The sequence below is a fragment of the Streptomyces sp. NPDC020807 genome, assembly GCF_040641575.1.
Lineage (GTDB): Bacteria > Actinomycetota > Actinomycetes > Streptomycetales > Streptomycetaceae > Streptomyces.
The window spans coordinates 1-220,669 of the sequence record NZ_JBFADU010000005.1 but is presented as its reverse complement, the minus strand read 5'-3'; the positions used below and the strand labels follow the sequence as shown (position 1 = coordinate 220,669).

Here is a 220,669-nt window from a genome sequence, read left to right as displayed (position 1 = left end):
GAGGAGCGGGCGGCGGCGCGGGTGTGCGACCCGGGCCGTGTAGAAGGCGAGCGGGAAGGCGATGACGGCGCAGAGCGCGGTCACCGCGAGCGCGACGCCGACGGTCCTGAGGGCCACGGTCCGGTAGACCGGGGAGGTGACCAGCTCCTCGAAGTTCGCCGAGGTCCAGATCCGTACGACCTCGGACGTGAAGGAGTCGGTCGTCCAGAACGCGGAGACGAAGAGGGCGGCGAGCGCCCCGAGGTAGGCGAGGACCAGCCACAGCAGCGGGGCCGTGAGCAGGGCCGCGAGCCGCAGCCGGGGCCTGCGGTGCAGGGCCCCGGCGAGCAGCCGGACAGGGGTTGCGGTCATGTCTTCGAGGTCAGCCCTTGATCTCGTTCCAGGCCTGGACCCACTTCGCGTACGGCACGCAGCGCGCGTCAGTCCGGCCGTCGAGGCACTGCTCGATCGGCGTGGTCCAGAAGTGGACCCGCTTCCAGTAGGCCTCGTCGGTCGCGTGGAAGGTGTCGCAGTGCTTCTTGTCCGCGGTCTCGGCGCAGGACCTGGAGTTGGCGGGGGCCTCGCCGAAGTACTCGGCGACCTGAGCGTTCGTCTTCGGCGAGACGATCCAGTCGAGCCACTTGTAGGCGCAGACGGGGTGCTTGGCCCTGGCCGAGACCATCCAGGTGTCGGACCAGCCGGTCGAGCCCTCCTTCGGGAGCACGACCTCGGTCTTGGCGCCCTCGGCCTTCGAGAGGTTGGCGATGACCTGCCAGCTGGTGCCGACCACCGAGTCGCCGCTCTTGAACGCGGAGATCTCCTTGAGGTAGTCGCTCCAGTACTCCCCGACGTGCTCGTTCTGCTCCTTCAGCAGGGCGACGGCCGCGTCGAACTGCTTCTGGTCCAGGGCGTACGGGTTCTTGATGCCGAGCTCGGGCCTGGTCGCCATCAGGTAGAGGGCGGCGTCCGCCAGGTAGATGGGGGAGTCGTACGCGGTCACCTTGCCGGTGTGCGCCGAGGCCTTGTCGAAGACGGCGGACCAGGAGTCGGGCGCCGGCTTCACCTTCTCCGTGTCGTACATGAGCAGGTTGGCGCCGCGGCCGTGCGGGATGCCGTAGCTGACGCCCTTGACCGAGTTCCACTCCTTGTTCTTCAGGCCCTCGAAGACGTCGGCGTAGTTCGGCACGAGCGAGGTGTTCACGGGCGCCGCGTCACCGGAGGCGATGAGGCGGAGCGAGGCGTCGCCGGAGGCGGAGACCGCGTCGTAGGCGCCGGTCTTCATCAGCGACACCATCTCGTCGGAGGTGGCGGCGGTCTTGGTGTTGACCTGGCAGCCGGACTGCTTCTCGAAGGCGGTGACCCAGTCGACCTTCGGGTCGTTGGAGCCGTCCTCGACGTATCCGGCCCAGGCGATCAGGTTGACCTCGCCCTCGGGCGCGCCGAGCGAGGTCGGTGCCTTGAGGTCGGGCGGGTTGAGGCCGCCGGACTTCCCCGTTCCGGCCGGGTCGGCCGAGCCGCAGGCGGAGAGGAGGAGCAGGCCGGAGACGGCCGCGACGGTCAGGAGGGAGCGGTGCGGGCGCACGTGGTTCTCCGTTGCGTGAGGGGAGCCTTGCGTGGACGGGCCTTGCGGTGACGGGCCTTGCTGTGCGGGCGTGGCCGAGCGGGGCGCTTGCTGGGGTACGGCGTCGGTGCGGGAGGTACAGGGGCGGTACGGAGGCGGTGCGGGCGTTACGGCGCGTCCGGGACGAGCACCGCGTGGCGCGGGTCCCACTGGAGGCCGACGCGGGTGCCGCGGAGGGCGGCGAGGTCGGCGGAGGAGTCCGTGAGGTTCTGCCGGACGGCGGTGAGCCGTCCGCCCCCGTCGAGGTCGACGAGGAAGCGGGTGGCGTCACCGAGGTAGACGACCTCCGCGACCGTCCCGACGGCGCGTCCGGCACCGGCCGTCGGCTTCCCCTCCGTGGTGATCCGGATCTTCTCCGGCCGGATGCTGTACGTGCCCGGCGCCCCGACCACCCGTCGCGCGGCGTCACCGCTGAGGAGGTTCGAGGTGCCGACGAACCCGGCGACGAACGGTGTCGCGGGGCGCTCGTAGATCTCGGCGGGGGTACCGGTCTGAGCGATGCGGCCCTGGTGGAAGACGGCGATCCGGTCGCTCATCGTCAGGGCCTCTTCCTGGTCGTGGGTGACGAACACGAAGGTGATGCCGACCTCCCGCTGGAGCGCCTTGAGTTCGACCTGCATCTGCTCGCGGAGCTTGAGGTCGAGGGCGCCCAGTGGTTCGTCGAGCAGCAGGACCCGGGGGCGGCCGACGAGCGCCCGGGCGAGGGCGACCCGCTGCCGCTGGCCGCCCGACAGCTCGGCCGGCCTGCGGCGGCCGAGGCCGTCGAGCCGTACCTGCGCGAGGGCCGCGCGGGCCCGGACGAGCCGCTCGGCGCGTGTCACTCCGCGCACCTTGAGGCTGTAGGCGACGTTCTGCTCGATCGTCATGTGCGGGAAGAGCGCGTAGTCCTGGAAGACGGTGTGCACGTCACGTTCGAAGGGAGCGAGACGGGTGACGTCACGCCCGGCGAGTTCGACGGTCCCGGCGGTCGGTGGCTCGAAACCGGCGATCATCCGCAGCACGGTCGTCTTGCCGGAGCCGGAGGGGCCGAGCATCGAGAAGAACTCGCCGTCGGCGATCTCCAGGTCCACGCCCGCGACGGCCTCGGTCCGGCCGTAGCTCTTGCGCAGTCCCGTGAGGCGGATCGCCAGTCCCTGCATGGGCGGGAACCTTTCTCGTGCGGTGGGGCGTTACCGGAGTGAGGGCGTAAACATATGAAGTCATAGTTCAGATCTCAAGACCCCCGTAAGGTAAAGGCTGAGTCAACGTCCAGTGCGAGGTGGTGGTTCGGTGAGACGCGAGGGCAGACCGGGCGGGGGCCGCATGGCCGGAAACGGTTCCGCCCGGACGGGCGCCGTCGGAGCGGGTCCCGCCGCCGGCGCGAGCGCCACCCGCAGGGCCGTCTTCGTCCCCGTCGACACCCGCGCGCGCGTCGACGCCGTCACCCGCCGCATCGGCGACGCCATCGAGCTCGGCCTCCTCGCCGACGGCGAGCAGCTGCCCGGCGAGACCGAACTCGCGGGACAGCTCGGCGTCTCCACGGTCACCCTGCGGGAGGCCCTCATGGCCCTGCGGCAGCAGGGACTCGTCACCACCCGCCGGGGCCGCGGCGGCGGCAGCTTCGTCACCCTCCCCGAAGGACCCGCCGGGGAACGGCTCCGCGCCCGCCTCGCCGACTGGTCCACCGAGGAGCTCCGCGACCTCGGCGACCACTGGGCCGCCGTCTCCGGCGCCGCCGCCCTGCTCGCCGCGCGCCGCACCCAGCCCGGCGACCTGCGCCCCCTCGCCCGTACCGTCGAGGAGCTCTCCGCCGCCGCCGAACCCGCCGCCCGCAGCAGGCTCTTCGGCCGCTTCCACGTCGAACTGGCCGCCGCCGCGCAGTCCGCCCGTCTCACCCGCGAGGAGATCGACCTCCAGACCGACCTGGGCGCCCTGCTCTGTCTCGTCCTCGACGATCCGGCACATCTGACCGATGTGGTGGATCGTCACCGCTCCGTAATCTCCGCCGTGCAGGATGAGGCCGACGAGCGGGCCAGAACGCTCGCCGAGACGTGCGTACGGGATTCCGTGGGGCGGCTGATCGCGCTGCGCCTCGCGGCCCCCGGCGACACACACGAGCCGCGTCCCGAGGAGGACACGCATGGCCAGCAGCACCGGGCTCGCGGGCCCCGCGAGGCCTCTCGCTGACATCGCGGCGGACCCCGGCCCCGCTTCCGGCGCGCTCGACGCGGCCGTGGCCCGCGTCCGGGACACGCTCGAAGCCGTCTTCGCCGCCGTCGCGACGACCGGCACCGAGTCCCGGGCGCTTCTCGCCCGCGCGTACGACCAGGAGAAGCGGGCGCCCGTCACCGCCGACCTGGCGGCCCTCCGCCCCGGCCTCCACGCCCGGCTCGCCGGTCAACCGCTCGTCTCCGGCATCGGGTTCGTCGCGGCCCCCGGTCTCCTCGCCGACGTACCGGCCTGGCTGGAGTGGTGGCAGCGCGGACCCGACGGGACCGTCCGGCCCCTCCTCCCCGAACTGGACCCGGAGCACTCCGCGTACTCCGACTACACCCACTGGGACTGGTACACCCTGCCCCGCGAGACCGGCCTCCGGGCCGTCGCCGGTCCCTACGTCGACTACCTCTGCTCCGACGAGTACGGACTCACCCTCTCCGCGCCGGTCGTCCTCGACGGCCGGTTCGTCGGCGTCGCCGCCGCCGACGTGTACCTGCGGCACTTCGAGGCGGCCGTCCTCCCCGTGCTCCAGCGCCTCCCCGCCCCCGCCCGGCTCGTGAACGCGCGCGGCCGGGTCGCCGCCTCGACCGACCCGGCGCACCTCGCCGGATCCCTCACCAGGGGCCCGGACTTCGCCGCCGTCCTCGCGGGCCCGCCGGCCGGCCGCCGCGAGGCGGGAGCCCGTCTGCTCCCCTGCGCCGGGGTCCCGCTCGTCCTCGTGACGGACGCCTGACCCGCAGCCCCCCGCCAGGGGGCGTCGCTCAGTCGTTCACCGCGGTGAGCAGCACCACCGAGTCGTCGACCGCCGTCAGCCCGTGCCGCTCCTTCGGGATCATGCGCAGCTGCGCCGCCGACACCTCCTCCTCCCCGTCGGCCGTCGTGAGCTTCACCCGCCCGCGCAGCACCTGGAGGCTGGCCGCCGGGGGCGCGTTGTGCTCGTCGAGCGACGTCCCCGAGACGAGGGCGATGACGGTCTGCCGGAGCACGCCGTCGTGCAGCACCAGGTGCGCGCTGCGTCCGTGCGGAGCCGTACGGGCCGCTTCCAGGTGCTCGTCGGCGAGCGCGCCGAGGTCCAGGTTCATGTCTCTCCCTGCGGGTCTCCCACCTGCGCGGTGGTCCCCGGCGGCCGGGGCGCGGACGGTCACCCTCCAGCCTCGCCCGTGGCGTCCGGGACGCAACTCGGGACCGCCGGCCGCGCCGCGACCGCCACCACGAGTCCGGCGGCGGCGACGAACGCGCCGGCGAGGAGCAGCGCGGCCGACCAGCCGTGCGCCGTGTACAGCCAGGACCCGACGAGGGAGCCCGCCGCGCCGCCGCCGAACGTGGACAGCATGAAGACCGTGTTCACCCGGGCGGCGACGTCCCGGCCGATCGCGAAGATCCGCGCCTGGTTCGCGACCTGGCTCGTGCTGACGCCGAGGAGCAGCAGGTTCGCCCCGGTCACCAGGGCCACCAGGGAGTACGGGAGCGACGCGGCCACCCCGAGCCCGAGCCCGGCGACCGCGAGCCCGGTGGCGTTCATCGCGCGCGGCCCGAACCGGTCGGCGAGCGGACCGGCCGTCGCCGAGAGGAGCGCCGCCGGGAGGGACAGCACGCCGAAGAGCCCGGCGACGCCCGGCCCGTACCCGAGCGCGGGCGAGGCCAGATGGAAGGCGAGGACCGCCCAGAACACGTTGAACGCGGCGAAGACGCATGCCCCGAGCAGCGCCGAGACCCGGAGGGCCCGGTGGGCGGCGAGGAGCCGGGGCAGCCCGGCGAGGGTACGGGCGTAGGACCGCCGTTCGTTCGCGTCCCCGGACTCGGCGAGCCGCTCGGGCAGCCGCCTCGGCAGGACCCACAGCAGGGCCGCCGTCGCCAGCGCCGCGACGACGTAGGCCGCGCGCCAGCTCCCGCCCGCGTCGGTGATGGCGCCGGAGACCGTACGGGAGAGCGTCGAGCCGAGCGTCAGGCCGAGGCCGACGAGGCTCACCACCCGGCCCCGGTGCTCGGGACCGGCGAGCACGGCCGCGACCGGGGTGAGGATCTGCGGCAGCACGGTCGTCGTGGACAGCGCGAGGGTGGCGAGGGCGAGCGTGACGACGTCGGGCGCGGCCGCCGCGACGAGCAGCGCGACGGAGGTCAGCGCCAGCAGCACCGAGGTCAGCCGTCGCAGGCGCGCGGTGTCCGCGAGCGGGACGAGCAGCAGGATGCCGAGCGCGTACCCGACCTGGGCCGCGGAGGCGACCGCGCCGGCCGTGCGCTCCGAGGTGTCGAGACCGCGCGCGACGGCGGCGAGCAGCGGCTGCGGGAAGTAGAGGTTGGCGACGGTGACGGCCCCGGCCACTGCGAAGAGGAGGACGTTGACGGGCCGGCCGGGGGCGGCGGCCGCCGCCCGGGGCGCGGCCACGAGGGCAGGACGAGGATCCACGGAGTCTCTTCCGTCAAGGGGGGGAGGGCGACGCCTCCAGAGTCCTCGTCGCGCCGGGGCCGAACAAGATGCGATCATCGAACCGGCGTTTAGTCCCGCTCAACGATGCCGGACAGGTCAGGAGGACCCGATGCTCGAACGGTACGAACTGGAGGCGTTCCTCACGCTCGCCGAGGAGCTCCACTTCGGGCGCACCGCCGAACGCCTCGGCGTCTCCACCGGCCGCGTCAGCCAGACCGTGAAGAAGCTGGAGCGCCGCGTCGGCACCCCGCTCTTCGTCCGCACCAGCCGCAGCGTCCGCCTCACCCCCGTCGGACAGCGCCTGTACGAGGACCTCCTCCCCGCCTACCGGCAGCTGCGCGAGGCCGTCACCCGAGCCACCGAGGCCGGGCGCGGCCTCCACGGCACGCTCAGGACCGGCTTCGGTCCGGCCTGGGGAGGCGATCTGCTCACGGCCGCCGCCGACACGCTCCTCGCCCGCTACCCCGGCTGCGAGGTCACCGTCCGCGAGGTCCCGCTCGACGGCGGCTTCGGCCTGCTCGCGGACGGCACGTTGGACGTCCAGTTCGTCGCGTTCCCGGTCCGCGAACCGGAGCTCACGGCCGGCCCCGTCGTCGTCACCGCCGAACGCATGATGCTGCTCCCCGCGAACCACCCGCTCGCGACCCGCCCCTCCCTGAGCCTCGACGACCTCGCCGGCCTGCCGATGATCCTCCCCGAGGGCGCCAACCCCCGGTACTGGATCGACCACCACTACCCCCGCCGGACCCCGTCCGGAGCCGCCGTCGGCCGCGGCCCGACCGCCGCGACCTGGCAGGAGGTCCTCGCCCACGTCAGCGCGGGCCGGGGCGTCGCCCCCGGCGCGGCCCTCGGCGCGAGCTACCACCCGCGCCCCGGCATCGCCTACGTCCCGGTCCACGACGCCCCACCGGTCGAGTACGGCCTCGCCTGGCGCACCGCCTCGGACTCGGCCCTCCTGCGGGCCTTCGTCGAGGCGGTCGGCCCCTGAGCGGCCCGCGGGTCCGCCGACCCGGTCCCGCGGCGGTCCGTCCCTCCGTGGGGGTCAGCGCGGACAAATAGCAATCAATGCGTTTTCCGACCCGTTCGAATTCACTTCGTGCGGACGACGGGTTCTGTCGCCGAGTTACTGGTGTATCTTCAATCCGCAATTGCCAGAACCAGGTTCCGGATGGAATTGATGAAGATACTCAAGAGCATTACCCGACGCTCCGTCACCCGAGGCGTCACCGCTGCCGTGGCGGGTCTGGCCGCCTCGATTCTCGCGGCGTCCCCGGCCTCCGCCGAGTGGGCTCCGCTCACCCGGAACCTCTGGCTCGCCAGCGCCCCCACGGAGAGCGGCTCCGCGTACATGGCGCGCGACATCTACCTGGCGGCCGGCAACTACACCTGGACCGTCTCGCTCGACAACGGCCAGTACAGATACGGCTACAGCGAAGCCGAGCGGGAGATCTACCTGGCCGCGGGCACCTACCACTGGGTCTGCTCCGTCACCTCGTCCAGCAACGGGATGTACCAGAACGCCTGCAGCCTCGACGCGGGGTACGGAGCCGCCTCCCTGCAGTCGCGTTGGTACTACATCGACGGCAGCAGGTACTACAACCTCTCCAGCTACCTCTCCAAGCACTGATTATTCGTCAGCCCGCCGATAGAAAGGCGTTGTTGATTCGGCGGCAATCGGAATTCCTTCGCGAGGAAAGGGAATTCCCGCTGTCGGCGGGGGCCGGCCGGCGGGGTGTCTCCTCAGCCCGGTTCGCCCGCCACCAGCGCGCCCGTCAGATGGTCGTACGCCACGTGCGCGTGGAGTCGTACGCCCGTGACGAGGGTGGCGTCGTCCGCGTAGAAATGCGGGTTGTGGTTGGTGGCGAGGCCCCGGCCGCCCGGGGCCGGGACCGGCTGGCCGGTGGCGCCCAGGAGGGTGTCCTGGACGCCGAGGGTCACGTACAGGCCGCCGAAGCGGCGGACGAACTCGGAGACGTCGTCGTACCCGAGCGTCGCACCGGTCTCCACGACCCGCTCCTCGCCGACGACACGGCGGAAGGACGGCAGGGCCGCCTCGACCCAGGGGCGGCTGTTGTGGACGGGCGGCACGGGCTGGAGGTACTCCACCGTCGCGCTCGCCCCGTACGCCGCCGCCGAATGCTCCACGAGCGTCGTCAGCCGCCGCCGCACCTCGGCCATGTCGGACTCCTCGGCGCAGCGGACGGTGCCCCACAGGGTCACCGTCTGCCCGATGATGTTGAACCGGCCGACGTCTTCCACGTGCCCGATGGAGACCGTGACCGCGTCGAAGGCCGAGACCTGCCGGTAGAGCTGGCCGATGCCGGTGAGGACCGCGCCGACCGCGGGCATCGGGTCGACGCCGGTCCAGGGCGTCGAGCCGTGCGTCTGCCGGCCGGTGACGACGACGCGGACGAGGCTGGACGCGGCGTACTGGTTGCCGACCCGGTACCCCACGTACCCCTTCGGCTGCGGGGTCACGTGCATCCCGAACGCCATCGTCGGCACCGGCTCCGCGAAGGCCCCGGCCTCGATCATGGCGAGCGCACCGCCCACCTCGTCCACCGGCGGGCCCTCCTCGGCCGGCTGGAAGACGAACAGGACGGTGCCGGGGAGCCGGTCGCGCACACCGGCGAGGACGGTGGCGGCGCCGAGCAGCATCGCCGTGTGGCAGTCGTGGCCGCAGGCGTGCGAGACCGGGAAGGGCCCGCCCGGGTAGTCGGTGTCCACGACCGTGGAGGCGAAGTCCTCCCCGCACAGGTCCGTGACCGGAAGCGCGTCGATGTCCGCCCGCAGCGCGACGACACGCCCCTCGCCCCCGGGCGCCGTACCGCGCAGGACCCCGACGACCCCGTGCCCCGCGATCCCGGTCCGGACCTCGTCGAGCCCGAGCGCGCGCAGCTCGTCCGCGACGAGCCGGGCGGTGTTCACCTCCCGGTTGGGCAGCTCGGGGTGCCGGTGCAGGTGGCGCCGCCAGGCCACCACCCGCTCCGCCACCTTCGCGGCGCGCTCGTCCAGTTCGCCGTGGACGGCGCCGTACGCGGACTCGTCGTGGATCGCATCCGTGCTCACGAGGACTCCCTCTCCTGCCGGCTGACGGTCGTGAGCCCGAATCTAAGCCGGTTACGCCGCTTCCGGACCGCTCCGCGCGATGATCGCCGCCGTGTCCACGCCCGCCGGCAGCGTGCCGAAGGCCAGCCCGCGGTCGCCGTCGAGGCGCGAGGCGCAGAAGGCGTCGGCGACGGCCGGGTCGCCGTGGCGGACGAGCAGGGAGCCCTGGAAGACGAGGGCGAGGCGCTCGACGAGACGGCGTGCGCCGTACGCCGCCGCCTCCGGGTCGTCGCCCAGTCCCGCGAGGTCCTTGCGGAGCCCCGCCACCGCCGCGTCGAGGCGCCGGTCGGCGCCCGCGCCCCGGTCGACCTCGGCGAAGAAGGCCTCCACCGCCTGCGGCTGACGGGCCATCGCCCGCAGCACGTCGAGCGCCGCCACGTTGCCCGAGCCTTCCCAGATGGAGGGCAGCGGCGACTCGCGGTAGAGCCTCGGCAGGCCCGAGTCCTCGACGTAGCCGTTGCCGCCCAGGCACTCCAGGGCCTCCGCCGCGTGGGCGGGGGCCCGCTTGCACACCCAGTACTTGGTGACCGCGAGGCCGAGCCGCCGCAGCTGCTCCTCCTCCGCGTCGCCCCGCCCCGCCCGGTCCACCGCCCCCGCGAGCCGCAGCGCCGCGACCGTCGCCGCCTCCGCCTCCACGGCGAGGTCGGCCAGGACGTTCCGCATCAGCGGCTGGTCCACGAGCCGCGCCCCGAACGCCTCGCGGTGCGTGGCGTGGTGCACGGCCTGGACGAGACCGAGCCGCATGCCGGACGCGGAGCTGATGGCGCAGTCGAGCCGTGTCATGTTGACCATTCGGATGATGGTGGCGACGCCGCGACCCTCCTCGCCGACGAGGTGCCCGAGGGCACCCTCGTACTCGATCTCGGAGGAGGCGTTCGACCGGTTGCCCAGCTTGTCCTTGAGCCGTTGGAGGCGGATCGCGTTGCGGCCGCCGTCCGGCAGCACGCGCGGGACCAGGAAGCAGGACAGGCCGCCGGGCGCCTGCGCGAGGGTGAGGAAGACGTCCGACATGGGCGCCGACGTGAACCACTTGTGGCCGGTCAGCGCGTAGAGACCCGGCTCGCCCGTCGGTACGGCCCTGGTCGTGTTGGCCCGGACGTCCGAACCGCCCTGCTTCTCGGTCATCGACATCCCGGCGATGATCCCGCGCTTCTCCGTCGGCACGCGGAGCCCGAAGTCGTACGAGTCCGAGGTCAGCAGCGGCTCGTACACGGCGGCGAGCTCCGGCCGCGCGCGCAGCGCGGGCACCGACGCGTAGGTCATGGAGACCGGGCACAGGTGCCCGGCGTCCGCCTGGCCCCACACGAAGACCTTCGCGGCGCGCGCCACGTGCGCGCCCGGCCGCTCGTCGCGCCACGGGGCGCCGTGCAGCCCGTTGCGGACGGCGACGTCCATCAGCGCGTGCCAGTGCGGGTGGAACTCGACCTCGTCGATCCGGTGGCCGTACCGGTCGTGGGTGTGCAGGACGGGGGAGTGGCGCTCGGCGAGCCGACCCCACTCCTGGGCCTCCGCTCCGCCCGCCAGCGCGCCCAGCGCCCGGACCTCGCCCTCGGCCCAGGCGGCGCCCTCCCGGCGCAGCGCCTCCAGGAGCGCCGGGTCGGCGGAGACGTCGTAACCGGTGAGCGGTGGTACCTGGTTGGTGACCTCATGCGTGGTCGGCATCGGGAACTCCCAGAGCTCGCAGGGTGAAGGTGACGAGTGCGGGTACGGTGTCCGGCCCGACGACCCCGTCCGCCAGCGGGCCGACGAGCGCCTCGGCGCCCGCGCCCACCAGGGCCGAGGCCGTGAGCGCAGGGTCCTGGGGCGGCAGTTCCCCGTCCCGTACGCCCTCCGCGACGTGCGCGGCGAACACGTCGCGGAACGCCCGGCGGAAGACGAGCCGCTCCGCGTCGACGGCGGGGTCGACCGGTTCGGCGAGCAGGGCGTAGGCGAGGCGCGGCGACGTGAGGGCCCGCAGCGCGAAGGTCTCGATGACGGCGACGACCCGCCCGGCCGCCGTGCGGTGAGCGGGGTCGGCGGCAGCCTCGGTGACGGCCGCGACCTCGCGGCGCACGACGGTGCGGAAGAGCTCGACGGCGAGCTCCGCCTTGCCGGGGAAGTGGCGGTACACGCTGCCGGTCGCGATCCCGGCCCGTGCGGCGACCGCCGCCATGGTGCACCCCGCGTACCCCTGCTCGGCGAGCAGCCCGCGCGCCGCGTCGACGACGGCGGCGCGCTGGGCGTCGAGCCTGGCCTGCACGGCGGGGGTGCGTCGGTAGGGCATGGAAGGAGTGAAGCAGTGATTCATTCCTTCATCAAGAGTCCCCCCTGGAGAGCCCCGAGCGGGTGCGTCGACGTCAGCCGGCCGTCGGCGCCCCGTCGGTGACCCGTCAGTGACCCGTCAGGTCCGCGAGCCTGAAGTCGTCGGGGAGAGGGGTGCCCAGCTCGTTGAGGGCCGTGACGAGCTTCTTCTCCTCGTACGTGAAGTGCGACTCGACCAGGGCGACGAGACCGTCCAGTTCGCCGCGCACCCGCCGTACCTCCGCCGGGTCCGGTTCCGTGCCGGCCTCGGTTCCCGGCAGCGCGTCGAGGAGTTCCTGCAGTCGGCGCAGGATCTCCTCCACCTGCTCGTGGTCGCGCGCGAGCTCGGCGAGCACCGGCCGCAGCGAGGGGTACGTCTCGGCGAGGACGGGGAAGACGCCCTGGTCCTCGGCGGTGTGGTGGCGGGTCAGCGCGGTGCAGAAGGCGAGGCAGTGCGCGCGGAGGTTCCGGGGGCGGTCCGCCCCGCCGGAGAGGAAGGCGTCCACGTCCTCGCGGAGACGGGAGAGCTCCTCGCGGAGCCAGAGGTGCACGTCGACGAGCTGGTTGCCGAACGCCGCCAGGCGGTCGGCCGGTTGGGGGCTTGTGGTCATCCGCTGATCCTCGCACCGGACGCCGAACGCCGCACCCCCCCCCGTGCGTGAAGGGGGGTGCGGCGTTCGGTCCGATCGGTGTGCGGCGTTCGGCGCGGGTGGAGCGGTACGGCTCCGGTGTCAGCCGGTGAAGACCTCGACCAGCGACCAGATCGCGAGGCCCGCCATGCAGACGCCGCCGACGCGCTGGACGGTCTTGAGCGGCACGCGCTTGGCGATGAAGCGACCCGCGACCAGGGCGAGCGCGGACACGGACATGAGGGCGGCGAGCGAGCCGATCGCCGTCGACCAGGCGCCGTTGGTGGCGGCGAGGTTGGCCGTCGTGATCTGCGTCAGGTCGCCCCACTCGCTGATGAACACGGTCATGAACGCCGTGGAGAAGACGGGCCAGAAGCCCGTCACCGTACGGCCGGCCGTGTCCTCGTCCTCGTCGTCGCCCCCGCCGCGCAGCAGGACGAAGGCACCGAAACCGAACAGCAGGGCCGAGACCAGCTTCACGATCCAGCCGGGGAGCATCCCGAGCAGGCCGCCCGCGCCCACGGCGATGGCGACGTGTGCCAGGAAGGCGGTGGAGGTGCCGAACCAGACGTACAGCGGACGCATGCGCGTGCCCATGGCGAGGGACGCGAACATCGTCTTGTCGGGAAGTTCCGCGAGGAAGATCAGCCCGAAGGCGGTGAGAATCGCCAAGGGGTCGAGGTGCATACCGGGGCTCTCTGGTGGGTCCGGGCCCGTGGACTCCGGGCACCGCCTCGATGGGCGACGGGAGGACCACTCGGCCCGGCATGACGGACCGTGCCCACGGGTGCGCGGACACGGATGATGCCTGGCCGAAGGTCTCGCCCGTCCGGCACGTGAACGCGCGCGGACCCGGTCACCGGGAACCCGGGGGCTCCAGTGTGTCGACGACCGGTTCGCAGGGCTACTCCCCTTCGCTGACCACCAGTGTAACGGACGGGGGCGCATGACCAGGTAGACGCCGTCTACCTGGGGGAGTAGACACTGTCTACGCACCTTGGTAGACAGTGGCCATGAAGGAGAACAAGATCGACGGCAGCGACGGCAGCGACGGCAGCGACGGCAGCGACGGCAGCGACGGCGACGGCGCCGACGGCGGGCTCCGCGCCCGCCTCGTCCGCGTCGGCGTGGACCTCGTCGACGCCGAGGGCGCCCAGGCGCTGACCCTGCGGGAGATCGCCCGCCGCGCCGGCGTCTCGCACGGCGCGCCCCGCCGCCACTTCCCGACGCACCTGGACCTCCTCTCGGCCATCGCCCGCCGGGGCTTCGCCGAACTCGCCGCCCGGGTCGACGCCGAGGACCGGCAGGACACCGCGCCGCGCGAGCGCATCGCACGGCTCGCCCACGTCTACCTCGACTTCGCCGGGGCCCGGCGCGGCATGTACGAGCTGATGTTCCGCCACGACCTGCTGGAGAGCGGCCGGCTCGGGCTGCGCGAGACCAGCCTCCCGCTCTTCGCCCGCCTCGCGGGACTCGTGGCCGAGGTCCGCCCCGGCGCCGACCCCGTGGTCGTCGCGGGAGCCCTCTGGGCCAACCTCCACGGCATCGCGCAGCTCTGGCACTGGGGCAGCCTCCGGCTCGCGACCGGCGGCGACGACCCCGGCCCGCTGCTGACCGCCGCGCTCGACGCCCACCTGGGGCACGCGTCGTGACGGCCGCCCGCCGTGCCCCCACCCTCGCGTGCAGTGTCGTCGGTGCCGGCGTCGTCGCCCTGGACGGCACCGTCCTCACCGTCGCCCAGCCCGCCCTCGGCCGGGACCTGCACGCGTCCGTCGGTCAGGTCCAGTGGACCAGCACCGCCTACCTCGTCGCCGTCGCGAGCCTCCTCGTCCTCGCGGGCCGCCTCGGCGACCGCTACGGCCACCGCCGCGTCTTCGCCCTCGGCGCGTTCGGCTTCGCCGCCGCCTCCGCCGGGATCGCGCTCGCCCCCGGCATCGGCGTCGTCGTCCTGCTGCGCGTGGCCCAGGGCGCCTTCGGGGCGCTGCTCCAGCCCGCGACCCTCGGCATGCTCCGTACCGCCTTCCCGCCCGAGCGGCTCGCGACCCCGATCGCCGTACGCACCGCGGTCATCGGCCTCGCCGCGGCGGCGGGGCCGGTCGTGGGCGGCGCGCTCGTGTCCGCGTACGGCTGGCGCTCGGTCTTCCTCCTCGGCGTCCCGCCGACCCTGGCGATCGCCGTCCTCGCCCTCACGGGCCGGGACCCGGCCCCCCACGCCACCAGGACCGGCGCCCGGCCCGGGACCTCCGCGCTCGACCCCGTCGGGGCCGCACTGCTCGCCGTCGCCCTCGGGCTCGTCGTGTACGGACTCACCGAGGCGTCCCGCGCCACGGGAACCGCCCTCGGGCTCCTCGTCGCGGTCGCCGTCGCCGCCCTCGGCACGGGCGCCGCGCTCGTCCGGCACGAGCGCCGCGCCCCGTACCCGCTGCTCCCGCCCGAGCTCCTGGGGAGCCGGCCCGTCCTCGCGGGCCTCGCCGTGCTGCTCGCCGCCTCCGCGGCCCTCTTCGGCACGCTCTTCGTGGTGACGTACTTCCTCCAGGACGTCCAGCGCCTCGACCCGCTCGACTGCGCCCTGCGCGTCCTGCCGCTCGCCGTCCTCATGGTCCTCGGCGCGCCCGTGTGCCCGCCGCTCCAGCGCAGGTTCGGCCCGCGTCGCACAGCGACCGCGGGGGCGGTCCTCCTCACGCTCGGCGTCGCCCTCCTCGCCACGCTCGACGCCACGGCCTCCGCCGTCACCGTCGGCCTCGCCTCCGCCCTCCTCGGCGCGGGTTTCGTGACGCTCATGGTGACCGCGACCTCCGTCGTCGTGCACCGTGCCCCCGAGGCCCACGCCGGAGTCGCGGGCGGCCTCCAGCAGACCGTCATGAACACCGGACCCGCGCTGGGCGTCGCCACCGCCACCCTGCTGCTCGCCCTCGTGCCCGGCGGCGGCCTCGTCCCGGACCGGGGCGCCGCGCTGCCGGTCCTCGCGCTGGTCGCCGCCCTCGCCGTGCCGGCGGCGCTCGCCCTCCCGGGCGCGGCGCACCGCACCGGGACACGCCCGGCGGCCGCGCCAGCCGAGGCCGGACGACAGCCCTGCGTACGATCATGAAATGCCCCATTCCGGCCATCGGCGCTCTCGCGTCCGAGCGGAGCGCACGCAGCTGAACATCGGGCGCGCCCTGCCCTTCGTGGTCATCGCCGTCGCGACCGTCGCCGATGTGGTCACGCCCGACGCGGAGCGGTTCGACCGGTTCCTCGTGGCCGCGCCCGCCCTCGCGGCCGTCACCTGGAGCGTGCGCGGGACGATCGCCATCGGGTCCCTCGCCGTGGCCGTGCGGGCGCTGCTCAGCCTGCCCCGCTCCGAGCCGCTCGTCCCCGTGCTGCTCTCCAGTGAGGTGGTCATCGTCCTCGTCACCGTGGCGGCGGCCTGGGTCAGCCGGGTCCGCGCCCGCTACGAGCAGGACCTCCGCGAGGTCACCGCCGTCGCCGAGGTCGTCCAGCGGGTCGTCCTGCGCCCCCTGCCCCCGCGCCTCGGGCGCTTCGGCCTCCACCTGCTGTACGTCGCCGCCGCGGCCAAGGCCCGGATCGGCGGCGACTTCTACGAGGCCGTCAAGGTCCCCGGAGCCGTGCGGATCATGCTCGGCGACGTCCAGGGCAAGGGCCTCGGGGCGGTGGAGACGGCGTCCGTCCTGCTCGGCCACTTCCGCGCTCGGGCCGCCGGGAGCCCCGACCTGCCCGCCCTCGCCGACAGCCTGGACGAGGGGCTCGTCGGGTACGGCGGCTGGGACCCCGAGTCCGACGCGGCGGAGCGGTTCGCCACGGTCGTCCTCGTCGAGTTCCCCGACGACCGCGACGTCGCCCTGCTGCTCAGCTGCGGGCACCCCGCCCCGCTGGTGCAGCACGGCACCGAGGTGGCGGCGGTCGACTTCGCCGACCCCTCGCTCCCCGTCAACCTCGCGGGCCTGGCGGAGAGTCGCCACCACGTGGAGGAGATCCCCTTCGGTCCGGGGGACCGCCTGCTGCTCTTCACGGACGGCGTCAGCGAGACCCGTGACCGGGCGGGCACCTTCTACCCGCTGGAGACGCGGATGCGCGGCTGGGTCCGCGAACCGGCCGCCGACCTGCCCGGAATCCTCCACCGGGACCTCGCCGCCTACGGCGCCGACGGGCTCGACGACGACGTCGCCGCCCTGCTCGTGGTCAGGACGGACACGTCCGCGGACAGGGACACGGACTCGGACACCGGCTCGGACACGGCCCCGGGCACGGCCCCGGCCACGGACCCTGGCGCGCCCGCCGGCGCGGACACGGGAACTCCCGCGGGATCCCCCGCGAACGGGCCCGAAAGCCGGTACTGACGGGCTTCCCCGCGTCCAAACCCCGTCCGAGGGGGCGGGTTGTGTCGTTCACCCATGACCTGGTGATCCGTGCGCCGTCCGCACGCTCTGGCCGCTCCGCGCCCCCGTGCGTGAGGCTGACGACCGTCCGCGTGACGGACAGTCAGCAGCCCAGTCGAGAGAAACGGGTGCACGTGCCCCAGGACACTCCCTTCACCCCCGGCCCGTCCGACGACTTCCCGGGCTTCCCGGACGTCAGCGCGGGGCTCACCGCCGCCGACACGGCCCGGATCGCGGCGCAAGGCCTCTGGGCCGCCGACGGATCGGTGAACCCCGAAGCCGCCAGGCTCGGTCAGACCCTCGCCACCGCGCTCCTCGACGAGAGCGCGCAGGACCTGCTCCCGGCCGAACTCGCCGCGCACGTCGAGGAGGTGCGCGGGGTCGCCTGGCCCGCCTACCACCGCATCGAGACCACCGACGGCACCCGGCTCTCCGCCTTCAGCCTCCGCCGGCTCGCGCCGGGACCGCACCCGCTCGTCGTGTTCCCGGCCGGCTGGACGCCCTTCGGCTGGCCGCTGTTCCTCTGGGCGTACGGCGCCCTGGCCCGCCGCGGCTACCACGTGCTCGCCTACACCCCCCGCGGGCTCGGCTACCGTGGCCTCCCGTCCACCTCCGAGGGCTTCGTCGACGTCGCGGGACCGAACGACGTCTCCGACGGCTCCGACGTCGTCGACTTCGCCGTCGACCGCTTCGGACCGAGCGCCATCGGCTTCATGGGCGAGTCCTACGGCTCCGGCATCAGCCAGCTCGTCGCCGCCCACGACCAGCGCGTGTCCGCCGTCGTCGCCCTCAGCACCTGGGGCAACCTCGCCACCAGCCTGTACGACCACCGGACCCGGCACACCGCCGCCGTGAAGGCCCTCCTCGGCTTCACCGGCGGATCCGTGGAGGAGCGGTTCGACGCCGCCAACCAGGAGATCCTGCGGAAGTTCGACGCGAACGAGGACATGGAGGCCGTCGTCGACTGGGGCCGCCGCCGCGCCCCGGAGACGTACGCCCACCTCACCAACCGGTACGGCACGCCCACCTTCTTCTCCAACACCTGGCACGAGAGCCTCTTCCCGGTCAACCAGGTGCTGACCACCTTCGAGGCCCTGACGGTCCCCAAGCGCCTCAACCTCTGGATCGGCGACCACGCCGTCCCCGAGGGGCCCGGCCTCATCGGCACGCAGCCGGGGCGGGTCAACCTGCCCCTCGCGGAGGCGTACGCCTGGCTCGACCACCACCTCAAGGGCGAGTCGAACGGGGTCGAGGAGTGGGACCGGGTCTGCAGTCAGGTGATGTTCACGTACCGGACGGAGCCCGTCCTCGACCCCGTGACCGGCGAGCCGACCGGGGAGAACGAGGTCGTCGAACCCGCCCTCCGGGAGCACCGCGCCGACTGGGCTGACGTGACGACAGGGGCCGAGACCTTCGCCCTCACCGGTGACGGGGCGGGCGGCGGCGACGGCGCGCTCGTCACCGGCGGCGGCGAGACCACCGCTCCGCCCGAGGGCGCCGGCTGGCGGCGCTCGTTCGTCGCGGGCGTGGACACCGAGGCGACGGCCATGGACATGCCGGTCATGACGACGGGTCAGGCGGAGTGGGCGGGCAGTCCCAAGGTATACGAGACCCGCAAGATCGACCGCCGTCACGCCCTGGTCTGGACGAGCGAACCGTTCCCCGGAGACGGCGGACCGGGTGAGCCCGGCCGCAGGGTGCGGGGCATCCCGCGCCTGCGCCTCACCTTCCGCTCCACCGCCCCCTCGGCTACCCTCGTCGCCCACCTCCTCGACGTCGCCGAGGACGACACCGCCCGCATCATCAGCCACGAGCCGTGCACCGCGTACGACCTGACGCCGGACGAGGACACCACCGTCACGTGGAACCTCCAGGCCGCCGCGTACGACATCCCCGCCGGTCACCGCCTGATGCTGGTCGTCGACAGCATGGACCCCCTGTACGGGGACGAGGCCACGATCACCTGGACGCAGACCACCATCGGCTCCCCGGACGGCCTGCCGTCCTTCCTGGAGCTGCCCCTCGGCTGAGCCCGGCCGCCGCGGACGGGGTGGGGCGCGTACCGGCCGGGTGCGCGCCCCACCCCTCGGCTCGTCACGCCACCGGCGCGAGGTCCAGGTGCTCCCGGAGCGTCGTTCCCGTGTACGCGGTCCGGTACAGCCCCCGTTCCTGGAGTTCGGGCACGAGCAGGTCCACGATGTCGTCGAGCCCGTCGGGGATCAGGTAGGGCGTGATGTTGAAGCCGTCGATGGCACCGTGCCGGGCGAACCGGCCGAACTTCTCGGCGAGCCCCGCCGGGGTGCCGACGTGCCCGTGCTGCGGCCCCAGCTCGATGACGGTCTCGCGCAGCGACCAGCCGTTCGCCTCCGCCCGTGCCCGCCACTCGGCGATCGTCGCCCGGGGGTCCTTCACCGTGCGCGTGCCGAACGTCCCGTCGTACGCGGCGACCACCGGATCGTCGGCCGGCAGCGGCCCGTCGGCGTCCCGGTCGGAGAGGTCGATGTTCCACAGGCGGCCCGCGATGCCGAGTGCGACGGCGGGCGTGACCTGTTCGAGCCGGACCCAGCGCGCCTTCTCCTCCGCCTCCTTCTCGGTGGCCCCGATGATGATCTCCGTGCCGGGCAGGATCCGGACGGCGTCGTCCGCCCGCCCGGCCGTCCGCAGCCGCCGGCGGATGTCCTCGGCGAACGACAGGGCGTCGTCGAAGTCCGTGCCGTGCGCGGAGAAGAGCACGTCGGCGTTGCGCGCCCCGAAGTCCCGGCCCTCGCCGGAGTCACCGGCCTGGAAGATCACCGGGTGGCCCTGCGCGCTGCGCGGCAGCGTCGGGACGAGGTCGACGTCGAACTGCGCACCCTGCCTCCGTACGCGTCCCAGCGCGCCCGGCACCGACCACGTGCGGGCGTCGACGGACGGGGCGACGGCGCCCTCCGCCCAGCCGTCCCAGACGGCCCGCGCCACGGAGAGGAACTCCTCGGCGCGCCGGTAGCGGTCGGCGTGGTCCAGGAAGCCGCCGCGCCGGAAGTTCTCCCCGGTCCAGGCGTTGTGCGTGGTCACCACGTTCCATCCGGCCCGGCCGCCGGTGAGCAGGTCGAGGCCCGCGAAGCGGCGGGCCAGGTCGGTCGGCTCGTTGAACGTGGTGTTGGAGGTGGAGACGAGACCGATCCGCTCGGTCCCGGCGGCGAGCGCCGCCAGCTGGGTGATCGAGTCGGGGCGGCCGGCGATGTCGAGCTCGTGGATGCCGCCCTCCGACTCGCGCAGCCGCAGCCCGTCGCCGAGGAAGAAGGCGTCGAACAGGCCGCGTTCGGCGGTGCGCGCCACGTGGAGGAAGGAGGCCGGGTTGATCTGCGAACCGCTCGACGGGTCCGACCAGACGGTCCAGTGGTTGACGCCCTGGAAGAAGACCCCGAAGTGGAGGCGCGCGTCGGGGCGGGGGACGTCGGTGGGATCGGTGCGGGTCATCGGGACTCCTCCCCGGCGAGAGCGGTGGTGGTGGCGGTGGCGGTGGCGAAACGGTTCCGGGGGCGGGGGAGACCGAGCGACGCGCGCAGGGTCGTACCCGGCAGCGGGCGGGTCGCGAGCCGCCGGACGAACAGCTCGGGCAGGACGTGCCGGGACAGCACCGAGAGGTCCTCGTCGACGACGAGCGGGAGGAGCCGTACGCCGTCGACGTGGGCGGCGAGTTCGGCGAGCAGCGTCACCAGGCCCTCGGCCGAGCCCGTGTACCGGAGGCGGTCCGGCCGCCGCTCCCAGGGCGCGTACCGCTCCAGGTCGGCGATCCGCGCCTCGGCGCTCTCCCGCGGGGTGTCGAGGGCGATCTCGATCTCGGCGAAGGCCAGCGGCACGCCGGAGTCGGCCGCCGCCCCGACCGTCGCGGCGGTCGTGGGCCCGCCGACGAGGGCCACGTCGACGTGGCCGGGCGGCACGAGGCCGGGGTGGGCGAGGACCACGGGGCGGCCCTGCGGAGGGCGGGGGACGATCGACGGGCCCCGGACGGAGTAGGTCTCGCCGGTGAAGTCGATGGCGTGCAGCCGCGCGCGGTCCAGGTAGCGGCTGGTGGGCACCGACCGGATCACCGCGTCGTCCTCCCACGAGTCCCACAGGTCCCGTACGACCCGCAGGCCGTCGCGGGCCTCGCGGGCGAGCGCCTCGGCGCCCTCGACCGGGGGACGCCCCCAGGCCCGCGCGGCGGCCGGGTCGTCCTCGACGCCCACGACCCAGCCGGCGCGGCCCGCCGAGACGTGGTCGAGGGAGGCCAGCTGCGTGGAGACGTGGAACGGCTCGGCGTACGTGGTGGACACGACGGGCGCGACGCCGAGGACGCTCGTCGACGCGGCCGCGAAGGCGGCCCGCTCGACGGCGCCGACGCGGCCCGCGGGACCGGCGTCGGACGCGGGGGGCAGGATCGAGTCCTCGAACGTGACGAGCGTGAACCCGGCGTTCTCGGCGGCGGCCGCGGTGCGGGCGACCCGACGCGGGGTCAGCAGCTCACCGGGGGCGTGCGCGGCACGCCGCCAGGCGGCCGGATGCGCGCCGTCGCCGTCGAGCTCGACGGCCAGGCGCAGGGCGGGGCGGGGCATGGGAGGTCCTTCCGGAAGACACCGACGCGCGACGGCCCCGGGGCGCGGAGACGCGCCGCGGCGAGGCCGTGCGGAAAGAGGTCACGGAACAGCGCGGACCCGGCCCGCCGGGGGCGGGGTCAGGCGCTGACGGAAGGACAGATGGCCGAGGACGTACGGCAGAAGTCGACGTGGCGCCGGCAGACGAGCGGCCCGACGACCCGGACGGAGCGGAGCGCCGCCGTCGCGTGCGATACGTCCACGTGCGCCTCCCCCCGAATGTCGTTCCCTCAGCTTAGGCAGGCGGGCTTCCGCACTGTCAAGGCCTTCCCAGCCGGTGGGAGGGCCCGCGGCGGCGGACGGGCGGGGGAACGCGGCGCGCCCGGCAACGGAACGAGGTGCCGGGCGCGGGCAGGAGCGCGGGTGCGGGTGTGCGCAGGGGCGCGGGCGGCGGCACCGGGGGCGTACGGGCGTCAGGCGCGGTACGGCGTGTTCGTGGCGGCCCAGTCCGCGAGGACGCGCGCCGACACGGCCACCGACTCGCGCCAGGTGCGGTCCGCGCCCTCGCCCGCCTCGTCGCTGACGTGCTTCACGATCCGCAGCGGGACGCCGGCGAGCTCGGCGGCGGTGGCCAGCGCGTACCCCTCCATGTCGACGAGGGAGGCCCGCTCCGCGAGCCGGGCGCGGGTGGTCTCGTCGTTGATGAACGAGTCGCCGGTGGCCAGGACCACGTCGCCGCCGTCGGCCAGGGTCATGGGCTCGCCGTACGCGCCGCCGACGAGGGCGGCCAGGAACTCGCCGTCGAAGTCGTGCTGGATCACCGTGCCGACGACGTACGTGCCGCTCAGGCCCGGACGCAGGGCGCCCGCCGTGCCCAGGTTCACGATCTCGGACGGCCGGGGGCCCTGGGAGAGGACGGTCGCGAGGGCGGTCGCGGCGCTCACCTTGCCCATGCCGGTGAGCAGCACCGGAAGATCCGTGTCCAGGAACTGCGCCTCCTCCTTGAGGGCGAGGACGAGCAGCGGACGGTCGGCGGTGATCTTTCCGATGAGTTCCATGGAGGACACGCTAGTTCGAGACCCGGCTCGTCGTACAACCGGGTCATCCGATCCCGTACGGGGCCGGTGGTCCTCCCGCCGGGTCAGACCGGCACCAGGCGGCCGATCAGCGCGCCCAGCTGCCGGGCGTTCCGGCACGGCCGCATGTCCACGACCCCGGCGTACGCCGGGGCCTCCGAATCGCCCGTGCCCCACAGGGAGGGCTGCTCCGGATTGAGCCAGTGGACGCGCTTCGCGCGGTCCGCGACCCGCTTCAGTGCAGGGAGGTTCGGGTCCGCCCGGTTGGTCCGGCCGTCGCCCAGGACGAAAAGGACCGTCCGCGGCCCGATCGCGTCCCCGTACCGCTCGGCGAACTCGCCGAGCGCCGTCCCGTAGTCGCTCTGCCCGTGCCACCCGGTCACCTCGGCCTCCGCGAGGATCCGGTCGCCGAGGCCCGTGGGGTCCGCCCCGCCGCGTGCGACGAGGTCCGTCACCTCGTCGACCCGGTTGACGAAGGCGAAGACGCGTACCCGGCTGAACTGGTCGTGCAGGGCCCGCACCAGCAGCATCGTGAACTGCGCGAAACCGGCCACCGAGCCGGAGACGTCGCACAGCAGCACCAGCTCGGGACGGACCGGCCGGCGCCGCCGCAGCACGGGACGGACCGGGACACCACCGGTCGAGAGGGAGCGCCGCAGCGTCCGCCGCAGGTCGATCTCGCCGCGCGCCGCCCGCCGTCGCCGGGCCGCGAGCCGGGTGGCCAGCTTCCGCGCCAGCGGCCGTACCGTACGGCGAAGCTCGTCGAGCTCGGCCCGCCCGGCGAGGAGGAAGTCCACGCCGTCCGCCGTGCCCGCGACGGCCCGGCGCGCGACCCGGTCCCGGCCCTGCCGCTCGGCGACCCGGCGCCGCGCCTCGGTCCGCACCCGCTCGCGGAAGGCCTCGATGCTCCGCCGGATCTCGTCGTCGAGCAGCCGGTCGGCGAAGTCGGCTCCGTCCGTCCCGTGCCGCCGGGCGTCGCGCACCCGGGCCAGCAAGGTCTCGGGGCGCAGCCGGGCGAGCGTCCGGTGCGAGGACCAGCCGTCCGACCCGGGAGCGGAGCCGAAGCCGCCGAGGGCTCCCACGGCCTCGGCCGCCAGCCGGTCGAGGGCGGCCCCGTCGGCGGCGGCCAGCGCGGCGGCGATCCGCTCCCGCAGAAGCGCGAGGTCGGACGAGGGGCCGTACTCGGTGTGCGACGCGACCTCCTCGCCGTTGCCGCCGAGCGGAAAGTACAGGTCGAAGACGTGGTCGAACACCCGGCGCTGCCGCTCCCCGTGCAGCAGGGTCGCCGCGAGCGCCTCCCGCATCCGTTCCCGGTCCGTGAACCCGACCGCTTCGAGCGCGAGGCCCGCGTCGACGGTCTCGCCGGTGCCGATCCCGAAGCCGTGGTCGCGCAGCGCCGCCACCAGGCCGGTCAGCCGCGCCGTCGCCCCGGTGGCCCCGCCCGGGCTCACACCGCCTCCAGGTCGAACTCGGCCGCCGCCTTCACGATGTCGTCCCGGTGCTTGAGGAGGACACCGAGGCTGTCCCGTACGAGCTCCTCGTCGAGCCGGTCCGCGCCGAGCGCGAGGAGGGTGCGGGCCCAGTCGATCGTCTCCGACACGGACGGCACCTTGCGCAGGTCCATGGCCCGCAGCGCGCCGACGACCCGGACGACGGACGCGGCGAGCGCGGCGTCGAGCCCCGGCACCTTGAGCGTGACGATCCGGCGCTCCAGCTCCTCCTCGGGAAAGCCGACGTACAGGAAGAGGCAGCGGCGCCGCAGCGCCTCCGACAGCTCACGGCTCGCGTTCGAGGTGAGGACGGTGAACGGCCGCCGTACCGCCGTGATCGTGCCGAGCTCGGGCACGGTGACCTGGAAGTCGCTCAGGACCTCCAGGAGCAGGCCCTCCACCTCGACGTCGGCCTTGTCGGTCTCGTCGACGAGGAGCACGGTCGGCTCCGCGGAGCGGATGGCGGTCAGGAGCGGGCGGGGGAGGAGGAACTCCTCGGAGAAGACGTCCGTCCGCGTCTCGTCCCAGGACTCGCCCCGGCCGGCCGTGATCCGCAGCAGCTGCTTGGCGTGGTTCCACTCGTAGAGCGCGCGGGACTCGTCGACGCCCTCGTAGCACTGGAGCCGCACCAGCCGTGCCCCCGTCGCCGCCGTCACGGCCTTCGCGAGCTCCGTCTTGCCGACGCCCGCCGGGCCCTCGACGAGGAGCGGCTTGCCCAGCCGGTCGGCGAGGAAGACGGTGGTGGCGACGGCGCGCGAGGCGAGGTAGCCGGTCGCGGCGAGCCGCTCGGCGACGTCGTCGACGGAGCTGAAGAATCCGGTCGTCATGGCGGCCCCCCGGGGAGTGGATGTCCCTACCGTGTCCCGACCGGCGCATACCGGCCAGTAGCATCAGTCGTACTTGATCAGATCCACCCGCACCGCACAAGGCGTCCCCCGGCCCGTCCCCGCGCGCCGCGCGCGGCCCGCTGGTGCAATGGGGGGAAACCGGAAGGCGCTGCCCCGGCGTGCGGGCGGCGGCGGTGGAGGTGTCGTGACGGAACAGGACGAGGTGTTCCTGTCCAGGGCTCGGGCGGAGTCCCTCCTGTCCAGGATGCGGGCGATGGAGCAGGCGGTCGCCGAGATCGGCACGACGCTCGACGAGACCCGCACCTGCCGCGAGCTCGCGGCCTTCCTCGTGCGGTTCCTGGGCGGCTCGGTCACGGTCGACCTGTACGCCGAGCAGGGCGTCAGGGCCCGGCGCGCGGCGACGGCGCGCGCATCGGAGCCGACACCCCCCGCCGGAGCCCGTACGGACACGCTCACGGCCGCCCTCGCCGTCACCGACGACGACGAACCCCTCGGCGTCGTCACCGCCACCCGGGCCGGCGCGACCCCCTTCACCTTCGACGAATCCGCCGCCCTCCACCACGCCACGCGCCTCGCCGCCCGGCACATCGGCCACGCGCGCCGGCTCGCCGCCACCGAGAACACCGCGCTCCACCTCCAGCGCGCGCTCGTCGCCGAACCGGGCCGCCCGCACCCCAACCTGGAGACGGCCGGCGGCTACCTGCCCGTCGGGCACCACACGCTCGTCGGCGGCGACTGGTTCGAGACCGTACGGCTCCACTTCGGCCGCACGCTCCTCGTCGTCGGCGACGTCATGGGCCACGGCCTGGACGCGGCCGTCGACATGAACGCGTACCGCACCGCGCTGCGCGAGGTCGCCGCCACGGACCTGCCCCCGCACCGGGTCCTGCGCCACCTCGACTCGGTCGTCGCCGAGGACGACCTCCGCCGCCCCGCGACCTGTCTGCTCGTCCGGGTCGACCCGGCCCGGGGGACCGCGACCTTCGCCAGCGCCGGGCACCTGCCGCCCGTCGTCTTCGGCGCGGACGGCTCGGCCGAACTCGTCGACCTCCCCGTCGGCCCGCCGCTCGGCACCGGCGTCGGCGGCTACGAACCCGTCACGCGTCCCCTCGCCCCCGCCGAGACGCTGCTGCTCTTCACCGACGGCCTCGTCGAGCGCCGGGGCGAGGACATCGACGCCTCACTCGCCCGCCTGGCCTCCCTCCGCCTCCCGCCCGACCCCGGCCCCGAACAGGTCGTCGACGCCGTGCTCCACCGCCTCGACGCCCACCGCGCCGAGGACGACGTGGCCGTCCTCGCCGCCCGAGTCCGCGCCCGCCAGGCGTAGCCCGGGGGCCTTTTCACGCCTGAGCGGGATTCTTTCGCCACGACGCTTGTGCGCGGCCCCGCCGCCCGGCACGCTCCTCGTATGAACACGGCCAGGCATGCCAGTGAACGTCTGATGAGCTGGCCCTCGCTGACCCCCGGCCGCGCCCACTGCGGCGCCGAGCTCGGACTCGGCACGGAGACACAGGAAATCGTCCACTTCCACGGCGAACACGAGGCCGACGTCCACCTCACCCGGGCCATGGTCGCCAAACTGCGCCCGGCCCTCCTCGGGTCGAGCGCGGTCCGACTGCGCGCCGGTTCTGGCTGGGTGACGGTCCGTCTGGACATGGGCTCGGACATCGACCTGCTCGCGACCCTGGTGAGCGCCGCCCTCCAGGCCAACGGCATGCCCGACGCCGCCCCGGACGGCTGCACGCGCACCCTCCCGGTCCCCGGCAACCGCTGACGGCCGGTCAGCGGATACGAGCGGCCGCGTACGGCTCCGGGCTGCTCCGAGTCGCTCGGAACAGCCCCGGCGGCTTCCGGCGGTTCGGGCGCCTACTGCGGCACGGGGAACAGCATGCACGTGCTGGTGGCGTGCGCGAGGAGCCGGTCCTGCGCGTCGTAGAGGCCGGCCTCCGCGAGCGCCGTGCGGCGCCCGCGGGACAGCACCGTGCCGATCGCGCGGATCTTGCCCGTCTCCTTGGTGACCGGGCGCAGGAAGCGGGTCGACAGGTCGAGCGAGGTGTACGCCGTGCCCTGCGGGAGCGTCGAGTGCACGGCGCAGCCGGCCGCCGAGTCGAGCAGCGTCGCGTACACGCCGCCGTGCACGCTCCCGATCGGGTTGTAGTGCTCCTCGCCCGGCTCGATGGCGAACACGGCCCGCCCCTCCTCGACCTCGTCGAGGGTGAAGCCGAGCAGCGCGGCGAGCGGCGGCCCGGGCAGCCGGCCTGCCGCGATCTCGCGCAGGAAGTCGATCCCCGCCATCGTCGCCGCCGCCTTCGCGCTGTCCCCCGGGTCCTGCCACTCCACCGTCCGTGACCGCACTGTCATCGCTCCGCTCCCGCTCCCACCTGGCTGACTCTGTACGGCGAAGCTAGCCCTGCCGTCAGCTGACTGTCAACGACGAAGCCAGGTGGCTAGAGTGTGACGATGAAGTGGCTGGAGACGGACACCGCGAACTGCCCGGTGGGCCGCACCCTTGACCTGGTGGGCGAGAAGTGGAGCCTGCTCATCGTGCGGGACGCCTTCAACGGCGTCCGCCGCTTCGACGAGTTCCGGCGCCACATCGGCCTCTCCGAGGCCGTCCTCGCCGACCGCCTCCGCAAACTCGTCGCCGCCGGCATCCTGCGCGCCGAGCCCTACCGCGAACCCGGCTCCCGCACCCGCTACGAGTACCGCCTCACCGCCAAGGGCGTCGACCTCTGGCCCGTACTCCTCGCCCTCAAGCAGTGGGGCGACACCCACACCCCCGACCCCGCCGGACCCGTCCTCGACATCCACCACACCGACTGCGGCGCCCCCGTCCGCGTCGTCGTCCGCTGCGAGGGCGAGGACCGGGCCGTCCTCACGCCCCGCGAGGTCACCGCCCGCCCCGGCCCCGGAGCCCGCCCCGCCCCGCGCTGAGGACCGGCGGCGGCCGACGGGAGCGGCGGCGGGCACTCTTTCGGCGGTACGGGGGAGAGGTCCGGCCGCCCGCGCGGGTACCCCACGAACCATGCCCCCCACACCCGGCCCGCCGGACGACGCCGCTCCCGCCGAGCACGGCCACTGGTACCACCGTCTCCACACCCGCGTCGTCGCCTCACCGGTCGGACTCGCCTGGAACCGAGGCCGCGCCATGGAACTCATGCACCGCGCCATGGGCTTCGCCGCGCTCAGCCTCCTCACCCTCGTCCCGCTCCTCATCGTGGTCGCCGCCGCCGACCTCGCCAGCGGCCAGGGATTCGCCCGGTGGCTCATCCAGGGGCTCGGCGTCACCGAGGTCTCCCAGGAGGAGGTCGAGCGGCTCTTCGGCCAGCCGGGGCAGGCGCTCCAGCGCACCACCGCCTTCGGCCTCGCCGCACTCGCCGCCTTCGGCGTCACCTTCGGCTCCGCCGTCCAGACCGGATACGAGCGCGTCTGGGACCTCCCCACCGCCCGCTGGCACACCATGTGGCGCCACGTCGTCTGGCTCGCCGTCCTCGTCGGAGCCCTGCTCCTCTTCGTCACCACCCCGACCCCCGAGGAGTCCCCGGCCCCCGTCACCGCCCTCGTCGCCCTGACCGATCTCGCCGGGACGTTCCTGTTCTTCTGGTGGTCGCAGCGCTTCCTCCTCTGCGGCCGCGTCCGCTGGCGCGCCCTCGCGCCCGGCGCCGCGCTCACCGCGCTCGGCCTGCTCGGGCTGCGGATCTTCTCCCAGCTGGTCTTCTCCCCGCTCATCGCCTCCAACGCCGTCACCTACGGCCAGTTCGGCACCGTCCTCGTCCTCCAGTCCTGGCTCGTCGGAGTCGGCTTCGTCGTCTACGGCGGCGCCCTCGTCGGGCGCCTCGTCCACGAACACCTCCTCGCCCGCCGCCTGCGCGGCCGCACCTGACCCGGTGCGCGGCCCGGACGATCACACGATCCGGTGGATCCGCAACGGAGCGGCCCGACGCCGGCTCCGGGCCCGCTTGGATGGAACCTTCCCCAACGGCCCGTCGAGAGAGAGCCGCCCATGACGAACACCTGGCTGCCACCCGTCGAGTACGTCGAGACCCTGCCGAGAGCCACCGCCTACGCCTGCCTCTTCTTCACGGACACCGCGGGCCGTCCCTTCCAGATCCGTGCCAGCGACCGCACCCGCCGGTGGCAGTGGCCCGGCGGCAACATGGACCCGGGGGAGACCCCCTGGGAGACGGCGGTACGCGAGTGCCGCGAGGAGACGGGGATGGTCTTCACCGGCGAACAGCGGCTGCTCGGTGCCCACTTCCTCGGGGACCGGGGCGAGGAGTGGCCCGCCAACCACATCGGCTTCATCTTCGACGGCGGGGAGCTGACGGACGAGCAGATCGCCGCCGTCGTCCTCGACCCGGGGGAGCACAGCGAGTACAGCCTCCGCACCCTGGAGGAGTGGCAGCGGGAGATGGAACCGGGTGACTTCGCCCGCCTCGCCGAGATCCACGAGGCCCGCCGCACGGGCTCGACCGTGTACGCGGAGGACCGGCCCGGCACCGGCTGAGCGGAGGGGGTGGCCCGCCCCGCCGGCCGGGCCACCCGCGGCCCGGTGAGGCGGACGGGCCGCCGCCCCTGGTCCGGGTCACGTACGGTTCCGACCGTTGTGCCAGATGTTTCGTGAACGCGGTAAGGGTGGACTGCCCATGTGCTGGAGTGCGACCGCCGACCTCTGGGCGGGCCTCGGGATCGGCGCCGTGGGCGTCGCCTCGATCGCCTCCGTACGCCGGGCGGGGGACCTCCCGCTCGCCGCCCTGCCCCTCCTCCTCGGCGCCCACCAGGTCGTCGAGGCGGCCGTCTGGCGTGCCGGGGGCGGCACCGGACCGGCCACCCTCGCCTGGGCCGTGATCGCCCTTCCGCTCCTGCCCGTCTGGATCCCGGTGGGCGTCGTGACGGCCGCCCGCCCCGCCGACCGGTGGCGGCTCGTCGCGCCGCTCCTCGCCGGAACCGCCACCGCGGCCGTCCTCGCGCACCGCCTCGCCACGCACCCCGTGTCCGCCCGCGTCCACCGTCGCACCCTCGGCTATGTCGTCGACCTGCCGTACGCGCCCCTGGTCCTCGCCGGGTACCTCCTGGCCACCGTCGGGGCCCTGCTGCTCGCCCGCGACCCCGTCCTGCGCGCGCTCGGGCTCGTCACCGGCGCGGGGGCGGTCGTCTGCGCCCTGCTGTGGAGCGAGGCCTTCGTCTCCACCTGGTGCGCCCTGGCCGCCGTCGCCTCGCTCCTCGTGCTCTTCTGGATCCGACGGCGGCGGACCGTAACCCCACGGCCGCTCGGTAGTTGACCAGGGCATGAAGAAGCGCAGCATGCTCGCCATCGCCTCCCTCGCCGCAGGCGTCGTCACCGCCCTCGTCACGCCGCCGCCGCAGGCCAGCGCGGCCGAGAGCCCCCTCGGCGGGACCACGGGCCTCCTCCAGGACGACCAGACCGCCGAGGCCGTCGCAGGAACCGTGCAGGCCGTCCAGGGCGCGTCGGCTGCCGTCGAAGGCGGCCCGCAGGGTGGCGGAATCCTCTGATCTTGCCCCTGACCTGCGGAAACCGGTGCCCCGCGCCCTCGTGGGAGGCGCGGGGCACTCGGCTGCCGTGACCCGTGAGGAGGCGGCCCGTGCGCGCGCCGTGCGGGAGTAATGACAGGATGTCCCCATGAGCGACAACGTGTACTTCGACATCACCATCGACGGTGCGCCGGCCGGCCGCATCGTCTTCCAGCTTTTCGACGAGACCGTCCCGAAGACGGCTGACAACTTCCGCCAGCTCGCCACCGGCGAGAAGGGCTTCGGCTACGCCGGCTCCGGCTTCCACCGCGTCATCCCGCAGTTCATGCTGCAGGGCGGTGACTTCACCAACCACAACGGCACCGGTGGCAAGAGCATCTACGGCGAGAAGTTCGCCGACGAGAACTTCAAGCTCAAGCACGACCGTCCGTACCTGCTCTCGATGGCCAACGCGGGCCCGAACACCAACGGCTCGCAGTTCTTCGTGACCACGGTCGTCACCAGCTGGCTCGACGGCAAGCACGTCGTCTTCGGCGAGGTCGTCGAGGGCCAGGACGTCGTGGACAAGATCGAGGCGCTCGGCTCCCCGTCGGGCCGTCCCTCCGCCAAGGTCGAGATCGCGGCCTCCGGCACCGTCTGAGACCGGTCGGACGCCGTCACCGGCGCCTGAACGCAGGGGAGCCGCACGTCCGGGAAGGACGTGCGGCTCCCCGCCGCCGTTTCCGGCAGCCCCTGCGCGGTGTCGGAGCCCAGGCCGTCACCGGCCGCCGGGCCGACGGGCCCGGGCCGTCAGGCCTCCTCGCCGTACCGCCGCTCGAACTTCGCGATCCGGCCCTCGGTGTCCACCGTCCGGGCCTTGCCCGTGAAGAACGGGTGGCTCTCCGAGGAGATCTCCACGTCGATGACCGGGTACGTGTTCCCGTCGTCCCACGAGATCGTCTGCTCGCTGGTCGCGGTGGACCGGGTCAGAAAGGCGTACCCGGCCGCCCGGTCGCGGAAGACCATCGGTCCGTACTCGGGCTGCTTGTCCTGCTGCACGTGTCCTCCTCGGGCTTGCACCCTCGAATCGTCCGCCTGAAGCGTCCGGCCTGCTCAGGCGCGGCACCCCCAGCCTCCCCGGGCCGGTCCCGGCCGACCAGCGCCACGCGCCCGGACGGGTGACGCCCACCGCCGCTCAGGGCACCTCCGGCCAGCGCGCGGCGAGCAGCAGCGCGATGTCGTCCGGGCGTGCCGTCGCCTGGCGGGCCTCCCGGATCAACCGGTCCGCGGCCTCGGTCAGCGGCAGCCCTCCCGTCGCCGCGAACGCCCGCCGCAGCCGCTCGATCCCCTCGTCGATGTCCCTGCCCGGCCGCTCCACGAGACCGTCCGTGAACAGCGCGAGGACCGACCCGGGCGGGAGCCGCAGCGGTGTCACGGGATACGAGGCGCGGTCGTCCACCCCGAGGACGACACCGCCCGGCAGGTCGAGCAGCCGCGTCGTCCCGTCCGGGCGCAGCATGAGCGGCTGCGGATGCCCGGCCCGTACCGCCCGCGCCTCGCCCGTGTCCGGGTCCAGGAGGACGTAGCAGCAGCTCGCGAACTGGCCGGGGTCGAGGTCGATGAGGAGCCTGTTGGTGCCCCGCATGACGTCCTGCGGCCGGTGACCGCCCAGCGCGAACGCCCGTACGGCGCTGCGCAGCTGGCCCATCGTCGCCGCCGCCGCGACCCCGTGCCCCTGGACGTCGCCGATGACGAGCGCGAGCCGCCCGTGCTCGGTCTCGATCACGTCGTACCAGTCGCCGCCGACGTCCATGCCGTCCGTGCCGGGCAGGTAGCGGCCGACCGTCTCCACCCCCGCGCGCACGGGCAGCCGGTGCGGCAGCAGGGCGTCCTGGAGACCGCGGGCGACCGCCGACTCCGTGTCGTACCGCTGCGCCCGGGACAGCGCCTGCGCGATCAGACCCGCCAGTGCGGTGAGCACGGTCCGCTCCTCCGGGCTGAACGGCCGGGACCGGTCGAAGCCGAGGATGCAGGAGCCCACCGGACGGCCCGAGGCGATCAGAGGCAGGAAGGCCCGGGCACCCGCGGTCGAGTCCACCGGCAGGCCCGGGTACGCCTTCCGGAGCTGCTCCATCGACTCGAAGAACAGCGGCCGGCCCGAGGTCAGCGTGTCCACGCCCGGGAGGCGGGCGTCGAGCGCGACCCCGTCGAAGGGTTCGAGGAAGCCGGGCGGGAAGCCGCGCTCCCAGGCCAGGTAGAGCCGCCGCTCGCTCAGCAGGTAGATGGCCAGCTGGCGCCCGCCGAAGGCCGGGAGCAGCTCCTCCGTCACCACGGCCGACACCTGGCGGGCTGTGACCGCCTCCGTCAGGGCGATGGCGAGGGCCACCGGACGGTAGAGGGCGGCGGCACGGTCGCCCGCGCCGAGGTCGTCGGAGACGCGGTGGCGGAGGTCGACGGTCCGGTCCTGCCGGTCCACGGCCGCTTCGCGCACGGCGGCCAGCGGTCGGCCGCCCGGATCCCGCGCGGCCTCCGCGTCCGTCCCCTCCGGCGGCAGCCGGGCCGGGTCCTCCTCCGGCACCAGGACCATCGTCAGGCCGTCCCGGCCCGGGTGCAGTGCCACCGACAGCCAGCGCCCCTGCTCCGGCCGCGCGAGGAAGCGGATCGGACCTTCGGACAGCAGCGCCGCCCGGAGCTGCTCCTCGTGGAAGGGGAGGTCGAACCAGGGGAGCGCCTCCCACAGCGGCCGTCCCGCGAGCGCTCCGCGCGGGCGGCCGAGGAGCCGCTCCGTGCGCTCGTTGAGGTACGTGATCCGGCCGAGGCGGTCGATCGCCAGGATCGCCCGCGGCAGCCGGTCCGTGGCGTCCGAGCCGACGAGGCCCGTCCCCAGGTCGACGAGCGTGCCGGCCAGTCGCCCGCCGGTCCTCCGCGCGTCCGGGGCCGTGCCCTCCCGCGCCCGCGCGGACACCTCCAGGAGGTGAAGGCCGCCGTCCGGGCCCTTCAGGCGGATCCTGCGCACGGCCGGCCGGCCCTGCACCTCCGTCGTCTGGAGGGCCGCCGCCCACAGCGCGTACGCGTCCTCCGGGTCGAGCCGGGACGTCAGCACCTCGATGGAGCACGGCGAGGACACCCCGGCCCCCAGGATCTCCCGCAGCCCGGCGTCCATCGTGACCGTGCCGGACTCCAGGTCCCAGTCGAAGGAGCCGAAGCGCACGGGCGGCGCCGAACCGGAGGACAGCTGGACGGAGACGGGGTCGCCGTCCCACCCGACGGACGTCCCGCCCCGGGCGAGCCCGGCGAGCGCTTCGCCGAGCCGCCGGGCCTCGGAGGTCATGCGGCCTGCGTCCCGCGCGCTCACGGCCTCGTCGGGGTCGAGGGTCCGCAGGGCCACGAGCACCCCGAACCGCTCCCGGCCGGCGACCACCGGCTCGTACAGCGAGGAGAAGGGGAACGGCAGGCTCGCCACCAGCTGGGGGAAGCGCCGCATCGCGTCCTCGACGTCGGAGAGGTGCACCGCCTGCCCCGAGCGGTAGGCCTCGGCGACCGGGAACGGCCGGTTCAGGTGCATCCGCCACCACGGGCGGAACAACGGGCCCGGCAGCCCCACGAGCACCGCGAGACGCAGCAGGCCGGGCGTCTCGGAGCGGAGGTACATCCCGCCCGCGTAGCCGCCGACGGCCTCGACGGTCCGGAGGGCGGCCTCCGCGACCACCCGCGTGAGCGCACCGGAGGCGGGCCCGTCGGCAGAACCGTTCCCTGACGGATGCCCGGTGCCGCCCGCCGGGCCGGGGCGGGACGTGCCGTGCGAGGTCACACAGCCAGGATGCGCCTGCCCCGAAAGGCAGCGCATCCCGGAGAAGCGTGCGACCGGGGCGGGGCGCGCATCGAGCTCCGCGCGCCGCCCTCACACTTCCCCGCGCCGGTGACCCGACTCACCGCAGACGATTACACTCAGTAACCAAGCGAGGCCGTCGCCCGGATCTGGGCGGCCTCCCCGTTCGCTGCCAGGGGGCATGATGACGCACCGCGTTCTTCCGTACGACGTTCATGGCGAGGGACCCGGCCGGGCCCTCGTGCTGCACAACTGGTTCGGCGACCGCACGAGCTTCGCGCCCCTGCGCGACCACCTCGACGGCGCGGCCGGCACCTACGCCTTCGTCGACTGCCGGGGCTACGGCGAGGCCCGCGACATCGAGGGCGCCTACACGATGGAGGAGGTCGCCTCCGACGCGCTCGCCGTCGCCGACGACCTGGGCTGGGAGGCGTTCTCCGTCATCGGCCACTCCATGGGCGGCAAGGCGGCGCAGCTCATGCTCCTCGACGCGCCCGACCGGGTCCGCTCCGTCATCGGCATCTCGCCGGTGGCCGCCTCAGGGTTCCCGCTCGACGGCGAGACGTGGGAGCTCTTCGCCGGCGCCGCCGACTCCCCGGCGAACCGGCGCGCGATCATCGACACGACCACGGGCGGCAGATACGACGACGCCTGGCTCGGCGCGCTCGTCGACCGGTCTGTCAACCGTTCCTCGGCCACCGCCTTCCGGCGCTATCTCGACTCCTGGTCGGGCCCCGACTTCCACGAGCGCGTCCGCGACAACACCACCCCCGTCCTCCTCGTCGTCGGCGCGCACGACCCCGCCCTCGGCGCCGAGGCCATGGAGGCGACCTGGCTGCGCTGGTACCCGAACGCCCGCCTGGAGGTCCTGAAGGACGCGGGCCACTACGCACCGGAGGAGACCCCGGGACCCCTCGCGGAGGCCATCGAGGCGTTCCTCGCGGCCTGAGGAAGCACGCGACCCCGGCCATGATCCGCCGGACAGGCCCTAGGCTGGAGACACCGGCCGGGGACGGGACGCACCTGCCCTTCCCGGAACTCGGGTCTCGGACTCCGGACCCCGGCCGCCTCGGCGGAAGGTGGCGGATCATGGAGTTCAGCGACCGGACCGACGCGGGTCGAAGGCTCGCCGAACGCCTCGGCCACCTCAGGGGTCAGGACGTCGTCGTCCTCGGTCTGCCGCGCGGAGGAGTGCCGGTCGCCGCGCCGGTCGCGGAGGCCCTCGGTGCGCCGCTCGACATCTGCCTCGTACGGAAACTCGGGGTGCCGTACCAGCCCGAGCTGGCGATGGGCGCGCTCGGGGAGGGCGGGGTGCGGGTTCTCAACGATCAGATCCTGCGCGAGACGGGTGTCGACGACCAGGATCTCGCCGCGGTGGAGGAGCGCGAGCTCGCCGAGCTCGACGCGCGGACCCGTCGCTACCGGGGCGACCGGCCGCCCGTGCCCCTGGAGGGCAGGACGGTGGTCGTGGTCGACGACGGGCTCGCGACGGGCGCCACCGCGCTCGCCGCCTGCCGGGTGGTCCGTGCCAGGGGCGCCGCGCGGATCGTCCTCGCCGTCCCGGTCGCGCCGCGCGGCTGGCACGCGCGCGTCGGAGGCGAGGCGGACGAGACCGTGAGCGTGAGCGAGCCGGTCTTCTTCCAGGCGATCGGGCAGTTCTACCGGGACTTCTCCCAGACCCGGGACGACGAGGTCCTCGACTGCCTCGCCCGGAGCCGCGCCGCGCACGGACCCGTCGTGCGGGACACCGAGGTCCGGATCCCGACGGCGGGCGCCACCCTCGCCGGGCGGCTCGCCCTGCCCGACGACGCGCTCGGTGTCGTGCTCTTCGCCCACGGGAGCGGCAGTGGTCGGCACAGTCCCCGCAACCGGTCGGTCGCCGCCGCCCTCGGCAAGGCCGGACTCGGCACTCTGCTGTTCGACCTGCTGACGGAGCAGGAGGCGGCGGACCGGGCGCGGGTCTTCGACACCCCGCTGCTCGCCGGCCGTCTCGCGGGCGCCACGGAGTGGCTGGCCGGACGGCCGGAGTGCGCCGGGCTGCCGCTCGGGTACTTCGGCGCGAGTACGGGCGCGGCGGCGGCGCTGTGGGCGGCGGCGGACGCCGGCGCGGGGATCGACGCCGTGGTGTCACGAGGAGGCAGGCCCGACCTCGCCGGGGAACGGCTGGCACGGGTGCGCGCCCCGACCCTCCTCGTGGTGGGCGGCCGGGACGCGCTCGTCCTGGACCTGAACCGGCGGGCGCAGGCGCTGCTGCGCTGCGAGAACCGGCTGGCGGTCGTCGAGGGCGCCACGCACCTCTTCGCGGAACCCGGTGCCCTGGAGGAGGTGGCGGAGCTCGCCACCTCCTGGTTCACCGGGTGCTTCCGGCGTCAGTAGGCGCCGTTGACGTTGTCGATCGAGCCGTAGCGGTCGGCGGCGTAGTTGGAGGCGGCGGTGATGTTGGCGACCGGGTCGAAGAGGTCGGTCGACGTGCCGGGCACGTGGTAGGCGTCGAAGGTCGGCTGGATCACCTGGAGCAGGCCCTTCGAGGGCGTGCCGGCGGCGGCGTTGGAGTCCCACAGGTTGATGGCCTGCGGGTTGCCGGAGGACTCGCGCATGATGTTGCGGAGGATGCCGTCGTACGAGCCCGGGATGCCGTTGCGGGCCATGATGTCGAGGGACTCGCGGATCCATCCGTCGAGGTTGTCGGCGTACTGGGTGGCGGCGGGGGCGGCCTGCACGGCCCGCGCGGGGGCGGCCTGCACCGGAGCGGCGGCCCGGGCGGGGGCCTGGGCAGGAGCCGCCTGGGCAGGAGCCGCCTGGGCGGGGGCCGCGCGGCGCTCGGAGCGGCTGGCGCGGTCCGTCGTGGAGCTCTTCTTCGCCGGGGCGGAAACGGGCTTCGCGGAATTCCGACGAAGTGTCAGTTCGAGGCCGGGGTGAATGAGTGACGGATTGTCACCCACGGCGGCCCTGTTGGCCCGGTAAAGGCTCTTCCAGCCGCCCTGGATTCCCTTCTTCTGTGCGATCAGGGAAAGGGAGTCGCCGCTGACGACGGTGTACGTGCGGGCGGCCGTGGCGGCGGTCGGGGCCGAGAGCGCGACCGGCGCCGCGGCGGCGGGGGAGGCGGCGGGAGCGGCCGCGGGGGCGGCGATCGCCGGGGCTCCGGAGGCGGGTGCGGCACCGGCCGAGGCCGGGGCGATCAGCGGGAGCGCGAGGGCGACCCCACCCGTGCCGACCAGGGCGATGCCCTGGGAGACGGGACGGCGTCGGGGGCGGCGGTGCTTACCGTGAGCAGGCATGTCGGGTTCCTCTCCGGCGCCTGCGAGGTGAGCTGTCGGGTTCGGACGGGAGGTGTCCGGCCGCGCGCACGCGGCTGCACCCCGAGCCGTCCCGGGAATCCGGTCCGGCGTATTCGTGGGTCCCCCGCTCCTGCCGTCGGGTGAAAGGGAGGTATTTCGAGCGGTGGCAGGATTAGGCGATCCGCTCGAATGGGGGTGACCGTAGGCCAGGAATGCGCGGGACAACAAGAGGGGGATGGTCGGTGGAGTGCGAAAGGGGACGTGGAATTCACGGAATTCAAGATCGACCGGCCGCCGGCGGTGCGGAACTGCCGTGTGTCCCATGGCCTGCCGAGAAGTCGATCACCCTCGCGCATTCCGAAACGTGAATCACGTCACGCGGCGTTCAATGTCCGAATATGCCGAATATGCGCGAGCCGCCCCGAGTCGCCCCCGAACGCACGGGTAAAAGTCGCAAACCGGGCATTCCTCATCAAAGATGGTGCTACCCGACCGAGGAGTGCCGAATGCCGCCCGTGACCGCCCCGCCGAGCCCCGACCTCGTCGACCGCGAGGCCGCCGCGCTGTACGAGTCCGCCGCCTGGCGGCGGATCGCGGCCGACTGGACGGACGTCGGACCGGACGTCGCGCCGGAGGCCGGGGCGGTCGTCGGGGCGGTCGCTCCCGGGAAGGACTGGCGGAGCCTGCTCTCCGTCCCGGTCGACCGGCTCGTGGCCCAGGCCCTCGACTCCCTGCCGCCCGCCCTCCCCGCCGACCGCCGCCTCCCCGGCCGCCTCGGCGCCGTCCTGCCGGACCGGCTGCACGCCTGGCGACGCGTCGGCCGCGGCGACCTCCTCCCCTCGGTCCACCTCGGCTACGCCCGGCTCGTGCTCACCGAATGGGGGTGGCAGAACGCCCCGTACAAGCTGCGCGACCGGCGCGGAGCCCGTTGCGTCTGCGGGGCCCTCCTCGCCGCGCACCGCCTCGGTCACGGCAGCGCCGACACGATGAACGAGGCGGCGGCCTGGGTGATGACGGAGCTCAGGTCGCGCGGCTGGAACGACCTCATCGGACCGTGGAACCGCGCCCCCGGCCGCACGGCCGAGGACGCGGTGGCCCTCCTCGACGCCACCGTCCGGCGCGCCGCCGAAGCGGGCCGTTGAAGGGGGTTCAGCCGGTGACGCTCGGCGCGCCCGTCTCGATGTGCCCGGTGTACCGGCGTGACCAGGTGCCGTCGATGTCGGCGAAGACCGTGAAGTCGTACCAGCCGTCGTTGTACGCGACCGCGTTGAAGAAGTCCTCGCGGGAGGAGTTCGCGGCCACCGTGTACGTCCACGGCCCGTCCGAGCGGTAGGCGTTGGAGCGGATCGTGAAGGTGACGGGCCCGGCCGAGGCGTTGGTCATCCTGAACCACAGGGCCGTCCTGCCGGTCCCGGCCTCGGGCGCGAACCGGGCCGCGACCTCGACGGCCTTGCCCGCCTTCGACGCGTCGCCGATGAAGCGGCGCAGGAAGCGGTTGGGGCCCATCATCGAGATGTCGTACTTCCCGGAGCCGGACCCGAGTCCGATGTTGAAGTAGTCGGAGGCCGTGCCGCCGGCGTCGACCGTGTACTGCCACGCGGCCGTGTCCCGGTACTGGTGCGGGTGGATCGAGAAGTGCGCCGGCCGCTTGGCCTCCGCACCCTGGTTCGTCATCGAGAACCAGGCCAGGATCTTGCCGGCGGCGCCGAACTCGAACCGGTCGAGGTTGCCGTTGACCTGGTAGGGGATCGCGCGCGCCGGACGGGTGCCGGGCTCCTGCGCGGGCAGGGCGTTGTTCTGCGGGACGGGGTTCGGGAGCGGGCCGCAGGTGGCCTGTCCGATGACCTTCGCCGTCGACGGCAGGCCGGCGGGAACCCCGTACACCGGGTGCGCGAAGTCGAAGACTCCCGTCAGGTCCCCGGTCACCTTCCGCCGCCACGCGCTGATGTGGGGGCAGGTGGCAGGGGTGCCGAGGGCCGCCGTCCACGTCTCCAGGAAGCGCAGGACGGACGTGTGGTCGAAGACCTCGGAGCTGACCCAGCCGCCCCGCGTCCACGGCGACAGGACGAGCATGGGGACGCGGAAGCCGAGGCCGATCGGTACGCCGTCGAGGTACTCGCCCGGTGTTCCGGGCGGGGCGACCGGCGGCGGCACGTGGTCGAAGAAGCCGTCGTTCTCGTCGTAGTTGAGGAAGAGGACCGAGGAGTCGAAGACCTCGGGGTTCGCGGCGAGGGCGCGGTAGACGAGGTCGACGAAGTGGGCGCCGTCGCCGGGAGGCGCGTACGGGTGCTCGGAGAAGGCCTCGTTGGCGACCACCCAGGACACCTGGGGGAGCGTGCCCGCGAGCACGTCGGCGCGGATGGCGGCGGCGATGTCGTCGGGCGTGGAGCCGGTGACCTTGGGGACCGAGCCCATGCCCCGGTCGTACAGTGGGTCGCCGGGGCGCGCGTCGGTGAACTTCTTGAAGTAGGCGAGGCCGTTGTCGCCGTAGTTGTCCTGTGCGTTCTGGTAGACCTTCCAGCTCACCCCGGCCCGCTGGAGCGCCTCGGCGTACGTCTCCCAGGTGAGGCCCGACTCGTCGCCGCCGTCCTTGCTGGAGGCGTCGATCCTGCCGCTCCACAGGAAGGTCCGGTTGGGGCCCGTGGCGCTGAGCGTCGAGCAGAAGTAGGCGTCGCAGATGGTGTAGTGGTCGGCGAGGGCGTGGTGGAAGGGGATGTCCTCGCGGTCGAGGTGGCCGAGGGAGCGGGTGTTGCCGACCCCCGTCACCCAGTTGTCCATCCGGCCCTTGTTCCAGGCGGCGTGCTGCGAGGTCCAGCTGTGCGGCAGGTCGCCGTTGCACTGGGCGAGCGTCTCCCCGTCGACGCCGCCGGCGGGCGGGGTGTCGCTCAGCTTCCAGGGGTACTGGCGTCCGCCCCAGTTGGGCTGCTGGAACATGCCCCAGCCTCCGGGCAGGTTGCCCGCGGCCCGGTCCCCGAAGCCCCGCACGCCGCGCAGCGTCCCGAAGTAGTGGTCGAAGCTCCGGTTCTCCTGCATGAGGATCACGACGTGCCGCACGTCCGTGAGCGTCCCCGTGGCGGCGCGTGCGGCGGCCGAGGCCCGCCCCGCCGGCAGCGCCGCCCCGGCGACGAGCCCCGCGCCGATCCCGACGAATCCCCTGCGACTGATGGGAAGCATGCCCCGCCTCTCCCGTCCCGGCATGCCCGGGCGGCACGCCGGGAGTCATGATGGGGGAGGCGCGCTCAAAGGTATAGAGGTGTGCGGTTATGGCTGAGTGAACGATCAGTAACCGGCCAACTCGGGCTTGTTCATTGGTGCGTCGGCGCACCAATACAGGGTGCCTCAGACGGTGAGGACCTTGACCCCCGCCTCGTTCAGCTGCTCCACCGCCTCCGCCGAGATGTCCGTGTCCGTCACGACGAGGTCGACACGGTCCAGGCCGCAGATGCGGGCGAAGGCGCGCCGTCCCAGCTTCGACGAGTCGGTGACGACCACGACCCGGCTCGCACGCTCCGCGAAGAGACGGCTGATGCTCGCCTCGTCCTCGTGGTGGGCCATGATGCCGAGCTCGGCGTCGACCCCGTCCACGCCGAGGACGACCACGTCGAGGACGACCTCGCTCAGGACGCCGACGGTCAGCGGGCCGACCAGCTCGTAGGTCTGCGGCCGCGCCACCCCGCCCGTCGTGACGAGCTTGATCTGGGGGCGGACGGCCAGTTCGCCGGCGATGTTGAGCGCGTTGGTGACGACCGTGAGGGCGGGGCCGGTGGTCTCCTGGCGTCCGCTGCTGAAGCGGAGGGCGAGGGAGCGGGCCACCTCCGTCGTCGTCGTGCCGCCGTTGAGGCCGACGACCTCTCCGGGGGTCACCAGATCGGCCGCGGCCGCCGCGATCCGCAGCTTCTCGGAGGCGTACCGCGCCGACTTGTACCGCAGCGGCAGCTCGTACGACACGCCGTGCGCGACCGCTCCGCCCCGCGTCCGTACGAGCAGGCGCTGCTCGGCGAGCTCGTCGAGGTCCCGGCGGATCGTGGCGGCGGACACCTCGAGCGTGGTCGCCGCCTCCTCGACCTCGACCTTTCCCGAGACCGCGAGCAACTCCAGGAGCGCGTTCCACCGCTCGTGCTTGGACATGGGTCCATCCCTCCCGTTCGTGCGCGCGTCCGATTCTAGCCGCCGACAGGGCGAATCTCTGGAATCGAGATGCGTACATCTGCTTGAATGAAGCCAGCTTCACGCAACTTCGCACAATCTTTGCGCACTCTTCTTGCAAGGAGCCCGTATGACCTCCTCCCGTACCGCCGTGGAGATCGCCTCCCAGCCGGCCACCTGGCGCCAGGCCGCCCGCACCCTTCCCCAGCACGTCGCCGCCCTCCCGCGCCGCGGCGAGCGGGTCGCCGTGATCGGCTGCGGCACCTCCTGGTTCATGGCCCTCGCCTACGCCGAACTGCGCGAGGCCGGCGGGCACGGCGAGACCGACGCCTTCGCCGCCTCCGAGTTCCCCCACGGCCGCCGCTACGACCGGGTCGTGGCCATCACCCGGTCGGGCACCACCAGCGAGGTCCTCGCCGTCCTCGCCCGCCTGCGAGGCTCCGTCCCCACCGGCGCGCTCACGGCCGACCCCACGACCCCGGTGATGGACCTCGCCGACGAGGTCGCGGTCCTCGACTTCGCCGACGAGGAGTCGGTCGTCCAGACGCGCTTCGCCACCACCGCCGTCGCCCTCTTCCGCGCGCACCTGGAGGCCGAGGACGCCCTGCCGGCCGGGGTACGGCCGCTGGCCGAGGCCGCCGACGACGCCGAGCGCGCCTGCGCCGAACCGCTCGACCGGGCCGTCCTCACCGCCGAGCAGTTCACCTTCCTCGGCACCCACTGGACCTACGGCCTCGCCCTGGAAGCCGGCCTGAAGATGCGTGAGGCGGCCGGCGCGTGGACGGAGGCGTACCCGGCGATGGAGTACCGCCACGGCCCCATCAGCATCACCGGACCCGGTCGCGTCGCCTGGGGCTTCGGCGCCCTCCCCGACGGCCTCGCCGACGAGGTGCGCAAGGTCGGCGGCACCGTCGTCGAGAGCGAGCTCGACCCGCTCGCCGACCTCGTCCGCGCCCAGCGGCTCGCGGTCGCCGTCGCCGAGGCGCAGGGCCTCAACCCGGACACCCCGCGCAACCTGACCCGCTCCGTGATCCTGCCCGACCGCCATGCCTGAGCCTTTCGCGCCCACGCCCGGTGAAACCCCGACGCTCCCCGCCACTTCCGCCACCGGAGGACGACCGTGCCGCTGACCCCCACCGACGAGATCGTCCGCCGCGCCCGCGCCGCCGGCACGGGCGTGGGTGCCTTCAACGTCCTCCAGCTGGAACACGCGCAGGCCATCGTGGCCGGCGCGGAGCACGCCGACCGCCCGGTCGTCCTCCAGATCAGCGAGAACACCGTCAAGTACCACGGCGGCCTCGAACCGGTCGCGCTCGCCTCCCTCGCCGTGGCCCGCGCCGCGAAGATCCCCGTCGCGGTCCACCTCGACCACGTCGAGAACACCGACCTCGTCCGCGAGGCCGTCACGCTCGGCCTCGGCTCGGTCATGTTCGACGCGTCGAAGCTGCCGTACGAGGAGAACGTCGCCGCCACCCGCGAGGTCGTCGAGCTCTGCCACCGGCACGGTGTCTGGGTGGAGGCAGAGCTCGGTGAGATCGGCGGCAAGGGCGGCGCCCACACCCCGGGCGTCCGCACGGACCCCGAGGAGGCCCGTGCCTTCGTCGCCGCCACCGGAGTCGACGCCCTCGCCGTCGCCGTCGGCAGCTCCCACCAGATGGTGACCCGCGACGCCGTCCTCGACCTGGACCTCATCGCCCGGCTCCGGGCCGCCGTCGACACCCCCCTGGTGCTGCACGGCTCCTCCGGCGTCCCGGACGCCGGCCTCGCGGCGGCCGTCCGGGCCGGCATGACGAAGGTCAACGTCTCGACCCACCTCAACAAGGCCTTCACCCGGGCGATCCGCACCCATCTCACGGAACACCCGGACGCGGTCGACCCCCGTCACTACCTCACCCCGGCCCGCGCGGCCGTCGCCCGGGAGGTGACGCACCTCCTCGCGGTCCTGTCCCCGGCCTGACCGGGTGCGGGTGGCCCTACTCGCCGGCCACGCCGTCCCCGCCGCGGTCCAGGTGGCGGCCGTAACCCGGTTCGCCCGCGTGGATCGGGTCGGCGCCCGCCGCGCGTGCAGCTGTGCAGTTCGCGTAGTACATGCTGCCGCCGCCGCTGGTGGACGAGTCCTCCGTCGGCGGCGGAGCGGCCGTGCGGGTGGGCTCCGGCGCACGCGTCGGAGCGGTCGTCCGGGTCGGCGTCGGCGTCGGCGTCGCGGTGGGCACCGGCGCGGCCTTCGCGTCGTCCGCCGGGTCCTTCGGCGGGTCGGGGACGAGGAACGGCAGCAGGAACAGCGCGATGCCGCCGGGCGGGAAGACGACGAGGGCGGCGACGACGAGTGCGGGATGCTGCCACCAGCGGCGGACGGCTCCCTGGAACGGTCGCGGCCGGAGCCGTTCGTCCTGTTCAGAGCGTCGGACGGCCTCCGGGCGCGCTCAAGGGGTGGCGTCCGGCCCCCGCCGAATGCGTCAGGATGGGGTCATGACCGAGATCCGCACGCCCCGCCTCCTCCTCCGCCCCGTGACCGACGACGACCTCGTCCCCCTGGCCGAGATCAACGCCGACCGCGAGGTCATGCGCTGGATCGGCGACGGCTCGGTCCGGGACCTGGACGAGACCGCCGAGGACATCGAGCGGTACGAGGAGGAGTGGGACGACGAGGGCTTCGGCGTCTTCGCCGTCGAACTGCTCGCCTCGGGCGAACTGATCGGCATCTCCGGACTCACCGTCCCGCAGGACCTGCCCGGGCTCGCGGCGGAGGTCGCGCTCGACTGGCGCGTCGGCCGGCCGTTCTGGGGCCAGGGGTACGCCTCCGAGGCCGCCCACGCCGTCCTGGAGTTCGCGCTCCAGGACCGGGGACTCGGGCGGGTCGTGGCCGTCGCCCACATCGGCAACGCGGCGGCGGAGAACGTCCTCGGCAAGCTCGGCCTGAGCCCCGAGCGGGAGATGGACCACCCGGTCCACGGCGTCCCGCTGCGGGTTCACGCGATCGACCTCACCGAGTACCAGGCCTGACGGGCGGAGCCGCGGCCCGGTACCCGGCGGGGCCGGGGCGTCAGTTGCGCTCGGGCAGGTCCCGCTCGGCCGGGAAGGAGACCGCCGAGGCGGCCGACTCGGGCGCGGCCTCCGCCGTCGCGGAACGCGCGGCGGCCGCCGCCGGCTTCTTGCCGCAGAACGCGGCTTCGAGCGTCCCGCCGAGCGCCGTGTTCGCCGCGCCGTGGTTCGACGTGTTCGCGACCGCCGACAGCGAACGCCTGCCGTCACGCGTCGAGAAGGCGTACGTGTAGTAGCCCTGCACCGTTCCGGTGTGCCCGAAGACCTGCGTGCCGCACGACAGGTCGTAGCGGCGCAGGCCGAGCCCGTAGAACCGGGTGTTGGTGCCGTCCGTCGGCGTCACCGTCGTCATCGCCTCCAGCATCGCCGGGGACAGCAGCCGGCCGCGCATCAGCGCGCTCGTGAAGGTGTTGAGGTCGCCGGGGCTGGAGATGACCGCACCGGCCGACTGCGCCCAGGAGACCGTCTGCTCGGTGGAGTTCACCAGCGCGCCGCCCTCCTCGTCCGGGTGCAGGTAGCCGCGGACGTGCAGCCCCTTGATCCGGGTGTCCGGGTGGACGTACGAGGTCGAGCGCAGCTTGAGCGGCTTGAAGATGCGGCGCTCGTAGGCGTCGGCCACCGGCCGCCCCGTCAGCTTCTCGATGAGCATGCCGACCACCACGAAGTTGGCGTTCGAGTACTTGTAGGAGACGCCGGGCTCGGTGGTGCGCGGCTCGGCGAGCGAGAGGGCGACCAGTTCCTCGTAACCGAAGACCCGGTTCCGTACCGCCTCGAAGCCCGGGACGGTCTTCTCGAACATCGCGTTCGTGTAGTCGGCCAGGCCGCTGCGGTGGGTGAGGAGATGGCGGACGGTGATGCGGTCGTCGGGGAGCAGGCCCGGCAGGTAGGTGTTGACGGAGGTGTCGAGCGTCAGCCTGCCCTCCTGGACCAGCTGGAGGAGGACGACCGTGGAGAACGTCTTGCTGACGCTGCCGATGCGGAAGCGGGCCTGGACGTTCATCTCCGCGCCCGAGACGCGGTCGCGCACGCCGACGGTGCTGCTGCGGACGCCGTCGGGGCCGACGAAGCGGGCCATGGCGCCGGGGGCGCCGTTGGCCATGGCGGCGTCGAGGGCGGCGGTCACGCCGTCCATGTCGGGGGCCGGGACGGCGGTCTCCGCACCGGTGGCGGGCGTGGCGCCGGTACGGGCCTCGGCGGCGAACGCGCTCGTGGCGGGCGCGACGCCGAGGGCGAGCGCGGCGACCAGCGTGGCGCTGACGGCGTTCACGGCGCGGGCGGTCGGGCGGAGACGGTGGGACGGCAGGGACACAGGGGTTCCTCGGCTTCTTCCGGTGGTCGGTCGGATCGGCGCGGGGAACCTGCGGGTCGCACCCGCGCCTACGGATCATGAGGGGCAACGGCGGTGATCGGTTCCCTCCACACGCCGCGTACCCTCGACGACGTGCCCCGTTCCCATCCCCAGCGCGTCGCCGTCCTCGTCCTCGAAGGGGCGAAACCGCTCGACGTCGGCATCCCCGCGCAGGTCTTCACGACCCGCGCGAGCATGCCGTACGAGGTACGGGTCTGCGGCCCGTCGCCCGGCACCGTCACCGGCGGCGACGGCCTCTCGTACCTGGTGGCCCACGGACTCGAAGCGCTCGAATGGGCCGACATCGTCTTCGTCCCCGGCTACCGCTTTCCCGACCGCGAGGACCCGCCGCGGGCCGTCGTCGACGCGCTCGTCGCCGCGCACGCGCGCGGAGCGCGGCTCGCCGCGATCTCGACGGGCGCGTTCGCGCTCGCCGCGACGGGCCTCCTCGACGGCAAGCGCGCCACGACCCACTGGCACTACGCGCGGGCGCTCGCGGCCAAGTGGCCGCTGATCGACGTCGACGAGAACGTCCTCTTCGTCGACGAGGGCAGCGTCCTCACCTCCGCGGGCGCCGCCTCCGGCATCGACCTGTGCCTGCACATCCTGCGCCGCGACCTCGGCGTGGCCGCGTCGAACCACGCGGCCCGCCGCCTCGTCGCCGCCCCCTACCGCAGCGGCGGTCAGGCCCAGTACGTCCCGCGCAGCGTGCCCGAGGTCCACGGCGAGCGCTTCGCCGCGACCCGCGAATGGGCGCTGCGCCGGCTCGACGAGCCCCTGACCCTGGACATACTGGCCCGTCACGCGGCGGTCTCCGCCCGCACCTTCTCGCGCCGCTTCGTCGAGGACACCGGCTACACCCCCATGCAGTGGGTCATGCGCGCGCGCATCGACCTGGCCCGCGAGCTCCTGGAGCGCTCGGACCGCGGCGTCGAGCAGATCGCCGCCGACGTCGGCCTCGGCACGGGCGCCAACCTCCGCCTCCACTTCCAGCACATCCTGGGCACGACGCCGAGCGAGTACCGCAAGACGTTCACGAAGGGCGAGTAGCGGGGTCCGGCACCGCCCCCACCTGCGCCGATGGCTCTCCGGTGGTCCTTGGCGCGATCCTTGCGGACCGTGGCGATCACGCCGCTGTTTCGTTCCGATGTCATGCGCGAGTCTGGATCGCAACGGAACGGAAGGGACACCGCCCATCATGACTCGCATCGCCATCAACGGATTCGGCCGCATCGGACGCAACGTGCTGCGTGCTCTCCTCGAGCGCGAGAGCGACCTCGAGGTCGTGGCCGTCAACGACCTCACCGAGCCCGCGGCCCTCGCCCGCCTGCTCGCCTACGACACGACCTCCGGCCGCCTCGGCCGCCCGGTCTCCGTCGAGGGCGACGTCCTCGTCGTCGACGGCCGCCGCATCAAGGTCCTCGCCGAGCGCGAGCCCGCGCAGCTTCCCTGGGCCGAGCTGGGCGTCGACATCGTCCTGGAGTCGACCGGCCGCTTCACCTCCGCGAAGGCCGCCCGCGCGCACATCGACGCCGGCGCCAAGAAGGTCCTCGTCAGCGCCCCGGCCGACGGTGCGGACGTCACCCTCGCGTACGGCGTGAACACCGACGCGTACGACGCCGAGCTCCACACGATCGTCTCGAACGCCTCCTGCACCACCAACGCGCTCGCGCCGCTCGCCTCGGTCCTCGACGAGCTGGCCGGCATCGAGCACGGCTTCATGACGACCGTGCACGCCTACACGCAGGAGCAGAACCTCCTGGACGGCCCGCACCGCGACGCCCGCCGTGCCCGCGCCGCCGCGTGGAACATCACGCCGACCACGACCGGCGCCGCCAAGGCGATCGGCCTCGTCCTCCCGCAGCTCGACGGCAAGCTGTCCGGCGACTCGATCCGCGTCCCCGTGCCGGTCGGCTCCATCGTCGAGCTCAACACGACCGTCTCCCGCGACGTGACCCTCGACGACGTCCTCGACGCCTACAAGACGGCCGCCGCCGGTCGCCTCGCCGGTGTCCTGGAGTACTCGGACGACGCCCTCGTCTCCTCCGACATCGTCGGCAACCCGCACTCCTCGATCTTCGACTCGGCGCTGACCCGCGTCGAGGGCCGCCACGTCAAGGTCGTCGCCTGGTACGACAACGAGTGGGGCTTCTCGAACCGCGTCATCGACTCGCTGACGCTGCTCGCCGGCAACTGACGCCACGGCGGTACCGAAAGGGAGGACTGGGCATCTGCCCAGTCCTCCCTTCGCGGTTCTGGGCTCCTGCCGGGAGACAGCCGCCCCGGGGACCCCGACCATGGGCACCAGTCGCGATTGCGTGGACGAGCAACGCGCCGTATCCATGGAGGAGTTCCCATGTCAGGGAAGTACGCGAGAACGCGCCGCGCGCTCGGCACGGTCCTGCTCGCCGTCACGCTCTCGGCCCTCGCCACGCCGGGCACCGCGGGTGCCGCGGAGGACACGACGACGAGTCCCGCCCCGGCCGCCGTCGACTTCGGCAGGACCGGCCCCTATGAGGTGAACGTCGACATCGGCGTCGTGCACACGTTCTACTACCCGAAGAACATGGGCCAGTCGGGCGAGCGGCACCCCGTCGTCATCTGGGGCAACGGCACCGGGGCCGTACCGGGCGTCTACAGCTCACTGCTCCGCCACTGGGCGAGCCAGGGCTTCGTCGTCGCCGCCGCCAACACCCCGACCTCGAACTTCGCCATCAGCATGCGCGCGGGCATCGACGTCCTGGAGCAGTGGAACGCGGACCCGGACAGCCCCTTCCACGGCAAGGTCGACCTCGACCACATCGGCTCCGCCGGACACTCGCAGGGCGGCGCGGCCGCGATCAACGCGGCCGTCGACCCGCGCGTCGACACGGCCGTCCCCATCCAGCCCGGCCCGCTCGCCGACCCCGACCTCATGGACGAGCCCGTCTTCCACCTCGCCGGGCAGCGCGACCTGACGGTCTGGCCGGCCCTGGTGAAGGCCCTCTACCGGGACTCGGGCCACGTCCCCGCCGTGTACGGCGAGGTCCGCGGCGCCGGCCACCTGAGCTCCATCGGCGACGGCGGCGAGTTCCGCGCCCCGACCACCGCGTGGCTCCGCTTCTGGCTCATGGGCGACGAGCGCGCCCGGGGCCTGTTCTTCGGGGCGAACTGCGGGTACTGCGCGGACACCGGCCTGTGGTCGGACTGGATGCGCAACACGCAGGCCCTGGCCGTCCCCGGTCCCGCGTAAGCGCGCGGTCACCCGCCGAGGAACTCCGCGCACCGGTACGGCCCCAGGGCCGTGCCGGACTCCGGCCGTACGGTGACCCGGACGTCGTCGGCCCGCACCCCCGGGTCGAGGACGGACTGCGCCCGCGCCGGCGTGCACACGAGCTGCCCCGTGCCCTGGTCGCGCCCCGGTCGGCCGACGCGAGGCGTCGACCGACCGGGGCACGGGACAGGGCGTCAGGACAGGTCGAACCGGTCCAGGTCCATGACCTTGGCCCACGCGGCGACGAAGTCCGTCACGAACTTCTCCTTCGCGTCGTCGCTCGCGTAGACCTCGGCGACCGCACGCAGCTCGCTGTTCGAGCCGAAGACGAGGTCGGCGCGGCTGCCGGTCCACTTGACCGCGCCGGTGGCCGCGTCGCGGGCCTCGAACGTGGTCTGGTCGTCGGACGTCGACGTCCACTCCGTACCCAGGTCGAGCAGGTTGACGAAGAAGTCGTTCGTCAGCTTGCCCGGGGTCTCCGTGAGGACACCCAGCGAGGTCTGCGGCTGGGTCACGCCCAGGGCGCGCAGGCCGCCGACGAGGACCGTCAGCTCCGGGGCGCTCAGGGTCAGCAGGTTCGCCCGGTCGAGCAGCAGGTACTCGGCGGGAAGGCGCTGGCCCTTGCCCAGGTAGTTGCGGAAGCCGTCCGCCGCCGGCTCCAGGGCGGCGAAGGACTCGACGTCCGTCTGCTCCTGGGAGGCGTCGACGCGGCCGGCCGTGAACGGCACCTCGACGGTGTGGCCGGCGTCCTTGGCCGCCTTCTCCACGGCCGCGACGCCCGCGAGGACCACGAGGTCGGCGAGGGAGACCTGCTTGCCGCCGCTCTGCGCCGAGTTGAAGGACGACTGCACGCCCTCCAGGACCCGCAGCACCTGCGCCAGCTCGTCAGGGTTGTTGACCTCCCAGTTGCGCTGCGGCTCCAGGCGGATGCGGCCGCCGTTGGCGCCGCCGCGCTTGTCGCTGCCGCGGAAGGAGGAGGCGGCGGCCCAGGCGGCGGAGACCAGCTGGGTGACCGTCAGCTCCGAGGCGAGGATCTTCTCCTTGAGGGAGGCGATGTCCGCCGCGTCGACGAGCTCGCCCGACCGGGCCGGCAGCGGGTCCTGCCAGAGGAGCTCCTCGGAGGGCACCTCGGGGCCGAGGTAGCGGACGACCGGGCCCATGTCGCGGTGGGTGAGCTTGTACCAGGCGCGGGCGAACGCGTCGGCGAACTCGGCGGGGTTCTCGTAGAAGCGCCGCGAGATCTGCTCGTACACCGGGTCGAAGCGGAGCGACAGGTCGGTGGTGAGCATGGTCGGGAGGTGCTTCTTCTCCGGGTCGTACGCGTCCGGGATGATCGCCTCGGCGTTCTTCGCGACCCACTGGTGGGCGCCCGCCGGGCTCTTCGTCAGCTCGTACTCGTACTCGAAGAGGTTCTTGAAGAAGCCGTTGCCCCACTGGGTCGGCGTGGTGGTCCAGGTGACCTCCAGACCGCTGGTGATGGCGTCGGCGCCCTTGCCGGAGCGGTAGGTGCTCTTCCAGCCGAGGCCCTGGGCCGCGATGTCCGAGGCCTCGGGGTCGGCGCCCACGTGGTCCGCCGGGCCGGCGCCGTGGGTCTTGCCGAAGGTGTGGCCACCGGCGATGAGGGCGACGGTCTCCTCGTCGTTCATCGCCATCCGGCGGAACGTCTCGCGGATGTCGCGGGCCGCGGCCAGCGGGTCCGGAGTGCCGTTCGGGCCCTCGGGGTTGACGTAGATGAGACCCATCTGGACCGCGCCGAGCGGGTTCTCCAGCTCACGGTCGCCCGTGTACCGCTCGTCGCCGAGCCAGGTGGTCTCGGGGCCCCAGTAGACGTCCTCATCCGGCTCCCACACGTCGGCGCGGCCGCCGGCGAAGCCGAAGGTCTCGAAGCCCATCGACTCCAGCGCCACGTTGCCCGTGAGGATCAGGAGGTCGGCCCAGGAGATGTTCTGGCCGTACTTCTTCTTCACCGGCCAGAGCAGACGCCGGGCCTTGTCCAGGTTGCCGTTGTCCGGCCAGCTGTTCAGCGGCGCGAAGCGCTGCTGACCGGCCCCGGCGCCGCCGCGGCCGTCGCTGATGCGGTACGTGCCGGCGCTGTGCCAGGCCATACGGATCATGAAGGGGCCGTAGTGGCCGAAGTCGGCCGGCCACCAGTCCTGCGAGGTCGTGAGGACCTCGGCGATGTCCCGCTTCACCGCTGCCAGGTCGAGGGACTCGAACGCCTTGGCGTAGTCGAACTCCTCGCCGAGCGGATTGGCGACGGCCGGGTTCTTGGCGAGGATCTTCAGGTTGAGGCGGTTCGGCCACCACTGGCTGTTGCCGCCGCCCTGGGTCGGGTGCGCGGCACGCTCGTGCGCCACCGGGCAGCCGCCCGCGCCGCCCTCCGCCTTGGCGTCGGTGACGATTGCATCATGGTTCTCAGACATGGGAATCCTTTTCTCCCGCTGCGCTGGAGGCTTTACTGTCCCTTGGCTACCAACTAAACCGATCCTACGATGGACGTTGTCCAAGTCAAGAACCGCGCCAAGTCGGTCGATGCGAAAGACTGCAGGAGAGGTGATTCATGAGTGACCTGCTGGAGCGCCTGCGTGCCCGCGGATGGCGGATGACCTCCCAGCGGCGCGTCGTCGCGGAGGTCCTGGCCGGTGACCACGTGCACCTCACGGCGGACGAGGTGCACGCACGCGCCGTCGAGCGGCTGCCGGAGATCGCGCGGGCGACGGTCTACAACACCCTCGGCGAACTGGTGACCCTCGGCGAGGTCGTCGAACTCTCGACGGACGGCCGGGCCAAGCGCTACGACCCCAACGCGCGCAGACCGCACCAGCACCTGGTCTGCTCGGGCTGCGGCGTCATCCGGGACGTGCACCCGACGGGCGACCCGCTGGACGTGCTTCCCGAGGGGGAGCGGTTCGGCTTCACGGTGTCGAAGGCGGACGTCACGTACCGGGGCCTGTGCCCCTCCTGCGCCTGAGCCCGCGCGCGTACGGGAAGAGCCCCTCTGCCCGAGCGGCAGAAGGGCTCTTCCCGTGGTCCGTGCGCGGTGGCGACTACTTCAGGGCGGCGAGCGCGGCCTCGTAGTCGGGCTCGTCGGCGATCTCGCCCACGAGCTGGGTGTGCAGGACCTGGTCGTTCTCGTCGAGGACGACCACGGCGCGCGCGGTCAGGCCGGCCAGCGGGCCGTCGGCGAGGTCGACACCGTAGTTGGTGTGGAACTCGCGGCCGCGGAGCGTCGACAGGTTCTTGACGTTCTCCAGGCCCTCGGCGCCGCAGAAGCGGGCCTGCGCGAAGGGCAGGTCGGCGGAGATGCAGAGCACGACGGTGTTGTCGAGCTCGGCGGCCTTGGCGTTGAAGGCGCGCACGGAGGAGGCGCACGTCGGGGTGTCGACGCTCGGGAAGATGTTGAGGACCTTGCGCTGACCGGCGAAGTCCTTCAGCGACTTGTCCGCGAGCCCCTCGCCGACGAGCGTGAAGTCGGGAGCGGAGCTGCCGGCGGACGGCAGATCGCCGTTGACCTGTACCGGGTTGCCCTTCAGCGTGACCTGGGCCATGGGAGATCTCCTTCGGACGATGTCTGGTGCGACGTCGGGAATCCTACGGCGTACGGACCTGCGGGAACGACACGGGCCGCCGTCGCCCGTATCCGCTGCGTGCCCGCCGGGGCCTTCTTCTCACGGAGTGGGACGCGCGGCCGGGGCCGTACCCCTGAAGCGGGAGGGCGGGAGGCCGAAGGCCCGGGTGAAGGCGGCGGTGAACGCGGCGGGGGAGGCGTATCCGAGGCGTCCGGCGGCCTCCGTGACCGAGGCGGTACGGAGCAGGGGGACGGCCGCGAGGAGGCGGGCGCGCGAGCGCCAGACGGCCGGGCTCTCGCCGGTCTCCTCCCGGAAGCGGCGGGTGAGGGCCCGCTCGCTCCGCGCGGTCCGGGCGGCCCACTCGGCGTTCGTGACCCCGGCGTCCGGCGCCTCCAGATAGGCGCGGCAGACCTCGGCGAGGTCGGCGGAGACCGGCAGGGCGACGTGGAAGGGGAGCGGGGCGCGCGCGGCGATCTCGTACAGGAGCAGCTCGACGAGCGTGCCCTCGCGGCCCGACGGGCTGTAGTCGGGGCCGAAGTCGACGGCCGCCAGGAGCAGTTCCCTCAGGAGCGGCGGTACGTCCACGACGGTGCAGCGCGCCGGCCACCAGGGGACCGCGCCCGGCTCCACGTACAGGCTGCACGTGCTGACGCCCAGCATCCGCACGCGGTGCGGGGTGACGGCGGGGATGAGGACGGCCCGTTCGGGCGGGACGGTCCAGCTGCCGTCGGCGGTCTCGACGACCATGACGCCGGTGGCCCCGTACAGGAACTGGGCGCGCCGGTGCTCGTGCCAGTCGAGGACGCGGCCGGCGGGGTAGTCGGTGCCGAGGGGCAGGACGGCGCGGTCGAGGTGGTCGACGGTGTCGAGCGGGATGTTCCTCACGGCCGCCACCGTACGGGCCGGGCGCGGTGGCCGAGACACGATGGAACTATGCCGACCATCGCATGCGGGTCCCCGGCCCCCTCTGGTGATCTTGCCTCATGGACATGGCGATACTTCTGCTGATCGGGCTGGTCACGGGTGTGACGACGGTGCTGTTCGGTTTCGGCGGCGGCTTCGTCGCCGTGCCGGTGGTGGTGTGGGCGGACGCGGAACTCGGCACGGACGCGGTACGGGTGGCCACGGCCACCTCGGCTCTGGTCATGGTGGTGAACGCGGCCTTCGCGACCGCCGTCACGCCGAGGCGGGTGCTCCGCGCTCTGCGCGGCAGCGGGCTCCTGCTGGTCCTGCTCGCCGCCGGAGCGTGCGCCGGGGCTCTCGCGTCCCGTTACGCACCGCCGGAGCCGGTGCGCTGGGCGTTCGTCCTCTACGTCGCCGCGACGGCCGTCGACCTCCTGCTCCGCCCGGGTTTCCTGCGGCCCCGGGACCGCGCGTCCACGGACGCCCCGCGCGGTCTGCCCGCCGCCGCGGGCGCCCCCGTAGGCGCCGTCGCCGCCTTCCTCGGCGTGGGCGGCAGCGTCATGACGGTCCCGGCGATGCGGCGGGCGGGCCACCCCATGGGGGTGGCGACGGCCCTGGCCAACCCCCTCACCCTCGCCGTGGCGCTCCCCGCCGCCCTGCTCTCCCTGGCGGCCGCCCCGCCGCCGGCCGCGCCCCTCGACCTGGTGGGCCTGGTCGACCCGTCGGCCGCCGCGGCCCTGCTCCTCGGGGCCCTTCCCGTCATCGCCGTGCTCCGCCGCCACCCGCCCCGGATCCCGGACCGCGCCCATGCGTGGGCGTACCTGTTCCTGCTGACCGTCGTGGCGCTCGCGATGGCAATCCGCTGAAGACCGATGAGTTTTCGTGCGGGCCCCGGTCCAACTGGCCAGAATGGGAAACAGCACCCGACACAGCGAGGAACCTGAGATGCGCACTCTGATCAGCACCGCCTTCGTATCCCTCGACGGCGTCATGGAGGGCCCGGGCGGCGAGCCCGGTTACCGGAACAGCGGATGGACCTTCAAGGACGTCGAGTTCCTCCCCGAGGCCTACGAGATCAAGGGCCGCGAGCAGAAGGAGGCCGCAGCCCTCCTCCTCGGCCGCACCAGCTACGAGGCGTTCAGCCCGGTGTGGCCCGCGATGGAGGAGTTCGCCGAGTACAAGGTGATGCCGAAGTACGTCGTCTCCACCACCCTCACCGACGACAAGCTCGTCTCCGACTGGGGCGACACGACGATCCTCCGCGATCTCGACGAGGTCGCCGCGCTCAAGGAGACCGAGGGCGGCCCGATCATCGTCCACGGCAGCGCCACCCTGAACCACGCCCTCTCCGACGCCGGCCTGATCGACCGCTACCACCTGCTCGTCTTCCCCCTGCTCCTGGGCGCGGGCAAGCGCCTCTTCAGCACGACCGACAAGGACGCCCAGAAGCTGAAGCTCGTCGAGTTCGAGGCCTACCCGAACGGCATCCAGAAGAACGTGTTCGACGTCATCCGCTGACGACCCGCCAGGGCCCCAGCTTCTCCGGGTTCCGGACCGCCCAGATGTGGGTGATGCGGTCGTCGGTGAGGGCGAAGGCGGCGACCGTGACGGTGGTGCCGGTGTGCTGGGCCACCAGGCCGGGGGCGCCGTTGACCGTGCGGAGCAGCAGGCTCAGGCCGGGGGCCCTGGTGGCCATGTCGAGGATGAAGCGGGCGATGCGGGCGTTGCCCTCGATGGGGCGGAGGGCCGCGCCGACCAGCCCGCCGCCGTCGGCGACCATCGTCGCGTCGGGGTCGAGGAGGGCGATCAGGGCGTCGATGTCCTTCGCCTCCCAGGCCTGTTTGAAGTCCCGGACGACCCTGGCCCGCCGGACGTCGGGGGCCGTGGGGAGCCGGGCGGCGCGCACGCGGCGGCGCGCGGAGGAGGCGAGTTGGCGGGCGGCCGCGGGGGTGCGGTCGAGGACGGCCGCGATCTCCGCGAAGGGGTAGCGGAAGACGTCGTGGAGGATGAACGCGACCCGCTCGCCCGGGGTCATGGTCTCCAGGACGACGAGGAAGGCCATGTCGACCGACTCGTCGAGGGTGACCCGGTCGGCGGGGTCGGACGGTTCGCCGGCGTCGTCTCCCGGGCGGCGGCCGTTCATCCACTCCGTGCGGTCCGGCAGCGGTTCGGGTACCCACTCGCCCACGTACCGCTCCCGGCGCGCCCGCGCCGAGCCGAGCACGTCGAGGCAGATCCGGCTCGCGACGGTCGTCAGCCACGCGCCGGGGGAGCGGACGGCCGCCCGCTCGGGCGCGGACAGCGCGTACCAGCGGGCGTACGACTCCTGGACGGCGTCCTCGGCCTCCGCGAGGGAACCGAGCAGCCGGTAGGCGATGTTGATCAGCTGTCGGCGTTCGTCCGTGACAGCGGTCGGCGTGCTCAGTTCGATCCCCCCGTACAGAAGTTTGACGCACCGTCTCACACTTCCGGGGGCTGCGTCGTCGGAGGGGCAGGGCCGGACGGGACGACGTCCGGCGACCGAACGGAGACGACACCATGGCCCGTACCTCGTTCCTGCGCGCGACCCTCTTCCTCCAGACCGGGGCCGTGCTCCTCCAGGCCTGCACCGCCGGTCTCCTGCTCTCCTCGCGCCTCGCGTACGAGGTCCATGACGCGGGATCGAAAGTGATGTACGGCGCCACCCTGCTGTACCTGACTGCCGCCGTCCTCGCCTGGCGGACGGGCGGGGCCTCGCCGCGCCACGTCCGGTACGCCCTCGGGTTCCTCGTCCTCGTGTCGGCGCAGGTGGTGACGGGTGTCCTGCATGTTCCGGGGGTGCACGTGCCGCTCGGCGCGGTCATCTTCGGACTGAGCCTCTTGACGCTTTTCCGTGAAAACTTTCAGTCTGTCCGTCACGTCTGAACAGGAAGTCGGTGTCAGATGTATTGACAGGGGTGTCTGGCGAAAGCCTCAATATGCAACACAGTTCAACAGGTACCCCCACCAACGGAAGGCTCCCTTCCCATGCGCCGTTCTGCCTGTGCGATGACCGCTGCCCTCGCAGTGGTCGGCACCGCACTGACCCTCCCCGCCGCCGCCCCACCGGCATCGGCCGCCACCGCCGCGGGGGCGGTGGCGGGCCCGTACGTCGTCGAGGCCGAGTCCATGACCACGACCGGCTTCGCGCCGGAGACCGTCAACCACACCTGGAACGGGTCGACGGTCGACAACGTCACCTACGCCCGGGGCACGTCGGGCGGCACGAGCACCGCCCGCACCACCTTCTCCGGCGTGGCCGGAACCTACGACGTCATCACCCGCTACAACGGCATGACCGAGAACGGCGTGACCTACAGGCTCACCGTCAACGGCACCGCCGTCGACTCCTGGGGCACGTCGCGCCGCTACGGACGCGACTACACCGACCCCGTCAACATCGACACCCGCACGTCGAGCAAGGTCGCGCTCGCACCCGGCGCCGTCATCGAGCTCACCGCCACCTCGACCGGCGAGGCCCCGCGCGTCGACCGCCTCACCATCCAGGAACACGTGGGCGCGCCGACCAGCGCCCTCGCCATCAGATCGCCCAACGCGGCCCTCAACTCCGGCTTCACCTGGGGCAAGAACCGGGCGCTCGCCATGACCTTCTACCCGGGCAACCCGATGATGGGCCACGAACCGGAGTGGTGGCGGCTCAAGAACGCCTCCCACCCGACCGTGGAGCCCGGCTACTGGGGCGCGTACACCAACCGCGAGTCGTACTACAACCGCGACATCTCCCACCAGTCCGACGGTGCACACGCCGTCGGACTGGACGCCCAGACCTTCCACATGATGAAGACCTTCGCCGCCGACGCCGACGACCCCGGCCAGAACGGCTGGCCGCTGTGGGCGCACAGCTCGTACGGTGCGATGTACTACATCGACGGCACCGGCTTCCGTGAACTCCCCTCGCCCTTCAACCTCATGACGAAGGCGTACAAGCAGTACCAGTGGACCGGCGACCCGGCCTGGCTCAACGACCCCGACCTCAGCAAGTTCTACGACTCGACCATGGGGTCCTTCCTCGCCGGCCACGAGGTCAGGTGGAACGACGCCGACCCGGCGGCGGAGCAGCCCGTCTCCCGCAAGCAGCCCGGCGAGTACACGGCCACCTTCTTCGAGTTCCCCAACGAGAACCTGGTCTCCGCCGCCGACTCCCTCGGCTACCAGTACCAGTCGATGCTCGCCTACGCCGCCGTCCTCAAGGCCAGGGGCGACGACACCGGCAGCACGACCTGGACGCGGCGCGCCCAGCGGGTCCGCGACCACTTCGAGGCGAACTGGTGGGACGCGGCGAACAACCGCTACGTCCGCGGCAAGGACGCCGCCGGCACCGGCTACAGCAGCTGGGGCCACGAAGCCAGCTTCCTGATGCTGCTCACCGGACTCGGCGACCACGGCCCCCGGACCGAGCGCTACCTCGACTTCATCGCCGCCAACGACGACGACCTCAACGTCGAGGCGACCTCCTACCTCCCCGAGATGTACTACCAGTACAACCGTTCCTCGGAGGGCTGGGCCTGGCTCAAGAAGCTCATGGCCGACCGCAACCAGTACCCCGAGATCTCCTTCCTCGCCGTGAGCAGCACCATCGACGGCATGATGGGCGTGCAGCCGGACGCGCCCCACGACAACGTTGCCACCGTCTCGCGCCTGACGCCCGACACCCCCTGGGTCGAGATCGACCACCTGAAGGTCGGCGACAACGACCTGAAGCTCCAGCACACCGGCACGACCGCGTCGAAGCTCACCAACAACGCCGGGGGAACGGTGAACTGGGAGGCGCAGTTCTACGGCACCCACGACACCGTCACCGTCAACGGCACGCCCTACGCGGCCCGCACCAAGTCGCTGTACGGCAAGACCGTCTCGTACGTCACGGTCCCGGTCGTCGCGGGCGCGTCGGTGACCGCGACGGCGGGCGCCCCGGCACCCGACACCATCGCCCCGAGCGCGCCGGCCGGCCTCGCCGCGAGCAACCCGACGTCGACCGGTGCGGACCTGTCCTGGACGGCCTCCGACGACGACACCGGCGTGACCGGCTACAAGATCTACGCCGGGAACACCCTCGTGGGGACCACGACGGGCACCACCACCCGCTTCACCGTCACCGGGCTCTCGCCCTGGACCTCGTACACCTTCACCGTGAAGGCGGTCGACGCGGCCGGGAACCTCTCGGCCGCGAGCAACGCGGTCACCGCCTCCACCGGCGGCGACGGCCGGACGGTCGACCTGAGCGCGCTCACCTGGACCAGCGCCCGCAGCGACTTCGGCACCGTCACCAAGGACCGGAGCGTCGAGGGCAACCCGCTCCGGCTGAACGGCACGACGTACGCCAAGGGCATCGGCACGCACGCCAACAGCACGGTCACCTACGCCCTGGGCGGCGGGTACAGCCGCTTCCAGTCCGCCGTCGGCGTGGACGACGAGGTCACTTCGAACGCGACCGTGCGGTTCGAGGTCTGGGGCGACGGGACGAAGCTGTACGAGTCCCCGAGCGCGATGACCCCGACCAGCGCCACGGCCGCCGTCGACCTCGACGTCACGGGCGTCACCACCCTCACCCTCAAGGTCACGGACGCCGGTGACGGGATCAACAGCGACCACGCGGACTGGGCCGGAGCACGGCTCGTCACCCGGTCCGAGACCCGCACGGCGCTCAGCGACCTGAACTGGACGGGCACCCCCACGATCGACTGGGGCACGGTCCGCGAGGACCGGAGCGTCGACGGCAACGCCCTGCGGCTGAACGGCACCACGTACGCGAAGGGCATCGGCACGCACGCCAACAGCACGGTCACCTACGCCCTGAACCGCGGATACGCCCGCTTCCAGGCGGACCTGGGCGTGGACGACGAGGTGTCGGCGAACGCCACCGTGCGTTTCGAGGTCTGGGGCGACGGGGTCAAGCTCTACGGGTCCCCGAGCGTCCTGACCCCGGCCAGCGCGACCGTCCCGGTCGACCTGGACGTCTCCGGTGTCACGACGCTGACCCTCAAGGTCACGGACGCCGGTGACGGCATCAACAGCGACCACGCGGACTGGGCGGGTGCCACGCTCGTGAGCTGACGTCCGGCGGCGCTCCCGGTCCTGACCCGCGTGTCAGAATTGGGAGCGCTTCCCGTCCATCCATCGAGGTGTCCGCCGTGACCAAGCCCGTCGCCCGTCAGCCGCTGCGGAGCAACGCGCGGTCCAACCGGGCGCGCATCCTGGCCACGGCCCGGCGGGAGCTGGGACGCGACCCCGACGTGACCCTGGAGGAGCTGGCCCGCGCCTCCGGAGTCGTACGGCGGACCCTCTTCGGGCACTTCCCCGGCCGGGAGGCCCTCCTCGAAGCCCTCGCCGACGAGGCCTCCGAGGCGCTGCGCAGCGCGGTGAGCGTCGGCCTCCCGGCGGAGGAGGGCGCCGAGCGCGCGCTCGCCCACTTCGTGCTCTCGCTGTGGCCCGTCGGCGACCGCTACCGGATGCTGCTCGCCCTCGCCCGGCGCGACCTGGGCGCCGAGCGGGTCGCCGAGATCCTGGCGCCCGCCCGTGCCGTGGTCACGGCCGTCGTGGAGCGGGGGCAGGCGGACGGGGCGTTCCCCGCGCACCTGCCGCCGGCCGCGATGAGCGCCGGGCTCGAAGCCCTGACGGTCGCGCTCCTGGAAGCGGTGAACCGCGGCGAACTCGTCGACGAGGGAGCGCCGGTGGCCGTCGCCGTGCTCGTCGCCGCCGGTGTGCCGGTGGAACGGGCGCGCGCGGTGGTCGCGGAGGTCCCGCCCCGGACCCTGGCCGAACCGCCCGCCGTCCCGTAGGCGCCACCCTTTCCCTGTCACTGCCCCGGAGCCCGTGCTCCGGGGCAGTGTCGTTTCCGCGCACCGCGAGATATTTGCACACCTGTGTGCAATAACCTAGCCTGCACATCAATGGGCAATTAATGGATCCGTCCGGCTAGGAGCCTCACCCGCATGCCACCCCCCACGCTCTCCGTCACGCGCACGCCCGTCGAGAGGACGACCGGCCCCTACGCCCGCCGCTGGTGGGCCCTGGCCGTCCTCTGCCTCAGCCTGCTGATCGTCGTCATGGCGAACACCTCGCTGATCGTCGCGGCCCCCGACATGACCCGCGACCTGGGCCTGAGCAGCAGCGACCTGCAATGGGTCATCGACGGCTACACCGTCCCGTACGCGGCCCTGATGCTCGTCCTCGGCGCGGTGGGCGACAAGTACAGCCGCCGCGGCGCCCTCGTCACCGGCCTCGTCGTCTTCGCCGCCGGCTCCGTCCTCGGCAGCCTCGTCCACGAGACCTCGCTCGTCATCCTGGCCCGCGCGGTCATGGGCGTCGGCGCCGCCGTCGTCATGCCGGCGACCCTCTCCCTGCTCGTCGCGATCTTCCCCCGGCACGAGCGCGCCCGCGCCATCACCGCCTGGACCGCGACCTCGGGCCTCGCCATCGCCGTCGGCCCGCTGGTCGCCGGCTGGCTCCTGGAGGACCACGCCTGGGGCTCCACCTTCCTCATCAACGTGCCCGTGGCGCTCCTCGGCGTCGCCGGCGCGCTCTTCCTCGTGCCGCCGTCGAAGGCGCAGGGCACGGGGCGGATCGACTACGTCGGCGGCCTGCTGTCCATCGTCTCCGTCGGCTCCCTCGTCTACGCGACCATCGAGGGACCGCACTTCGGCTGGGGCGCCGGTCCGGTCACCGCCGCCGTCGTCGCGGCCGTCGGCCTCCTCGCCTTCGTGTGGTGGGAGCTCCGCCACCCGCACCCCATGCTCGACGTGCGGAAGTTCGCGCAGCGGCCCTTCGCCGGGTCGATGCTCGCGGTCCTGTTCTTCTTCTTCGGCACGTTCGGCGCGATCTACTACTCGACGCAGTACCTTCAGTTCGTCCTGGGCCACGGAGCCCTGGAGACCGGCGTACGGCTGCTGCCGCTCGCGGGCGCCGTCTTCGTCGGCGCCGCCGTGACCGGACGGCTGACCCCCAGGCTCGGCATGAAGGTCACGGTCGTCGCGGGCATGGTCATCGGCACCGCCGGAGTCCTGCTTCTCACGCGGATCGACACCGGCTCGACGTACGCCGACTTCCTCGCGCCCCTCATGATGCTCGGCGTCGCGATCGGCCTCAGCGTCTCCCCGGCCACGGACACCATTATGAGTTCCTTCCCCGAGGCCCAACTCGGCGTCGGCGGCGGGGCCAACGACACCGCGCTCGAACTCGGCGGCTCCCTCGGCATCGCCGTCCTCGGCTCCCTGCTCGGTACGGCCTACCGGGACGAGCTCGCCGACCTCGTCGGGAACCGCCTCCCGGCCGCCGCGCTCCACACCGCCCAGGACTCGGTCGGCGCCGGACTCGCCGTCGCCGAGAAGGTCGCCCAGAACCCGGACGGCGGACCCCGGCAGGCCCAGGCCCTCGTCGGGGCCGTGCACGAGTCCTTCGCCCACGGCGTGGCCTCGACCAGCGTCGTCGGCGGGATCATCATGGCCGTCGGCACGCTGATCGTCCTCCTGACGCTGCCCGGCCGGCGGCGGGAAGGCGCGGGGCGGGTCTCGTAGCCCGTACCCCTTCCCGTAGGCGAACGAGGGCGGCGGTCACGGCTCCGGAGGCCGTGCCGCCGCCCTCGCGCGTGCGAGACGCCCCGCCGCGCTGTCGAGCAGCATCTCCAGCGCCGCCGGATAGGCGCTGTGGTTCATGCGCGCGGCGAGCAGGTCGGACGTGGCCGCGATGTGCGGATGCGAAGCGTCCGAGAGCTGGGCGTACGCCGTCTCCCACATGTGCTCGTCGGCCTCGCGCGCGGCCCGGGGCAGCGCGAGCGAGGCGGCGTCGAGGGCGGCGAAGGCGAGGCTCTGGTCGATGAACGTGTGGTAGATCCGCACGGCCTCCGGATCGGGGAAGCCGGCCGTCCGCAGCACGGCGAGGATCGCCTCGTCCGCCGCGATCTCCTGCTCCCGGCCCGTCACGCGGCTCGCCGTGAGGACCGCCGCCTGCGGGTGGGCGAGGTAGGCGCGGTGGATGCGGAGACCGAGCGCCCGGAGATCGTCACGCCACGCCCCGGTGGCCTCCCAGCCGCGCAGGGCCCGCCCGATCAGCTCCGCGCCGACGGCGAGCGTCAGGTCGTCCATCCCGGCGAAGTACCGGTACAGGGTGCTGGGGTCCGCGCCGAGCGCGAGACCCAGACGCCGGGCCGTCAGCCCCGCCGCCCCGTGCTCCGCGAGCATCCGCAGCGCCGTCTCGACGATGATCCGCTCGGAGAGCACCTCGCCGTTCTTCGTCGGCCGCCGCCGTCGGCGCGCCGACTCGGGGACCACCTTCTTGGGCATGCTCGGCCCCCTCCTGGTGACGTCCGGGCTGACCGCAGTATGCCCGCGCACCTTATGCCAACGCCATGGACGTTAAGGGCGGTCAGGGAGTTACATCTCGGGAACCAACAGGTCACAGCCCTGGAGAGGGAGATTCCTCATGCGCGTTCTGCTCGTCGGCGCCGGCGGTGTGGGCACCGCCATCACCCGGATCGCCGCCCGCCGCAGCTTCTTCGACCACATGGTCGTCGCCGACTACGACCTCGCCCGCGCCGAGGCGGCCGTCGCCGCCCTCGGTGCGGACGGCGCCCGGTTCAGCGCCCGGCGCACGGACGCCTCCGACGCGTCGGCGGTCGCCGCGCTCCTCACGGAGGAGCGGTGCGACGTCCTCCTCAACGCCACCGACCCGCGCTTCGTGCTGCCGCTCTTCGAGGCCGCCGCCGAGGCCGGCGCGCACTACCTCGACATGGCCATGTCGCTGTCGAAGCCGCACCCCGAGCGCCCGTACGAGGAGTGCGGCGTCAAGCTGGGCGACGCCCAGTTCGAGCGGGCCGAGGCCTGGGAGAAGGCCGGCAGGCTCGCCCTGGTCGGCATGGGCGTCGAGCCCGGCCTCTCCGACGTCTTCGCCCGCCACGCCGCCGACGCGCTCTTCGACGAGATCGACGAGATCGGCATCCGCGACGGCGCCAACCTCACCGTCGAGGGCTACGACTTCGCCCCGTCCTTCAACATCTGGACGACCGTCGAGGAGTGCCTCAACCCGCCGGTCGTGTACGAGGCCGGGCGCGGCTGGTTCACCACCGAGCCGTTCAGCGAGCCGGAGGTCTTCGACTTCCCCGAGGGCATCGGCCCGGTCGAGTGCGTGAACGTCGAGCACGAGGAGGTCCTCCTGGTGCCCCGCTGGGTCGACGCCCGGCGCGTCACCTTCAAGTACGGCCTCGGCGAGGACTTCATCGGCAAGCTGAAGACGCTCCACGCGCTCGGCCTCGACAGCACCGCGCCCGTCACCGTCGCCACGGACCTCGGCCCGGCCCGGGTCTCGCCGCGCGACGTCGTCGCGGCCGTCCTCCCGGACCCGGCGACCCTCGGCGACCGGATGACCGGCAAGACCTGCGCGGGCACCTGGGTCAAGGGCGTCAAGGACGGCGAACCGCGCGAGGTGTACCTCTACCACGTGGTCGACAACGAGTGGTCGATGCGCGAGTACGGCTGTCAGGCCGTCGTGTGGCAGACCGCCGTCAACCCCGTCGTGGCCCTGGAGCTCATGGCCGCCGGCACCTGGTCCGGCGCGGGCGTCCTCGGGCCCGAGGCCTTCGCCCCGGGCCCGTTCCTCGACCTGCTCACCGCGTACGGCTCCCCGTGGGGCCTGCGCGAGCAGTGAGGGGACGGTCTCCGGTCAGGCCTCCGGTCAGGCCTTCGCCCGGCCCTTCGTACCGCCCGGGGCCTCGCCCGCCTCGTCCGCGATGCCCCGTCCGAGGACGGCGGTCGTGGCGGTGACCTGGCCCTTCTTGGCCCACGCCGTGTTCTCGACCATCACGCCGCGCTCGCCGAGGAACTCCAGGCTCTTCTTGTCGAAGATCCACTCGGTGCGCTCGCCGGCGTGGACGCGGGCGACGGCCACGCCGTGCCGGCCCGCGGCGTCGACGGAGTCCTCGACGACCGTGACGCCGGGGATCTTCGCCGCCGCCTTGTACAGGGCTGCGGACACCTTCGGAGGCGCGATCTGCTCGCGGAGCAGGTCGCCGATCGTGACGAAGGCCTGCTGGTCCGGGCCGTTGCCCATGCCCCTGGTCTCGTCGTAGATCCTCTTGAGGAGGGCGTCCGGGTCGGTCGGGAGCGACTCCAGGTAGCGGTACGTCGGGCTGTTCAGCGTGGGGTGGGGGTTGCCGACGGGGTTGACGGGGCGGCCGCCCTTGTCGACCTCGCCCGCCAGCGGAACGGCCTTGCCCCGCTCGTGGAGCAGGCCCGGCTGCGAACCGTCGACGGAGAGCCAGATCTTGCGGCTGTGCGGAGTGTCCAGACGGAACGTGGGGTCGTCGGAGCTCTGGCTCGACCAGGCGACCGTGCTGGAGACGTACACGAACTGGTCGTCGCGGACGGCGGGCGCGGGACGGGCGGCGGCGACGGTGGCGATGCGGTCGAGGAGGACCGCCGCCGGGGTCACGGTCGTGGCCTTGCCCGGCTGCCCGGGCACGGTGGCGGCGCGGGGTTCGGTGCCGGGCCGCTCGCCGCCGTCGAAGGCGCCGTTCGTCGCCAGGGTCACGGCCAGGGCGCCGGCCGCGAGCGGCACGGCGGCGATCGACAGGCGGCGGACGCCGAAGCGGGGCTTCGCCGCGGCCGCGGGCGCGGTGTCCTGCCGGAACTCGCGCAGCAGTTGGGCCTTGAGGAGCTGCTGGTGACGGGGGGACAGCTCGCGCTCGGGGGGCGTCGGCAGCAGCCGGGCCAGTTCCTCGTGCTCGGTCGGGGTGGGACGGGACGGGGTGGTGCTCATCGCGCTTCCTCCTGGAGGGGCCGGACCGCGCGGTTGCGGTCACCATCTGTCTGTCCGTGACCCGCCGCCGGGTTCCCCGCCTCGAGGGCGGCGGCCGGTGCGGCGGGGGCGTGCGCGGCGCGCGGGGCGTACGCGGCGAGCTTCTTGCGGGCGCGCGAGAGGCGGGAACGGACGGTTCCCACCGGGATGCCCAGCGCCTCGGCCGCCGCCGCGTAGTCGAGGCCGGACCACACGCAGAGGGCGACCACCTCGCGCTCAGGGCGGCGCAGCCGCGCGAGCGCGGCCTGCACGGCCGCGACCCGTTCGGCGTCGTCGATCCGTCCCACCAGCTCGTCGGCGAAGTCGGGCAACGCCTCCTCGCGGGGCAGCCGGTTCATCGCGGCCTCGTGCCGCCGGGCGGCACGGCGGGTGTTCCGCACGACGTTGGTCGCTATGCCGAGCAGCCACGGCCGCAGGGAACCGCCCTCGGCGTCCACCGACCCGCGCAGCCGCCAGGCCTCCAGGAAGGTCAACGACAGCACGTCCTCGGCCGTCGACCAGTCGCCGGTCAGCCGGAAGGCGTGGTGGTGGACCGCCCGGGCGTAGTCGTCGAAGAGGGACCCGAACGCGTCCGGGTCCCCCGCTCGTATTCGGGCTCGCACACTCATCTCCATATCACCGGACTGTCCGACCGCCTCGAACCGGTTCCCGGAACGTGACGCAGGACACATCACGGGTCCCGCCGGCCCCGGGAGCGTCGAACCCTCGCCTGTTACTTGCGGGTAGACCATGATGGGGGCGACCAGGAATCCACACACGGCCGGGGGCTGAGACAGCGATGTCGACTTTCGAGGAACAGACCGGCGCGCGGACCGGGGAACCGACCAGGGTGCACGCCTTCCGGGACGACGCGCTGGGGGAGCACGACGCCGTCGGCCTGGCCGCCGCCATCCGGCGCGGCGAGGTCGGCACGGTCGAGGCGGCGCGCGCCGCGGCCGAGCGGGTGCGGATCGTCGAGAAGCACCTGCACGCGGTCCAGGTCCACGCCGACCCGCCCACCCCCGCGCCCGTGACGGCGGACAGCGGGCTCCTCGCCGGAGTGCCGACCTTCGTCAAGGACAACACCGACTTCGCCGGACTTCCCACCGGCCACGGCAGCGCGGCCTTCGTCCCCGCGCCCGCGCGCAAACACGCGCCCTTCACCCGGCAGTTCGCCAGCACCGGCGTCACCGTGCTCGGCAAGACGCGGCTGCCCGAGTTCGGATTCAGCCCGACCACCGAGTACGAGGGCGCCGAGCCCGTCCGCAACCCCTGGAACACGGGGTACTCGGCGGGCGGCTCCTCCGGCGGCGCCGCCGCGCTCGTCGCCGCCGGGGCCGTACCCGTCGCGCACGCCAACGACGGCGGCGGCTCCATACGGATACCCGCCGCCTGCTGCGGACTCGTCGGCCTCAAGCCGACCCGCGGCAGGGTCGTGGCGAACGCGCAGAGCCGCCAACTGCCCCTGGACCTGGTCGCCGACGGCATCGTCAGCCGCTCCGTGCGCGACACGGCCACCTTCCTCGCCGCCGCCGAGCGGCACTGGCGGAACCCCGGGCTCCCGCCCGTCGGCCTGGTCGAGGGGCCGTCCGACCGCCGCCTGCGCATCGGCTTCCTGTGCGACTCGCCGAGCGGCGTGCCCTCCGACAGTGCCACCCAGGCGGCCGTCATGGAGACCGTGGCCCGCCTCGAACACCTCGGCCACACCGTCGAGCCGGTCGAGATCGCCATCGACCCCCGGTTCACCGGCGACTTCCTCACCTACTGGGGCATGCTCTCGTTCCTCATCGGCGTCACCGGCCGCGGCCTCGGCCAGGACTTCGACCGCCGCCGGATGGACGGACTCAGCCGGGGGCTGCGCGAGGAGTACGTACGGAACTGGCACCGCACCCCGGGCGTGCTGCGGCGCCTGAAGCGGACCAAGGAGGCGTACGCGGCGGCCTTCCGCGGTCTCGACCTCCTCCTCTCGCCGGTGCTCGCCCACCCCGCGCCGCCGATCGGCCACCTCAATCCGGCCGTTCCCTACCGGACCCTGGTCGAGCGGATCCTCGCGTACGTCGCCTTCACGCCCGTCGACAACGTCGTCGGAACACCGTCGATCTCGCTGCCCTCCGCGACCGCCACCGAGGAGGGCATGCCGATCGGCGTCATGTTCTCGGGACGGCCGGGGAGTGAACGGACGCTGCTCGACATCGCCTTCGGTCTGGAGTCCGACCGTCCGTTCCGGCGCATCCAGGACGTGTGACAGGACCCCCGCCGGGCGGGCGTCACCGAGGTCACCACCCTGCTCCGCGAGGGGAAGGAAATCGATGGACGGGCCTGAGTGACGTCGAGTACTGTCCGAGTCGACGCCCTGAGACACGGAAGGAGGCGAGTGCCGTGCAGTTCACATCCCTGAGCGCTCCCTCTTTCCGTTCCCCGGCGTGATGCGTCCGTTCTGACCGGGAGCGCTCCAAGCAGCATGCATCCCGGAGGAATTCCATGACCGATCTGGTCATCCGCACGCTTTCCGCGAACGACGCCGCTCTCTTCGACGCGCACCCCGACCCCCTGGGCGCCCGCGAGAACCACCGGCGCACCCGGTACCGCGACGAGTGGAAGCGCGTCGCCCTGCGCGACGGCGAGGTCGTCGCACGCGGAGCCTGGTGGGGCGGCCCCGACGACACGGAGCCCGTCAACATCAACTGGTTCGACGTCGCCGAGGGCGAGGAGGAGGCAGGAGCCGAGCTCCTGCGCTCCGCGCCCTGGCACGTCGAGCTCGAAATCAACGTCCCCGGCGGCTGGCAGGAGGACGAAGCCCTGCGCGCCGCGGTGGAGGCACGCTTCACCGCCGCCCGAACCGCCGGGTACGAGCCCCTGGTGGAACGGTTCCTGTACCGCTGGACCCCGCGGTGCGGCCTGCCCGAGCGGCCCGGACGCCTGCGCTTCCGCCCGGAGCCGGACGACGCCGTGTTCTTCGACGCGCTGCGCCGCATCCACTCCGCCACGCTCGACGCCCACGCCCTCCTCGCCGTCGCGGAGGGCGGCCTCGACCGGGCCGCGCAGGAGGAGCTCGACTTCTTCCACTGGTGCCCGTCGCCACGCGAGTGGTGGCAGGTCGCGCACACGCCGGAGGGCGAGCTGGCCGGGATCCACATCCCGGCCCACAACCCCTCCGGCCCGACGATCGCCTTCATCGGCGTCGTGCCGGAGCAGCGCGGCCACGGCTACGCCTACGACCTGCTCGTCGAGTGCACACACCATCTCGTCGAGCAGGGCGCGGAGTTCGTCAGCGCGGCCACCGACCGGGGAAACGTCCCCATGGCCGCGAACTTCGCCAAGGCAGGCTTCCCCGTCACCAGCGAGCGCCTGAACTTCCGTCCGACGAGCTGACGGGCGTGACGGACCGAGAGGCGTGACGGACCGAGAGGCGTGACGGACTGACGTCGCGTGTCCCCGGCGGGCGCTGCCCCCACGGCAGCGCCCACCGGGATCGCCCGGTCCTAGGGGGTGTTCGACCCTGACCCGCCGGTCAGGCCCCAGCCCTCTCGGCCCGTCGCCGAGCCGAAGCCCAGCCAGGTGTGCCGGTTGCCCCACCAGCACCAGCCGACCTTCGGCGCGTTGCGCCGCTCGCGGCCGTCGCGGCCCGTGCCGTTGCTGATCCAGATGGCCGGGGTGCGGGTGTCCAGCGTGCCGTTGGCCTTGCGGAGCCGTGAACCGATCGTCATGAAGCAGTGGTTGCGGGCGAGGGCCTCCGGACGCTGGAGGATCCAGTGGATGCCCTCGGTGAGCACCAGCGGCGTGCGCTTCTCCTCCGCCAGGACGGGCAGCGCCTCCTCCGGGCTCCAGTTCGCCATCCGGTCGCCCCGGTCGACGCCCGTGACCAGGTACAGCGGGGAGTCGGGCAGCTCGATGTCCTGCGGGACGAACGCGTCCACGTCGGCCATGTCGACGACGACGAAGCCGGGCTTGCCGTCGCGGTTGAGCAGCGGTGCGAGGGCCGAGGCCGGGGCCCGGTCGGGGTGCACGGCGAGCAGCGCGTCCTCGCCGGTGTCGGTGGCCTCCGCCGCGAAGGCCCGCACCGCTTCGGCGGTGATGCCGGCGATCTCGTGGACTCCGAGCTCGATCAGGCGCTCCGCCTGGGCGGCGAGCGGCGGCAGCGGCGGAACGGGGGTGATGGACGCGGTGTCGGTCAGCTCGGGCAAGACGCTCCTCGGTGCGTGGCACGGGTGGTGGACATGATCACAACGGGGCGGCTCGCGAGAATGTTCCCGTCCCGCCGGTCCTTTCTCACCCGATTGGTTCGACCCGTCTCGCCGCGCCGACGCCCCGGCGGGAGGCTGGAGCCACGGACCAGGAGGACACCAGGAGGCCGGTGAGTGAAGGACCCCGTGCCGCCCGCGCCGCCCCCGGATCCGCCGCCGCCCCTGGACCCGGCGGTCTTCGACGCCAGCGTGGCCGCCGTCGCCGTGCTCGCGGGCCGCGAAGGCCGCCTGCTCTACACCAACGCGGCGTTCACCGGCATGTTCGGCCCCCGGCGCCTCGGCCTTCCGGCGAAGGACGCGTTCCCCGACCCCGACGGCGGCCGGTTCCTCTCGGTCCTGGACGAGGTGTGGAGGACGGGCCGCGCCCGCCAGGTCGTCGGCGCCCGCGAGACCGACCCCGGAGCGCTCTCCCAGGCCCGGTACTTCGTCTACTCCTGCACCCCCGTCGAGACCGCCGAGGGCCCCGGCACGCTGGTCCTCGCGATGGACACCACCGCCGAGACCTTCGCACTCCAGCGCTACCAGGCCCTGGTCTCCGCCGTGTCGGTGATGGTGTGGGTCATGCACGCCGACGGGACCTTCGAGGAGATCGTCCCCGGCTGGAAGGAGCTCACCGGCGTCCCGTGGCACCCGCGCGCCGACGACGGCTTCTTCGCGCACGTCCATCCGCGCGACCGGGAGAGCCTCAGATCGGGCTGGCGGCGGGCCTCGGGGGAGCCCGGCGCGGGCGTCGGTCCGGGACGCGGCGTCTTCGAGTGCGTCTTCCGCCTCCGTACGGCCGACGGCTCCTACCGTCACCTGTCGACCCGCAGCGTCCCCGTCGTCCGGGAGGGCCGGGTCGCCGAGCGGATCGCCGCCACCGTGGACATCGAGGACACCTGGCGGGCCCAGCTGCGCGAACGGCTCCTCGCCCAGGTCGCGGCGGCGACCGGCGCGAGCCTGGAGGAGGCCTTCCGCGAGGTGGTGAAGGTGGTCGTGCCCGAACTGGCCGACGCCTGCCTGATCCTGCTCCTCTCCCACGACGAGTGGCCGCTCCCCGCGCACGCCCGCGTGACCGCCCGCCGGGTCGCCTCCGCCACCCGTCCCGGCCTGCACGCACCGCCCGCCCTGCGCGGCCAGAGCGTCGGCGTCAGCGGCACGGTCCGCGAGGTCCTGACGAGCCGTCTCCCGCGCACCTTCGACATCTCCCGGGGCACGCCCCTTCCCGCGGACCTCGTCCCCACCGTCACCGAGCGCTGGCTGACCGTCTCGGGGGCGACGAGCCTGACGCTCGTCCCGCTCGTCGTCGACGACACCGTCCTCGGCTACGCCGCGATCAGCACCAACGGCGACTCGCCCGCCCTCGGCGCCGCCGAGACCGACCTCCTGCGCGAGGTGCTCCACCACGCCGTGGAGCCGATCCGCAGGGTCCTCGACCACCAGCGCGCCCGCGGCACCGCCCTCGCGCTCCAGCGCGCCCAGCTCACCAGTCCGCCCGCCGTCGAGGGGGCGAGCCTGGCGGCCTCGTACCAGCCGGCCAGTCCGGCGAACGAGATCGGCGGGGACTGGTACGACGCCTTCACGCTGCCCGACGGCACCCTCGTCCTCGACGTCGGCGACGTCGTCGGCCACGACCTCGCGGCCGCCACCGCGATGACCCAGATGCGCAACATGCTCCGGGCGCTCGCCTACGGCCACGGTGCGGGCGCCACGCCGGGGGAGGTGCTCACCCGCTTCGACGAGGTGTCCGACGGCCTCGGGACGGCGCCGTTCGCCACGGCGGTCCTGGCGCGGCTGAGCCGGCTTCCGGAGGAGCCCGGGGGCTGGCGGCTGACCTGGTCCAACGCGGGCCATCCGCCGCCCCTGTTGATCCCGGCCGGCGGCGGGCCGTGCTTCCTCGTGGGGGAGGGCGAGGGCGAGGACCTCCCGCTCTGTGTCGACCCCCGGGGTCCCCGCGCGAGTCACACCCGCCTCATCGCGGCGGGGGACACCCTCCTGCTGTACACGGACGGCCTCGTCGAGACGCCGAACGCGTCGATCTCGGCAGGCCAGCGTCGGCTCGCCGCCGAGGCCGCCCGGCTGCGGGGCGCGCCGCTCCCCGAGCTCCTCGACGCCCTCCAGGCGCTCTCCGACCACCGCGACGACACCGCGCTCATCGCCTTCCGGGCGGGCCGGCCGGGCGCGACGGCCGTCGCCGAGTCGCCGTGACATGACGATACGTACATACTTCCGGAAATGGATCATAGAGATCCATTGGGGATGGAGATGACGATGGATGACTATCCGCTGCTCGACCTGTTCTGGACCATGCTCTGGTTCTTCCTCTGGATCATGTGGCTGTTCCTGCTCTTCAAGATCATCACGGACATCTTCCGCGACGACGAGCTCAGCGGCTGGGGCAAGGCGGGCTGGCTGATCCTCTGCCTGGTCCTCCCGTTCATCGGCGTCCTCATCTACGTCATCGCGCGCGGCACCGGCATGACCCAGCGGGAGACCGCACGCGCCAGGGACGCCGAGGCCGCCTTCCAGGACTACATCCGCGAGACCGCGGGACCGGGCGCCGGCGGGACCGGCTCCGCCGGTGACGAACTCACGCGGCTCGTCGGCCTGAAGGAGAGGGGCGCGCTCACCGAGGAGGAGTTCCAGAAGGCGAAGGCGAAGATCCTCGCCTGACGGGACGCGCGACCGACCGCCAAGGGACGCGCGACGACTGGCAGGGGACGCGAGACCGGCCGACACGCACGTCGAGACAGGAGACGGCATTGGAATGGAAGCCGCGGCTCGAAGCCCTGCGCACGGGTGCCGAGCAACGACTCCCCGTCCTGACCGAGCTCACGAGCCGTCTCCTGTCCGCCAACCTCCTCGACGCGGGGACCAGGCTCGCCGCCCAGGCCTTCCTGGCCGCCGTCCCGCTCCTCTTCGCCTTCGCCGCCTTCGCCCCGCACGGCCTGCGCGACCAGCTCGCCGAGTCCCTGCGCGCGATGTTCGGCCTCAGCGGCGCCTCCGACCAGCAGCTCCACGACGTCCTCTACGGGACGGCCGGCACCGGCCTGCGGGAGACCACCGGCGCGGTCGGCGCAATCGTGGCGCTCGTCTCCGCGACCAGCTTCAGCCGCGCCATGGCCCGGGTCTGCGAACGCGCCTGGCGGCTCCCCAAGGCCGGCACCCGCATCGCCGCCTGGCGCTGGGTCGTCTGGCTGCTCTTCCTCCTCCTCGTGATCGTCTTCCAGGGCCCCATCCGCGACGGCTTCGGTGCCGGGATCCTGGTCGGCTCGGTCCTCCTCTTCGTCGTCGCCACCGGCGTCTGGCTCTGGACCCAGCACCTGCTCCTCGCCAAGCGCGTGGCCTGGCGGGCCCTGCTCCCCGGCGCGCTCCTCGCGGCCGTCGCCACGACCGTCCTCGGCCTCACGGCCCGCGTCTACATGCCGGCCGCCCTGGACCACGCCATCGACGAGTACGGACCCTTCGGCGTCGTCCTCGTCATGCTGTCCTGGCTCATCGTCGTCTGCGGCGCCGTCACCTTCGCGGTGACCATCGGAGCCGTCCTGGCCGAGGAACCGCCGTTGAACCGGTACGTCGGCACGGCCCCTGTCGCACCCTCCACCGGACCGCTACCTTGGTTGCATGGCACGGGAGATCCGGATCGAGATCAGTGACGAGGCGTACGAGGCCCTGGAGCGCGTCGCCGCGGAGAAGCACGTGCCCGCCGAGGACTACGCGGGCCGCGTCCTGGACGCCGACCTGACCCGCGCGCGGTTCCTCGAAGGCGCCCGCGTCTTCGTCGACCAGCACGGCAAGGCCTTCGCGGAACGCTTCGGACGTCCCGCCAAGTCCCGTACCGACGCCGCCTGAGGGCCGGCGGACCGCGTGATACTGCAGATCGACCTCTCCTGGCTGCTCGACACCGCCCAGCAGGAGATCCCCGGCGACCCGGAGATCTCGGACTGGGGCGCGCTCGAAGCCGCCCGCGCCCGCCACGCCTTCCGGGTGATGGACGTCCCCGTGTACGAGCAGCCGCACCACCGTGCCGCCGCGCTCCTGGAGCAGTTCATCCGCGTACCCGCCCTGGAACACTCCAACGAGCTGTACGGCGTGGTCGTCGCCGCCGCCTACCTCCACGCCTGCGGGCTGCCCGTCAGCGCGACGGCCGAGGAGGCGATCGAGCTCGTCGAGCGGGTCGCCGAGGGGCTCGTCGACGTCCGGCAGACCGCCGCCGTCCTCAAGGAGTGGACCCGCTGACGGGAGCGGACCCGCCGACCGGCGCGCGGTCCCGGGTCCGCGGGATTGTCAGCGCCGCTTGATACAAGTACCGGAGTTCCCGGACTTGAGGAGAGCACCCCGTGAAGATCCACCTGACCAGCGTCTTCGTCGACGACCAGGCCAAGGCCCTGCGCTTCTACACCGAGATCCTCGGCTTCGTGAAGAAGTACGACGTCCCCCTCGGCCCCGACGCCCGCTGGCTGACCGTCGTCTCGCCCGAGGAGCCCGGCGGCACCGAACTCCTCCTGGAGCCTTCCGGACACCCGGCCGTCAAGCCGTACCGCGACAGGCTCGTCGGCGACGGCATCCCGCTCGCCCAGTTCGCCGTCGCCGACGTGCGCGCGGAGTACGAGCGGCTGCGCGGCCTCGGCGTCGTCTTCACCCAGGAGCCGACGGACATGGGCCCGGTCACGACCGCCGTCTTCGACGACACCTGCGGCAACCTCATCCAGATCGCCACGCAGCCGCCCGCACCGGAGTAGGCCCCGTAGAGAAGGCCGAGCCGCCCGCCGCGAGTAAAATCGGAGCGGACACGAACCTGTGCCCGGACGCCCACTCGGGGGCGGAACGGAGGTCGTCGTGACCGGTTCCGCGGGGCCCGCAGAGCCGTCGCCGTACGGTGCCCTCGTCGATCCCGGATTCGCCGCGCTGATCGCCGAGAACCGCTGGCTGCGCGACCGGCTGGCCCACCGCCACCTGCTCGACCTCGCCGCCGGCGTCCTCGCCGCCCAGATGCGGCTCTCCCCCGCCGACGCCGCCGACCACCTCACCGCCCTCGCCCACGCGACCGGCCTGACCGTGGGCGACCTCGCCGCGGACGTCGTCAACGGCGTCGCCGACGGAGACGGCGCCCTCCCCGTGAGCGACGCCGTCCGCTCCGTCCCCCATCCGGTCGAACAGCGGCTCGCCCGCCGCACCGCCGCTGAGGCGGAGGCCGGCTCCCCGGGTCACGAGGCGGCGCGGACCCTGCTGCGCGGCGGACTCGCCCCCTTCGGCGCGGACAGCCTCTGGCTCTGGCGGCGCGCCGACCACGGCAGCCTCGTCCTCGCCGGGCACGCCGGCGTGGGGGCCGCCGAGGCCGCCGCGTGGCAGTGGATCCCGCCCGCCACCCCCGAACCCCTCCGCTCGGCGCTCGCCGGCGACACGCCTGTCTGGCTGGAGAACGGCCCGGCCGTCGACGAGCCGCTCCCCGGGCCGACCCCGCGCGCCGCCCGCGCCCTGCTGCCGCTGCTCCGGCGCGGCAAGCCCGTCGGCCTCGCCCTCGTCGGCTGGCCGCGCCCGAGGACCCTGGACGCCTCCGTCCGACGGGCCCTCGTCGGCCTCCTGGAGGTCGCGAGCACCGTCCTCGACGTCGACGACCCCGCGCGGCCCGCCGCACCCGTCCTCGTCGACGTCCTCGACGCGCTCGCCCACCCGGCCATGCTGCTCCGCACCCGCGGAGCGGCCGGGGAACCGGCCGTGGAGCACCTCAACGACGAGGCCGTCGCCGAGCTCGGCAGCCGGTTCCACGAGGAGGGCCCCTCGCTCCTGCGGCTCTTCCCCCTCGTCCACACCGACCTCGCGCGCATGACCCGGCGGGCCGCCGCCACCGCCCGCGCCCAGCGCGCGGCGCGGCTCCCCGCCGTCGCCCGGGAGGGCGCCCCCGCCCCGCTGCTCGACGTGCGGGTGCTCGCGGCCGGCGACGACCGCGCGGTCGTGCTCTGGCACACCGCCACCGAGCCCGGCCTCGCCGCCGCCCGGGCCGCCGACCGGCTCCAGAGCGTGGCGATGTTCCAGGACAGCCTGTCCGGCGGCGACACCTTCTGGTCGGAGCAGGCGTACGGCGTCCTCGGTGTGGAGCGCGACCAGCCGCCCGTACCCCTCCTCGGCCTGCGCGGGCGCGTGCACCCCGACGACCGCGAGGCCTTCACCGAACTCCTGAGCACGCTCACCGTGCGGAGGGCGGGCGCCCAGACCGTCCTGCGGATCACCGTCCCCGGCGGGGCCGTCCGGCACGTGCGCGTGGCGGCCGAGCCCCTCATGACCGGCGAGACGGTCACCGGGATCGCCGGCGTCTACCAGGACGTCTCCGACAGCCGGCGTACCGAGGCCGTCCTCACGGCGACCTTCGACCACCTCACCGCCCTGCACCACCAGGCCGAGACCCGCCATCAGCTCGCCCTCCAGCTCCAGCGGGCGATCGTGCCCGAGGTCCCCGGGTTCCTCGAACTCCCCGGGGACCTCACGGTCGCCGTCCGCTACCGGCCGGCGACGGAGGAGTACCGCGTCGGCGGCGACTGGTACGACGTGCTCGCCCTGCCCAGCGGCAAGATCCTCGTCGCCGTCGGCGACATCGCCGGCCACGGCATCGACTCCGTCACCGGCATGGTCGCGCTCCGCAACGCCCAGCGGGCCCTGGCCTTCACCGGCGAGCCGCCCCGCCGCCTCATGGGCTGGCTCAACGAGGTGACCCTGCGGACCGGCGGCGGCACGACGGCCACGGCGGTCTGCGCGCTGTACGACCCCGAGGACCACGGCCTGCTGTGGACGAGCGCAGGACACCTGCCCATGATGCTGCTGCGCGACGGCCGCGCGCGGCTCCTCGACCCGCCGCAGGACGTCCTCCTGGGCGCGGTGCCCGGCTTCGCCTACCGGGAGCAGCGGATGGGGCTGCGCCCCGGGGACACGCTCCTGCTCTACACGGACGGGCTGGTCGAGCGCCGCCACGCCGGACTCGACGAGGGCCTCGACCGGTTCGCCGCCGAGGTGGAGCGGCTCGCGGACCGGGCGCCGGAACGACTCGTGGACGAGCTGCTGGCGACGGCCACGGGAGACACGGACGACGACACGAGCCTCGTCGCGGTACGGGTGGGGTGACCCGCCCCGGCCCCCGTACCACCGCCCGCCGGGTCGCCAGGTCGTCAGGTCGTCAGCCAGGACCGGATCTTCGCCGTGAGCTCCTCCTCGTCGACCGGCTTCGAGACGTAGTCGTCCGCGCCCGCGCGGAGCGCGTCGCCCCGGTCGTCCGGCATGGCCTTCGCGGTGACCACGATGACGGGCAGGGATCCGCGCCCCGGCAGCTTCCGGATGGCCTTGATGGCGGTGTATCCGTCCATGCCGCCCATCATGACGTCCATGAGGACGAGCCGGACCTCGTCGTGCGTGGCGAGCAGGTCGAGCCCGGCGAGGCCGCTGTCGGCCGTCAGGACGCGAAGCCCCTGGTCCTCGAGGACCTCGGTGAGGGCGAAGACGTTGCGTGAGTCGTCGTCGACCACCAGGACGGTCGCGCCGTCCAGGCCCGTGCCCGCGCCGCCGGCGTCGAGCGATCCGAGGGCGTCTCCATGAGACCGTCCGCGTCCGTGGTCGCCCTGCGCGCGGGAGAAGGGACGGGTGCCGACGGCGAGGGCGCCGCCCGTGGGCGCCTCGGCGAGCGGCCGGTGGACGGGCAGGTAGAAGGTGAAGGCGCTGCCCTCGCCCGGCGTGCTCTCGGCCTCGATGACGCCACCGAGCAGCGCGGCCACCTCCCGGCTGATGGAGAGACCGAGGCCGGTGCCGCCGTACCGCCGCGCCGAGGTCCCGTCACCCTGCTGGAAGGCTTCGAAGACGAGGCGCAGCTGCTCGGGCGGGATGCCGACGCCGGTGTCCGTCACCCGGAAGGCGAGCACGGGCCCGCCGTCGCGCAGACCGGCCGGCGTCCGCGCCGCGTCCGCCCGCTCGACGTCGAGGCTCACCCGGCCGGAGTCGGTGAACTTCAGGGCGTTGGAGAGGAGGTTGCGCAGGATCTGGCGGACCCGCGCCTCGTCGCTGTTGAGCTCCTCCGGCACGTCGTCCGCGAGCGAGACGGTGAACTCCAGCTGCCGTTCGTCGGCGACGGGCGCGAAGGTCGCCTCCAGGTACTCCATGAGCAGGCGCAGCGGGAACGGCTCGTGCCGGATGTCCATCTTCCCGGCCTCGACCTTCGACAGGTCGAGGATGTCGTTGATCAGCCGCAGCAGGTCCGACCCGGCCGAGTGGATGACCTCCGCGTAGTCGATCTGCTTGGCCGTCAGGTTCCCCTGCGGGTTCTGCGCGAGCAGCCGCGCCAGGATGAGCAGGCTGTTGAGCGGCGTGCGCAGCTCGTGGCTCATGTTGGCGAGGAACTCGGACTTGTACATCGAGTTCCGGGCCAGCTGCTGGGCCCGCGCCTCCAGCTCCTGCCGGGCCTGCTCGATGACCAGGTTCTTGGACTCGATGTCCTTGTTCCGCTGGGCGAGCAGCGCCGCCTGCTCCTGCAACTCGGCGTTGGAGCTCTGCAGTTCCTGTTGCCGGATCTGCAGCTCCTTCGACCGCGAACGCAGCTCGTCGGCCAGTTTCCGGTACTGGCCCAGGAGTTCGTCCGTTCGGAGGTTGGCGACCAGGGAGCTGAGGACGGCGCCCGCGGTCACGACGAAGCGGTCGAGGAACTCGCGTCGCAGCGGGGTGAAGGGGTGGAGCGAGGCGAACTCGACCGCGCCGAGGACCTGTTCCTCCACGACGATCGGCAGGATGATCAGCGTGCCGGGCTCTCCCGAGCCGACCCCGGAGGCGACCGTCGCGTACCCGGCGGGCACGTGCTCGATGACGAGGGCGCGCCGGTCGCGCGCGGCCTGGCCGACGAGCGACTGGCCGAGGCGGAAGCGGCGCGGTTCGGCGTCCGGGGCGTCGGGGGAGCCGTAGGCGGCGGTCATGACGAGTTCGACGCCGTGCTCGTCGTCGGAGGCCAGGAAGAAGGCGCCGTACTGGGCGCCGACCAGGGGCGGGATCTCGGCCATGATCAGCTCGGCGATCTCGGGGAGGCGCCGGGTGCTCTGGAGGAGGCCGGTGATGCGCGCCAGGTTGGTCTGGAGCCAGTCCTGCTCCTCGTTGGACCGGGTCGTGGCGCGCAGCGACTCGACCATCGCGTTGATGTTGTCGCGGAGGTAGCCGACCTCGCCGGGCGCGTCGGCGGTGATCGAGCGGGTCAGGTCGCCCTCGGCGACCGCGCTCGTGACCTCGGCGATGGCGCGGACCTGCCGGGTCAGGTTCCCGGCGAGTTCGTTGACGTTCTCCGTGAGCCGCTTCCACGTGCCGGAGACGCCCTCGACCTCCGCCTGGCCGCCGAGCTTGCCCTCGGTGCCGACCTCCCGGGCCACCCGGGTGACCTCGGCGGCGAAGGACGACAGCTGGTCGACCATCGTGTTGATGGTCGTCTTCAGTTCGAGGATCTCGCCCCGGGCCGAGACGTCGATCCGGCTCGTCAGGTCGCCCTGGGCGACCGCCGTGGTCACCTGGGCGATGTTCCGCACCTGGTTGGTGAGGTTGTCGGCCATCGAGTTCACGTTGTCGGTGAGGTCCTTCCACGTGCCGGAGACGCCGTGGACGGTGGCCTGGCCGCCGAGCTTGCCCTCGGTGCCCACCTCGCGGGCCACCCGGGTGACCTCCTCGGCGAAGGAGGAGAGCCGGTCGACCATCGTGTTGATGGTCTCCTTCAGCTCCAGGATCTCGCCGCGCGCGTCGACCCTGATCTTCCGCGTGAGGTCGCCGCCGGCGACGGCCGTCGCCACCTGGGCGATGGAGCGCACCTGGGAGGTCAGGTTGTCGGCCATCGTGTTCACGCCGGAGGTCAGCTCGCGCCAGACCCCCCGTGCCTTGGGCTCGCGGATCCGGCCGCCGAGCAGCCCCTGCCCGCCGACCTCGCCGGCCACGCGGGTCACCTCGGAGGTGACCAGCGACAGCTGTCCGACCATGTCGTTGTAGACCGCCGCGATCTCGGCCAGGATGCCGCCGCCGGCATCGGGGAGCCGGGCGGAGAGGTCCCCGTCCCGGACGGCCGTCAGCCCGGCGAGCAACTGCCGGAGGCCGTCCTCCCCGAGCTCCGCGTGCGGTGAGCCGTCGAAGGGGGCCGGTCTGCGCTCTGCCATCAAGACCTCGCAACCGCGCGATCGGGGGTACGGGCCGGGGCGGGAGCCGCCCCTCGGCGCTCCCGCGCCACCCTTCCACTGTAGGACGGACGCGGGCGGCGGGCTCAGCGCCGCTCGGCCCGGTCCACTCGCTCGGCGGCCGGTGCGGGCCCGTCGCCCGGTGCGGGCTCGTCGGCCGGTCCGGTTTCCTCGGGCGACAGCACCGTCACCTCGAACCACACGGTCTTGCCGTTCTTGCGGGGCACGCAGCCCCAGGCCGCCGCGAGCCGCTCCAGGAGGTAGAGACCGTGACCGGACGTGCGGCCCGGCCGGTGCGGGCCGTGCGGTTGGGGCCGTATCGGGCTCGCGTCGCTGACCCGCACCCACAGCCGGCCTTCGGCTCGGTCGAGGCACAGCTCGTACGGTCCGCCCCCGTGGGCGAAGGCGTTGGTGACGACTTCGGAGACCAGGAGGAGGGCGTCCTCGACGGGGGTCAGTCCGGGTGCTCCGGCCCCGCCGAACCACTCGCTGAGGGCCCTCTGGGTGTGGTCGCGGCATTCCCGTACGACCCCGGCGCCCCGCGTCAGCTCGTAGCGGCGGGTGCGGGAGGTCCCACGCTCTGCGTCCCTGCCGGTCATACACCGCCGGTGCCCTCTCAACGGGGTTCGAACCGTTTCCGGACGGGTCACGTCACGAAGGGCGGGTCGACGTCGCCGAGTGCCGCGCCGGGGTCCTCGTACACCCGGAAGACCCTCCGGGCCCCCGTGATCTCGAACATGCGGTCCACCGGAGGCCGGAGCCCGGCCAGGACGACGAGTCCGCCCTCGGCCATCATCCGCAGGCGGGCGCCGAGCAGCACGTTCAGGCCGGTCGAGTCGCAGAACCGCAGACCGGAGCAGTCGACCACGACCCGGACGGGCCCGCCTCGCTCCGAGAGCGCGGCCCGCAGAGGGGCCACGGTGTCGTGGTCGAGTTCCCCGTGCAGGGCCAGGACGACGGTCCCGGGACGATCCCCCGGCCCGGTCCGGACGACCAGACGCGGACTCGTCACTTCCGTGGGCTCGGTCATCGTGGCGCCGCCTCTCCTTCTCCCCTCGGGCAGCCGCTGCCCGGCCCCCGCCGCGCCATGCGCGCGGCGGCGCTTGAGTCCGGCGAGTCCGGGTACCCGTACTGCGCGAGAGGAGGCGAGCCCGTCATGACCGCCTTCGAACTGGTCCATGTGGCCCTGGCCGCCAACGGCGGGAGCCCGTACGCGGTGCCCCTGGAGAGCCCGGACCACGATCCCGTCGACCTGCCCGAGGGGGCGGTGCTCTCCGTGACCCTCGTCTTCCGTGTCATGGAGGACCTGGACGGACTGACCTTCGAGGAGAACCGCAGATACGACGGGGGCGTCGTCACCACGAGGAGCGCGCTCGGCGGGTTCCGCGCCGGAGGCCCCTACGAGCTCGTCCTGCCCGCCGAACGCCTCCCCGTCGGCCACGGGAGCCTGGGAACGTACGAGGTGACGGGCCGCTTCGTCGACGGCGACGGGCGCGAACACGCGCGGGAGCTCCACCGCTTCCGGATCGTCCCCCAGACGAACAAGGTGTAAAAAGGGGCAAACGGCGCGAGAGGGCTGGTGGGTCCATGCGGCACGAGCAACCGGTGGACGACGACGGGGGCGGGGACGCGGGCGGCGACGGCCCGCGCGAGCGGTTCACGGTGGAGGTCCGGCCCGTGCCGGGTGCCGACACCGACGTCCTCGTGCTCACCGGTGAGCTCGACCGGGACACCGTGGCCCCGCTGAACGCCGCCGTCGAGAAGTGCCTGGGCGTGCCCAGAACGGTCGTCGACTGCTCGGGCCTGCGATTCTGCGACTCCTCCGGCCTGAACGCGCTGCTCCGGGCCCGGCTGCGGAGCCTGGAGGCGGGCGGCCGCCTGGACCTCGCCGGGCTGCGCCCGCCGGTGAGCAGGATGTTCGACATCACGGGGGCCCGGCGCGTGTTCCGGATGTACGGGACGATGGGCGAGGCGCTCTCCGAGAGCGGGGGCGAGGGTGGAGGCGGGGAACAGGGTGGCCACGAGGGACACGGCGGACACGGGGGATCCGGAGGCGGCGGGGCCCGTGACGGAGAGCGCTGATGACGGGACGAGCCGTCCCGAGCAGGTTCGCAGGCTCGTCCTGCACGGTACCCGGGGCGTCGTCTCGCGCTGCCGGGACTTCACCGCCGAGGCGCTCGCCGACTGGGGCTGGATCCCCGGGGAGACGCCGGACGAGGGCGAGCGCGTCGAGGACGTCCTGCTGCTCGTCTCGGAGGTCGTCACCAACGCGTGCCTGCACGCGGGCGGCCCCGAGGAGCTGGTCCTGCGCCACCGGCCGGGACGGCTCCGGGTGGAGGTGGCCGACGCGAGCCCGGAACACCCCCGGCGGCGCGTCACGCGCTCGCCCGCCCTGCCCGGCGGGCACGGCCTGATGGTGTTCGACCGGCTGGCCGGGGAGTGGGGGAGCGAGGGCAAGGCGAACGGGGGCGTCGGCAAGGTGGTGTGGCTGGAGGTCAGCCGCCCCGGACGGCCTCCGTGGTCGCGTCCCGACCCTCAGGGGCGTCGCGACCCTCGGCGGCCCCGGGAGGACCGTCCTCCAGGAGACCCTGCCTGAGCTCGCCGAGGATCCTGCTCAGCAGACGCGACACGTGCATCTGCGACAGGCCGACCCGGAGGCCGATCTCCGTCTGCGTGAGCTCCTCGCCGAAGCGGAGCTCCAGGATCCGCCGGTCCCGCTCGTCGAGGCCGTCGAGCAGCGGCCGCAGCGCCGTCAGGGACTCGATCAGTTCGTACGCGGGCTCCGAGGCCGACAGCCGCCGGGCGGCGGCGCCGGGGGAGTCGTCGTCGTCCCCGGCGGGCGCGTCGAGTGACCGCGCCGCGTAACCGTGGGCGGCGAGCTGCCCCTCGGCGACCTCCTCCTCCGAGACCTGGAGGCGCTCGGCCAGCTCGGCCCGGGTCGGCCGCCGGCCGAGGCCCTGCTCCAGGGCGTCGGTGGCCTTCGCCAGCTCGATGCGGAGTTCCTGGAGGCGGCGCGGGACCCGTACGGCCCAGCTGGTGTCACGGAAGAACCGCTTCATCTCACCGACGATCGTCGGCAGGGCGAAGGCGGAGAAGTCGACCGCGCGGTCGGGGTCGTACCGGTTGATCGCCTTGATCAGGCCGATCGTGCCGACCTGGACGATGTCCTCGGTGGGTTCCGCGCGGTTCCTGAACCGGCGGGCGGCGAACTTGACCAGGCTCAGATTCAGCTCGACGAGGGTGTTGCGGACGTACGCGTACTCCGGTGTGCCCTCGTCGAGCTCGCGCAGCCGGCGCAGGAGCGCGACGGAGAGGGTGCGCGCGTCGTCGGTGGAGGCGGCGGTGGGGTGGACGGGTTCGGGGAGCCCGCCGAGCGCCGTGCGGCGCAGTGCGGTCCCCTGCGGGGCGGAGAGGTGCGTGGAGGTGGACATGGGGCGTCCTTCGACGGTGGCTGTGGGCCTGCCGCCACGGCCGGGAAGGGGTGCGGCGGGGGGTCCGTCGGTCGTCCGGAGGCTCGTGTGTCCGGAGTGCGGTGCGTGCTTGTCGAGCATCTGGGAAAAGGATGCCCGCTATCGGGTGGTTTGACACCGGATCCCGGGGCATGCGCTCCATGCGACCGGCGACCGCGCAGTGCGCGTCGGTCGCGCCAGGCCACATGGACCGCGAGGAGGTGCCGCGATGGAGGAGTCACGACTCTCCCCGCGCGAGCGACGCGTTCTGGCGGAGATCGAGGAGCAGCTCCGGGAGCAGGACGAGCCCCTCGCGCGCCGGCTCGGCGCCATGAAGCGGGGCCCCCTGCTCGGCGCGCCCTCCGCGGTCGATCTCCGGCGCAAGCTCCCCGGACTCGCTGTCGCCGCCCTCGGCGCGGCGACCCTCGCCCTGCTCGTCCTCGCGGTCGCCATCGGGACTCCCGTGCTGATCTGGGCGTTCGCGGCCGTCTGGGTCCTGACCCTGATCGGCCTCCTGCTGCTCGTCGTGCGCTGGTCACGGCGCTGGTCGGGCTCCCGTGCGAGGCCCCCGGAATCCCACCCCGCCGACTGAGAGAGGAACACCGCCATGCCCCGCGGATCCAGCCCCAAGAGGGAACGCCAGTACGAACACATCAAGGAGAGCGCGGAACAGCGCGGCGAGAGCCCGAAGCGCGCCAAGGAGATCGCCGCCCGCACGGTGAACAAGGAACGGGCGCGCGCCGGCGAGTCGAAGACCGCGAGCAAGTCCTCCACGCAGGACATGTCCTCCTCGAAGCGCGGGGGACAGCGCTCGCACAGCGGCTCCCAGGGCCCCACGTACGACCAGCTGTACGCCGAGGCCCAGCGCCGGAACCTGCACGGCCGCTCGCAGATGAACAAGGCCGAGCTGAAGAGGAAGCTCGGGCACTGACATGACGGCGCCGCTCACCCCCACGCGTACCGTCGGCCCCGGCAGCGACCTCGCGGAGGTCTTCGAGCTCGCCCAGCAGCTGCGGGTGGACTCCGTGCGCGCCAGCACCTCGGCCGGATCGGGCCACCCCACCTCCGGCCTCTCCGCCGCCGACCTCATGGCGGTCCTCATGACCCGCCATCTGCGGTACGCGTGGGACGACCCCGGCAACCCCGCCGCGGACCACCTCGTGTTCTCCAAGGGCCACGCCTCCCCGCTCCTCTACGCCATGTTCAAGGCGGCCGGGGCGATCGGCGACGACGAGCTCATGACGACGTACCGCCGCCACGGCCACCGGCTGCAGGGCCACCCCACCCCGGAGCTGCCCTGGGTGGACGTGGCCACCGGCTCGCTCGGCCAGGGCGTCGGCTACGGCGTCGGGATCGCACTCGCCACCCGCGACCTGCGGAAGTCGCCCGCGCGGGTGTGGGTGCTGTGCGGCGACGGCGAGACGACCGAGGGCTCCGTGTGGGAGGCACTGGACGCGGCCGGCCGCCACCGGCTCGCGAACTTCGTCGCCCTGATCGACGTCAACCGGCTCGGCCAGCGCGGCCCCACCGCACTGGAGTGGGACACCGAGACCTACGCCCGCCGCGCCGAGGCCTTCGGCTGCCGGGCGATCAGGGTCGACGGCCACGACCTCGCGGCCGTCGACCGGGCCCTCACCACCGCCGCCGACGGCCTGGCCCCCACCGTCGTGATCGCCAGGACCGTGAAGGGGCGGGGCGTGAGCGAGGTCGCCGACAAGAACGGCTGGCACGGCAAGCCGCTCCCCGAGGACATGGCCGAGCGCACGATCGCCGAGCTCGGCGGCCTCCGAGACCTGCGCGTGAGCGGTCCGGCGCCGCCCGACGCCCCCACCCGTCCCGTGCGGCCGGCCGGACCCGGGGGCCGGCCCGGAACCGTACGCCTGCCCCGGTACGAGCCCGGCGAGAGCGTCGCCACCCGGGCCGCCTTCGGCGCGGCCCTCGCGGCCCTCGGCGCGCGGACCGAGATCGTCGCCCTCGACGCCGAGGTCGGCAACTCCACGCACACCGAGGAGTTCGGCGAGGAGCACCCCGACCGGTACGTCCAGGCGTACATCGCCGAGCAGCAGATGATCGCCGACGCCGTCGGCATGGCGGTGTGCGGCTACCACCCCTTCGCCACGACCTTCGCCGCCTTCCTCACCCGCGCCCACGACTTCCTGCGCATGGCCGCCGTCTCCCGCATCACGATGGCCGTGTGCGGGACCCACAGCGGCGTCGAGATCGGCGCCGACGGCCCCTCCCAGATGGGTGTCGAGGACCTCGCCATGATGCGGGCCGTCCTCGGCTCCACGGTCCTCTACCCCTCCGACGCCACCTCCGCCGCCGCGCTGACGGCGGCCATGGCCGACCTCGACGGCATCAGCTACCTGCGGACCACCCGGGGCGCCTACCCGGTCCTGTACGGCCACGGGGAGACGTTCCCGGTGGGCGGCTCCAAGACCCTCCGCCGGACCGACGACGACCGGGTGACCCTGGTCGGCGCCGGCGTCACCCTCCACGAATGTCTGGCCGCCGCCGACGCCCTGGCGGCCGAGGGGATGTCCGCCCGGGTCCTCGACCTGTACTCCGTCAAGCCCGTCGACGGCGGGACGCTGCTCCGCGCCGCCCGGGAGACGGGCGCGCTCGTCGTCGCGGAGGACCACCACCCCGAGGGCGGGATCGGCGAGGCCGTCCTGTCGGCGCTCGTGGGAAAGGGCGTCTGCCCGGCCTTCGCCCACCTGGCGGTCACCGGACTGCCGGACTCGGGGACGACCGGGGAACTTCTCGACGCCGCGGGCGTCTCCCGCACGCACATCGCCCGGGCCGCCCGCCGACTGGCGTCGGGGAACGGACCGACGCCACGCAGCACACAAGCGTCACCCACGGAACAAGGAGACGAGTCATGAGCAGAGTCGAGCAGACCATCGACGTGGACGTGCCGCTGCGTCGGGCGTACAACCAGTGGACCCAGTTCGAGGAGTTCCCGAACTTCATGGAAGGAGTCGAGGACGTCAGGCAGCTCGACGACCGGCACTGTCACTGGCGGACCCGGATCGCCGGAGTCGAGAGCGAGTTCGACACCGAGATCATCGACCAGCTCCCCGACGAGCGCGTCTCCTGGCGCACCGTCGACGGGGACGTCCGGCAGAAGGGCGTCGTCAGCTTCACGCAGATCGACGACCAGCACACCCGCGTCCGGCTGGCGATGGACGTCGAGCCCGACGGGATGGCGCAGAAGCTCGCGGGCGCGCTCGGCATGCTGGACCGCCGCGTCAAGGGCGACCTGAGGCGTTTCAAGGGCTTCATCGAGGAGCGGGGAGAGGAGACCGGGGGCTGGCGCGGCCGGATCCGCCCCGGTGACGCCGTCGACCCCGACGCCGGCATGGACGCCCCGCCCCGGGGCGGGGCCATGGAGGAGCCGCGCTCGTACCCGTCGCGGGAGGAGCGCCGGATGACGGACCCGGAGATGGAGGGCGACCGCGCGATCGACCCCGTGACGGGCGAGCGCCCGATGCGGGGCACGATGCCCGGGGACACCTCGCCGGGCGAAGGCCCCATGGGCGACGGCTCGATGGGACACCGTTCCACGGGTGAGGGCGCGACGGGACGCGGCTCGACGGGGGAGGACGGGCCCATGCGGGACGCGTCGACGGGCCGGCGGCCCGCCAGCGACCTGCCGATGAGCGACGGCCCGCTGAGCGACACCCCCGCGGACGAGGGCCCCGGCCCGGTCCGGCGCGTCGAGACACGGGACCTGCCCCCCGAGGCCCCGGAGTCCTGGCCGCAGCCGTCCGAACCCGACGACCGGCCGCCGACCCCGCGCGAGCGCTGAGGAGGATCCCCGGACATGGACCGAGCCGCGCTGTTCGACGTCGACGGCACCCTCGTCGACTCCAACCACCTGCACGTCGTGGCCTGGTGGGAGGCCCTGCGCCAGGGCGGCCGCACCGTGCCCGCCCACGCGGTGCACCGCGCGCTCGGCCTGCCCGGGGAACGCCTCCTCGCCCACCTCCTGGGCGAGGACCACGACACGGCGGACGACGACCGGCTCTCCGCCGCCCACGACACCCTCTACGGGGCGTACTTCGAACGGCTCCGCGCCTTCGACGGCGCCGCCGACCTGCTCCGCACCCTCGCCGACGACGGCTGGGCGGTGGTCCTCGTGACCTCCGCCAAGGACCGCGAACTGGACGCCCTTCGCGGGGCCATCGACGCGGACGAGGCCATCGCGGCCACCGCCACCTCCGACGACGTCGAGGAGGGCAAACCCGCCCCCGACCCGATCGAGCACGCGCTCGGGCTCGTCGACGTGCCGCCCGGGCGCGCCGTCTTCGTCGGCGACAGCGTGTGGGACATGCGGGCCGCCCGCCACGCGGGCGTGCGCCCCGTCGCCCTGCTGTGCGGCGGCATCCCGCGCGCCGAGCTGACCGGGGAGGGCGCGGCCGCCGTCTACGACGACCCGGCCGACCTCCTCGCGCACCTGGACACCAGCCCCTTCAAGAGCGCGTGAACCGCTGGCCCCCGCCCCCGCCGGTGGCGGCGCGCCAGTACGCCACAAGGGCCATCGCCTCGCGTGTCGGAGCGGTGGGCGGGGGGGGGCGTGGCCGCCTGACGCGGCAGGGTCACCCCATGCGTGCGATCACGACCGGCCTCCTCCTCGGCGCCCTGTGCCTCGGCCTGACCGGCTGCGCCGGCGTCGGCGAACGGACCGGCGCCGCCCGGCGCGCGGCCGTCGCCTTCGAGCAGGCCGTGAGCGCCTCGGACGCGCGCCGGGCGTGCGCGGCGCTCGCGCCCGGCACCCGCGAGGAGCTGGAGGGCGACGGCCCCTGCCCCGTCGTCCTCGCCGGCCTCGACCTCCCCGCCGACGCGGGCGCGCCGTTGCGCGCCGAGGTGTTCGGGGACCAGGCGCGGGTGGAGTTCGAGGACGACCTGGTCTTCCTCGCCTCCTTCCCCGACGGCTGGAAGGTCACGGCGGCCGGCTGCACGCCACGGCCGGAACGTCCCGCGGACTGCGAAGTGGAGGGGTCCTGAGATGCGGACCGTGTTCGTCTCCTGTCTCGTGCTGATCGCGGCGGGGCTGGCCCTCGCCTTCGCGGTCGGTCTGGAGCGCCGATGAGCGGTCCGGCGCGGTTCCTCCGCGACAACGGCCTCAGCCTCGTCTTCGGCGCCGGCTTCCTGCTCTCGCTCGTCGGTCAGGCCGTCGCCGGGTGCGCGGAGCTCAACACCGTCCTCACGTCCGCGAGCCTGGCGCCCGTCGGCTGCGCCGACTACGTCCTGACCTCGGACTACCTGGTCGACGTCACCGAGAACTGGCAGTCGGAGTTCCTCCAGTTCTTCCTGTTCGTCTCCGCCACCGTCTGGCTCGTGCAGCGCGGCTCGCCCGAGTCGAAGCCGCTCGACAGGATCGGGCGGGAGTCGGACGAGGAGCAGAAGACCGGCGCGTACGCGCGGCCGGACTCGCCCGTCTCCGCCTCCGCGGGAGGTCTCCGCCAGGGCCTCTACTCGAACTCCCTCGGCATCGTCATGGGCCTCGTCTTCGTGCTGTCCTGGCTGGCCCAGTCCGTCACCGGCCGGGTCACCTTCAACGAGGACCAGCTGCGCGAGTACCAGGAACCGGTCGACTGGGTCACGTACGTCACCTCCGCCGAGTTCTGGAACCGGACCCTCCAGAACTGGCAGTCCGAACTCCTCGCCGTCGCCTCGATGGTGGTCCTCTCCGTCTACCTCCGGCAGCGAGGCTCCCCCGAGTCGAAACCGGTCGGCGCCGCGCACACCTCGACCGGCGTGGAGGGCTGAACGAGCACGCCGGAGCGTCATCCCCTCCGTTCCGGGTAGTCGCCTCTCGGCCGAGAGGAGCACGTCATGCGCGCGACGACCGGAACCTCGTACTGGATGGACTCGGCGCCGCCCCGCCACGACCTCCCACCCCTGGAGGACGACCTCTCCGCGGACGTGGTCGTGGTCGGCGCCGGGATCGTCGGCCTCTGCACCGCGCGCGAACTGAACCGCGCCGGACGCGAGGTCGTGGTCCTGGAGGCCGGTCGGATCGCGGGCGGGGTGACCGGGCACACCACCGGGAAGCTGACCTCCCTCCACGGGCTCCGCTACACCGAGCTGCGCGCCCGGCACGGCGACGAGGGGGCGCGGCTCTACGCGGACGCGCAGGAGGGCGCGCTGAGGGAGGTGACCAGGCTCTGCGCGGACCTGGGGATCGACGCCCAGCTGGAGGGCCGGGCGGCGTTCACGTACACCCTCGACGAGGGACGCGTGGAGCACATCCGGACGGAGGCGGCCGCCGCCTCCGCTGCCGGGCTGCGGGCCGAGGTCGTGACCGGGACGGGGCTGCCGTACCCGGTCGTCGCGGCCGTACGGCTCCGGGACCAGCTCCAGTTCCACCCCCGCCGCTTCCTGCTCGGGATCGCGGACGACCTCGTCGCGCACGGCGTCCGGCTGTACGAGCGCACGCGCGTGACCGACCTCGACGAAGGCGCCGACTGCCGGCTCACCCTGGAGAGCGGGGCCACCGTCCGCGCGCGCGACGTCGTCCTCGCGACCCAGTTCCCGGTGCGCTGCCACACCAGCCTGCTCCTGCGGCTCTCCCTCCACCGCGAGCTGGTCGTCGCCGCCCCGGTCGCCGAACGGCACGCCCCCGACGGCATGTACGTGACCCACGAGGGGGGCACCCGCTCCGTGCGGACGGCCCCGCTCGACGAGGGACGGCGGCTGCTGATCGTGGCGGGCGAGTCCTTCGAACCCGGCTCCGACGGCGTCGGCGAGCGGCTGGCACGCCTGGAGAGCTGGGCCCACGCCCACCTCCCCGGCTTCGCCGGGGCCCCGTCCTTCCACCGCTGGGCGGCCGAGGACGTGCACACGGCCGACGGGCTGCCGTGCATCGGCCACGAGCACCCCGACACCGAGCACGTCTACGTCGCCACCGGCTTCGGCGGCTGGGGACTCAGCAACGGCGTCGCCGCCGCCCGACTCCTCGCCGCCCACCTCACGGGTGCGCCGCGCCCGGCCTGGACGGAGCTGGTCGACCCGCGCCGCAGGCTGCCCCTGCGCGAGGTGCCCGGGGTCGCACGGCGCCAGGCGACCGTGGCCCGCCACTACCTGGCGGGCCGTCGTGACGGCCGCCGGTGCACGCACATGGGCTGCGAGCTGGGCTTCAACGAGGCCGAGCGGACTTGGGAGTGCCCCTGCCACGGCTCGCGCTTCGCCGAGGACGGCTCGGTCCTCCAGGGGCCGGCCACGCGCCCGCTGGAGGACTGAACCCCCTGCTCGTCGTCCTTCCTACCGCGCGAGGGCGGCCACGCCGGCCTGGGCGAACTTCTCGTCCAGGTCGCCGGAGGGGGCGCCCGCGACGCCGATGCCCGCCGAGGAGGAGGGTGCCGGGGATGTCCTTGAGGGTCGGCGCGTTGGCGAGGCGCTTCACCAGTTCGGAGGTGGGGGCGTTCCAGGAGACGGCCGTGTACGCCTTCTTCACCGCCGACTCGTAGGACTGCGGGCCGGCGCCGTCGCCGCGCAGGGTGACGACGGTGTTGCCGTTGCGGTCGACGACGGCGACGGAGACGCGCTGGTTCTCCTTCTCGGCGGCGTCGAGGGTGGCCTGCGCGGCCTTCGGGCTGTGCTCGGCGCCCCCGGCGGACGACACGGGGGTCAACCGATCGGTCGATATGGAACGAGATATTCCCGTTAGTCTGATCTTGGGAAGACGGCCGGCGGCGAGGAGCGAACGGTGCTGATGGACAGGCGGTCGCCGGTCGACGACGAGACCGGCGACGAGCACGTGCTCGACGCGCAGGCGAGCGAAGGGGAGGCCGCCGACCCCGACCCCGACCTCGGCTGGCTCGGAGTCGTCATGCACGTGGCCTTCTTCGTGCTGCTCTGCTCGTCCCTGACCCGCTACCTGATCGTCCACCCCCACGCCCCAGGCACCCCCTGGGTGATCGCCCTCGCCGCCGCCCTCGCCACCCTGTACGTCGTCGGCCCGATCTTCGGCCCCCGCCCCGGCGGCACCCGCGCCACGGCCTTCCTCTGGCTCGCCGCCGTCGTCGGCGTCTGGTTCGCCCTGGTCGTCCTCGCGCCCAGCTTCGGCTGGTGCGCGGTGCCGCTCTACTACACGAGCCTGCGCTCCCTGCCCGCCCGGTACGCGCTCGTCCTCGTCGCCCTCATGACCGCCGCGGTCGTCGGCGCCTCCGTGAAGCTGCGGATGGGCTACGGCTTCGACCCGAACCTGATCTTCGCCCCGCCCGCCGGCGCCGCCGTCGCCACCGCCGTCTTCATCTACTCCCAGCGCCAGGCCGAGCGGCTCCGCACCGTCATCACCGACCTCGTCCGCACCCGCAGGGAACTCGCCGCGACCGAGCGCCGCGAGGGCACGCTCGCCGAGCGCCAGCGCCTCTCCATGGAGATCCACGACACCCTCGCCCAAGGCCTGTCCAGCCAGCAGATGCTGCTTCAGGCCGCCGAGCGCCTCTGGGAGACCGACCCGGAGAGCGCCCGCCGCCACATCCGTACCGCCGAGTCCATCGCCGAACACAACCTCGCCGAGGCCCGCCGCTTCGTCCACGCCCTCGCCCCCGCGGACCTCGCCGGCGGCGGAGGGCTCGACGAGGCCCTCCGTACCCTCGCGGCGCGCGAGACCTCCGGCACCCTCCAGGTCCGCTTCCACGAGGACGGCACTCCGGCCGCCCCGCTGCCCGACCGGGTCCAGGCCGCACTGGTCCGCATCGCGCAGGGCGCCCTCGCCAACATCCGCGAGCACGCCGACGCGACCACCGCCGCCCTCACCCTCAGCCACCTCGACGACCAGGTCGTCCTGGACATCGCCGACGACGGCCGCGGCTTCGACCCCGCCGAGAGGCCGGGAGGCCTGCGCGGCCACGGCCTCCCCGCCATGCGCGCCCGCGTCCAGCAGCTCGGCGGCACGCTCACCATCGAGTCGGCACCCGGCGAGGGCACCGTCCTGACCGCCGCCGTCCCCCTCACCCCGGAGACGTGAAAACACGCGTGCGACGGTGATCGCCACCGTGCCACGATGGGCCCGGAAGCGAGGTGAGAGGGCGCATGGACGACGAGACGCGATTCCGTGAGGCGCTGGCGACCTGGGCGGCGGGCGGACCCGGCGCGGACGGGGCGGCCGCGCGGGCACGGGAACTGGCCGAGGACGTGCGGGCGGTCGTCCTGGTCGAGGGGGACAGCGACCTCGCCGCGCTCGAAGCGCTCGCCGGCCGCCGCGGACGCGACCTCCGGGCGGAGGGCGTCGTGATCGTCCCGCTCGGCGGCGCCACCAACATCGGCCACTTCCTGGACGTCTGCGGCCCACCCGGCCTCGGCCTCCCCCTCGCCGGCCTCTACGACATCGCGGAGGAACGCCACTTCCGACGCCACCTGGAGCGCGTCGGACTCGCGGAGCCGTCGACGGACGCCGGCCTCGACACCCTCGGCTTCCACGTCTGCGTGGCCGACCTGGAGGACGAACTGATCCGCGCCCTCGGGCCCGACGGCGTCAAGGAGGTCATCGAGGCCCAGGGCGAGACCCGCCCCTTCCGCACCTTCGTCAACCAGCCCGCGCAGCGCGAACGCCCGGTCGAGCACCAGCTCCGCCGCTTCCTCGGCACCCACAGCGGCCGCAAGGCCCAGTACGCGCAGGCCCTCGTCGACCACCTCGACCTGGAACGCGTACCGCGCCCGCTGGAACGCCTGCTCGCCCACGTCTGACGCCCCCACGTCTGACGCCCCCACGTCGGACGCCCCCACGCCGGACGCCCCCCACGTCCGACGTCCTCGCTCTCCGGGCTCGCACACCGGGCTCGCGCACCGGGCACGCGCGCTCCCTCGCGAGAGTGGATCCGGGTGGGCCGGTGGGCCCAGTGGGGCATGGCTCGGGGGCCGACCGCGTGCTCCGGTCTGGAGGCTGTGCGCTGCTTGCCCGCACACCCCCCACCGACGGAGGACCGTACGCCCATGACGGACGCAGACGTGAGACCCGTACCCCGGCGCCGAGGGCTGAGAGGCAGGGCGGGGGCGCCGTTCGTGCTCGCCGCCGTACTTGCCCTGACCCTGCCCGGCACGGCCGTGGCGGCCCCCGGCGACCTCGACCCGACCTTCGGGGACGCCGGCCGGGTCGTCACCCCCGTCACGAACTACGCGGAGGGCCACGACATCGCCCGCCAGGCCGACGGCAAGCTCGTCGTGGCCGGCCAGAGCGAGGGTGGATTCACCCTGGCCCGCTACCTCCCGGGCGGCGGGCTCGACCCCGACTTCGACACCGACGGCATCGTGACGAGCGCCTTCGAGGGCGGCTCGCAGTCGGCGAACGCGGTCGCCGTGCAGCCGTCCGACGGGAAGATCGTCGTGGCGGGCACCACCGAGGTCTTCGACCAGGAGGAGGGCAACGGCTGCTGCTTCTTCTCCGTCGCCCGCTACCTCCCCAACGGCGCCCTGGACACCGGGTTCGGCGACGGCGGCCTCGTCCGCGTCCAGGAGTTCGGCGGCTCGGCGGACGGCGCCGACGTCGCCGTCATGAACGACGGCCGGATCGTCGCCGCGGGCAAGGGAGCGGGCGGCGGGTTCGCACTCGTCCGGCTCCTCGGCGACGGCTCCCTCGACCCGAGCCTCGGCGGGGACGGCGCGGTCGTCGCCGGCTTCACGCCCACCTCGCCCCAGGACGGCGGCGGCATCGCCCGGCGCATGGCCCTCCAGCCCGACGGCAAGATCGTCTCGGTCGGCTACGTGGGGAACACCGCGTTCGACATCGGCGTGGCCCGCTACCTCCCCGACGGCAGCCTCGACACCACCTTCAGCAACGACGGCATGGTGACGGCCGACTTCGGCGGCACGGAGTTCGGCAACGCGATCAGCGTGCAGCCCGACGGCAAGATCCTCGCCGCGGGCTCCGGCGGCGCCGGCTTCGCCCTCCTCCGCTACAACGAGAACGGCACCCCCGACGCCGCCTTCGGCACCGGCGGCCGTACCTCCGTCGCCTTCCCCGGCGACGGCGGCCTTCCCTACGCGATGGCGCTCCAGACCAACGGGAAGATCGTCCTCGCGGGCCGCGCCGACGACCCGAACAGCTCGGAGGCCAACGACTTCGGCGTCGCCCGCTTCCACCCCAACGGCACCGTCGACACCGGGTTCGCGGGCGACGGCTTCGCCGTCACCGGCTTCAACGACTTCGACGAGGCCCGCGGGGTCCTCGTCCAGCCCGACGGGAAGATCGTCGCCGCCGGGTACGGAGCCGGCTTCGCCTTCGCGCTCGCCCGCTTCGAGGGCGGCGACGGCCCGGTGCCCCCGGCCCAGACGGCGGACCTCTCGGTCTCCATGAACAGCCCGGTCCCCGTGACCATCGGCGACCGCGCCACCTACACCGTGACGGTCACCAACTCCTCCGCGTCCACCGCCACCGCCGCGGGCGTGACCCTCACGGACACGCTCGCGGGCACCGGCGCCACCGTCACCTCCACCGCCACCACGCAGGGCAGCTGCACCACCACGGCGACCCAGGCCACCTGCGCCATCGGCTCCCTCGCCCCCGGCGCGAGCGCGACCGTCACCCTCACCGGCGAGCCCCGCTCCACCGGCATCCTCACCAGCACGGCCACCGTCACCGGCAGCCCCGCCGACCCGAACTCCGCCAACAACACGACGTCCACGAACACCTCGGTGAACAACGCCCGCGGCTGCACCGTCATCGGCACCTCCGGGGCCGACACCCTCAACGGCGGCTACGCCAACGACGTCGTCTGCGGCCTCGGCGGCAACGACACGATCCGGCCGGGCTACGGCAACGACACCGTCTACGGCAACTTCGGCAACGACAACGTCGACGGCTCCTTCGGCGACGACACGCTCAACGGCGGCCCCGGCAACGACACCCTGAACGGCAGCTACGGCAACGACCGCGTCAACTCCGTCGACTCCGTCAACGGCAACGACACCGCCAACGGCTCCTACGGCACCGACACCTGCTCCACCGACCCGGGCGACATCCGCCTCAGCTGCCCCTGACGCGCTTCAGGGGGAGAGGACGGCGCCCGGCGGAGTCCACCGCCCCGTGCGCGCGGGCCCGTTCGGGACTCCGTACTCCTTCCGCAGGCTCTCCGGGATCGCGTAGTGCATGACCCGCCCCCGGGTCAGCGAGGACAGCTCGAACACCGTCGTCAGATGGCCGAGCCGGTCGAGGGCCCAGGCCCCGAGCGGTGAGCTGTCCTCGATCGACTCCAGGACGCCGAGCAGATGGGGCACGATCCGGACGATCGTGTCCCATCCGCCGCTCGGCACCTCCAGCCAGTCCGCGCCGGTGTCCCCGACGAGGTAGCGGATCAGGGCGGGCACGATCGGGTCGAGGAGCGTGCCGGGGACGACCTCCTCGTACAGGTCGATCAGCTGCCGCGTGAGACGGACGCCCTCGGGCGACGGGCCCATGTGCCGGATCATGTACAGGTCGAGGAACGCGCGGGCCTCCTCCAGGGTCGCCGGGACGGCGTCCTGGTCGACGCCGAGCATCGCCCCGACGACCCGCCAGGCGTAGTAGTACGCCTCCGCGCCCTCCGTCGACATGTGGATGCCGAGCCGGTGCAGGCTGTCGAGCACGAGCAGCGAGAAGAACATCTGCCCGCCGATCATGTCCTCCTGACAGATCGGCACCCCCAGTGCCGCCCGGTCCCAGCGGTTCTCGCGCGTGAGGTGGTGGCGGATGGAGGCGTGCAGCAGCCGGACCTTCTGCGCGGCGGGGATGAAACGGCTCCCGGCCTCGAACGCGTCCGGCCGCATCAGGTACACCGTGAACTGGCCCGTCGCCGCCATGCGCGTGGACGGGTAGTCCAGCCCGTGCGTCGCCGACAGGAGCTTCGCCACGTGCGGGACGAGATAGCAGGCCGGCATCGACGCGAACGACAGGGCCGTCGCGACGTGCACGTTGTTGTCGACGAAGAACAGCCGCGCCCGCTCCATCTCCTCCCAGTCGACCCACGACGGCGGGGCGCTCGTCGCCGCCAGGTACTCCCGGGCGACCTCGGGCAGCCCGTCCGGCAGCGGGGCGCCGACCACGGACACGTACCGCATGAGCGTGTTGAAGGTGCCCGTGTCGCCCCGGTCGAAGAGGGCGGCGACGGTGGCGTCGGCGAGCTCGTCGCCACTGCGGCGCAGGGCGTTCATGGATGCCTCGGTGTACGGCATGGCGATCTTCCTCGTGGTCTTCCGGAGCGGGAACGGGAGCGGGGAGCGGGGGCGTGCGTCGTCGGGGGCGTACGTCAGGAGAGGCGGACCGTCGCCGAGTGCGCGAGCTCCCGGAGGGCCGCGGCGGCGGGCACGGGCACGTCGAGCTCGTGGAGCGCCCCGAGCGCCTCCTCGACCCGGGCGGCGATCATCCGCTCGACGCGGTCCGGCGCCTTCAGCCGCCGCATCAGGGTCCTCACGGCCTCCAGACCGGCCGCGTCCAGGTCGTCGGCGCGGCCGAGCAGCGCGCGGAGCTCCTCGCGCTCCCCGGGCCCCGCGAGGCGCCAGGTCTCGGCGAGGAGGGCCGTGGGCCGGTGGCCCCGCACGTCGTCGGCGTCGGACTTGCCCGTACGGCGGGACTCGCCGAACAGGCCGAGCAGGTCGTCCCGCAGCTGGAAGGCCTCGCCGAGCGGCAGCCCGTACCCGCGGAAGCCCTCGCGGAGCCGCTCCCCGGCGCCGGCGAGCGCGCCGCCGATCAACAGGGGCTGCTCGACCGTGTACTTGGCCGTCTTGTAGCGGATCACCTTCAGCGAGGCCGCCGTGTCGGGGACGGCACCCGTGTGCAGCACCTCCAGGCACTCCCCGGCGATCAGGTCGCGCGCGAGGAGCGCCCACAGGGGGCGGGCCCGGGCGAGGTAGGCGGCGGGCAGGCCGCTCGTCGCGAACAGCTGCCCGGCGAGCGACATCAGCAGGTCGCCGACGAGGAGCGCGAGCGAGCGCGCGGCCTCCTCGGGGCGGGGATGGTCCGGTACGGCGCTCCGCAGGGCGACGTGCGCGGTGGCCCGGCCGTGCCGCAGCGGACTGTCGTCGATGAGGTCGTCGTGGACGACCGCGGCGGCGTGCACCAGCTCCATCGACGCCGCCGCCCGCACCAGCGCCTCGCTGTCCGGCTGCCGCGCCGCGCGCCAGCCCCAGTAGCAGAAGGCGGCCCGCAGCCGCTTGCCCGCCGCGACGGCCGTCTCCACCTGCCCGGCCACGGGACCGAGGGCGGGGTCGACCGCGGCCAGCTGGTCGGCCTCGTCGGCGACGAAGCGGTGCAGCACCTCGTCCACCCGGGCGCGGAAGGCGGCCTGCTCCCAGCCCTCAGCCACCGTCGGCCATCCGCCGCGCCTTCACGTGCCGGGCGAGGACCTCCAGGTGCGCCGGCGGCACGGAGGCGTACCGGTCGAGCACGAGCCGCCCGCGCGCGGCGAGTTCCCGCTCGGCCTCCGCCGCCAGCTCCGCCCCGTCCTGCCGCCGCGCGAACCCGCGCACCACGTCGAACGCCGATCCGACCGCGCTGACGGCCACGTCCGCGAGCCCCGCCGCCAGCAGCACCGCCTTCTCCCCGGGCCGCGCCCCGCGCCCCGCCTCCCCGCTCGTCCCCACGACACCCTCTCCGCACGCACGCGTTGTCGCGACGCGGGTCGGGCGTCGCCTCCGCGAGGATCCCGGTCCGGCGATCATCGCGGCGGCTGAATTCACGAACGAGTGATCACCCGTGAGGGTGAAACGGTGAGAAGGCCGGAGCCGCGCCTCCCAGGGCGTGGGCGGCCGCACGCCCGTCGTCCCGGCTACGCCACGGGTGCCGACGGCTCGGGCCAGCGGCGGCGGTCGGGCACCAGCCTGCGCAGGACCCACAGACCGGTGCGGAGCCGCCAGTCGGCGGGGGCGCGGATCTCGGAGATGAGCGCGCCGGTGCTCCTCCCGATCGAGGCGGCGGCCTCCTCGGCGGCGCCCGGGTCGAGGAGTCTGTCGCAGTTGAACCAGGCCAGTCCCCGCGTGACCCGGATGCCGTAGTTGCTCAGCAGCTCGTCATTGCGGGTGAACAGCCTGTCCCAGGACTCCAGGCCGACGATGTACCGGGCGGCGAGGTCGTCCTGGACCGTGTCGATGCACGAGGCGAGGACCTCGTTCATGCGGTGGAAGTCCGCGATCCGGCCCCTGTTGCCCGTCGCCGGCGTCATCTGCCGCAGGGCGTGCGGCAGGTCGTAGGACATGTGGGCCATCATCGAGAAGAGGACGTCCTCCAGGAGGTAGGAGCGCCGTACGCTCGCGGCGGCGACGACGTCACGCCACGGGAGGGGGATGGAGTCCGGCATGTCCTCGGCCCGCACTTCGCCCGTGGCGCCGGCCGGCCGTCCCGCCTGCCACGCGTCGATGCCGTCCATCGCGTCGAAGTAGGCCGCCGCGAGCGTCTCGCACAGTTCGGCGACCCAGAGGGGGTCGCCGAACGCGGGCTCGCCCGTCCCCAGCCCCGTGGCGAGCGACGTTGTGAGCCGGTAGTAGGTGTAGGCGAAGGCCGCCCGTGGATCGCGTGCCGTGTCGTACTGCCTGACCCGCTCGGCGAGCAGGGCGGCGACCGCGGTGACCTTCTCGGCGGGGAGCGTGTACTCGGCGGTCATGAGGGGCGTGTCCCTGCCGTCCGCTAGGCCGTCTTGCCCATGAAGCGGGTGTCCTCGGTCGCCCTGCCCCAGTCGCACAGGAGCTCGGCGACGAGGTGCTTGCGGTCTTCGGAGACCTGGTAGTCGGCGGTCCAGTCGGCTCCCAGCAGGGGCATCTGGTAAGTGGCGGCCATCCCGCCGTCGCGGATCTGCGCGGTGTAGGTGAACCTCCGCGTGAGCAGATGCGGCACGGGGCCGAGCTGCTCGTTCCCGTGGATCGTGACGCCGACGCCGTCCTTGTGGAGCACGTACTGCTCCTTGAGGAGGTACAGGGTCACACCGAACTTGGAGATCCTGACCACGTTGTCGGCCCGGCCGAACTCGCCCACCTCCGGCCTCGCCACGATCGTCGAGGACTGCCGCGGCACGCCGGTGACCGCCTCCACGGTGTGCATGGAGACCACGAGCAGTTTGTTCACCAGCCCGATGCGGCTGCGCAGGAAGCGGCGCCAGTCGGTGACGCGGAAGGAGGCCGTCCCCCGCCAGAGGCCGGTCCCGATGTCGAAGTAGTAGACGTGATTGGGCGCGTTCTCCGTGGTCACGCCGGGTACGGTAGCACTACGCTCCGTGATTGAGTGCGAGGTCGGCGGCCTCCCACGCGGCGCTGTCACCCCGTGGGGTGTAGCGCCGCAGCTGCTGGGTCCCGGCGACGAGCCCGCGCATGGCGGCGAGGTCGCCGACGAGTCCCGCGGTGCGGGCCTGGACGAGGACGTTGCCGAGGGCCGTGGCCTCGGCCGGGCCCGCGACGACGGGCAGACCGGTGGCGTCGGCGGTGAGTTGGCAGAGGAGCTCGTTGCGGGAGCCGCCGCCCACGAGGTGGACACGGGTGATCTCGCGGTCGGCGAGCTCGGCGGCCCGGCGCAGGGTGCGGCGGTGGGCGAGGGCGAGGCTCTCCAGGACGCAGCGGACGGTCGCGCCCTGGCCGGTGGGCGGCCGCCGGCCGGCGCGGGCGCAGAACTCCCGTATCCGGGCGGGCATGTCACCGGGCGCCAGGAACTCGGGGGCGTCGGGATCGACCAGCGCCGCGAACGGCTCGGCGCGGGCCGCCTCGGCGAGCAGCGTCGGGAGGTGGCTGGGCAGGTTCTGCCGGTCCCACGTGCGGCGGCACTCCTCCAGGAGCCACAGGCCCATGATGTTGCGCAGGTAGCGGATCGTGCCGTCGACACCGCGCTCGTTGGTGAAGTTGGCGGCCCGGGAGGCCTCGCTCAGGACCGGGGCGTCGAGTTCGAGTCCGGCGAGCGACCACGTGCCGCAGGAGATGTACGCGAAGCCGGGCTCGGTCGCGGGGACGGCCACGACCGCCGAGGCGGTGTCGTGCGAGGCGACCGTCGTCACCGGCGTGCGGGGGTCGAGCCCGGTGTACGCGGCGACGTGGGGGAGCAGGACCCCGGCCGGGTCGCCGGGGGCGCGGAGCGCGGGGAGCAGGGAGGGGGCGAGGGCGAGGCGGTCCAGCACGGTCTGCGACCAGGTGCCGGTGCGGGTGTCGAGGAGGCCGGTCGTGGAGGCGTTGGTCTCCTCGGCGCCGATCGTGCCCGTCAGCCAGTGGACGAGGAGGTCCGGGACGAGGAGCAGGGTGCGCGCGGCGTCCCGCTGGACGGAGCCCGCGGCGGCGGCGAGCTGGAAGACCGTGTTGAAGGGGAGGTGCTGGAGGCCGGTGATCCCGTACAGCTCCTCGGGGCCGATCTCCGTCCAGACCCGCTCGGGCACTCCCTCGGTGCGGCTGTCGCGGTAGTGGAACGGGTGGCCGAGGAGGGCCCCGTCGGCGTCGAGGAGACCGTAGTCCACGGCCCAGGTGTCGACGCCGACGGAGGCGACACCGCCGGACGGGCGGCCCGCCTCGCGCAGCCCGTCCAGGACGCCCTGGAAGAGGGACAGGACGTCCCAGCGCAGCCCGTCCGGCAGCCGGACGGGGGTGTTGGGGAAGCGGTGGACCTCGGTCAGGTCGAGCCGGTCCGGGCCGACCCGTCCGAGGATCACGCGTCCGCTGGTGGCGCCGAGATCGACCGCGGCGAAGGAAGACGGGTTCGTGGTCATGCGGGGTACCTCCGTGCGCTGCGGTCGGTGCGGGTCGGTGCGGGTCGGTGCGGATGGGTGTGGGTCGGGGGGCCGGGGGCCTCGGCGTCAGCGGAGGAAGGCCGCCGCCACGCCCGCGTCCACCGGGACGTGCAGCCCGGTGGTGTGCGTGAGGTCCCCGCCGGTGAGGGCGAAGACCGCGTTCGCCACGTGCTCGGGGAGCACCTCCCGCTTGAGCAGGGTCCGCTGGGCGTAGAACTCGCCGAGCCTCTCCTCCTCGATGCCGTACGTCGCGGCCCGCTGCGCCCCCCATCCCGCGGCGAAGATCCCGGAACCGCGCACGACCCCGTCCGGGTTCACGCCGTTGACGCGGATGCCGTGCTCGCCCAGCTCGGCGGCGAGCAGCCGGACCTGGTGCGCCTGGTCCGCCTTGGTCGCCGAGTACGCGATGTTGTTCGGACCCGCGAAGACGGCGTTCTTCGACGCGATGTACACGATGTCGCCGCCGAGCCCCTGTTCGGTCATGACCCGGGCTGCCTCGCGGGAGACGAGGAAGGAGCCGCGGGCCATGATGGCGTGCTGGAGGTCCCAGTCCCGCGCCGTCGTCTCCAGGAGCGGCTTGGAGATCGAGATGCCCGCGTTGTTCACGACGAGGTCGACGCCGCCGAAGGCGAGGACGGCCTCACGGAACGCGGCGGCGATCTGCTCCTCGGAGGTGACGTCGACGGTGACCGCCACCGCCCTGTCCGGCCCGCCCAGCTCCTCCGCCACGGCGGCGGCGTTGTCGCCGTCCAGGTCGGCGACGACGACGCACGCGCCCTCGGCGACGAGCCGGTGCGCGATGGCCCTGCCGATGCCCGACCCGGCCCCGGTGACCAGGGCGACGCGGGTCGCGAGCGGCTTCGGCGCGGGCATGCGCCGCAGCTTGGCCTCCTCCAGCTCCCAGTACTCGATGCGGAACTTCTCCGACTCCTCGATCGGCGCGTACGCCGACACCGCCTCGGCGCCCCGCATGACGTTGATCGCGTTGACGTAGAACTCGCCCGCGACCCGCGCGGTCTGCTTGTCCTTGCCGAAGGAGAACATGCCGACGCCGGGGACCAGCACGATCGCCGGGTCCGCGCCGCGCATCGCGGGGGAGTCGGCGCCCGCGTGCCGGTGGTAGTAGGCCGCGTACTCCTCCCGGTACGCCGTGTGCAGCTCCTTGAGCCGGGCCACCGCCTCGGCGAGCGGCGCGTCGGCCGGCAGGTCGAGGACGAGCGGCCTGACCTTGGTGCGCAGGAAGTGGTCCGGGCAGGACGTGCCGAGCGCCGCGAGCCGCGGGTGCTCGGCCCGCGCGACGAAGTCGAGGACCACGTCGGCGTCGGTGAAGTGGCCGACCTGGGGGCGGTCCTGGGAGGCCAGCGCCCGGACGTACGGGGCGAGGGCGGCGGCCCGCTCCCGGCGCGCCGCGTCGGGCAGCGGCGCGTACCCGTCGACGACGGGCCCGAAGGGTTCCGGGCGGCCGCGCTCGGCGAGGAAGGCCTCGGCGGTCCGGATGATGTGCAGCGCGTTGCGCTCGCACTCCTCCGAGGTGTCGCCCCACGCGGTGATGCCGTGCCCGCCGAGCACACAGCCGACGGCCCGCGGGTGCGCGGCCCTGACGGCGGCGATGTCCAGGCCGAGCTGGAAGCCGGGGCGGCGCCAGGGGACCCAGACGACGGTGTCGCCGAAGCACGCGGCGGTCAGCTTCTCGCCGTCGGCGGCGCACGCGAGCGCGATGCCGGAGTCCGGGTGCAGGTGGTCGACGTGCGCCGCCTCGACGAGCCCGTGCATGGCGGTGTCGATGGACGGGGCCGCACCCCCCTTCCCGTACAGGCAGTGGTCGAACGCGGCGACCATCTCGTCCTCGCGCTCCACGCCCGGATAGACGGCCGTGAGCGCGCGGAGCCGGTCGAGACGGAGGACGGCGAGCCCGTCCTCGGTGAGGGTGCCGAGGTCGCCGCCCGACCCCTTGACCCAGAGCAGGTCCACGTCCTGCCCGGTCACGGGGTCGGTGGCGGAGCCCTTGGCGGAGGTGTTGCCGCCGGCGTAGTTGGTGTTGCGGGGGTCGGCGCCGAGCCGGCGGGAGCGGGCGAGCAGTGCTTCGGTGGCGGGGTGGAGGCTCATGGTGAGGGTTCCTCTGGCGGGGTCGGTGCGGGTCGGTGCGGACGGGCACGGGACGTACGGGCGCGTGGGGCTGTCCGTGCGGGTCAGGCGCCCCAGCCGGCCTGCTCGCCGCCGACCCGCTCGGCCGCGATCCGCTCCTGCCGGCCGGAGGCGGCGTAGGCGGCGACCGGGTCGGGGTGCAGGCCCCGCTCCTCGCGCACCTCGCGGAGCAGCGGGCGGACGTCGGTGTTGTAGGCGTCCATGAGGACGGCGTTGGCGGCGAGGACGTCACCGGCGCGCTGGGCGGCGACGAGCGCGTCGAGGTCGACGAGCAGCGCCTTGGCGGTGGCTTCCTGGACGTTCATGACCGAGCGGATGACGGCCGGGACCTTCGCCTCGATGTTGTGGCACTGGTCGAGCATGAACGCCACGTCCGCGACGGGGTCGAGACCGCCGTTCTTCGCGACCTCGTGCATGATCCGGAAGAGCTGGAAGGGGTCTGCCGACCCGACCATCAGGTCGTCGTCGGCGTAGAACCGCGAGTTGAAGTCGAAGCCGCCGAGCTTCCCCTGCCGCAGGAGGAAGGCGACGATGAACTCGATGTTGGTGCCGGGCGCGTGGTGCCCCGTGTCCACGACGACCTGCGCCTTCGGGCCGAGCTGGAGGCAGTGGGCGTACGAGGTGCCCCAGTCGGGCACGTCGGTCGTGTAGAACGACGGCTCGAACAGTTTGTACTCCAGGAGCATCCGCTGCCCCTCGCCGAGCCGCTCGTACACCTCGGCGAGGGCGTCGGCCAGCCGGTCCTGACGGGCCACGACGTCGTCCTGGCCGGGGTAGTTGGTGCCGTCGGCGAACCACAGCTTGAGGTCGGCCGACCCGGTGGCGTCCATGATGTCGACGCACTCCAGGAGGTGGTCGACGGCCTTGCGCCGCACCGCCGCGTCCGGGTGGCAGACGCTGCCGAGCCGGTAGTCGTCGTCCTGGAAGGTGTTGGAGTTGACCGCGCCGAGCTCGAGACCGCGCTCCTTCGCGTGCGCGGCGAGCGCCGCGTAGTCGTCGACCCGGTCCCAGGGGATGTGGAGCGACACCTTGGGCGCGACACCGGTGAACGCGTGCACCTGGGCGGCGTCGTCGAGCTTCTCGTAAGGGTTCCGGGGCACGCCCGGCTGCGCGAACACCTTGAAGCGCGTCCCGGAGTTCCCGTACCCCCAGGAGGGCGTCTCGATGCGCTGTGCGGCGAGCGCGGCCTTGACGGCGGCGATGGCTGGCATGATCACCTCTGAACGACGAATGTGAATCGATTCATTTCGTGAGGGAAGCTAGCTGCGGGGTGATTGGTCGTCAAGGGGCTGCAGCGCTGAAACATTTCAGACAGCATCGCCGTGGGGGGAGCGGCGCAGCCGCGGTGCGCGGGACCGCCCCGCTGAGACGGCACGGCACGACGGGGCCGCACTCACGTAGCCTCCCCTCCCGGGAGCCCGGCGCCGCACAGCGGGCGGGCCGGCCCCTGCCCGGATTCACAGGAGGATGCGCATGTTCAAGGTCAACGAGTACTTCGACGGCACGGTCACGTCGATCGCGTTCGAGGGGAGCGAGGGCCCGGCCACGGTCGGCGTCATGGCGGCCGGGGAGTACGAGTTCGGCACCGGGAAGCGCGAGATCATGCACGTCGTGACCGGTGCCCTCACGGTCAGGCTTCCCGGCGCCGGGAACTGGGAGACGTTCGGGGGCGGCGAGAGCTTCGAGGTTCCCGCCGACAGCACGTTCCAGCTCAGGGTGGAGTCCGACACCGCCTACCTCTGCGAGTACCGGGACTGAGAAGCGCCCGCCTCCTCCCCCGAGAGGGTGGGACGGCGGGCGCAGGCGGACGGGGCGGACGGTCCGGTCTCAGTAGCGGAGCAGCCCCGCGTCGATCCGCTCCCAGGCCGCCCGCAGTTCGGAGAGCCGGGCCTGCTCGAACGGTGCCCGGTCCGCCTGCTCGCGGGAGTCGGCGGACAGGTCGAAGAGCTGGTCGCGGCCGGACTTGCCCCGGTAGTACTTCCAGTCGCCGCGGCGCAGCGCCCGCTCGCCGCGGACCCGCCAGAACAGGTCCCGTTCGGCCACCTCGGCGTCGCGCAGCAGGTGGCCGGCGAGACTGGTGCCGTCGAGGGGGTACGCCGGGTGGGGGCGGGCCCCGGCGAGTTCGAGGAGCGTCGCCGTCCAGTCGGGCGAGAACACCGGCAGGTCGCTGACCTGGCCGCCGTCGATCCTGGCCGGCCAGCGCAGGATCGACGGCACGCGGATGCCGCCCTCCTGGAGCGAGCCCTTGTTGCCGGCGAGCGGCCAGTTGTACGAGAACCGCTCGCCGCCGTTGTCGCTGCCGAAGAAGACGAGGGTGTCCCGCTCCTGACCCGAGCGCTTGAGCGCCTTGAGGACCTGGCCGATCGACCGGTCGAGGTCCTCGACCATCTCCTTGTACTTCTCCACGGAGCCGCCGTCCTGGTGCCAGAGGGCCGAGCGGTCGCCGGCCTTGATGCGGCGGACGACCTCGTCGCTCGCCTCCGTGTCGCCGTCGGCGATCCAGGGCCAGTGCGGGGTGGTGAAGTTCAGGTTGAGCAGCCACGGCCTGTCGTGGTCGCGGGCGATGTAGTCGCCGGCCCTCTCGGTGAGGATCCTGGTGTAGTAGCGCAGGTCCTTGTACTCGGCGTCGCCCTCGTAGAGGTCGTACTCGCCGCCCAGCCCGAGCTTGGAGTAGTACTCCAGGGCCCCGCCGAAGTTGCCGAAGAACTCGTCCCATCCGGACCTGGTGGGTGAGTGGTCCGGCAGGTAGCCGCAGTGCCACTTGCCGATGAGCGCGGTCGCGTACCCGGAATCGCGGAGGAGCGAGGCGAGCGTCGGGTGCGTGGGCTCGAGACCGACGGACTTGTCGGCGATCGGCTCGGCGAGACCGCCCTTCGTGCGGCCCGGATAGCGGCCGGTGTAGAGGCTGAAACGGGTGGGGGAGCAGGTCGCGGAGCCGGAGTAGGCGTCGGTGAAGCGGACGCCCTCACGGGCGAGGCGGTCCAGGTGCGGGGTGCGTATGTGCGGGGAGCCGTACGAGGAGAGGTCGGCCCAGCCGAGGTCGTCGCCCAGGATGAAGAGGATGTTGGGCCGCCGGGAGTGGCGGCTCGGGCGGGCGGCGCGGAACGGACGCTCCCGCGCGTCGGTCGCGGTGACCGCCTGCGCGGCGGGCGCCGCGCTGCCGAGGGCGGCCGCGGCGGCGGCTCCGGCGGCGACCCCGCCGAGGGCGCGGCGGGACAGGGGCGTGGACATGGGGAACTCCAGACGGGCGTGCGTACGGTGAGGGCATGCCTCCGGGGCCCGGCGCGGGACGGGACGGCACCACGGGCGGGGCGTGCGGAGGGGCGCGGGAACGCGGCGGGCGAGCGGAGCCGGCCGCGGTCAGCGACAGACCGCGCTCGCGACGCGGACGAGATCCACGTGGCGGCGCTGGACGAGGGTGACCGAGCGGTCACGGCCGGGCTGCATGAGGCAGGAGTCTCGCCGCACCGGAATCGGACCGTCAACGGCAAACGGCCTCGTGACACGGGTTGTTCGTACGCGTGCAACAGTCACGGAGGGCCCGGCGCGAAAGTCCCGGGACCTCGCCGCGGTCGGCTGTTAGCCTGGGCGTATGGGTGTGATCCACTACTTCTTCCTCTGATCCGGGTACCGGCCCGGCCGCCGTCGCGGCCGTCCGCCGGTTTCGTGTGCCCTCCCTCCACGAAATCCCGCGAATCCACCCGAGGAAACACCCATGCGCGAACGCGCCCAACTCTCCCTGCGCGACGTCGGCGTCGCTTTCGCGGACCGCCGCGTCCTCGACCAGGTCTCGTTCACCGTCCGCCCCGGCGAGAAGGCCGTGGTCGTCGGCGAGAACGGATCCGGCAAGTCCACCCTGCTCCGGCTGCTCGACGGAGGCCTCGTCCCCGACGGGGGCGAGGTCCTGGTCCGCTTCCCGGGCGCGGTCGCCCGGCTGGCCCAGACGCTCCCGGAGACGTACCCGGTCGGCCCGGACGACACCGTCCGCCATGCCGTCGATCTCGCCCTCGCCGAGATCCGCTCGATGGAGGCCGAGCTGAGGGCCGCGGAAGAGCGGCTCGGCGAGGCGGGGGCCGAGGAGCTCACCGCGTACGGCGCACTCCTCGACCGCTTCGAGGAGCGCGGCGGCTACCGCGCCGACGCCGGGGCCGCCGCCGCCCTGGAGGCGCTCGGACTCGGTCACGTCACCGCCGACCGGCCGCTCGCCACCCTGTCCGGCGGCGAACAGGCCCGGCTCGCACTCGCCTGCGTCCTCTCCTCCGGCGCCGAGCTGCTGCTGCTCGACGAGCCGACCAACCACCTCGACCGCGACGCCGTCGACTGGCTGCGGGCACGGCTGGCCGCGCACCGGGGCACGGCGCTCGTCGTCACCCACGACCGCGCCTTCCTCACCGGCTTCGCCACCACGGTCCTGGAAGTCGACCGCGACCGGCGGACGGTCCTGCGGTACGGGGACGGCTGGGACGGCTACCGGTCGGCGAAGGCCGCCGCGCGCCGCCGGCAGACGCAGGAGCACCTGGAGTGGCGCGAGGAGGTCACCCGTACCGAGGAACTGGTCGCGGCGGCGGGGAAGCGGCTCGCGGTGACGGGCGGGGATCCGCGCCAGGGCTTCGGCAAGCACCGCCGCTCCAGCGAGAACAAGCTCTCGGGGCAGGTACGGACCGCGCGCCGCCGCCTGGAGGAGCTGCTGCGCGATCCGGTGGCCGCGCCACCGGACCCGCTGCGCTTCGGCGGGCGGTTCGCCGGGGGCGGCGGGGAGGCGCCCGAGGGCCCGCTCGTGGAGCTCGCGGGCGTGACCGTCGGCGACCGGCTCGCCGTGGACGGGCTCCGGATCGGGGCGGGGGAGCGGCTCCTCGTCTCCGGCCCCAACGGGGCGGGGAAGACGACGCTGCTGCGCCTCATCGCCGGTGAACTCGCCCCGGACGCCGGGGTGGTGCGCAGGACGGGCCGTGTCGGGCACCTCGCGCAGGAGCTTCCGCACGTTCCCACCCGCCGGACGGCCCTGGCGGTGTGGGCCCAGGGGCGGCCCGGTCTCCCCGAGGACCACGCCGGCGAGCTGCTCGCCCTCGGGCTGCTGCGGGAGGAGGACCTGACCGTGCCGGTGGCTTCGCTCTCCGCAGGGCAGCGGCGACGCCTCGAACTCGCCCTGCTGGTCTCCCGACCGGCCGACCTCCTGGTGCTGGACGAGCCCACCAACCACCTCGCGCCGGCACTGGTGGAGGAGCTGGAAGCGGCGGTCGCCGCGTTCCCCGGTGCCGTGGTCGCGGTCTCGCACGACCGCGAGTTCCGCACCCGTTTCTCCGGCCGCCGCCTGGAACTGTCCGGAGGAAGAGTGGTCGCCTGAATCGCCGCATCGGGGTCCGCCGGGCCGGTGGCTGTCCAGGACGCCGGCCCGGCGGGGGTCCTCAGGCGGCCGGTGTGACGGCCCGGGGGACGTGGAGGGGTGCGGCGGTCGCCGCGACGACCTGTTCGGTGGTGACGCCCGGGGCGAGTTCGACGAGGACGAAGCCGCGCGGGGTGACGTCGACGACCGCGAGGTCGGTGATGACGCGGTGGACGACGGCCCGGCCGGTCAGCGGGAGGTCGCAGGTCTCCACGAGCTTGGGGCTGCCGTCCTTCGCGGTGTGTTCCATGAGGACGACGACCCGGCCCGCGCCGTGGACGAGGTCCATGGCTCCGCCCATGCCCTTGACCATCTTGCCGGGGATCATCCAGTTGGCGAGGTCCCCGGAGGACGCGACCTGCATCGCGCCCAGGACCGCGGTGTCGATGTGGCCGCCGCGGATCATGCCGAAGGACAGGGCCGAGTCGAAGAAGGAGGCGCCGGGCAGGGTGGTGACGGTCTCCTTGCCGGCGTTGACGAGGTCGGCGTCGAGTTCGTCCTCGGTGGGGTAGGGGCCGACGCCGAGGATGCCGTTCTCGGACTGGAGGACGACCTCGACGCCGGGCGGCAGGTGGTTGGGGATGAGGGTGGGGAGGCCGATGCCGAGGTTGACGTAGCTGCCGTCGGTCAGTTCCCGGGCGGCGCGGGCCGCCATCTGCTCACGGGTGAGAGCCATCTCAGGCGCCTCCTTCCTGTCGTGCTTCCGCTTCCCGTCGTACGGTCCGGCGCTCGATGCGCCGTTCGGCGGCGGGGTCGCCGGGGGCGACCCTGACCACGCGCTGGACGAAGACGCCGGGCAGGTGGACCTCGTCGGGGTCGAGTTCGCCCGGCTCGACGAGGTGGTCGACCTCCGCGACGGTGATCTTCCCGGCCATCGCCGCGAGCGGGTTGAAGTTGCGTGCCGAGGAGCGGAAGACGAGGTTGCCGTGGCGGTCGCCGATGGTCGCGCGGACGAGCGCGAAGTCCGTCGTGATGCCCTCCTCCAGGAGGTACGGGCGGCCGCCGAAGTCCCGTGTCTCCTTGGGCGGCGAGGCCACCGCGACCGAGCCGTCGGCGGCGTAGCGCCAGGGCAGTCCCCCGTCGCCGACCTGGGTGCCTGTCCCGGCGGGGGTGTAGAAGGCGGGGATCCCGGCGCCGCCGGCGCGCAGGCGCTCGGCGAGCGTGCCCTGCGGCACGAGTTCGACCTCCAGCTCGCCGCTCAGGTACTGCCGGGCGAACTCCTTGTTCTCACCGACGTACGAGCTCGTCATCCGGGAGATCTGACCGGCGGCGAGCAGCAGCCCGAGGCCCCAGTCGTCGACGCCGCAGTTGTTCGAGACGATGCCGAGGCCCTGCGTCCCGCGCTGCCACAGCGCGTCGATCAGCGTGCCCGGTATGCCGCACAGCCCGAAGCCGCCCACCGCGAGGGTGGAGCCGTCCGCGATGTCGGCCACCGCCTCCGCGGCGCTCGCGACTGTCTTGTCCAGACCCATACGGTCCCTTTCCCTCGGGCAGCCGTGCTGCGTCGACCGTGCTGGTCGGAGCCGGTGCCAGTACGTCCGATGGGCAGCGAGCCTAGGCAGGCGGGGGAGGGGCAACCATGGCTGTCATCCACATACCGATGGGGGTGGAGGTGGTGATCACCACCTCCACCCCCATCAGCCGGAAGGGGGCGTGCGTCAGGCCGTGCAGCCGGAGTCCGCGAGGACGTAGTAGCCCGGCGAGGTCTGCTTCAGGGTGTGCGTGGTGAAGGTGTTCCAGAGCCCCATGGCCGCCCCGGAGCCGGTCGCGTAGGTGTAGCCGCCGCTCTGGTACGCCCGTCCGGCGGCCACGTGGTCGTAGTTGCTGGACGTGTGGCAGGTGACGGTGTGGCCGGTTCCCGTGGTCGTCGCGGTGACGGCGGCCGAGACCGCGCCCCGCGTCCCGGAGGCGTCCACGGCCGCGACGGTGTAGGCGTACGCCGTCCCGGCGGTCAGCCCGGTGTCGGTGTGGCCGGTCGTGGTCGACGAGCCCACCTTCGTACCGGTGCGGAGGACGTCGTACGAGGCGGCGCCGGGGACGGCGGTCCAGGAGAGGGATGCGCTGCTCCCCGTGACGCCGGTGACCGCGAGGCCGGCGGGGGCGGGCAGGGTTCCGGGGGCCGGGGTGTCACCGCCGCCGTCGAGGCCCCAGAAGCGGGCGGTGTGGTAGCTGGAGCAGATGGTGTCGAGGTAGTACGTGCCGGTGGTGCCGCACTGCTCGGGGCCGCTGCCCGGGTCGACGGCGAGGCCGTGCGGCATGCCCGGGATCGAGTAGACCTGGACGGCGGTCCTGCCGCCGGCGTCGTCGTAGCTGGTGAGGGTGGTGCCCCCGCCGAGGGTCTCGGTGCGGGTCGGCGTCTGGCCGATGCCCCAGACGTCCGTCCACTGGTCGCGCAGCTCGGTGGCGTTGGCGGGCTTCACGGTGGTGTCGGCGGTGCCCTGCCAGATCGCGACCCGCGGCCAGGCGGTCGTGCCGGAGGGCGCGGCCGAGCGGACGAGCGCTCCCCACTGGGCGGGCGTCCTGTTCGGCGGGCTGTACATGCAGGTGTACGCGGAGGAGACGCTCGTCGCGCAGGAGGCGGGGAGCCCGGAGTCGACGGAGCCGCCGGCGAAGACGTCCGGATACGCGGCGAGCATGTTGGCCGTCATCCCGCCGCCGGCCGAGAGGCCGGTGATGTAGACGCGCCGGGAGTCGCTCCCGTACCGGGCGACGGCCGCGTCGACCATCTGCTTCACGGACAGCGCCTCGCCCTGGCCGCGCGTGCTGTCGCCCGGCTCGAACCAGTTGAAGCAGGAGTTGGCGTTGTTCGCGCTGCTGGTCTGGGGAAGGACGAGCGCGAAGTCGTACCGGTCGGCGAAGGTGGGCCAGCCGGAGTTCGCGTAGTAGTCGCCCGCGCTCTGCGTGCAGCCGTGCAGGGCGACGACGAGCGGGGCGCCGGAGGGCAGGCCCTCGGGCGCGTACGTGTACATGGACAGGTTGCCGGGGTTGGAACCGAAGCCGGTGACCTGCGTGAGCCCGGCGGCCGAGGCCTGCGGGCCCACGGCCAGCAGACCGGCGGAGAGGGCGAGGGCGCCGACGGCGGCGGTGGCCCAGCGCCGGATGCCGGCGGTGTGGCGGGAGAAGGGCTGTCCCATGACGACTGCCTCCTGAGGGGGATGGGGGAACGCCCCGAAGGGCGGTGCCGTGCATCATCGAGTCGCCCGGGACGGCGTTGACATGGGCGGGACAGCCAGGGTTCGCGGAGAGCTCGTGTGACGGGAATCCATGGCCACGGCAGGGCCGGACTGGCTAGGGACCTTCTGACAAGAGGGTTACCGGCCAAGGGGCGGTGCAGGGGAACGCGTACCGACCTCATAGAGATCACCACCACCCCCAAGTGCCGGATTATGGTCGTCGCCCACATGGGACGAGCAGGTGGTCCTCCCTAGCGTTTCCGACCATGACGCACACAACTCCCCAGCCCACGCCCCTTCCGCCGCCCGGCGGGGCGCTCGACCTCGGCGGTCGTACGGCTCTGGTCACCGGCGCCGGCAGCGGCATCGGCAAGGCCTGCGCGATCGCCCTCGCGCGGTCCGGGGCCGTCGTCCACGTCGTCGACCGGGACGCCGAGGCCGCCAAGGCCGTCGCGGAGCTCACCGGCGGCGAGGCCCACGTGGTCGACCTGGCGGACGGGACGGCCGTCGGAGGCCTCCCGACGGAGGTCGACATCCTCGTCAACAACGCCGGACTCCAGCACGTGGCACCGCTCACCGAGTTCCCGCCGGAGCGCTTCGAACTGATCCAGAAGGTGATGGTCACCGCGCCGTTCCTGCTGATGCGCCACACCCTGCCCCACATGTACGCGGGGGGCTGGGGCCGGATCGTCAACGTCTCCAGCGTCCACGGGCTGCGGGCCAGCGCCTACAAGTCCGCCTACGTCGCGGCCAAGCACGCCCTGGAGGGCCTGAGCAAGGTCGCCGCGGTCGAGGGCGCCCCGCACGGCGTCACCAGCAACTGCGTCAACCCCGGGTACGTCCGCACCCCCCTCGTCGAGGGGCAGGTGCGCGACCAGGCCGCCGCCCACGGCATCAGCGAGGGCGACGTCCTGTCCCACGTCATGCTGGCCCGCTCGCCCGTCAAGCGCCTCCTCGAATCCGAGGAGGTCGCCGCCGCCGTCCTCTGGCTCTGCGGCCCCCACTCCGGCTGTCTCAGCGGCGCGTCCCTGCCCATGGACGGCGGCTGGACGGCGACCTGAGGCAGGCGGAGTCGGGCCGTGAACGCGCGCGTTCACGGCCCTTCCCGGACTCCCCGCGCCCGCTCAGACCTGGTAGCGGTCCGGCGCGAAGAGGCCGAGGTGCCCGGCGATCCACTCCGACGTGCGGCGCAGCCCCTCGGGGAGCGCGACGCGCGGCTCCCAGCCGGCCCACTCGCGGGCGCGGGAGTTGTCGGAGACGAGCCGTTCGACCTCGCTGCCCGCGGGCCGCCGCCGGGCCGGGTCGGTGACGATCCGCGCCTCGCGGCCCGAGGCCTCCACCAGGGCCCGCGCGAGGTCGCCGACGGAGATCTCGCGGCCGGTGCCGAGGTTCACCACGTGCCCGAGCGCCCGGTCGGACTCGGCCACCGCGAGGAAGCCCTCGGCGGTGTCGGTGACGTACGTGAAGTCACGGGTCGGGGTCAGCGACCCGAGTTTGATCTCCCGCGCGCCGGAGTGCAGTTGGGCGAGGATCGTGGGGATGACCGCCCGGGCGGACTGGCGCGGACCGTACGTGTTGAAGGGCCGCACCACCGTCACGGGCAGCTCGAAGGCGTGGTGGAACGAGAGCGCCATCATGTCCGCGCCGATCTTCGAGGCCGAGTACGGCGACTGCGGCTGGAGCGGGTGGCCCTCCGCGATCGGGACGGTGAGGGCCGAGCCGTACACCTCGCTCGTGGAGGTGTGGACGAGCCGCCGCACGCCGTGCCGGCGGCACGCCTCGGCGACGTTCTCCGTGCCGGTCACGTTCGTCTGCACGTACGCGCCGGGGGACACGTAGCTGTACGGGATGCCGATCAGCGCCGCGAGGTGGAAGACCGTGTCGCACCCGGCCACGGCGTCGTCCACCCGCCCAGGGTCACGGACGTCCCCCGCCCACATCTCGACCCGGTCGTCATCCAGGTAGCGGGCCAGGTACCCCTTCTCCGCGTACGGCTTGTAGTGGACGAATGCGCGGACGCGGGCACCCCGGGCGACGAGCAGGTCGATCAGCGTCGAGCCGATGAACCCCTCACCGCCGGTGACGAGGACGGTCCTGCCCCGCCACGCGGAGGCGGCATCGGGCGAAGGGGTGTGTGCGGTGGTCATATCTGCTCCCGTGCGGTGGTGAAGGACGTGGGCCGCGGATCGGCGGAAGGAAGGGGACGGAGCCGCGGGCGTCCGGCGAGGCGCAGCACCTCGGCGGCGAGCAGGTCGGCGGCGTGGGCGTGCGGCCCGGGCGGCGCCGCCGCGGCCATGGCGGCGAGCCGCGCGGGCTCGTCGAGCAGCGGGGCGACGATCGCCGCGAGACGGTCGGCCGTCGCCTCGGCGTCGGGCACCAGGACCCCGGCGCCCGCGTCCGTGAGCACCCGGGCGTTGTGCGTCTGGTGGTCGCCGGGCGCGTGCGGGTAGGGCACGAGGACGGCGGGGACGCCGGTGGCGGCCAGCTCGGCGACCGTCGCGGAACCGGCCCGGCACACCAGCAGATCGGCCGCGGCGTACGCGTCGGCCATCCGGTCCAGGTACGGGACCGCGAGCGCGACCCGCTCCCCGCCGCCCCTGCCCAGCCGCAGGCGGGCGTCGGCGAGCGCAGCGGGCCCGGTCTTCACGACGAGGTGGACGTCGTCCCGGCCGCTCCACCGCTCCGCGAGCTCCAGCGCGGCCTCGGTGAGCCGGGTGGCGCCGAGGCTGCCGCCGTTGACGACGACCAGCCGCCGCCCCTCGGGCACCCCGAGCCGCCGCCGCGCCGCCGCGCGGCGGGCCTCGCGGGCCGGCGAGCGCGCGGGAAGGGCGGCGAGCTCGGCGATCTCGGCCGCGACGGGCATCCCGGTGGTGAGCGCGTTCTGCCCGCCGTGCAGATGCGAGCGGGCCGGGTCGAAGGCGACCGCGACGTGCGGGGTGAGCCGGGCCGCGAACCGGTTGGCGCGGCCCGGCACGGCGTTCGACTCGTGGATGAGGGCGGGCAGCCCGGCCAGACGCGCGCCGAGCACGGCGGGCGCGCTCGGGTAGCCGCCCATGCCCACGACCACCTCGGCCCCCTGGGCGCGCGCGATCTCCCGCGCCTGCCCCGCCGACCTCAGCAGGTCGGCCGGGAGGAGGAAGCGGCGCGCCCCGAGACCGGGATCGAACGGGATCATGTCGACGAGGTGCAGGGGGTATCCGGCGCCGGGGATCAGCCGTCCCTCCAGGCCCCGTGCGGTCCCGATGAAGGAGATCGCGGCCTCGGGGTCCGCACGGCGCAGCGCGTCGGCGAGGGCGAGACCGGGGTAGATGTGCCCGCCGGTGCCGCCCGCGCCGATGACCACGGAGAGCGGACGGGTTCGTCGTGTGTCCATGCCCGTACTCTCACGACGTGCCCTAAGAACGTTCTAAGAGAGGGTTCGAGACGCTTTGGCATGATGCGGGGCATGGAACCGAAGGCGTACCGCGTGCTCGTGGCCGACGACGAACCCGAGGTCCGGGCCGCCGTCGAGGACGGACTGACCATCGAGGGATACGAGGTCCGGGGCGTCCCGGACGGGCTTGCCACCCTGAGCGAGGTGGCGCTCTGGGAGCCGGACGCGGTCGTCCTCGACGTGATGATGCCCGGCCTCGACGGCCTCGCCGTCTGCAGGCGCCTCCGCGCAGCCGGCGACCGCACCCCCGTCCTCGTCCTCACCGCCCGGGACTCGGTCAGCGAGCGGATCGACGGTCTCGACGCCGGAGCCGACGACTACCTCGTGAAGCCCTTCGCGCTCGACGAACTCCTCGCCCGCGTGAGGGCGCTGCTGCGCCGCGCCGCCCCCGCGCCCGACGAGGGGACGGAGCCCGGGGTCCTCGTGCACGAGGACCTGGTCCTCGACCCCGCGACCCGCACCGGGCGGCGGGGCGAACGCCCCCTGGAGTTCAGCCGCACCGAGGCGTCCCTCCTGGAACTCCTCATGCGCCACCCCGGCCAGGTGCTGCCCCGCGAGCTCGTCCTCGAACTCGTCTGGGGCCGCGACTTCGGCCCGGAGTCCAACTCGCTCGCCGTGTACGTGGGCTATCTGCGCCGCAAGCTGGAGGCGGGCGGCGAACCCCGGCTCGTCCACACCGTGCACGGGGTCGGCTACCGGCTGGGCCCGGCATGACGGCCGCGTCCTCCGCGCCCGGTCGCCAGGACACCGGCGCCCGCCGGCGCCCCGGCGCCCGTCGCCGACGCACGCACCCCTTCCGCACCCGCCCCCTGCGTACCCGCATGGCCCTCGCGGCCACCGCCGCGGTGGCCGTCGTCGCCGTCGGGATGTCCCTCGCGGCCTTCCTGATCGTCCGGGCCCAGCTCAACGACCAGCTCCAGCTGAACCTGACCCAGTACGCGAGGCTCGTCGCCCAGCGCAACCAGGGCGCCGGCCCCGGTGTCATCGCGGGGGAGTGCCGCTTCCTCGCCGCACCCGGCTGCGCCCAGGTCGTGCCCGCCGATCCGCGCGACGACCCGGAGGACCCGTACGTCCTGCCCGTCACCGACGCCGCCCGCGCCGTGGCGGCCGGGCGACGCGCGCCGTACTACACCGACGTCACCGTCGACGGTCACCCCGCCCGGATGCTGACGACCGACTTCGCCCGCGGCCGCGCCCTGCAGGTGGCGCTGCGTTCGGACACGGTGGAGCGGGGCGTCGCGCAGGTCGCCCGGCTCCTCGCCCTCGCCGCCGCCGCGGGCGTGGTCACCGCCGGATTCCTCGGCTCCTGGGTCGCCCGCACCGGACTCGCCCCGGTCGCCCGGCTGACCGCCACCGCCGAGCAGATCGCCGCGACCCGCGACCCCCGCCACCGCATCGGACCGCCGCCCGGGCGCGAGGGCGCCCCCAAGGACGAGATCGCGCGTCTCGCGGCCAGTTTCGACGTCATGCTCGACGAGCTGGAGAAGTCGGTCACGGCACGGCGCCGCCTCGTCGCGGACGCCTCGCACGAACTCCGTACGCCCCTGACCGCACTGCGCACCAACGCCGAACTGCTCGCCCGCGCGGACCGGCTGTCGCCGAGCCAGCGCGAGCGCGCGTCGGCGGCGGTGCGGAGGCTCCTGCGCGAGGTGAACGGGCTGGTCGCCGACCTGATCGAGCTCGCCAGGGACGAGGAACCGCAGCCGCTCCTCGAACAGGTCGCGGTGGCCCCGCTCCTCGACCACACGGTGGCCACCGCCCGAGACCACTGGCCCGGGGTGCCCTTCGACGTGCGGATCACGGGGGCGCCGGTCGTGCCGGGCGTCCCGGCCCGGCTGACCAGGCTCGTCGGCAACCTCCTGGACAACGCGGCGAAGTTCAGCCCGCCGGGACTGCCGGTGGAGGTCGGCCTCGGCCCGTACGAGCTGACGGTGCGCGACCACGGGCCGGGCATCGCGGCGGAGGACCTGCCCTACGTCTTCGACCGCTTCTACCGCGCGACGACGGCCCGCGCCCTGCCCGGCTCCGGCCTCGGCCTGGCCATGGCCCTCCAGATCGCCCGGGCCCACGGCGCCACCCTGACAGCCGAGCGGGCCCCGGGCGGCGGCGCCCTGTTCCGGCTCACGTTCCCGTCGGACGAGGAGGCCGTGACCTGAGACATGGTGAAAGCCCTCACTCTTCGATATCGAACTGTGGTGGCCCACCACATACGCCTGTGACGTGCTCATTTCTACGGTGTGGCGCAAAGACATCGTCCCCGTCACCCGCTCGGAAGTGGTGCACATGGCCGCCGCAACGCAGACTCCCCCGCCCTCCGGCTCGATCCGGCGCATCGTCGCCGCGAGCCTCATCGGCACCACCATCGAGTGGTACGACTTCTTCCTCTACGGCTCCGCCGCCGCGCTCGTCTTCAACACGCTGTTCTTCCCCAGCGCCGACCCGCTCGTCGGCACGCTGATCGCCTTCATCACGTACGCCATCGGCTTCGCCGCCCGCCCGCTCGGCGGCATCGTCTTCGGCCACTTCGGCGACAAGATCGGCCGCAAGAAGCTGCTGGTCGTCAGCCTCCTGATGATGGGCGGCGCGACCTTCGCGATGGGTCTGCTGCCGACGTACGAGACCATCGGCGTCGGCGCGCCGGTCCTGCTGACCGTGCTGCGGCTCGTCCAGGGCTTCGCGCTCGGCGGCGAGTGGGGCGGCGCCGTCCTCATCGTCTCCGAGCACGGCGGCGAGAAGCACCGCGGCTTCTGGGCCTCCTGGCCGCAGGCCGGCGCCCCCGGCGGCAACCTCCTCGCCACCGGCGTCCTGGCGCTCCTCGCGGCCTTCCAGTCCGACGAGGCCTTCCAGGCCTGGGGCTGGCGCGTTCCGTTCCTCCTGTCCGGCGTCCTCGTGCTGATCGGCCTGTGGATCCGCGTCTCGGTCTCCGAGTCCCCGGTCTTCCTCGCCGCCCAGGCCAAGGCCGAGGCCGCCGCCGCCCAGGGCGTGAAGGAGACCGCCCCGGTCGTCGAGGTCTTCCGGCGCAGCTGGCGCGAGGTCCTGTCGGCCATCGGCACGCGCTTCGGCGAGAACATCTCGTACTACATCCTGACCTCGTTCCTCCTCGTGTACGTCACCGTCCACCTGGAACTGCCCAAGAGCACCGCCCTGAACGCCGTCCTCATCGGCTCGGCCGTCCACTTCGTCACCATCCCGATGTGGGGCGCCCTCTCCGACCGCGTCGGCCGCCGCCCCGTCACCCTCATCGGCTCCGTGGGCATGGCCGTCTGGGCCTTCGTCTTCTTCGGCCTCGTCGACTCGAAGTCCTTCGCCGTGATCGCCCTCGCCGTCACCGCCGGCCTGCTCCTCCACGGCGCGATGTACGGCCCGCAGGCCGCCTTCATCTCCGAGATGTTCGACACCCGGGTCCGCTACTCCGGCGCCTCGATGGGCTCCCAGCTCGCCTCCATCGTGGCCGGCGCGCTCGCGCCGATCATCGCGGTCGAACTCCTCAAGGACTACGGCTCCTCCACCCCCGTCAGCCTCTACCTCTGCGTCGCCGCCGTGATCACCACGATCACCGTGGCGGTCACCCGCGAGACCCGCGGCCGCGACCTCGCCGAGAGCACCACTGCGACCCCGGCCGCCGAGCAGGCGACCGCCGCCGCCGAACGCGTCTAGGGCCCAGGAACAGCTCGGTCCGCCGCCTCGACCGTGGGGGGCTGGCGGCGGACCGGGCGACAGCCCAGCGGCACCAACCGACACGCACGACACCCCCCCCACGTTCGCGAGGAGACCCATGACCGCCCCCGGAAGCCGGACCGAGGCCGCCGCGAGCGGCACCGCCACCGCCTTCGCCGCCCGCCGGCTCCTCGACCTCCTCGCCGTCGACGCGCCCGCAGCCGAGCTCGCCGCCCAGCCCGCCCGCGCACGCGCCGCCGGGACGCCGACCGAGGCCGACGCCGCCTGGATCGAGGAGACCACCGAGGTCGCCCTCTCCGTCCGCCGCGTACTCGACCAGTACCGCCGCCGGGAAGCGGAGCTCGTCGCCCTCTTCGACACCGCGGGCGACCTCGCCGGACTCCGTGACCTCGACGCCGTCCTCCGCGCCATCGTCCGCCGCGCGCGGACCCTGCTCGGCGCCGACGTCGCCTACCTCACCCTCAACGACCCCGCCGCGCAGGACACGTTCATGCGTGTCACCGAGGGCTCCGTCTCGGCCGCCTTCCAGCAGCTGCGCCTCGGCATGGGCGAGGGACTCGGCGGCCTGGTGGCCCAGACGGCACGCCCGTACGCGAGCACGGACTACCGCGGCGACCGGCGCTACCGCCACACCGGGGCCATCGACGACGGCGTCGCCGAGGAGGGCCTGCGGGGCATCCTCGGCGTTCCCCTCCGGGTGGGCGAGGAGATCATCGGCGTCCTCTTCGCCGCCGACCGCACCCCGCGCGAGTTCACCCCCGACGCCATCGCCCTCCTCGGCTCGCTCGCCGACCACGCCGCCGTCGCCATCGACAGCGCCCGCCTCCTCGACGAGACCCGCACCACCCTCGCCCGGCTCGAAGCCGCCAACGCGACCGCCCGCGCCCACGGCGAAGCCCTCCACCACGCCTCCGACGCCCACGACCGCCTCACCAAGCTCGTCCTGCGCGGTGCCGACATCACCGAGGTCGCCGCCGAGATCGCCGTACTGCTCCGGGGCGGCGTGGCGGTCCACGACGCCGACGGCCGCGAGCTCGCCCGTACCGGCACGGCCCCCGTCACGCCCTCCGCCGACAGCCTCACCGCCTCCCGGGCCGACGGGCGCGCCGTCCACGCCGACGCCCACTGGACCTGCGCCGTCCTCGCCGGCAACGAGTCCCTCGGCAGCATCGTCCTCACCGACCGCACGGACCTCTCCGAAGCCGACCGGCGCCTCTTCGAACGCGCGGCGCTCGTCACCGCCATGCTGCTCCTCATGCGCCGCTCGGTCGCCGACACCGAGGACCGGGTGCGCGGCGAACTCCTCGACGACCTCCTCGCCGACCCCGCCGCCACGGCCCGCTGGGACGGCGGCAGCCTCACCCTGCGGGCCCGCCGCATCGGCGTCGACCTGGCCAGGGCCCACACCGTCGCCGTCCTCGACTGCGACCCGCCCCAGCGCGCCCGGCTCGCCGCCGAGATCGCGCGCCGCGCCCGCGAGCTCGGCGGCCTGTCGGGCACCCGCCACGGCCACGTCGTCCTGCTCGCCCCCACCGACCGGCCGGGCCCCCTCGCCCGCACCCTCGCCGGGGACCTCGGCCGGGCCCTCGGCGCCCCCGTCACCGCGGGCGCCGCCGGGCCCGGCCACGGCCCGGAGGCCCTCGCCTCGCTCCACGCCGAGGCCCGCCGCTGCCTCACCGCGCTCCACGCCCTCGACCGCACGGGCGAGGGCGCCGACAGCGCCGACCTCGGCTTCATCGGCGTACTGCTCGGCGAGCGGGCCGACGTCGGCGCGTACGTGGAACGGGTCCTCGGCCCCGTCCTCGCCTACGACGCCGAGCGCGGCACCGAACTCCTCCGCACCCTGCGTGCGTACTACGAGCACGGCGCCGCGCTCTCCCGCGCCAAGGACGCGCTCCACGTCCACGTGAACACGGTCGTCCAGCGCCTCGACCGCGTCGCCCAGCTCCTCGGCCCCGACTGGAACAGCCCGGCCAGGGCCCTGGAAACGCAACTGGCGCTGCGCCTCCACCAGCTCAACGGAGGCGCGGGCGTCGGCTGACCCGAGGCGTGAGCGCCGGCCGGCTTCGCTCCGGTCTGGTTGCCAATTTTCGCAATTGCCAGCACCGCCTTAGACTCGTCGGGTGAACGAGAACCTGCCTCCCTGCCCCGAGTGCTCCGGCGCCTACACCTACGAGATGGGCGCCCTGCTCGTCTGCCCCGAATGCGGCCACGAGTGGTCGGTGACCACCGGCGCGGCGGCCGAGGGGGCCGGAGACGGCACCGGCGAGAAGGTGATCAAGGACTCCGTCGGCAACGTCCTGGCCGACGGCGACACGGTGACCGTCGTCAAGACGCTCAAGGTCAAGGGCAGCCCGACCGGCATCAAGGCCGGCACGAAGGTCCGTAACATCAAGCTCGTGGACGGCGTCGACGGCCACGACATCGACTGCAAGGTCGACGGCTTCGGCCCCATGCAGCTCAAGTCCAGCGTGGTCAAGAAGGCCTGACGACCCGTCCTTCCCGAGGCGTGAGGAGAGTCCGCGACCGTGCCGATCCCGCTCTACCAGGCGAAGGCCGAGTTCTTCCGGATGCTCGGACACCCGGTACGCATCCGGGTGCTCGAACTGCTGCAGAACGGCCCCATGGCCGTGCGCGACCTGCTCACGGCGATCGAGGTCGAGCCCCCCGCGCTGTCGCAGCAGCTCGCGGTCCTGCGCCGCTCCGGCATCGTGACGTCGTCGCGCGAGGGTGCGACGGTGGTCTACCGGCTCGCGGGCGGGGACGTCGCGGACCTCATGCAGGCGGCCCGCCGGATCCTCACGGAGATGCTGGTGGGACAGAAGGAGCTCCTGGAGGAGCTGAGGGAAGCCGACGGCCGAACGGACGGTCGACCCGGCGGCCGGGGCGGCGACGCGGCGCCCGACGACGACGCACCCGACAATGAAGTCGGCGGCGCCTCCGAACACGACGTGGACGCGACGACGAAGGCGGCACGATGACGATCGAATGGCGTTACACGGTCCAGCAGAACCTGGGGATACTCTCCCTGGCCGGCCACCTCGGCGCCGAGGAAGCGGTGAACCGCTTCACCGGCGCGGTCGGCTGGGCGCTGTCCCGGGGCACGGGCCCGGTCATCCTCGACCTCACCGCCCTGCGCGGCTGGTCGGCAGGCGGCCAGCTCGCGGTCGCCGAGGCGGCCCGCCGCCTGGAGGCCGACGGCAGGAGCCTCGAACTCGCCGCCATCCCGGCCGACGGCTCCCTCGTCCCCACGGGCGACCACCCCGCCATCCCGGTCCACCACGACCTGGACACCGCGCTCGCCCACCACACCGGCGGCCCGGAGCAGCGGGAGTGGTGCAGTGACGAATGGCCGGGGGAGCGGAGCCTGAGCGCCCCCGTGCGCGACTGAATCACGCCTGGCAGCCCCGGCCCCGGCCCCGGCCCCGGCCCCACTCTCAGTCCTCGTCCTCGTCGTCGTACGCGCTCCGCAGCGCGTCGGCGTCGGTGAGGGCCTGTCCGACGAGCCGGGAGGCGAACTCCTGGTCGTCGGTGACCCGGTTGATGAGCTCGGCGAGCAGGAAGCCCGTGGCCTCCAGCGCGTTCATCTCGGGCCTGGTCCACTCCCCGTACTGCTCGCGCCACAGGCTCGGGCTGAGTCCCGTCCCGGCCGCGACGACGATCCCGGCCATGGTGGGGATTGCCTCGGGGCTGATGCTCCTCGGCATCCTGCGCAGGGCGGCGACGAGGTTCGGGACGACGTACTCGACGACGTCCTTGTCGTGGTCCTCGCAGGCCATCCGCAGCCACCTCATGTACATGAAGATGATCGTGCAGACGCCGTCGATGAGGTCCTGCGCGCCGGTGGGCCCCAGCGACGAGGTGAGCTGGATGTCGAGCCGCCGCTGCTCGGGATCGACCTCGGTCCTGCCGTCGTAGACGGCCTTCAGCCGCGAGTCGATCACCATGAGCGCCGTGCCCACGTCGCCGGCGGGTGCGTACTGGGGGTCGCAGGTCGATGACACGGGATCCTCCTCGTATGACCGCGGCGGAGCGCCACGACACGGGTCAGCACGCTAGACCGCGGAGTCGGCGCGAGTCCGGGGAACGGGGAGGGATCCCACCCAAGGCTGACGCGCCGGACGGCAAACACCCGACGCGAACCGTCCGCCCTCCTCACCGGAACACACCGGCCCTCACCCGATCGGGTGAGAGGGCCATCCGCTCGGCGGCCGGCGCCGAATCGCAGGTGTGAGCACCTTCCGCGGCGGCGCGGCCGCCCCGACCCCCGGCACTCGGAGCCCCCTGGCCTCCGAGCCCCCGCCTCGCGCGCCCGCCGGGGACGGTGCTCCCGCACCCGTTCCGACATTTCCCCGAGGAGCAGCACTCATGAACTCCCAGCGCATCCGCCGTGGCGTCATCGCCGTGACCGCCGCCGCCCTCCTGCCCCTGTCGCTCGCCGCCTGCTCCGACGCCGACGGCGAGACCAAGGCCGCGGCCTCCTCCGCCGACCCGGCCGCCGCCCCCACCTCCGCCGCGACACCGGCGGAGGGCGCGACGGCCATGGACGCGCCGTTCGGTCCGGCCTGTGCCGGCGTGCCGAAGGAAGGCGCCGGATCCTTCGAGGGCATGGCGATGGACCCCGTCGCGACCGCCGCGTCGAACAACCCCGCCCTCTCCACCCTGGTCACCGCCGTCGAGAAGGCCGGACTCGTCGACACCCTCAACAACGCGGAGAACATCACGGTCTTCGCGCCGACCAACGACGCCTTCGCGAAGATCCCGAAGGCGGACCTGGACAAGGTCCTCGCCGACAAGGCGACGCTCACGAAGATCCTCACGTACCACGTCGTCGGCCAGCGGCTCACCCCGGCACAGCTGGAGAACGGCTCCTTCGAGACCCTCCAGAAGGGCATGATCACGACGAAGGGATCCGGTGAGGACTACACCGTCAACGACAGCTCCAAGGTCGTCTGCGGCAACGTGAAGACCGCGAACGCCAACGTGTACGTCATCGACACCGTCCTCATGCCCAAGTAGTCCGGACGGTCCGTCACGGCGGGCCCGCCCCGCGTCCGCGCTCCTGCTCCAGGAGCGCGGACAGGTCCCGGAGCCGGTCGAGGCCCCGCACGGCCTGCGCCGTGCGGTGGTTGCGGCCGAGCCGGGCCCGGTGCCGGTGCAGGAAGGCCCAGTACCCGGCCGTGAACGGGCACGCGTCCTCGCCGACCCGGCGGTCCGGGCGGTAGGGGCAGGGGCCGCAGAGGTCGCTCATGCGGTCGATGTAGGCGCCGCCGGAGGTGTACGGCTTGGTCGTCATCCGGCCTCCGTCGGCGTACTGCGACATGCCGACGACGTTGGGCAGCATCACCCAGTCGTAACCGTCGGCGAAGCTGCGGTGGAACCAGTCGGTGACGGCGGCCGGATCCCAGCCGCGCTGGAGCGCGTAACTGCCCAGCACCATCAGGCGCGGGATGTGGTGCGTCCAGCCCGTGTCCCGCACCTGGCGCAGCGCGGTCGCCACGCACCGTGCCGACACGGCGTCCGCGTCGAGCTCCTGCCACCAGCGGGGGAGGGCGCCGGAGTGCCCGAGGGCGTTGCTCGTGCGGTACCCCTCGCCGAAGTGCCAGTAGAGGTGCCAGACGTACTCGCGCCAGCCGGCGATCTGCCGGACGAAGCCCTCCACCGAGTTCAGCGGTGCGCCGCCCGCCCGCCAGACGGCCTCCGCCCCCTCCACGCACTCGGCCGGGTCGAGCAGGCCCAGGTTGAGGGAGGTCGACAGAAGGCTGTGGCTCATGGTGCCGTCGGCGGCGAGCACGGCGTCCTCGTACGCGCCGAACCCGGCGAGCCGGTGGTCCAGGAAGCGCCGCAGCGCGGCGAGCGCCTGCCGGCGGTCGGCGGGGAACACCCGGGGACCGTCGCGGCCCACGAAGGAGACGTCCCCGTGGCGTTCCCAGCGGTCCAGGTCGTGCCGGACCTCCTCGTCGATCGCGTCCTCACGGGGGCGGTACGGGGCAGGGGCACCCAGCGTGCGGGCCCCGCGCGGCGGCGGTCGGCGGTTCTCGTGGTCGAGGTTCCAGGTGCCGCCGGCCGGTTCGCGGCCCTCCATGAGGAGGTCGTGGCCGCGCCGGACGTACCGGTAGAAGTTCTCCATGCGGAGCGTGCGCTGGCCGTCCGCCCAGGCGGCGAACTCCTCCGGGGCGACGAGGAAGCCGCGCGGCGGCAGCACGGTGACGTTGTCGAGTGACCGTACGAGGCGCAGCGCGGCCCGCGACGTCGGATGGTGCACCGTCACCCGGCCGTCGCCGCCCACGGCCTCCCGCAGTCCCTCCCGGTAGGTGTCCGCCCGTACGTACGTGACCCGGTCACCGAGCTCGGCGGCGCGGTGCCGCATGGCCGAGAGCACCAGATGGGCCTTGGCCCGGTGGAATCGACGGCGCCGGAAGACGGACCGGGCCTCGATCATCACGACGGGCGCGTCGCGGTCCGGACCGCGGTCGCCGGGCTCCAGGAAGGAGGGCCCGAGCTGGTCACCGAAAAGCCAGTGCGTGTCCGTCATGCCTCGCCGTCCTCGTGCGTCGCGGTTCTCGTGCGTCGCGGTTCTCGTGTCGTGTCCGCATCCGGGAGACTTCCCGCCGGGACCCTCGGTCGGATGCGTCCCGCGACCCGGACGGGGAGACGGTGGCCGCCGGTCGCCCGCGGGCGCATCCGGGACGCCCGCGTCCCGCGAAGTCCTCGGGTAGGCGGCGAGGCGCAGGCCCCGTCCCGCACGCTCCTGATCGGAGGACCTCATGGACCGCTCCGCGGAACCCCCGGCCCGTGTCGCGGTCGTCACCGGCGCCGCCCGGGGGCTCGGCGCCGCACTGGCGCGACTGCTGTCCGCGCGCGGCATGCGCGTGGCCCTGCTGGGGCGGGAGCACGCCACTCTCGCCGCCCTCGCCGTGACCCTGGGCACCGAGAGCCACGTCGTGGAGGTCGACGTCACCGACGACGCCGCCATGGACAGGGCCGCCGAGGAGGTGACGCGGACCCTCGGTGCCCCGTCGGTCGTCGTCGCCAACGCCGGCGTCGCGGAGGGCGGCCCCTTCGAGAGCTCCGACCCCGTCACCTGGCGGCGCGTCGTGGAGGTCAACCTGGTCGGCAGCGCGGTCACCGCGCGGGCCTTCCTGCCCGCTCTCCGGGCCACCCGCGGCTACTTCCTCCAGGTCGCCTCCACCGCGGCCTTCGGCGCCGCCCCGATGATGAGCGCGTACTGCGCGTCCAAGGCGGGAGCCGAGGCGTTCGCCCGCTCGCTGCGGGCCGAGGTGGCGCACCTGGGCGTCGGTGTGGGCGTGGCGTACCTGCACTGGACCGACACCGACATGGTCCGCGACGTCGACCGCCACGCGGTCCTGCGCGAACTGCGCGGTCACATGCCCGCGCCGGCTCGCCGCGTCTACCCGGTGGACCGGGTGGCGGGCTGGCTGGTGCGGGGCATCGAACGGCGCCGGGCCTCCGTCTACGCCCCGCCGTGGCTCCGGCTCGCCCAGGCCGGCCGGCCGTTCTTCCCCACCGCGGTGGATCTGCTCTCCCGCCGCGAGCTTCCGCGGCTCCTGCGGGAGCACTCCTTCGACCAGACCGGTCTGCTGGGTACGGGCGGCCGCATCGAGGAGGAGCTCATCCACCGGACTGCGCCCCGGACCGCGCCCCGGACCGAGACCCGGGGCGCGCCTCCCCCCGGTCGCGGGCTCCCGGGCCCATGAACAGGGTCCTTGAGAAGGGTCCTTGAACAGGGCCCTCGCACGGATCCGACGGGGAAGGCGGTCGGTCAGGCCGGGAGGGCCAGCAGCATCAGCGGCTGGGTCGTGGGCTGCGCCGAACCACCCGCCGGTTCGACCGTGAGCCCCACCCCCGTCGCGTCGGCCGGGTCGCCGTCGAGGAGGACGGTGCCGTCGGCGTGGACGAGCCCGGCGGGTCGCATGGTGCCGTCGTGGTCGAGCCACAGCTGGTACGTGTGGCCCGCCGCCGGGACCGGAAGCCCGGCCGCCGTGAACACGGCCCGGTTCTGCCGGTCCGACGTGACGACCGTGGTGACCGCGCCGTTGGTGGTCCGCCCGTGCACGGTCCGCGCGTCGGGCGCGGCCAGCACGCCGCTCACGGCCTCCAGCTGCTCCTCGGCCTGTCGGGCCTGGAGCCGCGCGTCCTCGCTCTCCTGGTGCTGCCATGCGGCGAGACCGGCGAAGGTGACGGCGGCGACCAGGCTCGCGGCGAGCGCGAGCGGCACCGCCCTGCGCCGCACCGTCCGGGCCAGGCCCGCCGCCGGGCCGGCCGAGGGCACCCGGGGCGGCAGCCGGCGTACGCCCTCGACGGCAGCGAGGGTCCGCGACTTGAGGGCCTCCGGCGGTGTCTCCCCGACGGCGGCCGCGAGCCTCGCGGCGGTCGCCTCGAACCCGCTCACCTCCCTGCGGCAGTCCTCGCAGTGCGCGAGGTGGGCGACGAACTCGTCCCGTTCGGCGGCGTCGAGGGCGTGCAGCGCGTAGGCGGCCGTGAGGGTGTGGAGGTCGGAGTGGTGCTGGTGTGTCACGAGGTCACCCCCATGCAGTCGCGGAGGCGGATCAGTCCGTCGCGCATGCGTGTCTTGATGGTGGGAAGCGGGGTCTGCAAGCTCTGGGCGACCTCACGGTAGGTGAGGCCCTGGTAGTAGGCGAGGGTCACCGCCTCGCGCTGGAGTTCGGTCAGGCCGCGCAGGCAACGGCGTACCCGCTCGCTCTCCAACCGGGTCTCCACCTGCTCGGCGACCTCGTCGAAGGCGGTGGTGTGCTCCCGTGCCGCCTGGGCGTGCTCCCGGTCCGAGGCGGCCTGGGCCGACCGCACGCGGTCGACGGCCCGCCGGTGGGCGATCGTCGCCACCCAGGTCGTCACGCTTCCGGCCGTCGGCTCGTACCGGGCGGCCTGCCGCCACAGCTCGATCATGACCTCCTGAGTGACCTCCTCGGACTGGGCCCGGTCGCGCACCACACGGAGGACGATGCCGAAGACCAGCGGGGCGAGGGCGTCGTAGAGCGTGGAGAAGGCCTGCTTGTCGCCCCGGGCGACCTCCCGCATCACAGCGGCCAGGTCGGCCCGCGGGTCGGTGTCGGGCGCACCGGAGGGGAGTGGCCGGGTCACCTGCCCGGCTCCGGTCGTCGGGACCGGACGGAGCCGCCACCTCGGGCGGTCGTCCTCGGAGTGGGGAGCCATCGCATGCGGGTCCTTCGCGGTTCGGCGGGCCGGCGAGTCCGCCCTTGCGGCGGTCCGGCGGAGAGTCTGCGGAACGCTCTCCGGAGTACTTCGGGGCGGAGGCCCCCCTTGGATGGGTCGCTGAGGTCACGATGTCGTCGCGGCGTTCACGGCGTCGGGTGCGTCGACGTACCGCTGCTCCTCCACGGCGCCACCCGTCCGTGTGGGGAGACCCATCCGCGGGGCGGTCGCCGCCGAAGGACCGTGCGTGAGCAGCTTCCGGAACACCCTCGGCACCCTCGCGGGGCGCGCTCGCCGGCTTGGCGGCCGGCTGTACGGCCCTGGCGGTCGCCGAACCGGTCTCGGCCCTGGTGCGTCACGCCGCCGCGCCCGTGACGGTCGTCGGCGGTGCCGTCGTCGACCGGACGCCGGCGCCGGTCAAGGACTTCGCGATCCGCGCCTTCGGCGAGGACGACAAGTCCGTCCTCCGCATCGGCATCCTCGTCCTGCTCGCCCTCTTCCCGTCGGTCCTGGGGGTCGTCGCGCTGCGGCGCCGGCGTGCGGGTGCGCGGCCGTTCAGCGAGGCGAGGCCGCCACTCCGCGTACGGGCACGCGGAGCGGGGCCCGGAAGGACAGCAGCCCGAGCATGGGAGGCTCCGCCGTTCCGTCCGCCGCTCCGCCGTCGGTCACGTCCGCCGGTCGTGCGTCCGGGAGGGCTCGGGCCGCGGCCCGCAGGGCGACGGTCGCCTCCGTACGGGCCAGGGAGGCGCCCGGGCAGCGGTGGCGACCGACGCCGAAGGCCAGGTGGTGGCGGATGTTGGACCGGTACGGGCACATGGCCGCCGGGTCCGGGAACACCTCGGGATCCGAGCCGCTGCCCATGAGCATGAGGAGCAGCGGGGAGCCCGCGTCCAGGCGCACGCCGCCGAGCTCGGTGGCCCTGGCGGTGACCCGGCGCCAGGTCGTCACCGGCGGTTCCCTGCGGAGGACCTCCTCCACCCAGGCCTCGGCGAGCCCGGCCTCCCCGGCCACCCGCGCCCACAGGCCGGGCTCCGCGAGGGCGCTCCGCAGCACCGTGGCGATGAGCTGTCCGGTGGTGGACTGGCCGGCGATGAACACGAAGAAGCAGGCGGCGACCGCCGTCCTGACGTCCAGCGGCTCGCCGCCGGGCAGACGATGGCGGCGCAGCGCCGCGACGAAGGAGTCGTCGGGAACCGTGCCGCTCCGCACGGTCGCGGTGAGCCAGCGGTGGAACTCCCCGACGAGCTCGGCGAGTTCCGGCTGCCGTTCCGGCGACGGCCGGCCGTAGAACAGCTCCAGCGAGGCGTCGCTCCAGCGGATCAGGGTGGCCGGATCGACGCTCTCGATGCCGAGGATCTCCATCAGGACCCGGCAGGGGAGGACCTGGGCGTAGGAGGCGAACAGGTCGTGCGATCCCGCGGCGTCGAGCGGGGACCGCGGCACCCGCGCGAGCAGCTCCCCGGCGACGCGCTCGATGACGGGCACCGCCTCCTCGACGCGCCGCGCGTTGAAGAAGCGGGTGACCAGACGGCGCAGGCCCGTGTGGCTCTCCGTGCCGTTGTTGGCGAGTGCGGGCGGAAGCGAGAAGCCCGCGCGGGCGAGGATCCTGAGCACGGGGACGGGCAGCGGGGTGACGGCGTGCTGCGCGTTGTCCGGCAGGAAGAGCGCCGGATCCCGGAGCACCCGCCGTACGTCCGCGTACCGGCTGACCAGCCACAGCCCGGTGCCGGGGTCGTGGTGGACGGGGGTGTCGCTGCGCAGGCGGTCCAGCCAGGGGTACGGGTCCCGGACGAAGGACGCGCCGAACACGTCGAGCAGACCGAGGGGATCGGCACTCCCGGGGAGCGGAAGACCGGTCGCCGGGGATCCCGGGGCCGTGGCGGTGGCGGGCGGGGGCGAGTCCAGGGCCTGGGGGGTCACGGGCGGAAGCTAGCACGGGGGAGTCGCGGTCCTCGCTCGGATGTGCGCGGTATCACTGCGGAACCGGAGGCGGCTCTGTCCCCGCGGGTTCACCGGAACGGGGGGGCGGAGGCAGCCCGGCCACCTCCGCCCCCCCGGATGCGGCTCCGTCAGCTACCGGTCCCGGACGGCGCCTTCACCCCGGCCCCGGAGGCATCCGCATCCCCCGTGGCCGTCTCCCGAGCGAGCCCGCTGGGCCACCAGACCGCGGGGCCGATGTCCCTGACGAGACCGGGCACGAGCAGCGAGCGCACGACGATGGTGTCGAGCAGCACGCCGAAGGCCACGATGAACGCGATCTGGGCCAGGAAGGCCAGGGGGATGACGACGAGGGCGGCGAACGTGGCCGCGAGGACCACTCCCGCCGACGTGATCACCCCACCGGTGGTGATGAGTCCGCGCAGCATGCCCTGCCGGGTCCCCAGGCGCAGCGTCTCCTCGCGGACGCGGGACATGAGGAAGATGTTGTAGTCGACCCCCAGCGCGACGAGGAAGACGAACCCGTAGAGCGGTACGGAGGCGTCCGTGCCCGAGAAGCCGAAGCCGTGCTCGAAGACCAGCCCGGCGATCCCGAGCGTCGCCAGGTAGTTCAGTCCCACGGTGGCGACCAGGAGGACGGGCAGGAGCAGCGAGCGGAGGAGGACGACGAGGATCACGAGGATGATCGCGAGAACGACCGGGATGATCAGGTTCTTGTCGTGCTCCGCCGTCCGCTGCGTGTCGTACTGCTGGGCCGTGTAACCGCCGACGAGCGTGCTCGCGTCCGCGGCGTGGACCTGGTCGCGGAGGTTCTGGACGGCTGCCTTGGCGGCGTCGCTGTCGGGCGCGTCGGCCAGGGTGGCGTCGATGCGGATCAGGCCGTCGACGACCAGCGGATCCCCGCCGGGACGCTCGGTGACCACCTGTACGCCGGCCACTCCCGGCGTCCGCGCCGCGGCCTCTCGCACGGCGGCCTGCTTGTCGGCGTCGGCGATGATGACGGCCGGTTGGCCGGAGCCGCCGGGGAAGTGCGTGCCGAGCGTCTGCTGGGCTGCGACGGACGGGGCGTCGTTGACGAACAGTTCGTCCAGGGGCACGCCCTTGGACTGCAGGGCCGGGAAGAAGGCCGCGCCCACGAGCAGCAGGCCGGTGGTGACGATCCACAGCTGCCGGGGCCGGGTGTCGACCCAGTGGGCGACGCGGCGCCAGATTCCGTGACCGCCCGTCTCGGCGTCGGACGACTTCGGCCTGGCGGGCCAGAAGGCGGTCCTGCCCAGCAGGGCGAGCGCGGCGGGCAGGAAGGTGAGGGTGGTGAGGACGGCGCAGACCACGCCGATGGCGCCGACCGGTCCGAGAGCCCTGTTGTTGGTCAGGTCGCTCAGGAGCAGGGCGAGCAGGCCGAGTGCGACGGTGGCGGCGCTGGCCGTGATCGCCCCGAACGACCCCCGGGTGGCGGCCCAGGCGGCCGCGGCGCGATCGTCGCCGGCGGCGAGCTCCTCGCGGAAGCGCGCGGTGAGCAGCAGGGCGTAGTCGGTGGCGGCGCCGATGACCAGGATGGAGAGGATGCCCTGGACCTGGCCGTCCACGCGGACGATGTCGTTGTCGGCGAGGACGTAGACGATCGCGCCGGCGACACCGAGGGCGAAGACGGAGCTGATGATGATCAGGAAGGGCAGCAGGACGCTGCGGTAGACCAGCAGCAGGATGAGCAGGACGGCGGCGAGTGCCACACCGAGCAGGATCCCGTCGATCCCGGCGAACGCCTCTCCGAGGTCTCCCTGGGTCGCCGCGGGGCCCGCCAGTTGTGCGCGCGTGCCGGGTACCCCGTCCGCCGCGGCCTGGATCTCGTCCAGGGTCTCGCCGAGTTCCTCGCCGAGGTCCGGAGCGAGCGGCACGACACCCTGGAGGGCCTTGCCGTCCTCCGAGGGGAAGGCGGCGGAAGGGACGCCCTCGACGCCTGGTGCGCCGTTCAGCGACTGCAGTGCGGCGGTCGCCGCCTTCCGCTGGGCCGGGGAGACCTCTCCGCCGTCGGACGCCGTCCAGACGACGATCGTGGGAAGCGTCTCCTGCTGGTTGAAGGCCTTCTGCCGCTCGATCACCTTCGTGGACTCGGCGTTCTGGGGCAGGAAGGCGGCCTGGTCATTGGTGGAGACCTCGCCGAGCTTGCCGGCGTAGGAGCCGAAGGCTCCGCCCAGACCCAGCCAGACCATCACGAGGACGAGGGGGACCAGCCAGCGGACTGGTCGACGCGCGCTGTTCATCGACTTCCAATCGGAACGAGCAACCGGATGTATCTCAACCATAAAGTATCTCAATGCTTGAGTAATATTACGATGGGGCCATGCAGTCGTACTCACCCGAGACCCCCGACCGGGGCAGTGACCTGTTCGCCTACGCCTCACTGCTGCGGACGCTGAACCGGGAGCTGAACCGGGTCACGCTGGACTTCGCCCACCAGCAGGGACTGCACCCCACGGACATCCATGCGCTGGCCGTGATCATGGACCCCGCGGGGTCCGCCGACGGCCCCGTGACGCCCACGCATCTGAGGGAGGAGCTCGGCCTCACCTCCGGAGCGATCACCGCCTGCCTCGACCGGCTTCAGCGCTCGGGGCACGTCAGCCGCGTGCGGGACAGCGCGGACCGCAGAGTCGTGCACCTCGTCTACAACCCGGACGCCCGAGCGCTCGCCCGCGAGTACTTCGGCCCCCTCGCCCGCGCCACCGAGAACGCGCGCGGCCACTTCACCCCGGAGCAGCTCGGCACCGTCGCGGACTTCCTCCGCGCGCTCAACGCCGAACTGGCCGAGGCGCGCGAGACGCAGACGGGCGGCGGGGAGCCTGCCGGGTCAGACCGGCCGTAGGCCCCCGGGGCGACAGGGGAACCCGCTGCATGGGCTCCCGGGCGGCCGGTCCAGTCTCTTCGGTTCGCGGGGCGCGGGCCGCCTCCGCCCCGTGGGACTCCCGGGTCGGGGTTGGTGGCCGTTCCGAGGCTCCTGGCGCGGTGGTGGCCGTGGCCGTGGCCCCGACGACGTCCGGGGAGCCACGCGTGACCAGCGGCTGGGGACGACGGTCTTCGGGCGGCTCGTCGGCGGGGGACGGCGGATACCGGCCGGACGGGATATCGATGCGCGATCGATGCGTCTCGCGGTCGTGGGGAGGGAGAGGGACGGTGGAAGCCCGGCGGCGAGAGGCCGCCGCGCACAAGGAGTGAACGATCATGAGCGTGCCGCTCGTACCTCCGGAGGAAACCCCGCCCGTGGAAGGCAGCACCTCCTCGGCCCATCCCGAGCGCGCCGACGGGGGTGTCTGGGAGCACCCGCTGTTCTGGGTCTCCCTGATCGTCTTCGGCGCCGTTCTCGGCGCGTCGTTCTTTCTGTTCAGGATCTTCGGCTTCTGAACCGCCGGCCCGACCCGGGCGCCTGCGTCGGACTCTCCTGACGCGTCGGAATCCTCCGGCACGCGGGGAAGGCGTGCCTGCCGAACGAGCGAGAAGGACGTGGCGCAGGACCGCGAACGACACCGAGACCGTGGAGACGCCGTGACCCCGTGCGGTGCGCGTGGACGCACCTCACGGGGTCACGACGCCCACGGCGTCAGTACGTGTGACCGACGTGCGCGAGGGCCTGCTTGAGCAGCAGCCCCTGCCCACCCGGCATCTCCTCCTGCACGGCGGGCGAGGCGGCCTCCTGCGGGCTGAACCACACGAGGTCGAGGGCGTCCTGACGCGGACGGCAGTCGCCGGAGACGGGAACGATGTACGCGAGGGAGACCGCGTGCTGCCGGGGGTCGTGGAAGGGGGTCACGCCCGCGGTGGGGAAGTACTCGGCGACGGTGAACGGCTGCAGGGAGGCGGGGACCCGGGGGAGCGCCACCGGGCCGAGGTCCTTCTCCAGGTGACGGAGGAGGGCGTCGCGGACCCGCTCGTGGTGCATGACGCGGCCGGAAACGAGGGTGCGGCTGATCGTTCCGTCGGCGCCGATGCGCAGCAGGAGCCCGATGCTGGTGACTTCGCCGCTGTCGTCCACGCGTACGGGAACGGCCTCGACGTACAGAATCGGCATCCGGGCCCTGGCCACGTCGAGTTCGTCCGTGGACAGCCAGCCGGGTGTGGTCTCGGTCATGTCAGACATCGCCTGATCATACTTTCCAGGCCACCCCTCGGCCCAGGGCGCGTCCCGCGTGTCTACCTTCGAACGCGCTGCCGAAGCTTGCGGGTGAAGCGGTGCATGTGTGGATCGAGACCCTCGATCGGTTCGTCGAGCACCTGGTCCACCGTCAGCCACCGGACCGACGCGAACTCGCCCTCGTCGTACCAGGTGACGGACCTGGCGTCGGCGTCGAGCACGTACCAGAGCGACACGTCGGTGTGCGTGCCCGGTCCCCGGGTGCGGGTGACGGTGAGGAAGAGCGGGAACTCGCCGGTGAGCGACGACGCGCACGCGCGGATCCCCAACTCCTCGCCGCACTCGCGCACCACGGTGTCCCACGGATCCTCGTCGGGTTCGACGTGCCCGCCGGGCGGCAGCCAGAGCCCGGCCTTGCGGTGGGCGGCGAGCAACAGCTGTTCGCGTGCGGCGTCGAGCACGACGAAGTAGGACACGAGATGCGTCGGGGGCACGTCCGGCTTGCGGGTGCGGTGGAGTGGGGACCCGTCCGCGACCCAGCGTGCGGCGGTCGCGAGGTGGTCGCGCTCCAACTCGTCCCAGGGCGTCAGGGTGTCGAGCACGCGCAGCAGACGAGCGCGCGGTTCTTCGTGCGGCGAGGACGTCATTCCGGCATCGTGACAGGCGGCACTGACACACCGTGCCCGCCCGGGTCCCCACCGGACGGCCGGGCCCTGACCACGGCCTGGTCGCCGCGCGGACCGAACAAGTGGAGGATCTCCACCGTCTCCGTGCCGGCGGGGCCGAACCAGTGCGGCTCGGTCGTGTCGAACTCGGCCACCTCGCCGGGCACCAGCTCGACCTCCCGCGCCCCCAGGACGAGCCGGAGCCGGCCGGCGAGGACGTACAGCCACTCGTACCCCTCGTGGGTGACCAGCTCCGGCGGTCGCGGCGCGAGGACCTGCTTGAACACCTGGACGCGCCCCGGATACTGCGTGAGCGGTACGAGGACGCTGCCGTTCTTCCTCCGCACCGGCCGCAGGTGCACCCGGGGGTCACCGCTGGCGGGCGCCGCGACGAGCTGGTCGAGGGCCACGCGGTGGGCGCGGGCGAGGGGGATGAGGAGGTCGAGCGTCGGGCGGCGCTTGCCGGACTCCAGCCGGGAGAGCGTGCTGACGGAGAGCCCGGTGGCCGCCGCGAGGGCCTCCAGGGTGAGCCCCCGTGCCTTGCGGAGGTCACGCAGCCGGGGCCCGATGGCGTCGAGGATCTCCGCCAGCTCGGCGTCGGTGGTCGCGGTGCTGTTTCCAGTGGCCATGGGCCCATTTTGCAGTGCTCGCAAAAACCGTGGGAGGCGGTGATCCACCGGTCCGATCCTGTCGGGGCAGCGCCCGGCACGTACGAAGCAAGAGGTGGACGGACCATGACCACGACGCACGACGCAGCCCCCCAGCCCCCGCGATCCTCCCAGCCCCCGCGATCCCCCCAGTCCCTCCAGCCGTCTCCATCCCCGCGAGCCCCGCTCGGTTCTCGTAGACGCTGGACCGTCCTGGCCGTCTGCTGCCTGAGCATGTTCCTGGTGGGCCTGGACACCACGATCGTCAACGTGGGCCTGCCGTCCATCGGTGAAGGGCTCGACGTCGGCACACGCGGCCTCGAATGGATCGTGGACGCGTACACCCTCGTCCTCGCCGCCCTCCTGATCTCCTCCGGAGCACTCGCCGACCGTTTCGGCCGCCGCAGGATCTTCCAGTACGGCCTCGCCCTCTTCGGCCTGGCCTCGCTGCTCTGCGCACTCGCCCCGTCCGCCGGCGTCCTCGTCGCGGCCCGCGCCGTCCAGGGCGTGGGTGCCTCGATGCTCAGCCCCGTGGCGCTCGCCATCGTCGTCAACGCGATGCCGGACCCGAAGGAACGGGCGCAGGCGATCGGCGTCTGGGCGTCGGTGTTCGGCCTGAGCACGGCGGCGGGGCCGGTCGTCGGCGGCGCGCTCCTGGAGGGGCTCGACTGGCGCTCGCTGTTCTGGATCAACGCGCCGGTGATCCTGGCGGCCCTGCTGCTGAGCGCCAGGTTCGTCCCGGAGTCCCGGGCGGAGCGCCCCCGGCGACTCGACGTGCCCGGCCAGATCCTGCTGACCCTGGTCATCGCGAGCGTCGTCGGCGTCCTCATCGAGGGCCCGCACGTCGGCTGGACCTCGCCGTGGTCGCTGACCTGCTACGCGGTCGCCGTCGTGGCGACGGCCGTCTTCCTCCGCACCGAGTCCCGCCGTCCCGAACCGCTCATGGACCTGGGACTCTTCCGCCGGCCGGTCTTCAACGGCGCCGTCGTCGGGGCGGTCGCCGTCTTCGTCGCCCTCAACACGACGCTGCTCCTGAACACCCTCTACCTCCAGGAGTCGCGCGGCTGGACGGCCCTCGCCGCGGGCGTCGCGACGCTGCCCCTGGCGCTCGGCGCGACGGTCTGCGCCCCCTGGTCGGGCCGCATGGTCGGCCGTACGGGCGCACGGCGACCGCTGCTCCTGGCCGCGGGTTTCATCACGGCGGGCGGGCTGTGCATGGTCGGCCTCACCCCGCACACGAGCGTGCTCCTGCTCCTGACCGCGTACCTGCTCATCGGCATCGGCTTCGGTTTCGCGAACGCCCCGATCACCAGCACCGCGGTCAACGGCTTGCCCCCGTCCCGCACGGCGGTCGCCGGAGCGATCACCTCCACGGCCCGTCAACTCGGCGCGGCCATCGGCATCGCCCTGGCCGGCGGCCTGGTCGCGACCGCCGCGCCGCAGGAGATCGCGTCGGCGTCCCGCCCGGGCTGGATCCTGGTGACGGCCTGCGGTGTTCTCCTGGCAGCCGTGTCCCGCACGTCCCGCCCGAAGGAGTAGGCAGCCGACGGCGCTACGGACGCCGGGCGAGAAGGTGGCAGTCGAGGAACCCCCGCTCGGAGGCCGGGTCATGGACCAACCGGGCGAAGGGGACGAGCCCCGCGTCGCCCAACAGCCCGGCGAACCGCTCCACCGGCCAGCTGTAGGCGGGTGCCACCTTGTGATCGAACCAGACGGGCTCCTCCCCGTCGGTCCCGAAGAACGAGACGAGAAGCAGCCCGCCGGGCGCCAGGACGCGCACCTGCTCGGCGAGCAGCTCCGGCAGTTCCTCCGGCGGGGTGTGGATCATCGAGTAGTGGGCGAGTACGCCCCCGAGCTCACCGTCCTCGACGGGCAGCGCCTCTATCCTCCCCTCCTCGAACCGCAGGGCGGGATGGGCCCGTCGCGCGTGCTCGACCATGCCGGGGGAGAGGTCGACCCCGAACGCGTCGAGTCCCCACCCGGCCAGCATGGCGGTGAGATGCCCGGGTCCGCACCCCACGTCCGCGACCCGCGTGTTCCCCGTCTTCCGCACCGTCTCGGCGAAGCTCCCGATCATGGCCCGCGCGAAGGGCTGATCCTCCAGCCCGTTGGCGAACAGCGACGCGTAGAGCTCGACGACGCCGTCGTAGGCGGCCTTGGTGTTCTCCCGATGTCCTGTCACGGAGGAGACCCTACGGCCGCCGCCCCGTGCGGCGGGGTGATGCCGAGCACCCGGGCCAGTCGCCCGCCCCGGGTGCTCGCCGCTCAACGCGTCGACCTCACCGGGGAGTTCAGCACGGCACGGTCGATCCCCCGCCCTTCAGGTACCCGTTCCACACCCAGCCGTACTTGGTCGACGCCGTACGCACGTAACTGAAGCCGTCGGTCGTGCACCAGTAGTCGACCTGGTTGGTGACGGTGGCGGTGTCGAGGATGTCGCACTCCCACGCCGGGCCGTTCCGCAGATTGACGCTCTGGGTGAAGTACTGCCCGTACGCGCTGGTGTCACGGTTGGTCGGCTTGACGCCGCAGGCGGTGACGCCGTCGGGGGCGGCGGACGATGTCGCGGTGAGTCCGGTGATGGTGAGGCCGGCCGTGAGAGCGGCGGCGGTCAGCGAGCGGCGCAGGCGCACGAGGGCTCCTTCGTCTTCAAGGGATGGGAAGGGACGGGGCGATGCCCTGTGGACGGCTCGCCACGGGGTAGAGCCTGTCGATGCGGGTGGGGGGGGGTTCAACGGCCCTGCGCTGTCCCGGACATGGTGTCTGTTGTCCGGCCTGGTCCGGGCCGGCCCGGGCGCCCGTCCCAGCCGTGTCCCGGAACCCCGGCCCCGCGGTTCTGGCTCCCGCCCGCACCGTCGGATGCATCGCGGGTGTCGCGCCCTTGTGCGTTCGCGCTCCATCCGTGCTGAGATCGACCGCTATGGACGACCATCGCCTCGACGCGGCCGACGTAACCGATCTGGCGGAAGGATGGAGCGGAACCTGGCGGAGCACGCCTGCCACCTGCATCGCGGCGCGGCCGGTGCGACCGTCACGGAAGCCGAAGACCTCCTGATCGCGGACAGCGGCCTGGACGACGACACGTTCAACATCGTCGCCGCCGCCCGTTTCTCCGCCGCCGACGCGGAGGCCCGCATCGCCGCGACGGTGGGCGCCCTCGCTCGTACCGGTCGGCCCTTCTCCTGGTGGGTGGGTCCGGCCTCGACACCGACGGACCTCCGTACGCGCCTGACGGCGGCCGGTCTGCCGGCATCCGAACGCGAGACGGCGATGTGGGCGGACCTGGACGACGACCTCCGGACGCCCGCGACCGAACGCCCGGACGAGGGCCCGGTCGGGGGTCTGGACATCCGCCACGTGACCACCCGCGACCGTACCGGGAGCGGCCCCCGTATCGCGGTCCTCCAAGCGTCGGCCGACGGCGAACCCGTCTACCGGCGCCTGGGGTTCCACTCCTGCGGTTGGTTCACGGAACACGCCGTCAACAGCTGAGGCGGACAGGGCTCCGAGGCGAGAACGCGCGTCCGGGTGGTATCCGGGCAGCTCCGGCAGGTTTCCTGCCATCGTCCGCAGACCGGCTGCGGCGCGGCCACGCGGTCGGCTGCACTGGGGATCCGGCCGTGTCGCACAGGTCCGGGATCCGTTCACGCGCGAGAGCTGGGGGTGCGGACTCCGCATGATGACGATCAACGTAGGGGTGCTGCTCGCGATCATCGTGGTGATGCGCCTGCGCCGCCGGACCCAGGCCAGAAGCCGCAAGGAGGAACGCGCCACCGCGCTCATCGTCCTCGCGCTCGGCATCGTGATCGCGCCGACCCCGGTGGGGCAAGGCATCTTCGACGGGATCAAGCAGCTGGTGGGCGGCGTCTCCCAGGTGGGCCTGTGACGTCGAGCCGCCCGCGTCCCCGCCGCGGTCCACGCCCCCGGGCCGGAACGGGACGTGCCCGCAGGCCCTCCGCCTCCGCCGCGCGACGCCGTCCCACGCCGAGACGCCGCCCGGCCTCACGCGGCCGGCGCTCGGCATCCGGGTGGGAGCAGACCGGTCCGTTGCTGCTGGTGCTCGCCGTGGCGGGGGGTCTCGTCGTCGCTCTGCTGCGGTGGCTCGCCGCCCACCCCTGGGTGCCGGTGACCCTGATGCTGATCGCGGCGGCGGCCGGCGGCGCGTGGCTGCACCGGCGCCGCGAGGCGGCCCGCTGGAACGAGGTCCGTGCGAGGGGGCTGCGTTACGCGATGCCGCAGATCGACGCCCTGCACCACCGGCAGTTCGAGGAGGCCGTAAGGGATCTGATGAGCCGTGACGGCTGCCCCCGGGCCGAACGGGTCGGCGGTGCCGGAGACAACGGCGCCGACGTGAAGGCCACGGACCCCTTCGGCCGCCTCTGGGTCATTCAGTGCAAGCACCGCGCGGCGGGACTGGCGGGTGCCGCTGTCGGCACCCCCGATCTGCACGTCCTCAACGGCACCGGCAGACCCGTCCACAACGGCGACGTCGTCGTTCTCGTCACCAACGGACGCTTCACCGGCAAGGCCGTCGACTTCGCCCGTGCCCAACGCCTCCACCTGGTCGACCGCCACCTCCTCGCCCAGTGGGCTGCCGGGTCCACCCCGCTGTGGGGGCTCCTGGGGTCACTCCCCGGGCCTCGCCGCCCCGGGCCCGGGTCCTGAACTCTGGCCCAGGAAGTCGGGCGTCCGCGCCGCGCACGGGCCGGCCGGGGCGCGGGCGGTGTGTCAGGCCGCCGCACGGAAGACGTACGCCGTCATCGGGGCGGTGGCCGGTCCCGGGCCCAGGCGGGTTCGCATCTCCTCGATGACGGTGGCGCGGACGGCCGGGTCGGCGCCGCGTTCCTCGACGGCCGCGCGCACCGGTGTTCCGGTGAGGTACCCGTCGGCAAGGTCGGCGATTGACCCGGCACGGCCCCGGAGCGTGAGCTCCTGCTCGTCCTCGACGGTGAACCCGGCGGCCGTCAGGTCGGCGGCCACGACCGCGGGATCGGCGTAGCCGTGCGGAACCGTGCGGAGGAACCGCGGCGGGTCGTGGGGGAAGGCCCGCTCCAGCCCGGCCTGCAGCGCGACTTCGAAGCCGTGGGCTCCGAGCGGGCCCCAGGTGTTGAACAGGAACCGGCCGCCCGGAGTGAGCACCCGGCGGACCTCGGTGAAGGCCCCCACGCGGTCGGGGAAGAACATGACGCCGAACTGGCAGGCCACCAGGTCGAAGCCGCCGTCCGGGAACGGCAGCCGCTGGGCATCCGCCTGCCGCCACGTCGCGCCGGAGCAACGGGCCGATCCGAAGGCGACCATGTCCTCGTTGAGGTCGGTGGCCGTGACCTCGGCCGACGGCACCGCCGATCGCAGGGCGGACGTCAAGGCGCCGGTCCCTGCGGCAAGTTCGAGAACGCACCGAGGACGGAGCGCCGCCGCTCTGGCGGCCAGGTCCGCGGCGAAGGGCTGGAAGACCACCGGCACGAGGTGCTGCTCGTAGGCCGCCGTCATGGACTCGGACCACCGCCGGTCGGCATTGATTTCCGCCACTCGCGCAACGGTAGCGTCGGGAGAGGACGCCTCTTCTCCGCCGCGCCGCGCCTAGTACGAGTCGGCCGTGACCGAGTAGCCGGCTCCGGCGGTGAGGTCGGGGCGGTTTCCGTGACCGGCCTCCGCGAGGTTCTGGGAGGTGAGGAAGAAGATCGACAGGGTCATGTCGTCCTTGACGAAGTACAGGTCGCCGGGAGGGGCTTCGGGGTCCGGGCGCCATCCGTCCCGAACCGCCGCCGTCCGGTAGTGCGAGGTCACTTCGGCCCGCGTTCCGGGGAAGGCGTACGTCCGCTCCGGGTACACCACGACATCGCCGCTGTCCGCCCAGCAACCGGCGTCCACTTCCTCGAAGCCCCGGGCGACGGTTGCCCCTTCCGGGCGGGAGTCAAGGATGCCGAGCGCCGCCACCTCCTTCACCCGGCCTTCGGTCCCTTCGCAGGCGGAGTGGTGGGGGTGTGGAGGGGAGGGCGCGGAAAGGCCGGACGGGAGAACAGGCCGAGGAGCAGGATGCCGGGCACGGGGAGGTGCACGCTCGGCGTGTACGGCGGCCATGACGTCATCCCTCCCCGCCGAACCCGGGCGTGCGACCACGGTCCTGGACGGGCGAGGTCTGGCGGGTCGTCGCGGCCGACCAGCGTGGGACGCGCGGTCCGACCTCGACCTCGTCGCTCTGACCGGAGCTCTCAGAGCCGGACGAACGGGTCGGTGAGGTGCGGTGTCGCCAGGTGGACTGCGGCCAGAGTGCTCCGGTCTCCGCCCGCCAGTACGCGCTCCCTTGACTCCCTCGCCCGCTCCGCGTCCATCTCGCCGACGTAGTGGAGCCCGGGGTGGAGCAGCTGGAGCGCGTGCACCAGGAGGTCGCCCGTGACCGCCACCTGCTCGCGCCCCGACGTGACGAGCACGCTCTGGTGGCCCGGGGTGTGGCCGGGCGTCGCGACGGCGTGCCGGCCGGCGCCCAGTGCCGTGTCGCCGTCCAGCAGCCGGAGTTGTCCCGTCTTCCTCAGTGGGTCGATGAGCGAGGTGCGGAGCTGCGGGTTGACGACGTCGAGCGCGTCGAGTTCCGCCTGCTGGAGGAGGTAGGAGGCGTTCGGGAAGTACGGCCGGGAGTCCGCGCCGACGACGGCCCAGCCCACGTGGTCGGTGTGCAGGTGGGTGAGGACCACCGTGTCCACGTCGGACGGAGCGATGCCGGCGGCCGCCAGCGACTCGGGAAGCACCCCGGGCACCGGCGCCCACGAGGCCGCCGGGCTGTCCGCCGGGCCGATCCCCGCGTCGACGAGCGTCACCCCGTCGTCGGCGCGGATCGCGAACGCCCGGAACTGGAGCCACCAGCGCCCCTCCGCGTCGAGCGCGCCCGGATCGAACCGGTCGGCAGCCGCCCACTGTTCGTCGGTCGCGTCGGGAAAGGCGTTCGCCCGGGAGGTGGGGAAGGCGCCCGCTCCGTCGGCGAGCGCGATGACCGTGTACGGGCCTGTCCGGAGGGAAGGGAGCACGCGGCCGATCATGCCATCGGCCGCGCGGGCGTGGCCAGAGCCGTCGCCGCACCTCTCCCGCCGTCGCGTCGGGCCGCGCCGCGGCCGCGTCCCGGAGCACGTCTCGATCGCGACTCCGGCCGTGTCTCGGCTCCGTGTCTCGGCTCCGTGTCTCGGCCCCGGGTCTCGGCCGTGTCCCGGCCCCGGGCCCCGGCCCGCGTCCCGGCAGTGTCCCGGCGCGGGTTCCGGTCGTGTCCCGGCCCGCGTCTCGGCCCGTGACTCACACGCCGGCCACCAGCATGCCGCCCATCGCCAGCATCGTCGCCGCGACCAGCCCGTCCAGGACCCGCCAGGCCTTCGGCCGCGCGAGGACGCCGCTCAGGAGCCGGGCGCCGAAGCCGAGGGCGAAGAACCAGCCGAGGCTGGCCAGGGCCGCGCCCGCGCCGAAGGCCCAGCGCAGGTCGCCGCGGTCGGAGGCGAGGGAGCCCACGAGGAGCACGGTGTCGAGGTAGACGTGCGGGTTGAGCCAGGTCATGGCCAGGCAGGTCAGGACCGCGCGCCGGGCCGAGCCGCCGTCGGGCCCGGTCACGGTCAGGGCGGCGGAGGGGTCGGGGCGCAGGACGCGCCGGGCGGCGAGGACGCCGTACCCGATGAGGAAGGCGCCGCCCGCGAGGCCGACCGCCGTGAGGGCCGCCGGCCACGCCGTGACGACCGCGCCGACCCCCGCGACGCCGAGCGTGATCAGCACCGCGTCCGACACGGCGCAGATCGCGACCACGGCGAGTACGGCGTGGCCTCGGGCGCCCTGGCGCAGGACGAACGCGTTCTGGGCCCCGATGGCCACGATGAGGGAGAGCCCGGTACCGAATCCGGCGAGCACGGCGGCGACGAAACTGCTGGTCATGGGTACGACCGTAGGATCCACCGCTCCATGAGTACAGCTAAGGATTCTTAGGTACCCTTAGCCGTACTTATGGATGAGCTGCCCCTGGACCAGGTCCGCACGCTGCTCGCGGTCGTCGACGAAGGCACCTTCGACGCCGCTGCCGCCGCCCTGCACATCACGCCCTCCGCCGTCAGCCAGCGCGTCAAGGCGCTGGAGCAGCGCACCGGCCGCGTCCTGCTGGTGCGCACGAAGCCGGTGCGCCCCACCGACTCCGGCGAGGTGGTCGTGCGCTTCGCCCGCCAGCTGGCCCGCCTCGAACGGGACGCCCGCGCCGAACTCGGCCTGGAGGCCGAGCAGGGCCCGGTCCGCATCCCGATCGCGGTCAACGCGGACTCGCTCGCGACCTGGTTCCTGCCCGCGCTCACCCGTGTGCCGCAGGACCCGCCGATCTGCTTCGAGCTGCACCGCGAGGACGAGTCCCACACCACCGCGCTGCTGCGCGAGGGCCAGGTGATGGCAGCCGTCACCTCGTCCCCCGACCCGGTGGCCGGCTGCACGGTACGGCGCCTGGGCCTCGCCCGCTACCGGGCGGCGGCGTCACCCGAGTTCGCGGCCCGCCACCTCACGGGTTCCCTCCCGGAGGACCTGTGCGAGGCCCCGACGGTCGTCTTCGACCGCCGCGACCGTCTCCAGGACGCCTTCGTACGGTCCCTCACCGGCGGCCGCTCGGACGCCGGGCCCGTACGTCACCTGGTCCCCACCTCCGACGGCTTCCGCGACGCCGTCGCCTACGGCCTCGGCTGGGGACTCGTCCCCGAACCCCAGGCCGAGCCCCTCCTCCGTGAGGGCCGCCTCGTCGAACTGGCCCCGACGCGCCCCATGGACGTACCCCTGTACTGGCAGCAGTGGAAACTCGACTCACCGGCCCTGTCCGCGGTCGCCGAGGTCGTCGCCGCGGCGGCTGCCGAGGCCCTGCTGATCGACCGGGAAAGCAGCCGGGGGCAGGACCCGCGGCGATGGCGGAGGGCTCACCCGGGCCCGTCACCTCTCAACCGCCGCGCACCACGTCCCTGACGAACACCAGCGCGTCGCTGTCCGACAGCTGCCCGGGGTCCAGCGGGGCGTAGCCGAACCACGGCGACACGCGGGGCTGCGGGAGCGCGCCTCCCAGGTGGGCGGCCAGGTGGCGGTTGTCGACGAGGGAGCGGTCGCCGGGGAGCTCGTACAGGAGGCCTTCGAGGGTGGCCGGGGGCGGGGCGTCGACTCCCTGGTGAGGGAGGGTGCCGAGGGCGGTGGCCACGTACGCGTACTCCTCGCCGAGGCGCGCGCTCACCAGGGCGCCCGCGCTCCACCAGCGCAGCGGCGCTCCCCCCATCGTCATCGTGCTCCTCGTCCGCTGGAGGTGGGAGTTGTGGGCGTGGACGAGGGTCGGGCCGCGTTCGGCGAGGGCCAGGAGGTTGTCCGCCATCATCTGGTCGCGGGTGCCGACCAGGCGGGTCAGGCGGGCGGGGGAGGCGTCGGCCATGCCGTGGTGGTAGCGGAGCAGACCGAGAGCGGTGCGGCCGTGCAGGCGCGCGCGTTCGACGTCCTCCGGTGAGGTCGCCGCGATCAGGTGCGGGGCCTGGACTTCCAGAAGGGCCGTCAGGTCGTCGGCCAGCAGGCGAAGTTCCGCCGCCTCCGGCGACCGGCCGACCGAGCGGGACGGGTCGAGCATCGCCGCCGGATCCGTCCACCGGCCGTCGGGGCCGAGAAGGTGCTCCAGGGTCTTCGCCGTACAGGGGAGGAGATCCCGGTCGACATGGGCCGCGAGGTAGGCGTGGAGCGCGGCCAGCGCCTGCCGGGGGCTCTCCGCCGCGTGGATCTCCAGCGGACCGTCGAACCCCGCGAACCGCACCTGCTCGGCCCTCGGCCGGCCCTCGTTGTGCGTACGGAGCCACTCGACGAGCTCCCGGTTCCCCGCCGCCGCTCCCCAGCCGTGGCTGAAACCGGTCGCCATGACCTCGTCGATGTCGATGTCGATGTCGAGATCGATGTCGATGTCGAGGCCGAGGTCGATGCGGGGGGCGGGGCCGGGAGTGCCGGTGCCCGTCGTCACGTACGCGTCCACGATCCCGGCCTTGAGGCAGTCGCTCTCGATCGCGATCGTCCGGTAGCCCTCTTCCTCGACGAGGCGCCGGAAGAGGTCGTTGCGCACGGTGAGCAGCGCGTCCTCGCCGTGGGTGGGCTCGCCGAGGGCGAGCAGTCGGGGCCGTGCGGGGAGCAGCCCCATGAGGGCGGCGGGCTCGACGGCATGGGCGGTGTGCTGGATGTGAGTCGCCATGCCCTCAACGGTATCGTTGAACCTTCGGTGGAGACTTAGCCGCGCTAACCTGCTGTTCATGGGGCAGAACATGGAGCAGAACCTTCAAAGCGGTGTACGGCTCCGGCCGGTCGACCTGGCCCGCGCTCACGGGCTTTCCACCCAGGCGGTCAGGAACTACGAGGACTCCGGAATCCTCCCGCCCGCCGCCCGCTCGCCCCACGGTTACCGCGCTTACACCCCGCGCCACGCCGCCGCCCTGCGCGCCTTCCTCGCCCTCCTGCCCGGCCACGGGCACCGGACCGCGACGGCGATCATGCGGGCCGTGAACGAGGGCGCCGCCGACGAGGCCTTCCGGCTGATCGACGAGAGCCACGCCCAGTTGCTCGGGGACCGGCGGACCCTCCAGGCGGTGGAGAGGGCCCTGCGCGATCCGGGTGCGGAAGCGGAGCCCGAGGCCTCGGCCCCGCGGGACGCCGGCACGTTCATCGGGCCCCTCGCCGAGGCCCTCTCCCTCCAGCCCGCCACCCTGCGCAAGTGGGAGCGCGCCGGAGTCGTGCGCCCGCGCCGTGACCCCGCGACCGGGTATCGCGTGTACGACGAGGCCGACGTCCGGGACGCCCGCCTGGCCCACCTGCTCCGGCGGGGCGGGTACGTGCTGGAGCAGATCGCCCCGGTGATCGAGCAGGTGCGGGCGGCCGGCGGCCGGGAGTCCCTGGAGGCCGCGCTGGGAGACTGGCGCGCCCGTCTGGCCGCCCGCGGGCGGGCGATGCTGTCGGGCGCGGCGCAGCTGGACGCGTACCTGAGCGAGGATTGACCCCGTGGACAAGGATCAGGAAGACATGCGGGACGAGACGGCGGCGTGGCCGCGCGTGGGCATGCGGGTGAGGCTCGCCACCGAACTCCGGCTGACCGGCCGCCTCGTCGCGGTGGCGGACACCGGGGACGTGGCGGACGCCGGGGACGTGGCCGCCGGGGATGCGGACGACGGGGATGCGGACGACGCTGACGAGGTCGCCGTCGCCGGGTACCTCTCCCTCGCCGTCGGCCTCGAAGGCACCGTCGAGCGCGTCGTCGAGAACCGCGACCAGGGCAGGGCCGTCCGCGAGTACGAACGCCTGAAGTCCCTGCTCGACGACTTCGGCCACCAGATGCCGCCCGCCAGCAGGGCCCAGCTGGCGGACCAGGTCGCCGCCCTGGAGCCGGAGTGGGCCGCGTACCGGCGGCGCGGACCCCTCGTGAAGGTCCGCGTCCGTTTCGACAACGGGTTCGTGCTCGGTGACGCTCCCGCGGGCTGCCTCACCCCTGCCTGACCCCGCCGGCCGCCGCGTCGCGGTGCTTGAGGTTGACGACGGCGGCCCTGGCCAGCGCCGAGGGGCTGAGGAACCGCCCCGGACCGATCAGCCGCGAGGCGTACCGGTGCATGTGCCGGGCCACCGCTTCGTCGCGGGCGGCCGCCGAGAAGACGAGGCGTTCGACCGGGTTGAAGGGTCGGGCCCTGGCGTAGTCGACGGCGAGGAACTGGTGCCCGCGCAGCCGCCGCCCGTGCGTGCGGGCGTACGCCGCGAGCGCCCTGTCGAGGTCCCCCCGGCCGGTCGCCGGGCCGGCCACCGCCTCGGCGAGCCAGCGCGCGGACTCGAGGGCCCACCCGCACCCGACGCCCCACAGCGGATCGCCGGTGAGCGCGGCGTCGCCGACGAGCGCGAGTCCGGGCGCGGTCGGCCGGCGGCTGTGGAGCGGGTAGTCGACCGTTCCGATGAACTTCGAGACGCGCTCGGCGGAGTCGACGGGCGGGGCGTCGGGGAGGGCGCGCACGAAGTCGAGGAAGCTGCCCTCCAGGTCTGCCCGGAAGGCGGGCAGCCGTGCCTTGCCGGGGAGGACGGCGAGGACGGTGACCCCGTCGTCGTTGGGGAACGCGTACGCCATGTCCGGTTCGAGGAACCAGACCTGGCCGATCCCGCCCGGGAGCGGCAGGTCGCGGAAGTGCGCGAGGTACCCGAACCGCCCGTTCTCGTACTCCCGCGAGGGCACTCCCGCGTACTTCGCGACGGCCGAGTCCTTGCCGTCGGCGCCGACGACCAGCCGGGCGCGGATCTGCCGCTCGGAGCCGTCGGGCGCGGTCGCGCGCACGCCGACGGTCCGCCCCGCCTCCTGGACCAGTCCCTTCACCTGGTGCCCGAGCAGGAGGTCGACCCCCGGCGTCTCGGCCGCGCGGGACCTGATGAGCGGGTCGAGGACGCTGCGGCGGATGTTGTACGCGTACGGGAGCTCGGGTCCCGTCGAGGCGGCGCGGGGCTCGATCCATCCCCAGCGGGTGTACCAGCGGGCCTCGTTGCGCACCGCGCCCGCGCGTTCCAGGGCGGGTACGAGGCCGAGCTCGTCGAGGACCGGGTGGGCGTTGGCCGTGATCGAGTGGGTGCAGAGCACCTTGTACGCCTCCGGGTCGGAGCGGCGCTCCAGGAGGGCGACACGGGCCCCGCGCCGGGCGAGGAGGATCGCGGCGGCGCTGCCGGCGAGGCTGGCGCCGCTGATGACGACGTCGTGGTCACTGCCGCTGTCGGTCGTGCTCATGCGCTGATCGCCCCCTGGGTGTGGCCCGGCGCGCCCCGGTGCGGGCCGACGTGGGCCGTGACGGTCCGGCCATGCGGTTACCCGACAGTATTCCTTCGGAGCAACTTCTGTCAGGAGCATGGCTGATCGACCAACGGCCAAGGGGACGGCCGGGACTCACCCCGCGGGTCGGGTCTCACCCCAGGGATCGGACCTCACCCGAGGACCAGCACCACCGCCAGCGCGACGAGCAGCGAGTCGATCCGGTCGAGCAGCCCGCCCGTCCCCGCCAGCCACTGCCCCGCGTCCTTCGCGCGGGCGCCCCGCTTGACCATCGACTCCAGCAGGTCCCCCAGCGGTCCGCCGATCGCCACGGCGACGGCGGCCTGCCACGTGAACGACGAGAGGAGCGCGAGCGTCCCGAGGCCGGCCGCCGCCCCGGCCAGCGTGCCGCTCCATCGTTTGGCGGGCGACAGCGGGGAGAGGTGCGGGCCGCCGAAGCGGGGACCCGCCGCGAACGCCACGATGTCGGCGACCGACACCGCCACGAACAGGACGAGCCCGAGGACGCCGAGCGACACGAGCCCGGCGAGGACGCCCAGCCACACCAGGCCCAGGACCCCCGCGCCGAGCCGCCGGAGGCCGTGCTCCGTGTCACCGGCGAACAGGGGTACGGCAGCGATGGCGAGGGCCCCGGTCCCGGCCGCCCGCAGCAGTTCCCCCGGCGCGAGCCACGCCGTCACGACGAGCCCGACGACCGCCGCGCCGAGCACCGCGCGGTCCAGGGGGCCGAGACCGAGCAGCCCGCCGTACTCCGCCACCGCCACGACCGCGACCAGGGCCGCGAGCAGCGCGATCCCCGGCTGACCGCACCAGAACGCGGCCGTGACCAGCGGTACTCCGACAGCCCACACGCACCAGCGCTGGATCAGCTCCCGCCGCCGGGTGGCCGCGACGGCGATCCCGCCGACGGCCAGGGCCCCGCCGAGGTACGGCACGAGCGCGCCGACCGACGTCACGGCGCGACCCGCACGGGGGACGCGACGGAGGCGCCCTCCGGCTCCGGGGAGCGGAGCGCGGCGAGGACCTTCGCGCACGCCTCCACCACCCGCGCGTTGTCCGCCGTGTCCCGTACGGCGATCCGCACCGTCCGGCCCTCGAACGCGGGCGACATCGGCGACAGGTCCCGCAGGTACACGTCGTGGCGCCGGCACGCGCGGACGAAGTCCGCCGCGCCGGCCCCGCCGAGGGGCAGGGTCACGGACAGGTAGTTGGCCGCGCCCTCGTCGACGGACGCGAAGCCGTCGAGCTCCGCCAGCGCGGCGGCGAGCTCGCGACGCAGCTCGTGGGTGCGTGCCCAGCGCTCGGCGTAGTACGCCGGGTCGCGCAGCGCCGTCACGGCGGCGATCTGGGCCGGCAGGCTCACGGGCCACGGCGGCGTCCAGCGGCGCAGCTCGCCGGCGGTCTCCGGGTCGGCGACCAGGTACGCGGCCCGCATGCCCGACAGAGCGTACATCTTCGACAGCGAGGTGCAGACGACGACCCGGGGATCGGCGGAGGCGAACGAGGCGAGGGAGTCGGCCGGGTCGACGTACCCGAGGTACGCCTCGTCGATCCACCAGCGGGTGGGCTCGGGGGAGGCCTCGATGACGGTGCGCAGGGCCTCGGCCGGGGCGTGCCGGCCGGTCGGGTTGTTCGGGTTGACGACGACCACGAGGTCGTACGAGCCGGCGCGGGTCATGGCGGCGAGCCGGTCGGGGTCGATCAGCCAGCCGTCCTCACGGCTGAGCCGGAGCCGGTCGACGTGGCAGCCGATCACCCGCTCGGTGACGTGCGCGTACTCGCCGTAGCTCGGGTCGAGGAGGAGGACGCGACTGGCGGGCGTCAGCCACCGGCCGAACGCGCGGAAGATCAGGTCGGAGGAACCGGCGCCCACGGCCACGCATTCCTCCGGCAGCCCGCGGACGGCGGCGATCTCGGAGACCAGCCCCTCCGCGCCGGTCGGCGGCGAGGTCCGCGCGGCCCACCCCAGGTCCTCCGTCAGGACGGCGCGCACGTCGGGGGAGGGCGAGAACCAGGCGTCGAGGACATCGGCCGCGACGACCTCGTGACGGCGGTCCAGCGTCCGGAAGTCCGTGCCGATCGCGTTGAAGAACGCGCCGCCGTGCTCGCAGCCGTCCGCGCGCGGCGCGAAGGGGACGTCGAGCTGCCAGTCGAGCCCGGCCCGCAGCCGCTCCAGGGTGCGGCCGTGACTCCTCATCACCGTCCGCTGGAGCTCCGCGACCGACCCGCTCAGGACCTCGAACCGCACGGCGCCCGAGCGGATCGTCCGCCCCAGCGGCCGCAGACCGGTGGCGAGGTACATGGAGAGCAGCTCCGCGCGGCCCATGGCCACCACGAGGCGCCCGCCGCGCGCCGCGACCCAGCGCAGCGCCGCGTACATGAGGAGCGGCGCGGCGGAGGTCGACCGCCAGCGCTCCTCGACCGTCAGGACGCGTATCTCGAAAGGCGCCTCGTCCGACAGGACGGGCAGTTCGTCGCGCGTCAGGTACTTGTCGAGCGAGTACCGGCCGACCCACGGCGGGGTGAGGCTGACGAACCCGATCCGCGTCTCGCCGCGCGCGGCGACGAGGTAGATGTTCTCCCCGTCGAGCCCGTCGCTCAGCCGCCCGGACGGATCGACCGGATGCTGCCCCAGCTCCTCCGCGTACACCCGGTGCCGCAACTCGTGGATCCACTCCCGATCCTCGGGCGTCGCCGTGCGGAGCTGAAGCGCGTGGTGCATGTGTCCCCCTGAGACGGGTCGGTCGTGGTCCACCAGCATGAACGAGCCTGGCCGTTGGCCACCTGAGTATGCGTACTCACCCGAGGCGCGGCGAAACTGGCGGGCGGTCAGCAACGCGCCGCGGGACATGTAGCGTCTGGATCATGGAATCGCCGAGCGGAAACACCACCGACCAGGCACCGGCGGACCCCGTCGCCACCGACGACATGCTGGCGACCCAGCCGGTCGGCTACTGGAGCGGTCTGGTCCACACGGCCGTCACCCGGCTTCTGCGCGACGCCATGGCCAGGATCGACGTCACGCAACCTCAGTACTGGGTGCTCAACCGCGTGAAGGGCGGCCCGGCGGCGCCGAGCAGGGAGGAGGTCGTCGCGCAACTGACGCACCTCGCGGACGGCCCGCACGAGATGGCCCGGGTCGTCGACCAACTGCTCCACCGCGCGTGGCTCAGGACCGACGACGCCAGGAACCTGCACCTCACGGAGGCCGGGGAGGACGCCAGGGGACGCATCCGCGAACTCGCCACCGAGGTGCGCGCCACGGTCCACGAGGGCATCAGCGACGAGGAGTACGTGGCAGCGCTCAAGGTACTGCGCAGGATGGCGGCCAACGCCGAGGGCGACGGGGGACTCGGCCGCCCCTAGGGCGGTCCGACCCTGATGAGCACCTCGTCGTGACATCTCCGTGTCCGCCGTCCGAGGCATGACAGCGGAGGATGAGGGCCGGCAAACAGGCGGCGCCGCACGGCGGTTCGCGGCACGATGGCCGCCATGAGCAGTGTCATCGAAGCGATCAAGGGGAATCCTGAGGTCTTCGCCGCAGTGGTCGCGTTCATCGGGATTGGCGGGGGCATCCTCGGCAACTTCATCGGTGCGCGGATCCAGGTGCGGGGTGGCCGTGCACAGGCGGATGCTGCTCGGGATGCCGCTCGCATCACGGCAGAGGCGCTGCGGCTGGCAACGCTCCGAGACGACCGCAGGCGTGAGATAGCCCAGTTCGTACAGAAGGCGCGACAGACGGTGTCCCATGCGAAGGCGCTGTATCAGCAGGACCGCGAGGGGGTTGACCAGGAGGCCGTTCGGACAGCGTATCTGGAGCTGTCACAGAAGCAGGCGGAGCTTGAACTGATCGCCCCGGCGAGCCTGGTGGAGTTGGCTCACCGGGTCGTCGTGGCGGTGGAGAGCTGCATGGACCTCGCGGATGACCGCGCGCCGGCGGAGCGAGTTCGCCGCGGGCTGGAGGTCATCCCCGTGTTGTCGACGCACTACCTCTGGGCACAGCGAGCGCTCCGCGCGCTGGACGGCGCACGTGTCGCCAACCTCGCGCGTGACGGCGACGAGTATGAGGCTTTCAGATCGGCGGCCCGTACGGCGCTGGAGGAGCTGCCCCACATGAGTGAGGACGAAAGGCTTCTCTTGCTCGACGACACGTACCGGTTCCACCTTCGCGAACGGCGGCGGGACCATGACGAGAGCCTCAACGCCGCTCTTGGCGAGTTGGTGACGGCTGCACGCCGCCTGCTGAAGTCCGAGGACGTCGGCTAGGACGTTCGGTACGGATCACCGTGCAGGCCAGAGGAAGATCCCCGCGATGGGGGGCCCGGCCACGAAGATGGTCGCGGTCTCTGCGGCACCGCCGTGCACGGAGCGACCTCAGGGACGCCGAGCACTCAGTCGGCGGAGGTCGCCGCTGTCGGCTCGTCCGGGAGACTCCGCGCGGGGGCGATCCGGTGCCGAGGCTGATGTGCCTGGTCCGATCCGCCCGTCGAGGTGAGTCCGCCATGGGCCCATCTCCTCAGGGGCATGACATTGGCCGTATCTCGTCTCCCGTCCCACGCGCCCGCCCGGGCCTAATGATGCTCCCGCGCCATGCGCTGCGCGGTGGTCGTGACGACAGCCCGGGGGGAACCATGAACCACACAGGCGGCATCGGCGTACCACCTCCCGGGTCGCCGCCGCGGGTTCCGCCCGGGCCGCCGTCCCAGCCACCTCCCGACGTGCCGCCGATGCCGCTGCCGCCCCGAAGGGGGCAGCGGCTGCAACTCCGGGTCCAGCGGCAGATCCTTTGGGTGGGGTCGGCGGCCGTTCCGTTGCGGAACGTCAGTTGGGTCGAGGTGTTCCGACTGAAACCCGCCTGGGGCAAGGTCGGCGGATTCCTTTTGCTGCTGGTGGTTCTGGCCTTCCTGGCCGCAGACCAGTCCGACTTCGCGGACGGCGGTGGGGGCCATGTGCCGGGCGTCCTGCTCGCGATCGCCTTCTTCGCCGTCTGCGCCGTCCTGATCCGGTCGAGGAAGCCGGTGCTGGTCGTCGAGCTGAACAGTGGTTCCAGGGTGCTTCTGACCCTGCCGAACATGGAAGAACTCCGGGCGGTCGCCGGGCAGATCGTGTACGCGATCGACCACCCGGAGTACGAGTTCTCCGCCGTCCTCGAACAGCACAACACCACGAACAACTTCGGTTCCGTCGTCAACATGCGCGGCGGCCGGGGAAACACGGGGATCAAGCTGTGAGCGACGCGTCGAACGGAGGACACCCGCTATGCGGGAGCCGAGCCGATTCCCGTTACCGAGGACGTCCCCCGGCGGGTGCGGGTGCGGGTAAGGCAGCGGCGCAGGGCAATGGCGCGGGCCGGCGAGTAGAGCGCGGCTGGCGGGTTCTCGGGGGACAGCGTGACGACGGTCGGATCAGTCGTCCTCCCTGTAGGTCATGAACCAGTGGGTGTCGAAGAAGTGGGCCATCGTGAACGGGTGGTGCGGTTCGACGAGGACGCGGCAGACGAACTCGGCCGTCTGGCAGCCGAAGGGCACCTCCTCGCCGTCCGAGGAGCTGATGACGACGGGCCAGCGGTCCGGGTCGTCGCCGTCCGTCCTCCAGCAGTAGAGGTTCTCGTGCTCCGTACTGGCCCAGATCAGGAGACCGTCTTCTCTCAGGCTCGTCCACGGCTCCTGGTTCAGGCCCAGGAATCCGTCGAAGGCGCCCTCGCCGAACGTCTCGACCATGCGGCGGTAGTCGCTCGGCAGCGCGGTGCCCAACCGGGACTCCGTCTCCGCCCAGTCCACGTCCGGCCGCCGGTCGGGCCGAGTCCAGCCGGTGAGGTGCTTGAGGCGTTCGAGCCAGTCGACGTCCTCGTCCTCGTCCCCGTTCCGGGCGGCCTCCGGCGGTGCCGGTACGGCTCGGTGTGCGGCGACCAGCACCAGCCGCTCGGTCCCCTCGGGGTCCCGCGCCGTCCCCGTGCCGATCCACTGATCCCCGTACGCCCACGCCCGTATCGTCACGGCGCGGCCCTCGAACGGGAGCAGGAGGGCCGCGCCCTTGGAGTCGTCGACCGTCGGGTCGGTGAAGCCGTCGAGGACGAGGGTGCGCGGGGCGCCGTACCGGTCCGCGAGGAGGCAGGTCAGCTCCTGCCGGTCCAGCGTGTCGGGCAGGTACAGGGGGCCGTGCCCCGGGACGAGCCGGGCCAGCAGGTCGTTGACGGTCGCGTGCGTGAGCTCCATGACTCACAGTGAAGCGCACGCCACTGACAATCCCCCTGCCCAGCCCCGTCCGGGCGCCCGGTGGCCCCCGTTCAGAACCGGCTGGAGCTGATGAAGAAGCAGCTCGCGTAGGACGTCCCGGACTTCAGGGACCACTTGCCGGTGTACGGGCGGACGTCGCTGGAACCGGCGCCGCGGACCACGACGTCGTACGTGCCGGGCTTGAGGCGGATCGTGATCTCGTGGGCGGAGAGCGAGCAGGAGCCGTAGAGGCCGCCCAGCGGGCTCGTGGGCAGGGTGCGGGTGGCGCACGTCGAGCAGGCGGCGATCGTCTCCGTGCCGTTCTCCGGGCCCGCGTACAGGACCTCCAGCCGCTCGTCGGAGTCGTTGGTGATCACCAGCTCGGTGGTCCCGGCCGGGGCGGTTCCCTCGGCGGCCGGCGGCGGCAGGGCGCCCGCACTTCCCTTCCTGGCGTCGGCCACGTCGACGGCGATCAGCAGATCGGCGGCCTTCGTCGCGTACGGCCCCGTGGTCACCTCCTTCAGCGCGGCGCGGGCCTCCTGGTACTTCCCGGCGTCGTACCGCTCCCGCCCGCAGGTGTACCGGACGCGGGGCAGGTCGGCGCGGGCCCTGTCGGCGACGGCCTCCGCGCCGGGCACCTTCGTGTCGCCGAGCCGGACGAGGTCGGCCAGGCGCCCCATCCCGGCGCAGGGGTGCGCGGCGGCGGTGGCGAGGGCGTCCGCGCGGAGCACGTCGATCCGGGCGGCCACGAGTTCGGCCTGCGGGGAACCGGGGGTGTCGGTGACGATGGAGTGGTAGATCCGGATGATCTCGTCGTTGCCCCAGCTCTCCCATGAGGCACGCGGCGTGTCGCCGGAGGCGGTCGCCCGCGCCCGCTCGACCGCGACCTTCGCGTCGCCGAGGGCGAGGCGGAGCGCGGCGAGACGGGGCTCCCCGCTGCCGAAGCGGTCCTCGAAGTCGGCGACGGCGTACTGGTACGCGTGCTCGGCGGCCTCGGCGTCGCCGCTCCTCACGGCGCTCTCGCCCGCCAGCGTCTGTTCGCAGGCGAACCGTCCGGTGCGCGCGGCGCTCGGCGCGGGGCTCAGCGTGAACTCGTTCAGCTCGCCCTCGACGCGGGTGTAGTGCGGAAGCGCGGCGGCGCAGTCCCCGGCGAGCTGCGCGGCGTCGGCCTTCTCCAGCGCGTCGGACGCCGTGAGGCGGAGTCCGGCGAGCCCGCCCAGGGCGAGTGCGAACCCGAGGCCGGCGGCGATCAGGGACCGGCGCCGGACCGGGCGCGTGACGCGGGGGTGGTGGGGGAGGAGCGCGCGTACCAGGGCGAAGAGCAGGATCGCGGCCCACGCCCCGTACAGCCAGGTCCACACGGCCGGAGCCGTCCCCGCGTTCAGCGTCACCGCGAGGCCGAACAGCGCCAGCGTGCCCAGGGCGGACCGGACGAAGGCGGCGCGGCGGCCCAGCGCGGCGAACCCGGCGCTCGGCGCCGCCGCGATGACCAGGGCGGCGGCCCACACGTACCAGGGTCCTAAGCCGGATGAACTCTCCAGTGCCGTCGTGGTGGTGGTCGTCAGCATGGGTGTCCCCTTGAGTAAGTGAGAGGATCGTTCAACAATCCCTCAAGGTAGGGGAGTTATCCGGCGCCTGTCACCCGTCTTGACGACCCGCTGCGAGCCGGCCGATCGCCGTCCGGCGTCCGGGTTCAGGCCTCGTCGTGCAGTTCGGCCTGGACGCGGCGCGACGGGCGGAAGGCGTACAGGTCGAGGATCCCGGGCGGTTCCGTGAGGCCGGGGCCGCCGGCCCGGACCCAGTCGGTGATGTCGGCGGCGGCGTCGGGCTCGTTGACGAGCCCGAGCCAGACCGGACGGCCGCCGCTCCTGCGGCCCTCGGCGGACGGCTGCACCACGATGACGTTCGCCCGCTCGCACGCGTCGAGACAGTCCGTCACGCGTACCGTCGCCGTCCCGGCGAGGGCCTGGCGAAGCTCGCGGAGCTGGGCCGCGTGGTCGAGGCCGGGCACCTTGGAGCTTCCGCAGCAGCACCCGCGGCACACGGTGACGGTGGGCCGGTCGGTGCCGGGGGAGGATCCGCGGGACGAACCGCGGGACGAACCGCGGGACGAACCGCGGGACGAACCGACGGAAGAACCGGCGGAAGAACCGGCGGAAGAACCGGCGGCGGGGGCGGTACGACGGATGCGCTTGCTCACGCGGAGTCCTTCGGGACGGTCCGGGCCGGGGGCTGGGAGGCGGTCCCGGAGAACCGGGGCCAGGCGGCCTCGCGCAGCAGGCGCAGGCCGTTGAGGCCGACGACGACCGTGGAGCCCTCGTGGCCCGCGACGCCGAGGGGCAGCGGGAGCGTGCCGATCAGGTCCCAGGCGACCAGGACGGTGAGGAACGCCCCGGCGACGGCCAGGTTCTGGACGACGAGTCGACGTGCGGTACGGGAGAGGTCCACGACCGAGGGGATGGCGGCCAGTTCGTCGCGGACGACGACGGCGTCGGCGGTTTCCAGGGCGAGGTCCGAACCGGCCTTGCCCATCGCGATCCCGACGTGCGCGGCGGCCAGGGCGGGGGCGTCGTTCACCCCGTCGCCGACGACGAGCACCCGGAGCCCCGCGGCCTCCCACTCCTTGACGGCGGCGACCTTGTCCTGCGGCAGCAGCCCGGCGCGGACGTCGGTGATGCCGACCTCGGCGGCGAGACGCCCGGCGGCCCGCGCGTTGTCCCCGGTCAGGAGGACGGGGGTGCGGCCGGTGAGGCGGGCGAGCGCGGCGACGGTGGCCGCCGCGTCGGGACGCGGCCGGTCCGTGACGCCCAGCACGCCCACCGGCGTCGCGTCCCTCAGGACGACGACGGCGGTCCTCCCGGCCGCCTCCAGCTCCTCGACGGCGTCCACCGCGGGCACGGCACCCTGTTCGGCACCGTTCGGCAGCAGTGCGGGAGCGCCGACCGTGACCGTCCGCCCGTCGACCCCGGCGGTGACGCCCCGGCCGGGAGTGGCGGCGAAGTCCTCGGCCCGGGACAGCGTCAGGCCGCGTTCGCGCGCCGCGTCGACCACGGCCCGCGCGAGCGGGTGCTCACTGGGGTGTTCGGCGGACGCCGCCAGCGCGAGGAGCGCATCCTCGTCGAGCCCGCTGCCGGGCAGGGGGCGCACGTCGGTGAGGTGCGGCGTGCCCTCGGTGAGGGTGCCCGTCTTGTCGAGGGCGACGATGTCGGTCCGGCCGAGGCTCTCCATGACGACGGCGGACTTGGCGAGCACGCCGTGCCGCCCGGCGTTGGCGATGGCGGAGAGCAGCGGCGGCATCGTGGAGAGCATCACCGCGCACGGCGAGGCGACGATCATGAACGTCATCGCCCGCAGGAGCGCAGAGTCGAGGGTGTCGCCGAAAGCGAGCGGGACGCCGAAGACGGCGAGCGTCGCGAGGACCATGCCGATCGAGTAGCGCTGCTCGATCTTCTCGATGAACAGCTGCGTGGGCGCCTTGGTCTCGGACGCCTCCTCGACCATCTGCACGATCCGGGCGATCACCGACTCCGACGGGTCGCGTTCCACCCGTACGCGCAGGGCGCCGGTGCCGTTGACCGTGCCCGCGAACACCTGGTCCCCGGCGCGCTTGGCGGCCGGGAGCGGTTCCCCGGTGATGGTGGCCTGGTCGACCTCGCTCACCCCGTCGAGCACCCGCCCGTCCGCGCCGACGCGCTCCCCGGGCCGTACGAGGAGGGTGTCGCCGACCGCGAGGAGCCCGGCGTCCACCGTCTCCTCGGCGCCGTCCGGCAGGAGCCGGGTGGCGGTCGTGGGGGCGAGGTCGAGCAGTCCGCGGACGGAGTCGGCGGTACGGGCGGTGGCGACGGCCTCCAGGGCGCCGGAGGTGGCGAAGATGACGATCAGCAGCGCGCCGTCCAGGACCTGGCCGATCGCGGCGGCCCCGAGGGCGGCGACGACCATCAGCAGGTCCACGTCCAGGGTCCGGTCCCGGAGCGCCTTGAGCCCCTCCCAGCCCGGCTCCCAGCCGCCGGTGACGTAGGTGGCGGCGAAGAGCACGCCCCAGAGCCACGCCGGGCCGCCGAGCAGGTGCACCGGCAGGGCGAGCGCGAACAGGGCCAGCGACGCGAGCGCCCAGCGGGCCTCGGGCAGTGCGAGCAGACGGGTCCTGCGGCGCGGCGGAACCGGACGCGGGGCGGCGGCGGCCGCGGTGGTCGCACCGGTCGCCGCGCCGTTCTCGGCGGGGGTGTCGGTCGGCGCGGACCGCCGGCCGTCCAGGGCAGAAGGCATGACGAAGCAACCCTTCGCGGGCGGAGTGTGGGCAGGACACCACCGTACAGGAACATCTGAAGAGCTCTTCAGGTGTCGTCGGTATGATGGTCGCCATGGGCCACGGACGCGAGACCACCACCAGCAGCGCCAGCACCCGCGAACGTCTCGACGCGGTCGGACCCGCCGACGTCGCCGCGACCCTCCAGGCCCTCGCCGCCCCCTCCCGCCTCTACATCCTGGCCCGCCTCCAGGAAGGCCCCTGCGCGGTCGGCGACCTCGCCGAAGCCGTCGGCATGGAGGCCTCGGCCTGCTCCCACCAACTCCGCCTGCTCCGCAACCTGGGCCTGGTCACCGGCGAACGGCAGGGACGCTCCATCGTCTACTCCCTGTACGACAACCACGTCGCCGAACTCCTCGACCAGGCCCTCTACCACGTCGAGCACCTGCGCCTCGGCCTGCACGACACCGCGCCGGGCCCGGCCAGGACGACCGGCACGGAGACCGCGGTCGCGGGCCGTTGACCGCGAACCGACCCCTGCTGTTCCTCGACGAACGGGCCTGCATCCGGCCCTGCACCGCAAACGCCGGGCGAGGGCCGAATCCGGGCCTCAGGCCGAATCCGCGCCCCCGAACAGGTCATTGCCCGCCGCGCCCGGCTCCGGGGCCGTGAAGAAGACGTGGAAGGCCTCGGCCAGTTCGTCGAGGGTGATGACGCCGTCGTCGTTGGTGTCGAGCCGGCGCCCGACCCGTGCCGCGTGGCGCTCCGCGACGCCCAGGGCGCCGAGGAGGGCCGTCACCTCCTTCGGGCTGAGGATCCGGTTCCGGTCGTGGTCCGCCGCGTCCATGACCGCCGCGACGACGGGGAGGACCGTGGAGTCGTACAGAGCGGGGGACAGGGCCACCCGGTGCAGGCCGTCCGTGAAGCCCGCCCGGTCGAGCGTGCCGGCCGGGTCGACGCCGTCGGCGTGGCAGAGAGCCTTCCACAAGTCGCCCAGGGCGGCGTGGAGTTCGTCGTCCTGGCGCGGTGGCCGGTCGAAGGCCGCGTGGAAGCGGTCCGCCATCGCCAGCAGGTCCGCCTCGGCCACCGGCCCGTCCCGGGCGACCAGCCGGAAGAAGCGGTCGAGCTTGCTCCGGAGGAACGGGGTGGCCGAGACCGGACCCGGGGGCGTGGCCGCCGCCGCTTCCTCCGTCCGCGTGGGGAACCGTACGCTGCCCAGCCCGACCACCGACGTCTGCTCCACCCGCCGCCCCTGCGCGACCGTCGCCAGATACGCCTTCGTCCGGCGGTACCCCTCGTCCGAACGCCGCCGCCGGGTCTCCGCGCTCTCCCCGGACTTGAACCGCAGCCCGCCGTCCAGTCGGAGCGTGTCCTCGCCGCTCGGCAGGTTGTGGACGACGACGTCGTCGTGGCCCTGGTTGAGCGCCTGCCCCAGGTGGTAGCGGCGCGCGAGCTCGTACGACAGCTTCCCCGCCTGCCAGATCCAGCGCGGTCTCGTCAGGTCGGGCTCCCACTGCTTGAGCCGCAGCACGTACACGGTCCGCGCGCCCCAGCTGATCGCGCGCCCGACCGGGGCGGTCTCCACCACGCCGCCGTCGATGTAGTGCTCGCCGCCGATCTCCACCGGCGGGAAGAGCCCGGACAGCGCGCAGGAGGCGAGGACCGCGGGCACCAGCGGGCCCGAGTCGAAGTAGCGCGCGGTGGCGCGCTCGATGGACGACGCGCAGGACTGGAACGGCACGACCAGGTCCTCGAAGCGGACGCCCCGGCCGAGGATGCTCTCGATCATCTCGCGCAGCGCCTCGTTCGACATCAGGCAGCCGTCGCGGCGCAGGGTGTGCCGCACCGCGCTGCGCAGCGTGGGCCGGCCCGCCCCCGTCTCGGTGAGGGCCGCGGTCAGCCGGTCCATGGTGTCGCACCCGCGAAGCGTGGGGTCGGACGCCAGGACCGCGCCGAGCGCGGAGCCGATCGACGTGCCGACGATCAGGTCGGGCGTGATCCCCGCTTCGAGCAGCGCCCGCACCATCCCCACCTGGTGCGCTCCGCGCACCCCTCCACCGCCGAACACGAAGGCCACCGGCCCGGTTGGTCGTTCGCTCATCGCTGCGTTCCTTCCGTCCTGGGACTGGGGGACTGGGGGACTGGGGGACTGGGGGGATGGGGGGATGGGGGATGGGGGGATGGGGGACAGGGGTTGGGGCACGGGTGACGGGGACTGGGGGCCGGGGAGGCCGTCCGGTGTGCCTACGCGGAGGTCACCACGAGGGCGGCGTTCTGGCCGCCGAAGCCGATCGACGTGCTGACGGCGGCCCGGACCGGACGCCGGCGGAGCGTCCGGGGCACGTCGAGATCCATGCGCGGGTCGAGTGCCGTCAGATTGGCGGTGGGCGGGACCTCTCCCGTCTCGACGGTGAGGACCGCGCAGACCGCCTCGATCGCTCCCGCGGCGGCCAGGGCGTGGCCCGTGACTCCCTTGACGGAGGTGACGACGGGCTGACCGAGCACCTCGCGGACGACGGCCGCCTCGGCGAGATCGCCCCGGGGCGTACCGGTGCCGTGGGCGTTGACGTGGTCGATGTCGGAGCCCGTGAGGCCGGCGTCGGCGAGAGCGCCGCGCAGGGCGAGGGCGAGGCCCGCGCCCTCGGGGTGCGGGGAGGTCGGGTGGTGGGCGTCGGCGGAGGCACCGTACCCGGCGAGCAGCGCGCGGACGCGGCCGCCGCGCGCGCGGGCGTCCGCCACGCGTTCCAGGACGACGGCACCGGCTCCCTCGGCGATGACGAAACCGTCGCGGGTGACGTCGAAGGGACGTGACGAGGTTCCGGGGTCCGGTGCGGAGGCGAGCGCGCCGAGGTTGGCGAAGCCGCTCACGCAGACGGGGGTGAGCGGGGCTTCCGCGCCGGCCGCGACGGCGATGTCGCACCGCCCGGCGAGGAGCAGGTCCCGGGCGGTGCCGAGGGCGGTGGCGCCCGAGGCGCACGCCGTGGAGACGGCCAGACAGGGGCCCCGTGCGTGGAACTCGATCGCGACCTGCCCCGCGGCCATGTTGGGCAGGTAGAGGGGCAGGAGGAGGGGCGATACGGAACGTGCTCCGTCCTGGGCGAAGGCCTCGTGGGCGTCGGCGACCGAGGCGAGCCCGCCCGTCGAGTTGCCGATGACCACCGCGACCCGCGTCCCGTCCCACGACTCCGGTTCGAGGCCCGCGTCGGCGAGCGCCTCCCGGACGGCGACCAGGGCGAACTGGGAGAACAGGTCCAGCCGGTGGGCCCGCCGCGTCCCGAGGAGCTCCGCTCCGTCGAAGCCGGGGACGCGGCAGGCCGTCCGCGTCGTCGCGGTCTTCAGCTCCGGAAGCTCGGACGCCCTGGTTCCCAGGCCCTCACGGATGACCCGCCACGACTCCTCGACGCCGATGCCGGCGGGGGTGACGAGACCGAGACCGGTGACGGCGACCGGCAGGCTCACCGGGCGGCTCCGGCAGCCGCGCCCGACATCAGATCGACCAGCTCGCCCACCGTGCCGACGCCGCTGACCGCGTCGATGTCGACGACGACCCCGAGCCGCTTCTCCGCGACGACCGTGAACTCGGCGATGGCGAGCGAGTCCAGCTCCAGTTCCGCGAAGGTCGAGTCCGTGGTGATCGTCTCCGGGGGCCGCTGAACGATCTCGGCGACGACACCCCTGACATCCTCGAACATGATGAATCCCTTTCGATGGGGAAAGAAAAGCAGTGCGGCGCCGATCCAGGAGAATGTGAGAGACGATTTCCCTCGGATTTCCGGCCCAGGCCGGCCGCGGATGTCTTCCGCGGACCTCTTCCGCGAATGTCTGCCGTGGATGCCTGCCGTGGATTCTCCGTACGCGCGGGAACGCGGACACGAGTGAAGTTAACAGTGTGCGGAGGCAGGTGCGCCCAGGAATGCGCCGCACGTGTGACGGACAAGCGCAGGTGTGACGCCTGGGCGATCGGGTTTATCGGTGCCCGCCGCGGATATTCATCATTCTCCCGATTTCGAACGGGCCGAGTGAGCCGAGAAGGGGAGACATGGGCCAGGACTCCGGAGGCGCCCCCGCGGGGCGGGTTTCCCGTGGGGGTACGCGCTTCCGCGCCGCGGCCCGCAGCGCCCGCCTCGCCGCCGCGTATCTCGCCACTTTCGAACTGCCGACCCTGGCGCTCGCGCTCACCGGGCGCGCCGCGACCCGGGACACCGCCCTCGGGGTGTTCTCCGATCACGGCGCCCGGCTCTTCGACGTCGGGTTCCGCCGGGCGGGGATGGCCCTCGACCTGCCCGACGGCCTGCCGCGCCCCGATCCGGACCGGCCGGTCGTCGTCCTCCTCCGGCACGCGGGAACCCTCAACTCCCACCTGATGTTCCACCTCGTCACCCGGGTCCTCGGACGGAGGCCGGTCTGCCCGGGGCGGCTCCGGGCCCTCACGGACCCGGCCGTCGGGCTGCTCGTCCGGCCCACCGAGGCCCGCCAGTTCTACTGGAACGAGGCGGGCCGGAAGCGTGCCCTCCAGTACGTCGCCGGGAGCGCGGCGACGCTCGGCCCCGCACAGGCCCTGGCCATCTTCCCGGAGGGCACCAACATCACGGCCCGGCGCCGGGCCCGCGCCCTGGCCGAGCTCCGCACGCGCGGCATGCGCGAGCGGGCGGAGTGGGCGGCCGGCCTGCGGCACGTCCTGCCTCCCCAGCACGCCGGCGTCGTCACCGCCCTGCGGAAGGCCGCGGAGGCCGACGTCCTCGTCGTGGGCCACCAGGGCCTGGAGGACCTGGTCGGCTGGGCGTACGCCACCTGCTGCCCGCCGCGTGTCCCGAGCCGGGTCCGGGTGCACTGGTGGCACACCCCCGCCGCCGACGTACCCCGCACCCCCGCGAGGATCGCCGACTGGATCGACGCGCAGTGGCAGCGCATGGACGCGTGGCTCGACGCTCCGGCGCCCGCGCTGTCCTCTACGACGTCTGCGTCTACGTCCTGCTCGTCGTCGTGAGCAGGTTCGTGGGGCCGTCGGTGGTGGTCTTGGCGCAGACGCCGCCCTGCTGGGCGCCGAAGTGGTCCACCTCGTCGCCGAAGCTGCCCATCGTCTTCCCGTCCACCATCACCGAGGTGTAGGTGGCGGGAGTGGTGACGGCGGCCGGGTTCTGGAGCTCGGTGATGACCTCGACCTGGGTGGAGGTCGACGGCCCGGAGACGGGGATGGTGTACGAGTTCACCCGGGTCACGTTCTCCAGCGTCATCGAGTACGCCTGCCCCGTCGACGTGCGCGTGATCGTGGCCTTCATGATGTCCCCGGCGCGCAGTTGCCGTCGGGCGCGGTGCACGCGGCGGCGCCCGCCGCGACGGCCGGGTTGGCGGTCATGAGCGCGCCGAGGAAGAGGATCTTGCGATCGAGGATCTTCCTGCGCGCATGATCGTCAGCGGTGTTGTCGACCGGCCGGTGGACGCTCCGCCCCATCCCGCGTTTCACCCTCTCGGACGCGATGTGGTGCGTCGCACGAAAGCCCTGGTGAGAGTGGGTTCCATGCGCATCACCGTGTGCACCAAGCGCGACCTTCCCGGCTGCGTGGCACTGAACCACCTGCTGCCCCGACTCGCCGGACACCGCGTCCAGGTGCTGATGTCCGAGGTGGCCCGCCCCCACGAGCACAGCCTGCCCGAACTAGCGCGGCTGCGGCGCTTCGAGCGGGACGTGCCCAACCGACTCCTCTTCCCCGCCCTCGACCGGATGCCCGCCCCGCCGGGGCGGCTGTTGAGCTTCGGCCACCTCTCCCGCCGCCACGGAACGGCCTGCCGACCGGTCCGCGAGATCAACGACGGCGACGGGCTTGCCGCGCTGAAGTCGTTCCGGCCGGACCTGGTCGTGTCGATCCGCTTCAGCCTGATCTTCCACGAGGAGGCGCTCGCCGTGCCCCGGCTCGGCATCCTCAACGTCCACCCCGGCGAACTCCCGCGCTACGCGGGACTGTTCTCCCCCTTCTGGACGCTCCTCGAAGGCCGCGACACGATCGGCTGCACGGTCCACTGGATCGACCGGGGCGTCGACACCGGCCCGGTGGTCGGCGGGGGCCGCCTCCCCGTCGACCCCACGCGGTCGCTGGCCTGGCACGTCGTCCACACCTACCCGCTCGGCGTGGCCGCCCTGCTCCGGGTCCTGCCCGACGTCCTCGCCGGCCACCCGGTGCCCGCCCTGCGCCAGGACCGGGCCCTGCGGCGCTACCGCTCGCTGCCCGCTCCCGAGGACTTCGCCGCCTTCCACGCCCGAGGGATGCGCCTGGTCGACCCGACCGACCACCGGACCCTCCTCGGCCCGTTCACCGCCCCCGACGGGTCCGGTCCCGCCACCGCTCCGGACGGGCACCGGCCCGTCACCCCCGCCGTGGGGGACGCCGTCACTCCCGTACGGTGACGAGGACCGTTCCGTCGAGCGGTCCGCCGGCCACGGGTGCCCCCGCGGGCGCCCAGGCGACGGAGGGCCGCCCGTCGTGCCAGGGGTCCGCCGTCCGCACCACCAGATGGAAGGGAACGGCGCCTCCGTCCCCGTACGATCCGACCCCCGTCACCGAAGCCCAGTCCCCGCCGGTCCGCACGAGCCCCGGTGACCCGCTGGTGAACGCCCGGCCCTCGGGCGTCCGGACGGAGAGCCGACCGCCGGCCCCTCCCGCCCCTCCGGCCCGGCCGTCACCGTCCGTCGACCGCACCTCGACCTCGCACGTCCCGCCGGGGAAACTCCCCGTCACCGTCAGCAGGCCGCCCGCCGCCGTACCCGTGTCCGGGTCGCTCACCGCGTACGAGGGACGCCGCAGCACCCGGCCGGCGGCGGCGCCCGTCAGCTCCCCGTCCCGGAGCGCGAACGCGCCGTTCACGAGGACGGACCGCACGCCCCGCGCGTACCGGCGGGGTTCCTGGAAGGTGGCCAGGTCCCGGATCTCGGCGGGATCGAAGAGGACCAGGTCCGCCGCCGCCCCCGGCACGATCACGCCGCGGTCCGGCATGCCGAGCACCGACGCCGGCAGGCCGGTCATCCGCCGCACCGCCTGCGGCAGACTCAGCAGGTGCCGGTCGCGCACGTACCGGGCGAGCACCCGCGGCTGGGTGCCGTAGTGGCGCGGGTGCGTCCGCTCCTCCAGGCACGCGCCGCCGTCGGAGGCGACGGCCACGAACGGCTGGCGCAGGATGCGCTCCAGGTCGGCCTCGTGCCCGAAGTCGTACACCGCCATCGCCTCCGGGTCCTCGGAGAGCAGCCGCATCACGGCCTCGCCCGCGCCCGTCGCGTGGTCGACGCAGTACTGGCCGAGGGTCCCGCCGGTGCTCTCCAGGTGGACGTCCCGGGCGTCGGCCACCCGGTCGCGCAGCACGCCCGCGATCCCGGCCGCCACCTCGGGCCGTACCGCCGGGTCGGCGAACCGGGCGAGCATCGCCGCGTCGCCGCCGGACCGGTACGCGGGCGGGACGAGGACGGCGAGCCCGGTACGGCTCGACAGGTACGGGTACACCTCGCCCGCGGCACGCAGCCCCCGCTCGCGCGCCTGTGCGACCGCCCGCACGGTGTCGGCGGTGGCTCCCCAGTTCGCCGGTCCCATCGCCTTCATGTGGGCGATCACCGGTACCAGACCGGCTCGTTCGGCGATCCGCAGGCTCTCCTCGGTCGCCTCCCGCACCGCCGGCCCCTCGTTCCGGACGTGGTTGCTGAACGGCACCCGCCAGGGGCGCGCCGCCGACACCACGTCCACCACCTCGTCCGTCGTCCCGTACGAGCTCGGCGGGTAGTACAGCCCCGCCGAGACGCCCCACGCGCCGAGTTCGAGCGCCCGCGCCACGAGCTTCCGCATCCGCTCCACGGCCTCGGCGTCCGGGCGCCGGTCCGCGAGGCCGTTGCCCGCGGCCCACACGGCGCCGAGGCCCACGTACGCGCCGATGTTGATCGCGATGCCGGGCGGTTCCGCGGCGAAGGCGAGCGTCCTGGTGATGTCGGGGGTGCCCATGATGTCCGCCCACGGGGCGCCCTCGGTGCCGAAGCCGTCGGGGTTGAGGATCTCGGTGGTGACGCCCTGCCGCAGCGAGCTCTCCGCCTCGCGCAGGGCGTCCGGCGCGCCGTGGCTGTGCAGTTCGACGAAGCCGGGGGCGAGTACGAGGCCTTCGGCCTCGTACCGTTCGCGCGCGGCGCCGGGCCGGTCGAGCTCGCCGACCGCGATCACGTACCCGTCCCGCACTCCGACGTCCGCGCGGAAGCCCTCGCGCCCGGTGCCGTCGACCACCGTCGCTCCGGTGACGAGCAGGTCGAAGGCGGGCACGGTCGGATCGTTCACCTGGAGACTCCACGGGACGGGCGGGTACGGGGGCTGGGCACCGACGCTAGGGACGCGGACGCCCGGTGGCGCGGTCGACCCGCGCGCCCGGTCCCCCGAACGGCGCCGCGCGCCGGTGTGTCCGCCGGGCGTCTCCGGGGGCCGGGGCTAGTCTCACGTCCCACGCCGCACCGAACCACAACTAACCACAATGAACCAGAACGAACCGCACCGCACCGAACCGAACCGCACCGCACCGAACCGCACCGCAGCGCACCGACCGACGGGAGGAGCCGGGGATGACCGAGGCACGGCACGTGCTGGAGCGCAAGATCGACGTGTGCTTCGGCTACACGGACCAGAACCGCGACGGTGTGATCGACTCCGCCGACGTCCTCACCCTGGCCGCCCGGCTGATCGCCGCCTCCGGCGAGCCGTACGACTCGCCGAAGTCGATCGCGCTGCTGCGGACGGCCGAGGACTGGTGGGACGCCCTGCGGGGCGCGCTCGACGTCGACGGGGACGGCCGGATCGACCCGGACGAGTACCGCTCCGGCATGCTCCGTCTGTCCCGCGTCCACCAGGGTCCGCCCGGCGACGACGTCCTCGCCGCCGTCCGGCCGCTGTGGGCACTGTGCGACCGCGACGACGACGGACAGGTGACCGCCGAGGAGTTCGGCCACTTCCAGCGAGCCCTGGGTGTCGCCCCCGACGCCCTGGCCACCGGCTTCACGAGACTCGACCTCGACGGGGACGGAACGCTCTCCGTGGAGGAACTCGCCACCGCGCTCTGGGAGTTCTGGACCAGCGAGGACCCCGACGCGGCGGGGAACTGGCTCTTCGGAGACGCCTTCCTCACCGCCGCGTCCTGAGCGGCGGGGACCGGCGCCCGCGGACGAGGCCTCCGCCCGGGACGGAGCAGATTCCGACTGCCGGTTCGAACGCTTCGTACACTGCGAGCGTGGACGACTCCGGAGCAACCAGGACCCATGCCCTACCGGCGCCCGCCCTGCGGCCGTACGTCGGCTCGTACGTCGGTTTCGATCTTCGCGGGTTCCCGGCAGGGGTGCACTGCGGTCCGCCGGGCCACTCGCTCACCGCGGTGATCAGTCTCGCCGAGCCTCTGGCCGTGGCGGCGGGCGTCGACGCCGGGGCGCCGGTCACGCGATTCGCCGGCGTCGCCGGCGGTCTGATGCGCCGGTCCGTCGCGATTCACCACGACGGACGTCAGGAAGGCGTGCAGGTGTCGCTGACACCGCTCGGTGCCCGCGCCGTCTACGGCATGCCCGCCGCTGAACTCGCCGACCGGCTGGTCCCACTCGACGAGCTGCTCGGAGCGCTCGGGGTCGAGCTGGTCGACCGGCTCCGCGCGGCGACGACATGGCCGGCGCGGGTCGCCGCGCTGGACGGGGTGCTCCTGCGAGCCGTCGGCCGCGGCGCCGGCGGCGACCCCGGCTCCCGGGTCCGCCCCGAGGTGGCCGAGGCCTGGCGCCGTCTCCGGGCCGCGCGGGGAGGCGTCCGGATAGGGAGGGTCGCCGAAGAACTGGGCTGGAGCCGCCGGTACCTCACCGACCGGTTCCGCGGCGAGGTGGGCCTCTCGCCGAAGACCTTCGCCCGGGTCCTGCGCTTCGAGCACGCGCACGACCTGGCCAGCACGCGCCACCCGCTGCCGTGGGCCGATGTGGCGTCGGTCTCCGGCTACGCCGACCAGGCCCATCTCGCCCGGGAGTGGCGCGAGTTCACGGGCCGGTCGCCGACGGCGTGGCGGCGCGGCGAAGTCCTCCTCGGGCCGGGACAGCCGTCGCCGGAGCGCCCAACGCGTCGACTTCCGTTCCCTTTCCTTCAAGACCACCCGCCCACCGTCCTGTGACGATCGTCCGCATGAGACTCGTCGTTCACGAACCCCATGCCGTCGACCTTCGGACCACCCCCGTGCACCTCGGGCTGGGGTCCACGGCGAAACCCGTCGAGGGCTTCGCCTGGGACCCGGCCGTGCTCCAGGCCTACAGCGCCGCGGTCGCGGCGGACGGCGCCGAGGGCCGGATGGTGGTGATCATCGACGGCGACGGCCTCGGCGACCACTGGGAGTGCCATCCCGCCGGTGACGAACTGGTCGTCTGCCTCAGCGGGTCGGTGACGGTCACCCGCGATGTGGACGGAGTGCCCGAACGCGTGGTGCTCGGGCCGGGCGAGGCCACCGTCAACCCGGCAGGGGCATGGCACGCGGTCGACATGGCGGGACCGGCGTCCATCCTGACCGTGACCGCCGGCCTCGGCACCGACCACCGCCCCCGGACCCCCTCGCACCCGCCGGAGGCCGACCCGACCGAGCACGCCGGCACCCCCGGCCCGGGAACGCCGTGACGACCCGCGTCGCGTGCCTCGGCGACAGCCTCACCCGCGCGCAACTCAGCGTCGACTACCTGGACCTTCTCGAACGGCTCCGACCGCCCGGCGACGTGCGGCTCACCCGCTTCGGCGTCAACGGCGACTTCGCCCACAACCTGGCACAGCGGCTCGACGCCGTCGTCGCGCACGCACCCGACGTGATCACCGTGCTGATCGGGACCAACGACGCACGGGCGAGCCTCGCCGGCTACCCCGTCGAGCAGGTCATGAAGCGCAAACGGCTTCCCGAACGCCCGTCGGCCGACTGGTTCCAGCAGTGCCTGGGAGCCGTCGTGGAACGGCTGCGAACGCGGACCGACGCGACGATCGCCCTGCTCTCCCTGCCGGTCCTCGGCCAGCAACTCGACGGAGCTCCCGCGCGGGCGTCCTGGGCGTACAGCCGCATGATCGCCGAGGCCGCCACCACCCACGAGGTGACCTACCTCCCGCTCCACGAACGCCAGACCGAGGAACTGCGCCGGGCGGACCCACCGCCGATCCCCTACCGGGACCCCACACCGGCGGCGAGCCTCGGTGTCCTCCTCCGGCGCGGCCTGCTGCGCCACAGCCTCGACACGATCTCGCGGCGCCGGGGTCTCCTGCTCACGACCGATCACATCCATCAGAACAGCCGCGGCGCCGCCCTGGTCGCCGAGGTCATCGACACGTGGCTCCCGACCCGGAGCGCGTAGCCGGTACCGGCGCGGATCCTTCGCCGCGCATGCGGTTCGAGCCGTCCGGGCCGACACCGCGGGTGCGACGGTCGGTCCGGCGGCGCCCCCAACGCCTCCGAAGGGCGCGGCGGGTCACCCCGCCCGCTGCGGGCGGCGCCAGCGCGACGGGTCGTCGAGCAGCGGCCGGAGCGCGAGCTCCGCGGCGCCGCGCACGGCGGCGTCGGGGTCCTGCGTCACCCGGAACGCGGTGCCGCGCACCCGCGCGGCGACCGAGGCGGCCAGCGCCCGGTCCACGGCGTGCGGGACCGCCACGGCGAGCTGCCCGAGCAGCCCCGTGAGGACGAGGGCCCGCGGCCCGACGGTGTTGAGCGCGCCGACGAGGGCGACGCCGAGACGCTCGGCCGCCGGTTCCAGGGCGGCGGGGCCCTCCCCGGACTCGTGGGCGATCAGGACGGGGGCGAGTGCCTCGTCGCTCACGAAGAGCTCCAGACAGCCCCGGGCCCCGCAACGGCACGGCGCCCCGGCCGGGTCGACGGGTACGTGTCCCAGCTCCAGGGCCTCGGCGTCGCCGTCCGCGCCCATCAGCGCGGCGCCGACACCGTCGTACTCGCCGACGACCACCAGGGTCCGCTCGCCGGGGCGCTCTCCGCAGAGGCCGACGGCCGTCGCGGAGGAGTCGCGCACCAGGCTGACCGGAGCCGTACCGATCGCCGCTCCGAGCCCGGGCAGGCGGGCGTCGACCGCCTCGCCGACGAGGGACGCCAGCGGGACCGGCCCCTCCCAGCCGAGGGACAGCGAGGTCAGGACGGTGCCGGTCAGCGGGTCGACCATGCCGGGGAAGGCGAGGACGATGCCGACGCACCGCTCGCGGCGGTCGCCGAGCACCACGTCGGCGGCGTCGGCGATCCGCGCGGCGATCTCGTCCGGCGCCATGCCGAGCAGCGGCACGGTGTCGGTGTGCGTGGCCTCGCGCCGGCCGCCCAGCGCATAGCAGACGGCGCGGACACCGGTCGGCTCGATCTTGACCCCGACGGCCGCGGGGCCGTCCTCGGCGGCGGTCAGGGTGACCGAGGGCCGTCCGAGGCCGGCGGTGCGGTGCTCACCGAGCTCGATGAGCCCGGCGGCGGCGAGCCGCTCGGCGGCCACCCCGGCCGCGCTGCGCGCCAGACCGGAACGGTTGGTGGCCTCGGCGCGGGAGAGCGGGCCGTACCGGTGGACGACGGAGAGCAGCCGGGCGGTCGCGGGGAGGGGGACGGGTGGGGTGCTCACCGTGCACCTCCTTCCTTCCGCGGGCCTGCGGAGCGCACAGGTGACGGCTCCACAAGGGTTTGTTCTTCTAAGAATAAACCTCGTGCCCGCCGCTCACGCGACGGCCTTCGCGATCAGCGTGGCGGCCTCGGCCGGCGTCAGGTGCGTGGTGTCGACGACCTCCGCCTCGGCGTGCAGCCAGGTGCGGGCCGCCTCCGCGTACGGCTCCAGGTACTGGAGCCGGAACGGCGAGTCCGGGCCGACGACGGTGTCGCCCGCGATCCGCGCGCGCAGCGTCTCCTGGTCGGCGTGGAGCACGAAGTGCCGTACCGGAATGCCGTACCCCGCGAGACCCGCGCTGATCTCCCGCCAGTACTCCTCGACGAGGACGGTCATGGGCATCACCAGCGTGCCGCCGGTGTAGTCGAGCACCCGTCGCGCGGTCTCGACGACGAGCGGCCGCCACGGAGGCCAGTGCTGGAAGTTGGTGGTCCGGGGCAGCCCCGGCGTGATGTCCATGAGCGTCTCGCCGACCTTCTCGGCGTCGAGCACCCGCGAGTCCGGAAGCAACCGCTGGACGAACGCGCTGGTGGTCGTCTTCCCGGCGCCGTGGGTCCCGTTGAGCCATACGATCATGGCAGCCGAGCGTACTCCCCGGGCCCGCGCGATCCAGGGCCGAATCCGTCCTACATGCCTCCTACTGTCGTCCCGTCAGACAACGGAACCGGCGGAGGGACGAGAACCGTGAACCGCACCGCACCCGAGGGTTGCACCAGCGTCGCGCCGTGGGTCGTCACCGACGACACCGGTGCGCTGCTCGACTTCATCACGGCCGCCTTCGGCGGCGAGGAGCTCGCGCGGGTCCCGGTCGAGGACGGCACCATCGGACACGGCGAGATCCGTGTCGGCGACACGGTCGTCCTGGCCTTCGACCGGCGCCCCGACTGGCCGGTCATGCCGTCACTGCTCCGGGTGTACGTCCCCGACGCGGACGCCGCCATGGCGGCCGCGGTCGCCCACGGGGCGCAGGTGGTGACCGAGGCGATCGACAGCGCGTGGGGCGACCGAGGGGGACGGGTACGGGACCCGTTCGGCAACATCTGGTGGGTGACGAGCCACGTCGAGGACGTCGCACCGGACCTGGCGTGGCGACGCATGGCGGAGCCGAAGTACGCCGACGCGATGCGCGTGGCCCAGGAGACGCTGGACGCCGAGCTGAGCGGCCGGGAGTCGGGCACAGCGAGCGCGCCGAGGCGCCCGGCACCGTGACCCGTCGCCCTTCACGGGCGCGCCGTTGGGTACGGGGTCCACGGCGCGGCGCCGCCGATGCGGCGCCTGAACACGGTGCCGGGTGTCGCGAACGCCACCTCCACCGCCCCGCGTTCGATCGTGGTACGGGCGGGACGCCGGGGAACCCTCCGGTAGCCGGAAGCGCGCATGAGGTCGGTGGCCGCCCGCCAACTGGGCGCGGCCACCACGACCTCGTCGACGGCGTCGCAGGCGTCGTTCGCGCCGACGAGGACCGCGTAGGCGATCACCACATCGGCGATCGTGACCTCCGCGCTCATGCCGCCTTTCACCGGCATTCCTCGCTTCCCCGCCGCGCTGGCACCGAGTCGCCCGCTGCACGACGGTACGCATGGCGCTCGTCGGCCCCGCTCAGGACTCCTCGGCCGCGGGCGTGCCGGGAGCCGTCGCCGTCCGCCGGCGGCGGTAGAGGACCGTCCCGCACACCGCGAGGGCGAGGACGGCCACGGCGGCAACGCCGAGGGCCGTCTGTTCGGCGAAGAGGCGGCCCAGGAGCGCGAGCACGCCGAGACCCGCGGTCGCGTAGATCAGTGCCCACGCGGCACCACCCAGGAACAGTGCGGGGAGGTAGCGGCGCAGGGGCATGCGCATGGTGCCGGCGAGGAAGTTGGCGGCGGTCTGGAAGCCGACGGTGAGGAAGGAGACGGCGACCACGGGCGAGCCCCACCGCTGGATCGCCTGCTCGACGCGCTGGAACTTCGGCGAGGACATCCGGGCGGCGAACCTGCTGCGCCGGGCGCCGGCTGCGGTGAGCCAGCCGAGCGCGAAGGTCCCGCCCGCGCGGAGGAGCACGATGACGTAGAGGGTCGCGGCGGTGATCGCGATCTTGCTCATGACGCCTCGTCCTTGTTCCGTCCTGTGGGTGCCGTCCGAGACCCCCGGGTGCCCGGCCTCGCGCCAGCTCGTCAGGCAAGGCTAGCCTAACCGTGGTTCTGCGTGGAGGGATCTCCCCGGACGGGGGCGCCGGACGTGTATGCCGGTGCCCACGGTGTCACCACGCCGTCCGGGCGCGAAAGGGGCCAAAAGGCCTGTCCCCCCGCGAGGCGTCTCCCTAGCGCCAGATCGCCTGGACGGAGTCGAGCTGGACCCAGGTGATCGGGTTGCCCGCGTTCGCGCCGTAGACGGTGACGGAGCCCGCGGGGTTGATCTCGAAGCGGCAGGCGTTGATGCCCTGGCTGTTGTTGCGGGGCACGGGGGCGCGTACGTACCAGGTCGGGCGGGCGAAACCGGTCGGCAGCGTGGCGATCCTGGTGTCGGCCGTCCAGGAGCCGGTGATCTGGCCGCGGGCCTGGAGGAAGGCGGTACCCGCGATCGTGACGATCCGGACCTGCGGGACGGCGCCCGCGGTCGCCGTGATGCCGGGCTCCAGGACGAGGTCGACCCACGGGTCGGCCGTGATGCCGGCCTCGGCGGCAGCGGCGGGTGCGGCCGCGGCGAGACCGGCGACGGCGAGGCCCGCGGGGAGGCCGAGGGCGGCGCCGAGGATGCTGCGGCGGTCACGGGACTGGGGCGCGTGGGACACGGGGACTCCTCAGGAACACAAAGAACAGGACGGGCGGGGAGAGGACGTGGGGGAGAGCCGGGGGCCGGGGCTCAGCTCCAGGCGGCGCTGAAGCTGTCGAGCTGGACCCAGGTGATGACGTTCGTCGACCGGCCGCCGTAGAGACGCAGTTCGCGGTCCGTCCCCGCCTCCACGCGGGCCGTCACGTACCCGCCGTTGTTGTTGCGCGGCACGCTCGCGCGGGCGGTCATGCTCGGCGTCAGGGAGTCCGGTAGGTGGCCGATGACCGCGTCGGCGTCGAAACTGCCCTTGATCCCGCCGCTCAGCTGGAGCGTCGTGGTGCCCGCGACGCTGATCAGGCGCCCCCGCGGAGCGTTCTGGTCGACGCTCACCCCGGGCGCGAGGGTGATCGGCTGCCAGCCGGTGAGCACCTTGACCCCGTCGACCTCGGGAGCACCGGACAGCGACAGGATCGTGCACGTACGCGGGCCGGGGTCCTCGCAGGCGAAGCCGAAGTGGAGGTACGGGACCCCGCCGCGGACGGACACGTTCATGCCCTCGGCCTCGCGCCACGGCAGCCCGGGCCCCGCGGTGATGTGCTGCCGGTCGAGGACGGCACCCGTCGCCCACTCGATGGCGGTGATGTACGCGTTGCCGGGGAGCGGCGCCGCGCTCAGGCTCTGGCCCTGGAGCGTGTAGAGGACGCCCGCGTGGGACGCGTACCCCTGGAAGTCCACGCCGGTCGACGGCAGCGTCACGGACAGGCGCTGGAGTGGCACCCATTCGCCGGCGGTCGCCTTGGCGAGGTCGTACCGCTCGAAGGTCATGACCCCGCTGAGGTTGAACCGCAGGACGAGTTCGTTGGCGCTGCGGTCGATGGTCGGGGTGACGCCACGGGCGTTCGTGGTGGGCCGGTACGGGGTGGTGTGCGCCGGGCTGCCGTAGTCCAGGACCGTGCCGGAGGCGAAGCGGAAGCTGGTGACGGCGGTACCGAAGCCGTCGTTCTCGCCGTTCGGGGAGGAGGCCGTCTCGGTCCACAGCCAGACGACGCCGTCCCGGTTGTCCACGCCGAGGTTCACGCCGTGCCCGAAACCGCGCAGGTACATGTGTCCGGTGATCGCCCCGGTCGGACTGAGCCGGGTCAGGCACAGGTCGCCGTTGGTGCTCCGCGTGGCCCACGGCAGCTCCTCGGGCTCACCGCTGAGCCGGAGACCGCCCTCCATGATCTGGAGCACGTAGATGTCGCCGGTCACCGGGTCGATGCCGAAGGACTGCATGACCGTGGCGTTCTGGAGCGGGCGGCGGTGGAGCAGCTTCCCGACCGGGCCCGCGATGTCGATCTGGCCGGAGATGGCGGTACTCAAGGGCGGCGCTCCTCTGGGTGGTTGCGGCGAGTCCCCGGCGGCGCGGACGCGACGCGACGCGGACCCGACCGGAACAGCCGCAGTGTGCCAACCCGTCGCCCGCGCCGGGGAACGGACCGGTAACTCCCCGGCACTCAGGCCTGACGGCCCACGGCCCACAGCCCGCACCCCCTCCCAGCGCACGGTCTCCAGTCCCCAGTCCCCAGTCCCCAGTCCTCAGTCCCCAGCCCTCAACCCTCAGCCCTCCGGCCGGTCACGCCTGCCCGGTCTCGAAGTGGCTGATGCGCCCGTCGGCGACGGTGAAGCGCCACGCGGTGCGCATCGACCCCCACGTGTCGTTGCGGTAGTTCGCGACGAGCGCGCGTCCGCCGTCGGACTCGGTCTCGACGTCCATGTGCCCGCCCGAGGAGAAGATCTCCCGCTCGGTCCAGTCGGTCAGGTCACGGTCCGATCCGTCGTCGGACATGGTCGCGCCGGGGGCGAGAGCGGCCTGGAAGGCGTCGCGGTCTCCCGCGTTGACGGCGACGACGAATGCACGGACGGCGGGGTCGGTGAGCTGCTCGGGTCGGATCACGGTCTCTCTCCTGATGGCGGTGGCGTGTGGCGAGAGGCCTGGCGCACGGCGGTGACCAGCTCCTCGGTCCCAGCCTCCGCGACACGGCCCGACCTCCGCCCGGCGCACCGCCGAGATGGCCTCGAAGAGGGGACCGCCCAGCGCCGAGCGGAGCACACCGGAGTCCGGGCGTGGCCACCACGCCCACCGTCGCCGCCCGCTCCGGACGCCGGCGGACTCAGATCGGCTTGCGCCACACGGAGACGTGCTTGGTGGAGTCCTGAGTGAACGGCGAGCCGTCCCAGTCCGCCACACGCTGTTCGAGCTCGAGCCCGGCGAGCCGCGCCATCAGGTCGAGCTCCGCGGGCCAGGCGTAGCGGTGGCGGGAGTACCCGCGGCGGTACGTCCCGCCGTCGCCGTGCCCGTCACCGCCACCGTCCTCGCCGTCGCCGGTACGGGTGAAGTGGTGCGAGACGAGGACCTGCTCGACGAGGTCGAAGGTGTCGAAGCCCACGTGCCCGCGGGACACGTCGAACGGCACGGCGAGCTGGCCGGGCGGCAGGAACCGCAGCGGCGGCACGAGCAGCTCGATGACGAACCGGCCGCCGGGTTCCAGGTGCCGTGCGGCGTTGCGGAAGCACTCGACCTGCTCGTCCTGGGTGAGCAGGTTCGAGATCGTGTTGTAGACGAGATAGACGAGGGTGAACGCGCCGGGAACGACCGTGGTGGCCATGTCCCCGACGACCACCGGAAGCGTCTCCTCGTCGGTCTTGCGCCGCAGCACCGCCGCCATGTGCTCGGACAGTTCGACGCCCACGACCGGAACGCCCCGCTCCCGGAGCGGGACGCCCACCCGACCGGTCCCGATGGCGAACTCCAGAGCCCGGCCGTCGCCGGCGAGCTTCGCGAGGAAGTCGAGGGTCGGTGCGAGGAACTCCGGGGAGGAGTGCGCGGCCTCCTCGGCGTCGTAACGTTCGGCGGTCGCACGGGTCCACAGCTCACTGCTCGTCATGAACGGCCACTCTTCCGATGCGCGGCGGGCTTTGTCGACGCATTTACGGGCTCCAGCCTCAGCGCCTGGGCCGGCCAGGGCACCGGCTCGGTCCGGCCGAACCAGACCCGGACGTCCTCGCCGGTCCGAACGGGCAGGCGGGGGAAGTCGTTCTCGGCGTGCTCGGTGCGGTGCAGCGCGTGGTCCGGGCCCAGGTGCTCCCCGGCGTACGCGTCGAACGCCGCGGGGTCGGCGGGGTGGGCGATCGTCGCGAACACCTCGCGCACGCCGGGCTCCGGCAGGAAGTTCGGGCCGCGCAGCAGCAGGACGTCGTCGCTTTCGATCATGGTGGCGTTGGCGGTGTCTCGGTGCTCCAGCCAGACCGGCCCGGTGTAGAACGCCTCCAGCGCCCGCCGCCGGTGCGCCATGTCGGGGAACGCGCGCAACCAGACGAAGCGGTCCGGGTCGTCCAGGTCGCGGAAGCGGCCGCCGAGGGTGATGCCGACGTCCTCCTGACCGGTCACGAACTCGCGCTCGAACAGATCGATCAGCTCGTCGCGGGTGCCGGGGTGCAGGGTGTACTGGCGGAGCTCGACGATGCCCGCGCGGTGGTTGTTGTCCATGTCCCGCACGCTAGAACGAGTCCACTGACATCCACTGTCAGTGGATGTCAGGTGAAACCGAACCCGATCGTCGTGGTCTGTCGCGTCGGCGCGCTCCACGCGTCGGTCGCGGTGCGGGCGTCGGCGGACGGGGTCCGGCTGGCGGCAGAGGCCGTCGCGGCCTGCGGCGGCGACCTCGCGGATCGCCACCTCCGGGTCGACATCCGGCCTGGCCGGGCTCTCTTCGGCCTTCAGTCCCTGGAACACCGACGGTCACCACGAGGGACGTCGAGCTCGCCGTCGACGCCCTGGACATCGTGGCGGTCACCACCTGGCAGGGCCGCGACCCCGCCGGGTGGTGACGTGCCTCCGCAGGTCAGGGACGGGAGGGGGCATGGACCCTGCGGGGCTGGGCCCGAAGGTGCAGGTCGCGCATCTCGAGCGTGACCGCCGGCGCGAGACGCCCCTCGCGGCCCGCGACGCTCTCCAGGCGCCAGCGGGAGGCGATCGTCGCCAGGGCGAGGGTCGTCTCGACCATGCTGAAGGAGTCACCGATGCACTTGCGGGCACCGGCGGCGAACGGCAGGAACGCCTGACGGACCGTCTGGGCCGGGACGGACTCCCAGCGGTCGGGATCGAAGGTGCCGGGCTCCTCGTACAGGTCGGGTCGGTGGTGGAGCACGTACGGGCTGTACGCGACGTTCGTCCCGGCCGGGAGCTCGTACCCGCCGAGGCGCGTGTCGGCGGTGACCGCGCGGGTGAAGAACCAGCCCGGCGGGCGGAGCCGGAGCGTCTCCGTGACCACCCGTTCGGTCAGTCGTAGACGCGGCAGGTCGTCGTAGGTGGCGGGCGCGCCGTCCAGGACGGCGTCGACCTCCTCGTGGAGCCGCCGTTCGATCTCCGGGTGGCGCGCCAGGAGGTCCAGCGCCGACGACAGGGTGGCGGCGGTGCTCTCGATGCCCGCGAGGACGAACGAGACGACCGTGTCCGTGATCTCGGCGCCGGTCATGCCGGGACGGTCGTCCTCCGGATCGTGCGCCGCGACGAGGGCCGACAGCAGGTCGCCGTAGTCGGTTCCGTCGGCGCGGCGCTGGGTGATGAGGCGCTCGACCGTGCCGTGCAGGCGCGCGCGGGCCGCGAGGTGCGCGCGGTTGCCGGGGGTGGGGAGCCGGTCCAGCGGCGGGAAGAGGAACATGCGCTGGTAGAGGCTCTTGACCACCGTGGTGACGTCGTCGACGAGCCTGCCGTGGGCGTCTGGGGACAGGCTGTCGGAGAAGAGGGTGGCGGTGATGACGCGCGAGCTGGCCGCCATCATCTCCGCGGGCACGTCGAGCACCTGACCGGACCGCCACGAGTCGACGGCCTCCCGCAGGCACGCGGTCATGACCCGCGCGTACTCGGGCAGCCTGGCCTGGTGGAAGGCGGGCTGGGACAGTCGCCGGAGCCGGCGGTGCGCCTGGTGCGGGCACGAGACGACCCCCTCGCCGATCACCTCGCGCAGCCGGTCGTACAGGGGGCCGCCCTTGTCGAAGACGCGGTCGTCGAGCAGGGCCTGCCGGGTGAGTCCGGGGTCGCAGATCACGACGATGCCGACGGGGCCGAGCCGGACGCGGACGAGATCGCCGTGGGCCGGCAGCGAGGTGAGGAAGGCGAGGGGGTCCCGCAGGAGCGGTACGACGTGCCCGAGCAGGGGCAGGGCCCGGGGAGCGGTGGGAATGGATCCGAGGTCCTTCATCGCGTCGCGGTTCCTCTCGATTCGATCGTCCGACAACCAGCCGTGTGCAACCCAGCCGTGTGCAACCCAGCCGTGTGCAACCCAGCCGTGTGCAGCCCAGCCGTGTGTAGCCCAGTCGTGTGGCGGGACGGACCGGTGCGGGTGAAAGTCGCAGGTCAGCGACTTTCACCCGTACGCCTGTCACGTTGACGGGCCGTCAGCGAGCCGGCCCCGCCCGCACGGGTCAGGAGCCGGACGAGGGCTGCCGCAACAGGAACTCCTCGGCGGCCCGCGCACCCCCCTCGCTCCTGCTCTGGGCGGAGTGACCCACCCCGGGCAGGACGACGAGTTCGGCCTTCGGCGTCACGGCCGCGAGGTCCCGCGCCCACCGCACGGGCGTCGACAGGTCCCGGTCACCAGCGAGCAGCAGGACGGGCATGGTCAGCGTGCGCCCGGGCGCGGCCCGGTGCGGGCGCGAGACCGGCCAGGGCAGACAGGTCTGCGGGATGCCCTGCGCGCCCGCCGTCTCCCGCTCGAAGGGCCACACCGCGGCCGGCCTGATCCGCTGGACGGCCCGCTTCAGGGCGCGCTCCCGCCCCTCGACGGGGGCGGAGGCGTCACCCCACGGCCAGCGCGAGTCCGCGCAGAGCGTCGCCGCGTGCAGCCCGGAGCTGAACTCCGACGGCGGCTCGTCGGACGGCGCGGAGAACCCGTCGACCAGGCCGTCGAGCCGGGTCCGGTCGCCGGTGGCGGACGCGTGGAGGGCGTCGAGGATGCCGAACCGCGGGTCGGCGAGCTTCGGGTCGATGATGCTCGCGATCACGAGCAGGTTGAACACACCGACGCCGTTGCCGTCCCGCCGCACGACCGTCGCGAGGTCGCGGGCCGGGTCGAAGCCGCACCGCTGCTCGCGGCAGGCGGTGCGGAGCACCTGCGCGCTGTGGCCGAGGGAGTCCTCGTACAGCACGCCCGCGCCGTCGAGCGGGACGACGGAGTCGAGGACGAGTGAACGGACCCGGCCGGGATGCGTCAGCGCGTACTGCCCGGCGGTGAAGGTGCCGTACGAGACGCCGTCGAGCGTCCAGGAGTCCAGCCCGAGGGCCCGCCGCAGGTCTTCGAGGTCGGCGACCGTGTCGGCGGTGGAGAAGGAGTTCCGCCGGTCGCCGAGGCTTTCGGCGCAGGCGGTGACGGAGCCGGGCGTGGGGGCGACGGTGTCGCTGCTGCCCACTTCCTTCTGGAGCGCCGGGCAGTCGATCGCCGCGCCGCCGGTGCCGCGCTGGTCGATCATCACCAGCCGGTACTGGGCGAGGGCCCGGGGGAGCCGGTCACGGATCCGGCGGACGTGGGGGACGCCCGGCTGGCCGGGGCCGCCGGTGAGGAAGAGCAGTGTCCCCTTGGGCGCGTCGGCCGCGCCGTGGACGGCGACCTGGAGCGTGAGCGTGCCCGGGACGGCCCCCGTACGGTCGAGGGGCACGGTGAGGTCGGCGCAGGTCACGTCGGCCTGGCCGGGGCAGGGGCCCGGATCGGTGAGCGCCGGCCCGGCGGTGCGTCCCGGCCCGGCGGTGCGCGCCGCTGTGGTGGCCGGCTCCGGCGTCGCGGCCGAGGCGGTCCTCGGAGCCGAGGTGTACGGGTCGGGGGCGGCGCCCGGTGCCGTACTCGCGCACGCCACGGCCGTCAGCGCGGCCGCCGCGGCCGTACCGACTCTGGTCAGGAAGGTCATCGTCACGTTCCCCCAGGAGGAAGACGGGGCGCCGTGCCGCGTCCGCGCGGGCACGGCACCGGCCGGGGCGTCCGGCCGCCGCCAGTCTGCGGCGCGCCCTCCGTCGGGGCCTTGGACATTCATGCGCGATTCGCGCGGTTCACCAGAGCGCTCCGCAAGGCGCTGGGGGCGCTCCCCGTACGGCTGCGGCACACCCGGGTCAGATGGGCCTGATCGGCGAACCCGTACACGTACGCGAGGGAACGCAGGCTCTCCTCGCCCGCCTCGAACGCGTGCAGGACGCCCCGGATCCGCAGGTCGTTGCGGTGGCGGGTGAGGGTCGTGCCGGTGACGGAGCGGAAGACGCGACTGAGGTGGTGCGGCGAGGCGCCGACCGCGCGGGCGAGTTCCTCCAGGGAGAGGCGCAGGCCCGGCGTTCCGCCGGCCAGGACGGCGCAGGCGTCACGGACCAGGCGGGCGTGCGCGCGGGCGGCGCCGGGGCGGCTCGCGGTGTCCGCGCGCCAGTGCCCGGTGGAAGCGGCCACGTCGTCGAGCAACCGGTGCAGCCGCTCGCCCAGTTCGAAGGCGTCGGCGCCGTGCCGGGCGGCGGCCAGGAGCGCGCGGTGGCGGACGTCGGTGGCGCCGGTGACGGTGAACCGGCGCGACGGCGGAGTGCCGTCGAAGCGGTCGGCGAACAGGCCGGAGTCGAACCGGATCTCGGTGGACCGGTCGCCGGGCCCGATGGGGTGGGCGACCCGCTGTTCGTCGCCCGGCCGGGTGAGGTAGCCGCCGCTCGCGTCGACGAAGAACTCCTCCCCGGCGATCCGGCGGAGGTACCCGCCCGACCGGGTCAGGACCACGGTGTGGCCCTCGGCCCGTCCGGGCCCGACGAACCCCGTCCTGTCCTCGCAGCACAGGATGTCGTGGACGGTGATCCCCGCGGCACTGATCCGCCCGCGCAGGGCGCCGCGCCGCTCCCGCACGACCTCGTCCTCCGTCGCCTTCCCCGCGGGTGAACCGATTTCCTGCATGCGACCGCCCCCCCCGGGAGGACGGTCCCCCGGCGAGCGGCGGTTCACACGTCGTGGCACTCGTGGTCAGGTCCGGAGCTCCCGCCTGGCGAGTCCGGCCCCCACGCCGGTGTCCGTGTCCGTACGCGGGGGAAGCCCCAGCGCCCCGAACCGGTCGCCGTGGGTCCGGTCGACCCGACGGTGGAGCGGGAGATCGGCGAGGGGGCAGCCAGGCACGGAGCACCCCGCGCCCGGCATCGGCGCCGCGCTCTCGTCCGCCGATGTGTCGCACGGCACAGAACAGCCGTTCTCGACCCTCGCTGAGCAGTGCTAACGTGTTGTTCGATCGATCTCGATCGCAGGATTGTTACTTCCCGAGGACACCGCCTCGTCGCTTCCGCGACGCCATGGCGGTGGACCGTTCGAGGGAAGGCAAGGCCTGGGTGGCGCCGCGTGCGCGACCCGGGCCTTTTTTGTTTTCCCGATCCTGCGGGGAACGGTCGCGGTCAGTACCAGGACGGCGAAAGCCCGAAGATGCAAGGACGCGTCATGAACACAACTGGAGCCGGTGGCGGCACGCAGGCGGAGCGGATCCTCCGCGGCGTCGGCGGTGCCGCGAACGTCGAGAGCCTCACGCACTGCGCGACCCGGCTGCGCTTCCAGCTGCACGACGGGTCGAAGGCGGACGCGGCCGCCCTCGACGGCGTCGACGGGGTCATGGCGACCGTGCCGCAGTCCGGTGACCGGCTCCAGATCGTCATCGGCGGGGCCGTCGCCCGCGTCTACACCGAGATCATGAACCTGCCGACGATGAGCGGTGGCGGCACCCCCGCCCCGAAGTCCGACGCCGACGTCAAGGCCGAGGCGCGCGCCAAGGGCCGCGGCCGCTACGCCTACGTCGACAACTTCTTCGAGTACCTCTCCGACTCGTTCCGCCCGCTCATGGGCGTCCTGCTCGGCTCCTCGCTGATCATCGCGATCGCCTCCGTCCTCGACGCCCTCGGCTTCGTCGACTTCCGCGCCGCCGACAAGTCCTCGACCTGGGTCTTCGTCGACGCGATGTGGCGCTCGGTCCTGTACTTCCTGCCGATCATGGTCGCGTACAACGCGGCCAAGAAGCTGAAGATCGACCCGTGGGTCGGCGCGGCCGTGATGGCCGCCGTGATGACCCCGAACTTCACGGGCATGCTCAACCCGGAATCCGGCATCCCCGGCATCACCTGCACGACGAACGCGACCCTGGGCACCCAGTCCTGCGTGGCCCACGTCTTCGGCCTGCCGATGCAGCTGAACGACTACGGCGGCCAGGTCTTCGTCCCGCTGATGATGGTCGCGGTGCTCGCCCTGGTCTACAAGGGCCTCCAGCGGATCTTCCCGGAGACCGTGCACCTCGTCTTCGTCCCGTTCTTCAGCATGCTGATCATGATCCCGGTCACCGCCTTCCTCATCGGCCCCATGGGCGTCTGGGCCGGCAACGGCCTCGGCGAAGGACTCTCCTGGCTCAACGGCAACGCCCCGATCGTCTTCGCGATCCTCATCCCCCTGCTGTACCCGTTCCTCGTGCCGCTGGGCCTGCACTGGCCGCTGAACGCGCTCATGCTCGTCAACATCAACACCCTCGGCTACGACTTCATCCAGGGCCCCATGGGCGCGTGGAACTTCGCCTGCTTCGGCGCCACCGCCGGTGTGCTCCTGCTCTCGCTGCGCCACCGCGAGGCCGAGATGCGCCAGACCGCGACCGGCGCCCTGGCGGCCGGCCTCCTCGGCGGCATCTCCGAGCCGTCCCTGTACGGCATCCACCTGCGCTTCAAGCGGATCTACCCCCGCATGCTCGTCGGCTGCCTGGTCGGCGGTGTGATCGTCGGCGTCATGGGCGGCGTGGACACCAAGGCCTTCGCCTTCACCTCCCTCCTCACCATCCCGGTCTTCTCCCCGATGACCACCTACGTCATCGCGATCACGGCGGCGTTCTTCGTCTCGATGGCCCTCGTGTACTTCTCCGACTTCCGCACCCCCGAGGACCGCGCCCGGGCCAACGCCGAGCGCGACGCCGTCGAGGCGGCCGAGCACGGCACGACGGTGACCGAGGAGCGCGAGCTCGTCACGGTCGGCGCCCCCGCGCAGGCGGCGGGAGCCGGCGAGGAGACCCCGGTCCAGGCCCAGACCCAGACCCAGGCCCAGGACCAGGCCCAGACCCCGGCGACGGCCCAGGCCCCGGCCCAGACCCCGGCGACGGTCGCGGCCACGACCGCGGCGGCGAAGACGGCCACCGACGGGAAGACCACCGAGCTCGCCGCCCCCGTGGCGGGCCACGTCGTCAGCCTCGACGACGTCAAGGACCCGGTCTTCGCCTCCCGTGCCCTCGGCGAGGGCGTCGGCATCGAGCCGGCGGACGGCCGCGTCGTCGCCCCCGTCGCGGGCGAGCTGATGGTCGTGGCGGAGACCGGCCACGCCTTCGGCATCCGTACGGCGGACGGCGTCGAGGTGCTCATCCACATCGGCATCGACACGGTCCGCATGAACGGCGAGGGCTTCGACGTCCGCGTCGAGGCGGGCGGCAAGGTCGCGGCCGGGGACCTCCTCGCCCTGGTCGACCTGGACGCCGTACGCGCCGCGGACCACCCGACCGTCACCCTGATGACGGTGACCAACACGGCGGAACTCGCCTCGGTCGAGCCCCGCACCGGACAGGACGTCACGGCCGGAACGCCTGTGGTGACGGTACGGCGGTGACGCTCGGCACCCCGTTCGACGGCGGGCACGGGCTCGTGGAGCTCGTGCCCGCCGTCGGGCGGTGCCGGGAATGCGGGATTATGGGGGAGAAGCCGGACCGTGGACGAGCAGGGAGGGTAGGGGTTGAAGGCGCTGCGTGTCCTGAACAACAACGTGGTCCTCGCGCGTGACGACAAGGGCCAGGAGGTCATCCTCACCGGGCGGGGCATCGGGTTCAGCTCCCGGCAGGGCAAGCCGGTCGACCCCAGCCTGATCGTGCGGGTCTTCGTGCCCGCCGACGGCCGCGACCCGGACCACCTCAGCGAGGTCCTCGCGCTGATCGACGAGGAGGTCCTGCGGGCCGTCGTGTTCGCGCTCGACGAGGCCGGCATCGAGGGCCGTGAGTCGACCCGCCCGACCCTCGCGATCGCCGTGGCCGACCACGTGGCGGGGGCGCTGGAACGGGCCCGGCGCGGCATCGTCGTCGAGTACCCCCTCCAGGCCGAGGTCCAGGCGCTCTACGCCACCGAGTACGCGCAGGCCCGGCGCCTGCTCGCGGCGATCAACGAACGGGTGGACGGCCACCTGGAGGAGCCCGAGGCCATCGCCCTCGCGATGCACCTGGTGAACGCGGGCTTCGCGACCGGCGACCTCTCCTTCACGTACACGATGACCGGGGTCATCCAGCAGATGCTCGCCGTCGTGCGGGAGCGGCACGGCCTGTCGGTCGAGCAGGAGTCGATGACGGCCGCCCGCTTCATCACGCACGTCCGCTACCTCTTCGTACGGATCGAGCAGCACCGGCAGCTCAAGGGCCACGAGTCCACGATCGGGCAGGGGATCCGCCGCCACTACCCCGAGGAGACCCGTACGGCGCACCAGCTGGCGACGATCGTCGAGCTCCGCCTGGGCCAGCGCCTGAGCGAGGACGAGGTCTCGTACCTGGCCCTCCACGTGGCCCGCATGACGACGGACCCGGACGCGAACGACGTCTGACCGGACCGGATGGGGCCGGGTGGGTCCGGGCGGGGCCGGGCGGGGCGGGGCGTCGGCCCGGTGGCCCCGGATCAGGCGGGTACGAGGTCCGGCAGGCCGAACCTCGGGAAGAGGAGCTCCGTGTCCCGGAAGGCCGGCACATGTCCGTCGTGCCGTACGCCTCCGGTCTCCGTCACCGCACCGGTGGACCCGACGCGATGATCATTCTCGGACGGGACCGCAACCGGGAACCCCGCGACGGGCGTGTCGATGTTCTGAGACCGAACGGCACCGAAGCGGAGCGAGGCGGCACAGCATGGGGCATGACCAGGTACGGGAAGCGTTCCGGCGGGAATGCGAGGCGCTCGGCGACGCCATGGCCGGAGTGACTGAGGCCGAGTGGGCGCTCCCGACACGCTGCACTCCCTGGACCGTACGCGACCTGCTCGGGCACGTGTGCGTGGTCATCGACTGGCTGCCGGCCATGCTGGACGCGCCCGCGCCGGGCGAGGCGAGGATTTCGGCGACCCGGTACTACCGCCCGGACGACCGCTTCTCCCCGCAGACGAACGACCAGAGGATCGCGCTGGCACAGGACCGCGGGGCACGTCCCTCCTCCTCTTCCGAGGACTTCGGCACGACCTGGCGGCGGGCCGACCGGCTGTGCCGGACCCAGCCCGTCGGCCGGACCGTGCGGACACGCCACGGCGACGCCATGCTCCTCTCGGAGTTCCTCCTCACCCGCGTCGTCGAAGTCGCCGTCCACGGCCTCGACCTCGCCGACGCGCTCGGCCGCGAGGCCTGGCTCACCCCGGCGGCCGGTGACTCCGTGACCGAACTCCTCCTCGGCGCGGAGCACGCCCCCGCCGCCGAACAGCTCGGGTGGAGCCGTGCCCGTTTCCTGCGGAAGGCCACCGGCCGGGAACCGCTGAGCGAAACGGAGGCCGCGACGGTCGAACGGCTCGGCATCCGCTGGCTCGCCCTGGGCTGACAACGCGTTCGGACGGGAGCGATGAGTTTCCGCCTCGGCGACGGTCATACCGGTGACCGACGACCACGACGAGGCGAGGAAGAAGCCCCCACGATGACCGACATACTCACCGAGCGCAGTCACGCCGCCCCCACCTCTTCCGCTCATGCGAGCCCGGCCCGCCCGGCCCGCCCGGCGCGGTGGGCCCTGGCCGGCGGGGTGGTGGCAGGACCGCTGTTCCTGGCGGCCGGACTCGCCCAGGCGGCCGTCCGGGACGGCTTCGACTTCACACGGAACGCGATCAGTCAGCTCGCCCTCGGCGAGTCCGGCTGGGTCCAGACGGTCGACTTCGTTCTCGCCGGGGCGCTGTTGCTCGTCGGCGCGACGGGCCTGCGGCGGGTGCTCCGCGGCGGCCCCGGCGGGAGCTGGGGCCCGGCCCTGATCGGCGTCTTCGGCGCGTCCTTCTGGCTGGCGGCGGCCTTCCCGGCCGACGCCGGGGCCGGATTCCCGGCCGGGGCCCCGGCCGCGCCGGTGATGAGCGGGCACGGTGCCGTCCACATGTTCGGCGGGATGGTCGGCTACCTCGCCCTGTGCGCCGCGTTCGTGGTCCTGGCCCGCGCGCTCGCCGCCCGGGGCCTCCGCTCCTGGGCCGTCGCGTCCCGCGTCGTCCCCGTGGTCGTGCTCGCCGGCTTCACGGCGTCGGCCGCCTCCGTCCTGACCTTCACGATCGGGGCCGGCCTCGGCCTCCTGTGGCTGAGCGCCGTGACGGCCCGCCTGGCCACCGCGACCACCAGCCGCTGATCCACCGAGAAGGAGCACGCCATGACCGACGCCGTGAAGGGCCCCGCCAGTTACTTCCCGTCCATCGAGAAGAAGTACGGCCGCCCCGTCGCGGAGTGGAAGGACCTCATCCGTTCCTCTCCGCTGACCAAGCACATGGAGCTGGTCGCCTGGCTCAAGTCCGCACACGGACTGGGCCACGGCCACGCGAACGCCCTCGTCGCCCACACCCTCGCGGAGGGCAGGTGACGACCATGACACGAGCATGGATGTAACGACTGCTACATTCACCGGCGTGACGACAAGCGACGACGCGTTCCCCTGGCTGATCCTGGTGATCAAGCTCCCCGCAGACCCCTCCCGGCACCGCGTGGCGGTCTGGCGGGAGTTGCGCAGGATCGGCGCCCTGTCGCTGGGGCAGGGCGTCTGGGCCGTACCGGACGTCCCCGTCTTCGCGGACGGGGTCCGGCGCGCCCTCGAACTCACCGACGGCGCGGGCGGCCAGGGCGTCACGCTCCGGGCGTCAGGCCGCTCCGACGAGGACGCGGCCCGCTTCCGCGACATGTTCACCGCGGCCCGTACCGCGGACTGGACGGAGTTCCTCGCCGACTGCGGCAAGTTCGAGGCGGAGATCGCCAAGGAGATCCGGATCGCCAAGTTCACCCTCGCCGAACTGGAGGAGGAGGAACAGAGCCTGGAGCGGCTGCGCCGCTGGCACCGCGACCTCACCGCGAGGGACGTCTTCGGCGCACCGGAGGCCGCCGAAGCCGGCCTCCGGCTCAAGCGGTGCGTCGCCACCTGCGAGGACTACGCGGAACGCGTCTTCGACGCCCTGCACACCACGGACGAGGCCGCCTCGTGACGACGCCGATACCCGCCCCCGCCTCCCGACGGGCCATGTGGCCCCTCTACGCCGCCGGTTTCACCACGGCGTTCGGCGCCCACGGCATCGCCGCCAACCTCGGCGGCTTCTCCGAGGACGCCGTCACCTCCCTCCTCGTCCTGGGCGGGCTCCTCGCCCTCTACGACGGCGCCGAGGTCCTCCTCAAGCCCGTCTTCGGCTCGCTCGCCGACCGCGTCGGCGGCAAGCCGGTACTCCTCGGCGGCCTCGTCGCCTTCGCCGCCGCGTCCGCGCTGTACGCGATCGCCGACAGCCCCGGCTGGCTGTGGGCGGCACGGCTCGGCCAGGGCGCGGCCGCCTCCGCCTTCTCACCCTCGGCGTCCGCGCTGGTCGCCCGCCTCAACCCGGCCGCCAGGCGCGGCCGCGCCTTCGGCTCGTACGGCTTCTGCAAGTCGATCGGCTACACCCTCGGTCCGCTCCTCGGCGGCCTCCTGGTCTGGGCCGGGGGCCTCCGCCTGCTCTTCACGGTCATGGCCCTGTGCGCCGCGGCCGTCGCCCTCTGGGCCGCACTCGCCGTCCCGGCGGTCCCACCGCTGCCCCGCGAGCGCCAGACCGTCGCCGACCTGGCCCGCCGCCTGGCCGACCGCTCCTTCCTCGTCCCGACCTCCGCGCTCGCCGCAGCCACCGCCGCGCTCTCCGTGGGCGTCGGCTTCCTGCCGGTCTCCGGCGCCGCCGCGGGACTCGGCACCGTCGCCACCGGCGCCGCCGTCTCGGTCCTCGCCGCCACGGCGGCCGTCGTCCAGCCGAAGGCCGGCCGCGCCCTCGACGCCGGACGCCTGACCATCCGTACGGGACTGCTCACCGGCCTCCTCGTCACCGCCGCCGGCCTCGCCGCGGCCATGCTCCCCGGCCTGGCCGGCGTACTCCTGGCAGCCGCCCTGATCGGCAGCGGCACCGGCCTCATCACCCCGCTCGGCTTCGCCGCCCTCGCCGCGTCCACGCCCGAGGAGCGCATGGGCCAGACGATGGGATCGGCCGAACTGGGCCGCGAACTCGGCGACGCGGGAGGCCCCCTCCTCGTGGCGGGCGTCGCCACCGTCTCCACCCTGACGACCGGCTACGCGACCCTGGCCGTCGTCCTCGCGGCGGGCCCCCTCCTCGCCCTGGCCCTCCGCCACCGCCCCCGCCCGGACCCCGACGGCGAAGTGACTGCTGACAGGATGCCGTGATGGGAACCACCGATCGTGTCAGCGAGGCCGTCGTCCACTACGTCCGATCCCAGTCGCCGCACCGCAACGCCAGAGGCGTCTTCACGGGCGTGTTCGGGCTCGTCAACAACCTGGCGAGAGAGGGCAGGCTCTCGGACGAGCAGGAGTCCTTCCGCCGCAGCAACAACAGCTGGTACGACGCCGCCTACCCCGACCCCTCGCTCGTCGCCCCCCATGTCTACGACGACGCGGTCAACCCCGGCGCGGCGGCATGGTTCAAGCCTTCGGCCACCCACCTCCTGGCCCGGGTCCCCGGCTACCTGGAGATCCTCACCGCACACGGCGTGGCCTACGAGTCCCTGCGCTCGGCGGACCCGGGACGGATCATCTACGAGGACGAGGTCCAGGTGGTGGTCGTGCCGCACGGGGAGTCGACGACCCGCGGCCCACGAGAGCGCTGACCTGCTGCGCGACGACGTCGGCCCTGCCCCGGGTGTAGACCGGTCTCAGTCGTCGTCCTCACCCCGGAGGGTTCCCGGTGGATCTTCGAGCCGGGCGTCGTGGGCCGTGGCGTGCAGGCCGCCGCCCGGCTCCCAGTTCCCGTCGCCGGTCCGCTCGACGACCAGGAACGCGGCGGGCATGAGCACCACGTCCGGGTGCGTCCGCACGGCCCGCGCGGAGTCCTCCAGTACCTGGCGCGGGAACCTGCGACGGGAGTACGCGCACGACCGCACGCCACCGCCGCCCGTCACCCTCAGCGTGCGCCACCCCGAACAGCGGTCCGCGTACGGCCACGTTGGTGAGCCGTCGGGCCGCGTCGACGGCGTCCCGTCCCGTACGGCCACCGGCCACGGCCCCGCCCCCGCACCTCGTTCGCCCATACCGCGGTCCTGGCGATGTCCCGCCCCGGTGTCCCGGAATCACCGGGCCACCCCTCGAAGGGATGGCGTCGTGCCGGCGGATGCCCGCGCTAGGTTGGCCCGATGACCGAAACCGAGCCGCCGGGCGGTGCTGTCCTCGACCCGGCCGGGATCGACGCACGGTGGGCGCACGCCTGGCGACCGGAACAGGTCGCGGAGCGGCTGGGCGGCGTCGCGGCGCCCTGGTACGTGGCGGCGGGGTGGGCGCTGGACCTGTTCCGCGGAGCCCCGTCGCGCCCGCACGGCGACCTGGAGATCGCGGTCCCCGCCGCGGGCTTCGCGGAGATCCGGGACCGCTTCCCCGAGTACGCGTTCGACGCCGTCGGCTCGGGACGCGTCTGGCAGGAACCGACCCCCGTGGTGATCGCGGCCACGCATCAGACCTGGGTACGTGATCCGGCGACCGGCCGGTACCTCTTCGACGTCTTCCGCGAGCCGCACGAGGGCGGGACCTGGATCTGCCGACGCGACGAGAGCCTGCGGCTGCCGTACGACGACCTGGTCGAGCGGACGGCGGACGGCATCCCGTACCTGCTCCCTGAACTGGTCCTGCTCTTCAAGGCGAAGGCGCAACGCCCCAAAGACCAGGTGGACTTCGAAGGAGTCCTGCCCCTTCTCGACCGATCGCGACGCGACGCTCTCAGCGAGTGGCTGAGGCGCGTACACCCCGGACATTCCTGGCTGGCGGCGCTGGCGGCGGGGTGACGGGGAGCGGCAGGTCGAGGGACCGCCCCGCACGCGCCGTCCGCGGGCGGGTCACTCCGCGGAAGGCGCCGTGAAGACGTGTTCGGTCGGAGGCGCGATCAGGAGGCCCGGCCCGGCCGCGAGCGCCTCCGTGAGGTGAGGGCTCGTCAGGTGGGCCTCGAACGCCGCGGCGTCCTCCCACTCCTCGAAGACGAGCCACGCGCTCGGGTCCTCGGGGTGGACGTACGCCTGGTAGCTGATGTTTCCCGGCTCGGCCCGCGAGGGCGCGACCAGGGACAGGGCCTGCTCGCGGACCTTGTCCTCGGCGCCGGGAGCGGCCTTGAGCAGGGCTATCGCGGTGACCTTGGGCATGGGGAGAACTCCGTTCGGCATGTGCGTGACCGGGCCGTGTGAGTCTATGGCGGCACATCGGACGCGACAACGCGCGTCCGCCTCGCGGGCCCTGCGAGGATCCCGCGTTCCCGCCGGACGCGACCGAGGGATCCGAACACCCGAGGTCGAGCGCGAGCTCACCCGGGCCGCCCGGAAGCGGCCGTGGGCGCGGGGCCCCGCGCGCGGTGCGCGACTGCACCGAACGGTGTACCCGCCCCGTACGGCACACCGTTCGGTGTACGACGGGATGACCTCATCGGGACGACGTGCTCGTGCCTCCTCCTCCGTAGGTTCTGGATCACCGGAACGACAACGCCAACGAGGAGGACGCCATGACGGCGACGCACGAGGCTGCCAGAACCGCGACGACGGAGAGCACGGGGACTTCGGGTCCCGCGCCGGGGGTGCGGACGCCGTTCGCCCTGCTCGGCGCGGGGGCCCTGGCGATGGTCGCGGTGGAGGCGCTCAACCCGACGTACGACCTGGTGAGCGAGACGCTCAGCCGGTACGTGCACGGTACGGCCGGCTGGCTGCTCCCCGCGGCGCTGCTGTCCGTGGCCGTCGCCTCCGCCCTCCTCGTGGCACGGCTGGCCGGTGCGGGCGGGCGGACGGGGCGGGTGGTGCTCGGCCTCTGGGCGGCCGGCATCTTCGTCGCGGGACTCTTCCCGGCGGACCCGCCCGGTCACTGGCACCGGCCGTCCCCGTCCGAACTCGTCCACGGCAACGCCGCGTTCCTCGCCTTCGCCGCCCTTCCGACCGCCGCCGTACTGCTCCGCAAGGCGCTCGCGGCCCGGCGGCCCGGTCTCCGCACGGCCCTGACCGTCCTCACCGTGGCGTCGGTCGCGACCACGGCGGCGCTCGCCGTCTTCCTCGTCGACGTGATGGACGGCGGCCCGTCGCTGGGCCTCGGCGACGCGCCCACGCTCGTCGGACTCGTCGAACGGCTCGTGCTCGCAGCCGACTTGGGCTGGGTCGCCCTCGCCGTGGCGGCGACGTCCACCCGTCACGGGCAGGGACGGGAAGCCCGTCGTGGATGATCACCGCATGGACCGAGCCGCCGACCCTGCCCACCGTGCCGACCCCGCCCACCGTGCCGACCCAGCCCACCCTGGCGCCCCTGCGGAGACGACCGCAGCCGGCGCCGCCCCGACCCCCCGCTTCTCCGCCCGCCCCCGAGCGGCCCGAACCGTCGACTGGCTCCTCGCGGCCGGCACCGCCGCCGCCGTCCTGGCCGGAACGGCCCGCCTCGGCGGCCGCCTGGACATCGCGGGGGCCCTGCCGCTCGCCCTGTGGCTGGGCGTGCTGCTCCTGGCGCGCCGCCGGTGGCCGCTCACCGTACTGCTGCTGAGCGTGCAGGCCGTCCTCGTCTTCCGGACCGCAGGACTGACCGACGTCGGCTGGGTGTGGCCGGTCTCCGTCGCGTACGCCACCCTGGCCGCCGACGACCGACCCGGCCGCCCCGGCCTGCCCTGGGCGGCCGGGGTCGGCCTCGCGGAACTGGCCTTCGCCGCGACCTGGGACGTGGCGGTCGGCGGCGCCACCGCACGCGAGGCGCTCGGCTCCCTGGGCGCCGAGACCCTCTGGCTCGCGGTACTCCTCGCCGCGGCCACCGCTTACCGCGACCGCCTGCGCTGGCGGGCCGAACGCGACGAGCGTCTGCTGCGCGCCGTACGGGAACAGGACCTGGAGGCCGGCCGGCGGATCGCGGAGGCGCGGCTGGAGATGGCCCGCGAGCTGCATGACGTCGTCGGCCACACCCTCACCGTCGTCGGCATCCAGCTCCGGGTCGCGGCCGAGGCGCTGGACGACTCACCGGAGGAAGCGCGCGCCGCCCTGGCCACCGCCCAGCAGGTCCGCACGGAGGCGGTACGCGATCTGCGCGCGCTCGTCCACGTGCTGCGCGCGCCGGGGGAGGCCCCGCACGACCCGGCGGCGGGCGTCCCCGAGATCGCGGCGCTCGTCGACAGGATGCGGTCGACGGACCTGGACGTACGCCTGGAGACGCACGGCGACCTGGCCTCCGTCCCGGCACCGGTCTCCCTCACCGTCCACCGGATCGTCCAGGAGGCCCTCACCAACACCGCCCGCCACGCGGAGGCGTCACGGGCCGAGGTGACCCTCCGGCACGAGCGCGGGCGGGTGGAGGTGACCGTCACCGACGACGGTGGCCGCCCCGCGACGCGCGCACCCGGCCACGGGATACGAGGGATGGAGGAGCGGGTCCAGGCCCTCGGCGGCGACTTCTCCGCCGGACCGCGCGCCGGTGACGACCTCGGTGGCAACCCCGGTGACGGCGCCGATCGCGGCTCCGGATGGGTCGTGCGCGCCGTCCTTCCCGTGCCAGGCTTGCACCCATGACGATCAAGGTGCTCCTCGCCGACGACCAGGCCCTCGTACGGGCCGGATTCACCAGCCTCCTCGCCCGCGCCGAGGGCATCGAGGTCGTCGGCGAGGCGGGGACGGGCGACGAGGCCGTCCGTACGGCCCGCGCGCTCCGCCCGGACGTCGTCCTCATGGACATCCGCATGCCCGTGATGGACGGCCTCGCCGCGACCCGGACGATCGTCGCGGACCCCGACCTGCCGGACTGCCGCGTCATCGTCCTCACCACCTTCGAGACCGACGAGTACGTCTTCGCGGCCCTGCGGGCGGGCGCCAGCGGCTTCCTCACCAAGGAGACCGAACCGGACGACCTGCGCCAGGCCGTCCGCTCGGTGGCGGCGGGGGACGCGCTGCTCTCCCCGAGCGTGACCCGGCGCGTGATCGAGCAGTTCGCCCACCGCCCGGAACCGGCAGCCGCCGGCCGGGACGGCGCCGCACGGCTCGCCGTCCTCACGGCCCGGGAACGGGAGGTGACCCGCCTGATCGCGACCGGCCTGTCCAACGACGAGATCGCCGCTCAGCTCTTCATCAGCCCGCTCACCGCCAAGACCCACGTCACGCGCGCCATCGCCAAGCTCGACGTCCGCGACCGCGCCCAACTCGTGATCCTGGCCTACGAAACGGGCCTGGTCCGCCCCGGCGGCTGACGCCCGGCGATCCACGCCGGGCGGGGGCGTCACGAGGGACGTCGCGTGGGGCGTCGCGCGGGGCGCCACGAGGAGCGTCAGGCGGGTCGCGTCGGGCTCAGGCGTGGGTGAGCGCGTAGAGCAGAGGGCGCAGGCGGTCGGCCGCGCCCAGGTCTCCGCGCCAGACGAGGCGCAGGCGCAGCGGCGGTGTCTCGGTGTCGACCAGGGCGAGGCGGCCGGAGTCGAGGTCGGCTCGGACCGCGAACTCCGGGAGCAGCGCGATTCCCCGCCGCGTGGCGACCCATTCACGCACCCCCGCCAGTCCACCGACGGCGGTGAGCTCGACGTCGGGGCCGAGCCATCGCCGGGTGGCCATCCAGAAGGAACAGCGCGGCTCGCGCCCGATCAGGCTTCCCGCGCGCCGGACCTCCTCCATGCTCACCCGGCGCCCGAGAAGCGGGTGCCGGGGCGACGCGACGACCGCCATGGCGACGTCGCGGACGTCCACGTACTCCAGGGGAGAGGCCGGCTTCGGGAACCCGAGGTCGCCGATGTGCTCACCGGTGTCGAGGAGCACCACGGCATCGGTCTCGCCGCGGTCGAGCGCGGCGAGGAGGCGACCGCGGTCGGGATCGGGGCGGAGGTGGATCCGGAGGTCCGGGTGTGCGCGCTTCAGGCCGTCGAGGACGGCGGGGAGGAGTTCGTCGGCGACGGAGGACTGTGCCCCCACGCTGATGCCCGGCGCGGCGCGGAGCTGCCGGGCCGCGTCGTCGAGTGCGTCCAGGGCGGCGGCCGCCGCGCGGAGGTAGGAACGTCCGGCGGCGGTCGGGTGCATGCCGGCGCGGTCGCGGGTGAACAGCGGCGCCCCGAGTTCGGCCTCCAGCCGGCGTACCCGGTCGGAGACCGAGGACGGCGCCAGGCCCTGGGCCGCCGCCGTCCTGTTGACCGTCCGGTGCCGCAGCAGCGCGAGGGCGGTGCGGAGTTGGTCCAGGTCCATCGCCCCACTCTAGGCGGGTGTTCGGCAACGCCGAACACCTCATGCGGTGCCGACGGTCGAGACCACCGCCGCGGGGACCGAATCTGTGGACCGTCCCTCCTCGTCGGATACCGGATCAAGGAGATTCATGTCCACGGCACCATCCGTCACCGATCGGCCTCGTCGCGGGCGTCGCCCCGCGGCACAACTGGTGGGCATCGCGCTGGCCTACTTCATGGTGCTGTTGGACACCACGGTGCTCGCCGTGGCCGAACCCAGCATCATGATCTCGCTGCACACGGGTGTCGCGGGCGTCGGGTGGGCCACCACGGCCTACACGACGGCCCTCGCGTCCGCGCTGGTGCTCGGCGGCGGTCTCGCCGACCGCCTGGGCGCCTACCCGGTCTTCGTCGTCGGGGTGGTCGGCTTCGGCGCGGCGTCCGTGGCCTGCGCGCTCTCACCCGCACTGGCGTACCTGCTCGTGTTCCGTGCTCTCCTCGGGCTCTTCGCCGCCGCGATCATCCCGAGCTCACTCGCCCTGATCGCAGCCCTGTATCCCGATCCCGGAGCCCGCGGGCGCGCCATCAGCGCCTGGGCGGCGATCAGCGGCGCCGCCATGGCCGCCGGCCCCGTCGTGGGCGGCTGGCTCATCGCCGTCGACGACTGGCACGCCGTCTTCGTGATCAACGCCCCGACGGCCCTCGCCGTGCTCGTCCTGTGCCGGACACCCATCACGACCACGCGCCGCCTCCGCGCCCTTTCCTGGCTGCCCCATCTGGGGCTGGCGGCGACGCTCACCACGGGGACACTCGCGATCACCCGGGCCGGCCACCGCTCATGGCCCGAGGCCGTGCTGTTCGGCCTCGTCGCCCTGGGACTGGCGTACGGCACGGCAGCGGTCGACCGGACCTCGTCCGCGCCGCTGGTCCCCGCGTCCCTGCGCCGCGACCGCGCGGTGTGGACCGCGTTCGCGTGGGGCGCGGCCGTCAACTACGCCCTCACCACCGTTCTCTTCTCCGTCCCGCTTCTGCTCCACGCGACCGCGACGGCCGCGGGTGCGACGCTGTTGCCGATGACCCTGCTCGTCGCGCTGAACCCGCCGGCCACGGGACGTCTCGTCGCCGCTCACGGGCCGCTGCGGCCGATCCGGATGGGTTTCGTCGCGTTCCCGGTCGGCCTGGCACTCGTCGCCGCCGGGACCGCCGCGCACGGCCGGCCGCTGGTGCTCGGCCTCGGGCTGCTGCTGTGCGGCCTCGGCGTCTCCTGGACGCTGCCGGCCCTGGTCGGCTTCGCCGTGCAGCACGCCGCTCCCGACGCGGCCGGCTCGGTCGGCGGCATCCTCAACGCCACGCGTCAGGCGGGTGCCACCGTCGCCGCCGCGGTCGCCGGCGCCGTCCTGACCCAGGACCGCGGCAGTGGCACCGCGGCCGTCCCGTTCCTGATCGCGGCCGCCGTCTGCGCACTCGGGCTCGCCGGTGCCACCACGCGGCACCTGTCCCGCACGAAGGAGGCTCCCGTCGCGGATCATGTGGCCGAGGCACGCCACCTCGGCCACATGTCCCGCACGTCAGACGGCTCCTCGGGCGAACTGCCCGGCGACTAGGACAGCTTGTACGTCGTGACCTGGTGGATGCCGTTGTCCTGGATCAGGTAGCCGCCACCGAACTGCTCCGCCATCCGGTGCAGACCGAAGTCGTCGCCGTTGAGCGAGAGCGCTTCGTCGACGCCGTCGCCGTCCAGGTCGGCGGCGAGGTAGTTCCGCGCGCCCATCAGGCCGACGCTGCCCACGGACGGGGTCCAGGTGTCCGCCGAGTCGAAGATGCTCGGGTCCCAGAGGTAGAGGCCGCCCTCGACGCCGGCGATCAGCAGTTCGCGGCCGCCGGGGCCGGTGGCGAAGCCGCCGCCGTACGACTGCGGCATGACGCCCGCCTGTGTGTCCTTGCCGTCGGCCTGGTACCGGCGGAAGGCCGCCGTGCCGCCTTCGTAGAGGACGCCGTCCTTGGCGAAGTAGCTCTGGTGCGTCCACAGACCGCCCGCGAAGCCGGAGTGGAGCACCTCACCGGTGCGGCCGTCGCGGATCTCGAAGTAGTTGCGGGGGCTGGGGGCGTCGGTGCTCAGCTTGAGCGGGGCGCGGACGGCCCACAGGTAGACGACCGCGTGCCCGTCCGCGTACGGGATCTCCTTCGAGGCGAGGATGCCGTCGTTGGGGACCGCGGTGCGGATGCCGTCGACGGCGGTCGCCGGTGCGGTGGGCGCGGCGCTCCAGCGGGTCACGCCCGTGGCGGCGTCGAGCGCGAGGGCGTTGGTGACCGGTGCCGCCAGGCCCCACGCGCCGAGGCTGGCGTACGACACGTAGACCTGGCCGTCGTTCACCGACGGGTCGGTGAAGCGGACGTCACCCGCCGAGGCCGGCGCGCTGTACGTCCACTTCGCGCGTCCGCGGCCGTCGTAGGCGCGCAGGGCGTCGGTCGGTACGAGGATGTCGAGCGTGCCGTCCCGGTCGAGGTCGGCGAGCCGCGTCGAACGGACGAACCGGCCTTCTCCGGCCTCGATCGTGGCGACCGTCCTGCCGGTGGCCCCGTCCAGGACGACCGTCGCGGTGTCGGCGGCGACGACGACCTCGGGCCTGCCGTCGCCGTCGACGTCACCGGTCTCGATGCCGTGCACCGCACCCGGCACGGTCGCCTGCCACAGCTTCCGGGGCGTGCCGCCCCCGGCCAGCGACGGACCCGAGTAGGCCCACACGCCGTTGGACGAACCGCCCATGACGACGTCGTCCCTGCCGTCCTCGTCGAGATCGGCGGCCTTGCCGTAGGCGATGTCGGCCCGGAGCGGCGTGACCTTCTCGGTCCGGCCGTTGGCGAGTTTGAACGTGCGGACGTTCTGCCCCTGGTCGACCACCCGGACGTGGGTGCCGTCGGCGTCGGTGAAGGAGTCCTGGTACATCGGGGCGCCCGCGACGCCCTTCTCCCGCCACCGGACGGAACCCTGGCCGTTGAACACGGTCACGGAGGCGTAGCGGGCCCCGCCGGGGTTCTCGGCCCCGAGGATCCCGCGGTCGTCCTGCGCGGCGGTGACCAGCTTGCCGTCGACCACCCGCAGGCTCCACACGCTGGGCCCGTCGTGGCCGTTGGCGGGGTCGCGCTTGACCGTGTCCGACCAGAGGAGCCGGGCGGGGTCGGTGCCGTCGAGGGCCCGTACGGTGCTGGCGTTGACGTACCAGTTCCCGTCCAGCGAGGACTCCGCGACGGCGTACTCGGCGCCGTCCTTGGCGCCGAGGTCACCGACGGTCAGCGCCGTCGGCAGGACGTTCTCGCGCCGGTCCAGCGTCGCGCGGCCGCCGGTCCGCAGGTCGTACGCGGCGACCTCGTACCGTACGCCGTCGGTGGCGTCCGACTGCTCCAGTGCGACGATCCGGTCGCGGCCCGCGTCCAGGCGCAGTTTGCGCTGGTAGAGAGTGCTGTCGGTCTGCCACACGACGGATCCGTCCGCCGTGTCGATCACGAGCGTGCGGCCGCGCCCCGCGACTCCGGTGGCCTTGGACAGGTTCCAGGACACGGCGACCCTGCCCTGGCCGAGCTCCTGGATGTCGCCCCAGTTGGCCCGGCGGGCCTCCCCGGTGTCGTACGTCCACGTCCGCGCCGGGGCCAGGGTGCCGTCGGCGGCGGCGGAGAACCTGATGCCCGTCAGCGTCGCGGTCGCGGTCGCGGGGATGTGCGAGTCGCCGTTCAGCCGGGGCGCGTCGGCGACGAGGAGGGTCCCGTCGACGATCTTGACGAGGGAGGCGCGGTTGTACAGCTTCGACCACACCGTCCTGCCGGTCCTGCCGTCGAGGACGGTGACGAACGTGCCCATGTTGAGGGACGAGCCGGGCACGACGAAGGGACGCGGGTACGGGGTCGCGCCGACCATCGCCGAGAACACGATGTCCGGGTTCCCGTCACCGGTCAGGTCCCCGGCGGAGAAGCCCGAGTCGGACGCCGCCGAGAACGGCGAGACCGCGTTGTAGCCCATCAGGATCTGGGCGGGGTACGGCTCCACCCGCCACACCTGGGCCGGCTTGGCCTTCCAGTCCGTGTAGAACGAGCTGCTGGTCCGCGCCCACAGCTCGCCGCCGTCGGCGGCGTGACGCTGGACGTAGCCCATGCTGTTCACGGTGAAGTAGTCGCCGTTCGCGCCGGCGGACACCGTGGCACCCATGCCGCGTACGCCTTCCAGCGTGGAGGCGGCGGTCATGGAGACCGGGGTGGTGGGCGCGACGGCGCCCGTGGTGCCGGAGTCGGCGGTGCCGCCGTCCGCGTCGGTTCCGTCCGCGTCCGTGGCGTCGGCCGCCGTCCCGGGCGCGCCGTCGTAGGCCGGGCTCACCGTGCTCCGCGCGGCGGCGTCGGCGCTCGGGTCGAGGGCGACGTGGTCGGCGAGGACCTGGGCCTCGGCGCTGGTCAGCGTCATCGCTGTCGTCGTCGCCGAGGCGCTGTCGTCCCCGGTGGCGGCGAGCGCGTGCGGTGCGGCGCTCAGGCACAGACCGGCCGCGACCAGGGCGGAGGCCAGCCGGAGGCCTCGGCGGGAGAGAGGGGATCGCATTACTTGGCTCCCTGCGAGAAGCGGATGGCGGTGCCGGCGGTGAGGACCGGCTGGTTGTACGCGTACTGGAGGGCGTCGGTGCCGGCCTGGTCGGCGATGCCGACGGTGGCGCCCGCGCCCTTGTCGGGGACCGACTGGTACTGCACCGTCACGGCGCCGGTGGCCTCCTCGAAGACGACCTCGAAGGTGGCGCGGCCCGCGGCGCTGTCGGCGGCGTAGGCGGCGTTGTTCCAGACGACGGCGAAGCGGCGGTTGCCGGCCGCGCCGGTGGTCGCGGTCTGCACGGTCGACTTCCGGTCGAGCGTCAGGTCGTCCCAGAGCGGGGCGATGACGCCCTTCACGCCGTTCGTGCCGGTCGCCGGCAGCGCGGTGTTGCCGTAGTCGCCGACGCGGGGGGAGAGGAAGTTGACCAGGCCGTCGGTGGTGACGGAGGCGGAGGTGTACGAGACGCCGTAGTGCGTCACCGGGAAGGGCAGCGCGACGGTGGTCGCGTCCTCGTCACCGGTCAGCGCGACCTTCTTGGACCCGGCGATCCACGCGTACGCGGCCGGGGCGCAGCTGTTGCCCGAGTTGTCGGTGCGGGCCGGGACCCGGACGTTCTTGGTGAGGTCGGTGGTGCCGACCACGGCGGTGCCGGTGTAGACGCCGTTGCAGAGGACGGGGGCGGTCGGCTTCACGGCCAGGTCGAAGGAGCCCTCGGCGACCTTGGCGAAGGTGTACACGCCCTGGGCGTCGGTGGTGACGGAGGCGAGCGGCGAGCCGTTCAGCTCGACCTTCGCGCCGGGCAGCGGCTTGCCCACGACGTCGAGGACGGTGCCGGAGACCCGGTGGGTCGGTACGGCGTCGAGCGTGAGGTCCTGCGTCAGCGGCCGACCGGTGACCAGCTCCACGGCGGGGACCGTCCGGGTCGCGTAGCCGTAGCCGCTCAGCGTGAAGTCGTACGTGCCGGGGGAGAGCGACAGCCGGTACGTGCCGTCCGGGCCGGTGGCGACCGTGCGGGTGTCGGAGCCGGCGACGGCCTTGACGACGATGCCGGGAAGGGCGGCCGCGGTGGCCTTGTCGGTCACCTTGCCGCTGACGGTCACGGCGGTGTGCGGGGCCTTGTCGACGGACGCGAGGATGTCGAGCCTGCCCTCGCCCCACACGTTGTTCATGCCGGCGGTACCGCCGCAGTGCGTGTCGTCGACGTCGCGGGCACCCTCGTTCAGCAGGTCACGCGTCTCGTCGATGTGCCCGATGAGGGACGGCGCGCTCGACCAGAGCAGCGCGACCGCGCCGGCGACGTGCGGGGTCGCCATCGACGTACCGTTGATGGTGTTGTACGAGGATCCCGGCCACGTGGAGCGGATGTTGACGCCCGGTGCCGAGATGTTCGGCTTGGCCGAGCCGTCGACCAGCGAGGGGCCGAACCCGGAGAAGGAAGCGATCTTCCCGGAGGAGTCGTACGCGCCGACGCCGTAGGCCGGGGCCTGCGAGCCGGGGGCGTGCGCGGTGGAACACGTGGTGCCGTTGCCGTCGTTGCCGGCCGCGAACGCCTCGAAGATCCCGGCGGCGTTCCAGGCCTCGACGATGTCCTGGTAGAACGTCGTGTCCCCGCCGCCCCAGGAGTTGTTGACGATGTGCGGGGCGAGGTCGGGGCGCGGGTTGCGGCCGTCGTGGTCGGTCGGCGCGAGGATCCACTGACCGGCGGCGAGCAGCGAGGCGTCCGAGCACGAGGAGGACTCGCAGCCCTTGGCGGCTATCCACCGGGCGTTCGGCGCGACACCGATGCCGTTCTTGCCGACCATCGTGCCCATGATGTGGGTGCCGTGACCGTTGTTGTCGCAGGGCACACCGCTGGTTCCGCACTGGCCGGTCGCGTCGTAGAAGTTGTAGTCGTGGGTGAAACCGCCGCTGCCGTCGTTGCCGCGGTAGTTCTCGACGAGGTCGGGGTGGTCGAACTGGACGCCCGAGTCGACGTTGGCGATGACGATGCCCTCGCCCCGGTTGTCGTACTGGTTCCACACGTCGTCCGCGTGGATGTCGGCGACGCCCCACTCCGCGGCGCCGCCGGTGCCGGCGTCCGCGCCGTCGGCGGTCGTCCGCGATGAGGTGACCTTGTCGACGGACGCCTCGATGTCGTCGAGGCGGTAGGTCCGGGACTTGACGAGCGAGGCCACGTCGGAGCGCCGCGCGAGCTTCTCGACGAGGTCCTTGCCGCCGGTCACCCGGACGGCGTTGGCGATCCAGTAGTCGGTGTGGCCCACCTTCTCCTTGTCGAGGAAGGAGACGAGCGGCCGCTGGCTGGCCCCGGCGTGCGAGCGCAGCGCTTCGTACGCCGCTTCGGCTGCCTTCGCGTGCGTCTTCTGCTTCCTGGCGCCGGACAGGTCGGCCCGGTCCTTGAGGACGACGAAGAACGACGCCTCGCCGCTCTCCTCCACGGCGTCCAGCAGGGCGGAGTCCACCTGGGCGGACGGCGACGGGGACTCGGCCGCCGCGACGGGCGACCCGGTCAGTACCGCGGCGGCGACGAGCGCGGCCGCGGCACCCCAGGCGGCGGACGCGCGTCGACGCGACAATGGCAGGGACATCTGCGTGCTCCTCGGAAGGTGACGGGGAGCCGCACGCTAGGCGGAAGGCGTTACTCCGGAATTACAGGGCGAGGATCCCCGCGGAGGAGGCCCCCGCGGAGCGGGTCCCGGCAGGGGTCGTCGTCGTACGCCGTGGTCGAAGCTTCGATGTTTGAAATCGCATTTATGGCGAAGACGCGCAGACAGCTAGGGAAAACCGCAGGGCTTCGGGTTCGCGTGCCCCGCTGGACCGCAGGAGGTGTCCGTGAGAATCGGCGTCGGGGGTTGGCGCAGAAGAGGCTTGCTCTCCCGGTGGACGCCCAGGGCGGTCATGTGCCGGATCTTCGCGCGCTCCACGAAGTGGGGAATTCGTCTGATGGCCTGGGGAGGACGGATCGCGCTGCGGCGTGGCCTGCACGCGATCGCACCGAGACCTTTCCGACGGTGGGCCTAGACGGCCGCGGGGCCGGGACGTCTGAAAGGACGGGACATGAGTACGTGGCAGTTCTCCTGACGCGCGGCACGGGTCGGAGTCCGCACCCCGCGGCGGCGGAAGAGCCGCATGGACCGACATTCCCCGCACGGGACAAGAAGGATCCCCACACGGGACAAGAAGGAATGGACAAGAAGGAATCATGGGCATACTTGCGTGGATCCTCATCGGCCTTCTCGCGGGCATCATCGCCAAGATGCTGATGCCTGGGAAGGACCCGGGCGGCATCATCATCACCACCCTCATCGGCATAGCCGGCGGCCTGCTCGGCGGCTGGCTCGGCAAGGTCATCTTCGACGTCGACTCCATCGACGGGTTCTTCGAGCTCTCCACCTGGATAGCCGCCATCGTCGGCTCGATGATCCTCCTCGCGGTCTACCGCCTCTTCGCGCGGCGCAGGTGACGGGGCACGGGCCGGTGCCGCCCCTGGCGGCCGGCCCGATCCGACCCGCCGCTTCCGACGGCTTCCCCACCCGAGGGGAAGCCGTCGGACGTGGTCGACGTGGTCAGGGCGGGCCGTCGGAGGCACGGGGGGCGAGCCCTCGGACGCGGCCTGTTCAGTGTGCGGGGGGCAGCAGACGACCGAGCGGCCCGAGGTCGAGGTTGAGGTCTTCGAGGCGGTAGCCGTGCTCCGCGCACAGGTCGCTCATGCGGTCGTGCAGGGCGAGGAGGGTGGCCCCGAGCTCCTCCTCCTGCGCGTCGGTGAGACCGCCCGAGTCGACGCGGCGCAGGGCCTGGCGTTCGACGAGCTGGCGCAGGAGTTCGACGACCGTGAGGACGAGCTTGAGCAGGTCCTCACCGGCGGACTCGGGATCGGTGCGCATGCGGTGGGCCGGGGGCTGCGGCGTACCCGGGGCCTCCGGCGGCGCCTGGAGCAGGCGGAAGGCGTGGGCCAGGGGGACGCCGAGCCCTTCCAGGTCGGAGCGCTGAGCCCGGGGCGCGCGGTCGTCGTTCACGGCGGGCCACCCGTGACGAAGGGATCGTCCGTGGCGGTCACGGAGGTGATGAGTGCGCGCAGGGAGATGCGCACGAGGTCGACGTCGGCGATGGACAGCACGATGTCCCCGGTGATGACGACGCCCCCGGCGAGGAGCCTGTCGAGGAGGTCGACGAGGGCGACCTGCCGGTCCGGCAGGGGTTCGCCTCGTTCCGTGAGCGTCATGGCCGGGCCCCCGGGAAGTCCGTCGGCGTGCCCGGCTCCGCCGACGTGGCGAAGGAGTACGGCGCCCAGGGCCCGGTGACCTCGATGCGGATGCCGGGCAGGTCCGGGCATATCCGGCGCCTGGTGGAGCAGTCCCGTGGTGATGTGCAAGTGGTGAATGGCTGCCGTTGGCCATCGGCGAGCCACCCCGGCCGTCGCCACGGTGAAGGGAAGAGCTCATGGACGACATGACCAAGCTGGCCCTGGCCGCTGCGGTTGCCGGGGGCTACGTGCTGGGGCGGGCGAAGAAGGGACGCCTCGCCCTCAGCCTGATCACGTACGCCGCGGGGCGCCGACTGGGCCTCGATCCACGGGAGATCGCGACGCAGGGTCTGAAGAAGCTGAGCGAGATGCCCCAGGTGGCCGAACTCGGGGAGCAGATCAGGGGAGAGGCGATCGACGCCGGGCGCAAGGCCCTCGTGGCCACCGCGAACCGTCGTATGGCCGACCTCGCCGACTCGCTGCGCGAGCACACGCTCGCCCTGGGACAGGGCGAGGAGGAGAACGAGTACGAGGACGAGGACGAGGACGCGGAGGAGTACGAGGACGAGGAAGACGGCTACGAGGAGGAGCCCGAGGACGGCGAGGAGCCGTACGAGGGCGATGAGGAACTTGAAGCGGAGGAGCCCGGCCCGGAAGAGCCCGCGGCCGAAGAGGAGTCGGAGGAAGAGGGGGACGAGGAGGACGAGGGGGATGACGAAGAGGAGGAGGCACCGCCACCTCGCCGTCGGCCGGCCCGACGCTCCGCTCCCGCCGCCTCGTCTACGACGGCCCAGCGACGCTCCCCGGCCCGCAAGGCCTCCCCGGCCAAGAAGGCGTCCCCCGCCAGGAAGACGCCGAGCGGCGCCACGAGGACGACGCGGAAGACCGGCACCGGTACGACGGCGAAGCCCGCGGCGAGTGCGACGAAGCGCAGTGCCCCTGCCAAGCGGACCCCCGCCAAGCGGACCGCCGCCGCCAAGAAGACCGCACCCGCGAAGGCGGCTTCGAAGCCGCCCGCGAAGAAGACAGCGGCGAAGAAGACAGCGGCGAAGAAGACGGCAGCGAAGAAGCCGCCCGAGAAGAAGACGGCGGCGGCCCGGAAGCCGCCCGCGAAGAGGACGGCGTCGGCAGGTGCGGGACGCGCCCCCGCGTCCCCACGAGCGGCGAAGAAGACCACCGCGACCAAGACGTCCCGTCGCAAGTCGACCACGGCGAGGTGAACCATGGCCACCCACAACGCGACCGGCGGCACCCGCTCCGGGTTCGACCGACTGATGGAGGAAGCGTCCGCGTATCTGGCGACTCAGGCGGACCGCGTCGCTGACAAGGCCGTGGACAAGCTGGGCGAAGTGACCGACGGGCTCTATGACGTCGCCGAGAACGGCGGCAGTCTCGGGGATCTCGGTGGCCGCCTGCTCAAGGGCGACTCCCCGGTCAAAGCCGTACTCGGGCAGACGGTCAGCGGGATCAAGGACAAGATCACGGGATCCGGGCTGCTCGGTGGCAACAAGAAGGGCCGCAAGGCCGGTGGCAAGGCCATGAACATCGTCGAGTCCATCGACGTGGGCGTGCCGCTGCGCAACGCCTACGACCACTGGACGCAGTACGAGAACTTCAGCAGCTTCGCCAAAGGCGTCCGGCACGTCTCACAAGGCGACGAGACGACCACCGACTGGAAGGTCAAGGTCGGCCCGTCCACCCGCAGCTGGAAGGCCACCGTCCAGGAACAGGTGCCCGACGAGAGGATCGTCTGGACGTCGGACGGGCCCAAGGGATCCACGCGCGGCTGCGTCAGCTTCCACGAACTCGCGCCCTCCCTCACGCGCATCCTCCTGGTCGTCGAGTACTACCCGGCCGGGCTTTTCGAGAAGACCGGCAACCTGTGGCGGGCCCAGGGTCGGCGCATGCGCCTGGACCTGAAGAACTTCGACCGCTTCGTCACGCTCACCGACGAGGAGCCGGAGGGATGGCGCGGGGAGATCGCGGACGGCGAGGTCGTCGTCAGCCACGAGGAGGCTCTCGACGCGGAGGAGTCCGGGGAAGGCGAGGAGTCCGAAGACGGCGAGGAGGAGTCCGAGGACGGCCGGGAGTCGTCCGAGGACGGCTGGGACGAGGAGGGCGAGGAGCCCGAAGAGCCCGAGGAGGGGTACTCCGGCGAGGAGGACGGCGACTACGAGGAAGAGGACTACGAGGAGGGGGACTACGAGGGGGAGCCCGCCCCCGCGGGGCGCGGACGCTGAGTCGGCGGACCGTCGCCCTTGTGGCCGCGCTCGCCCGCGCGGCCACGGTCCTGCACGGAGAGGCCGACGGCACGACCCGGAAGAGCCGGGCAGGTCGTCTGCGGTGACGCGTCCGGTTGGGGCACACTGGCGGCGTGCGAATCGTGATGATGACGGCGGGATCACGGGGGGACGTCGCGCCGTACACGGGGCTGGGCGCCCGTCTCGTACGCGCCGGGCACGAGGTGACGTTGGCCGCGCACGCGGTGTTCGAACCGCTGGTGTCGGGGTCGGGGGTTCGGTTCCGACCGCTGCCGGTGGACCCCCGCGCCGAGCTGCTCTCCGCGCGGGGCCGGCGGCTGCACGACGCGAGGACGGGTGCGGGGAAGCTCGTACGCCTGGCGTCCATGGCCAGGGGAGCGGTCGACGAGATGACGGCGGCCCTGGTGGAGGCGGCTCGGGAGGGCGATGTCCTCCTGGTCGGAGGGGCGCTGGGGCCGCTCGGGTACGCCATCGCGGACGGCCTCTCCCTGCCGGCCCTGGGGCTGCACCTCCAGCCCCTCCATCCGACCGGGGAGTTCTCCGCCCCCGTCCTCGGCACGCGGTCCCTGGGCCGGGCGGGAAACCGGCTGAGCGGCCGGGCCGTCACGGCCTCGGTGGAGTTGCTGTTCCTCGACGCCGTACGGTCACTGCGGCGGCACGGGCTCACGACGGCGGGGCGGGCCCGTGCGCGGCGGCCTCGGACCGTGCTGCACGGCTTCAGCGAGGTCGTCGTCCCCCGGCCACGGGACTGGCCCGCGGAGCTGGAGGTGTCCGGCTACTGGTGGACGCACGAGACCGGGCAGGTGTCCCCGGAACTGGAGGAGTTCCTCGCAGCCGGGCCCCCACCGGTCTTCGTCGGTCTGGGCAGCGCCACGGTTCCGGACCCGGAAGGGCTCAGCCGCGAGATCGTCACCGCGCTGCGCACCGCGAAGCTGCGCGGGATCGTCCAGCGGGGCTGGGCGGAGCTGGGCGCCCGGGGTGACGACATCCTGACCGTCGACGAGGTGCCGCACTCCCTGCTGTTCCCCCGAACGGCCGCCGTCGTCCACCACGCGGGAGCGGGCACCACCGGCGCCGTCCTGCGAGCCGGGGTGCCCACCGTTCCCGTGCCGGTCCAGTTCGACGCGGCGTTCTGGGCGTCGCGGCTGACCGCGCTGGGCACCGCCCCCGGGGTGGTGCCGCTGCGCCGGATCACCTCGGGAGCCCTGGCAGGGGCCCTGCGCCAGGCGACCCGGGACGGCTCGCACCGCGCACGTGCCCGGGCCGTCGCCGACCGCCTGGCCGAGGAGGACGGCGCCGCGCCGGTGCTTGCCGCGCTCGCCCGGCTGGCGCGATGACCGCACCGACGGCGTGAGCAGGGAGGGGCTGCCCCCTGCCGGTGGTGTCGGACCGTTCCCTCGCGTGTCCGAGCCAGGAAGGCCATGGAATGGCCTATTTGATGAGGGTATGGACATGGCAAGAGGTCGGTACGGGACGGTGAGCCGCCGTGCGTTCGCGGCGATGCTCACGGGAGGAGCGGCGGCGGTGCTCGGTGGTTGCTCGACGGAGGCACGGAGCGACGGCGTGGACGAGGAGGAGGCGACGGCGCGCGCGTACACCTTCCTCGACCGGCGGGTCGACGAGGCGGCGGGCGGCGCTCGGCAGGGGCTTCCGCGCAGCTACACGGGTGGCTGGATGGAGACCCACCACTCCACCGTGGCCTTCACCTACGACGTCGCGCTCGTCGTCATCGCCTACTGCGCACGGGGGACCGACGCCGACCTGCAGCGGGCCGAGGCCCTCGCCGGGACCCTGCTCGCGCTCCAGGACGGCGACGGCGCCGGTGACGGCCGGATCCGGCAGTCGTACGCCTCCGGCAAGGTCACGGCGGCGAACGGACTGCCGGCCGTCGCCGCCGCGGACTCCTTCACCGGCGCGCAGGCGTGGACCGGACTCGCGCTCCTCCACGTCCACCGGGCGACGGACGACGCCGCGTACCTGACCGGCGCCCTGCGCCTCGCCCAGTGGGTCCAGGACCACACGGCCTCCACGACCGGCACCGCCGGGTACACCGGCGGCGTCCCCGCCTCCGGCTCCCCCCTCACCTGGAAGTCCACCGAGCACAACATCGACGTCGCCGCCTTCTTCCGCGGTCTCGCGGACGCCACCGGAGACCGTGCGTGGGCCGACCGCTCCGCCGTCGCGACCGGCTTCCTCGGCGCCCTCTGGGACGCGGACTCCGCCGCCTTCTGGACCGGCACCGGCACCGACGGCACCACCGTCAACCGTTCGCCGGTCCCGGAGGACCCGCAGAGCTGGTCCTTCCTCGCGACCGGCGACACCCGGCACGCCGGCTCGCTGGACTGGGCACTCACCCATCTGGCCGCCGAGGACGGCGGCTTCAGCGGGGTGTCGGTGAGTGACGCCGACACCTCCAAGGTCTGGTTCGAGGGCACCGCCCACATGGCGGCCGCCCTCCGGGGACGCGACGGCGACGGTGACGGCGACCGGGCCGGCCGGCTCCTCGCCACGCTCCGCTCTGCCCAGGCGTCCGCCCCGAACGCCGACGGGTACGGGATCGTCGCCGCCTCGTCGGACGGACTCCGCACCGGCGACGGCGACACCCTGTACGCCAGCCTCCACACCGGTACGACGGCGTGGTTCGCGCTCGCCGCGCAGGGCACCGACCCCTTCCGCCCGGGGTGAGGTCCGGGAACGGCCGGGGTGAGGCCCGGGAACGGCCGGGGTGAGGTTCGGCAACGGCCGGGGCGGGCTCAGGTCAGCCAGAGGGCGCGGGCCGTCAGCAGCGCGGCGACCGCGAGCACCGCGAGGAGCTCCCACCACAGCAGTCGCCGGTCGTGCCGCCGGTCCTCGTCGGTCAGCCGCGCCACGTGGCGCGCCAGTTCCTCGTCCGCCCCGGGCCCCCCGGGGTCCGTCGCCGTCATCGTCCCGCCGCCACCTTCCCGGTCTTCTCGGTCTTGTCCCACTTCAGTTCGGCGTTCCGCCGCTCCTGCACCCAGGCCGCCACCAGGCAGGCCGCGAGCAGCGAGCCGTACCCCACCAGGTGCAGCAGCAGCGGGGCGAGGAACCGCAGCCGGGTTCCGGTCAGCAGCTTCGCCAGCCATGCCAGGGGGAGGGAGAGTCCCATCCAGGCGTAGATCACGATCATGAGGAGCTGGGGTGAGCCGTCGTCGGTGAAGAGGCCCGCCCGCTCCAGGAGGGTCAGGAAGAACCCCGGGAGTGCCGTCACCACCAGGACGCAGGTCGAGATGATCCCCGGGTAGATCAGCGCCTCGCGCCAGCACCGCCGGAAGGTCCCCGGGTCCACGGCCGCCGCCAGCAGGATGATCAGCAGGTAGCAGACGAGGTTGATCACCCACAGCCAGTGGAACAGCTGCCACGAGCGGTCCGAGTCGGTGAAGTAGAGGTAGAGCAGGGAGGCGGAGCACACCGTCAGGAGGACGGGGGTCGCGAGCAGCGAGTACCAGATGAGCCCGAAGAGGACCGAACCGAGCCGGTCCCCCTCCCGCCGTTTCCACGGCCGGAACCACACGTGCCGGTAGCGGCGGGTCACCTGGAGGTTGCCGCGCGCCCAGCGCAGGCGCTGCTTCCACAGCCCGGCCAGGTCGCCCGGTTCCTCGGCGAGCACCGTGGCGTACCCGTCGAAGACCACCCGGCGTCCCGACAGCTGGGTCTCGAAGGTGGTGACGGTGTCCTCGGCCAGGGTCGACGTGTCGATCCGGCCGCCGATCGCCTCCAGGCTGGCCCGGGTGTGCAGCTGCGCCCCGCCGGCCAGGCAGGCGACGACGCCGAGGACGTTCTGCGCACGGCGGGCGGCGGCCTGGGCGGTGATGTACTCGAAGGCGATGTAGCGGGTGAGGTAGTTGCCCTGCTTCCCGCTGCCTTCCTTGATGTACGCGGTGACGGCGCCGACCCCGGGGTCGGCGAGGTGACGGGTCATCCGCAGCAGGGCGTCCCGGTCGAAGACGACGTCGGCGTCCATGATCAGGACGGCTTCGGCCCAGTCGTCGTCGAGGACTTGGGCGAGACCGTGGTTGAGGGTGTGGGCCTTGCCCTGGCCGCCGTCCTCCCGGCGCAGGTGCACCACCTGCCCGGGATGGCGGGCCATCAGCTCCCGCATCACCTCCGGCGTCGCGTCGGTGCTGGCGTCGTCCACGACGACGATCCGGATGCGGTCCGGCGGGTACCGCATGGCGAGCAGCCCCTCGACGGACGAGGTGAGCACCGGCGCCTCGTTCCAGGCGGGGATCAGGACGGCGGTGCGGGGCACGCACGGGGGCGGGGCGTCGCCGGTCTCCGGATCCTCGGGCGGCTCGTACAGGTGGCGGAAGCGCTGGAAACCGACCAGCAGGAACTGGACGATGGCGACGACGAGCGGTACCGCCCCGAGGAAGACGAGGCCGGTCGCCACGACGTGCAGGATCTGGTTCAGGACATCCACCGTCGCTCCGTCCCGGCTGCCGCCGTCGTGGCCTGCTCGGTGCCCGCTTCCGCGGCTGTGGCCTCCGCGAGCGCTGCGGAGACCCACGGGAAGCGGCCCACGGCCTCCGCCCGGTGGGCGTCGCTGCCGGTCCCGAGCCGGACGCCGGCCCGGTGCAGGAGGCGGGCCGTACGCACGGAAGGGCATCGCCACTTCTCGTTCAGTTCCACCGCCACGTCCCGCGCGCGGCAGGCCCGTACCAGGGGTTCCAGGAGGGAGGCGTCCACCGTCGTCTCGTCGAGCCCCACCTTCGGCAGGACGCTGAAGAGGTGGGCCACGTGGGCGGTCCGGCCGGCGGGCACCCGTTCCACGGCCCGCGCCGTCGCGAGGACGAGCATCGCCAGCGCCTCGTCCGCGGAGAGCCGCCCCTCGTCGAGCAGGGCTCGTACGGTGTCGGGGTGCGCGGGCCCGTCGGGCAGCGGGAACCGGTGGTCGGCCAGCGCGACGTGCTCGATCCCGGTGAGGTCCTCGGGAAGGTCGATGCGGCCGGCCGTGTCGAGGATCTTCGCCTCGACCCCGCAGACCAGGGTGAGCGGAGCGGTGGCGCGGGCCGCGTCGACGGCCGCGACGTAGACCGGGAGGTAGGTGGTGTCCACCCGTACGTGGTCGGTGACGACGAGGGTGTCGAGCCCGGCGTCGACGGCCGCGCGGATGACGGCGTCCAGGGTGTCGTGGCCGTCGGAGAAGTCGGTGTGCGTGTGGAGGTCGGTGCGGGGGCCGGTGCCCGGCGGACCGGGGCGCCGCGCCGGAGCCGGCCCGGCCGCCTCGGAGCGGACAGCCTCGGCCCCGGTGGCCTCCGGTCCGTCCGCCTGGGGCCCGGTCGCCTCCGGTCCCGTCACGCCGCCGCCTCCTGTTGCGCCGCCCCCTGTTGCGCCTCCTCCCGTCACGCCGCCGCCTCCCGGGCGCGATCGGCCTCCGGCGCGACGGCCTCGGTGACGTCGCCCATGTCGCCGAGCTCGCGCGGGGCGAGGACGACGTCCTGCCAGTGGCGGACCACGGCCGTCTCACGGTGGGCGATGCGTTCCGGCAGCTCCGCGCCGAGCAGCGCGGCGACGGCCCACTTCGGCATGTCCACACCGGACGCCACCGTCAGCGACATGCCGCCCGGCGGGCGGGGGTTGACCTCCAGGAGCGCGGCCTTGCCCGACCGGTCCTCGCGTACCTGGACGTTGAGGACGCCGCGCAGTCCGAGGGTGCGCACGGTGTCCTCGGCGATCCCGGACAGTTCCGGCAGGTCGAGGACCCGGCCGGCGACGACGATCCCGGAGTCCGTCTTGTCCCGGGCGCGCGGCACCGCGGCCACGACCCGGCCGTCGCGGTCCGTGAGGACGTCGACGGAGTACTCCGTCCCGGGCAGGAACTCCTGGACGAGGTACGAGCCGTCCTGCGGGAGCCCGGACAGCTCGTTGGCCGAGTGGACGACGACGATGCCGCGCGAGCCGGAGCCGGTGCGCGGCTTGGCGATGGCGGGGAAGCCCCCTTCGGGCTCCGCCGTGCCGGGGGTTCCGACGAGGCGCGTGTCCGGCAGCCGTACGGCTCCCTGGCAGGCTTCGGCGAGCCGCCACTTATCCAGACAGGTCTCCAGGGCGTCGGCGGGGGAGACCAGGACCCGGACGCCCGCCGCGGCGAAGGCGTCGGCCGCGTGGGCGAGAGCCACCAGCTCGGCGTCGACGGTCGGCACGAGGACGTCGATCGCGTGCCGCTCGCACAGGCGCAGGACGGCCTCGGCGAACCCGGCCGCGGCGCCGGGGGGCACCAGCATCCGGTAGGCGCGGGGTACGAGGTAGAGGCCGGCGCCGTTGGGGTCGAGGTCCGCCGCGTACCGCTCGGCGACTCCCTCCAGCGCGCGGAGGAAGCACACGCCGGAGGGCCCGCCCGCGCCCGTGACCAGGACCCGCGGCGGGCGGCCGAGGGGAAGCGACAGGTCGGGGTCAGACGAGTACGGCATTGCGCTCATGGACGAGCTCCAGGGGTTCGGCGTAGCGGGTCTGGGAGAAGCGGCCCCAGTAGCGGGCGGTGGAGCGCAGCAGGTCCTCTTCGAGGTACCAGCGGCTCGCGGCCTGGGAGTGGTGCGCGTCGATCGCGGCGAGTTTGGCCGCCATGTCGACCTCGCTCAGCTCGATGAAGCGGTTCGGGCGGTAGGCCACGGTGGCGGAGGGGGACTGGTAGCAGGCGAGCCGTGCCACCTTGCGGCAGGCCACGAGCGTCGCGCGGTGCACGGCGCGGTGGTCCTGGTGGGTGTCGCTCTCGGAGTGGACGACGACGACGTCCGGCGCGACCTCGGCGACCGCCCGTTCGACGGCCTCCACGGTGGTCCGGTCGTCGGCCATGGAACCGTCCGGGAGGTCCTCCATGAGCAGGCGGGCACCCAGTAGCTCGGCGGCGCGGTGCGCCTCCTTCCGGCGCTGCGCGGGGTCGCCGCCGTTCCCGCCGCCGGACATGGTGAGGACGGTGACGTCCCAGCCGCTGTGCGCACGACGGTGGATGGTTCCGCCGAGGCCGATCTCCACGTCGTCCGGATGCGCGCCGACCACGAGCATGCGCAACGAGTTCTGCCCGGAGCCCTCGACGCCGAGCGGGTCCGCCCGCTCCGCGACGGCCCGGGCGACTGCCACCGCGAGGCCCTCCGGGTCGGAGCGAGCGACGAGGTCGGCGGCCCGGCCGCGCAGCGCGGTGACCGCGAGCCGGGCGCTGGGGGCGTCGTCGGTCACGACCATGGGGATCCCGGGGTGCCGTGCCCGCCACACTTCCAGGACCCGGCCCAGGGAGAGGTCCGGGCCGCCGAATCCCGAGTCCCACACGGCCGCGTCCCAGAAGCGTACGGGGGAAGGCGGGGCGGTCCCGGCGCTGATGAAGGCGTCCAGCGAGTCGACGGCGTGCACCGACGAGGCGCCGAGCTCGCGCAGCGCCGTCGCGAAACGGGCGGCGGTCTCCCGGTCCCGCTCACCGAGGAGGATGTGCGTGCCGGCAAGGGGAGCGGGCCCGGCGCTGCCGTGCCCGATCGCGCCCGCGCTCTCGAATATTTCGGACATATGGTGCACATTACAGTGTGATGTCGATCTCTCCACCGGGACGAAAGCCCCCTCCGGCTCCCCCCTTGGGCCCGGAAAAAGGTGAACCGCGCCGCGTCCCGTCCAGGAGCACCGGAAAGGCCCAGCCCCATGGACCACGCCCCCACCGGACAGGACCCCCGCACCACCCTGGACCGTCAGGCCCTCCGGGAGCTCCTCGCCACGCAGCGCGACCGCATCGGGGTGTACGCCCGCGACCGTCCCGTGCTGCGGCGCGCCACCACCGACGGGCCTTCCACCGCGTCCCCCGCCCCGGACCCCGTCCCCGGCCCCGTGCAGGAAGTCCTCGACGCCCTCCCCACCGCCGCGCTCCTCGTCGCCCCGGTCGTCGACGCCGACGGGCGGATCGCCGACTTCCTCTACCTCACGCAGAACGCCCGCGCCGTCGCCTACTCGCGCACCCACGTCCCCGTCGCGTCGGTGCCGCGCTGGTCCGGCCCGGTCCGCCTCTTCGACCGCTTCCCCGTCCTGGAGGACACCGGCCTGCCCCGCATGCTCGCCGACGCCCACCACGAACGCGCGCCCCAGGGCCCCGAGATCGTGGAGTGGTTCATTCCCCGGCCCGAGGGGCCACCGGCCCGCCTCAGCAACGACGTCGTCGTGGCCCCCTGCGGCGACCACCTGCTCGTCACCTGGGAGCCGGGCCACCGCGTCCGGATGGCCTTCGCCGCGCAGAAGCTCGTCCGCACCTGCTGGGCCGAGTGGAACGTCGCCGACGGCACCGTGGCCCCCTCCCTCGGGTTCGGCCACGTCCTCGGCCTCGCACCGGGCGTCCCCACCCCCGCCGACTTCCTCGCCCTCGCCGACCTCGCCGCCCCCGAGTGCCTCCCCGAGCTCTACCGCCTCCTCTACGACGTCTTCTTCCACAAGCGCCGCTCGGAATGCGCCCTCCGGCTGCGAGGCGGGTACGAGCGCGTCATCCGGGTCGTCGCCGAACCGGTCAGGCCGCGCGGCGGCCCGGTCTGGGCCGTCCGCGCCGTCCTCGTCGACATCACCGACGAGACCCGCCGCCGCGACCTGGCCCAGGCCGTCGGCGAGGAGGCCCGCCGCCAGCGCGCCCGGGCCGAGACCCTCGGCGAGGTCGCCGACTCCCTGCGCCAGGCCGTCCTGCCGCGCTCGCCCGGTGGGCTCGCTCCCTCCGGCATCGACACCGCCGTCGTCTACCGTCCCGACTCCACGGGATCCGGGGTGGGCGGCGACTGGTACAAGGCCCGCAGGCTTCCCGGCGGCCGACTCCTCCTCGCCCTGGGCGACGCCCGGGGCCACGGACTGGAAGCCGTCACCCTCATGGCCAAGTTCCGGTACGCCCTGGCCGGCCTCGCCTACACCGACGCCCCCGTCGAACAACTCACCCACTGGCTCAACGACATGGCCTGCGACGACGGCATCGAATCCACCGCCACCGCCGTCATCGCCCGCTACCACCCCGAGCGCGGAGTGCTCCGCTGGACCTGCGCGGGCCATCCCCTCTCCGTACTCCTCCGAGACGGTCGCGCCACCCTGCTCCCCGCCCCGCCCGGAGGCCCCGGGCTCACCCTCGGCGTTCTCCCCGACCAGCCCTACGCCGCCGCGGAGACCCCGCTCGCCGAGGGCGACATCGTGCTCCTCTACTCCGACGGCCTGATCGAGCGGCGGGACGCCGACCCCGACGCGGACTCCGAGCGCCTCCTCGACGTCGCCGGGGCACCCCTGCGCAGCGGCCCCGCGCCCCGTGACCACGTCGGCCTCCAGGCGTACGCCGACGCCCTGGTGGCCGCGCTCGACGGCCCCCACCGCTCCGACGACGTCACCCTCCTCGCCTTGCGACGCACCAGCGCTTGACCACGGAGCGGGCGGAACCCTCACTCCCACCGCGACCGCGACCGCGACCGCGACCGCGACCGCCACCGCCACCGCCACCGCCACCGCGACCGCGACCGCGACCGCGCCCTGTCCGGCCCGACACCGGCTGGGTCGCCCCGGGCCGGAGGGGAGGGGGATCATTCGCGGGCCGGCGGCCGGAGCCGTATCCAGAAGATCTCGCCACCGTGACATGATCGGAGCATGACGGACCTCAGGCCGGTGGCGGCCAAGCCCGACACCGATCATTCGCCCGACGAGAGTCCGGAGGCGGGGGTCGTGGCGGAGGTGCTCGCGGGCCTGGCGGGATCAGCGGTCTTCCTGCGTCCCCGCTTCGGGCCGGACGGGCGGGTGGTCGACTTCAGGGTGGAGGCCGCCTCCCCCCAGGCGGTCGACATCGCCGGGCGCCGGGGCGCGGAACTGCTCGGGCTGAGCGTGGCCGACACCTACCCGAGCATCGAGTCCAGCGATCTGTGGCGTGCGTACCTCGACGTCCTCGCGAGCGGAGGCATCCACGAGGGCGAGATCGACCACGAGGAGAGCACAGCCGGGGTCCCGCACCGCTCCCGCTACCACGTGCGCGTGGCCCGCTGCCTCGGCGGCCTGGTCGTCACCTTCACACGACTGGACCGCGGTGAACGCGAGCAGCACCGCCTCGCCCTCATGCAGAGCCTGGGCCGGATGGGCTGGGTGGACCGCGACCTGGTCCGCGGCCGCATCACGTGGTCCGACGAGGTGTACGCGATCTTCGGCCGGGACTGCACCCAGGGTCCCATGCCCTTGGAGGAGCTGGCCGCGCACGCCGCCGCCGAAGACCGCCCGGTGATGGAGCAGGCGGTTCGGGGCCTGCTGAAGGCCGGCGAACCGATGGACCGCACCTTCCGAATCGGCCTGCCGGGCCAGCAGGTGCGCCACGTGCGGATCATCGCCGAGACCGAGAACGACGCCCTGGGCCGCCCCGTCCACGTCCACGGCCTCTTCCAGGACCTCAGCGCCGCGAAGGACACGGAGCGGCAGCTCCTGGAGCAGAAGCGCAGCGCACTCACGCAGCAGAGCCAGCTCGCGGCCGAACGCGACCTGGCCGCCCGCCTCCAGGACACCCTGCTCCCGCTGCCCCAGCAGCAACTGAACCTGGCCGGGCTGACCGTCGACGTCGCCTACCTGCCGGTCCAGGAAGGGCTCAAGCTGGGCGGCGACTGGTACAGCGCCGTCGAACTCCCCGACGGCAACGCCCTCGTCGTGGTCGGCGACGTCGCCGGCCACGGCCTCGACGCGGTGGCCACCATGGCCCAACTGCGTTTCACCGCAAAGGGCATGGCCATCACCGGCACCCCGCTCCCCGACATCCTCGCCAACCTCAACACCCTGCTGCTGCACTCCTCCGAGCGCCAGCTCCACACCGCCACCATGATCATGGCCGTGTACGAGCCCACCACCTCCCGACTGACCTGGGTCCGCGCCGGGCACCCGCCGCCCCTGCTCGTGCGCGACCGCCGGGCCCGCTTCCTGCCCGCACCCGCGGGCATGCTGCTCGGCGCCGTCCACGAACCCCGCTTCGAGGCGGCCACGGTCGAACTGCTGCCCGGCGACCACCTGCTGCTGTACACCGACGGCCTGATCGAACGCCCCGGGGAGTCCATCGACGAGGGCATGGCCTCCCTGGCCTCCACCGCCCACGCCGCCGACCTGGCCGCACCGAAGGCCCTGGACCGCCTGATCCCCGCCCTGGTCGAGCCACACCCCCGCCGCGACGACATCTGCATCCTGCACCTCGCCCGCTGACGGCGTACCTGACCACGAAGGGCCCCACCGAATCCGTGGTGTTGAGTACGGTCTGCCCATGGATCGTCAAAGAGCGGGAGAGGTAAGCGAGTCATGGGGTCGGGTGACCGCATGGCTCGAACATCGTGCGCCCGAGGTGTTCGCTGTTCTCGGCGGCCCAGGCAGTCCGACAGCCATCCGCGACGCCGAACTCCGGATGGGCGTAGACCTGCCGGAGCAGCTGCGGCAGTGGCTTCTGGGACACGACCTCGACGCAGGTCGGCAGCTGCCCGCTGATTCGTGTCTCGTGGCGCTGGGAGGCCCGGACGTCCTCCCCAGCGGCGGGCTCCTGCTGGGTCTCGGTGACATCGAACGTGTCTACCGCCACATGATGGCCATGGAGGAATCGGCACGGGCCGGAGGAACCGACCACCCGTCCTGGCGCGGAGAATGGGTACCCATTGCCTCGGAGCGCGACGGCTTCTATGGGAGGTTCGTGAACACGGTCACCGGCGAGGTGGGGTCATGGAGAGAGGGAGAACTCCCTGAGGAACACGAGCACGCCTCGTTGTCCGCCTTCTTCCAGGACGTGGCCGATCAGCTGGAGGGCGTCCGTCCAGGAGCGTGGGATGGCCCCGGCAAAGCCCGTCACCACGATCCGCGCCCGGAGGATGCGCCCGTACGCCTCTGGGCTCGCGCGAACGGTTACCAGGTCAATGACCGCGGCCGGATCCCCGGCCCGATTCGCGAGGCATACGAGCGTTCACGCTGAACGCCCGGACAAGGCGCCGGCCATGGCCGACCGCTGATCGCGGCGATGCCTGGGGGACGGCGCGCGACATCAACTGCCCCAAGAGGCATCGGGTCGCGTTCCGCTCTTGTCCGGAGTTTCGGCGCCGCTGCCTCGGCGGGTGGTGCGCGCACCGCTTCCGCACGGCTTAGAGGTCATCTCATTTGGTTGCCCCCAGTGGGGAATATTGCTGGTAGGAGCGTCGCGGTCGCTGTTGAATGCCCCGATGAGCGACTACTGGACACCAGCCCACTTCGCGGTCGAGCACGAGGATGCGGAAACCCTGGCCTGCCTGCTCGCCCACGGCGCCGACCCTGATGAGGTCTTCAGCAACATGACGCTGCTGACGCACGCGATCGACACCGAGGGGGATGGCGCCCTGCAGAGCGGCCAGCCGTTGACTGTACACACCACGGCCGTGCTGCTGGCGTTCGGTGCGGACCCTGAACTCGCTGATCCGGACGGTCACACTCCCCTGGATCTGGCCACTTTCTACGATCATGACCTGGCCGTACAGCTGCTGCGGGACCACATCAGCAAGCGAGTCGGCGGTAGCGGACGAGGACGCAGGCGATGGCGGTGAAGGCAAGGAAGTGATCGGCTTTGCGTTCGTAGCGTCGGTGGAGCCGGCGGCAGCCGGCGAGCCAGGCCATGGTGCGTTCGATGGTCCAGCGATGGCGGCCCAGACGCTGCGAGGACTCGACGCCCCTGCGGGCGATGCGGTGGGTGATACCACGTCCGCGTAACCATCGCCGCAGGTGAGAGTAGTCATAGCTCTTGTCGGCGTGAAGCTTGCCCGGCCCGCGCCGTCGAGGCGCCCGCGGCGGGAGCGGATCGGCGGTATGCCCTTGACCAGGGGGATCAGGGTCTGGCTGTCGTGCAGGTTGGCTGCCGAGATTCCGACAGAAAGAGGCAGACCGGTCCGCTCGGTGACCAGGTGGATCTTCGAGCCGTCCTTGCCCCGATCGACAGGATTCGGACCTGTCAGGTCCCCCTTTTCCTGGCCCGCATGTTCAGCGAGTCGATCGCGCAGCGGGACCAGTCCAGCTCGCCTCGCGAGCCAAGATCGTCGAGGACCAGGCGGTAGATGTATTGATCACGAGCGTTGTTGACACTCGCCTGGTCTTGAACATGGTGAAGACCTCCGGTGTGGTGGGAGCTGTCTAGGAACTCACCGCACGGAGGTCTTCGTGCCCCACCGTAATGCCCGGCTGACCGTCTTCGGTAGGCGACTGCTGGTCGAACGTGTCCGCTCAGGCCGTCCGGTCGCCCATGTGGCGGCCGAGATGGGCATCTCCCGGGCCACCGCCCACAAATGGATCCGCCGGTGGCGGACCGAAGGCGAGGCGGGGCCTGCACGACCGGTCGAGCCGGCCTCACACCACCCCGCACCGGACCGCGGCCACGATGGAAGAGCAGCTCTGCGAGGTGCGGCGAACCCGCAAACTCGGCCCCGCGCGGATCGGCCCGATCCTGGGCCTGCCCACCTCGACGGTCCACCGGATCCTGACCCGTCACCGGCTGAACCGGCTGGCCTGGATCGACCGGCCGACCGGAGTCGTGATCCGCCGCTACGAACGCGAACGTCCCGGCGAACTGATCCAAGTGGACGTGAAGAAGCTCGGCCGGATCCCCGACGGCGGCGGTCACAAAGTCCTGGGCCGCCAAGCCGGCCGAATCACCCGCACAACATGGGCTTCGACTACGTCCACTCCGCCGTCGACGACCACTCCCGCCTCGCCTACAGCGAGATCCACCCCGACGAGAAGGTCGCGACCTGCGCGGCCTTCCTCACCCGAGCGGCCGCCTTCTTCCACGGCCACGGCATCACCCGCATCGAACGGGTCCTGACCGACAACGCCTGGGCCTACCGCAAGGGCCTGGCCTGGAAGGCAGTCCTGGCAGACCTCGGCGCGACCGGCAAGCTCACACGTGCCTACCGGCCGCAGACCAACGGCAAGGTCGAACGCTTCAACCGCACCCTCCTCGACGAATGGGCCTACCTACGGCCCTACACCTCGAACACCGAACGGACCGAAGCCCTGGCAGACTTCCTCCACCACCGCTGCCACACCGCACTCAACGGACACCCGCCCATCAGCCGCGTCAACAACGCTTCGGGTCAATACGCCTAGTCCCGCAAGCGGGTCTGGGCCCGGGTCGAGCAGGTTTTCGCCCGCTTGAAGACCTGGAACCTCCGTGACTGCCGCTTGAAGGGTGACGGCTTTTGCCACGCCATGGTCGGTATTGCCGGTGTGCGCAACCTCGCCTTCGCCGGATAGATGAGCGGCCTGCAGACCGCTGGCGCCCACCGCACGGCGACTAAAAGATCATTTACGGGACAGGTCATGTACGGACCAGTGAACGGTCGCGTGATGAGAAGCGGCGTTTTAGTGGTGGTTGAGGTGGACGGGGAGGGTGGTGGTGGAGTTGGAGAAGAGGGAGGGGACGGGGGGGAGGGTG

214 protein-coding genes, 8 pseudogenes and 1 riboswitch (1 of these 223 cut by a window edge) are annotated in these 220,669 nt (G+C 73.3%); of the genes and pseudogenes, 115 read left to right on the top strand and 107 right to left on the bottom strand.

Annotated elements, in window-relative coordinates; translation table 11 throughout:
• The 3 genes from AB0G79_RS11145 to AB0G79_RS11135 all read right to left on the bottom strand — a co-directional run.
• Window positions 1-351, bottom strand: the beginning of a protein-coding gene (locus tag AB0G79_RS11145) for an ABC transporter permease (protein WP_360803709.1). 519 nt of this gene lie to the left of the window's left edge; 351 of the gene's 870 nt are visible here — the first part of the coding sequence; it begins with the start codon at window positions 349-351; the stop codon falls past the left edge of the window.
• A gap of 10 nt (window positions 352-361) precedes the next feature.
• On the bottom strand, window positions 362-1,561 hold the full coding sequence (locus AB0G79_RS11140; RefSeq protein WP_360803707.1) for an ABC transporter substrate-binding protein: 1,200 nt from the start codon (window positions 1,559-1,561) through the stop codon (window positions 362-364).
• Window positions 1,562-1,707: 146 nt separating this feature from the next.
• Window positions 1,708-2,739 carry an ABC transporter ATP-binding protein gene (locus tag AB0G79_RS11135; RefSeq protein WP_360803704.1) on the bottom strand — a complete coding sequence of 344 codons (1,032 nt, stop codon included), beginning with the start codon at window positions 2,737-2,739 and terminating at the stop codon, window positions 1,708-1,710.
• Between the two features lie 163 nt (window positions 2,740-2,902).
• Between AB0G79_RS11135 and AB0G79_RS11130 the strand changes: the two genes are divergently transcribed.
• Window positions 2,903-3,766 carry a GntR family transcriptional regulator gene (locus AB0G79_RS11130; RefSeq protein ID WP_360803701.1) on the top strand — a complete coding sequence of 288 codons (864 nt, stop codon included), beginning with the start codon at window positions 2,903-2,905 and terminating at the stop codon, window positions 3,764-3,766.
• On the top strand, window positions 3,720-4,529 hold the full coding sequence (locus tag AB0G79_RS11125) for a cache domain-containing protein (protein ID WP_360803698.1): 810 nt from the start codon (window positions 3,720-3,722) through the stop codon (window positions 4,527-4,529). The genes AB0G79_RS11130 and AB0G79_RS11125 overlap by 47 nt, the downstream gene beginning before the upstream one ends.
• Window positions 4,530-4,557: 28 nt before the next feature.
• Here the strand turns inward: AB0G79_RS11125 and AB0G79_RS11120 are convergent, their stop codons facing one another.
• Window positions 4,558-4,878, bottom strand: coding sequence for a cupin (locus tag AB0G79_RS11120; protein WP_360803695.1), 321 nt, complete (start codon window positions 4,876-4,878; stop codon window positions 4,558-4,560).
• A gap of 59 nt (window positions 4,879-4,937) precedes the next feature.
• On the bottom strand, window positions 4,938-6,203 hold the full coding sequence (locus AB0G79_RS11115; RefSeq protein WP_360803692.1) for an MFS transporter: 1,266 nt from the start codon (window positions 6,201-6,203) through the stop codon (window positions 4,938-4,940).
• 130 nt (window positions 6,204-6,333) lie between these two features.
• On the opposite strand from AB0G79_RS11115, the gene AB0G79_RS11110 reads away from it, so the two are divergent.
• Both AB0G79_RS11110 and AB0G79_RS11105 read left to right on the top strand, forming a co-directional pair.
• Window positions 6,334-7,212, top strand: a complete 879-nt coding sequence (locus AB0G79_RS11110) for a LysR family transcriptional regulator (RefSeq protein WP_360803689.1) — start codon at window positions 6,334-6,336, stop codon at window positions 7,210-7,212.
• 189 nt (window positions 7,213-7,401) lie between these two features.
• A complete protein-coding gene (locus tag AB0G79_RS11105; protein WP_360803686.1) occupies window positions 7,402-7,851 on the top strand; it encodes a hypothetical protein in 450 nt (149 codons plus the stop codon).
• Window positions 7,852-7,964: 113 nt separating this feature from the next.
• Here the strand turns inward: AB0G79_RS11105 and AB0G79_RS11100 are convergent, their stop codons facing one another.
• From AB0G79_RS11100 to AB0G79_RS11080, 5 genes are all read right to left on the bottom strand, one after another.
• The gene (locus AB0G79_RS11100; RefSeq protein ID WP_360803683.1) at window positions 7,965-9,293 is read right to left on the bottom strand and encodes an amidohydrolase; all 1,329 of its coding nucleotides are present in this window, start codon (window positions 9,291-9,293) and stop codon (window positions 7,965-7,967) included.
• A 51-nt stretch (window positions 9,294-9,344) separates the two neighbouring features.
• On the bottom strand, window positions 9,345-10,994 hold the full coding sequence (locus AB0G79_RS11095) for an acyl-CoA dehydrogenase family protein (protein WP_360803680.1): 1,650 nt from the start codon (window positions 10,992-10,994) through the stop codon (window positions 9,345-9,347).
• Window positions 10,978-11,595 carry a TetR/AcrR family transcriptional regulator gene (locus AB0G79_RS11090; RefSeq protein WP_360803677.1) on the bottom strand — a complete coding sequence of 206 codons (618 nt, stop codon included), beginning with the start codon at window positions 11,593-11,595 and terminating at the stop codon, window positions 10,978-10,980. Before AB0G79_RS11090 ends, AB0G79_RS11095 begins: the two co-directional genes overlap by 17 nt.
• Window positions 11,596-11,701: 106 nt before the next feature.
• Window positions 11,702-12,223: a hemerythrin domain-containing protein gene (locus AB0G79_RS11085; protein WP_360803674.1), complete on the bottom strand. Its 522-nt coding sequence runs from the start codon at window positions 12,221-12,223 to the stop codon at window positions 11,702-11,704.
• A 120-nt stretch (window positions 12,224-12,343) separates the two neighbouring features.
• Window positions 12,344-12,928 (bottom strand): TMEM165/GDT1 family protein, encoded by a 585-nt coding sequence (locus AB0G79_RS11080; RefSeq protein WP_360803672.1) that lies wholly within the window; start codon window positions 12,926-12,928, stop codon window positions 12,344-12,346.
• 326 nt (window positions 12,929-13,254) lie between these two features.
• Between AB0G79_RS11080 and AB0G79_RS11075 the strand changes: the two genes are divergently transcribed.
• The 4 genes from AB0G79_RS11075 (at window position 13,255) to AB0G79_RS11060 (ending at window position 18,647) form a co-directional block, all read left to right on the top strand.
• Entirely contained in the window at window positions 13,255-13,893 is a 639-nt protein-coding gene (locus tag AB0G79_RS11075) for a TetR/AcrR family transcriptional regulator (protein ID WP_360803670.1), read from the top strand.
• Entirely contained in the window at window positions 13,890-15,329 is a 1,440-nt protein-coding gene (locus AB0G79_RS11070) for an MFS transporter (protein ID WP_360803667.1), read from the top strand. The genes AB0G79_RS11075 and AB0G79_RS11070 overlap by 4 nt, the downstream gene beginning before the upstream one ends.
• 1 nt (window position 15,330) lies before the next feature.
• Complete coding sequence (locus AB0G79_RS11065; RefSeq protein WP_360803664.1) at window positions 15,331-16,578, top strand: PP2C family protein-serine/threonine phosphatase; 1,248 nt, start codon at window positions 15,331-15,333, stop codon at window positions 16,576-16,578.
• A 173-nt stretch (window positions 16,579-16,751) separates the two neighbouring features.
• Window positions 16,752-18,647, top strand: a complete 1,896-nt coding sequence (locus tag AB0G79_RS11060; protein ID WP_360803661.1) for an alpha/beta fold hydrolase — start codon at window positions 16,752-16,754, stop codon at window positions 18,645-18,647.
• Window positions 18,648-18,711: 64 nt separating this feature from the next.
• Here the strand turns inward: AB0G79_RS11060 and AB0G79_RS11055 are convergent, their stop codons facing one another.
• The 6 genes from AB0G79_RS11055 to AB0G79_RS11030 all read right to left on the bottom strand — a co-directional run bounded on the left by AB0G79_RS11055 (window position 18,712) and on the right by AB0G79_RS11030 (window position 24,566).
• Entirely contained in the window at window positions 18,712-20,076 is a 1,365-nt protein-coding gene (locus AB0G79_RS11055; RefSeq protein WP_360803658.1) for an NtaA/DmoA family FMN-dependent monooxygenase, read from the bottom strand.
• Entirely contained in the window at window positions 20,073-21,194 is a 1,122-nt protein-coding gene (locus AB0G79_RS11050) for an LLM class flavin-dependent oxidoreductase (RefSeq protein WP_360803655.1), read from the bottom strand. Before AB0G79_RS11050 ends, AB0G79_RS11055 begins: the two co-directional genes overlap by 4 nt.
• A 119-nt stretch (window positions 21,195-21,313) precedes the next feature.
• On the bottom strand, window positions 21,314-21,436 hold the full coding sequence (locus AB0G79_RS11045) for a hypothetical protein (protein WP_360803652.1): 123 nt from the start codon (window positions 21,434-21,436) through the stop codon (window positions 21,314-21,316).
• A 210-nt stretch (window positions 21,437-21,646) separates the two neighbouring features.
• Complete coding sequence (locus AB0G79_RS11040; RefSeq protein ID WP_360803649.1) at window positions 21,647-22,231, bottom strand: nucleosidase; 585 nt, start codon at window positions 22,229-22,231, stop codon at window positions 21,647-21,649.
• Window positions 22,232-22,314: 83 nt separating this feature from the next.
• Window positions 22,315-23,700: a VWA domain-containing protein gene (locus tag AB0G79_RS11035; RefSeq protein ID WP_360803646.1), complete on the bottom strand. Its 1,386-nt coding sequence runs from the start codon at window positions 23,698-23,700 to the stop codon at window positions 22,315-22,317.
• Window positions 23,697-24,566 (bottom strand): MoxR family ATPase, encoded by an 870-nt coding sequence (locus AB0G79_RS11030; RefSeq protein WP_360803643.1) that lies wholly within the window; start codon window positions 24,564-24,566, stop codon window positions 23,697-23,699. Before AB0G79_RS11030 ends, AB0G79_RS11035 begins: the two co-directional genes overlap by 4 nt.
• A gap of 205 nt (window positions 24,567-24,771) precedes the next feature.
• Between AB0G79_RS11030 and AB0G79_RS11025 the strand changes: the two genes are divergently transcribed.
• Both AB0G79_RS11025 and AB0G79_RS11020 read left to right on the top strand, forming a co-directional pair.
• Window positions 24,772-25,914, top strand: a complete 1,143-nt coding sequence (locus AB0G79_RS11025) for a PP2C family protein-serine/threonine phosphatase (protein ID WP_360803640.1) — start codon at window positions 24,772-24,774, stop codon at window positions 25,912-25,914.
• Between the two features lie 81 nt (window positions 25,915-25,995).
• Entirely contained in the window at window positions 25,996-26,361 is a 366-nt protein-coding gene (locus AB0G79_RS11020) for a luciferase family protein (protein ID WP_360803637.1), read from the top strand.
• A 92-nt stretch (window positions 26,362-26,453) separates the two neighbouring features.
• Here the strand turns inward: AB0G79_RS11020 and AB0G79_RS11015 are convergent, their stop codons facing one another.
• The gene (locus AB0G79_RS11015) at window positions 26,454-26,948 is read right to left on the bottom strand and encodes a PaaI family thioesterase (protein WP_360803634.1); all 495 of its coding nucleotides are present in this window, start codon (window positions 26,946-26,948) and stop codon (window positions 26,454-26,456) included.
• Between the two features lie 99 nt (window positions 26,949-27,047).
• Here AB0G79_RS11015 and AB0G79_RS11010 point away from each other — a divergent pair, with 99 nt between their 5' ends.
• The 6 genes from AB0G79_RS11010 (at window position 27,048) to AB0G79_RS10985 (ending at window position 30,720) form a co-directional block, all read left to right on the top strand.
• On the top strand, window positions 27,048-27,521 hold the full coding sequence (locus AB0G79_RS11010; RefSeq protein ID WP_360803631.1) for a helix-turn-helix domain-containing protein: 474 nt from the start codon (window positions 27,048-27,050) through the stop codon (window positions 27,519-27,521).
• A gap of 91 nt (window positions 27,522-27,612) precedes the next feature.
• The gene (locus AB0G79_RS11005) at window positions 27,613-28,470 is read left to right on the top strand and encodes a YhjD/YihY/BrkB family envelope integrity protein (protein WP_360803628.1); all 858 of its coding nucleotides are present in this window, start codon (window positions 27,613-27,615) and stop codon (window positions 28,468-28,470) included.
• A gap of 120 nt (window positions 28,471-28,590) precedes the next feature.
• A complete protein-coding gene (locus AB0G79_RS11000; RefSeq protein WP_360803625.1) occupies window positions 28,591-29,094 on the top strand; it encodes an NUDIX hydrolase in 504 nt (167 codons plus the stop codon).
• A gap of 139 nt (window positions 29,095-29,233) precedes the next feature.
• Window positions 29,234-29,869 (top strand): DUF6629 family protein, encoded by a 636-nt coding sequence (locus AB0G79_RS10995; RefSeq protein ID WP_360803622.1) that lies wholly within the window; start codon window positions 29,234-29,236, stop codon window positions 29,867-29,869.
• A gap of 7 nt (window positions 29,870-29,876) precedes the next feature.
• The gene (locus AB0G79_RS10990) at window positions 29,877-30,101 is read left to right on the top strand and encodes a hypothetical protein (protein WP_360803619.1); all 225 of its coding nucleotides are present in this window, start codon (window positions 29,877-29,879) and stop codon (window positions 30,099-30,101) included.
• Window positions 30,102-30,228: 127 nt separating this feature from the next.
• On the top strand, window positions 30,229-30,720 hold the full coding sequence (locus tag AB0G79_RS10985; protein ID WP_360803616.1) for a peptidylprolyl isomerase: 492 nt from the start codon (window positions 30,229-30,231) through the stop codon (window positions 30,718-30,720).
• Window positions 30,721-30,869: 149 nt separating this feature from the next.
• On the opposite strand, the gene AB0G79_RS10980 is transcribed toward AB0G79_RS10985, so the two are convergent.
• Window positions 30,870-31,118: a type B 50S ribosomal protein L31 gene (locus AB0G79_RS10980; protein WP_360803613.1), complete on the bottom strand. Its 249-nt coding sequence runs from the start codon at window positions 31,116-31,118 to the stop codon at window positions 30,870-30,872.
• A 136-nt stretch (window positions 31,119-31,254) separates the two neighbouring features.
• On the bottom strand, window positions 31,255-33,906 hold the full coding sequence (locus tag AB0G79_RS10975) for a SpoIIE family protein phosphatase (RefSeq protein WP_360803610.1): 2,652 nt from the start codon (window positions 33,904-33,906) through the stop codon (window positions 31,255-31,257).
• Window positions 33,907-34,072: 166 nt separating this feature from the next.
• Between AB0G79_RS10975 and AB0G79_RS10970 the strand changes: the two genes are divergently transcribed.
• Together AB0G79_RS10970 and AB0G79_RS10965 are read left to right on the top strand one after the other, a co-directional pair.
• A complete protein-coding gene (locus tag AB0G79_RS10970; RefSeq protein ID WP_360804287.1) occupies window positions 34,073-34,837 on the top strand; it encodes an alpha/beta hydrolase in 765 nt (254 codons plus the stop codon).
• Between the two features lie 140 nt (window positions 34,838-34,977).
• Window positions 34,978-36,264 (top strand): alpha/beta family hydrolase, encoded by a 1,287-nt coding sequence (locus AB0G79_RS10965; protein WP_360803607.1) that lies wholly within the window; start codon window positions 34,978-34,980, stop codon window positions 36,262-36,264.
• Here the strand turns inward: AB0G79_RS10965 and AB0G79_RS10960 are convergent.
• Window positions 36,258-37,166: a LysM peptidoglycan-binding domain-containing protein gene (locus AB0G79_RS10960; protein WP_360803604.1), complete on the bottom strand. Its 909-nt coding sequence runs from the start codon at window positions 37,164-37,166 to the stop codon at window positions 36,258-36,260. The genes AB0G79_RS10965 and AB0G79_RS10960 overlap by 7 nt on opposite strands.
• 4 nt (window positions 37,167-37,170) lie before the next feature.
• Window positions 37,171-37,355, bottom strand: a riboswitch (cyclic di-AMP (ydaO/yuaA leader).
• Between the two features lie 317 nt (window positions 37,356-37,672).
• On the opposite strand from AB0G79_RS10960, the gene AB0G79_RS10955 reads away from it, so the two are divergent.
• Window positions 37,673-38,308: a hypothetical protein gene (locus AB0G79_RS10955; RefSeq protein WP_360803601.1), complete on the top strand. Its 636-nt coding sequence runs from the start codon at window positions 37,673-37,675 to the stop codon at window positions 38,306-38,308.
• Window positions 38,309-38,315: 7 nt separating this feature from the next.
• Here the strand turns inward: AB0G79_RS10955 and AB0G79_RS10950 are convergent, their stop codons facing one another.
• The gene (locus AB0G79_RS10950; protein WP_360803598.1) at window positions 38,316-40,340 is read right to left on the bottom strand and encodes a phosphocholine-specific phospholipase C; all 2,025 of its coding nucleotides are present in this window, start codon (window positions 40,338-40,340) and stop codon (window positions 38,316-38,318) included.
• A 165-nt stretch (window positions 40,341-40,505) separates the two neighbouring features.
• Window positions 40,506-41,294 (bottom strand): DeoR/GlpR family DNA-binding transcription regulator, encoded by a 789-nt coding sequence (locus tag AB0G79_RS10945; RefSeq protein WP_360803595.1) that lies wholly within the window; start codon window positions 41,292-41,294, stop codon window positions 40,506-40,508.
• A gap of 148 nt (window positions 41,295-41,442) precedes the next feature.
• On the opposite strand from AB0G79_RS10945, the gene AB0G79_RS10940 reads away from it, so the two are divergent.
• Window positions 41,443-42,366: a sugar isomerase gene (locus tag AB0G79_RS10940; protein ID WP_360803592.1), complete on the top strand. Its 924-nt coding sequence runs from the start codon at window positions 41,443-41,445 to the stop codon at window positions 42,364-42,366.
• A gap of 66 nt (window positions 42,367-42,432) precedes the next feature.
• A complete protein-coding gene (locus tag AB0G79_RS10935) occupies window positions 42,433-43,269 on the top strand; it encodes a class II fructose-bisphosphate aldolase (protein ID WP_360803589.1) in 837 nt (278 codons plus the stop codon).
• A 16-nt stretch (window positions 43,270-43,285) separates the two neighbouring features.
• On the opposite strand, the pseudogene AB0G79_RS10930 reads toward AB0G79_RS10935, so the two are convergent.
• Window positions 43,286-43,417, bottom strand: a pseudogene (locus AB0G79_RS10930) (excalibur calcium-binding domain-containing protein); the annotation flags it as partial.
• Window positions 43,418-43,781: 364 nt separating this feature from the next.
• On the opposite strand from AB0G79_RS10930, the gene AB0G79_RS10925 reads away from it, so the two are divergent.
• Complete coding sequence (locus AB0G79_RS10925; protein WP_360803586.1) at window positions 43,782-44,315, top strand: GNAT family N-acetyltransferase; 534 nt, start codon at window positions 43,782-43,784, stop codon at window positions 44,313-44,315.
• 40 nt (window positions 44,316-44,355) lie between these two features.
• On the opposite strand, the gene AB0G79_RS10920 is transcribed toward AB0G79_RS10925, so the two are convergent.
• Complete coding sequence (locus AB0G79_RS10920; protein ID WP_360803583.1) at window positions 44,356-45,663, bottom strand: serine hydrolase domain-containing protein; 1,308 nt, start codon at window positions 45,661-45,663, stop codon at window positions 44,356-44,358.
• 132 nt (window positions 45,664-45,795) lie between these two features.
• On the opposite strand from AB0G79_RS10920, the gene AB0G79_RS10915 reads away from it, so the two are divergent.
• The 3 genes from AB0G79_RS10915 (at window position 45,796) to AB0G79_RS10905 (ending at window position 48,934) form a co-directional block, all read left to right on the top strand.
• Window positions 45,796-46,752, top strand: a complete 957-nt coding sequence (locus tag AB0G79_RS10915) for a helix-turn-helix domain-containing protein (protein WP_360803580.1) — start codon at window positions 45,796-45,798, stop codon at window positions 46,750-46,752.
• 148 nt (window positions 46,753-46,900) lie between these two features.
• Window positions 46,901-47,899 (top strand): type I glyceraldehyde-3-phosphate dehydrogenase, encoded by a 999-nt coding sequence (gap, locus tag AB0G79_RS10910; RefSeq protein ID WP_360803577.1) that lies wholly within the window; start codon window positions 46,901-46,903, stop codon window positions 47,897-47,899.
• Window positions 47,900-48,058: 159 nt separating this feature from the next.
• The gene (locus tag AB0G79_RS10905; RefSeq protein ID WP_360803574.1) at window positions 48,059-48,934 is read left to right on the top strand and encodes an acetylxylan esterase; all 876 of its coding nucleotides are present in this window, start codon (window positions 48,059-48,061) and stop codon (window positions 48,932-48,934) included.
• Between the two features lie 8 nt (window positions 48,935-48,942).
• Here AB0G79_RS10905 and AB0G79_RS10900 read toward each other — a convergent pair whose 3' ends face one another.
• Together AB0G79_RS10900 and katG are read right to left on the bottom strand one after the other, a co-directional pair.
• Window positions 48,943-49,074 carry a hypothetical protein gene (locus tag AB0G79_RS10900; protein ID WP_360803571.1) on the bottom strand — a complete coding sequence of 44 codons (132 nt, stop codon included), beginning with the start codon at window positions 49,072-49,074 and terminating at the stop codon, window positions 48,943-48,945.
• 75 nt (window positions 49,075-49,149) lie between these two features.
• Complete coding sequence (gene katG, locus AB0G79_RS10895) at window positions 49,150-51,378, bottom strand: catalase/peroxidase HPI (protein ID WP_360803568.1); 2,229 nt, start codon at window positions 51,376-51,378, stop codon at window positions 49,150-49,152.
• 137 nt (window positions 51,379-51,515) lie between these two features.
• Here katG and AB0G79_RS10890 point away from each other — a divergent pair, with 137 nt between their 5' ends.
• Window positions 51,516-51,926 carry a Fur family transcriptional regulator gene (locus AB0G79_RS10890; protein ID WP_360803565.1) on the top strand — a complete coding sequence of 137 codons (411 nt, stop codon included), beginning with the start codon at window positions 51,516-51,518 and terminating at the stop codon, window positions 51,924-51,926.
• Between the two features lie 76 nt (window positions 51,927-52,002).
• Here the strand turns inward: AB0G79_RS10890 and tpx are convergent, their stop codons facing one another.
• Window positions 52,003-52,503, bottom strand: a complete 501-nt coding sequence (gene tpx / locus AB0G79_RS10885) for a thiol peroxidase (protein WP_360803562.1) — start codon at window positions 52,501-52,503, stop codon at window positions 52,003-52,005.
• A 120-nt stretch (window positions 52,504-52,623) separates the two neighbouring features.
• Window positions 52,624-53,409, bottom strand: a complete 786-nt coding sequence (locus AB0G79_RS10880) for a helix-turn-helix transcriptional regulator (RefSeq protein ID WP_360803560.1) — start codon at window positions 53,407-53,409, stop codon at window positions 52,624-52,626.
• Window positions 53,410-53,507: 98 nt separating this feature from the next.
• Here AB0G79_RS10880 and AB0G79_RS10875 point away from each other — a divergent pair, with 98 nt between their 5' ends.
• Entirely contained in the window at window positions 53,508-54,293 is a 786-nt protein-coding gene (locus AB0G79_RS10875; protein WP_360803557.1) for a sulfite exporter TauE/SafE family protein, read from the top strand.
• Window positions 54,294-54,372: 79 nt separating this feature from the next.
• Window positions 54,373-54,945 carry a dihydrofolate reductase family protein gene (locus AB0G79_RS10870; RefSeq protein ID WP_360803554.1) on the top strand — a complete coding sequence of 191 codons (573 nt, stop codon included), beginning with the start codon at window positions 54,373-54,375 and terminating at the stop codon, window positions 54,943-54,945.
• Here AB0G79_RS10870 and sigJ read toward each other — a convergent pair.
• Window positions 54,935-55,891 (bottom strand): RNA polymerase sigma factor SigJ, encoded by a 957-nt coding sequence (gene sigJ / locus AB0G79_RS10865; RefSeq protein WP_360803551.1) that lies wholly within the window; start codon window positions 55,889-55,891, stop codon window positions 54,935-54,937. The two genes, AB0G79_RS10870 and sigJ, sit on opposite strands and share 11 nt — an antisense overlap.
• 74 nt (window positions 55,892-55,965) lie before the next feature.
• On the opposite strand from sigJ, the gene AB0G79_RS10860 reads away from it, so the two are divergent.
• The 4 genes from AB0G79_RS10860 to AB0G79_RS10845 all read left to right on the top strand — a co-directional run bounded on the left by AB0G79_RS10860 (window position 55,966) and on the right by AB0G79_RS10845 (window position 61,979).
• Window positions 55,966-56,331: a hypothetical protein gene (locus AB0G79_RS10860; RefSeq protein ID WP_360803549.1), complete on the top strand. Its 366-nt coding sequence runs from the start codon at window positions 55,966-55,968 to the stop codon at window positions 56,329-56,331.
• A gap of 123 nt (window positions 56,332-56,454) precedes the next feature.
• On the top strand, window positions 56,455-59,520 hold the full coding sequence (locus AB0G79_RS10855) for an NPCBM/NEW2 domain-containing protein (protein ID WP_360803546.1): 3,066 nt from the start codon (window positions 56,455-56,457) through the stop codon (window positions 59,518-59,520).
• A gap of 77 nt (window positions 59,521-59,597) precedes the next feature.
• Window positions 59,598-60,245 (top strand): TetR/AcrR family transcriptional regulator, encoded by a 648-nt coding sequence (locus tag AB0G79_RS10850; protein ID WP_360803543.1) that lies wholly within the window; start codon window positions 59,598-59,600, stop codon window positions 60,243-60,245.
• A 153-nt stretch (window positions 60,246-60,398) separates the two neighbouring features.
• Entirely contained in the window at window positions 60,399-61,979 is a 1,581-nt protein-coding gene (locus tag AB0G79_RS10845) for an MFS transporter (protein ID WP_360803540.1), read from the top strand.
• Window positions 61,980-62,015: 36 nt separating this feature from the next.
• On the opposite strand, the gene AB0G79_RS10840 is transcribed toward AB0G79_RS10845, so the two are convergent.
• Window positions 62,016-62,744: a TetR/AcrR family transcriptional regulator gene (locus AB0G79_RS10840; protein WP_360803537.1), complete on the bottom strand. Its 729-nt coding sequence runs from the start codon at window positions 62,742-62,744 to the stop codon at window positions 62,016-62,018.
• 139 nt (window positions 62,745-62,883) lie between these two features.
• On the opposite strand from AB0G79_RS10840, the gene AB0G79_RS10835 reads away from it, so the two are divergent.
• Window positions 62,884-64,104: a saccharopine dehydrogenase C-terminal domain-containing protein gene (locus tag AB0G79_RS10835; protein ID WP_360803534.1), complete on the top strand. Its 1,221-nt coding sequence runs from the start codon at window positions 62,884-62,886 to the stop codon at window positions 64,102-64,104.
• Between the two features lie 27 nt (window positions 64,105-64,131).
• Here the strand turns inward: AB0G79_RS10835 and AB0G79_RS10830 are convergent, their stop codons facing one another.
• Window positions 64,132-65,214: a CU044_5270 family protein gene (locus AB0G79_RS10830; RefSeq protein ID WP_360803531.1), complete on the bottom strand. Its 1,083-nt coding sequence runs from the start codon at window positions 65,212-65,214 to the stop codon at window positions 64,132-64,134.
• Window positions 65,211-65,867 (bottom strand): RNA polymerase sigma factor, encoded by a 657-nt coding sequence (locus AB0G79_RS10825; protein WP_360803528.1) that lies wholly within the window; start codon window positions 65,865-65,867, stop codon window positions 65,211-65,213. The genes AB0G79_RS10830 and AB0G79_RS10825 overlap by 4 nt, the downstream gene beginning before the upstream one ends.
• A gap of 164 nt (window positions 65,868-66,031) precedes the next feature.
• Here AB0G79_RS10825 and AB0G79_RS10820 point away from each other — a divergent pair, with 164 nt between their 5' ends.
• Together AB0G79_RS10820 and AB0G79_RS10815 are read left to right on the top strand one after the other, a co-directional pair.
• Window positions 66,032-67,477 carry an amidase gene (locus tag AB0G79_RS10820; RefSeq protein WP_360803525.1) on the top strand — a complete coding sequence of 482 codons (1,446 nt, stop codon included), beginning with the start codon at window positions 66,032-66,034 and terminating at the stop codon, window positions 67,475-67,477.
• A 236-nt stretch (window positions 67,478-67,713) separates the two neighbouring features.
• Window positions 67,714-68,604 carry a GNAT family N-acetyltransferase gene (locus tag AB0G79_RS10815; RefSeq protein WP_360803522.1) on the top strand — a complete coding sequence of 297 codons (891 nt, stop codon included), beginning with the start codon at window positions 67,714-67,716 and terminating at the stop codon, window positions 68,602-68,604.
• Between the two features lie 110 nt (window positions 68,605-68,714).
• Here the strand turns inward: AB0G79_RS10815 and AB0G79_RS10810 are convergent, their stop codons facing one another.
• The gene (locus AB0G79_RS10810) at window positions 68,715-69,416 is read right to left on the bottom strand and encodes a DUF5701 family protein (RefSeq protein WP_360803519.1); all 702 of its coding nucleotides are present in this window, start codon (window positions 69,414-69,416) and stop codon (window positions 68,715-68,717) included.
• A gap of 174 nt (window positions 69,417-69,590) precedes the next feature.
• Here AB0G79_RS10810 and AB0G79_RS10805 point away from each other — a divergent pair, with 174 nt between their 5' ends.
• The 7 genes from AB0G79_RS10805 (at window position 69,591) to AB0G79_RS10775 (ending at window position 76,571) form a co-directional block, all read left to right on the top strand.
• Window positions 69,591-71,663 (top strand): SpoIIE family protein phosphatase, encoded by a 2,073-nt coding sequence (locus tag AB0G79_RS10805; RefSeq protein WP_360803516.1) that lies wholly within the window; start codon window positions 69,591-69,593, stop codon window positions 71,661-71,663.
• A gap of 63 nt (window positions 71,664-71,726) precedes the next feature.
• The gene (locus tag AB0G79_RS10800) at window positions 71,727-72,128 is read left to right on the top strand and encodes an SHOCT domain-containing protein (protein ID WP_360803513.1); all 402 of its coding nucleotides are present in this window, start codon (window positions 71,727-71,729) and stop codon (window positions 72,126-72,128) included.
• 89 nt (window positions 72,129-72,217) lie between these two features.
• The gene (locus AB0G79_RS10795) at window positions 72,218-73,111 is read left to right on the top strand and encodes a YhjD/YihY/BrkB family envelope integrity protein (RefSeq protein WP_360803510.1); all 894 of its coding nucleotides are present in this window, start codon (window positions 72,218-72,220) and stop codon (window positions 73,109-73,111) included.
• The gene (locus AB0G79_RS10790) at window positions 73,080-73,307 is read left to right on the top strand and encodes a hypothetical protein (RefSeq protein WP_360803507.1); all 228 of its coding nucleotides are present in this window, start codon (window positions 73,080-73,082) and stop codon (window positions 73,305-73,307) included. The genes AB0G79_RS10795 and AB0G79_RS10790 overlap by 32 nt, the downstream gene beginning before the upstream one ends.
• A gap of 15 nt (window positions 73,308-73,322) precedes the next feature.
• On the top strand, window positions 73,323-73,694 hold the full coding sequence (locus AB0G79_RS10785; protein WP_360803504.1) for a fic family toxin-antitoxin system, toxin component: 372 nt from the start codon (window positions 73,323-73,325) through the stop codon (window positions 73,692-73,694).
• Window positions 73,695-73,795: 101 nt separating this feature from the next.
• On the top strand, window positions 73,796-74,197 hold the full coding sequence (locus AB0G79_RS10780) for a VOC family protein (protein ID WP_360803501.1): 402 nt from the start codon (window positions 73,796-73,798) through the stop codon (window positions 74,195-74,197).
• A gap of 97 nt (window positions 74,198-74,294) precedes the next feature.
• A complete protein-coding gene (locus tag AB0G79_RS10775) occupies window positions 74,295-76,571 on the top strand; it encodes a SpoIIE family protein phosphatase (RefSeq protein WP_360803498.1) in 2,277 nt (758 codons plus the stop codon).
• Window positions 76,572-76,615: 44 nt separating this feature from the next.
• Here AB0G79_RS10775 and AB0G79_RS10770 read toward each other — a convergent pair whose 3' ends face one another.
• The 3 genes from AB0G79_RS10770 to AB0G79_RS10760 all read right to left on the bottom strand — a co-directional run bounded on the left by AB0G79_RS10770 (window position 76,616) and on the right by AB0G79_RS10760 (window position 80,660).
• Entirely contained in the window at window positions 76,616-79,612 is a 2,997-nt protein-coding gene (locus AB0G79_RS10770) for a HAMP domain-containing protein (protein ID WP_360803495.1), read from the bottom strand.
• 104 nt (window positions 79,613-79,716) lie between these two features.
• The gene (locus AB0G79_RS10765; RefSeq protein WP_360803492.1) at window positions 79,717-80,229 is read right to left on the bottom strand and encodes an ATP-binding protein; all 513 of its coding nucleotides are present in this window, start codon (window positions 80,227-80,229) and stop codon (window positions 79,717-79,719) included.
• 47 nt (window positions 80,230-80,276) lie between these two features.
• Window positions 80,277-80,660 (bottom strand): STAS domain-containing protein, encoded by a 384-nt coding sequence (locus tag AB0G79_RS10760; protein WP_360803489.1) that lies wholly within the window; start codon window positions 80,658-80,660, stop codon window positions 80,277-80,279.
• 126 nt (window positions 80,661-80,786) lie between these two features.
• Here AB0G79_RS10760 and AB0G79_RS10755 point away from each other — a divergent pair, with 126 nt between their 5' ends.
• The 3 genes from AB0G79_RS10755 to AB0G79_RS10745 are packed head-to-tail and all read left to right on the top strand — an operon-like array spanning window position 80,787 to window position 82,226.
• Window positions 80,787-81,182 (top strand): hypothetical protein, encoded by a 396-nt coding sequence (locus AB0G79_RS10755; RefSeq protein ID WP_360803486.1) that lies wholly within the window; start codon window positions 80,787-80,789, stop codon window positions 81,180-81,182.
• Window positions 81,183-81,217: 35 nt separating this feature from the next.
• The gene (locus AB0G79_RS10750; protein ID WP_360803483.1) at window positions 81,218-81,712 is read left to right on the top strand and encodes an STAS domain-containing protein; all 495 of its coding nucleotides are present in this window, start codon (window positions 81,218-81,220) and stop codon (window positions 81,710-81,712) included.
• The gene (locus AB0G79_RS10745; protein WP_360803480.1) at window positions 81,696-82,226 is read left to right on the top strand and encodes an ATP-binding protein; all 531 of its coding nucleotides are present in this window, start codon (window positions 81,696-81,698) and stop codon (window positions 82,224-82,226) included. Before AB0G79_RS10750 ends, AB0G79_RS10745 begins: the two co-directional genes overlap by 17 nt.
• Here AB0G79_RS10745 and AB0G79_RS10740 read toward each other — a convergent pair.
• Entirely contained in the window at window positions 82,126-83,061 is a 936-nt protein-coding gene (locus tag AB0G79_RS10740) for a SigB/SigF/SigG family RNA polymerase sigma factor (protein WP_360803477.1), read from the bottom strand. The two genes, AB0G79_RS10745 and AB0G79_RS10740, sit on opposite strands and share 101 nt — an antisense overlap.
• A 247-nt stretch (window positions 83,062-83,308) precedes the next feature.
• Here AB0G79_RS10740 and AB0G79_RS10735 point away from each other — a divergent pair, with 247 nt between their 5' ends.
• The 8 genes and pseudogenes from AB0G79_RS10735 (at window position 83,309) to AB0G79_RS10700 (ending at window position 90,327) form a co-directional block, all read left to right on the top strand.
• On the top strand, window positions 83,309-83,671 hold the full coding sequence (locus tag AB0G79_RS10735) for a DUF3040 domain-containing protein (RefSeq protein WP_360803474.1): 363 nt from the start codon (window positions 83,309-83,311) through the stop codon (window positions 83,669-83,671).
• Between the two features lie 15 nt (window positions 83,672-83,686).
• Window positions 83,687-84,010 carry a plasmid stabilization protein gene (locus AB0G79_RS10730; RefSeq protein ID WP_360803471.1) on the top strand — a complete coding sequence of 108 codons (324 nt, stop codon included), beginning with the start codon at window positions 83,687-83,689 and terminating at the stop codon, window positions 84,008-84,010.
• Window position 84,011: 1 nt separating this feature from the next.
• Window positions 84,012-85,964 (top strand): transketolase, encoded by a 1,953-nt coding sequence (locus AB0G79_RS10725; RefSeq protein WP_360803468.1) that lies wholly within the window; start codon window positions 84,012-84,014, stop codon window positions 85,962-85,964.
• Window positions 85,961-86,422 (top strand): annotated as a pseudogene (locus AB0G79_RS10720) (SRPBCC family protein); the annotation flags it as partial. The gene AB0G79_RS10725 and the pseudogene AB0G79_RS10720, both read left to right, overlap by 4 nt.
• A gap of 483 nt (window positions 86,423-86,905) precedes the next feature.
• Entirely contained in the window at window positions 86,906-87,568 is a 663-nt protein-coding gene (locus tag AB0G79_RS10715) for an HAD family hydrolase (RefSeq protein WP_360803465.1), read from the top strand.
• Between the two features lie 119 nt (window positions 87,569-87,687).
• Complete coding sequence (locus tag AB0G79_RS10710) at window positions 87,688-88,089, top strand: hypothetical protein (RefSeq protein ID WP_360803462.1); 402 nt, start codon at window positions 87,688-87,690, stop codon at window positions 88,087-88,089.
• Between the two features lie 81 nt (window positions 88,090-88,170).
• On the top strand, window positions 88,171-88,854 hold the full coding sequence (locus tag AB0G79_RS10705; RefSeq protein ID WP_360803460.1) for a DUF6766 family protein: 684 nt from the start codon (window positions 88,171-88,173) through the stop codon (window positions 88,852-88,854).
• A 66-nt stretch (window positions 88,855-88,920) separates the two neighbouring features.
• Window positions 88,921-90,327 (top strand): FAD-dependent oxidoreductase, encoded by a 1,407-nt coding sequence (locus AB0G79_RS10700; protein WP_360803458.1) that lies wholly within the window; start codon window positions 88,921-88,923, stop codon window positions 90,325-90,327.
• A gap of 21 nt (window positions 90,328-90,348) precedes the next feature.
• Here AB0G79_RS10700 and AB0G79_RS10695 read toward each other — a convergent pair.
• Window positions 90,349-90,676: pseudogene (locus AB0G79_RS10695) on the bottom strand (heme-binding protein); the annotation flags it as partial.
• Between the two features lie 240 nt (window positions 90,677-90,916).
• Between AB0G79_RS10695 and AB0G79_RS10690 the strand changes: the two are divergent.
• The 3 genes from AB0G79_RS10690 (at window position 90,917) to AB0G79_RS10680 (ending at window position 95,067) form a co-directional block, all read left to right on the top strand.
• Window positions 90,917-92,059 carry a sensor histidine kinase gene (locus AB0G79_RS10690; protein WP_360804284.1) on the top strand — a complete coding sequence of 381 codons (1,143 nt, stop codon included), beginning with the start codon at window positions 90,917-90,919 and terminating at the stop codon, window positions 92,057-92,059.
• A 65-nt stretch (window positions 92,060-92,124) separates the two neighbouring features.
• On the top strand, window positions 92,125-92,778 hold the full coding sequence (locus AB0G79_RS10685) for an ATP-dependent endonuclease (protein ID WP_360803455.1): 654 nt from the start codon (window positions 92,125-92,127) through the stop codon (window positions 92,776-92,778).
• A gap of 315 nt (window positions 92,779-93,093) precedes the next feature.
• Complete coding sequence (locus tag AB0G79_RS10680; protein WP_360803452.1) at window positions 93,094-95,067, top strand: calcium-binding protein; 1,974 nt, start codon at window positions 93,094-93,096, stop codon at window positions 95,065-95,067.
• A 6-nt stretch (window positions 95,068-95,073) separates the two neighbouring features.
• On the opposite strand, the gene AB0G79_RS10675 is transcribed toward AB0G79_RS10680, so the two are convergent.
• The 8 genes from AB0G79_RS10675 to rhaI form a co-directional block, all read right to left on the bottom strand.
• On the bottom strand, window positions 95,074-96,237 hold the full coding sequence (locus AB0G79_RS10675; RefSeq protein ID WP_360803449.1) for an oxygenase MpaB family protein: 1,164 nt from the start codon (window positions 96,235-96,237) through the stop codon (window positions 95,074-95,076).
• A 74-nt stretch (window positions 96,238-96,311) separates the two neighbouring features.
• Window positions 96,312-97,367 carry a polyprenyl synthetase family protein gene (locus AB0G79_RS10670; RefSeq protein ID WP_360803446.1) on the bottom strand — a complete coding sequence of 352 codons (1,056 nt, stop codon included), beginning with the start codon at window positions 97,365-97,367 and terminating at the stop codon, window positions 96,312-96,314.
• On the bottom strand, window positions 97,360-97,644 hold the full coding sequence (locus AB0G79_RS10665; RefSeq protein WP_360803443.1) for a polyprenyl synthetase: 285 nt from the start codon (window positions 97,642-97,644) through the stop codon (window positions 97,360-97,362). The genes AB0G79_RS10670 and AB0G79_RS10665 overlap by 8 nt, the downstream gene beginning before the upstream one ends.
• A gap of 185 nt (window positions 97,645-97,829) precedes the next feature.
• Window positions 97,830-98,660, bottom strand: a complete 831-nt coding sequence (locus AB0G79_RS10660; protein WP_360803440.1) for a DUF5995 family protein — start codon at window positions 98,658-98,660, stop codon at window positions 97,830-97,832.
• A 23-nt stretch (window positions 98,661-98,683) separates the two neighbouring features.
• Window positions 98,684-99,241 carry a hypothetical protein gene (locus tag AB0G79_RS10655; protein WP_360803437.1) on the bottom strand — a complete coding sequence of 186 codons (558 nt, stop codon included), beginning with the start codon at window positions 99,239-99,241 and terminating at the stop codon, window positions 98,684-98,686.
• 16 nt (window positions 99,242-99,257) lie between these two features.
• Window positions 99,258-100,733: an FGGY-family carbohydrate kinase gene (locus tag AB0G79_RS10650; RefSeq protein ID WP_360803434.1), complete on the bottom strand. Its 1,476-nt coding sequence runs from the start codon at window positions 100,731-100,733 to the stop codon at window positions 99,258-99,260.
• 87 nt (window positions 100,734-100,820) lie between these two features.
• Window positions 100,821-102,860, bottom strand: a complete 2,040-nt coding sequence (locus tag AB0G79_RS10645) for a bifunctional aldolase/short-chain dehydrogenase (protein ID WP_360803431.1) — start codon at window positions 102,858-102,860, stop codon at window positions 100,821-100,823.
• A gap of 83 nt (window positions 102,861-102,943) precedes the next feature.
• Entirely contained in the window at window positions 102,944-104,110 is a 1,167-nt protein-coding gene (gene rhaI, locus AB0G79_RS10640) for an L-rhamnose isomerase (protein WP_360803428.1), read from the bottom strand.
• A gap of 262 nt (window positions 104,111-104,372) precedes the next feature.
• On the opposite strand from rhaI, the gene AB0G79_RS10635 reads away from it, so the two are divergent.
• On the top strand, window positions 104,373-104,657 hold the full coding sequence (locus AB0G79_RS10635; protein ID WP_360803425.1) for a pyrimidine/purine nucleoside phosphorylase: 285 nt from the start codon (window positions 104,373-104,375) through the stop codon (window positions 104,655-104,657).
• 69 nt (window positions 104,658-104,726) lie between these two features.
• Here AB0G79_RS10635 and AB0G79_RS10630 read toward each other — a convergent pair whose 3' ends face one another.
• Window positions 104,727-106,130 (bottom strand): sulfatase-like hydrolase/transferase, encoded by a 1,404-nt coding sequence (locus tag AB0G79_RS10630; protein ID WP_360803423.1) that lies wholly within the window; start codon window positions 106,128-106,130, stop codon window positions 104,727-104,729.
• Window positions 106,131-106,259: 129 nt separating this feature from the next.
• Complete coding sequence (locus AB0G79_RS10625; protein ID WP_360804281.1) at window positions 106,260-106,346, bottom strand: putative leader peptide; 87 nt, start codon at window positions 106,344-106,346, stop codon at window positions 106,260-106,262.
• A gap of 268 nt (window positions 106,347-106,614) precedes the next feature.
• Between AB0G79_RS10625 and AB0G79_RS10620 the strand changes: the two genes are divergently transcribed.
• Window positions 106,615-108,243 (top strand): ABC-F family ATP-binding cassette domain-containing protein, encoded by a 1,629-nt coding sequence (locus AB0G79_RS10620; RefSeq protein ID WP_360803420.1) that lies wholly within the window; start codon window positions 106,615-106,617, stop codon window positions 108,241-108,243.
• Window positions 108,244-108,304: 61 nt separating this feature from the next.
• Here AB0G79_RS10620 and AB0G79_RS10615 read toward each other — a convergent pair whose 3' ends face one another.
• From AB0G79_RS10615 to AB0G79_RS10605, 3 genes are all read right to left on the bottom strand, one after another.
• A complete protein-coding gene (locus tag AB0G79_RS10615) occupies window positions 108,305-108,958 on the bottom strand; it encodes a CoA transferase subunit B (protein ID WP_360803417.1) in 654 nt (217 codons plus the stop codon).
• A gap of 1 nt (window position 108,959) precedes the next feature.
• Window positions 108,960-109,754 carry a CoA transferase subunit A gene (locus AB0G79_RS10610; protein ID WP_360803414.1) on the bottom strand — a complete coding sequence of 265 codons (795 nt, stop codon included), beginning with the start codon at window positions 109,752-109,754 and terminating at the stop codon, window positions 108,960-108,962.
• Window positions 109,755-109,940: 186 nt separating this feature from the next.
• A complete protein-coding gene (locus AB0G79_RS10605; protein ID WP_360803411.1) occupies window positions 109,941-111,416 on the bottom strand; it encodes a PHB depolymerase family esterase in 1,476 nt (491 codons plus the stop codon).
• A 305-nt stretch (window positions 111,417-111,721) separates the two neighbouring features.
• On the opposite strand from AB0G79_RS10605, the gene AB0G79_RS10600 reads away from it, so the two are divergent.
• Window positions 111,722-112,516, top strand: coding sequence for a 3-hydroxybutyrate dehydrogenase (locus AB0G79_RS10600; protein WP_360803408.1), 795 nt, complete (start codon window positions 111,722-111,724; stop codon window positions 112,514-112,516).
• Window positions 112,517-112,579: 63 nt separating this feature from the next.
• On the opposite strand, the gene AB0G79_RS10595 is transcribed toward AB0G79_RS10600, so the two are convergent.
• Together AB0G79_RS10595 and AB0G79_RS10590 are read right to left on the bottom strand one after the other, a co-directional pair.
• Window positions 112,580-113,602, bottom strand: coding sequence for an SDR family NAD(P)-dependent oxidoreductase (locus AB0G79_RS10595; protein WP_360803405.1), 1,023 nt, complete (start codon window positions 113,600-113,602; stop codon window positions 112,580-112,582).
• Window positions 113,599-114,828, bottom strand: coding sequence for a UDP-N-acetylglucosamine--N-acetylmuramyl-(pentapeptide) pyrophosphoryl-undecaprenol N-acetylglucosamine transferase (locus tag AB0G79_RS10590; protein WP_360803402.1), 1,230 nt, complete (start codon window positions 114,826-114,828; stop codon window positions 113,599-113,601). The genes AB0G79_RS10595 and AB0G79_RS10590 overlap by 4 nt, the downstream gene beginning before the upstream one ends.
• A gap of 72 nt (window positions 114,829-114,900) precedes the next feature.
• On the opposite strand from AB0G79_RS10590, the gene AB0G79_RS10585 reads away from it, so the two are divergent.
• The 7 genes from AB0G79_RS10585 to AB0G79_RS10555 all read left to right on the top strand — a co-directional run bounded on the left by AB0G79_RS10585 (window position 114,901) and on the right by AB0G79_RS10555 (window position 121,957).
• Entirely contained in the window at window positions 114,901-115,602 is a 702-nt protein-coding gene (locus tag AB0G79_RS10585) for a response regulator transcription factor (protein WP_360803399.1), read from the top strand.
• A gap of 107 nt (window positions 115,603-115,709) precedes the next feature.
• Entirely contained in the window at window positions 115,710-117,044 is a 1,335-nt protein-coding gene (locus AB0G79_RS10580) for a HAMP domain-containing sensor histidine kinase (protein WP_360804278.1), read from the top strand.
• Between the two features lie 127 nt (window positions 117,045-117,171).
• On the top strand, window positions 117,172-118,545 hold the full coding sequence (locus AB0G79_RS10575; protein ID WP_360803396.1) for an MFS transporter: 1,374 nt from the start codon (window positions 117,172-117,174) through the stop codon (window positions 118,543-118,545).
• Window positions 118,546-118,663: 118 nt separating this feature from the next.
• On the top strand, window positions 118,664-120,607 hold the full coding sequence (locus AB0G79_RS10570; RefSeq protein ID WP_360803393.1) for a GAF domain-containing protein: 1,944 nt from the start codon (window positions 118,664-118,666) through the stop codon (window positions 120,605-120,607).
• An 82-nt stretch (window positions 120,608-120,689) separates the two neighbouring features.
• Window positions 120,690-121,055, top strand: coding sequence for a zinc ribbon domain-containing protein YjdM (locus tag AB0G79_RS10565; RefSeq protein ID WP_360803390.1), 366 nt, complete (start codon window positions 120,690-120,692; stop codon window positions 121,053-121,055).
• A gap of 39 nt (window positions 121,056-121,094) precedes the next feature.
• The gene (locus AB0G79_RS10560; RefSeq protein ID WP_360803387.1) at window positions 121,095-121,547 is read left to right on the top strand and encodes a metalloregulator ArsR/SmtB family transcription factor; all 453 of its coding nucleotides are present in this window, start codon (window positions 121,095-121,097) and stop codon (window positions 121,545-121,547) included.
• Window positions 121,544-121,957: an anti-sigma factor antagonist gene (locus AB0G79_RS10555; RefSeq protein ID WP_360803384.1), complete on the top strand. Its 414-nt coding sequence runs from the start codon at window positions 121,544-121,546 to the stop codon at window positions 121,955-121,957. The genes AB0G79_RS10560 and AB0G79_RS10555 overlap by 4 nt, the downstream gene beginning before the upstream one ends.
• A 46-nt stretch (window positions 121,958-122,003) precedes the next feature.
• Here the strand turns inward: AB0G79_RS10555 and AB0G79_RS10550 are convergent, their stop codons facing one another.
• Complete coding sequence (locus AB0G79_RS10550) at window positions 122,004-122,570, bottom strand: hypothetical protein (protein ID WP_360803381.1); 567 nt, start codon at window positions 122,568-122,570, stop codon at window positions 122,004-122,006.
• Window positions 122,571-122,934: 364 nt separating this feature from the next.
• Between AB0G79_RS10550 and AB0G79_RS10545 the strand changes: the two genes are divergently transcribed.
• Complete coding sequence (locus AB0G79_RS10545; protein WP_360803378.1) at window positions 122,935-123,585, top strand: fasciclin domain-containing protein; 651 nt, start codon at window positions 122,935-122,937, stop codon at window positions 123,583-123,585.
• Between the two features lie 13 nt (window positions 123,586-123,598).
• Here AB0G79_RS10545 and AB0G79_RS10540 read toward each other — a convergent pair whose 3' ends face one another.
• Window positions 123,599-125,101, bottom strand: coding sequence for a cryptochrome/photolyase family protein (locus tag AB0G79_RS10540; protein WP_360803375.1), 1,503 nt, complete (start codon window positions 125,099-125,101; stop codon window positions 123,599-123,601).
• Between the two features lie 232 nt (window positions 125,102-125,333).
• Between AB0G79_RS10540 and AB0G79_RS10535 the strand changes: the two genes are divergently transcribed.
• Entirely contained in the window at window positions 125,334-126,284 is a 951-nt protein-coding gene (locus AB0G79_RS10535; protein WP_360803372.1) for an SDR family oxidoreductase, read from the top strand.
• Window positions 126,285-126,349: 65 nt separating this feature from the next.
• Here the strand turns inward: AB0G79_RS10535 and AB0G79_RS10530 are convergent, their stop codons facing one another.
• Window positions 126,350-127,105 (bottom strand): anti-sigma factor, encoded by a 756-nt coding sequence (locus tag AB0G79_RS10530; RefSeq protein WP_360803369.1) that lies wholly within the window; start codon window positions 127,103-127,105, stop codon window positions 126,350-126,352.
• Window positions 127,102-127,761 (bottom strand): ECF RNA polymerase sigma factor SigK, encoded by a 660-nt coding sequence (gene sigK, locus AB0G79_RS10525; protein WP_360803366.1) that lies wholly within the window; start codon window positions 127,759-127,761, stop codon window positions 127,102-127,104. The genes AB0G79_RS10530 and sigK overlap by 4 nt, the downstream gene beginning before the upstream one ends.
• Before the next feature lie 299 nt (window positions 127,762-128,060).
• Between sigK and AB0G79_RS10520 the strand changes: the two are divergent.
• Window positions 128,061-128,309, top strand: a pseudogene (locus AB0G79_RS10520) (molybdopterin-binding oxidoreductase); the annotation flags it as partial.
• A 7-nt stretch (window positions 128,310-128,316) separates the two neighbouring features.
• Here the strand turns inward: AB0G79_RS10520 and AB0G79_RS10515 are convergent.
• Both AB0G79_RS10515 and AB0G79_RS10510 read right to left on the bottom strand, forming a co-directional pair.
• A complete protein-coding gene (locus AB0G79_RS10515; RefSeq protein ID WP_360803363.1) occupies window positions 128,317-129,681 on the bottom strand; it encodes a cytochrome P450 in 1,365 nt (454 codons plus the stop codon).
• 149 nt (window positions 129,682-129,830) lie between these two features.
• Window positions 129,831-131,960 (bottom strand): MMPL family transporter, encoded by a 2,130-nt coding sequence (locus tag AB0G79_RS10510; protein ID WP_360803360.1) that lies wholly within the window; start codon window positions 131,958-131,960, stop codon window positions 129,831-129,833.
• 80 nt (window positions 131,961-132,040) lie between these two features.
• On the opposite strand from AB0G79_RS10510, the gene AB0G79_RS10505 reads away from it, so the two are divergent.
• On the top strand, window positions 132,041-132,562 hold the full coding sequence (locus AB0G79_RS10505; protein WP_360803357.1) for a MarR family winged helix-turn-helix transcriptional regulator: 522 nt from the start codon (window positions 132,041-132,043) through the stop codon (window positions 132,560-132,562).
• Window positions 132,563-132,918: 356 nt separating this feature from the next.
• Window positions 132,919-133,098 (top strand): hypothetical protein, encoded by a 180-nt coding sequence (locus AB0G79_RS10500; protein WP_360803354.1) that lies wholly within the window; start codon window positions 132,919-132,921, stop codon window positions 133,096-133,098.
• Window positions 133,099-133,294: 196 nt separating this feature from the next.
• Here the strand turns inward: AB0G79_RS10500 and AB0G79_RS10495 are convergent, their stop codons facing one another.
• The 3 genes from AB0G79_RS10495 to AB0G79_RS10485 all read right to left on the bottom strand — a co-directional run bounded on the left by AB0G79_RS10495 (window position 133,295) and on the right by AB0G79_RS10485 (window position 135,119).
• Window positions 133,295-133,822, bottom strand: a complete 528-nt coding sequence (locus tag AB0G79_RS10495; protein ID WP_360804275.1) for an NUDIX hydrolase family protein — start codon at window positions 133,820-133,822, stop codon at window positions 133,295-133,297.
• A gap of 62 nt (window positions 133,823-133,884) precedes the next feature.
• Window positions 133,885-134,472 (bottom strand): NUDIX domain-containing protein, encoded by a 588-nt coding sequence (locus AB0G79_RS10490; RefSeq protein ID WP_360803351.1) that lies wholly within the window; start codon window positions 134,470-134,472, stop codon window positions 133,885-133,887.
• Complete coding sequence (locus AB0G79_RS10485; protein WP_360803348.1) at window positions 134,469-135,119, bottom strand: XRE family transcriptional regulator; 651 nt, start codon at window positions 135,117-135,119, stop codon at window positions 134,469-134,471. The genes AB0G79_RS10490 and AB0G79_RS10485 overlap by 4 nt, the downstream gene beginning before the upstream one ends.
• A 231-nt stretch (window positions 135,120-135,350) precedes the next feature.
• Here AB0G79_RS10485 and AB0G79_RS10480 point away from each other — a divergent pair, with 231 nt between their 5' ends.
• The gene (locus AB0G79_RS10480) at window positions 135,351-136,676 is read left to right on the top strand and encodes an MFS transporter (RefSeq protein ID WP_360804272.1); all 1,326 of its coding nucleotides are present in this window, start codon (window positions 135,351-135,353) and stop codon (window positions 136,674-136,676) included.
• Window positions 136,677-136,689: 13 nt separating this feature from the next.
• Here AB0G79_RS10480 and AB0G79_RS10475 read toward each other — a convergent pair whose 3' ends face one another.
• Window positions 136,690-137,319 carry a class I SAM-dependent methyltransferase gene (locus AB0G79_RS10475; RefSeq protein ID WP_360803345.1) on the bottom strand — a complete coding sequence of 210 codons (630 nt, stop codon included), beginning with the start codon at window positions 137,317-137,319 and terminating at the stop codon, window positions 136,690-136,692.
• Window positions 137,320-137,428: 109 nt separating this feature from the next.
• On the bottom strand, window positions 137,429-137,770 hold the full coding sequence (locus AB0G79_RS10470) for an SH3 domain-containing protein (RefSeq protein WP_360803342.1): 342 nt from the start codon (window positions 137,768-137,770) through the stop codon (window positions 137,429-137,431).
• Between the two features lie 337 nt (window positions 137,771-138,107).
• Here AB0G79_RS10470 and AB0G79_RS10465 point away from each other — a divergent pair, with 337 nt between their 5' ends.
• The 3 genes from AB0G79_RS10465 to AB0G79_RS10455 all read left to right on the top strand — a co-directional run bounded on the left by AB0G79_RS10465 (window position 138,108) and on the right by AB0G79_RS10455 (window position 139,802).
• Window positions 138,108-138,629, top strand: a complete 522-nt coding sequence (locus AB0G79_RS10465; RefSeq protein WP_360803339.1) for a hypothetical protein — start codon at window positions 138,108-138,110, stop codon at window positions 138,627-138,629.
• A 184-nt stretch (window positions 138,630-138,813) separates the two neighbouring features.
• On the top strand, window positions 138,814-139,023 hold the full coding sequence (locus AB0G79_RS10460) for a hypothetical protein (protein ID WP_360803336.1): 210 nt from the start codon (window positions 138,814-138,816) through the stop codon (window positions 139,021-139,023).
• A 161-nt stretch (window positions 139,024-139,184) separates the two neighbouring features.
• Complete coding sequence (locus AB0G79_RS10455) at window positions 139,185-139,802, top strand: restriction endonuclease (protein ID WP_360803333.1); 618 nt, start codon at window positions 139,185-139,187, stop codon at window positions 139,800-139,802.
• A gap of 63 nt (window positions 139,803-139,865) precedes the next feature.
• On the opposite strand, the gene AB0G79_RS10450 is transcribed toward AB0G79_RS10455, so the two are convergent.
• The 4 genes from AB0G79_RS10450 to AB0G79_RS10435 form a co-directional block, all read right to left on the bottom strand.
• Window positions 139,866-140,627, bottom strand: coding sequence for a class I SAM-dependent methyltransferase (locus tag AB0G79_RS10450; protein WP_360804269.1), 762 nt, complete (start codon window positions 140,625-140,627; stop codon window positions 139,866-139,868).
• 90 nt (window positions 140,628-140,717) lie between these two features.
• Window positions 140,718-141,083: a hypothetical protein gene (locus AB0G79_RS10445; RefSeq protein WP_360803330.1), complete on the bottom strand. Its 366-nt coding sequence runs from the start codon at window positions 141,081-141,083 to the stop codon at window positions 140,718-140,720.
• A 266-nt stretch (window positions 141,084-141,349) separates the two neighbouring features.
• Window positions 141,350-142,159: an MBL fold metallo-hydrolase gene (locus AB0G79_RS10440; protein WP_360803327.1), complete on the bottom strand. Its 810-nt coding sequence runs from the start codon at window positions 142,157-142,159 to the stop codon at window positions 141,350-141,352.
• Between the two features lie 259 nt (window positions 142,160-142,418).
• Window positions 142,419-143,042, bottom strand: coding sequence for a LysE/ArgO family amino acid transporter (locus AB0G79_RS10435; RefSeq protein WP_360803324.1), 624 nt, complete (start codon window positions 143,040-143,042; stop codon window positions 142,419-142,421).
• Between the two features lie 69 nt (window positions 143,043-143,111).
• Here AB0G79_RS10435 and AB0G79_RS10430 point away from each other — a divergent pair, with 69 nt between their 5' ends.
• The gene (locus tag AB0G79_RS10430) at window positions 143,112-144,098 is read left to right on the top strand and encodes a LysR family transcriptional regulator ArgP (RefSeq protein ID WP_360803321.1); all 987 of its coding nucleotides are present in this window, start codon (window positions 143,112-143,114) and stop codon (window positions 144,096-144,098) included.
• Here AB0G79_RS10430 and AB0G79_RS10425 read toward each other — a convergent pair.
• A complete protein-coding gene (locus AB0G79_RS10425; protein WP_360803318.1) occupies window positions 144,073-145,344 on the bottom strand; it encodes an erythromycin esterase family protein in 1,272 nt (423 codons plus the stop codon). The two genes, AB0G79_RS10430 and AB0G79_RS10425, sit on opposite strands and share 26 nt — an antisense overlap.
• A gap of 70 nt (window positions 145,345-145,414) precedes the next feature.
• On the opposite strand from AB0G79_RS10425, the gene AB0G79_RS10420 reads away from it, so the two are divergent.
• Both AB0G79_RS10420 and AB0G79_RS10415 read left to right on the top strand, forming a co-directional pair.
• Window positions 145,415-146,140 (top strand): TioE family transcriptional regulator, encoded by a 726-nt coding sequence (locus AB0G79_RS10420; RefSeq protein WP_360804266.1) that lies wholly within the window; start codon window positions 145,415-145,417, stop codon window positions 146,138-146,140.
• Window positions 146,141-146,144: 4 nt separating this feature from the next.
• Window positions 146,145-146,636 carry a hypothetical protein gene (locus tag AB0G79_RS10415; protein ID WP_360803315.1) on the top strand — a complete coding sequence of 164 codons (492 nt, stop codon included), beginning with the start codon at window positions 146,145-146,147 and terminating at the stop codon, window positions 146,634-146,636.
• Here the strand turns inward: AB0G79_RS10415 and AB0G79_RS10410 are convergent.
• The 3 genes from AB0G79_RS10410 to AB0G79_RS10400 form a co-directional block, all read right to left on the bottom strand.
• A complete protein-coding gene (locus AB0G79_RS10410; protein ID WP_360803312.1) occupies window positions 146,623-147,894 on the bottom strand; it encodes an NAD(P)/FAD-dependent oxidoreductase in 1,272 nt (423 codons plus the stop codon). The genes AB0G79_RS10415 and AB0G79_RS10410 overlap by 14 nt on opposite strands.
• 194 nt (window positions 147,895-148,088) lie before the next feature.
• Complete coding sequence (locus AB0G79_RS10405; protein WP_360803309.1) at window positions 148,089-148,892, bottom strand: phosphatidate cytidylyltransferase; 804 nt, start codon at window positions 148,890-148,892, stop codon at window positions 148,089-148,091.
• Window positions 148,889-150,658, bottom strand: coding sequence for a histidinol-phosphate transaminase (locus AB0G79_RS10400; RefSeq protein ID WP_360803306.1), 1,770 nt, complete (start codon window positions 150,656-150,658; stop codon window positions 148,889-148,891). The genes AB0G79_RS10405 and AB0G79_RS10400 overlap by 4 nt, the downstream gene beginning before the upstream one ends.
• Window positions 150,659-150,801: 143 nt before the next feature.
• Between AB0G79_RS10400 and AB0G79_RS10395 the strand changes: the two genes are divergently transcribed.
• From AB0G79_RS10395 to AB0G79_RS10385, 3 genes are all read left to right on the top strand, one after another.
• The gene (locus AB0G79_RS10395; protein ID WP_360803303.1) at window positions 150,802-151,302 is read left to right on the top strand and encodes a MarR family winged helix-turn-helix transcriptional regulator; all 501 of its coding nucleotides are present in this window, start codon (window positions 150,802-150,804) and stop codon (window positions 151,300-151,302) included.
• A 126-nt stretch (window positions 151,303-151,428) separates the two neighbouring features.
• On the top strand, window positions 151,429-152,202 hold the full coding sequence (locus AB0G79_RS10390) for a hypothetical protein (protein ID WP_360803300.1): 774 nt from the start codon (window positions 151,429-151,431) through the stop codon (window positions 152,200-152,202).
• 197 nt (window positions 152,203-152,399) lie between these two features.
• On the top strand, window positions 152,400-153,167 hold the full coding sequence (locus AB0G79_RS10385; RefSeq protein WP_360804263.1) for a DUF6232 family protein: 768 nt from the start codon (window positions 152,400-152,402) through the stop codon (window positions 153,165-153,167).
• 174 nt (window positions 153,168-153,341) lie between these two features.
• On the opposite strand, the gene AB0G79_RS10380 is transcribed toward AB0G79_RS10385, so the two are convergent.
• From AB0G79_RS10380 to AB0G79_RS10365, 4 genes are all read right to left on the bottom strand, one after another.
• Window positions 153,342-154,151: a hypothetical protein gene (locus AB0G79_RS10380; RefSeq protein ID WP_360803297.1), complete on the bottom strand. Its 810-nt coding sequence runs from the start codon at window positions 154,149-154,151 to the stop codon at window positions 153,342-153,344.
• A 71-nt stretch (window positions 154,152-154,222) separates the two neighbouring features.
• A complete protein-coding gene (locus AB0G79_RS10375) occupies window positions 154,223-155,719 on the bottom strand; it encodes a hypothetical protein (RefSeq protein ID WP_360803294.1) in 1,497 nt (498 codons plus the stop codon).
• Between the two features lie 125 nt (window positions 155,720-155,844).
• A complete protein-coding gene (locus tag AB0G79_RS10370) occupies window positions 155,845-156,195 on the bottom strand; it encodes a (2Fe-2S) ferredoxin domain-containing protein (protein WP_360804260.1) in 351 nt (116 codons plus the stop codon).
• A gap of 152 nt (window positions 156,196-156,347) precedes the next feature.
• A complete protein-coding gene (locus AB0G79_RS10365) occupies window positions 156,348-158,417 on the bottom strand; it encodes a heavy metal translocating P-type ATPase (RefSeq protein WP_360803291.1) in 2,070 nt (689 codons plus the stop codon).
• Between the two features lie 95 nt (window positions 158,418-158,512).
• Here AB0G79_RS10365 and AB0G79_RS10360 point away from each other — a divergent pair, with 95 nt between their 5' ends.
• On the top strand, window positions 158,513-158,920 hold the full coding sequence (locus AB0G79_RS10360) for a metalloregulator ArsR/SmtB family transcription factor (protein ID WP_360803288.1): 408 nt from the start codon (window positions 158,513-158,515) through the stop codon (window positions 158,918-158,920).
• A gap of 87 nt (window positions 158,921-159,007) precedes the next feature.
• Here AB0G79_RS10360 and AB0G79_RS10355 read toward each other — a convergent pair whose 3' ends face one another.
• The 3 genes from AB0G79_RS10355 to AB0G79_RS10345 all read right to left on the bottom strand — a co-directional run bounded on the left by AB0G79_RS10355 (window position 159,008) and on the right by AB0G79_RS10345 (window position 162,089).
• Window positions 159,008-160,498, bottom strand: a complete 1,491-nt coding sequence (locus AB0G79_RS10355; RefSeq protein WP_360803285.1) for a patatin-like phospholipase family protein — start codon at window positions 160,496-160,498, stop codon at window positions 159,008-159,010.
• 143 nt (window positions 160,499-160,641) lie between these two features.
• A complete protein-coding gene (locus AB0G79_RS10350; RefSeq protein ID WP_360803282.1) occupies window positions 160,642-161,856 on the bottom strand; it encodes a beta-ketoacyl-[acyl-carrier-protein] synthase family protein in 1,215 nt (404 codons plus the stop codon).
• Window positions 161,853-162,089: an acyl carrier protein gene (locus AB0G79_RS10345; protein WP_360803279.1), complete on the bottom strand. Its 237-nt coding sequence runs from the start codon at window positions 162,087-162,089 to the stop codon at window positions 161,853-161,855. Before AB0G79_RS10345 ends, AB0G79_RS10350 begins: the two co-directional genes overlap by 4 nt.
• Window positions 162,090-162,436: 347 nt before the next feature.
• Here AB0G79_RS10345 and AB0G79_RS10340 point away from each other — a divergent pair, with 347 nt between their 5' ends.
• Window positions 162,437-163,384, top strand: a complete 948-nt coding sequence (locus AB0G79_RS10340) for a hypothetical protein (protein ID WP_360803276.1) — start codon at window positions 162,437-162,439, stop codon at window positions 163,382-163,384.
• On the opposite strand, the gene AB0G79_RS10335 is transcribed toward AB0G79_RS10340, so the two are convergent.
• Both AB0G79_RS10335 and AB0G79_RS10330 read right to left on the bottom strand, forming a co-directional pair.
• Window positions 163,362-163,676 carry a hypothetical protein gene (locus AB0G79_RS10335; RefSeq protein ID WP_360803273.1) on the bottom strand — a complete coding sequence of 105 codons (315 nt, stop codon included), beginning with the start codon at window positions 163,674-163,676 and terminating at the stop codon, window positions 163,362-163,364. The two genes, AB0G79_RS10340 and AB0G79_RS10335, sit on opposite strands and share 23 nt — an antisense overlap.
• A complete protein-coding gene (locus AB0G79_RS10330) occupies window positions 163,673-163,849 on the bottom strand; it encodes a hypothetical protein (protein WP_360803271.1) in 177 nt (58 codons plus the stop codon). The genes AB0G79_RS10335 and AB0G79_RS10330 overlap by 4 nt, the downstream gene beginning before the upstream one ends.
• Window positions 163,850-163,915: 66 nt before the next feature.
• Between AB0G79_RS10330 and AB0G79_RS10325 the strand changes: the two genes are divergently transcribed.
• Window positions 163,916-164,800, top strand: coding sequence for a formyl transferase (locus AB0G79_RS10325; protein ID WP_360803268.1), 885 nt, complete (start codon window positions 163,916-163,918; stop codon window positions 164,798-164,800).
• On the opposite strand, the gene AB0G79_RS10320 is transcribed toward AB0G79_RS10325, so the two are convergent.
• On the bottom strand, window positions 164,784-166,700 hold the full coding sequence (locus tag AB0G79_RS10320) for an amidohydrolase family protein (protein WP_360803264.1): 1,917 nt from the start codon (window positions 166,698-166,700) through the stop codon (window positions 164,784-164,786). The genes AB0G79_RS10325 and AB0G79_RS10320 overlap by 17 nt on opposite strands.
• A gap of 278 nt (window positions 166,701-166,978) precedes the next feature.
• Here AB0G79_RS10320 and AB0G79_RS10315 point away from each other — a divergent pair, with 278 nt between their 5' ends.
• The 4 genes from AB0G79_RS10315 to AB0G79_RS10300 all read left to right on the top strand — a co-directional run bounded on the left by AB0G79_RS10315 (window position 166,979) and on the right by AB0G79_RS10300 (window position 169,759).
• Window positions 166,979-167,551: a calcium-binding protein gene (locus tag AB0G79_RS10315; RefSeq protein WP_360803261.1), complete on the top strand. Its 573-nt coding sequence runs from the start codon at window positions 166,979-166,981 to the stop codon at window positions 167,549-167,551.
• An 89-nt stretch (window positions 167,552-167,640) separates the two neighbouring features.
• Window positions 167,641-168,549, top strand: coding sequence for a helix-turn-helix domain-containing protein (locus tag AB0G79_RS10310; protein ID WP_360803258.1), 909 nt, complete (start codon window positions 167,641-167,643; stop codon window positions 168,547-168,549).
• Window positions 168,550-168,560: 11 nt separating this feature from the next.
• A complete protein-coding gene (locus AB0G79_RS10305; RefSeq protein WP_360803255.1) occupies window positions 168,561-169,043 on the top strand; it encodes a cupin domain-containing protein in 483 nt (160 codons plus the stop codon).
• Window positions 169,040-169,759 carry a GDSL-type esterase/lipase family protein gene (locus AB0G79_RS10300; RefSeq protein ID WP_360803252.1) on the top strand — a complete coding sequence of 240 codons (720 nt, stop codon included), beginning with the start codon at window positions 169,040-169,042 and terminating at the stop codon, window positions 169,757-169,759. Before AB0G79_RS10305 ends, AB0G79_RS10300 begins: the two co-directional genes overlap by 4 nt.
• 114 nt (window positions 169,760-169,873) lie before the next feature.
• Here AB0G79_RS10300 and AB0G79_RS10295 read toward each other — a convergent pair whose 3' ends face one another.
• Both AB0G79_RS10295 and AB0G79_RS10290 read right to left on the bottom strand, forming a co-directional pair.
• Entirely contained in the window at window positions 169,874-171,010 is a 1,137-nt protein-coding gene (locus AB0G79_RS10295) for an ROK family transcriptional regulator (RefSeq protein WP_360803249.1), read from the bottom strand.
• A gap of 93 nt (window positions 171,011-171,103) precedes the next feature.
• Complete coding sequence (locus tag AB0G79_RS10290) at window positions 171,104-171,625, bottom strand: AAA family ATPase (protein ID WP_360803246.1); 522 nt, start codon at window positions 171,623-171,625, stop codon at window positions 171,104-171,106.
• A gap of 108 nt (window positions 171,626-171,733) precedes the next feature.
• On the opposite strand from AB0G79_RS10290, the gene AB0G79_RS10285 reads away from it, so the two are divergent.
• Window positions 171,734-172,258: a VOC family protein gene (locus AB0G79_RS10285; RefSeq protein WP_360803243.1), complete on the top strand. Its 525-nt coding sequence runs from the start codon at window positions 171,734-171,736 to the stop codon at window positions 172,256-172,258.
• Window positions 172,259-172,269: 11 nt separating this feature from the next.
• Here AB0G79_RS10285 and AB0G79_RS10280 read toward each other — a convergent pair whose 3' ends face one another.
• From AB0G79_RS10280 to AB0G79_RS10235, 10 genes are all read right to left on the bottom strand, one after another.
• A complete protein-coding gene (locus tag AB0G79_RS10280; protein ID WP_360803240.1) occupies window positions 172,270-172,557 on the bottom strand; it encodes a hypothetical protein in 288 nt (95 codons plus the stop codon).
• A 91-nt stretch (window positions 172,558-172,648) separates the two neighbouring features.
• Window positions 172,649-173,131 carry a VTT domain-containing protein gene (locus tag AB0G79_RS10275; protein ID WP_360803237.1) on the bottom strand — a complete coding sequence of 161 codons (483 nt, stop codon included), beginning with the start codon at window positions 173,129-173,131 and terminating at the stop codon, window positions 172,649-172,651.
• Window positions 173,132-173,348: 217 nt separating this feature from the next.
• On the bottom strand, window positions 173,349-173,819 hold the full coding sequence (locus tag AB0G79_RS10270; RefSeq protein ID WP_360803234.1) for a hypothetical protein: 471 nt from the start codon (window positions 173,817-173,819) through the stop codon (window positions 173,349-173,351).
• Window positions 173,820-173,890: 71 nt separating this feature from the next.
• Entirely contained in the window at window positions 173,891-175,162 is a 1,272-nt protein-coding gene (locus AB0G79_RS10265; RefSeq protein WP_360803231.1) for a hypothetical protein, read from the bottom strand.
• Between the two features lie 253 nt (window positions 175,163-175,415).
• Window positions 175,416-175,736 (bottom strand): nuclear transport factor 2 family protein, encoded by a 321-nt coding sequence (locus AB0G79_RS10260; protein ID WP_360803228.1) that lies wholly within the window; start codon window positions 175,734-175,736, stop codon window positions 175,416-175,418.
• 217 nt (window positions 175,737-175,953) lie between these two features.
• Window positions 175,954-176,727 carry a class I SAM-dependent methyltransferase gene (locus tag AB0G79_RS10255; protein ID WP_360803225.1) on the bottom strand — a complete coding sequence of 258 codons (774 nt, stop codon included), beginning with the start codon at window positions 176,725-176,727 and terminating at the stop codon, window positions 175,954-175,956.
• Window positions 176,724-177,329 carry an NIPSNAP family protein gene (locus AB0G79_RS10250; RefSeq protein WP_360803222.1) on the bottom strand — a complete coding sequence of 202 codons (606 nt, stop codon included), beginning with the start codon at window positions 177,327-177,329 and terminating at the stop codon, window positions 176,724-176,726. Before AB0G79_RS10250 ends, AB0G79_RS10255 begins: the two co-directional genes overlap by 4 nt.
• 355 nt (window positions 177,330-177,684) lie before the next feature.
• Entirely contained in the window at window positions 177,685-179,043 is a 1,359-nt protein-coding gene (locus AB0G79_RS10245) for a cytochrome P450 (RefSeq protein ID WP_360803219.1), read from the bottom strand.
• A gap of 223 nt (window positions 179,044-179,266) precedes the next feature.
• Window positions 179,267-180,742: an alpha/beta fold hydrolase gene (locus AB0G79_RS10240; protein ID WP_360803216.1), complete on the bottom strand. Its 1,476-nt coding sequence runs from the start codon at window positions 180,740-180,742 to the stop codon at window positions 179,267-179,269.
• A gap of 119 nt (window positions 180,743-180,861) precedes the next feature.
• Window positions 180,862-181,752, bottom strand: a complete 891-nt coding sequence (locus AB0G79_RS10235) for an AraC family transcriptional regulator (RefSeq protein ID WP_360803213.1) — start codon at window positions 181,750-181,752, stop codon at window positions 180,862-180,864.
• 528 nt (window positions 181,753-182,280) lie between these two features.
• Between AB0G79_RS10235 and AB0G79_RS10230 the strand changes: the two genes are divergently transcribed.
• The 8 genes from AB0G79_RS10230 to AB0G79_RS10195 all read left to right on the top strand — a co-directional run bounded on the left by AB0G79_RS10230 (window position 182,281) and on the right by AB0G79_RS10195 (window position 189,678).
• Window positions 182,281-184,464, top strand: coding sequence for a glucose PTS transporter subunit IIA (locus AB0G79_RS10230; RefSeq protein ID WP_360803210.1), 2,184 nt, complete (start codon window positions 182,281-182,283; stop codon window positions 184,462-184,464).
• Between the two features lie 123 nt (window positions 184,465-184,587).
• On the top strand, window positions 184,588-185,439 hold the full coding sequence (locus tag AB0G79_RS10225; protein ID WP_360803207.1) for a PRD domain-containing protein: 852 nt from the start codon (window positions 184,588-184,590) through the stop codon (window positions 185,437-185,439).
• Window positions 185,440-185,734: 295 nt separating this feature from the next.
• Window positions 185,735-186,409, top strand: coding sequence for a maleylpyruvate isomerase family mycothiol-dependent enzyme (locus AB0G79_RS10220; RefSeq protein WP_360803204.1), 675 nt, complete (start codon window positions 185,735-185,737; stop codon window positions 186,407-186,409).
• Window positions 186,410-186,502: 93 nt separating this feature from the next.
• Window positions 186,503-187,189 (top strand): DUF998 domain-containing protein, encoded by a 687-nt coding sequence (locus AB0G79_RS10215; RefSeq protein ID WP_360803201.1) that lies wholly within the window; start codon window positions 186,503-186,505, stop codon window positions 187,187-187,189.
• A 21-nt stretch (window positions 187,190-187,210) separates the two neighbouring features.
• Complete coding sequence (locus AB0G79_RS10210; protein WP_360803198.1) at window positions 187,211-187,417, top strand: DUF4287 domain-containing protein; 207 nt, start codon at window positions 187,211-187,213, stop codon at window positions 187,415-187,417.
• 46 nt (window positions 187,418-187,463) lie between these two features.
• Entirely contained in the window at window positions 187,464-188,030 is a 567-nt protein-coding gene (locus AB0G79_RS10205) for a Chromate resistance protein ChrB (protein WP_360803195.1), read from the top strand.
• 35 nt (window positions 188,031-188,065) lie between these two features.
• Window positions 188,066-189,238, top strand: coding sequence for an MFS transporter (locus tag AB0G79_RS10200; RefSeq protein WP_360804257.1), 1,173 nt, complete (start codon window positions 188,066-188,068; stop codon window positions 189,236-189,238).
• On the top strand, window positions 189,238-189,678 hold the full coding sequence (locus AB0G79_RS10195; protein WP_360803192.1) for a hypothetical protein: 441 nt from the start codon (window positions 189,238-189,240) through the stop codon (window positions 189,676-189,678). The genes AB0G79_RS10200 and AB0G79_RS10195 overlap by 1 nt, the downstream gene beginning before the upstream one ends.
• A 45-nt stretch (window positions 189,679-189,723) precedes the next feature.
• Here AB0G79_RS10195 and AB0G79_RS10190 read toward each other — a convergent pair whose 3' ends face one another.
• Window positions 189,724-190,098: a DUF5954 family protein gene (locus tag AB0G79_RS10190; protein ID WP_360803189.1), complete on the bottom strand. Its 375-nt coding sequence runs from the start codon at window positions 190,096-190,098 to the stop codon at window positions 189,724-189,726.
• Between the two features lie 102 nt (window positions 190,099-190,200).
• Between AB0G79_RS10190 and AB0G79_RS10185 the strand changes: the two genes are divergently transcribed.
• Window positions 190,201-190,842 (top strand): hypothetical protein, encoded by a 642-nt coding sequence (locus tag AB0G79_RS10185; protein WP_360803186.1) that lies wholly within the window; start codon window positions 190,201-190,203, stop codon window positions 190,840-190,842.
• Between the two features lie 51 nt (window positions 190,843-190,893).
• On the opposite strand, the gene AB0G79_RS10180 is transcribed toward AB0G79_RS10185, so the two are convergent.
• Window positions 190,894-191,193, bottom strand: coding sequence for a putative quinol monooxygenase (locus tag AB0G79_RS10180; protein WP_360803183.1), 300 nt, complete (start codon window positions 191,191-191,193; stop codon window positions 190,894-190,896).
• 353 nt (window positions 191,194-191,546) lie between these two features.
• Here AB0G79_RS10180 and AB0G79_RS10175 point away from each other — a divergent pair, with 353 nt between their 5' ends.
• From AB0G79_RS10175 to AB0G79_RS10165, 3 genes are read left to right on the top strand one after another with little or no spacing between them, the layout of a single operon-like run.
• Window positions 191,547-192,251, top strand: coding sequence for a DUF998 domain-containing protein (locus tag AB0G79_RS10175; protein WP_360803180.1), 705 nt, complete (start codon window positions 191,547-191,549; stop codon window positions 192,249-192,251).
• 7 nt (window positions 192,252-192,258) lie between these two features.
• On the top strand, window positions 192,259-193,572 hold the full coding sequence (locus AB0G79_RS10170; protein ID WP_360803177.1) for a sensor histidine kinase: 1,314 nt from the start codon (window positions 192,259-192,261) through the stop codon (window positions 193,570-193,572).
• On the top strand, window positions 193,569-194,243 hold the full coding sequence (locus AB0G79_RS10165) for a response regulator transcription factor (RefSeq protein WP_360803174.1): 675 nt from the start codon (window positions 193,569-193,571) through the stop codon (window positions 194,241-194,243). Before AB0G79_RS10170 ends, AB0G79_RS10165 begins: the two co-directional genes overlap by 4 nt.
• A 97-nt stretch (window positions 194,244-194,340) precedes the next feature.
• Here the strand turns inward: AB0G79_RS10165 and AB0G79_RS10160 are convergent, their stop codons facing one another.
• Window positions 194,341-195,219, bottom strand: a complete 879-nt coding sequence (locus tag AB0G79_RS10160; protein WP_360803171.1) for a LysR family transcriptional regulator — start codon at window positions 195,217-195,219, stop codon at window positions 194,341-194,343.
• A gap of 127 nt (window positions 195,220-195,346) precedes the next feature.
• Here AB0G79_RS10160 and AB0G79_RS10155 point away from each other — a divergent pair, with 127 nt between their 5' ends.
• Window positions 195,347-196,801 carry an MFS transporter gene (locus AB0G79_RS10155; protein ID WP_360803168.1) on the top strand — a complete coding sequence of 485 codons (1,455 nt, stop codon included), beginning with the start codon at window positions 195,347-195,349 and terminating at the stop codon, window positions 196,799-196,801.
• On the opposite strand, the gene AB0G79_RS10150 is transcribed toward AB0G79_RS10155, so the two are convergent.
• Window positions 196,798-199,779, bottom strand: a complete 2,982-nt coding sequence (locus tag AB0G79_RS10150) for a VCBS repeat-containing protein (protein ID WP_360803165.1) — start codon at window positions 199,777-199,779, stop codon at window positions 196,798-196,800. The two genes, AB0G79_RS10155 and AB0G79_RS10150, sit on opposite strands and share 4 nt — an antisense overlap.
• The gene (locus AB0G79_RS10145; protein WP_360803162.1) at window positions 199,779-202,349 is read right to left on the bottom strand and encodes a S8 family serine peptidase; all 2,571 of its coding nucleotides are present in this window, start codon (window positions 202,347-202,349) and stop codon (window positions 199,779-199,781) included. The genes AB0G79_RS10150 and AB0G79_RS10145 overlap by 1 nt, the downstream gene beginning before the upstream one ends.
• Before the next feature lie 614 nt (window positions 202,350-202,963).
• On the opposite strand from AB0G79_RS10145, the gene AB0G79_RS10140 reads away from it, so the two are divergent.
• Entirely contained in the window at window positions 202,964-203,224 is a 261-nt protein-coding gene (locus AB0G79_RS10140; protein ID WP_360803159.1) for a GlsB/YeaQ/YmgE family stress response membrane protein, read from the top strand.
• A 154-nt stretch (window positions 203,225-203,378) separates the two neighbouring features.
• Here AB0G79_RS10140 and AB0G79_RS10135 read toward each other — a convergent pair whose 3' ends face one another.
• Together AB0G79_RS10135 and AB0G79_RS10130 are read right to left on the bottom strand one after the other, a co-directional pair.
• Window positions 203,379-203,777 (bottom strand): gas vesicle protein K, encoded by a 399-nt coding sequence (locus AB0G79_RS10135; RefSeq protein WP_360803156.1) that lies wholly within the window; start codon window positions 203,775-203,777, stop codon window positions 203,379-203,381.
• Window positions 203,774-203,983: a gas vesicle protein gene (locus AB0G79_RS10130; protein ID WP_360803153.1), complete on the bottom strand. Its 210-nt coding sequence runs from the start codon at window positions 203,981-203,983 to the stop codon at window positions 203,774-203,776. Before AB0G79_RS10130 ends, AB0G79_RS10135 begins: the two co-directional genes overlap by 4 nt.
• A gap of 218 nt (window positions 203,984-204,201) precedes the next feature.
• Between AB0G79_RS10130 and AB0G79_RS10125 the strand changes: the two genes are divergently transcribed.
• The 4 genes from AB0G79_RS10125 to AB0G79_RS10110 all read left to right on the top strand — a co-directional run bounded on the left by AB0G79_RS10125 (window position 204,202) and on the right by AB0G79_RS10110 (window position 208,950).
• The gene (locus AB0G79_RS10125) at window positions 204,202-205,224 is read left to right on the top strand and encodes a histone protein (protein WP_360803150.1); all 1,023 of its coding nucleotides are present in this window, start codon (window positions 204,202-204,204) and stop codon (window positions 205,222-205,224) included.
• A gap of 3 nt (window positions 205,225-205,227) precedes the next feature.
• Complete coding sequence (locus tag AB0G79_RS10120) at window positions 205,228-206,244, top strand: SRPBCC family protein (RefSeq protein ID WP_360803147.1); 1,017 nt, start codon at window positions 205,228-205,230, stop codon at window positions 206,242-206,244.
• Between the two features lie 149 nt (window positions 206,245-206,393).
• Window positions 206,394-207,602 (top strand): glycosyltransferase, encoded by a 1,209-nt coding sequence (locus AB0G79_RS10115; RefSeq protein ID WP_360804254.1) that lies wholly within the window; start codon window positions 206,394-206,396, stop codon window positions 207,600-207,602.
• Window positions 207,603-207,717: 115 nt separating this feature from the next.
• Window positions 207,718-208,950: a hypothetical protein gene (locus AB0G79_RS10110; RefSeq protein WP_360803144.1), complete on the top strand. Its 1,233-nt coding sequence runs from the start codon at window positions 207,718-207,720 to the stop codon at window positions 208,948-208,950.
• Between the two features lie 68 nt (window positions 208,951-209,018).
• On the opposite strand, the gene AB0G79_RS10105 is transcribed toward AB0G79_RS10110, so the two are convergent.
• From AB0G79_RS10105 to AB0G79_RS10085, 5 genes are read right to left on the bottom strand one after another with little or no spacing between them, the layout of a single operon-like run.
• Complete coding sequence (locus tag AB0G79_RS10105; protein WP_360803141.1) at window positions 209,019-209,189, bottom strand: hypothetical protein; 171 nt, start codon at window positions 209,187-209,189, stop codon at window positions 209,019-209,021.
• A complete protein-coding gene (locus AB0G79_RS10100; protein ID WP_360803138.1) occupies window positions 209,186-210,706 on the bottom strand; it encodes a glycosyltransferase family 2 protein in 1,521 nt (506 codons plus the stop codon). The genes AB0G79_RS10105 and AB0G79_RS10100 overlap by 4 nt, the downstream gene beginning before the upstream one ends.
• Window positions 210,694-211,584 carry a PHP domain-containing protein gene (locus AB0G79_RS10095; RefSeq protein WP_360803135.1) on the bottom strand — a complete coding sequence of 297 codons (891 nt, stop codon included), beginning with the start codon at window positions 211,582-211,584 and terminating at the stop codon, window positions 210,694-210,696. The genes AB0G79_RS10100 and AB0G79_RS10095 overlap by 13 nt, the downstream gene beginning before the upstream one ends.
• 44 nt (window positions 211,585-211,628) lie before the next feature.
• The gene (locus AB0G79_RS10090; protein ID WP_360803132.1) at window positions 211,629-212,702 is read right to left on the bottom strand and encodes an ATP-grasp domain-containing protein; all 1,074 of its coding nucleotides are present in this window, start codon (window positions 212,700-212,702) and stop codon (window positions 211,629-211,631) included.
• Window positions 212,677-213,777: a PIG-L deacetylase family protein gene (locus tag AB0G79_RS10085; RefSeq protein ID WP_360803125.1), complete on the bottom strand. Its 1,101-nt coding sequence runs from the start codon at window positions 213,775-213,777 to the stop codon at window positions 212,677-212,679. Before AB0G79_RS10085 ends, AB0G79_RS10090 begins: the two co-directional genes overlap by 26 nt.
• A gap of 129 nt (window positions 213,778-213,906) precedes the next feature.
• Between AB0G79_RS10085 and AB0G79_RS10080 the strand changes: the two genes are divergently transcribed.
• The 5 genes and pseudogenes from AB0G79_RS10080 to AB0G79_RS10060 all read left to right on the top strand — a co-directional run bounded on the left by AB0G79_RS10080 (window position 213,907) and on the right by AB0G79_RS10060 (window position 218,789).
• Window positions 213,907-215,637 (top strand): PP2C family protein-serine/threonine phosphatase, encoded by a 1,731-nt coding sequence (locus AB0G79_RS10080; protein ID WP_360803122.1) that lies wholly within the window; start codon window positions 213,907-213,909, stop codon window positions 215,635-215,637.
• A 222-nt stretch (window positions 215,638-215,859) separates the two neighbouring features.
• Window positions 215,860-217,437: a SpoIIE family protein phosphatase gene (locus tag AB0G79_RS10075; protein ID WP_360803119.1), complete on the top strand. Its 1,578-nt coding sequence runs from the start codon at window positions 215,860-215,862 to the stop codon at window positions 217,435-217,437.
• A gap of 58 nt (window positions 217,438-217,495) precedes the next feature.
• Window positions 217,496-217,987, top strand: a pseudogene (locus AB0G79_RS10070) (SMI1/KNR4 family protein); the annotation flags it as partial.
• A gap of 18 nt (window positions 217,988-218,005) precedes the next feature.
• Entirely contained in the window at window positions 218,006-218,188 is a 183-nt protein-coding gene (locus AB0G79_RS10065) for a histone-like nucleoid-structuring protein Lsr2 (RefSeq protein WP_360804251.1), read from the top strand.
• A 244-nt stretch (window positions 218,189-218,432) separates the two neighbouring features.
• Window positions 218,433-218,789: an ankyrin repeat domain-containing protein gene (locus AB0G79_RS10060; protein ID WP_360803116.1), complete on the top strand. Its 357-nt coding sequence runs from the start codon at window positions 218,433-218,435 to the stop codon at window positions 218,787-218,789.
• Here AB0G79_RS10060 and AB0G79_RS10055 read toward each other — a convergent pair.
• Window positions 218,740-219,295, bottom strand: a pseudogene (locus AB0G79_RS10055) (IS5 family transposase); the annotation flags it as partial. The gene AB0G79_RS10060 and the pseudogene AB0G79_RS10055 sit on opposite strands and share 50 nt — an antisense overlap.
• Window positions 219,296-219,396: 101 nt before the next feature.
• Between AB0G79_RS10055 and AB0G79_RS10050 the strand changes: the two are divergent.
• The 3 genes and pseudogenes from AB0G79_RS10050 to AB0G79_RS10040 form a co-directional block, all read left to right on the top strand.
• A pseudogene (locus AB0G79_RS10050) lies at window positions 219,397-219,582 on the top strand (leucine zipper domain-containing protein); the annotation flags it as partial.
• 315 nt (window positions 219,583-219,897) lie between these two features.
• A complete protein-coding gene (locus AB0G79_RS10045) occupies window positions 219,898-220,341 on the top strand; it encodes a DDE-type integrase/transposase/recombinase (RefSeq protein WP_360804248.1) in 444 nt (147 codons plus the stop codon).
• Window positions 220,342-220,488, top strand: a pseudogene (locus tag AB0G79_RS10040) (IS5/IS1182 family transposase); the annotation flags it as partial. It abuts the gene before it with no gap.
• Window positions 220,489-220,669 lie beyond the last annotated feature (181 nt).

What these genes read in the sequence shown, in the direction of transcription:
- AB0G79_RS11135 (WP_360803704.1), bottom strand. Translation starts at nt 2,739, where the DNA reads ATGCAGGGACTGGCGATCCGCCTCACGGGACTGCGCAAGAGCTACGGC.
- AB0G79_RS11130 (WP_360803701.1), top strand. Translation starts at nt 2,903, where the DNA reads ATGGCCGGAAACGGTTCCGCCCGGACGGGCGCCGTCGGAGCGGGTCCC.
- AB0G79_RS11125 (WP_360803698.1), top strand. Translation starts at nt 3,720, where the DNA reads ATGGCCAGCAGCACCGGGCTCGCGGGCCCCGCGAGGCCTCTCGCTGAC.
- AB0G79_RS11120 (WP_360803695.1), bottom strand. Translation starts at nt 4,878, where the DNA reads ATGAACCTGGACCTCGGCGCGCTCGCCGACGAGCACCTGGAAGCGGCC.
- AB0G79_RS11110 (WP_360803689.1), top strand. Translation starts at nt 6,334, where the DNA reads ATGCTCGAACGGTACGAACTGGAGGCGTTCCTCACGCTCGCCGAGGAG.
- AB0G79_RS11105 (WP_360803686.1), top strand. Translation starts at nt 7,402, where the DNA reads ATGAAGATACTCAAGAGCATTACCCGACGCTCCGTCACCCGAGGCGTC.
- AB0G79_RS11095 (WP_360803680.1), bottom strand. Translation starts at nt 10,994, where the DNA reads ATGCCGACCACGCATGAGGTCACCAACCAGGTACCACCGCTCACCGGT.
- AB0G79_RS11090 (WP_360803677.1), bottom strand. Translation starts at nt 11,595, where the DNA reads ATGCCCTACCGACGCACCCCCGCCGTGCAGGCCAGGCTCGACGCCCAG.
- AB0G79_RS11085 (WP_360803674.1), bottom strand. Translation starts at nt 12,223, where the DNA reads ATGACCACAAGCCCCCAACCGGCCGACCGCCTGGCGGCGTTCGGCAAC.
- AB0G79_RS11080 (WP_360803672.1), bottom strand. Translation starts at nt 12,928, where the DNA reads ATGCACCTCGACCCCTTGGCGATTCTCACCGCCTTCGGGCTGATCTTC.
- AB0G79_RS11075 (WP_360803670.1), top strand. Translation starts at nt 13,255, where the DNA reads ATGAAGGAGAACAAGATCGACGGCAGCGACGGCAGCGACGGCAGCGAC.
- AB0G79_RS11065 (WP_360803664.1), top strand. Translation starts at nt 15,331, where the DNA reads ATGCCCCATTCCGGCCATCGGCGCTCTCGCGTCCGAGCGGAGCGCACG.
- AB0G79_RS11055 (WP_360803658.1), bottom strand. Translation starts at nt 20,076, where the DNA reads ATGACCCGCACCGATCCCACCGACGTCCCCCGCCCCGACGCGCGCCTC.
- AB0G79_RS11050 (WP_360803655.1), bottom strand. Translation starts at nt 21,194, where the DNA reads ATGCCCCGCCCCGCCCTGCGCCTGGCCGTCGAGCTCGACGGCGACGGC.
- AB0G79_RS11040 (WP_360803649.1), bottom strand. Translation starts at nt 22,231, where the DNA reads ATGGAACTCATCGGAAAGATCACCGCCGACCGTCCGCTGCTCGTCCTC.
- AB0G79_RS11030 (WP_360803643.1), bottom strand. Translation starts at nt 24,566, where the DNA reads ATGACGACCGGATTCTTCAGCTCCGTCGACGACGTCGCCGAGCGGCTC.
- AB0G79_RS11020 (WP_360803637.1), top strand. Translation starts at nt 25,996, where the DNA reads ATGAACACGGCCAGGCATGCCAGTGAACGTCTGATGAGCTGGCCCTCG.
- AB0G79_RS11015 (WP_360803634.1), bottom strand. Translation starts at nt 26,948, where the DNA reads ATGACAGTGCGGTCACGGACGGTGGAGTGGCAGGACCCGGGGGACAGC.
- AB0G79_RS11010 (WP_360803631.1), top strand. Translation starts at nt 27,048, where the DNA reads ATGAAGTGGCTGGAGACGGACACCGCGAACTGCCCGGTGGGCCGCACC.
- AB0G79_RS11005 (WP_360803628.1), top strand. Translation starts at nt 27,613, where the DNA reads ATGCCCCCCACACCCGGCCCGCCGGACGACGCCGCTCCCGCCGAGCAC.
- AB0G79_RS11000 (WP_360803625.1), top strand. Translation starts at nt 28,591, where the DNA reads ATGACGAACACCTGGCTGCCACCCGTCGAGTACGTCGAGACCCTGCCG.
- AB0G79_RS10995 (WP_360803622.1), top strand. Translation starts at nt 29,234, where the DNA reads ATGTGCTGGAGTGCGACCGCCGACCTCTGGGCGGGCCTCGGGATCGGC.
- AB0G79_RS10990 (WP_360803619.1), top strand. Translation starts at nt 29,877, where the DNA reads ATGAAGAAGCGCAGCATGCTCGCCATCGCCTCCCTCGCCGCAGGCGTC.
- AB0G79_RS10985 (WP_360803616.1), top strand. Translation starts at nt 30,229, where the DNA reads ATGAGCGACAACGTGTACTTCGACATCACCATCGACGGTGCGCCGGCC.
- AB0G79_RS10975 (WP_360803610.1), bottom strand. Translation starts at nt 33,906, where the DNA reads ATGCGCTGCCTTTCGGGGCAGGCGCATCCTGGCTGTGTGACCTCGCAC.
- AB0G79_RS10970 (WP_360804287.1), top strand. Translation starts at nt 34,073, where the DNA reads ATGACGCACCGCGTTCTTCCGTACGACGTTCATGGCGAGGGACCCGGC.
- AB0G79_RS10965 (WP_360803607.1), top strand. Translation starts at nt 34,978, where the DNA reads ATGGAGTTCAGCGACCGGACCGACGCGGGTCGAAGGCTCGCCGAACGC.
- AB0G79_RS10960 (WP_360803604.1), bottom strand. Translation starts at nt 37,166, where the DNA reads ATGCCTGCTCACGGTAAGCACCGCCGCCCCCGACGCCGTCCCGTCTCC.
- AB0G79_RS10955 (WP_360803601.1), top strand. Translation starts at nt 37,673, where the DNA reads ATGCCGCCCGTGACCGCCCCGCCGAGCCCCGACCTCGTCGACCGCGAG.
- AB0G79_RS10950 (WP_360803598.1), bottom strand. Translation starts at nt 40,340, where the DNA reads ATGCTTCCCATCAGTCGCAGGGGATTCGTCGGGATCGGCGCGGGGCTC.
- AB0G79_RS10945 (WP_360803595.1), bottom strand. Translation starts at nt 41,294, where the DNA reads ATGTCCAAGCACGAGCGGTGGAACGCGCTCCTGGAGTTGCTCGCGGTC.
- AB0G79_RS10940 (WP_360803592.1), top strand. Translation starts at nt 41,443, where the DNA reads ATGACCTCCTCCCGTACCGCCGTGGAGATCGCCTCCCAGCCGGCCACC.
- AB0G79_RS10925 (WP_360803586.1), top strand. Translation starts at nt 43,782, where the DNA reads ATGACCGAGATCCGCACGCCCCGCCTCCTCCTCCGCCCCGTGACCGAC.
- gap (WP_360803577.1), top strand. Translation starts at nt 46,901, where the DNA reads ATGACTCGCATCGCCATCAACGGATTCGGCCGCATCGGACGCAACGTG.
- AB0G79_RS10905 (WP_360803574.1), top strand. Translation starts at nt 48,059, where the DNA reads ATGTCAGGGAAGTACGCGAGAACGCGCCGCGCGCTCGGCACGGTCCTG.
- katG (WP_360803568.1), bottom strand. Translation starts at nt 51,378, where the DNA reads ATGTCTGAGAACCATGATGCAATCGTCACCGACGCCAAGGCGGAGGGC.
- AB0G79_RS10890 (WP_360803565.1), top strand. Translation starts at nt 51,516, where the DNA reads ATGAGTGACCTGCTGGAGCGCCTGCGTGCCCGCGGATGGCGGATGACC.
- tpx (WP_360803562.1), bottom strand. Translation starts at nt 52,503, where the DNA reads ATGGCCCAGGTCACGCTGAAGGGCAACCCGGTACAGGTCAACGGCGAT.
- AB0G79_RS10875 (WP_360803557.1), top strand. Translation starts at nt 53,508, where the DNA reads ATGGACATGGCGATACTTCTGCTGATCGGGCTGGTCACGGGTGTGACG.
- AB0G79_RS10870 (WP_360803554.1), top strand. Translation starts at nt 54,373, where the DNA reads ATGCGCACTCTGATCAGCACCGCCTTCGTATCCCTCGACGGCGTCATG.
- AB0G79_RS10860 (WP_360803549.1), top strand. Translation starts at nt 55,966, where the DNA reads ATGGCCCGTACCTCGTTCCTGCGCGCGACCCTCTTCCTCCAGACCGGG.
- AB0G79_RS10855 (WP_360803546.1), top strand. Translation starts at nt 56,455, where the DNA reads ATGACCGCTGCCCTCGCAGTGGTCGGCACCGCACTGACCCTCCCCGCC.
- AB0G79_RS10845 (WP_360803540.1), top strand. Translation starts at nt 60,399, where the DNA reads ATGCCACCCCCCACGCTCTCCGTCACGCGCACGCCCGTCGAGAGGACG.
- AB0G79_RS10840 (WP_360803537.1), bottom strand. Translation starts at nt 62,744, where the DNA reads ATGCCCAAGAAGGTGGTCCCCGAGTCGGCGCGCCGACGGCGGCGGCCG.
- AB0G79_RS10835 (WP_360803534.1), top strand. Translation starts at nt 62,884, where the DNA reads ATGCGCGTTCTGCTCGTCGGCGCCGGCGGTGTGGGCACCGCCATCACC.
- AB0G79_RS10830 (WP_360803531.1), bottom strand. Translation starts at nt 65,214, where the DNA reads ATGAGCACCACCCCGTCCCGTCCCACCCCGACCGAGCACGAGGAACTG.
- AB0G79_RS10825 (WP_360803528.1), bottom strand. Translation starts at nt 65,867, where the DNA reads ATGGAGATGAGTGTGCGAGCCCGAATACGAGCGGGGGACCCGGACGCG.
- AB0G79_RS10820 (WP_360803525.1), top strand. Translation starts at nt 66,032, where the DNA reads ATGTCGACTTTCGAGGAACAGACCGGCGCGCGGACCGGGGAACCGACC.
- AB0G79_RS10815 (WP_360803522.1), top strand. Translation starts at nt 67,714, where the DNA reads ATGACCGATCTGGTCATCCGCACGCTTTCCGCGAACGACGCCGCTCTC.
- AB0G79_RS10800 (WP_360803513.1), top strand. Translation starts at nt 71,727, where the DNA reads ATGGATGACTATCCGCTGCTCGACCTGTTCTGGACCATGCTCTGGTTC.
- AB0G79_RS10790 (WP_360803507.1), top strand. Translation starts at nt 73,080, where the DNA reads ATGGCACGGGAGATCCGGATCGAGATCAGTGACGAGGCGTACGAGGCC.
- AB0G79_RS10770 (WP_360803495.1), bottom strand. Translation starts at nt 79,612, where the DNA reads ATGGCAGAGCGCAGACCGGCCCCCTTCGACGGCTCACCGCACGCGGAG.
- AB0G79_RS10765 (WP_360803492.1), bottom strand. Translation starts at nt 80,229, where the DNA reads ATGACCGGCAGGGACGCAGAGCGTGGGACCTCCCGCACCCGCCGCTAC.
- AB0G79_RS10760 (WP_360803489.1), bottom strand. Translation starts at nt 80,660, where the DNA reads ATGACCGAGCCCACGGAAGTGACGAGTCCGCGTCTGGTCGTCCGGACC.
- AB0G79_RS10755 (WP_360803486.1), top strand. Translation starts at nt 80,787, where the DNA reads ATGACCGCCTTCGAACTGGTCCATGTGGCCCTGGCCGCCAACGGCGGG.
- AB0G79_RS10750 (WP_360803483.1), top strand. Translation starts at nt 81,218, where the DNA reads ATGCGGCACGAGCAACCGGTGGACGACGACGGGGGCGGGGACGCGGGC.
- AB0G79_RS10740 (WP_360803477.1), bottom strand. Translation starts at nt 83,061, where the DNA reads ATGTCCACCTCCACGCACCTCTCCGCCCCGCAGGGGACCGCACTGCGC.
- AB0G79_RS10735 (WP_360803474.1), top strand. Translation starts at nt 83,309, where the DNA reads ATGGAGGAGTCACGACTCTCCCCGCGCGAGCGACGCGTTCTGGCGGAG.
- AB0G79_RS10730 (WP_360803471.1), top strand. Translation starts at nt 83,687, where the DNA reads ATGCCCCGCGGATCCAGCCCCAAGAGGGAACGCCAGTACGAACACATC.
- AB0G79_RS10725 (WP_360803468.1), top strand. Translation starts at nt 84,012, where the DNA reads ATGACGGCGCCGCTCACCCCCACGCGTACCGTCGGCCCCGGCAGCGAC.
- AB0G79_RS10715 (WP_360803465.1), top strand. Translation starts at nt 86,906, where the DNA reads ATGGACCGAGCCGCGCTGTTCGACGTCGACGGCACCCTCGTCGACTCC.
- AB0G79_RS10710 (WP_360803462.1), top strand. Translation starts at nt 87,688, where the DNA reads ATGCGTGCGATCACGACCGGCCTCCTCCTCGGCGCCCTGTGCCTCGGC.
- AB0G79_RS10705 (WP_360803460.1), top strand. Translation starts at nt 88,171, where the DNA reads ATGAGCGGTCCGGCGCGGTTCCTCCGCGACAACGGCCTCAGCCTCGTC.
- AB0G79_RS10700 (WP_360803458.1), top strand. Translation starts at nt 88,921, where the DNA reads ATGCGCGCGACGACCGGAACCTCGTACTGGATGGACTCGGCGCCGCCC.
- AB0G79_RS10690 (WP_360804284.1), top strand. Translation starts at nt 90,917, where the DNA reads ATGCACGTGGCCTTCTTCGTGCTGCTCTGCTCGTCCCTGACCCGCTAC.
- AB0G79_RS10685 (WP_360803455.1), top strand. Translation starts at nt 92,125, where the DNA reads ATGGACGACGAGACGCGATTCCGTGAGGCGCTGGCGACCTGGGCGGCG.
- AB0G79_RS10675 (WP_360803449.1), bottom strand. Translation starts at nt 96,237, where the DNA reads ATGCCGTACACCGAGGCATCCATGAACGCCCTGCGCCGCAGTGGCGAC.
- AB0G79_RS10660 (WP_360803440.1), bottom strand. Translation starts at nt 98,660, where the DNA reads ATGACCGCCGAGTACACGCTCCCCGCCGAGAAGGTCACCGCGGTCGCC.
- AB0G79_RS10650 (WP_360803434.1), bottom strand. Translation starts at nt 100,733, where the DNA reads ATGACCACGAACCCGTCTTCCTTCGCCGCGGTCGATCTCGGCGCCACC.
- AB0G79_RS10645 (WP_360803431.1), bottom strand. Translation starts at nt 102,860, where the DNA reads ATGAGCCTCCACCCCGCCACCGAAGCACTGCTCGCCCGCTCCCGCCGG.
- rhaI (WP_360803428.1), bottom strand. Translation starts at nt 104,110, where the DNA reads ATGCCAGCCATCGCCGCCGTCAAGGCCGCGCTCGCCGCACAGCGCATC.
- AB0G79_RS10635 (WP_360803425.1), top strand. Translation starts at nt 104,373, where the DNA reads ATGTTCAAGGTCAACGAGTACTTCGACGGCACGGTCACGTCGATCGCG.
- AB0G79_RS10630 (WP_360803423.1), bottom strand. Translation starts at nt 106,130, where the DNA reads ATGTCCACGCCCCTGTCCCGCCGCGCCCTCGGCGGGGTCGCCGCCGGA.
- AB0G79_RS10625 (WP_360804281.1), bottom strand. Translation starts at nt 106,346, where the DNA reads ATGCAGCCCGGCCGTGACCGCTCGGTCACCCTCGTCCAGCGCCGCCAC.
- AB0G79_RS10620 (WP_360803420.1), top strand. Translation starts at nt 106,615, where the DNA reads ATGCGCGAACGCGCCCAACTCTCCCTGCGCGACGTCGGCGTCGCTTTC.
- AB0G79_RS10615 (WP_360803417.1), bottom strand. Translation starts at nt 108,958, where the DNA reads ATGGCTCTCACCCGTGAGCAGATGGCGGCCCGCGCCGCCCGGGAACTG.
- AB0G79_RS10610 (WP_360803414.1), bottom strand. Translation starts at nt 109,754, where the DNA reads ATGGGTCTGGACAAGACAGTCGCGAGCGCCGCGGAGGCGGTGGCCGAC.
- AB0G79_RS10605 (WP_360803411.1), bottom strand. Translation starts at nt 111,416, where the DNA reads ATGGGACAGCCCTTCTCCCGCCACACCGCCGGCATCCGGCGCTGGGCC.
- AB0G79_RS10600 (WP_360803408.1), top strand. Translation starts at nt 111,722, where the DNA reads ATGACGCACACAACTCCCCAGCCCACGCCCCTTCCGCCGCCCGGCGGG.
- AB0G79_RS10595 (WP_360803405.1), bottom strand. Translation starts at nt 113,602, where the DNA reads ATGACCACCGCACACACCCCTTCGCCCGATGCCGCCTCCGCGTGGCGG.
- AB0G79_RS10590 (WP_360803402.1), bottom strand. Translation starts at nt 114,828, where the DNA reads ATGGACACACGACGAACCCGTCCGCTCTCCGTGGTCATCGGCGCGGGC.
- AB0G79_RS10585 (WP_360803399.1), top strand. Translation starts at nt 114,901, where the DNA reads ATGGAACCGAAGGCGTACCGCGTGCTCGTGGCCGACGACGAACCCGAG.
- AB0G79_RS10580 (WP_360804278.1), top strand. Translation starts at nt 115,710, where the DNA reads ATGGCCCTCGCGGCCACCGCCGCGGTGGCCGTCGTCGCCGTCGGGATG.
- AB0G79_RS10575 (WP_360803396.1), top strand. Translation starts at nt 117,172, where the DNA reads ATGGCCGCCGCAACGCAGACTCCCCCGCCCTCCGGCTCGATCCGGCGC.
- AB0G79_RS10570 (WP_360803393.1), top strand. Translation starts at nt 118,664, where the DNA reads ATGACCGCCCCCGGAAGCCGGACCGAGGCCGCCGCGAGCGGCACCGCC.
- AB0G79_RS10555 (WP_360803384.1), top strand. Translation starts at nt 121,544, where the DNA reads ATGACGATCGAATGGCGTTACACGGTCCAGCAGAACCTGGGGATACTC.
- AB0G79_RS10545 (WP_360803378.1), top strand. Translation starts at nt 122,935, where the DNA reads ATGAACTCCCAGCGCATCCGCCGTGGCGTCATCGCCGTGACCGCCGCC.
- AB0G79_RS10540 (WP_360803375.1), bottom strand. Translation starts at nt 125,101, where the DNA reads ATGACGGACACGCACTGGCTTTTCGGTGACCAGCTCGGGCCCTCCTTC.
- AB0G79_RS10535 (WP_360803372.1), top strand. Translation starts at nt 125,334, where the DNA reads ATGGACCGCTCCGCGGAACCCCCGGCCCGTGTCGCGGTCGTCACCGGC.
- sigK (WP_360803366.1), bottom strand. Translation starts at nt 127,761, where the DNA reads ATGGCTCCCCACTCCGAGGACGACCGCCCGAGGTGGCGGCTCCGTCCG.
- AB0G79_RS10510 (WP_360803360.1), bottom strand. Translation starts at nt 131,960, where the DNA reads ATGAACAGCGCGCGTCGACCAGTCCGCTGGCTGGTCCCCCTCGTCCTC.
- AB0G79_RS10505 (WP_360803357.1), top strand. Translation starts at nt 132,041, where the DNA reads ATGCAGTCGTACTCACCCGAGACCCCCGACCGGGGCAGTGACCTGTTC.
- AB0G79_RS10500 (WP_360803354.1), top strand. Translation starts at nt 132,919, where the DNA reads ATGAGCGTGCCGCTCGTACCTCCGGAGGAAACCCCGCCCGTGGAAGGC.
- AB0G79_RS10495 (WP_360804275.1), bottom strand. Translation starts at nt 133,822, where the DNA reads ATGACCGAGACCACACCCGGCTGGCTGTCCACGGACGAACTCGACGTG.
- AB0G79_RS10490 (WP_360803351.1), bottom strand. Translation starts at nt 134,472, where the DNA reads ATGACGTCCTCGCCGCACGAAGAACCGCGCGCTCGTCTGCTGCGCGTG.
- AB0G79_RS10485 (WP_360803348.1), bottom strand. Translation starts at nt 135,119, where the DNA reads ATGGCCACTGGAAACAGCACCGCGACCACCGACGCCGAGCTGGCGGAG.
- AB0G79_RS10465 (WP_360803339.1), top strand. Translation starts at nt 138,108, where the DNA reads ATGGAGCGGAACCTGGCGGAGCACGCCTGCCACCTGCATCGCGGCGCG.
- AB0G79_RS10460 (WP_360803336.1), top strand. Translation starts at nt 138,814, where the DNA reads ATGATGACGATCAACGTAGGGGTGCTGCTCGCGATCATCGTGGTGATG.
- AB0G79_RS10450 (WP_360804269.1), bottom strand. Translation starts at nt 140,627, where the DNA reads ATGACGGCGGCCTACGAGCAGCACCTCGTGCCGGTGGTCTTCCAGCCC.
- AB0G79_RS10435 (WP_360803324.1), bottom strand. Translation starts at nt 143,042, where the DNA reads ATGACCAGCAGTTTCGTCGCCGCCGTGCTCGCCGGATTCGGTACCGGG.
- AB0G79_RS10430 (WP_360803321.1), top strand. Translation starts at nt 143,112, where the DNA reads ATGGATGAGCTGCCCCTGGACCAGGTCCGCACGCTGCTCGCGGTCGTC.
- AB0G79_RS10425 (WP_360803318.1), bottom strand. Translation starts at nt 145,344, where the DNA reads ATGGCGACTCACATCCAGCACACCGCCCATGCCGTCGAGCCCGCCGCC.
- AB0G79_RS10420 (WP_360804266.1), top strand. Translation starts at nt 145,415, where the DNA reads ATGGAGCAGAACCTTCAAAGCGGTGTACGGCTCCGGCCGGTCGACCTG.
- AB0G79_RS10410 (WP_360803312.1), bottom strand. Translation starts at nt 147,894, where the DNA reads ATGAGCACGACCGACAGCGGCAGTGACCACGACGTCGTCATCAGCGGC.
- AB0G79_RS10400 (WP_360803306.1), bottom strand. Translation starts at nt 150,658, where the DNA reads ATGCACCACGCGCTTCAGCTCCGCACGGCGACGCCCGAGGATCGGGAG.
- AB0G79_RS10395 (WP_360803303.1), top strand. Translation starts at nt 150,802, where the DNA reads ATGGAATCGCCGAGCGGAAACACCACCGACCAGGCACCGGCGGACCCC.
- AB0G79_RS10390 (WP_360803300.1), top strand. Translation starts at nt 151,429, where the DNA reads ATGAGCAGTGTCATCGAAGCGATCAAGGGGAATCCTGAGGTCTTCGCC.
- AB0G79_RS10385 (WP_360804263.1), top strand. Translation starts at nt 152,400, where the DNA reads ATGTGCCTGGTCCGATCCGCCCGTCGAGGTGAGTCCGCCATGGGCCCA.
- AB0G79_RS10380 (WP_360803297.1), bottom strand. Translation starts at nt 154,151, where the DNA reads ATGGAGCTCACGCACGCGACCGTCAACGACCTGCTGGCCCGGCTCGTC.
- AB0G79_RS10375 (WP_360803294.1), bottom strand. Translation starts at nt 155,719, where the DNA reads ATGCTGACGACCACCACCACGACGGCACTGGAGAGTTCATCCGGCTTA.
- AB0G79_RS10365 (WP_360803291.1), bottom strand. Translation starts at nt 158,417, where the DNA reads ATGCCTTCTGCCCTGGACGGCCGGCGGTCCGCGCCGACCGACACCCCC.
- AB0G79_RS10360 (WP_360803288.1), top strand. Translation starts at nt 158,513, where the DNA reads ATGGGCCACGGACGCGAGACCACCACCAGCAGCGCCAGCACCCGCGAA.
- AB0G79_RS10355 (WP_360803285.1), bottom strand. Translation starts at nt 160,498, where the DNA reads ATGAGCGAACGACCAACCGGGCCGGTGGCCTTCGTGTTCGGCGGTGGA.
- AB0G79_RS10345 (WP_360803279.1), bottom strand. Translation starts at nt 162,089, where the DNA reads ATGTTCGAGGATGTCAGGGGTGTCGTCGCCGAGATCGTTCAGCGGCCC.
- AB0G79_RS10340 (WP_360803276.1), top strand. Translation starts at nt 162,437, where the DNA reads ATGGGCCAGGACTCCGGAGGCGCCCCCGCGGGGCGGGTTTCCCGTGGG.
- AB0G79_RS10335 (WP_360803273.1), bottom strand. Translation starts at nt 163,676, where the DNA reads ATGAAGGCCACGATCACGCGCACGTCGACGGGGCAGGCGTACTCGATG.
- AB0G79_RS10330 (WP_360803271.1), bottom strand. Translation starts at nt 163,849, where the DNA reads ATGGGGCGGAGCGTCCACCGGCCGGTCGACAACACCGCTGACGATCAT.
- AB0G79_RS10325 (WP_360803268.1), top strand. Translation starts at nt 163,916, where the DNA reads ATGCGCATCACCGTGTGCACCAAGCGCGACCTTCCCGGCTGCGTGGCA.
- AB0G79_RS10315 (WP_360803261.1), top strand. Translation starts at nt 166,979, where the DNA reads ATGACCGAGGCACGGCACGTGCTGGAGCGCAAGATCGACGTGTGCTTC.
- AB0G79_RS10305 (WP_360803255.1), top strand. Translation starts at nt 168,561, where the DNA reads ATGAGACTCGTCGTTCACGAACCCCATGCCGTCGACCTTCGGACCACC.
- AB0G79_RS10290 (WP_360803246.1), bottom strand. Translation starts at nt 171,625, where the DNA reads ATGATCGTATGGCTCAACGGGACCCACGGCGCCGGGAAGACGACCACC.
- AB0G79_RS10280 (WP_360803240.1), bottom strand. Translation starts at nt 172,557, where the DNA reads ATGAGCGCGGAGGTCACGATCGCCGATGTGGTGATCGCCTACGCGGTC.
- AB0G79_RS10275 (WP_360803237.1), bottom strand. Translation starts at nt 173,131, where the DNA reads ATGAGCAAGATCGCGATCACCGCCGCGACCCTCTACGTCATCGTGCTC.
- AB0G79_RS10255 (WP_360803225.1), bottom strand. Translation starts at nt 176,727, where the DNA reads ATGACGAGCAGTGAGCTGTGGACCCGTGCGACCGCCGAACGTTACGAC.
- AB0G79_RS10250 (WP_360803222.1), bottom strand. Translation starts at nt 177,329, where the DNA reads ATGGACAACAACCACCGCGCGGGCATCGTCGAGCTCCGCCAGTACACC.
- AB0G79_RS10245 (WP_360803219.1), bottom strand. Translation starts at nt 179,043, where the DNA reads ATGAAGGACCTCGGATCCATTCCCACCGCTCCCCGGGCCCTGCCCCTG.
- AB0G79_RS10240 (WP_360803216.1), bottom strand. Translation starts at nt 180,742, where the DNA reads ATGACCTTCCTGACCAGAGTCGGTACGGCCGCGGCGGCCGCGCTGACG.
- AB0G79_RS10235 (WP_360803213.1), bottom strand. Translation starts at nt 181,752, where the DNA reads ATGCAGGAAATCGGTTCACCCGCGGGGAAGGCGACGGAGGACGAGGTC.
- AB0G79_RS10230 (WP_360803210.1), top strand. Translation starts at nt 182,281, where the DNA reads ATGAACACAACTGGAGCCGGTGGCGGCACGCAGGCGGAGCGGATCCTC.
- AB0G79_RS10220 (WP_360803204.1), top strand. Translation starts at nt 185,735, where the DNA reads ATGGGGCATGACCAGGTACGGGAAGCGTTCCGGCGGGAATGCGAGGCG.
- AB0G79_RS10215 (WP_360803201.1), top strand. Translation starts at nt 186,503, where the DNA reads ATGACCGACATACTCACCGAGCGCAGTCACGCCGCCCCCACCTCTTCC.
- AB0G79_RS10210 (WP_360803198.1), top strand. Translation starts at nt 187,211, where the DNA reads ATGACCGACGCCGTGAAGGGCCCCGCCAGTTACTTCCCGTCCATCGAG.
- AB0G79_RS10200 (WP_360804257.1), top strand. Translation starts at nt 188,066, where the DNA reads ATGTGGCCCCTCTACGCCGCCGGTTTCACCACGGCGTTCGGCGCCCAC.
- AB0G79_RS10195 (WP_360803192.1), top strand. Translation starts at nt 189,238, where the DNA reads ATGGGAACCACCGATCGTGTCAGCGAGGCCGTCGTCCACTACGTCCGA.
- AB0G79_RS10190 (WP_360803189.1), bottom strand. Translation starts at nt 190,098, where the DNA reads ATGGGCGAACGAGGTGCGGGGGCGGGGCCGTGGCCGGTGGCCGTACGG.
- AB0G79_RS10185 (WP_360803186.1), top strand. Translation starts at nt 190,201, where the DNA reads ATGACCGAAACCGAGCCGCCGGGCGGTGCTGTCCTCGACCCGGCCGGG.
- AB0G79_RS10180 (WP_360803183.1), bottom strand. Translation starts at nt 191,193, where the DNA reads ATGCCCAAGGTCACCGCGATAGCCCTGCTCAAGGCCGCTCCCGGCGCC.
- AB0G79_RS10175 (WP_360803180.1), top strand. Translation starts at nt 191,547, where the DNA reads ATGACGGCGACGCACGAGGCTGCCAGAACCGCGACGACGGAGAGCACG.
- AB0G79_RS10170 (WP_360803177.1), top strand. Translation starts at nt 192,259, where the DNA reads ATGGACCGAGCCGCCGACCCTGCCCACCGTGCCGACCCCGCCCACCGT.
- AB0G79_RS10165 (WP_360803174.1), top strand. Translation starts at nt 193,569, where the DNA reads ATGACGATCAAGGTGCTCCTCGCCGACGACCAGGCCCTCGTACGGGCC.
- AB0G79_RS10160 (WP_360803171.1), bottom strand. Translation starts at nt 195,219, where the DNA reads ATGGACCTGGACCAACTCCGCACCGCCCTCGCGCTGCTGCGGCACCGG.
- AB0G79_RS10155 (WP_360803168.1), top strand. Translation starts at nt 195,347, where the DNA reads ATGTCCACGGCACCATCCGTCACCGATCGGCCTCGTCGCGGGCGTCGC.
- AB0G79_RS10150 (WP_360803165.1), bottom strand. Translation starts at nt 199,779, where the DNA reads ATGCGATCCCCTCTCTCCCGCCGAGGCCTCCGGCTGGCCTCCGCCCTG.
- AB0G79_RS10145 (WP_360803162.1), bottom strand. Translation starts at nt 202,349, where the DNA reads ATGTCCCTGCCATTGTCGCGTCGACGCGCGTCCGCCGCCTGGGGTGCC.
- AB0G79_RS10140 (WP_360803159.1), top strand. Translation starts at nt 202,964, where the DNA reads ATGGGCATACTTGCGTGGATCCTCATCGGCCTTCTCGCGGGCATCATC.
- AB0G79_RS10130 (WP_360803153.1), bottom strand. Translation starts at nt 203,983, where the DNA reads ATGACGCTCACGGAACGAGGCGAACCCCTGCCGGACCGGCAGGTCGCC.
- AB0G79_RS10125 (WP_360803150.1), top strand. Translation starts at nt 204,202, where the DNA reads ATGGACGACATGACCAAGCTGGCCCTGGCCGCTGCGGTTGCCGGGGGC.
- AB0G79_RS10120 (WP_360803147.1), top strand. Translation starts at nt 205,228, where the DNA reads ATGGCCACCCACAACGCGACCGGCGGCACCCGCTCCGGGTTCGACCGA.
- AB0G79_RS10115 (WP_360804254.1), top strand. Translation starts at nt 206,394, where the DNA reads ATGACGGCGGGATCACGGGGGGACGTCGCGCCGTACACGGGGCTGGGC.
- AB0G79_RS10110 (WP_360803144.1), top strand. Translation starts at nt 207,718, where the DNA reads ATGGCAAGAGGTCGGTACGGGACGGTGAGCCGCCGTGCGTTCGCGGCG.
- AB0G79_RS10105 (WP_360803141.1), bottom strand. Translation starts at nt 209,189, where the DNA reads ATGACGGCGACGGACCCCGGGGGGCCCGGGGCGGACGAGGAACTGGCG.
- AB0G79_RS10090 (WP_360803132.1), bottom strand. Translation starts at nt 212,702, where the DNA reads ATGAGCGCAATGCCGTACTCGTCTGACCCCGACCTGTCGCTTCCCCTC.
- AB0G79_RS10085 (WP_360803125.1), bottom strand. Translation starts at nt 213,777, where the DNA reads ATGTCCGAAATATTCGAGAGCGCGGGCGCGATCGGGCACGGCAGCGCC.
- AB0G79_RS10080 (WP_360803122.1), top strand. Translation starts at nt 213,907, where the DNA reads ATGGACCACGCCCCCACCGGACAGGACCCCCGCACCACCCTGGACCGT.
- AB0G79_RS10075 (WP_360803119.1), top strand. Translation starts at nt 215,860, where the DNA reads ATGACGGACCTCAGGCCGGTGGCGGCCAAGCCCGACACCGATCATTCG.
- AB0G79_RS10060 (WP_360803116.1), top strand. Translation starts at nt 218,433, where the DNA reads ATGAGCGACTACTGGACACCAGCCCACTTCGCGGTCGAGCACGAGGAT.
- AB0G79_RS10045 (WP_360804248.1), top strand. Translation starts at nt 219,898, where the DNA reads ATGGGCTTCGACTACGTCCACTCCGCCGTCGACGACCACTCCCGCCTC.